This is a genomic window from Spirillospora sp. NPDC047279, assembly GCF_040643285.1.
GTDB lineage: Bacteria > Actinomycetota > Actinomycetes > Streptosporangiales > Streptosporangiaceae > Spirillospora.
Genome location: NZ_JBEYUA010000001.1, coordinates 265,469 through 491,198, shown reverse-complemented (window position 1 = coordinate 491,198; position 225,730 = coordinate 265,469). Strand labels below are relative to the sequence as shown.

Below are 225,730 nucleotides of genomic sequence, written 5' to 3'. Positions count from 1 at the left end.
CGCCCGGGACTCGCTCCCCCACGACGCCCGCGGCGCCGCCACGCTCGACCGCGACCCCATCTCCTCGCTCGCCGCGGCCGCCGGGCCAGAGCTGACGTCGCGGCTGGTCACCTCCGTTCTCGGCGCGGTGCTCGCGCATCACGACCACAAGGCGCTGATCGAGGCGCTGTCCGCCTGGCTGGAGACCGGCTCGACGAGCGAGGTGGCCACGCGGCTCTACTGCCACCGCAACACCGTCCGCAACCGCCTCGACCGGATCGAGCAGCTGACGGGCCGTTCGCTGACCGTCCCGACCGACACGGCCACGCTCTACGCCGCCGTACGCGCGTACCGCCTGCCCAAGAAGGCCTGACCGCGCCGGCGCCGCGCTGCCGCCTCGGCGCCGCCCCAACCAGCCTGGCCTGCGGGCGGTGAGCACCGCACCGGCACATTGCACAAAACAACGCCGGCAACGTTGCCGCGAATGCGGACAGACAAGAGCGCCCGGCCGCTTCATGATTTCGGGCAGATCGCCATCGCATGAGGTGCGACCCACCCCCCACCCCGAGGAGTGCCCATGCAGAGAAAACGACGTCTCGCCCTGCTGCCCGCCGCCGCCCTGCTCGGCCTCGCCGCCCTGACGGCGGTGCCGGGCACGTCCTCCGCGGCCACGTCCGCCGCCGCCGTTCCGTCCGCCGCCGTCGCCGGCCAGATCCCCTCGGTCGGCAAGAACTGGGGCTCGCCCGGCCCCTACGAGGTGCAGGTCGACATCGAGGTCGTCCACACGTTCTACTACCCGAAGGCCATGGGCCAGAACGGTGAGAAGCACCCCATCATCATCTGGGGCAACGGCACCGGCGCCGTGCCCGGCATCTACAGCTCGCTGCTGCGGCACTGGGCGAGCCACGGTTTCATCGTCGCCGCCGCCAACACCCCGACGTCCAACTTCGCGATCTCCATGCGCGAGGGCATCAACGTGCTCGAACGCCGGAACGCCGACCCGGGGAGCGTCTTCCACGGCAAGGTCGACGTCGCCAGCGTCGGGTCCGCCGGGCACTCCCAGGGCGGTGCCGCGGCCATCAACGCCGCCACCGACCCGCGCGTCGACACCGCGGTCCCCATCCAGCCCGGCCCGCTCGCCGACGCCGACAACGAGGACGAGCCGACGTTCTACCTGGCCGGCCAGAACGACCTGATCGTCTGGCCCGCGCTGGTGAAGGCGTTCTACAACGACTCCGACCACCTGCCCGCCGTCTACGGCGAACTGCGCGGCGCCGGGCACCTGACCACCGTCGGCGGCGCCGGCGGCTTCCGCGCCCCGACGACCGCCTGGTTGCGGTTCTGGCTGATGGGCGACGAGAACGCGCGCGGCGAGTTCTTCGGGCCCGGCTGCGGCTACTGCTCCAACACGACCCTGTGGTCCGGCTGGCAGCGCAACGCCAAGGCCCTCCAGATCCCCGGCGCCTGACCCACCTCCGGACTCCCGTCCAACAGCCACCACCGGACTCCCGCCCAGCGGGCCCCTCCACGGATCCCCTCCACTGCGAGCCGCCCCCGCACCACCCCTCCGGTGCCGGGGCGGCTCGCGCGTCACCGGAGAGGCGGTCACACGTCAGCCGAGCGTCACTAGGTGGAGCGATCACACGTTCAACCGAGCGTCACCGGTAGAGCGGTCTCGTCCCAGCCGAGCGTCACCGGTAGAGCCGTCTCGCCTCACCCGAGCGTCACCGGTAGAGCCGTCACACGTCAGCCGAGCGTCACCGGGAGGGCGGTCACCCGCCAGGTCCCCGGATCGGGGGCGCGCAGCTTCTCCGGATCGGCTCCGGCGGCCAACGCCAGTCCGGGGAACCGGCTGAGGAGCCCGGCGAGCGCGACCTGCGTCTGGACGCGGGCGAGCGACGCGCCGAGGCAGAAGTGCGGCCCGTGCCCGAAGCCGAGATGGGCCGGCGTCCCGCTGGAACGGGTGACGTCCAGGCGTTCCGGATCGTCGAAGACGCGCGGGTCGCGGTTGGCGGCGGCGACCGACACCGTCACCGCCTCGCCCTTGCGGATCCGCGTACCGGCGATCTCGGCGTCCTCCCTCGCGTACCGCGGAACGGTCAGCAGCGTCGACCCGGTCCAGCGCGTGAGCTCCTCGACGGCGCGCGGCATGAGCCCGGCGTCGGCGCGCAGGGCGGCGAGCTGGCCGGGCCGGGAGAGCAACGTGAGAACGACGTTGGCGATGAGATTGGTCGGCGTCTGGCCCGCCATGACCAGGTGCCACACCAGCGTGACCATCTCGGCGTCGCTGAGCCGGTCGCCGTCCTCGGCCTGGGCGTCGATGAGGTCGGCCAGCAGGTCGTCGGCCGGTTCCTCGCGGCGGCGCGTGATCGCGGCCTTGGCCCCCGCCATGATCCCCGGGATGGCCGCCGCGAACTCCGGTCCCGCGCCCGCCGCGACGGTCGCCCCGTACTCGCGCCACCTCGTGCGGTCGGCGTCGGGGATGCCGACCAGCTCGCAGATCACGTCCATGGGCAGCGGCTTGGCGAACGCGGGCAGCAGGTCGGCCACCCGGTCTTCGGCGCCCTCCTCGACCTCGTCCAGCAGCCGCCCGACGATGACCTCGATCCGAGGGCGGAACTCCTCGGCGCGGCGCGGGTTGAACGCCGGTGACACCAGCTTGCGCAGCCGCGCGTGCTCCGTCCCGTTCATCTCCGACATGGTCCGCATGTAGGGCAGGCAGTCGTCGGGCACGTCGGGCCGCATATAGCTGCTCTCGTTGATCTCGAACCGCGGGTCGCCGAGCATCGCCCGCGCGTCCTCGTACCGCGCGACCACCCACCACGGCGTGACCCCCGGCATCAGGAGCCGCGCGAGCGGCGCCCGTTCCCGCGCACGCCCGTACGCGGTGAAGGGATCGCGGACCACCTCGCCGTCGGTGAGGTCGATCTCTGGCGGGTCGATCGGGCCGGTCATGGCACCTCCGGGAGAGTTCAGATGTTCACATCATATGATCTCATCATCTGAGTTGGGGACGTTATCTTTGACCTCGGCATCCGGCAACCCGGGCGCCGGGGGCGAGGGAGGACGATGGCGCGGCTGACACGGGCCGAGACCCAGGAGCGCAACCGCGCGAAGGTGCTGGTCGCCGCCCGGGACGAGTTCGCCGAACGCGGCTTCCGCGACGCCAAGATCGACAACATTGCCGACCGCGCCGGCCTGACCCGGGGCGCCGTCTACTCCAACTTCCCCGGCAAACGAGCCCTCTACTTCGCCGTCCTCGCCGCCCTGGCCGAGACCATCCCTCCCAAGCACCCGGCCGGCGACACACCACCCGACCACAACGCCACCGACCCATGGGCCCGGCCCGAACACGACTCCGCGCCCTCCACCCGGCACGCGGTCGCCCCCGTCCCGCCCGCTGCGAACGAGCAAGGCACCACCAAGCTCGGCCAGCCGCAGAGCGCCGCATCCCACGCCCAGCAAGGCACCGCATCGCCCGGCCATCCGGAAGGCGCCGCGCCTCCCGCCCAGCACGAACGCGGCGCCGTCGGCTCCGCTCGGCACGCGGGCGGCCCCGCCAGGCTCGAGCATGACGCAAACGCCACTGTTCGGGAGGGGCGTGACGCTCGTGAGGCTTTGGCGGCGTTCGCTCGTGCTTGGGTGGCCGGGCTTCCGCTCAGCGCGGCCGACGACGGCGCCGGGCTCGGCATCGACCTGATGCCCGAGATCGCCGCCGAGGAACGGCTGCGGCTCCCGTTCGCCCAGCTCATGAAGCTGAACGCGCTCCTGCTGGGAACGGCGCTCGAACACCTCGCGCGGTCCCCGGAACGCCGGGTCAAGATCGCCGAGACCGTCCTGACCACCCTGCAGGGCGTGAGCCAGCTGGCGGCCGCGGCGCCCGGTTTCGTCGATCCGTTCGACATCGTCCACGCCTGCGCCCGGCTGGCCGATCTCGACCTGACCGGCGGCTGGCCACCACCCCACACGCCGTACATCGCCCCGGCCCGGCCCGTCGACGAGCCGTGGTCCGCCCCCTCCGCCGTGGACGCCGTACGGGGCGAGCCCGCCCGCCTCACCGGCGTCGTGGCCGTCCTCGGGTTGCACCGGCTGGAGGCCGCCGAGGAGGCCCTGCGCGCAGCGCCGCCGGAGGCCGAGGTCACCGCGGTACTGGTCACCGGCGACCCCGACGAGGAAGGTCCGCTGGCCCGCCTGGCCGTCGCCGGCGTCCTCAACTGCCTCCGCGAGGCCTTCCCTCCCGCCGCCTGGCCGCGCCTGCGGATCGTGCACGACGAGAAGGGCGCCGTCGCGGCGGCAGCCGGCGTCCCCGCGGTCAGCGACGCCACCGAGGCGGCGCTCCGCGTCGAGTCCGGCCGGGTGATCGCGCGGGCCGACGGACGCGGTGCCTGCCACGCCGCCGCCTCGTTCGCGGATATCCGCAGGTCACCCCGCCTCCACGGCTGATCCACGCGGCGGCGACAATGGGGTATGGCCCCGTGGGTGCTCCATGTCGACCTCGACCAGTTCGTCGCGGCGGTCGAGATCCTGCGGCGCCCGGAGCTGCGCGGCCTCCCGGTCGTCGTCGGCGGTGACGGCGACCCCACCGCCAGGCGCGCGGTGGTCAGCACCGCCTCGTACGAGGCCCGCGCCCATGGCGTCCACTCCGGCCTGCCGCTCCGCACCGCGGCCCGGCGCTGTCCCGAGGCGGTCTTCCTACCGGTGGACGCGCCCGCCTACGAGGCCGCCTCGGAACGGGTGATGGCGGCGCTGCGCACGTTCGACGCCGTGGTCGAGGTCTGGGGGTGGGACGAGGCGTTCCTCGCGGTCGACACCGGCGACCCGGAGGGCGTGGCGCGCGAGATCCAGCGTCGCGTGCGCGCCGCCACCGACCTCGAATGCACCGTCGGGATCGGGGAGAACAAGCTCCAGGCCAAGCTGGCCGCCGGCTACGGCAAGCCCGCCGGGGTCTTCCGGCTGACGGGCGCGACGTGGTTCGAGGTGCTCGGCGACCGTCCGGTCGACGCGCTGTGGGGCATCGGCGGCAAGACCGCCAAGCGCCTGGCAGCCCTGGACATCACCACCGTTCGCGGGCTGGCCGCCGCCGACCCGGCGGCCCTGGCCGCGGCGTTCGGGCCGGCGATCGGCCCCCGCCTCGTCCAGGTCGGCCGCGGCGAGGACGACTCCCCCGTGGTCGGCGAGCCGTACGTGCCCCGCTCGCGCGGCCGCGAGACGACGTTCCCGACCGATCTGGACGACTGGGAGGACGTCCGGCGCGAGGTCGCCCGGCTGGCCCGCGAACTCGCCGCCGAGGTGGCCGCCGAGGGCCGCGTCACCCAGCGCGTCGCGGTCAAGGTCCGCTTCGTCCCGTTCAACACCTACACCCGCCAGCGCAAGCTCCCGGCGCCCACCACCGACGCCGCGGAGATCGAACGTGCCGCGCTCGAGGCCCTCGACCGTTTCGACAAGCGCCGTCCCGTGCGGCTGCTGGGCGTCCGGACCGAGTTCGTCCTCGCCCCAGAACCAGACTGATCCACCCGGCGCGCAGGCCGAAGAGCGCGCCGGCCCATGTACGCGAGGAAGGCGATCCCGGCCACGAGATAGCAGTCGGCGACCAGCGTCGTCAGCCCCTGGAAGCCGTACCAGAACAGCCCGAGCACGATCACACACCCCCACCACCCTCACCATCGAGGTTCTCAACGACGGCCCCGTGACCACCCCCGGCAAGGGCTACGGCATCCCCGGCATGCGCGAACGCACGACCCTCCTCAACGGCGAATTCACCGCCGGACCTCTCCCCCAAGGCGGCTTCCAGGTCTCCGCGAGGCTCCCCCTGTGACCCGCGTCCTCATCGCCGACACCCCCGACGTCGTCGTCATGGACATCCGCATGCCGGACCTCAACGGCATAGAGGCGACCCGCCAGATAACAACCTTCGCCGCGATCCGCACCGTAGCCGCCGGCGGCGCCCTCATCGCCCCCAGCATCACCCGCCGCCTGATAGCCGACTTCACCCGCACTCCCCGCCGCGCTCACCCCCGCCCGCTCCCCACCATCACCACCCGCGAACGCGAGGTCCTCACCCTCGTAGGCCAGGGCCTCTCCAACGCCGAAATAGCCGTCCACCTCACCATCAGCCCCGCCACCGCCAAGGCCCACATCTCGCGCCTCTTCACCAAACTCAACGCCCGCGACCGCGTCCACCTGGTGATCATCGCCTACGAATCCGGCCTCGTGGCACCCCCCTCTTGACCCGTCATGCACACTGAGACCGTGGTCAAGACTCTGCACCCCAAGAGCTACAACGAGGTGTACTACGTCGGGCACTTCTTCCGCCAGGGCATCCCGGTCATCATGGACCTCACCGCCCTCACCGACACCGAAGCCCTCCCCCTGGTCGACTTCGCCGCCGGCCTCATAGTCGGCCGAGGCGGCGCCATGGAACGAGTAACCCCCAAAGTCTTCCTCCTCACCCCCTCCATCCAGCCCGCCCTCCCCTGAGCCGCCACCCCGGTCAGCCATCGCATCTCCCTTGCCACATTCGGCCATCAACTGTCCCGCAAGGCACATCCGTCCCTTGATGCGCCGTTGCTTCTGCCAGAACGTGTTGCTCGTTTACAACTCTTGTTGACAGTCCGGAACCTCGTGCCGAAGGCTTCACGTCTGAGGGAAGGCGGGCCTGCAACCGGGCCCATGAACTCAGACGTCAGGTCGGGCCGCCCTCGCCGTCCTGGCAGGGAAGGGACAGCTCTCCTCATGCCCCTTGAACCCCGATTCCGTCGGGTCGCCGCTTTGCATCGCCGATTCGTGGACCGGGAGCCGATCCTGGCGGCGTTCGCGCACGAACTGGAGCAGACCGGCGGCGCACCTCACGTCTTCAACGTGGTGGGTGTCGGAGGCATCGGGAAATCCAGGCTCCTCCGAGAACTCAAGGATCGTTGCCACAAGACTCATCGCACGGCGGTCATCGACCTCCAGGTACCTGCCATGCGCCAGCAGGAGGACGCCCTGGCGGTGATCCGCGTCGAACTCGGCCGCCAAGGCGTGAAGTTCGATCGGTTCGACATCGCCTACGCAGTCCTCTGGCAGCGGTTGCATCCGCACCTGCGGCTTTCCAGGTCGGACCTGCCGTTCGTATCCGAGAGCGAGGCACTCACACAGATCCTCGACAGCACCTCGGGTGTCCCTGTCTTCGGTACGGGGGTCGGGCTTGTCCGGCTCGTCGAGAAAGCGGCCACCGGCGTACGGCGGAGGCGTCAGATCAAGGTCGACGACACGTTGCGTGGCCTGGACGACCTCACCAACGCCGAGCTTGCGGACGCGGTCACCTACCTGTTCGCCGAAGACCTTCGTGCCGCCAGCGACGACCAGGCCTACGCGATCTTTGTCGACGCGTACGAGGCTCTCGTGCCCAGCCAAGCCCGCTCTGGCCGGGCGGCGGCTCCCGATGTCTGGCTCCGCGATCTGATCGCTCAGCTCGATCGCGGGCTGGTCGTCGTCGGCAGCCGCGAACCGCTCGGCTGGGAAACCCATGATCCAGGGTGGGCCGAAGCGGTCCGGGTCTGTCGAATGGACGGCCTTCCCATGCACGCTCGGCTCGAGCTTCTCGCCGAGTGCGGGATCACGAACGTTCCTGAACGTCAGGCGATCGCGATCGCCAGCCAGGGCCTGCCGTTCTACCTGCACCTCGCCGTGGACACCCAGACCACCGCCCGTCGGAGCACCACGGTCGTCTCGTCCGAGGAGATCCTCCAGCGCTTTCTGCAGCATGTGGGCTCCGACGAGATCAGGACCCTTGAGCTCCTCAGCATCGCCCGCGTCTTCGACTTCGAGATCTTCCAAACGCTCGCCGATGCATTTGACCTTCCCCGGCACCGGATGGCCTGGGAGTCATTGACCGCGTATTCGTTCGTCTATCCCGCGGGTGCGCACGGCCGCCGACTCCATCAGCTGATGCGAGCCGCACTCCACCAACGGCTCTCTCAGGCGACAATTCACGACGTTCAGATCCTCCTGCAGAAGGTCTGGGACGCCCGCGCCGAACAGAAGCAGTCCACCGAGGACGGCATCGCCACGAGTGCGCGCGCAGTACGTGAAGCAGCGTTCTGCGGGCTCTACGCAGGCACGCTCGACGGGGACGATCTCCTGGCGTACGCCGACCGGGCGCTGGCCTACGGCGGCAAACAGGCCGTGGACGGCCTACTCCAAGACCTCCAGGGTTATCTCGACGCCCATCCCGACCAAGACGACCTCGTATCAACGGCTCAATGTCTGGAAGCGGAGTCGGCGCTCGTGCTCGGTGACGCCGCCACCGCGATCAGCCTGACCCCGGAGGTCGGCCAGAACCTCACCGAAACCGTGGGAGCACGACTCGCGATCGCCGGTGCCCATGGGCGCCGCATCGGCGGCCGGACCACCGACGCACTTCACATCTTCAACGCCGTGTGGAACACCCATCACGGTCCCGTCCGGCACCGCGCCGGCTTCTGCGTCGCAGACCTGGACATGTGGCAGGGCCGATTCCGAGACGCCTTCTCCACGACCGAACGTCTACTCACCGAAGCCCCGGAGAGCGACTTCCTGCTACGCGGCGACATCGTCCGGCTTCAACATCTCGGTCACCGCTTCGCCCTCGATTTCGACGCCGCCCAGGAGACACTGGAGCTGGCGTCACTGCTCTACGAGCGCGCGGGAACGATCGTCGAGCCCGCGAATATCGCCACCAACCGCGCCGAGCTCCTGGCCTGGACGGATCCCACCCGCGCGCTCGACGCAGCCGCGCACGCCATCGAGGTGCAGACCGAACTCAGCGCGCAGCACGAGTTGGGCAAGGCCTATACCGCGCTGGCCATCGCGCAGACCCGGCTCAGCCTCCACGACCAAGCCGCCCTTTCCTTCCGTGCGGCGGCACACGCGCTGGAACGCGCCCGGTATCGATCGGGCCGTGCGCGTGCTGAACTCTTCCGTTCGTTCCTCCACGCCCGTATGGGTGATATCCCCAGCGCCAAAGCCTCGGCACGATGGGCGGTCACAGAGTTGGTCGCCGCCGAGGTGTACCCCACACTGATCGTGATGGCCCAGCAACTACTCAACGCGATCAGCGCCACCGACGATCAGATCACCGCGGCAAGCCACCGCGCCATCCAACAGATACAGCCCATGAGCTCACTTGCCGAGCTCCAGCGACGAGGCGAGACCTTGGTAAAGGCCCTGCTGGAGGCAGAATGACATGGCTGGAGCTGTACGAGCAGGCGCGCACGCACCGCGAGACCGCCGCTGGTTACTACAACGACAACATCCGCATCGGCGAGGTCATCGTCCGCATCCCGATCCACGGTGCCGACATCATGGACCTGCGGCTGTGGCGTGAAGAAGACGTGCTCACCGCCATCGCCCCCTACGTCGAGCACGCCCCTCGCCTGCACTTCACTTCCGCAGAGCCACCGTTCCAGATCCACGGCTTCATCCCCGGCGATGTCCTCAACGACATCGCCCCACGCGGCGTACCTATCCCCGCCCACGTCCCGGGCGACGTCGTGGACCTCTTCGTCCAGCTCACCCAGGTACCTCGCGCGAAGCTCCCCGCCACCCCCGAAGATTGGCCCGCCGACGGTGACAGCACCGGTTTCGGTGAACGGCTCACCACTCTCACCCAATGGGTGTACGACACCTACCGCGACGATTACGCCGACCTCTACGCCGCCTTCGGCGTCCCCACCGACCCTCTGGCGGTCCTCACCGAAGTCTGGCCACGCCTCACTGCCCGCCCTTCCGTCTGCGTGCACGCGGACGTCCACCGCAAGAACATGATCGTCCAGGACGGCACCAGCGCCTTCCTGGACTGGGAACTGGCCCTTTGGGGCGACCCCGTCTACGACCTGGCCGTGCACTTCCACAAGATGGAGTACCTCCCGCCGGAACGCGACGCCGTTCTCACCCGCTGGCTCGCCGCGATGCCCGTCGAGCACACCGCCGGGTGGGAGCACGACCTAGACGCCTACCTCGCCCACGAGCGCATCAAGTCAGCGATCGTCGACACCGTCCGCTACTCGCAGACCTTCGCCAACGGTGGCCCCTACCCCTACCCACCTGACCAAATGGTCGTCATGATGGCCGCCAAGCTCAACCGAGCCCGCAAACCCTGGGGTCTAGAGCCCAACATCCATCCCAAAACAGTGAAGACCGCCTTCGAAACCCGGTCCACCACCCCTCGTTCACAGCTCTAGCGGAGACCCGTGCCTGCGTTCCTCTGCTGGGTAGGCGGTCCTGCCCAAACGCTGAGTCGCTTCTACGGACGGGGTGTCGAGCGTTGGAGGCGAATCTCGAACCAGGTGATTCGGCCTCCGTCTTCGACGTAGGTGCCCCAGTCGTCGGAGACGGCCTCAACCAGGCGCATGCCGCGTCCGCTCTCCTCTGAGGTTGTTGCGTCATACACGTGTGGCTCTGTCTCGGAGCCGCCGTCGTCGGTGACGTACGCGCGTACGCGACGTTCATCAGCGTCGAGGATCAGGGCGATGTGGCCGCCGTGTCCGGAGTCGCTGTGGCGGAGCGAATTGGTCATCAGCTCGCACCCAGCCAGTTCGACGTCATCGGCCACTGGATGTCGCGGTCCGAGCAGGCTCCTGAACCAGCGCCGCGCCACCGGCACAGACTCGGCCTTGCCGTGAAGGCAGATCGTGGCCACCAGACTCGGCACCTGGGGCTGGCAATCGCCTGTCATGCGCACCTCATTCACGTGAGGCGACCAAGGTCGGCCGCGGGGAGCTTCACCATCGGACTGGCGATCAACGCAATCCGCTGATGACCGAGGGCGACTTCGAGCACACTGTCAGCATGTGCGTGATCGTTCACTCACGCAATGTGTTTAGAGAAATTTCTCGTCAGCAACATGGGGAGACCGTCATGACCGAACGCCGCCCTACCCCGACCGTGCGGCGTCGCCAGCTCGGCACTGAGCTGCGACAGCTCCGGGAAGGTGCTGGACTGACCGGCGACGAGGCCACCGAACGGCTTGGTTGGTACGGCGCGAAGGTTTCCCGCATCGAGAACGGCCGTATCTCGGTCCCCTGGTCGGACGTGTCCGACCTCCTGGATCTCTATGGCGTTGAGGACAGGGCGACGCGCGAGGCCTTGATCAGACTGGCCAAGGAGGCTCGGCAGAAGGACTGGTGGCAGCCGTACAGCGACCTTCTCAGCAAGGAGGCCCGCACTTACATCGGGCTCGAAGCGGCAGCTGAATCACTCCACATCTATCAACCGTGTGCCGTCCCAGGTCTCTTGCAGTCTCCTGACTACGCCCGGGCAATCATCACTCGCGCCGGCCCCCTCGTCCTTTCGGAGACCGAGGTAGAACGCCGGATCAAGCTCCGCCAAGAACGGCAGGCAACACTCTCCAGGGAGGGCGGCCTTGAGCTCTGGGCGGTCCTCGATGAAGCCGCGCTCCGCCGGGAGATCGGTGGACCCGTCACGATGGGCGACCAGATGCGCCACCTCGTGCAGGCCGGTTGCCGTCGAGAGATCACGATCCAGGTGGTCCCGTTCAAGGCCGGACCACACGCATCGATGGATGGCGGGCTCGGGATCTTCACCTTCGCCGAGCCGGGCGAGAATGTCGCTTTCGTTGGCACGGCGGCAGGCACGCTCTTCCTCGGGAGGCAGGCAGATGTGCGTGCAGCTAGCCTGGCTTTCGAACACCTGCGTGCAGTGGCACTCGGCCCGGCCGCCTCACTCGACCTCGTCGAGGCTGCTGCCCGCGAGTACGAGCAGGCGACAGAGAGGCAGCGATGAGCCCGGATTTCAGCGGGGCCCAGTGGATAAGGAGCAGCCGCAGCCAGCAGGCCACCGACCAATGTGTTGAAGTCGCGTTCATCCCTGGACTCGTGGGCATTCGCGACAGCAAGGACTCTCTCGGCCCCCGACTCGTCATCACCAACGACAAGTGGAGAGCTCTTCTTCAAGCCATCAAAGCGTGAGTGCGGCGCAGCCCCTGGTAGGGCGTACGTAGTGCACGACTAGAGATGGCAACTCCCTGTGGGCTGTGACAGCGGAGCCGTACGGTTGGAGGATGGCTGATCTTTCCCCCGGGGTCTTCGAGACGGTCGTGACGGCTGCGTTGGACCGGCAGTTGCAAGCGGTCGACGGTGACCTTGTGCATCGGGACGGGCTTGAATCGGTGGATGCCGAGGAGGTGCTCGTCCGGCATGTGGCGGAGTTGACTCGGCGGGCTCTGCGGGTCGCTGCGGAGCGTGCTGAGAAGGGCAAAGCCCTTGCCCGGCAGGTCGACACGGCCAACGAGATCGGGAATGCGATCTCAGCCGTGGTCGCTGAGGCCGCCAGTGCCGACGACTTGCTGGCTAACACGCACGACGTGTTGCTGGGGGTGGCGCCCGGAAAGCTGCCTGATGGGACGGTCCGATTCCCCGTACGGCCCGACATTCCCCTGTCGTCCAGCGCGCTCCTGGTGAACGGTCGTGAGCAGCCGCAGATCGGGCGTGAGGTGGTCAAAGAGCTCGCCTCTGCCGATCGCGTCGATCTGCTCTGCGCGTTCGTCAAGTGGCATGGCCTGCGGCTCATCGAAGACGCCTTGCGTGAGTTCATTGAACGTGGCGGCGAGCTGCGAATCATCACCACGACGTATATGGGAGCGACCGAACTCAGGGCGGTCGAGCGGCTTGCGGAGATGGGGGCCAAGGTTGCCATCTCGTACGACACTCGGCGGACGCGTCTTCACGCCAAAGCGTGGCTATTCCACCGGCACTCGGGCCTGGATACGGCCTACGTCGGGTCTTCCAACCTGTCACGGGCCGCGATGCTGGACGGGGTCGAGTGGAACGTACGGCTGGCGCGAGCAGAACAGCCACACCTCATCGACACGTTCGCCGCGACGTTTGAGGAATACTGGAACGATCCGTCGTTCGAGCAATACGTGGCTGCGCGCGATCGTGAACGACTGGGCAAGGCGCTCGCAGTCGAGCACAACGGGTTCGCGTTGCCGCTTCAGATCGCCAACATTGATGTCTCGCCCTACCCGTACCAGCAAGAGATCTTGGACGAGTTGGAGGTTGCTCGTGAGCTGCGGAAGCACTCGCGCAACCTCGTGGTGATGGCAACAGGCACCGGCAAGACGATCGTCGCGGCCCTGGACTACAAACGACTCCGAGAACAGCAGGCCGTCGACTCCCTGCTCTTTGTAGCGCATCGAAAGGAGATCCTCACTCAGAGCCTGAGCACGTTCCGTACGGTGCTCAAGGACGGCAGTTTCGGGGAACTCCTCGTCGACGGGATACGCCCACGGGATTGGAAACATGTCTTCGCTTCCGTCCAGTCGCTGAGCCAACTACCGAACCTGGAAGCGGATCGGTTCAGCATGATCGTGGTGGACGAGTTCCACCATGCGGCTGCCGCTTCGTACGCCAAGCTGCTCAATCGCGTCACGCCCACGGTGTTGCTCGGTCTGACGGCAACCCCAGAACGCACGGATGGCGAGGACATCCTGCACTGGTTCGGCGGGAAGCCGGACGTTGAGTTGCGACTCTGGGAGGCACTCGAACGCGGGCTCTTGGTTCCATTCCACTACTTCGGCCTGCACGATGACGTCAACCTGACGCAGATCAGGTGGCGCCGTGGCGCGTACGACAGTGAGCAACTGACCAGCCTCTACACCGGCCTGCACAACCGCGTGGACATGATCGTGCGCGCTCTGCTGGAGAAGCTGGGTGATGTCTCGGCTATGAAGGCCGTCGGTTTCTGCGTCAGCATCGAGCACGCCGAGTTCATGGCGGACAGGTTCAACCACAAGGGCATCCCGGCGCGGGCGGTGACCTCAGCGATGGCCATGGAGGGCCGAGAGGCCGCGCTGCGCGACCTCAGGGACGGGTCCATCAAGGTCGTCTTCACGGTGGACCTCTTCAACGAAGGCGTGGACGTCCCCGATATCGACACGGTGTTGTTCCTTCGGCCGACCGAGAGCGCCACCGTTTTCCTCCAACAACTTGGCCGCGGGCTGCGGCTGACCAAGGACAAGCCCGTCCTCACAGTGCTCGACTTCGTCGGGCATCAAAACAAGGACTTCCGCTTCGACAAGCGCTTCACGGCGTTGACCGGGATTCCCCGAGGCCGGCTTGCGGACGAGGTCAAGGCGGGCTTCCCGACTCTGCCGGCAGGATGCTCGATCGATCTCGATCGTGAAGTCAGCCATATCGTCCTGAACAACATCAAGCAATCGCTCGGCTTCCGTCGCGCCGAAGCGGTAGCCGAAGTACGTGCGCTCGGCGACGTGAGCCTGTCCACGTTCCTGGAGGAAACCGGCCGTGAGTTGGAGGACCTGTACCAGGGCGACCGCGGTGGCTGGGCCCGGCTGCGCCGCGAAGCCGGCTACGACCTCCGCCCTGTCTCCGATGAGGAGGACGACAAGAAGCTCGGCCGTGCGATCGGACGGCTGCTTCACGTCGATGACCTGGAACGGTTGGACTTTCTCCGCGAGGTGCTCGGCGCCGAACGTCCACCGACACGGGACTCTGCCGATCTGCGCCGGACGCGGTTGCTGGCGATGCTGCACTCTTCACTCGACAGCGGCAGACCGTTGAGCGTGCTCGAGGAGAATCTCGCGAGGCTCTGGCGCAACCATGCGCGCCGCGACGAACTTCTTGCGATCACGGAGGTCTTGCGTGGTCGGATCCATCGACTCAATCCCAAGGTGGCGGAGGTCGAGCACCTGCCGCTGCACCTCCACGCCCGATACAGCAAGGACGAGTTGCTGGCGGTCTTTGGCGTCGACAAGCCTCGGTCCTGGGTGCAGGGGATCCGCTGGGTGAAGCAGGAACAAGCAGACCTGTTCTTGGTGACCATGAACAAGACTGCAAAAGGCTTCAAGCCCTCAACGATGTACAACGACCGTGCGATTTCGCCGACGCTCTTTCAGTGGGAGTCACAGAGCGACACTCGCGAGGCTTCTCGCGACGGCCAGCGCTACATCCATCATGTGGAGCGCGGCTCAACGGTGCACCTCTTCATCCGCGAGACCAAGGTCGGTGCGCCCCCCTACCTGTATGCGGGACCGATGACCTATCGCGATCATGAAAGCGAACGGCCGATGCGTATCCGATGGGACCTGTCACACCCGCTACCAGCCGACGTTTTCCACTACGCAAAGGTCAACACTGGTTGATTCCTGCGGCAGCGGCGAGTATTTCTTGCGAAGTCGAGCGTCGGAAGGGTGCAGTGCCTCCGACCCTGTTGATCTCGTTCACGCCACGCTGCTCTATCGGTAACTCGCTGCCGCCGCGGTGGCTGCTCTGCAAGCATCCCCTTGGGAGGAATGGGGGATCTGATGACGATTTACATCCGTATGACCGGCGAGAGTGCGGAAGACGAGCTCCGATCGCTGCACGACTGGCTTCTGGATGAGCCAGACGTACGTCGAAATGCCGAAGTAACGCTACGTTCCAGCACGGCAAGGCCCGGCGAGATGGGCGGTGTGCTCGATGCCATCCAGGTCGTCATTGACGATGGGGTCGCCCTGTCCGGCCTGGTGATCTCGTACCTGACGTGGCGTGGAACGCGGAGCAAAAAGAACACGGTCACCATCGAGCGTGGCGACACCAAGGTCACGCTCACGGACACGACCGCCGAGACAGCTGAGAGCATCGTCAAAGCGCTGGAGTCCGAGACGCCGTGAGTCTGCCTGAGGGGCAGGGATCACGCGCCGTGCTCATTGGCACGGGCGCCTACGACGTCATGCCACAACTGCCGGCTGTGTACAACAACCTGCTGGCACTGAAAGAAGCACTGTGTCTGCCAGCGGTCTGGGGGCTTCCCCCTCAGCACTGCCAGGTCGTTCAGGATCCTCGAACGCAACGGGAGATGATCGATCCGGTCCGGCAAGCCGCCGAGGAGGCGCGCAAGGTCCTACTCGTCTACTTCGCAGGCCATGGCGTGCGAGCCCTTGGGGGTGAGCTCTTTCTCGGCTTGCCCGAAACCGTTGAGGAACCAAGCAGCAGCTTCTACACAGCCGTGCCCTACGAGTACCTCCGGAACGTGCTGCGCGGCAGCCGGGCCCAGTACAGGATCGTCATCCTGGACTGCTGCTTTAGCGGCCAGGCGATCGGCACCATGGGCGGGAGCGACGTCGCGTCTCAGACGGAGATCGAGGGCACGTTCATCATGGCCTCGGCCCCGCCCAATAGCCGTTCACTCGCTCCAGAAGGTGCGAGGTTCACCTCGTTCAGCCACGAACTCATCGAGATCCTGCAACACGGCATCGCCGACGCCGACCGTCTGCTCTCGCTCGACACCGTGGTCAACCACATCAAGGGAGAGATGCGGGCCAAGGCCCTGCCGTTGCCGTGGTCGCAGGATCGTAATGATGCGGGGAGGCTGACTCTCTTCCGGAACCGCGCCTTCGCCACCTCTTCCGCACCTCCCGGGTACGGGGAGATCCCGGGGATCGGAGAGGGCGAACTTTTCGCCAATCGCCGGGCGCTTCACGACGCACGAGTCCACCGACCGCTCCAGGCCGGAATCTGCGGCACCCACCATGCAGGGGGCGCCGAATCCATCGTGGTCTCCGGTGGTTATCCAGACGACGAAGACTACGGTGACGTCATCATCTACACAGGCCACGGTGGTCAGGACCCCAATACGCACCGCCAGGTCAAGGACCAGGAGCCGGCCGATCCTGGCAACGCGGCTCTCCTGGCGAGTATCACCACCCGCAACCCCGTCCGGGTCATCCGCGGCGAGGGCGGCGACCCCAGGCATTCCCCCGAGGCCGGCTTTAGCTACGACGGGCTTTACACAGTGGAGGAGTACTGGACCGCGGTTGGCGTTGACGGCTACAAGGTCATTCGGTTCCGGCTCGAGAAGCTGAACGAGAAGACGCCCCCTGTCGTCCCCACCGACGTACTCGACGACCGTCCCGGGATCGACATCTATCGATGGGAACGCGTCGCGAGGGGGATCTATCTCGACCGGCGGATTGCCGACAAGGTCAAACAGGCGCACGACTATGAGTGCCAGGTCTGTGGGCTAGCGCTGCAAACGCCGGCGGGTCATCGCTTCGCGGAGATCGTTCATCCCAAGAGCTTGGCGGTCCCCCACCGAGGGCCGGACGTGCCGGAGAACATCCTCTGCGTGTGCCCCACCCACCGTGTGCAGCTCGAACTCGGCACCATCACGATCGATGACCAGCTGCGCATCATCAACGAGGTCACCGGGCTGCCTGACGGGGAGCTGCGTACGTCCAGCAAGCATCGTGTGGGCAGGGAGTATCTCCGTTATCACCGCGACCTGTACCACCAGGCCATCTCCTCGGACGCCCTCGAGCGCTGATCACCAACTGTGGAACCTGGGCTCTTGTTGACTGGGTGCCAATAAGGGCGGGAGGATGGTTGGGAGGCCCCCTGGGAGGTTGGTGTGGAGCTGGCGCTTCGGGAGCGGGAGACGTTGCGGGAGCTGGCGGCGGAGCCGTTGGTGGGGTTGGGGGCCGGGCGGGCGCTTCTCATGCAGCTCGCGCATCCGAAGGTGGCCCAGGGGGTGGCGGAGCACAGTGACTTCGCGGGGCGGCCGCTGGCGAGGTTGTTCGGGACGTTGGACTTCCTGCTGATCGTCACGTTCGGGACGGAGGAGGAGGTCGAACGGTTCTCGCGGCGGATCCGGGGGCTGCATCGGGGGTTGAAGGGCGAGGGCTACACGGGCGCGGATCCTGAGCTGCAGATGTGGGTCAACGCGACGCTCATCGATTCGGCTCTGTATGTGTATGAGCGGGTCATGCGGCCGGATGAGGATGAGGTCAACATCGCGGCCGAGTACTACCGGCAGGCTCGGATCGTCGGCGAGGTGCTGGATGTTCCGGAAGGGATGCAGCCCGCGGATCTGGAGGGGTTCCGGGCGTACGTGGATCGTATGGTCGAGGAGCTCGTGGTGACGGAGCAGGCTCGGGAGGTCGCTCGGGCGGTGCTCTGGCCGAAGAGGTTGCGGTGGCTGGGGCCGGGGCTGGCGATCTTCCGGTTGCTGACGGCCGCGATGTTGCCGGCGAGTTTGCGGGAGCAGTTCGGGCTGCCGTGGAGTCACGGCAGGCAGCGGGTCGCCGATCTCTTTCTGAGGACGGGGACGGATCTTTATCACGTGACGCCGCGGTGGTTGCGGCGGCCGCCGGAGCGGTTCCTGGTGTGGCTGGCCAAGCGGCGGGTGAACGCGACGATGCGGCATCGGAGGCGTTGATGCTGGGCGTTCACGTTGATCTGCCGTGGGCGTACGCGGTGGGGGCCGGGATCGCGCTGGCTGCGGCCCATCAGCTTCGGGGTGAGGTCGTGGGCGACGCGGTCGTCGGGCGGGCGGCGAGGGGGGTTGGCGCCAAGGCCGGGCGGCATTTTGTGCTGGCGATGGCCTTTGGTGTTTTCGTTTTCGTGCCCATGAGTTTGTGGGTGGCGTATCGGTTTCCTGAGTGGGCGACGATGCAGCGAGCGGATGAGGTCGATCTGGTGCGGGTGGGGGCGGCTGAGCTCGGGTTGATCGCTGCGGGGTTCGTGGTGACGCGGTGGCTGGTGGTGGGCGGACGGATGCGGTGGGCGGCGGTGCAGCCGATCACGGCGAGCCTGGCCATGGCCGTTCTGATGATCCATGGGTGGGACGGGGACGGGTGGCGGCGGATGTTGTCGACGGGGCGAACTGATTACGAGACGTTCCCGCAGGGGGTGGAGGCGGTCGCGGCGCAGGTGGTCGGGTTCGTGGGGTCGGAGTTGGGGGTGACGCTGATGGTGAGCGGGGCCGTGACGGTGGGGGCGCTGGGCGTTGTCATGGGGGTGCTGCACCAGTTCGGGCTGACGGACGCGGGGGCCGACGGGCCGGGGCTGATCCGGGCAGGGATCATCGGCGGGATCACGGTGGGCGGCGTGATGGCGGTGGGCGGGGTCATAAGCCTGCTGACGTGGGGTGTCGGATGGGTCGGGGCGATCGGGATGGTGCCGCTGTTGTGGCTGGCCGTGGCGGCGAAGGGTTCGTACGCGAGCCTGGTCGTGAACGATCTGGGGCTGCCGGGCGAACGGGAGGAGTGACCTTCGTACCGCCACGCGCCGCCGACCTTCGGACGCTCTGAGCACGCGCTTGGTCGACTTCCGGACGCGCTCCGCGGAGACCTTTTGCGTCATATGCAGGGCGGCGGTCCGCGCGATGACGCGATCCTGCTGCTGATCGAACGGGACCGGAAGCCTGCCCGCGAGCCCGGTGGCACTGGAGACACCAGCGACGACGTGCCGGTCCCGGGTCGGCTGGGCAGGGAAAGGCCGGCCGCACCGGTGGACGCCGGAGCGGCGCGGCGTCTGGGCGAACGGTTCGGGCGGCGGCGCAGGACGCGGCATACCGCGGCGCTCTGACCAGAGCTTTCGTCCTCGACCTGGAGAGGCGGCTGGGTCTAACCTGACCAACAGCCCGAGCCGCCCCGAAGCGAAGGATTCGTGATGAACAAGAGCGAACTGATCGAGGCAGTTGCGGCTCGTGCGGGGAGCGACTCCGCCGCGGCCCGCCGGCACGTGGACGCGCTGTTCGAGACCATCATGGCGAACGTGGCGTCCGGCGACCGGATCCTGGTGACGGGATTCGGCACGTTCGACAGCTTCGAACGTCCGGCCCGCCAGGCGCGCAACCCGCGCACGGGGCTGCCGATCGCGGTCGCGGCCGCTCAGGTGCCGCGGTTCCGGATCGGCCAGACCTTCAAGAACCGGGTCGCGAACGGGGGCGCGGCGGCGATCGTGGTCGAGGAGATCGCACCGGCGGTGGCCGAGGAGCCGGTGGCGAACGGGCGGAAGGCCAAGAAGGGCGGCGGCGGCAAGGCCAAGAAGGCCGAGACCCCCAAGAAGGTCGAGGCCGCCAAGCAGGCCGACGCACCCAAGCAGGCCGACGCGCCCAAGAAGGTCGAGGCGGCCAAGAAGCCGAAGAAGGCCAAGGTCACCGAGGCCAAGAAGGCACCCGCCAAGAAGGGCAAGGGCGGCGGCGCCAAGGGCGGCAAGGGCAAGAAGGCCGCCAAGGTCTAGCTCTTCTTTCTCGGCGGCCTGCGGTGAAGTCTGCCTCGAGCAGGGCGGCCCGCCAGCAGCGACGCGGACGGGGTCGTGGGCGTGGACCTTCCACACTCGGCCCGTTCTCCACGTTCGGCGAACGCCCGCTGCTGGCGGCGGATCAAGCTCGGCAGGTCGACCGCATCCAGGCCGAACGGCTCATGCTCGACGCGGCCGTGCGTTCCGTGGTGGACGCGGCTCAGCGGACCGTCGCGCTCGATCACCGCGCCCACCGGCGGCAGCTCGCGGACGGCGCGGACCGGGGTGTCGTACGCGGCGAGCAGGTCGTCGTCCGGAGTGTTCATGCGAGGCCCCTCTCGAGGCCGGTGACCAGAGCTTCGAGGGCGTTCTCGTACGCGTGCTCGGGCGGCGTCGTGTAGCCGACGACCACGCCGAGCGGCGCGTCTTCGGGACGATGGTAGAACGTGGCGAGCCCTTCGACCGTGACGCCCATCCGGGTGGCGTGCGCCAGCAGCCGCGACTGGGTGACATCGGCGCCCGGGAACTCCAGCACGGCGTGGAGGCCGGCCGCGATGCCCGACAGGCGAACGTCCGGGAGGCGCCGGGCGACCTCCTCGCCGAGCCGGTCGCGGCGGCGCCGGTAGCGGATGCGGCAGCGGCGGAGGTGCCGGTCGAGCTCGCCGGACGCGATGAGGCGGGCGAGGACGAGCTGGTCGATGACGCTGACGTGCCCGTCGTCCCAGCGCATGGTGTCGCGGATCGCCGGAACGAGCCCGGCCGGGACGGCGAGCCACGCGATGCGCAGGCCGGGCGCGATGGTCTTGCTGACCGTCCCGGCGTACACGACCTGGTCGGGCGCCATGCCCTGGAGGGCCCCGACCGGCTGCCGGTCATAGCGGAACTCGCCGTCGTAGTCGTCCTCGATCACCAGGCCGCCCGTACGGCAGGCCCAGTCGACGAGCCGCGTCCGCCGGTCGGGACTGAGCGTGACGCCGAGCGGATACTGGTGGGCAGGGGTCACGACGACACCGGACGCGGGGCCGTCCTCGAGCGCGCCGACCACCAGCCCGCCGCCGTCCACAGGGATGTACCGGACGGCCAGGCCCGTCTCCTCGGCCAGCGGCGGGTACTCGGGCAGGAAGGGCTCCTCGAACGCGATCACCGGATCGGCGGCGTGCCGTGCCAGCGTCCGGCTCAGCAACTGGAGGGCATGGCCGTACCCCGCGCACACGATGATCTGGTCGGCGGTGGTGACCACTCCCCTGGCCCGTCCGAGGTAACCGGCGAGCTCCGCGCGCAACTCGACGCTGCCGGCGGAGTCCCCGTACCCGAACGCGGCGTTCGGGGCGGTCTGCAGGACATGCCGGGTGGCGGCCAGCCATTCACGACGCGGGAAGGTGGCCAGGTCAGGCATCCCCGGCCGCATGTCCACCCCCGCAACAGCCGGATCACCCGGCACCCCAGCCCGACCGACCCCGCCCGTCGATGAACCGCCAGGCAGGTCGGGGGCGCCTGCCCGTGCGGGGCCGGCCGCACGTTCGGGCGCGTTCACCTGCGCGGTGTCCTCGGGTGTCGCCGGGGCACCGGGTGTCGCGGAGTGCCCGGCGCTTGCGGGACCGGTGGCGGGGCGGCGGAGGGCAGTGGCCGGGGTGGGGCGGGCGGCCACCTGAATGCCGGAACGGGGGTAGGAGCGCAGGTAGCCCTCGGCCACCAGCTGGTCGTACGCCTGGGTGACCGTGCCGCGGGCGATGCCCAGTTCTCGGGCGAGGGCGCGTGAGGAGGGGAGCTTGGTGCCGGGCGACAGGCGGCCCTGACGTACGGCGTCGCGCAGTGCCTCTTCCAGTCCGGCGCGGACGCCACGTCGCCGGTCCAGTTCGGGCAGGTGCAGGTCCAGACCTGATCTGGACCACTCACGTGCCATGGTTCTGGACTATAACGGCGGGCCAGATCCTTCGTACGTTCGCCGCATGAGGCACATCGCAGCCGCAATCGGCCAGACCATCCACCACCGGCCCGCCGCCCAGACCGACCGGCGTCGCCGCCAACGCCGCCGCGCCCGCAAGATGAAGCCCCGCACACCAGCCTGATCCGGCCCCGGGTGGCTCAGCGGGGTTCAGCAGGTTGAGTGGAGGAGGGCTCCGACGGGTTCACCTGCGGCGGCCAGGCGGTTGTAGAGGTCCACGGCGGCGGTGGTCTCCTCTACGTGCACTCGGACGCCGGCGGCTTCCAGCATCGCCAAGGCTTCCGGCGTCGTCTCCAGGCGGAGTTCCATGCCGCGGCTCAGGACGACGACCACGGCGCCGTGGTCGAGGAGTTCTCGCACGTCGGCGGGCTGAATGCCCGGGGAGTGCCGGGTCCCGGTCTCGGACCAGTCCCAGGCCCGGGCGCCGCCCGGGAAGAGCTTGAGGTCCTTGCCGGTCTCGGCCCCGCCGGGGGTCTCGATCTCCAACCTCCCCCAGGACACATGGCTGACTCGCGGCGAACGTTCGACCACGGGAACACCTCCGACCTCAGCGTCAACAGTTGAAAAGTTGATGATCAAGATTGACTGTTCGCCGTTCAAGATTCACTCTGGGCTCAGCCGACCGGTTGGCTGTCCTGTCCCTCCTCGTTTCCCCCAGACCACCCCCGCATCACTGGAGACCGGATGCTGCCGCGGCGGATCGCCCGCGTGCTGGCCGCCGTGTCGACCATCGGTGTACTCGTCGGCGTGCCTCTGCACGCCGACGCGTCCCGGGCGGTCGGCTCGGCTGTGCGCACAGCGCAAGGCAAGACCATTCCAGCCCCCAAGGACTACTTCGGCTTCGCAATGGGCACGACCGGCAGGCTCGCCGGTTTCGACAAGATCAAGCAGTACTTCCGGCTGATCGGCGATCGGTCGGACCGGGTCACCTATCAGGTCGCCGACAAGACGACGCTGGGCAACGACTACCCCGTCCTGTTCGTGAGCTCACCCGGCAATCTACGCAATCTCGACCAGATCGTCCGGGACAACCAGCGGCTCGCCGACCCGCGCGGGATCTCCGACCAGGAGGCGCGGCGGCTGGCGCACCGGAGCAAGCCGGTCTACCTGATCGAGGGCACGCTGCACTCGACCGAGGTCGGCAACACGCAGGCGCTCGTCGACATCGTGCACAGGTTCGCGACCGAGGACTCCGACTACACCGACGACGTGCTCGACAACGCCGTCCTGATGGTCATCCCGTCCGGCAACCCCGACGGCCAGCACCTGGTGGTCGACCACTTCAACAAGACGGCCGGCACCGCGTACAACCGCGTCTACCCCGACCTCTACCACCGCTACATCGGACACGACAACAACCGCGACTGGTTCATGTTCACGCAGCGCGAGACGCGGACGCGCGTACGCCTGGAGCAGACGTACCGGCCGGTCGCCGGGCACTACATGCACCAGGCGGGCGCGACCTCGCCGCGGATCTGGACGCCGCCGTACGACGAGCCGCTCGGCACCGGCGTCGACCCGATCACGCTGGCGTCGGCGACGGAGCAGGGCGCGCACGCCGCGAAGGCCCTGACCGCCGACGGCAAGAAGGGCGTGCAGACCGACGACGCGTACGGGATCTTCTGGAACGCCGACGTCATGGGCTACTCGACGTTCCTCGGCACCTCGCTCTTCCTGACCGAGATCGCCGCGGCACGCGACCTCGCCTACCCGTACACCAGCGCCGACGGCAAGCCGCTCGGCTCGCAGAACCGGTCGCAGCGCCTGCTCCAGCCGTACGACCAGAACACCTGGACGCTGGAGCAGATCGTGGCGTACGCCAAGACGGCGGCGTACGCGGGCATCGAGAACGTCGCCAAGAACGGCGAGACGTGGCTGTTCAACAACCTCTACCAGGTGGCGCGCAACGGGGTGAACCTGACGGACGTGCTGCCGGGCACGCCGTACGCCTACGTCGTGCCGGCCGGCCAGCGCGACCCGTTCGCGGTGCTGGAGATGTTGCGGCTGTTCGAGTTCGGCCGGGTCGAGATCGAGCAGGCGCGGACGGCGTTCACGGCGGGCGGCAAGAGTTACCCGGCGGGCTCGTACGTGCTGCGGACGCGGCAGCCGCTGGGCCGCTGGATCGACCAGCTGCTCAAGGTCGACAAGTATCCGGAGCAGGCCGCGCGCAAGTGCGCCGACTGCCCGCTGATCATGCCGTACAGCGAGACGACCGACAACGTCGGACTGCTGCTCGGCGTGGACGTCGAGCCGGTGGAGAAGGCGTTCACCGCGCAGTTGCAGCGGGTGCCGAAGGTCGTCCCGCAGCCGGTGCGGATGCCGAACGCGCCGGGCGCGCGCGGCGCCTACCTGGTCGCGCCCGACTCGTACGGCGTCGCGCACGTGCTTTCGCGGCTGCAGAAGGCGAACGTGCCGACGCTCCGGGCGGCCGAGTCCTTCGAGGCGGCGGGACGGACGTTCGCGCCCGGCACGGTGGTCGTGCCGCCGTCGTCCGCCGCGCGCCAGACGTTGCAGGAGGTCTCGGCCTCGACCGGGCTCCAGGTGTACGGCACGGACACGGTGCCCGTGGTGGACGGGTTCCGGCTCAAGGCCGGCACGCGGGTCGGGCTGATCCGCGGCGCCAACAACATGCCCGGTGGCTGGATGACGTGGATGCTCGACCAGTACGGGATCAACTACAAGGTGGTGAGCGCCGACGACTACGGTGACCTGGCCGGGAAGTACGACACGATCGTTCTCTCGGACGGCGTCTCCAAGAACACGATCGTCACCGGCCTCGACCCGGCCAAGAATCCGCCGGAGTTCGCGTGGGCGCGCGGCGTCGGCGAGGAGGGCTGGTCGAAGCTCGGCGACTTCGTCTCCGGCGGCGGCAACCTCGTCGCGATCGGCAGCGCCTCGCAGACGGCGCGCGACCTGCTCGACCTGCCGATCGAGAACGCGGCTCCGTCGTCGGTGAACGCGCCGGGCGCCCTGCTGCGCGCCACGTACCGGCCGGACGTGCCGGCCGCGTGGGGCATGCCGAAGAGCTGGCCGGTCTGGTTCAACCGGGACGCCGCGTACCGCGTCACGGGCGGCGACGCCGAGATCGCCTCCACCTACCCGGAGGACGGCGACCTCCTCGCCAGCGGTTACGCCGCCGGCACCGCGGCGCTCGGCGGCCTCGCCAACGTCGCCTCGTTCAAGGTCGGCAAGGGCCACGCCACCGTCGCCGGGAGCGAGATCACGTTCCGTTCCTGGCCGCGGGCCACCTGGCCGATCGTCATCAACTCGATCTACCACGGCCCCTCGACGGCGGCGACCACCGGTCGCTGACCCGCTCACCACGCCGATCGTCCCGGGGGCCGCGCGGCCCCCGGGACGATCTACAACTGGACTCGGCGTCCAATTGTGATGGGCGCCACATACATGCAGGCTTGATTGCTTGTATGTGCCTTCGTAGCGTCGGGGTACCGGCACGGACCTCGATGGAGGGCCCATGAGCAAGCCCGTTTCCCGCCCCCGCCCCCGCCCCCGGCCCGCGATCCCGCCGCGCGACGTACGCACCCGCCGGATCAGGTTCGAGTACCCGCCCGAGAAGCTCCCGCGCCACTACCTCGGCGGCGACCTGGTGATGAGCCACATCGTGAGCGTGCTCTCCGCGCTCTTCCCCGAAGGGGAGGACTACTTCGTCCGCACCGTCGCCAACTACCGCGACCGCATCGACGACCCCGAGCTCAAGAAGCAGGTCGCCGGGTTCATCGGGCAGGAGGTGACGCACGGGCGCGAGCACCGGCAGTTCAACGAACGGCTCGCCTCGTACGGCTACCCGACGCGCGCCATCGACCGGCTGACCAAGTACGGGCTCGGCTTCAACCAGCGTTTCCTGCCCAGGAGCCACCAGCTCGCCGTCACCGCGGCGCTCGAGCACTACACCGCCACGCTCGCCGAGGTCCTCCTCAAGGACCCCGAGGCGCAGGCGATGTTCGACGTCGACGAGGTTCGCGCGATGTTCCAGTGGCACGCGCTGGAGGAGAACGAGCACAAGTCCGTCGCGTTCGACGTCTACCAGACCGTCAGCGGCGACCACCGCGTCCGCACCTGGGTCATGCACACCTCCACCGTCGGGCTCCTCGGCGCGGTCATCCTCGGCACGCTCCTCTCCCTCGCCCTCGACCGTTCCGCCTACAACCCGCTCCGCCTCGTCCCGAGCCTGGCCAGGCTGCGCCACTCGCCGTGGCTGCGGCGCGAGGTCGTCGCGCACATCCGCGACTACAACCGGCGCGGCTTCCACCCCGACGACCACGACACCACGGCCCTGATCGCCGAGTGGAAGACCCGCCTCTTCGGCGCCGACGGCCACCTGGCCGACCGCATGAAAGGCGACCAGCCGAAGGGCGACCGGACGCAGGACGCCGGCGGCACGGGCGCGGCGGCGACGGCCTGAACCGAACGGGGACGGGCGTTGGGAATATGTACGGGTGGTCACACTGGCATCATCGGCGACATGACCTTGGATGCCGCCGCGGCCCGGGCGATGGACCATGTGGAGGATCACGTCCGCGCCTTCTTCGAAGGCCACCCCGCGGTTCTCGCCGACTACGACCTGGGCGACGGGAGCCGCGGCACCGTACCCGCCCTCCGCGTCATCGAGGTCGCCCCCGGCCCGCGGCTCGGCATCTGGACGTACGCGACCGTGGGCGCCTCGCTGCGCGCCGACGCCCACGGCCGGCGGCGCGAGTTCGTCCTGACCGCCGCCGCCCGCGACCCGCGGTTCCCCGACCTGCTGGCGATGGCGGCCTTCTACCACTGCGGGCCCGCGCCCCGCCCGCTCGACGTGGGGCACAGCGTCCCGCTCGGCGAGCCGTGGCTGCTCGGCTCGACCTGCGACCACTTCCTGGTCAGCCTGCCCTACCTGCACGGCCCCGCCCTGGAGCAGTGCACGCTGCCGGACGGCCACCAGGCACGCTTCCTGTGGCTGCTCCCCGTCACGCCCTCGGAGATCGCCTTCCGCCGGACGCACGGCACCGAGGCCCTGGAACAGCTCTTCGACCAGGCGAGGATCGACCCCGTCGACCCCCACCGCCCCGCCGTCGTCTAAGAACCGGCGCGACCCGGGGGCATGATCAGGGACGCCGGTGCCGCAACCCGGCCAGCGAGTCGACGTACTTGAGCATCAGGCGGGCGAACTCCAGCCGCTCCCCCTCCGGCCAGTCCGCGGTGATGTACTCGAACGCCGACCGCTGATGACGGCGGAACCGTTCCATCAGCGCCTCACCCTCCGCGCTCAACCGCAGAACGCTGCGCCGCCCGTCCTCCTGCGACGCGGCCCGGACCAGGTAGCCGGCCTTGATGTTGTCGCTGACCATGCGGCTGGCCACCGACGGATCGACGCCGAGGAGCCCCGCCACCCCGCCCACGGTGATCTCCCGGTCCGAGTCGCGCGCGTGCTCCAGCACCAGGTTGAGCACCAGGGTCCGGCTCAGGTCCTTGGCCGAGAACGGCTCCTCGACCTCCAGCAACGCCGTCCGGCGGAGCTTGGAGAACGCCGGGCCCACCGCGTCCAGCAACTCGTCCTTGGTCACGTTCCCCACCCTATACATGTGTTGACGCGAACATACATGCATGTGAGCATGCATATATGAAGCCCCTCGGCTACTGGCTCAACCGCACCGACCAGGCCCTCACCGCCCACATGGACCGGACGCTCGCCGAGTTCGGCCTCACCCGCGTCGCCTGGCAGATGCTCAACGTCATCAAATCCGGCGCCGACTTCTCCGAGCTCCAGGCCAACGCCGACGCCACCACCCTCGGCACCACGTTCGACACCCTGGTCGCCGACGGCTGGACCACCCGCGAGCCGACCCTCACCCCCGAAGGCCGCGCCCGCCTCACCGACGTCGCCGAACGCATCGCCACGTTCCGCGAACGTTCCATGGCCGGCATCTCCCCCGACGACTACCGCACCACCATCGGCGTCCTCGAACGCATCACCGCCAACCTCGACCGCTGACCCACGCTCACCTGTACCAATGAGTACGGGTGTAGGCCGCGAACCCCATGGACTCGTAGAGCCGCCTGGGAACGGGATAGGCGTCGTCCCCCCGGCAGTAGACGACCGCCCGGCGCCCTCCGGCCTTGGCGAACGCGTGCAGCACGGCCGTGCACACGGTGCGCGCCAGCCCCAGCCGCCTGAACTCCGGCCGAGTCCCGACCGGCTCGAACTCCCCCACCCCGTTGACCTCGTCGAACCACCCCTGGCAGTAGGCCGCGACACCCCCGTCCGGAGCCACCACGACGAGATCGAACTCAGGCCGGTAAGGCCACGTCCCCCTCATCCGAACGTGGCGCTCCACGGTGACCCACTCCGACCCGAACGCGGCCCGATGAGCCGCCGCCCGCCCCGCGAAGTCACCCGCGCCCTCCTGCTCGCGGATCACGAACCCGTCCGGCAGCCCGGGCAGGTCCGGCAGCCGCCGCAACGACCGGCTCATCGCGAGCATGAACGCCCCGTCCGGGACACGCGCACACCCCCGCCGCTCCAACGCCGCCGCCACCCACGTCTCCGTCCCGGCAAGCTCGACGCTCAATCTTCCGGAGGCCGTCTCCCCAGCCCAGTCGAGCACCTCGTCGACAAGCTCCGGACGTCCCGGATCGACCTGGAGCATGAGCTCCCCCGGCAGTTGCACCCACCCCCAGGCCAACGTCTGACCCTCACAAGTCCAGACTGCCGTCGGGTGCTCCCCAGCGAGACACCAGTTCCACGCAAGGTCGCCGACATGCCGATACCCGGTCACCGGAAACACCCGCTCGGCCAGCTCCTGCATAGCGCGCAGCCCCGCAACCCCGGCGTCCTCAAAACGTCGCACACCGCCACCCTCCCCAACCACCCACAAACCAGCAACACCATTCCTCCAAGCCCCACCGCACCCTCTGTGCCCCGCGTCAAGAATTTGGCTCAGAAACCCGGGTCTGGATGTTGGGAGTGCCGGCTCGCGCGGGTGTAGATCTCGACCGGCCCGTGGCGCCACCGAGGCTCTGGTGGGGCCAGGCATGGTTGAAATCAGCCAGTAGGCCTCGGCCTCGCGGACCAGGGCAGGCAGGTCGTCGATCTCGATCCGATACAGGCGTTCGTACCTCAGCGACCCGAACGCACACTCCCGGACCGTTCTGGTCGGGTGAGCGGCGCCAGATGCGCACATGCACGAACTCGGCCCGGCCCGCGATGAACCAGACGAACGCGGCCCCCTTGAGCGCGAGCCCGTTACCGGCAACCAACTTGATCTTGGTCACCTCACCCGTCACCGGGTCGGTCAGCGCCTCCTGAAGGGGGCAGCCCGTCACTGGGCCAGCCATGGCCTCCTGAAGGGGCCACCCACCAGCCGTCCGGTTTCGGCGATCGCCAATTGCACTGCGGCGACGGCGACGGTGCAGGTCAGTGAGATACGCCAGCCGTGCCCGTTCTTGGTGAAGTAGTCGGCAACCCCGCTATCGGCCAGGTCTCACCCGCCGTGGTCTCGTACTCGCTGAAGCCCTGCTGTCACCGGCCGTCCCCGGGCGAGCCCGGCTTCGACGCCTCGGTCGTCGACGTCGTCATCCCCGTCGAGGACGACGACAGCCCGGCAACGGCCCGGCACTGCACAAGGTCAGCGGCATCCCGGCCGGTCCCTCCAGCGGCACCTCCCTGCGGGCCGCCCTGCGGCTGGCCGCCGAGCGCGGGGACGGCACAATCGTCTCCCGGTTCGGACCGTAGGGCGGATCGGCGAACGGGGGCTTGCGCCCTTTGGACGAGCTGGCGACGTTCGCCCTGGTAGCCGAAACGGTTGGAGCAAACCGCAACGACACATCGCCCGCTCCAGACTGGAAGCCGACACTCCGATCCCGTCCGCCCGCATGAGCCAGTGGAGCTTCCGGTGGCCCCAGGCCAGCCATACGCAGCCTCACTTGGCCACCACCGGCTCGAACTCATCGGCCATCAGCGCCGACCATGGGCCCCTTCGCCGAGTCCCAGCGCGGAGCTTGGCGAGCTTACGAGTGTAGGTACAGCGCGGGACTCCGATAGGGCGCAGAACCTCAACACCGGCATCGCCGCGTCTTTGGCAAATCACCTCAAGGCCGCGAGGGCCAGGCGCCCTCAGCCAACGTCGTCCATACCCGCAACTGCACATGCGCCTCACTGAGATGTCATCTCATTTGGGTGCGGTTCTTTTTGAAGGACCTGGATGAGCTGGGGTTGTGAGCGTTCGGTCGCTGTGGGTGGGTTCGTCTTTTACCGTTCGGGGTGGAGGCGACCACGATGGGTTCACTGTTTGATGAGCTGGCGCGGCGGGAGGCTGTGGTCCGGCAGCGGATCGAGGAGATCTCCGAACAGATCGCCGAGTTGGCCGGCCTGCTGGAGGCCGAGGAGGACTGGTTGTCACGGCTGGCCATCACCTGGGAGACCGTGCGAGAGGTGGTGGTGAGGCGGTTGGAACGGTCGAGGATCTGGTGGTTGAGTCCGGCCCTGCCGGTTCGGGTGTGGCGGCGACCTCGCCGATCGGGGTTTTGACGGTGCCGCCGTGGCGGCCGGGCGTGACGGCGTCGGAGTTGCCGACCGCATATCAGCACGCGGTGGAGATCCTGGCCGATGCTGCCGCGCCGATGCGGGCCGGGCAGATCGCGGCCGCGATGGGGCTGGAGGACTCGGCGGCCAAGCGGGAGGCGCTGCGGTCCAAGCTGAAGCGACTGGTCGAACGCGGCTGGGCGACCGAGAACGAGCCGGGGCTGTTGGCTTTGACCGGCTCGGCGGCGCGCGAGCTAGGCGCCGGGCCCAGTGGTGGGTCGGGCGGTGGGCAGGACGGCATTGCCTCGTCACGGGCTAGGTGATTGCGGCGGGCTCTTCCCCGGGTGCAGGTTCGATGGCAACCACACCTTGGAGAACCGACCGCGCCGGGAAGAAGAGCCCGCGAGGGGAAAACTACGTCGCCGGGGCCGATGTTGACGCCTTTGCGGCCGCGAGGAACACCTTCAACTGTCTGGTCGGACAGCTCACCGATTCCAAGACTCTGTCCTTGGGTCACGATCGGCTCGAGGATCTGCTGCTCGAACGGGGGCGAGAGCTGCAACGGCTGTTGCTGCAGGCGCACCTGGACCTGCGGGCGATGCGTGAACGCCAGGCCGCCGAGCACCTTCGCGGCACCGGCGCCGGGATCATCGGGCCCGACGGGGTGCAACGGCGCCGACTGGAGGCCGGGCATCATCGGCCGCTGGCCACGGTGTTCGGGACGGTGACCGTCACCCGCTGTGCCTGGCGCGCCGCCGGAACCGGGTATCTGCATCCGGCCGACGAGGCGTTGTCGCTGCCGGCCGGGCGGCACTCCCACGGGCTGGGGCGCCTGGCGGCGCTGGAGGCGGTGCGTGGTTCGTTCGACAACGCGCTGGAGGCGATCGGTGCCCGCTGCGGGAAAGGTGGTGGGCAAACGGCAACTTCTGGAGCTGGTGCGGCGGGCGGCGGTCGATATCGACACCTTCAACGCCTCGGTCATGCCGATGCCGCGCACCGCCGACGAACTACTGGTCCTCAGCACCGACGCCAGAGGGGTCGTGAAAAGGGATCGTGATGCGGCCCGAGGCGTTGCGCCCGGCTACCGCCAGGGCCGCCGCCCGCGCCGAGCGCACCTTCCGCACCCGCCTGGCCGCCGGCGAGAAACCCGCCCGAAAACGCATGGCCACCCTCGCAGTGGTCTACGACGCGGTCCCGGCACCCCGCCGCCCGCATGACGTGATCGCCGTTCCCGGCGGACGGCACGGGGCCAGACGGCCGCGGCCTGGGCCGCGGGCGAGGAGGAAGTGGTTGCGCGGTTCGGTGATCGCCGAACCGGACCAGGTGATCGCCCGCGCCTTCGACCACGCCCAATCGCGCGATCCCACCTACGCCCGGACCTGGGTCGTGCTGGTCGACGGCGCCAGGCACCAGCTTGATCTGATCCGGGCCGAGGCCGCCCGGCGGAAGGCACCGATCCACATCATTCTGGATTTCGTTCATGTGATCGAAAAGCTCTGGGCGGCGGCCTGGGACCTGCACCGCCCGGGCGACAACTGGTTGTTGGGGTGGGTCAGGCTGCGAGATGGTGATTATCCCAGGGGTTGTCACCGTCGCTTGGGTCGGGTGTTCGTCCGGTGGGCCATCTGCCGCGTCTGGATCGTGTGATCCCGTCGGGTGGTAGCGCCCGGTAGTCGTAGCGTCCGTGCTGGTCTTTGGTGATCTGTATCTGGTCGGGGTGGGTGTGTTTCCAGCGGTTATGCCAGCCGCAGCACAGCGCGAGTTTGTCGATATCGGTCGGGCTGTTTCCCAGCGCCCACCCGTCAACATGGTCGACTTCGCACAGGAAGCCCGGCACCTCACACCCACGCACCGCGCAGGTGTCGTATGGGGTTTCCAGGACGCGGCGTTGGCCTGGGCTGGCGATGCGGGTGGTGTGCCCCAGGTAGAGCGGCACGTTGCCGGGACCGAGCAGCAGCGGTGAGACTCCGGCGGTGAGCGCCAGGCGCCGTACCTGCTCGGCCGGGATGGGGGTGCCGTCCCGTAGCCAGCCGGGCGCGTCCTCGCCCATGAGGGTTTCGAGGTTGGCGATGACGGTGACGCGGGTGTCTTTGTGGCCGTGTGACAGCACGGTGGTCAACGCGGCTGCCGTCCGCTCGCCCAGGTCACGCCGGTCGTCGCTGCCTGCTGGTTTGGTCAGCGGGCCGAGGGTGCCGTCCAGGATCGCGGCGTCTTCGGGATTGAGCCACCCGTTCACATACGACCCACCATCCAACGACCGGCTCAACGTCAGCCACGACCGTTCATAGCCGCGCTGAACGTCTTCGGGGGCTTTCTCGGTGCCGTTCTGCTCGGCCACCAGATCGTGGATCTTGCGGCCGAGCCGGGCGACCTTGCCCGCCGACAAGCCGTCGTTGGCGGCGTTCAACAGAATGTCCTCGGCCGCCGCGCAGTCCTCATCGTTCAACCGCTGCACGGCGTCGGCAACCGTAGCCGCGTAACCGAGCGACAGGTCACCGGCAGCCAGGTCCTTGCCCACCCGCTCCAAACGCGGCAACTGCCGGGCCAGGGTGACGCGTTCCTTGGCACGGCCTTCCCGCATCCCCAGACGGCAGCGCAGCCACGCCTGGGTGGACGGCAGCCCCCAGTGCTTCATTTCGCCGGTGCGGTCCACTACTGCGATCATCGCGGCCAATGCGGATTCGCCTTGGTCGAACGCACGCGCCAGGCCTTCGGCCAGCTCCATGCAAGCGGCGCCGGAGTCGGGGGCGGGACGTTGAGTGAGTTGGGTGGCGATCGCGGCTACCGCTTCCACCAATTCCGCGGTGGAGGCGGTCTCTAGATCCGCGACGATCGAATGCATGTCTTGATTGTATCGATGGTCACGGATTGCAATTATCTGATTACGGACATTTCGGATGGCCGCAGGTGGCCAACAATTCACCGGGGCGGAAACAGGTCGCGGCGGGCGGCACCGTTGGGTGGTTGATCAGGTCACGGCGGGCGGCACCGTTGGGTGTTGATCGTCCAACGGTCGTGCGTGACCCGGGACGGGTGAGCCGGAGTCTCGGGCGGTTGCTGCAGGTAAATGGCCGAGTGGGGCCGAACTGACACACCACGCACGCCCCTCCGCCGCTCCGCCGCTCCGCCCCTCCGCCCCTCCGCCCCTCCGAGGGTTTCTGTCACGTTGGCTGGGGTCACAGAAACCTTAGGGTGCGATTAGGCGGAGGCGGCGCTGCCGCCTGAGGTTGCGCCGACAACCCGCGCTTCGCGCGGCTCAAAGGTTCGAACATCAGCGATCAGCAGCACCCGCACAATGGCAGGAAAGCGAGACCGGCCGCCTACTTTCTTGTCGATGCCAAGTTTGAACAGAAGGCCGTATCTGCTCGCACTCGGGAGACAGGCGCTAGCCAAAGGGGTGACCGATGCCGCCATCCCCGAAGGGGCTAATGATCTAATCGAAGATGCGTTGATCCGCAGTGAAGCTCCAAGTCCCCAACACCCCACCCACTTTCTTGTCGCTGCCGCGTTTGAGCAGCAGACCGTGTCGCCTCACACCCGGGCAAGACGCACGAGCCATAGGGGTGACCGGTGCCGCAGGCGCGAAGCGCCCTGGTCTTGCCGGGCAACCGGCAGCACCGGCAGCACCTACGCAAGGTCATGCTCTGAGGTTCTCGATCTTCGGTAATTCTTGAGGCTATTGATGTGGTCCGAACTGAGCCCTCGATGGGGCCTGAAGCATCCTCCGAGCAGTACCCCTGTGGCTGGGCTCTGCTTCTCCGGAGCGGATGGGGATCTGGGGCTGAAGCCGCAACCACGGGCCGAGACGGGCGCGGGCGCGGCGCGGCGGGTGCAGTGCCCGGCGTAGGACCTGCTGGCGCAGGCGCTTTACACCTCGTCGGCGAGTGCGGCGCAGGCACGGCGCGGCAGCTCTGGTTGACGATCCAGTGAGCCTGGATGAGGCGCTGCCCCAGTTTTGGAGCGGACTGCGAGACCGGATAGGGCTGCCCGAGCGGAACGAGGGGCGTTGCTCTTCACGGGCTTGTTGCCGCTACGAACGACGGCGGGACACTGGCCGTGGCGGCGTCCTGAGCCTGGTCTCGTCTGGGAAAGACGGACCGAGCTTTGGCGAGTTCCTTCCCTGGCGAGACCGCCAGGCCGCGACCGCCAGGCCGAACAGCAGCACGTTGGCGTAGGTGAAGTGCAGGCCGCCGACGTCCACCTCTACAGCGCTCCCTTGGTGGAGGGGATGCCGTGCACCTTGGGGTCGAACGCCACCGCGTCGCGCAGCGCGCGGGCGAGCGCCTTGAACTGGCACTCGACGATGTCGTGCGCGTTGCGCCCGTACGGGACGTGGACGTGCAGGCAGATCTGCGCGTGGGAGACGAACGACTCGAAGATGTGCCGGGTCATCGCCTGGTGGGTGAGCGACCTGGCGACGAGCGTGCTCGGGAAACGCGCCGAGCCTGCACGCATAAGCAAAGCGAGCGGGTGGGCGCAACGAGCGGGTTGGCCGGGCGAGCGGGTTGGCGAGGCGAACAGGGTGACCGAGCCGAACAGGGTGACCGAGCCCAGCAGGGTGACCGAGCCGAACAGGGTGACCGAGCCGAACAGGGTGACCGAGCCCAGCAGGGTGACCGAGCCCAGCAGGGTGACCGAGCCCAGCAGGGTGACCGAGCCCAGCAGGGTGACCGAGCCGAACAGGGTGACCGAGCCCAGCAGGGTGACCGAGCCCAGCAGGGTGACCGGGCGAACATGGCGGCCGGGCGAGCAGGATGGGCGAGGCGAACAGGTTGACCGAGCCAGCAGGTTGACCGAGCCAGCGGATTGGCCGAGCGGGCAGGGCGGCCAAGTGACCAGGGTGAGCGGGGCGAGTGGGTAGGTGAGACGAGTGGGTTGGGCAGGGCGACTGGGCGAAAGCGTTTGGGTAGGGGCGCGGGCGTTTGGGTGAGGGTGGGGCGGTCGTCGGAGGTCCCTTTTGGCTGCGGCGAGTCGGGCGGCGGCGGGTGCTGCCCGTTCGGACGGCTCATCACGGCCTGGGGTGGTGAGGAGGGGCGGGTGGGGGTGAGGATTTGGGGGTGCCTTTTGCGGATGAGGTTTCTACGGCTGATGTGGTGGATTACCGGGATGAGTGGGCGGCTGATTTCGGGCGCCTGGCGGAGGTGTTGAGGGGCGCGTTGGGGAGCGTTGCCCTGGCGGTCGACCATGTGGGGTCGACGGCCGTGCCGGGGTTGGCCGCCAAGGACTGCGTGGACGTGCAGGTACGGGTGGCGGCGATCGACGAAGGGGTGATCGTCGGGCTGATGGAGGGGGTGGGGTTCCGGTGCCGGCCGGAGGCCTGGAATCGGGTGGAGGTGTCGGCGGGGCGGGAGTACCGGAAGCTGGTGTTCGCGCCGCCGGTGGGCGGGCGGCGGTGCAACGTTCATGTGCGGGAGGACGGGAGCGGGAACGCTCGGTTCGCACTGCTGTTCCGCGACTACCTGCGAGCGGACGCGGTGGCGCGGGAGGCGTGGGGCGAGTTCAAACGGCGGCTGGCGGCGGGCCTGCCGGATCTCGCCTCGTACGGGCAGGTCAAGGCACCGGCGACGGTGGTGCTGATGGGGGCCGCTGAACGGTGGGCGGCGGAGACGGGGTGGGAGGTCCCTAGAGGTAGTCGGTGACCAGGGCGGCGAACTCCTCCGGGGTCATGATCTTGATGCCGAGGGACTCGGCCTTGGCGCGCTTGGAGCCCGCCTTCTCGCCGGCGACGAGGAGGGCGGTGCGGGCGGAGACGGAGGAGGAGGCCTTGCCGCCGGCGCGTTCGACGAGCTCGTTGACCTCGTTGCGGGTGAGGTCGGCGAGGGGGCCGGACATGCTGCCGGTGACGACGACCGACATGCCGTCGAGGGGGAGCTCCGGCGTGGTCTCGGCGTCCTGGGAGGGGGCGGCGTCGGGCTCGGTCATGGTGAGGCCTGCGGCGATGAGCTTGTCGATGAGCGGCGCCAGCTCGGCGATCTCCTCGACGAGGACGGGGGACTTTTCGGGGCCGATGCCGTCGACCTCCTGGAAGGCCTCGGCGTCGGCGGCGCGGATGGCGTCCATGGTGCCGAAATGGCGGGCGATGCGGCGGGACATGGAACGGCCGGTGCCGCGGACGCCGAGCGCGCAGAAGACCTTGTTGAGGGGCTTGGCGCGGGCCTGGTCGATGGCGAAGAGCAGGTTGTCGGTGCTGACCTCGCCCATACGGTCGAGGGCCAGGAGCTGATCACGGGTGATGCCGAAGAGGTCGCCGAAGTCGGTGATCAGACCGGCCTCGACCAGCTGGTCGATGCGGTTTTCGCCGAGGCCCTCGATGTCGAGCTGGTCGCGGCCGACGGCGTAGCGGACCGAGGCGATGGCGTGGCAGGCGCGGCCCCTGACGCAGCGCCAGCGCTTTTGCGAGTCATCGATGACGTCGCCGCAGCGGGGGCAGGCCGAGGGGATCTCGATCGGCGTCTCGTCGCCGGTGCGGAGGGGGAGGACGGGGGCCTCGACGCGGGGGATGACGTCTCCGGCCTTGTAGACGGTGACGTGGTCGCCGATCATCAGGTCGCGGCGGGCGATGTCACCGGCGTTGTGCAGGGTGGCGTAGGTGATGACCGAGCCGTCGACCTCGACCGGCTCCAGGACGGCCCGCGGGGCGATGGTGCCGGTGCGGCCGACGTTCCACTCGACCGCGAGGAGCTTGGTGATCTTTTCGACGGCGGGGAGCTTGTAGGCGACGGCCCAGCGGGGTGCCCGGGACGAGAGGCCCGCGTCCTCCTGGTCGGCGGCCAGGTCGGCCTTGATGACGATGCCGTCGATGCCGAACGACAGGTCGGCGCGCAGCGCGGCGATCGCGTCGACCCGCTCCTGCACCTCGGCGACCGTGGTGCAGGTGATGGCACCGGCCGGGGTGGCGCCGCTGGTCTGCACGCCGAGCTCGGCGGCGAGCGCCATGACCTCGCTGTGCGGGAGGGTGCGCAGCCGGGCGGCGAGGTCGTCGCCGGTCTCGGGGAGCGGCAGGACGCCGTAGGAGAAGAAGGTCATCTCGACCTGGTAGGGCCGGTCCTTCGCGCGCAGCGACCCGGCCGCGGCGCTGCGCGGGTTGGCGAACGCGGGGCCGCCGTGCGCGGTGCGGGAGGCGTTGGCGGCCTCGAACTGCTCGCGGGTCATCAGGACCTCGCCGCGGAACTCGACGGTGACCGGCTCGGCGAGGCGCGCGGGCAGCCCGAGGATCGTGCCGATGCCGTGCGAGACGTCCTCGCCGGCGGTGCCGTCGCCGCGGGTGACGAGCTGCGTGAGCCGTCCGTCGCGGTAACGGACCGAGATGGCCAGGCCGTCGAGCTTGGGCTCCACGCTCCAGACCGCGACCGGACGGCCGAGCCTGCGTTCGAGCCCGGCGGCCCAGGAGGCGAGCTCGTCGGCGCCGAAGACGTTGTCGAGGCTGAGCATCGGGATGCTGTGCGGGACGTCGCCAATGACCGCTCCCCCGGCGACCTTGCCGGTGGGCGAGTCGGGCAGCACGTGCTCCGGGTGCGCCTGCTCGTAGGCGGCGATGCCCCGCACGAGGCGGTCGAACGCGTCGTCGTCCAGGGGAGAGTCGCCCTCGCCGTAGTAGGCGGCCGCGGCGGAGACGGCGGTCTGCACGGCGGCGGCGTACGCGGCCTGGTCGTCGATCTCGGTGCGGCCCGGAGCGTTCGTCATACCCACATAATGCCTGGTGGGTATGACATTCCGGGGTTCACGATCAGGGCTTGCGGTGGACCGTGAAGCGCTGCCCGGGCGCCTTCGGATCGCACCGGAGCTGCTTGAGCGCCGCGCCCGTACGCGGCGTGCCGGGGACGCCGACGCAGAGTTCGTGGCCTTCCGGAACCAGGTGGTATCCGCCCCTGACCCTGCGCAGGTGGTACCGCTCGGCCTGGATCCGCCCGCACGTGTCGTCGGAGATGGCCGCGCCCACGGCCGTCGAGCCGTCGACGACGCCCATGCAACCCGGCCCGAACCGCGGATGCGCCGTCGTCACCCGCCAGACGCTCTCGTAACGCTCCAGCCGACGCGGCGGAAAGCTCCGCGCGCAGTCCGCCAGGAAGACCCGTCCCGAGCGATCGTCAGCCCGTTCGGTCAGGCAGAACCCACCGATCTTGAGGAGGTTCGCGTCCGGTGCGGCGCCCGTGGCGGTCTGGTTCGTGGGGGGCGGGTTCGTGGCGGGCGGGTTCGTGGCGGGCGGGTTCGTGGCGGGCGGGTTCGTGGCGGGCGCCACCGACGCCTCCTGGGGCGGCCTCGTGGCCGGGTCGGGATCCCCGGATCCGGCGGACGGCGCCACCATGGCGAGCACGGTCACGGTGCCCGCGAACACGATCACAGCGGCGAGCGCTCCCACGACCCGGGTCGAAGGGCGCCCGCGGCCGTCTGCTCTCCGCAGCCGTCCGCGCGGCGGACGAGGTCCGGTCGTCAGGAGATCAAGGTGCGGCGAGGTGTCGGTGACGGCCCTCTCCTGGTCCAGCGGCTCCGGTTCCGTTTCGGACGCCGTCGCTCCGGGCGCGGGCGCGGACGCGGGGAGCGGGTGGAGAAGGCCTTCGCGCAGGGCCAGCCACTCGTCCACGATCTCGGGGCTCCCGCCGCAGACGCGGACGAGGGCGGACACGATCTCCGCGCGCGGGACGGTACGCCGTTGCAAAGCCGTGGCCAGGGTCGACGCGGGCAGCGGTACGGGTCCCCCGGCGGCACGGCGTTCGATCTGCTTGAACGTGAGACCGCTGCGTTCCCGGAGTCTCCGGAGCATCACCACGTACTGCTCTTCGGAGTCCACGGGAACGGGCTTCAGCCCGTCCTCACGCGCTTCCTCACCACTCACGCGGAGAGTGTGACAGACCCTGTCAGTCCCGGACCATGAGAACCAGTCGCCCCATCGGGTCCGCTCGTCGCGTTCGGGTTCATCCCGAACATCGAACGCCCTGGTCGCACCTGGTCTCAGAGTTCTACAAATGCCCCACCGAACTCTGAGGAGCAGTGATGAAGAACGCACAACGACGGATGATGGGCTTGGCCGCCGCGGGACTGTTCACCACGAGCCTCTACGGCATCGTGTCGGCGCCCGCCGCCCATGCCGCCACGCAGGTGGCGGCGCAGGCGGCGGCGGGCCCCTGCCAACCGGGCGAGTATCTCGGCAAGACGGCGAAGGCCGGCAAGAAGACCAAGAAGAGCCTCAGCGGCATCTACAGCAAGCGCAACTCCAACCCGAAGGAGTCCTCCACCCTGACCTTCGGCATGGAGACGAGCACGAGCTGGACGACGACGTTCAGCGGCTCGCTCGGCAAGTCCAGTGAGAAGTCCAAGGCCGCCGCGGTGAAACTGATCGAGGGCCAGTTCGGTGTTGACGTCTCCCGGTCGACGTCCAAGGGCAAGAACGCGTCCAACACGATGGTCGTCCGGCCCAAGTACTATGGCCGCACCCGCATCCAGTCGATCAAGACCGCGTTCACGATCTACCAGAAGATCTCGCGCCGCGACTGCTCGATCAGCTACGTCAAGATCGGTGGGGTGAACGCGATCACGTCGAAGTACCACTTCGCGGAGTGCCAGGACAAGAAGAACGTCTGCAAGCCGTACTGATCTCGCGAGGCTCACGGGCCAGGTCCGGCGGCACCCCTCCCGTCGCCGGGCCTCCGTGCGTGCTCGGGTCCGTGGCCGGGCCATTGCACGCGTATGTGGCCTGAGGGACGATCTGGGCCCGCCGTTCGAGCGTGCGCGGTTCCGCCGCGTGGCGTCCACGCGGCGGGCGGGAGGAGGACCGATCATGGCCGGATATGACCGTCGACGCTTTCTGGTGCGCGCGGCAGGGGCCACGGCGGGCGCGGCCCTGGCGGGGCTCGCGGGCCCGCTCGATCCGGCGGCGGGCGCGGTGAGCCCGGCTCCGGGCGGCGCCTCCGCCGGAGGCCTCGGCCCGAGCCTCGGCGGAGGCTCCGGTGGTCCCCCCGGGCTGGTCGGTGCGCGCACGCTCTTCCGGTGGGTCGAGGAGATGGCCGACCTGGGGCCGCGCTTCGTCGGCGGCACCGCGCACCGCCGCTACCTGCGCATGGTGGAACGGCGGCTGGAGTCGTACGGCCTGGAGGTGCGGCGCCACCCGGTGCCGCTCGACCAGTGGGAGGCCCGGTCGTGGTCGCTCGAGGTGACCGACGCCCGTGGCGGTGCCCACACGATCCCCGTGGCCTACCACCGGCCGTACTCCGGCGAGACGACCCGCCACGGGGTGCGCGGCGAGCTCGTCGACGTCAAGGCGGGCCTTGCCGCCGACTACGCGGGCAAGGAGGTGAACGGCCGGATCGTCGTGGCGGACTTCGCGTTCCCGCGTATCCCGTTCGGCGCCGTCTTCCCGCTCGCCGATCACATCCACCGGCCCGGCCAGGCGGCGGAGCTGGCCGCCGAGGACTACACGCGCATCTGGCAGTCGACGCCCGCGCGGCCCTCCCTCGACCTCGCGAAACAGAACGGCGCGATCGCGATGATCGACGTCGTCGACCTCGTCCCCGAGCACGCGCGCGGCCAGTTCTCGCCGCACCAGCAACCGCGCGCGGGGCTGCCCGCCCTGCACCTGGACAAGGTGCAGGGCCGCCGCCTGCGCGAGCTGATGGCCGAAGGCCCGGTCACCGCCACGCTCACGCTGAGGGCGCGGACGAGGAGCAGCACGATCGACTATCTGACCGCCGAGCTGCCCGGCAACGGGTCGTTGCCGGGCGCCGTCATGGTCGGCACGCACACCGACGGGCAGAACGCGATCGAGGAGAACGGCGTGCCCGCCGTCCTCGCGCTCGCGAAGTACCTCACCCGCCTGCCGCGCGCCGGCCGCCCCCGCGACGTCGTGCTCGTCCTCTCCCCCAACCACATGAACTCGCACCAGGACTCCCCCGACCTGCGCACCTGGCTGGAGCGGCACCCGGGGATCCGCGACCGCCTGGTCGCGTCCCTCGTCCCCGAGCACCTCGGCGCCCTCGGCTGGGCGGAGAACGCCACGACGGGCGAGTACGGCCCGACCGGACGTTCGGAGCCCGCCGTCATCGGCACCGGCAACAGCGCGGCCCTCACCGCCCTCGTCGTCGACCAGGTCAAGCGGGACGACCTGGGCCGGACGGCCGTGCTCAAGCCGTTCAACGGCGGCCTCTACGGCGAGGCGACCTACCCCTACCAGCTGGGCATCCCGACCGCGACGCTGATCAGCGGGCCGACCTACCTGGTGCAGGTCTCGGAGGACGGCGCCCTCGACAGGATCGACCGCGACCTGATGCACCGGCAGACGGTCTTCCTGGCGCACCTGCTCACCCGCATGCTGGCGCTCCCCGCCTACTGAACCCGCGCCTGTTGAACGCGTGCTGCCGGACACCACCCCGCTGAACACCGGCCCACCGACCACGGCCTTGAACGCGCGCCCACCGAACACGCCCCCGCCGCATGAGGGCCCCCTGGACGCGGGGGCTACCGCACGCGGGCCCACCGCGCGTGGGGCTACTGGGCGCGGAAGGCGGACGACACTTCCGACTCGCCTGTCAGTTCGGGAATGCGGTCGCGGTAGCGCGCCAGCAGTCTCTGGTTGACGGCGTCGCCGCCCGGGACGTTCGCGCTCACCCAGCGGGGCAGCTCCACGCCGCGCGCGACCGCGAGATCGTCGAGGTCGGCGAGCAGCCGCCCCCAGGCGTACGAGGCGAGGATCGTCGACACCGCGGCGGTGTGGGGCGAGTCGCCGGGATGCACGACGTCGCCGGGCGGCACGGTCGTGTCGATCACCACCGCGGCGTGGTCGGCGAGTCTGGTCTCCGTCCGGGCCGCGGCACGGTCGGACGCCTCGGGCGAGGTCACCGCGATCACCGGGATGCCGCGCGCCCCGCACTCCTGGGCGATCTCGACCGGGTAGGGGTTGCGGCCGGACGTGGAGAACACCACGGCCACGTCCGGCGGAACGGGGGCGGCGCCCTGCACGACCGTGCGCCCCAGCCCCTCCTGCCGTTCGGCGCGGGTGCTGCGCATCGCGTCCGGCAGCGGCAGCACCGCCGGATCCCACATGGGCCGCACCGGCGCCAGCCCGCCCGCGCGGTAGAACGTCTCGAAGACGAGCGCGAGGGAATGCCCGGCGCCGGCCACGTGCACGATGCCGTCCGCGTGGATGGCGTCGAGGAGCATGGCCGCCGCCGCGGAGATCGCCCCCGCGGACCGCGCGTCGAGTTCGTCGAGCAACGCGCGGACCCGCTCGGGAAAGATCTCAGGCATCAGGAAGGGCCTCCTTCAGTTCGGCTTCCATGGTGTCCCGGCCGGCCGCGGCGCGAAGCCGGTCGGCCAGCCCCGCGGACAGCGCCCGGGCCACCTTGGACAGGGACGCGACGTGCGCGTCCGGATCGGGGGTACAGAACGCGAGCAGCAGGTCGACCGGGTCGTTGTCGGGGTGCCCGAACTCGACCGGATCGGCCAGCCGGGTCACCGCGACGCCCACGCCGAGCCCGCCGTCCTCGGGGCGCGCGTGCACCAGCGCGAGCCCCTTGGTGAGGACGATGTACGGGCCGTTCTGCTCGACCACCCGCACGCAGGCGTCCGGGTAGGCGTCGCTCGCCACGCCCAGCTCGACCAGCGCGGCGGCGGCCTCGCGGACGGCCGCCCGCCAGTCGGACGCCACCACGGCGTCGCGTGCGCCGACCAGGGTCATGACAACCATCCCTTCTCGCTCAGCGCGGTGCGCAGCTGCTCCTCCAGGCCCTCCTTGTCGAGGAAGTCGCTGATCGTGATCACGATCGGGGCCAGGTCGGTGATCTCGCTGGTGTGCATGCCCTGGCCGATGATGACGTCGGCGGTCATGCCGCGCGCGGTCGAGACGTCGGTGTTCTCCACGCGGGCGTCCACGCCGAGCGCGTTCAGCGCGTCCTCCGCCGTCATCTTCAGCATGAGGCTCGACCCCATGCCGACGCCACAGACGGCGAGCACGTCCAGTCTCCGGTCCAGTGCCATGTCCCTGTCTCCTTCTCCTGCGCTGCTGTAGCGGGCGCTGTAGTGGGCGCTGCTGTAGTGGGCGCTGCTGTAGCGGGCGCTGCTGTAGCGGGCGCTGCTGTAGCGGGCGCCGCCCTTGTCAGGCGTTCTGCCCGGCGGCGGGCTTGCCGCCACCACCGTCGGCCTCGGGCGCCTTCTCCTGCCCTGCCGCCTTCTCCTGCTCGGCGGCCTCCATGGCCTCCACGGCCTCCCGGGCCTCCCGGGCCTTCTCGCGGCGGCCGAGGATGAGCAGGGTGGCGGCGGTGGCGCCGAGGGCCACGACCGGGACGGCCCAGATGGCCGCGCCGCCGATGATCGGGTCCAGGCCCTTGAACAGCCAGGCGATGGCGTACCAGTCGGGGTCGGCCAGGGTGGCGAGCTCGGGCGCGGTCTTGTCGAACAGGCCCCAGGTGACGGCCTGGCCGATCGCCAGGATCAGTCCGCTGATGACGCCGCCGATCACGGCGCCGCGCCAGCCGGCGACCACGTTGCCGAAGAGTCCCGCCGCGCCCGCCACGAAGAACAGCATGATCATGGGCGGTGCGAGGGTGAACCAGCCGGCCGCCGCGAACACGCCGAGGCAGGCCAGGAACACCACGGTCGCCGACACGAACCCCAGCATCACCGCGGTCGGCGCGACCGGGAAGACGGTGGGGGCGTCGAGCGCGGGCCGGGTGCCCGGGATGATGCGGTCGCTGAAGCCCTTGAACGCCGGAACGATCTCGGCGAGGAACATCCGGACGCCGAACAGCAGGATGGCGATGCCGCCGGCGAAGCGGAGCCCGACGAGCAGTCCCCACACCCAGGGCGACAGCTTGGGGTCCATCTCGGCGGCCAGCTTGGTCACCACGTCCTTGTCGGCGAACGCCACCGCGATCAGCATGATCACCGAGATGACCAGCGCGGTCGAGACGTTGATGTCCTTGAAGAACGACAGCTGCCGCGGCAGCTTCAGCTTCTCGGTGTCGTGCTTCTCGCGGTCGCCGAACGGCCGCGCGACGTATCCGGTGACCAGCGCGGCGAGCGAGCTGGTGTGCGCGTAGCCGAACCGGTCGTCGGGCATCACCTTGCGCATCAGCGGCCGCATCCACAGCGGCTGGAGCGTCCAGTACGCGGCCACGAAGCCCGCACCGCACAACACCAGCGTGAGCTGGTCGGCGTCCGGCGCGATCGTCACCAGCGACGCCACCGTCACCGTGCTGATCCAGAACATCAGGTGCCCGGTCAGGTAGAGATACCGCGCCGCCGGGAACAGCCGCACCACCAGCACGTGCACGAGGAACGCGACCGTGATGACGAGCGCGATCGTGCCGCCCTGCGCGGTGAGGAACTGGTCCAGCGTCCGCTCCGCCTTCGGCGGCTCGGTGCCCATCGCGTTCGCGAGCACCGCCTGGAAGCTGCTCAGCCCTCCGGTGAACACCTCGATGCCGATGAAGAGGATCACCACGCCGATGGTCGCGCGCAGCGCGCCCGCCAGGGTGTCCTCGAACCGCTTGCGTTGCAGCAGCAGCCCGGCGAGGGTGATCAAGCCGATGAGGATGGGCACCTGGCCGAACACGTTGTCCGCCAGGAACGTGAGGATGTCCTTGATGATGTCCATGGTTCAGTCACCTCAGTTCTTCGGGACGTAGAGACGGATGTCGTCGATCCGCGCCGAACCCTCGTAGTAGTTCAGGTGCGGGTCGCCGATGATGAACGAGTCGGGGTAGGCCGACCCGGCGGGCCAGCTGTGCTCGGTGGTGGAGGTGCCGTTGGCCCCGGTGTGGGTCAGCTTCTGGTCGAACCGGCCGTCGTACTCGCCCGGCGTCTGGTTGTAGTGCCAGATCGGGCGGCCGTCCTCGACGAACTTGTGGTGGAAGCGCAGCGTGGTCTGCCCGACGTGGCGGAACGGGCCGCTCATCTCGATCGTGTAGCCGCTGGTGTCACGTTCCACCGCGAACGTGTACTTGGCCTTGGGCAGCAGCTCGGGCTGGAGCTCGGCACTGGTCAGGATGTCGTTGTACTGCCCGTCGGGCCCCCAGGTGCCCTCGCCGGAGTACTCGCCGCACGCGGTCTTGTAGTAGTACTCGTTGCCGAAGTTGTTGGTCCGCGTGATCATGTCGCCGCGCGGGAAGATCGCGTTGATCCCGTTGAAGTTGCCGTCGACGGTGCTGTAGATCTCGCCGGTCTTGGGGTTGCAGATGCCGTTGTCCTGCGACCAGCTCGCATTGCTGTTGTAGCCGTCCATGATGACCTTGCGCCGGTAGTGGATGCCCGGGTTGCCGTGCGGCGCCGGGTTGGCGTGGTCGAGAATCGTCATGTAGTAGAAGCCGTTCTCGTTCTTGACGTCCCCGTACTCGCACCGCGTCTTGCCGGGGAGCGCGCCCCGGTGCGTCCAGGGGAAGCCGGTCTTGCAGGGCTCCTGCGTGTAGCCGTTGTACTTGCCGTCGTACTCGAAGCCACCGTCGCGCTTGCCGCCGAAGTCGATGCCGCGCAGGGTCACCTCCACCCGGTAGCGCGCGGGCAGGGGGCGGGTCGGCCTGATGAGCACGCCCGCGTCCCAGCTGGGCTCGGAGATCAGCCCGACCTTCTCGCCGTCGGGCAGCTTCACGCTGGACAGTCCCGGCTGCGAGTCGGGCCGGCCGTCCTTGTCCTTGTCGACGGCGGCGACCTCGGCGGTCAGCCAGCCGTCCCTCCCGAACGGAACGCGCTTGCGGTAGATGTCCAGGGTCGCGAGCTGCCGCGTGAGGTCGGGGTCGCTGATCGCCCTGAAGGCGTCACCGTCGTCGTCGAACTGGTCCACGTGCCACGGGCTGTCCTTGCCCAGCGGGTCGCGCCGCCAGGCGGCGCCGTCCACCGGGAGCCGCCGGTCGAAGCCCTCCTGGGCCACCAGCACCCAGTCGCCCTTCGGGTACGCGGGCACCGGGGTCCGGGCCCCGGCCCGTTTCGTGTCGGCCGAGGCCACGGCCACCGGGGCGGCGGCGGTGGCGGCCGCCAAGGCGGTCGCCATGGTGACCTTCCAGCGTCGGTTCAAGGGTTCCTCCATCTGCGGGGGGTGATCCGCGGGCAGCGCGAAGACGCCCTGCCACGGATCGGGGTTGTGCGCTGGGCCCCCGTCAGCGCTGTTCTCCGGCCTTGCTGTTCTTCGGCCTTGCTGTTCTTCGGCCTTGCTGTTGTCCGGGCTTGCTGTTCCCGGGGTTTGCTGTAATCCGGCCCTGCCGCCCCGGGCGAGGCCGGACGTCCTGTCAGTGCGGCGCGGGCCGGAGGTCGATCTCCAGCCGGTATCTGTCGCCGCGGTAGAGGGATCGCACGTACTCCACGGGCCTGCCCTCCTCGGTGTGGGCGACCCGTTCGAAGAGGAACGCCGGAACGTGCACGGGCACGCCCAGCACCTCGGCCTCCTCGGTGGTGGTCACGGTCGGCTCGATCGTCTCCCGGCCGGAGGCGACGACGACGCCGTTCTCGCGGAGCAGCTCGTAGAAGGACCGCCCCTCGAGGTCGTCGCGGCGCAGCCCGGGCAACAACTCCTTCGGCATGTAGAGGGTCTCGATGGCCATGGAGGCGCCGTCCGCCAACCGCAGCCGCCGAATGGTAAATACCTCTTCGACGGGCGAGAGCGACAACCGCCGTCCGATCTTCGCCCCGGCCGGCTCGGTCCGGAACGAGAGCACCCGGCCGTCGGGCTTCATGCCCCGCCGGATCATGTCGTCGGTGAAGGAGGACATGGTCAGCGGCACGGCGATGCGCGGTTCGGCCACGTAGGTGCCGCTGCCGTGCCGCCGTTCGAGCAGCCCGTCGGCGGCCAGCCGGTCGATCGCCGCACGCAGCGTGGGGCGCGAGACGCCGAGCTCCTCGGCCAGCCGGCGCTCCGGCGGCAGGGCCTCGCCGGCCACGAGCCCGTCCATCATGGCGAGCAGTTCCCGGCGTACGACCCGTCGTTTCGTCTCCGGCGAGCCCGGTTCGCTGGCGGTTCGCACGTCGTTCACCTCCTATGCCGCGTGTACCGACGGTTGCGAGGTTACGTGCCGTGGCCCAAACTGGTCAATACCACTTTAAGTAAAGGATCAAATCACTACAAATCAGGACGACCTTGGTCCTGCCGATCACCCCGGCATCGGGTAAACCGGTAGGCGTGTGGTCATGGAGCGCGCTGAGCCCCCGGCGGCGCCTGCTGGTGGGCGGTGTCGCGCTCGCGGTGCTCGTCGCGGCGGTCGCGGCCGGGTCGCGGGTCCTGCTGTCCGGCGACGGCGAAGGCGGCGAGGTGGCCCAGGACCGGCCCGGCACCGTCGTCCTGGTGCCCGGCTACGGGGGCGGGACGAGCGGCGTCCGCGCGCTCGCCGAACGGCTGCGGCTCACGGGACGCCAGGCGGTCGTGGTCGAGCTGCCCGGAGACGGCACCGGCGACCTGCGGGAGCAGGCGCGGACGGTCGACCGGTACGTGACCGACGCGCTGGACCGGGGCGCCCCTTCGGTGGACGTGGTGGGGCACTCGGCGGGCGGGGTCGTGGCCCGGTTGTGGGCGCGCGAGCACGGCGGCGCCGGGAAGGCCCGGCGCGTCGTCACGCTGGGGTCGCCGCACCACGGCACCGAGCTGGCCTCCGCGGGGTCGGCCCTGGTCCCCGGCGTGTGCCCGACGGCCTGCCGCCAGCTCGTCCCGGGCAGCTCGCTGCTGCGCGGGCTCGGGGACGACGCGCCGCGGCGGCCCGCCGTGTTGACGTTGTGGACGACCGTCGACGAGACCGTCACGCCGCCCGACTCGGCCCGGCTGAACGGCGACGCGATCAACGTCGTCCTCCAGGACGTGTGCGCGGGGGCCCGCACCGGGCACGCGCAGCTGCCGTCCGATCCGCGGGTCGGCGGGATCGTCCTGCGCGCCCTGAGCGCCGCCCCGCTGTCGCCGCCGACCGCGAGCGACTGCACCACCCTCAGCTCGTGACCCGCACCCGAGCCGAGCCCGCGAGCGGCGTCCCCGCCTCGTGGCCGCGCCCACCCCCAGACAGCGGTGTCCTCAGCCCGTGACCGTGACCGTGACCGAGCCGAGGAGCGGCATCCTCAGCTTGTGACGTCGCGGGTTTGGAAGTTGGCCCAGGCCGCCGCCAGCAGCACTCCCACGTACACCGCCTGCAAGGCCAGCCCGCGCCCGATGTCGTGCCACAGGATCGGGTCGCGGAAGAAGTCGACCCAGGCGAGCCAGTAGCGGGTCAGCAGGTAGGGCTGTACCGAGGCGGCGGCGTCGAGGGTCACGAGCACCTGGCTGGTCACCAGGGCCGCCAGCGCGCCGAGCGCGGCGGCCAGGGGCGAGTCGGTGAACGTGGAGATGAACAGCGCCAGCGCCCCGACGCCGAGCATCGAGAAGCCGATGTAGAGCACCGTGTAGGTGATCCGCAACATCACCTGCACGTCCGACAACCCGGTGCCCGACACGGACGTGATCAGTTCGGACCCGGCCAGCGCGGAGGCCGGTTCGCTGCCGAACATCGCCATGCCGATGAGGTACGAGGTGACGGCGACGGCCACCACGGCGAGCATGACGTACGCGGTGAGCGAGACGAGCTTGGCGACCAGGAGCCGGGTGCGCCCGACGGGCCGCAGCAGCAGGTAGCGCAACATGCCCGAGCCCGCCTCGCCGGCGATCGAGTCGCCGCCGACGACCGCGACCGACACCGGCAGGAACAGCGGCAGCACCATCGCCAGCGCCGCCGCCGGGTAGAGCGAGCCGTTCGACAACACCGCGGACAGGAACGTCGGCCCCTCGCCCGGCGCGGGCGCGACCTCGGTGATGCCGAGGAAGACCGCCACGATGGCGGGCAGCCCACACAGCAGGATCAGCGACACCCACGTCCGCGGCCTCCGGACCAGCTTGGCCAGTTCGGTACGGATCATTCGAGGAACTCCCGGGACGCTCCCTGCCAGCCGTCGGCGTCGGCGCCGGCCTCGACCACGCGCGCGCCGTCCACCTGGACGCCGGTGTGCTCGAGCTCGACACGCTCCCGTTCGAGACGTTCCTTGTCGAGCCGGTCGGAACCGGGTCCGGTGGCCTCCAGCACGACGTCCTCCAGCGACCGGCGCTGCACCTGGATCTCGCTGATCCGCAGGCCCTGCCGGTTGAGGCGCGCGTTGAGCTCGGCCGCGTCCGCGCCACGGACGAGCAGGCGGTCGCCGTCACGGTGCTCCACGCCGCCGTCGAGCAGCGCCACGACCTCGTCCGCGTCGGGCGTCTCGACGACGATCCGGCCGGTCGGCGTCCGCAGCTCGTCCATCTCCTCCTCGAGCACCAGCCGCCCGCCGTCCATCACGCCGACGCGCGTGCACAGCTGCTCGACCTCGCCGAGGAGGTGGCTGCACAGGAAGATCGTGGTCCCGTTGGCGTTCAGCTCCTCCAGCAGGTCGCGCACCTCGCGGATGCCCTGCGGGTCGAGCCCGTTGGTCGGCTCGTCGAGCACCAGCAGCCGCGGCTCGTGCAGCAGCGCGGCGGCGAGCCCGAGCCGCTGGCGCATGCCGAGCGAGTACGTCTTGACGGCCCGGTCGTCCACGCCGGACAGGCCGACCCGTTCGAGCGCCTCCTCGACCCGCCGCCGCCGGGCCGCGCGCGGGCCGCCGCCGCCCGGTCCGGCGGCGTCGAGGAGGACGAGGTTGGCCCGGCCGGACAGGTGCCCGTAGGCGCCCGGCCCCTCGACCAGCGCGCCGACCTCGCGGAGCACCTCACCGGTGTGCTTCGGGATCGGCCTGCCGAGCACCTCGATCTCCCCGGCCGTCGCGTACACCAGGCCGAGGATCATGCGGACCAGGGTCGTCTTGCCCGAGCCGTTCGGCCCGAGCAGCCCGTACCGGTCGCCCTCCCGCACGTCGAGGTCGACCTCGTTCACCGCGGTGATCCGGCCGTACCGCTTCGTCAGCGAACGCGTGACGATCATGACATCAGCTCGTCGGCCGCGGTGCGGAGCAGGTCCGGCCGGACCGCGCCCACCAGCAGGAACGTTCGGCCGATCATGCCGTCGCGGACGAGCACGGCGGTCAGCACGGACGTCTGCATCGCCAGTGCCTCGCCGCGGGCGACGGTGAGGGCGCTCGCGCCGGCCGTCCGCGCCGCCTCGAAGACCCGGCGGCCGTACCGGCCGGGCAGCGGCGCGACGACGAACGACGAGAAGCCGCCCGAGTACGCGCGCAGGCTGGCGATGGACGGCGTCGTCTCCAGGGCGGGCATTCCGGCGAGCCGGTCCGGCATGCGCTCCATCGTGCGCGAGGCGAGCCGGGACAGCAGGTCGAAGGTGTCGACCTCGGTCCCCCGCACACCGCGCGCGAGCTGCGGCGCGACCGCCGAGGCGGACGGCCTCGCGTCGCTGATGTCGAGGAACCTGCTGGCCAGGACGGCCCGGCTGCCGCCGCGTGGAACGATCCGTACCTCAAGCGGGACCCCCGTGTGGGGATCGGCCCAGATGTCGACCGATCCGATGGTCGTGGTGGTGTCGGCGGGCGAGACGCGCAGCCCGGCGGCGGTCCTCCCTGCGACGCGCCGCGCGGGCAGGTCGGAGAGCAGCTCGCTCCCGTTGCCCAGGCGCAACAGCCGGCGGGCGAGGTCGGGCGGCATGAGGTCGGCGGCGTTCGGCAGCCGCACCGCGGGAGCACCCATGATCCGGGTCAGCTGCGCCTCCTCGAAGTCCCAGATCGCGGTGCCCTGCGCGGAACGGATGTAGTCGCGCTCGCCCGTGGCGGTGAGGTGGGAGACCCGCCACCGTTCCGGCGACTCGTACCAGGCCCGCATCCGCGAGGTGCCGCTGAGCAGCGCCGTCGCGTCGTCCAGCCCCGGCAGGTCGGGCAGGCCGAGCGAGCCCTGGGTCTCCACGAGCCCCTGGTAGGTCCGGCCCGACGAGCCGAGGATCATCTCTCGCAGCCGCGGCGGGTCGACGCGGGCATCGGCGACGGGAAAGGCGGCGACGGCGAACGGCACCGAACACAGCGCGGCCACGAGCGCCGCGACCAGAAGCCATCGGCGCCGCGCCTCACCGCGGACCACGCTCACGTCTGCCACCGTACGTCGAAGTACCCGAAATGCACCGATCTCGGTTGCCACCGATCCCGACTGCACCTAATGAGGTGACGGCTAAAGACAAGCTAAAGACGCCGGTCAGCCGCCGTTCAAGCCCTGGTCAGCTGGTGAGGCGGCGGCGGACTTCGCGGTGTTTGAGGTAGCCGGCGACGTCGGCGTACCGCTCGGCCTGGTTGGCGAACTCGACGTACGCCTTGGCGCGGTGGAGCCAGTCGAGCGTCGTCGGCCGGACGCGCTCCAGTGCCTTCAGCAGGTGGTCCATGCGCAGCGGCGGCTCGGTGCCGGAGACGAGCGCCTCCTCGATGACGTCGTCGACCGCGCGTTCCACCACCGCGCGCAGGTCGGCGCCCGAGCAGAGGGGCGAACGCCGCGCGAGGTCGGCGAGGTCGAGCCCGTCGGCGGGGGTCCGGGCCAGCTGGGCCCGCAGGATCGCCGCCCGCGCCTCCTCGTCGGGCGGCGACACGAAGATCACCCGGTCGAAGCGGCCCGGCCTGAGCATCGCCTCGTCCACGTCCCACGGCGCGTTGGTCGCGGCCATGATGAGGACGCCGTCGTTGTCGGAGCCGATCGCGTCCAGCTCCTGGAGCAGGACGTCGACCAGCCGGCGCGCCTCGGCGCCGTGGTTCTTGTGGCGGGCGTACGCGAGGCCGTCGAGCTCGTCGAGGAAGAGCACGCAGGGCGACTGGGCCCGCGCCGTCTCGAAGGCGGCGTGCAGGTTGCGCTCGGAGACCCCCATGTAGGGGTCCATCACGTCCTCGATCCGGACGTTGACGAACGGGAGGCCGCACTCCCCCGCGGTCGCGCGGGCGAGCATCGTCTTGCCGCATCCGGGCGGCCCGTAGAGCAGCACGCCGCCGCCGGCCCGCCGGCCGTACTTCGCGTACAGCTCCGGCCGCGAGCGCGGCAGGATGATCATCCGGTGGAGGACCTTCTTCACGTCCTCCATGCCGCCGACCTGGGCGAACGTGGCGGTCTCGGCCGGCCGCGGCAGGTCGCCGTGCTCGCCGGGCAAGCCGCCGTCCGTCCGCACCCGGATCGCGCCGCGCGCGGCGAGCCGCTCGTCGACCGTGCCCTGCAACTCGGCGACGCCGTCGACCACCCCGGCCTGCCGGGCCGCCTCGAGCAGCCCGCGGGCCAGGTCGAGCCGGTCGCGGTCGAGGGCGAGCGCGCCGACGCGGACCAGCGACTCGGCCGGCACGGCGCCGCGCTGGAGCAACGTCTCGTACTCCCCGAGCGCGTCGTCGTCGTGCCCGGCGGACTGGAGGGCCTCGGCGAGGATCAGGCGGAGCATGTCGTCGTCCGGGCTCGCCTCCACGGCGCGGCGCAACGACCCGATGCGGTCCTCGCTCACCACTTCCTCCTCTCCCGGCGCCGGACGAGCGGCGGCACCACCCAGGAGTAGACGCACAACGCCACCCAGAACAGCGAGAACGCCAGGGCCAGCGGCGCGAGCCCGGCGGCGCGCAGCCCCCACATGATCGCGATCGCGGCGAGCCAGGTCCTCATGGCGCCGAACCGGTACATCGGCCACAGCGGCCGCAGCAGCGGATGCCGTTCGGCGCGGAACGCCCGCGCGGCCGTCACCAGGTCACCGTCGCCGGGACGGCTCGCCGCGGCGTGCCGGTACGCGTCGTACGCGCCGTCCACGTCACCGCGCTCGGCGGCGGTGGCGCCGCGCAGCGCCCACGCGTGCGGGTCGTCGGGGTCGGTGCCGAGGAGCTCCTTGCTCAGCCGTTCGGCCTCGGCGTGGTCACCGCGCACGTTGGCGATCGCGACGCGGGTGCCCAGCACGTCCCGGTCGTGCGGATCGCGGGCGGCGGCCCGGTCGATCAGCTGCTCCGCCTTGCCGGTCTGGCCCGCCGTCAGGCAGACCCGCGCGTACGTGCACAGCAGCGTGACGTCCTCGGGGGCGAGCGCGAGGCCGTCGAGGCAGGCCCGTTCCGCCTCCGCCAGCCGCCCGAGCCCTCGCAGGGCGTTGGCGAGCAGGGTGAGCAGCCACGGGCTGGGGCCGTACTGCCCGAGCGCGGCCTGGATGACCGGCACGGCCTCCTCGTCGCGGTCGAGCAGGCTGAGGGCGGTGCCGCGGATGGTCAGCGCCTCGACGGAGACGGCGGCGTCGCCGGTCAGCCGGTCGAGCTCCTCCAGCGCGCGGTCCGGCCGCTCGATCGTCAGCCAGTGCCAGGCCAGGGCCAGCGGGTCCTGGGTCTTCTCCGGGTTCACCCGGCCACCAGCCGGGCGAGCACCAGCGCCTCCACGGTGCCGCAGCCGACGACCGCGATGGCGCCCGGGCCCCACAACGACGCGTGCTCCACGTTCCGCAGCTGGAACGCGCGGTCCCACGGGCCCTGAAGGTAGGCCTGGAGGAGGTACGCGAGGACGGCGCAGACGCGGGCCGCCATGCGGACGGCGGTCGACGTGCCGTCCGGGCCGATCAGGTCCAGGATGATCCACACCGTGGCCGCCCAGGCCACCGCTCCGGCGCCCAGGATCGCCCACCGGCGCGACGCGGGCACGTCGAGCCGCCGCGCGTTGAGGAACCCGATCACGGTGCCGGCGGTCACGCCGCCGAGGAAGGCCACATAACCCTGCGAGCTCAGCCGCCACGGCGCCCGGCCCGCCCGCGGGTCGCGCACCGTCGGCTGCAGCAGGGGGTCAGCGGAGGACATCGAACCATTACTCCCGGTCTCGGACGGCCCAGGAACTATAGCGGCAGTTTTCCCGCTTCGACCCGGCAATCGATTGGGTCTGGCCTGGCCCGCGGCCCGCTGGGACGCTGGGCGGCATGATCTGTTGCAGGCCGAGCCGGCGGGACCTCCTGCGCTGGAGCGCGGTGGTGGCGGGAGCCTCGCTGGTGCCGGTGACCGACCCCGAACGGGCGTACGCGGCGGCGGTCAGGGCCGGGACGGTCCGGCCGGTCGACCTCGAACTGGTGACGCTCACCGAGACCGGCGCGATCTTCACCTGGTACACCGGCGTGCCCGGCACCGACGACGGGCTCGGGCGGATGCTGCCCGCGCCGGCCGACGGCGAGATCCTGTACGGGACGCATCCGGGGCGGCTCACCCGGCGCGCCGCCGGGCCGGACGGCACCCCGTACCACTATGTCGAGGTCACCGGCCTGGAGCCGGGCCGGACGTACTACTACCGGGCACGGTCGCGGGGGCGGGACGCCACCGCGACACCGCTGGCGGCCGGGCAGGCCGCGGGCACGCCGCTCGCCGACGGCGTCCACGCCTTCACCACGCCCCAGCCGCCGCCAGGCGCGTTCCTGTTCTCGCTGGCGCTCTGCAACGACCTGCACCTCGGCGAGACGGTCGCCGGGCTGGTCGGCCAGCTGCCCTGGATCAAGGGTGTCGAGCAGGTTCCTGGACACCCTCCCTACCCTGAGGTGATGACGAAGGCCCTGGTCGAGGACGCACGGCGGCGGGGCGCGACCTACCTGCTGGCGGCGGGCGACGTCACCAGCGAGGCCGCGCCGGTCGACGTCGGGCGGGCCAGGGCGCTGCTCGACACGTTCGGCACGTACGGCCGGGACTACTTCGTGGCGCGCGGCAACCACGACCGCGCCCACACCGGGCCGGCGTACGCGTCATGCAGTCCCGGCAGGTGGCAGGGCAACGACTGTTTCCGGGACGGGTTCGGCACGTCCGCGACGGAGCCGTCCTACTTCGCCCGCGAGCTGAACGGCCTGCGGATCATCGGGCTCGACACCTACGACAAGCCCGGCGACGGCGGCGACGCGGGCGGGCTCGGCGCGGAGCAGCAGGCCTGGCTCCAGGCCCGGCTGAAGGACGACCCCGACCGGCCCACCCTCGTCTTCGGGCACCACCCGATCTTCGTGGAGAACGCGCCGCTCGCGATCACCGGCGGCCAGTCGCTCGAGGCGGGCCAGGCGATCGCGCTTCTGCGGGCGTACGACCGCACGCCCGGCGTCTTCCTGCACCACGCCGGGCACACCCACCGCAACCAGCGCTCGGTCTTCCCCCTCGCACCCCGGGTCGCGCAGCAGGAGGTCGGCGCGGTCAAGGAATACCCGGGAGGATTCACCTTGCTACGCGTGCACACCGGCGGCTACGCACTGAACTTCTACAAGACGCGCGGCGACCTGGCCCGCGCGTGGAGCGAGCGCAGCCGCCAGGAGCTGGCGGGCCTGTGGCCCCAGCTCTCCCTGGGCAACCGCGTGAGCGACCGCAACAGCGTGGTGCACCGCGACTTCTCGGGGGTGGGCCGGTGAGCCCCCGCGAGACCCCGGAGCACGCGCTGTCCCGGCTCGGGCTGAGCGACGTCCGGCCGCCGGAGCCCATCGGGCGGTTCGTCCACGGCGTGCGCGCCCACGACTTCTTCTACGTCTCCGGGACGTACGGGACGGCCAAGGACGCCGACGGCAACGACCACCTGCCGATCAGCGGCAAGCTCGGCCGCGACCTGGACGTCGGGCAGGGGTACGAGTCCGCCCGGCTGGTGGCGATCAACCTGCTCGCCATGGCCCGCGCCGAGCTGGGCAGCCTGGACGTGGTCGAACGGGTCGTCCGGCTGGCGGGCTACGTCAACGCCGGGCCGGAGTTCACGCAGGCGCCCGCCGTGCTCGACGGCGCCTCCGACCTGCTGATCGACGTCTTCGGGCCGGAACGCGGCACGCACGCGCGGATCGCGCTCTACCAGCAGGGCCTTCCCCGCGACGCGCCGCTCGCCGCCGAGCTCACCCTCCTGCTGCGGAACGGCTCCTGACCGGACCGATCCACGATCATTCGAACATGTGTTTGACAGATCGGGGTAGATTGACCGCATGAACGGACCGACGCAGGGCCTGCTGCTCGACTTCACCGAGGAGACGGCCGTGGGCGCGCTCGGCGCCACCGTTCGGCGCGAACGGCTCGCGCACGGCGCGTGGATCGACGTCCGGCCCGGCTGGATCACGGGCTCGGACGCCCTCTTCGAGCGCCTGCGGGACGGCGTGCCCTGGCGGGCCGAACGGCGGCGCATGTACGAACGGGTGGTCGACGTCCCCCGGCTGCTGAGCTTCTACGACGACGGCGCCCCGCTCCCCGACCCGTTCCTGGACGAGATGAGGGCCGCGCTCACCGGGCACTACGCCGACGAGCTGGGCGAGCCGTTCGTCACCGCCGGGCTCTGCCTCTACCGCGACGAGAACGACAGCGTCGCCTGGCACGGCGACCGCACCGGCCGCGGGTCGACCGAGGACACCATGGTCGCGATCATCTCGTTCGGCGCGCCCCGGTCGCTGATGCTCAGGCCGTCGGGCGGCGGCGCGGCACGGCGTTACGGCCTGGGGCCGGGCGACCTGCTGGTGATGGGCGGCAGTTGCCAGCGCACGTGGGAGCACGCGATCCCCAAGAGCACCCGCGCCAGCGGGCCGCGCATCAGCGTGCAGTTCCGCCCGCACGGCGTCCGCTGAGCCCTGCCGAGCCCTGTGAGTCCTGCCGAGCCCTGTGAGTCCTGCTGGGCCTGCGAGTCCTACTGGGCCTGCGAGTCCTACTGGGCCTGCTCGCCCTGCTGCTGGACGGCGTCCATGTCCATGTACATGACCTCCCAGTGGTGCCCGTCGGGGTCCTGGAAGGCGCGGCCGTACATCGGGCCCTGGTCCATGGGCTCGCCGATGGCCGATCCGCCGGACGCCAGCGCCGCGTCGACCAGGCGGTCGACCTCCTCGCGGCTGTCGGCGGACAGGCCGATCATCGTCTCGGTGGTCGCGGTGGCGTCCGCCGCGGTCTTGTCCTTGGACAGGAACCCGTTGAAGAACGGCTCGGTGAGCAACATCGCGTAGTTGTGCCCCTCCGAGATCACCAGGCAGGCCGCGTTCTCGTCGGTGAAGATCGGGTCGAACGAGTACCCCAGCCCGGTCCAGAAGTCCTTGGTGCGGTCGAGGTCCTTCACCGCGAGGTTCACGAAGATCATGCTGCCGGCCATGGTCGTCTCCTTCGTTCCGGGTCGGTTGGTTCCGGGTCGTTGCTGGTGGTGACCAGGAACATGCCCGGAATTCATCGCCCCGTCGCGGAAAAACTTGGCAAGGCCCGTTCGACGGCCGCTTTGACCAGGGCGTCCACCTGGTCCTCGGGGAACACCTCCGGCAGGGTGAGCCGCTCCAGGATCAGCCGGTTCAGCGCCAGGTGCAGGAGCACGACGGTGGTCTCATCGCCAGGGAGACCCGAGTCGCGTCGGCAACGGCGCCGCCGTCACCACCTACGAGCGCGCCTGAACAGACATCTGAGATGCACCCGCTCGCGTACGAACGCCGGGACTCCGGCACCCGCCGGAAGCGGGCCGGGGTGCGGGAGGTTGACCGGTACGGGCGGGCGACACCGACGAGGAGGACGGGGCATGGCGGACGACGGGTACGGATGGAACGGCGGGGAGCTCGACCTGGAGGCCTACCTGGAACGAATCGGGTACGCCGGTGACCGCGCCCCGACGGTGGACACCCTGCGGGCCCTGCAACGGGCGCACACCACGTCCATCCCGTTCGAGAACCTGGAGATCATGCTCGGCCGCCCGATCCCGCTCGACCTGGCGGCGTTGCAGGACAAGATGGTGCGGAGCGAGCGCGGCGGTTACTGCTACGAGCACACCAAGCTGTTCGCGGCGGCGCTCGAACGGCTCGGGTTCACGTTCACCGCGGTGTCGGCGCGGGTGACGCTGGGCGCCACCGGAGCCCGGCCCGCCACGCACGCGGCCCTGCTCGTGACGGCGGCCGGCGACGACCGGACGTGGTTGTGCGACGTCGGCTTCGGCGGCGGACCGCTGGAGCCGATCGTGTTCGCCGCCGGCAGCGAGGCCGACCAGGACGGCTGGCGCTTCCGGCTGGAGCACCGGCCCGACAACCTGTGGGCCCTGCACCAGCACGGCGCGGAGGGGTGGGTCGAGCGGCACACGTTCCCGCTCACTCCCCAGTACACGATCGACTACGTGGTCGGGAACCACTTCGTCTCCACCAGCCCGCGGTCGCCGTTCACCACCCGTCCGTTCGCCCAGCGCTTCGGCCCCAAGGAGCACCACGTGCTGGACGGCACCACCTGGACGACCACCCGGCCGGACGGGTCCGCCGAGTCCAGGGAGGTCGAACGGGCCGGGGTGCCCGCCCTCCTCGCCGAGGTCTTCGGCATCTCCCTGGACGAGGCCGACGCCGCCAGGCTCGCCGAGGGACGGTTCGCCACCCCCGGCTCCGGCCCGGCGGCCTGACGGATGTTCAACGGATGAGGTAGCGGACCCAGACGACCTTGCCGTCGGGTTCCTGCTGCGCCCCCCATTCGTCGGCCAGCAGGTCGACGATCCCGAGGCCGCGCCCGCCCAGTTCGTCGGGCTCGGCGTCGCGGAGCCGCGGCGGGTCCCGGACGGGGTCCTCGAGCTCGATCCGCACCTCCTGACCGTTCACCGACACCCGCATGTCGATCAGGCGGTCCGGGGCCGCGTTGACCGCGTTGGTCGCCAGCTCGCTGACGATGAGCACCAGGTCGGGGGCCAGTGCGGCGAGCCCCCACATCGACAGATGGAACTCGGTGAGGTCGCGCAACAACCCCACCGCCGCGGGCACCGCCTGTACTCGCTGCTCGAACTTGTGTCCGTCGAGCGCCCGCCGTCCGGTCATGATCGCCATCTCTCCGCCCTCGCGGTCGAGATCGAGAGGCCTCGTCGCTTCCGGGACGCCTCCCCAACGAGGTGTTTGTGACGCGATCGGCCCCGATTGTCCCTTTCAGCCCGCTGTACGCGCACGACCCCGGAGAGGGTTCAATGCCGACCTGACGAGCAAGGATCTGTGACGGCAGAGCACCCCGAGAGGCCAGAGCACCCCGAGAACGCAGAGCACCCCGAGGACAGAGCGCACTGAAAGGGCAGCCCCCACCGAGAGGGCAGAGCCCACCGAAGGGCGGCGCCCGCTAAGAGGGCAGAGCCCGCCGAGAAGGCAGAGCCCGCTGAAAGGGCAGAGCCCGCTGAGAAGGGCTGCGCTCAGCAGGCAGCGCTCAGCAGGCCGCGCTCAGCAGGCCGCCCTGAGGAGGCCGCGCTTAGACCACAGCGCTCAGCCGGCAGCACTTGAACCGCAGCGTGGGCATGTTCAGGCAAGCTCAGCCCGGGACGGCAGGCGGACGTTGAGGATGAGGCCGCCGGCGGGTCGGGACGACGCTCTCACCGTCCCGCCGTGCGCGGAGGCGGTGGCGCGGACGATCGACAGGCCGAGGCCGGTGCCCCGGTCGGAGCGCACCCGGTCGTTGCCCAGGCGGCGGAACGGCTCGAAGATCGTCTCGATTTCGTACGGCGGGACGACGGGGCCGGTGTTGGACACCGTCAGCTCGACCCGCCCGTTGTCGCGCGCGGTGGTCACCCACACCTCGCCGCCCTCGGCGTTGTGCCGGACGGCGTTCTCCACCAGGTTCTGGACGAGCCGCTCGACCAGCACCGGATCGCCCTCCGTCGGTGCCGCGCCGAGCCGCCGGTGGGCGGTCACGCCGCGTTCGGCGGCCTCGTCGGCGGCCTGGTCGAGGACGTGCCCGGCCACCACGGCCAGGTCCAGGGGCGAGGTGTCGACCACCGTGTTCTCGCTGCCGGCGAGGGTGAGCAGCCCGTCGATGAGCCGCTCGTGCCGGCCGTTGACGACCAGCAGCGACTCGCCCAGCCGCTTCACGTCGTCGGTGGCGTCCGCGCGGCGCACCGCCACGTCCACCAGCGTCCGGTTGATCGCCAGCGGCGTCCGCAGCTCGTGCGAGGCGTTGGCGACGAACCTGCGCTGCCCGTCGAACGCCCGCGCCAGCCGTTCCAGCATCGTGTCGAAGGTGTCGGCCAGCTCCTTGACGTCGTCGCGCGGCCCCGCGTAGGCGATGCGCTCCCCCAGGTCCTGGCTGCGCGCCACCCGCCGGGCCGTCTCGGTGATGTTGTGCAGGGGGCGCAGGGCCCGGTCGGCGAAGAACCAGCCCAGGGCCAGCGCGACGACCCCCACGACGCCGAGCGCGAAGCCGCCCTGGGTCAGCAGGGCGTTCAGCGTCTCCCGCTGGGAGTCGCCCTTGGCCTGGATCAGGAGCCCGCCGACCTCCCCCGCCGGGATCTTGTAGTCCGGCGGGACCGCCTCGAAGTCCTTGACGACCATCCTGCCCGGGCCGGGCTCCGGCTGGGACACCCCGGCGACCGAGCCGGACACGGTCGACTTGGGCCCGTCCGGCAGGCCGTTCTGCACCAGGAAGTAGGTCAGTGCCAGCAGCACGATCCCGCCGAGCAGGAACAGGCCGCCGTACACGAGCGTCAGCCGGACCCGGATCGTCGGCCGGAGCCTCGCGGTGAACGTCGTCATGGAATCCGGTACCCCACTCCTGGAACGGTCTCGATGACGGGCGGGTCACCGAGCTTGCGGCGAAGCTTCATCAGCGTCACGCGGACGGTGTTGGTGAACGGGTCGGTGTGCGCGTCCCAGACCTTCTCCAGCAGCTGCTCGGCCGAGACGACCTTGCCGTCCGCGCGCAGCAGCTCGGCGAGCACCCCGAACTCCTTGCGCGCCAGCTGCACGTAACGGCCCTCCCGGAACACCTGGCGGCGCGCCGGGTCGAGCCTGATGCCGGCGCGCTCCAGGGTGGGCGGGTCGGCCGGGCGGGCGCGGCGGCCGAGGGCGTGCACGCGGGCCACCAGCTCCTCGAACGCGAAGGGCTTGGTGAGGTAGTCGTCGGCGCCGAGCCGCAGCCCCGCCACCCGGGCGGGGACGGTGACCGCCGCGGTCAGCATGATCACCCGGACCGGCGCGCCGGAGTCGACGACCGCGCGGCACACGTCGTCGCCGTGCACGATCGGCAGGTCGCGGTCCAGGACGAGCACGTCGTAGTCGTTCACGCCCAGATGCTCGAGCGCGGCGTCGCCGTCGTACACCACGTCGACGGCCAGCGCCTCGGCCCGCAGGCCCTCGGCGATCGAGTCGGCGAGCATGCGCTCGTCCTCGGCGACCAGTACCCGCACGGTCCACGTCCTCCAGCACTCAGGTACCCGCTGTCCGCCCACAGCCTCGGGGAACGGGCGTAACGCCGGCATAACGCGAACTGGTTACGGGGGGTTTAGCGCGTGCCCGCTGGACTTTGGGGCGTCCGTGAAAGTCGACAAGGAGACGAAGCGATGCGGCGACGAACGTTCGCGACGATGTCCCTGATACCGGCGCTCGCCCTGACCCTCACCCTCTCCGCCTGCGGAGGCGGCGGGAGCGGGTCCGGTGCGAGTCCGACCGCGAAGAAGACCGACGAACTGACGGCGATGCGCGCCTTCGCCAAGTGCATGCGCGCGAACGGCGTCAACATGTCCGACCCCGAGCCGCAGGGCGACGGCGGCATGCTCACGAAGGTCGAAGGAGGAGCGAAGAAGGGCGAGAGCCCGAAGAAGATGGAGGCGGCGCAGGCCAAGTGCCGCCACCTCATGCCGAACGGCGGCAAGCCGCCGAAGCTCTCGCCCGAGCAGGTCGCCAAGATGCGCGCCTTCGCCAAGTGCATGCGTGAGAACGGCATCGACATGCCCGACCCGAGCGACGACGGCCTGATCCAGCACAAGGTCGAGAACAAGCCCGGCGCCCCGGGCGCGAAGAAGGAGTCGATCGGCCAGGACCCCGACAGTCCCAAGTTCAAGGCCGCCCACAAGGCGTGCGGCCACCTCGAGCCGGCGCGTCCCGGCCAGGAGAAGGGGAACTGACCTTGAACGGGAAGCGGACGGTGTTCCTGAGCGCCGTCGGGGTGGTCGTGGTCGCGGGGGCCGGTCTCGCCACGGTCGGGCTGGGCGGCGGCGGGCAGGCGCCGGTGGCGCACAGCTCGCTGCCGCCCGCCACGGCGGACATCGAGCGCACCACGCTCACCGAGACCGAGTCGGTCGGGGGCACGCTCTCGTACGGCTCCACCAGCACCGCGTCGAGCACGGGCGGGGGCACGCTCACCTGGCTGCCGTCCCCCGGGACCGCGATCACCCGGGGCGGGACCGCCTACCGGGTCGACAACGAGCGCGTCCCGCTGCTGTACGGGAGGCTCCCGGTCTACCGGACGCTCGGCACCGGTTCCGAAGGGCCCGACGTGAAGCAGCTCGAACGGAACCTGGCGGCCCTCGGCTACGACGGCTTCACGGTCGACGACGACTTCGGCTCCGCCACCGCCACGGCGGTGAAGGAGTGGCAGGAGGATCTCGGCCTGGCGGAGACCGGCAGGATCACCCCCGGTTCGGTGATGGTCGCGCCGGGCGCGGTCCGGGTGGCCGAACGTAAGGCCGCGGTCGGCGACCGGGCCGGCGGACCGGCGTTCACCTACACCGGGACGACCCGGGTGGTGACGGTGGACCTCGACGTCAAGTACCAGCGGCTCGTCAAGAAGGGCGCGGAGGTCACGATCGAGCTGACCGAGGACGAGACCACCAAGGGCCGGGTCAGCAAGATCGGCCAGGTCGCCAAGCCCGGCGGCGGCGAGGACCCCACGACCATCGAGATCACCATCGCGGTGACCCGGCAGCGCGCGCTCGGCTCGTACGACAAGGCGCCGGTGGACGTCGCGTTCACCGCGGCCGAGCACGCGGACCAGCTCGTCGTACCGGTCGGCGCCCTCGTCGCGCAGCCCGGCGGCGGCTACGGCGTCCAGGTCGTCCAGGGCTCGACCGTCCGCACGGTGAAGGTCGAGACGGGGGCCTTCGCCGACGGCCGGGTCGCGATCACCGGTCCGGGCCTCGCCGAGGGCATGAAGGTGGGGATCCCGAAATGACCCCGGTCGTGGAGCTCCGCGACGTCACCAAGACCTACCCGGGGGACGTCACCGCGCTCGACCGGGTGTCGGTGACGGTCGAGATCGGCGAGCTGGTCGCCGTCGTCGGCCCGTCCGGCTCCGGCAAGTCGACGATGCTGCATCTGCTGGGGACGCTCGACCGGCCGAGTTCGGGGACCGTCCTGGTCCAGGGCCGGGACGTCTCCCGGCTCACCGACCGCCGGGTGTCGGCGCTGCGCTCGCGGCGCATCGGCTTCGTCTTCCAGCAGTTCCACCTGGCCGCCGGGGTGAGCGCCCTCGACAACGTCGCGGACGGCCTGCTCTACGGGGGCGTACCCCCGGCGGAGCGGCGCCGGCGGGCCCGCCTCGCGCTGGACCGGGTCGGGCTCGGCCACCGCCTCGGCCACCGGCCGCACCAGCTCTCCGGCGGAGAGAAGCAGCGGGTGGCGATCGCCCGGGCCGTGGTCGGCGAACCGGCGATGTTGCTGGCCGACGAGCCGACGGGCGCGCTCGACTCGGCGACCGGCGCCGGGGTGATCGACCTGCTGCGGGAACTGGCGGCGGCCGGCACCACGGTCATCCTGATCACGCACGACCGCGACATCGCCGACCTGCTGCCCCGCCAGGTGCGGATGCGGGACGGGCGGATCGAGCACGACGACGCGCAGAAGGCCGCCTGGGCGGAGGCCGCCCGATGATCCGCGGCAGGACCGGCGGGCGGCGGTCCCGGACCTCCGGCGGCGACGACATGCCGGCCCGTCTCGGCCCCCGGGACGTGCTCAAGGTGGGCGGCGCGGGCCTGCGCGCCCGGCCCCTCCGCGTCTTCCTGTCCGCGCTGGGCATCGCGATCGGCATCGCCGCCATGATCGGCGTCGTCGGCATCTCGACGTCCAGCCGCGCCCAGCTCCAGGCCGTTCTCGACCAGCTCGGCACCAACCTGCTGACGGTGGGGCCCGGCCAGGACTTCTTCGGCTCCGACGCCCAGCTGCCCAAGGAGTCGGTCGGCATGATCGCCCGAATCCCGGACGTGCTGTCCGCGTCCGCCACCGGCAAGGTCTCCGACGCCAAGGTCTACCGCAACGACCACGTCCCCGGCGGTGAGAGCGGCGGCATCAGCGTGCAGGCGACCCGCCTCGACCTGCCCGGCACGATCGGCCTGCGGATGGCGGCGGGGAACTGGCTCAACGCCGGCACCAGCCGCTACCCGGCCGTGGTGCTGGGCTCGGACGCCGCCGAACGCCTCGGCGTCGGGCAGCCCAACCAGCAGGTCTGGCTCGGGAAGCAGTGGTTCACGGTGGTGGGGATCCTCAGCCCGAACGGGCTCGCGCCGGAGCTCGACGCGGCCGCGCTGGTGGGCTGGGAGGTGGCGCAGGACCGGCTCGGCTTCGACGGTCATCCGACCACCGTCTACACCCGCGTGGAGAAGGAGGCCATCGACTCCGTGCAGGCCACGCTGGCCGAGGCGGCCAACCCCGAGGCGCCGAGCGAGATCAAGGTAAGCCGGCCGTCGGACGCGCTGGCCGCCGAGCAGGCCACCGACCAGGCGTTCACCGGGCTGCTGCTCGGCCTGGGCGGGGTGGCGCTGCTGGTCGGCGGCGTCGGCGTCGCCAACACGATGGTCATCTCGGTGCTGGAGCGCCGGGCGGAGATCGGCCTGCGGCGGTCGCTCGGCGCGACCCGCGGGCAGATCAGGCTCCAGTTCCTCACCGAGTCGCAGATGCTGGCCGCCCTGGGCGGCATCGGCGGGGTGAGCCTCGGCATCGTGGTCACGGCCGTCTACGCGCTCAGCCAGGGCTGGCCGACCGTGGTGCCGCCATGGGCGATGGCCGGCGGCATCGGCGCGACGCTGGTGATCGGCGGGATCGCCGGGCTCTATCCCGCGATCCGCGCCGCCCGTCTCTCCCCCACCGAGGCCCTCGCCACCCCGTGACCCGCCCGGATGCTCCCGGCCTCGCCGCACTCCCACAGCGCTCGCGGCGAGGCCGGGAGCGGCGCGGGGTCGGATGCGGCGAGGCAGAGGCGCCTTACGACGGCACGGCCGGGCCCCCTCGGAACGGGCCGGGCCCGCTCAGGGCGACCGGGCCCGCTCAGGACGGCACGGCCGGGCAGTGAGCGCCGCGGGCCGGGAGCGTGAGCTCGGTCAGGTAGGCGTCGACCGCGTTCTCCATGCAGGGCCCGCTGGTGGCGCTGCCGTGTCCCGCGCCGTCGTAGGTGAGCAGCACGCCCTTGGGGCCGAACTGCCGCGCGACCGAGACCGCGAACGTGTACGGCGTGGCCGGGTCGTGCAGCCCGTTCGACAGCAGGACGGGCGGGCCCCGGCGCACGGTGGGCTTCAGCCGGTGCTGCGGGTTGGCGGCCGGGGTGCCGAGGCAGGCGGCCACCATCCGGAGGGGCAGCAGGTACGGCATGTCGGGCGCGGCGCCGTTCATCCGCCGCACGAGCGCGTCGTACTCGCGGAAGTCGCGCACCGGCAGCCGCCAGTCGGAGCAGAAGATCGGGACCGTGGGCGGCAGCGGCGACAACCGGGGCGGCTCGGTGCCGGCCGGCGCGTGGGTCTCCATGTAGACGATCATGTCGGCGAGCCGGGCGAAGTCCGCGTTGTAGAACGCCCGGAACGCGACCATGTTGACCAGGTCGCTCGTCGTCAGGCGGGGGCCGAGCCTGCCCTGCGGGTCGGCCGCCGGGGGCGTGGCCACCTCACCTCGCCCGGCCTTGTCCAGCAGGCCCTGCCAGACCGCCCGGACGTCGCGTCCGTGCAGCGCGCAGCCGGCGTCGCGCCCGCACCACTTCACGAACTCGTCGAACAGGTCCTGCCCGGCGCGCGCCTGGGTCTCCAGGAACTCGCGCGTACGGGGAACGCTGTGGTCGAAGACGCTCTCCAGCACCATCGCCCGCACGCGGCCCGGATAGGTCTCGGCGTACTGCGCGCCGAGAATCGTGCCGTACGAGCTGCCGTGGAAGGTCAGCCTCCCCTCGCCGAGCGCGACGCGGATCGCCTCCAGGTCACGGACCGTCTGGGCGGTGTCGAGATGGTCGTGGACCCCGCCGGTCAGGTCGCGGCAGTCGGCGGCGAGTTCCTTGTTGTAGGCGACGGTCGCGGCGAAGTCGTTCTGGCTCTTCATCACCGGTGAGGGGCGTGCCGCGAGCTTCTCGGGCGAGCACTGGACGGGGCTGCTCCTGCCGACCCCGCGCGGGTCGAAGCTGACGATGTCGAAGCGGCGCCGCACTTCCGGGCTGAACCGCGAGATTCCGGTGCCGACCCGTTCCCGGCCGGAGTCGCCGGGGCCGCCCGGGCCGAACACCAGCGTCCCGACGCGCGCCGGGTCGGTGGTCGTGCGGCGGGCGATCTCCATCTCGAACGTGGGCCCGTCCGGCCGGGCCCAGTCGACGGGCAGCCGGAGCCTGGCGCATTCGGCTCCGTCCCATGCGGGCTTGCCGGGCTCGCACGCGGCCCACCGGAGGCCGCCGGCACCGGGCGCACCGGCGGGGGCCGCCTGGACGGACGTGGGAGCGGCGGCGAGAACGGAGGCCACGACGCCCGCCGCGACGAGCGCGGCGACCCCCGAGCCCCAGGCCGCCGTGCGGCGCCGGGCGGGTGTGCTCTCGGGCATGACGGTTCCTCCTGAGATCTGATCTTGGGGACGTCCGTCACGCTAGGCGCGCGGCCGTCCGCCGAGAACCCTTCTCAGGGGCGGTTCAGGGTCGCCTCAGGGGAGGTTCAGGGATGGCCGCCGCCGAGCGCGCGCCGCAGGACTTCGGCCAGATGAATCCCTCGGCGGCCCGTTCCCTGCGCGATCTGGGTCCGGCAGGAGAAGCCGTCGGCGAGGATCAGGTCGCCGTCCGCAGCCGCGCGCACCTTGGGGTACAGCTCGCGTTCGGCGCACGCCTGGGAGACGTCCCAGTGCCCCGGCTCGAAGCCGAAGTTGCCCGCCAGGCCGCAACACCCCGCGCCCACGACGTCGGTGTCGACGCCGAGCCGTTCGAGCACCGCACGATCCGCGTCGTACGAACCCTTGGCCTCCTGGTGGCAGTGCACCTGCGCCACCGCCGCGGCGTCCAGGCGCGCGAACGGCCAGTCGCCCTCGTGCCGGGCGACCAGCTCGGCCAGCGTCACCATGCTCGCGGCGAGCCGCCCGGCGCGCGGGTCGCCGGGCAGCAGTTCGGGCGCCTCGTCGCGCAACATCACCGTGCAGGACGGCTCCAGCCCGACGACCGGGAAGCCCGCCGCGAGCGCGGGCTCCAGCACGTCCAGGGTGTGGCGCAGCACGCGCGCGGTCACCCCGAGCTGGCCGGTCGAGTGCCAGGTCAGCCCGCAGCAGACGCGGCCCGGCGGGAGCAGCACCCGGTAGCCCATCGCCTCCAGGACCTCGACCGCCGCGCGACCGGTCTCGGGCGCGTGGAAGTCGGTGAAGGTGTCGGGCCACAACACGACCTTCTTTTCCAGGGGCACCGTCTTCTCGATGGGCACCGTCTTCTCGATGGGCACCGTCTTCTCGATGGGCACCGTCTTTTCCACGGGCCGTCCGCGGAACCACGTCCTGAGCGTCTCGGGCGCGAACGAGATCATCTCCCGCCGCGGCTCCACGCCCGCGATCCTCTTCGCGGCCGCCGCGACCCGCGGCCTCCGCAGCGCCGCGTTGGCCAGCCGGGCCGCGCCGGGAACACCCGCCACCGCCCGCGACACCAGGGGCAGCCAGCCCATCGAGTAGTGCGCCGCGGGCCGCCGCCGCCCGGCGTAGTGCCGGTGCAGGAACTCGGCCTTGTAGGTCGCCATGTCGACGTTCACCGGGCAGTCGCTCGCGCACGCCTTGCACGACAGGCACAGGTCGAGCGCCTCCCGTACCTCCTCCGACCGCCAGCCGCCGGTGATCGTCTCGCCGCGCAACATCTCGGCCAGGACGCGGGCCCGGCCGCGCGTGGAGTGCACCTCGTCCCGGGTCGCCTTGAACGACGGGCACATCGCGCCGGTGCCGAGGTTGCGGCAGGCGCCGACGCCGACGCAGCGGTGCACGGCCGCGGCGAACGACCCGTGGTCGCGGGTGAGCGCGTGCACCGGCGTGATCGCCAGCGCGTCGCGTCCCGGGCCCGGCCGCAGGTCGGCGTCCAGCGGCTCCGGATCGACGATCACGCCGGGGTTGAGCCGTCCCCGCGGGTCGAACACGGCCTTGAACGCCGCGAACGCGCGCCGCAGCTCCGGTGAGTACATCTTGGCCAGCAGCTCCGACCGTGCCCGCCCGTCGCCGTGCTCGCCGGAGACCGTGCCGCCGTACGAGAGCACGAGGTCGGCCGCGGCCTCCATGAACTCCCGGTAGGCCGCCACCCCGCCGGGGGTGCCCAGGCCGAAGTCGAGCCGCAGGTGCAGGCAGCCTTCGCCGAAGTGACCGTAGGGCACGCCGCGCAGCCCGCGCCGCTCCATCAGGCCGTACAGGTCGCGCAGGTAGGCGCCGAGCCGGTCGGGCGGGACGGCGGAGTCCTCCCAGCCGGGCCACGCCTCGCCGCCGTCGGGCAGCCGGGTGACGATCCCGGAGCCCGCCTCGCGGATCCACCACAACGCCCGCATCTCCCGCGGCTCGTCCACGACGACCGCGTTCGCACCGGGCACGACCCCGCGCACCGCCGCGACGAGGGTCTGCGCCGCCTCGCGTGCCTCGGCGGCCGAGGCGCCGCCGACCTCGCAGTAGAGCCAGCCGCCGCCGTCCGGCAGCCCGGCACCGGCTCCGCCTCGGCCGGGCTGGGCGCGCAGCGCGGTCAGCAGGTCGGCGGCCATGCCCTCCACGGTCAGCGCGCCGGACCGCGCGGCGAACGGGGCGACCTCGGCGGCGGTGTAGACGTCGGCGAAGCCGAGCACCGCGAGCGCCCGCGCGGCCGGCACCGGAACGAGCCGGACCGTCGCCTCGGTCACGATGCCGCACGTGCCCTCGCTGCCCACCAGTGCCTTGGCCACGTCGAAGCCCCTCTCGGGGAGCAGGTGGTGCAGCCCGTAGCCGGACACCTGACGGCTGAACCGCCCGAGCTCGGTCCGGAGCGGGCCCAGATAGGCGTCGCGCAACCGGGTCAGCTCGGCGTCGATCGACGCGTCGCCGCTGGTGCCCTTCCGCGCCGCGATCTCGCGCCCGTCCGGCAGCAGCAGCCGCAGGGCCTCGACGTTGTCGGCGGTGATCCCCCACGCCACCGAATGCGACCCGCACGCGTTGTTGCCGATCATCCCCCCGAGCGTGCAGCGCGAGTGGCTCGACGGGTCGGGCCCGAACGTCAGCCCGTACTCTCCCGCCGCCGCGCGCAGGTCGTCGAGCACGACGCCGGGCTGCACCACCGCGGTGCGGGCCGACGGGTCGATCGACCGGATCGCGGTCAGGTGACGGGACGTGTCGACGACGATGCCGCGCCCGATCGAGTTGCCCGCGATCGAGGTGCCGCCGCCACGCAGGGTGACCGGCAGGCCCCTGCCGTCCGCCTCCTCCAGCACCCGGACGAGGTCACCCGCCGAGCGCGGCTCGGCGACCATCGCCGGCACCTGCCGGTAGAGCGAGGCGTCCGACGAGTAGGCGGTACGGGTCGTCAGGTCGGTGCGGAACAGGCGGTCTCCGGACATCGACCCAGGCTAGGGCTTGTCTCGAAGTCGGCGCCCGTGGCGAGGTGCGTGCCTGGGCGTCGCGGAGCAGGGCGGTCGACTTCGAGACACGCCCTGGTGGTGACGTCGGCCGGTCAGCGCGATGCGCAGGGGCTGCCGTTGATGGTGCAGTCCGCCGTCCGGGTCGAGCCGCCGCCCTCCGCCAGGAACGTGATGCTGGAGCTGGCACCGGGGCTGAGCGGGCCGCCCTCGACCACCACGGTGTCGCCGTCCTGGCGGTACGGCAGCGGCCAGAGCGTCCGCAGCCGGGCGCGCGACAGCTCGAACGTGAGACGCCACGACCGGAGCGTGTCGCCACCCCGGTTGGTGACCGTGTACGTGCCGCGGTATTCGCGCCAGCCGTTGTCCGAGCCCTGGAAGCTGACCGCGACCGGCGCCCGTCCGGGCCGGGTCACGCCCTCGCGCGGCTCGGAGCGGTCGCGGGACGGCCGCTCGGTCGCCGCCGCGCGCGCGTCCACCGTGCTGGGAGTCGTCGTGGGCGTGGCCGAGGCGCCGGGGCCGGCGCTCTTGACCGGCTTGGGGGACTTGCTCTGCGTCGGCTGCGCCGAGGGCGAGCCGGTCGGGAGCTGGGAGGGCGCGAGGCACTCGGGCGTCTCGCACTCCTGGAGGGCCTGCGTCCGCGGCGGCTCCGACTCCGATCCCCCGAACATGACGTTCATGGCCAGGAGCGTGCCGGCGAACGTCACCGCGCCCGCGCCGGCGACCGCCGCGAGGCGACCGCGGCCCCCGCCGCGCGCACCCTTCGCCCGCGTGCCGCCACCGTGGCGCGGCCCTCCCGAGGGCGCGCCGGGCAGCGGACCGGGGTGCGGTCCCGGCGGCGGTACCGCGCCGGAGCGCGCCACCACGAGGCGGTCCGGCCAGATCACACCCTCGGGGTCACGCCCGTACGGCCGATTGCCTTGCTCTGACATCCATCCACCCGTTGTTTCGATCGTCATGGATCTCAGCGTCGGATCAGCGCCCTACGTTACACACCCGGGCGAACGTGTCGTGGCCTGGTAATTCGCCGATGGCCGCGTATGGACGCCATGACCGAAAAGACAGGACCGCGGTGGAGACACCGACGTGCCATCCTTGACGTCCGCCGGCAATGCGCGTCAAGGAGACCGTCGAGCAGATCACCCTCACGCGTATAACGGTCGGGTCCCGGTAACCGGCCTGCGCGTTTCCGCCTCAACGGCCGGTGGCAGGGTCGACTCGGGCGACGGATCGGAGGCGAGTGTGGACGAGCAATTGAGGCTCCAGCTGTTGCTGGGCCGGATCCAGCAACTCTCGAACGAGAACTGGCACGTCTTGACGCGCCCGCGCCACGCGATGGACGACCACGCCTGGGTCGGCCCCTCCGCGCGGTCCTTCGACCGCCGCCTCGAACACGGCGACGCCGAACTCCACGCCCAGCTCCGCAAGGCCCTGGACCTCGTCCAACGGCAAATCGGCCGTCCTCTGGCCGGATGAGACGATGGCGGACAACTGGCTCGGCCCGGACACCTGCGGAGTGAAGCTCGTCCAGTTCGAGCAGATGGCCCAGGACATGACCAGGGCGGTGTCCCAGCTGGAGGACCTGGCCGACCAGCTCTGGCAGGCCCTGAACGGCGCCAAGGTCGACACCGCCCCCGCCATGGAGATCAAGCGCCTCGCCACCTGGGCCCACGAGGCGGCCACCGACCTCCGCCGCCGCAACACCCTCGCCCACGACCTCGACCGCCAGAAACTCGCGATCGAGGTGTGCCGCCTCGACGGCACCTACCTCACCCTCCCCGATCGCTACACCGACCAGGTCGCCTACGGCGAGGGAAGCCGCCTCGCGGGCCTCGTCCGGCGTGCCGCCGCCGGAGACCGCAAGGCCCTGGCGGACCTCCGCAGATACGACCCGAAGGACGTCACCCCCGCCCTCGCCAAGGCCCTCGTACGAACACTCGGCGCGGACGGGCTGCTGAGACTCCCGGTCGACCTGGGCCGGCGGCTCACCGTCGACGTCCACCAGGAGGGCGGCGACGCCGTCGCCCGCGACACCCGCAACGTCCTGGCCATCCTCGGCCGCAGCCTCGCCCTGACCACCGACCCCGGCCGCAGCGGCTACGTCGGCGACGCCTTCTTCACCCAGATCATGGCCGCGGGCCGCACCACGTTCCCGCCCGGAACGGAACCCCCGCGCGGAGCAGCGGGCTACCAATCCCTCTCCACCCTGATGACCGCCGCCGGAAACGCCCGCTTCTCCGCCCGCTTCATGGGCACCGTCGGCGCGGACATGGTCGACTACGACAGGCACCTGCCGAAGAACCTGGGCCCCCTGCCCGAGCTGAGCGGCCACTACGACCTCGGCAACGCCCTCGACCCGAGCACGACCAAGGTGACCGTGGGAGACCGCGGAACGGACTTCCTCCTCCCGCTCCTGCACGCGGCGGCCGCCTCCGGCCGCGAGGGGGCACAAGCCCTCCTCAGCCACGCCCCCATGGGCCCCCACCCCGCCAAGACCCCGGCGAGCGGGCGGAACTCCAACCTCGCCTACCTTCTGAGCAGCCGCCGCGAGCTCTGGGCCAAAACCGACCACGGCGCAGCCCTCGGTGCGACGCTCAAAACGGCCGCCTCCGGCACGGACAAGGATTCCGAACGCCTCGCCTTCGAAGCCGCCAGAATCCTCGCCACCGACGCCCGCAAGTACTGGGTCATCAAGGAAGGCAAACTCTCCGCGGTCGACGAGAGCGGAGGCGGCAACCTCCTCAAAGGCACTTTCAGCCTGAGCAACCCCAAGGAGGCCATGGCCGCCTACTCGCGAGTCTCCAACCCGATCCAGGACATCGACGCGATCTCCGCCCTGCGCCCCTATATGGCCGAGGTCCTCGCGACCCACATGGCCAAGGTCAACGACGTCTTCGAACAAGCTCGATCGGCAGGGCCGGAAGCGTACCGATGACCGACGTGGACATGGATTACCTGCTGCTGGACCTCACCCGCGACACGAAGTCCTTCGAGATCCTTCTGCGCGGCCAGATCGCTTACACCGCGGTCGTTCTCGACCAGGCCGTCGCCAACGGATCTCGCCACCTGCCCAGTGTCGTCGTCACTCCAGGGCGGGTGTTCGGACATATCCTGGAGGCCCGCAGCCAGGCCACCGAGGGTGAGAAAGCCCGGCTGGCGGAGGAACTCGCGCGAGTACAGAGCTATGTGGGCCTGTTCACCAGTCTCGCCGTCCAAAAGGCACAAGCCGCCGTCGCCAGCCGGGCCCCCGTGGCGGGCGAGGCCGCCAACCTCCTGGTGCCACAGACCCAGCAGGCTCTGGAAAAAATGATCGCCAAACGTCTCACCGAAAAGCCCAACAAGGCCATCTTGACCACCGGGACGAACACTGAGGCCGTGGAGAAGCTCTTCAGCCAGATGATCGCTTCGGCGCTGATCACCCACGGCCGCTACGACCGCCAGGACCTGAAGGGGAAGAACTTCGCCACCACGGGAGACAGCCCGGAGATTCTCCCATTGGAAAAACTGGATTCCCATCAGCTCGAAGCATTGCTCTCGTGGGCTTCTGAGAATTCCGATATCGAGGATCTCGGTGGTCGCGCCGTGACGGAAATGGATACCGGCAAGAAGGCCACGGCGGGACACTACACGGACTCCCAGGGAAACCAGGCAAATCCGCTTCTTGAGAAATGATGATCACTCGCATGAAGGCCGTACCGCTGTCAGCAGCCATGGCGATCTTGGCTGCATCGTGCAGTGGGAACTCTTCGGCAAAGCCGACACCGCCGACACCTGACCTCCGCCCCATTGTGGACAGCGCACCCTATTTCTGTGACCTTGTCCCCGAAGGAGCCTTCCGCCGCGCCACCGGATTGACGATGAAATTGAGTCCGCGATGGTCAGGTCCACAGACCGACAACGGACTATGTCTGGCATTCGCTGCCGACCGTGAGGCACCCCTTGGCCTGAATTGGTCATTCAACAACGGGAAAAATGTCATCGACCGCCAGCAGCGCAACGGGGAGGACGACTCTCCTCATCCGTTGCCTCCCGAACTGGGGACGGGGCTGGCCGTGATCCAGCCCACAGCGGGTGCGGACCCACGTCCGAACTATGTCATCGCCCTGTTCAAGTGCGGAAAGCGGACACCGTGGATCCGCATTGACTTTGCGCCGGTTGTGCGGGGGCGGGATGCGGTGGAGGACATGGTCGCGTTCATGCGGATCGCCGAGAAGAGGTTCGGGCAGATCCACAAGTGCACGCCCAAGCCCGCCTGATCCTCGGCGGGAAAGTCAGACGTAGTTGGTTTCTGGTCTTGGGTGGTTGGTGTCGAGGCGGCGAGCGTTGAGGGGGGATACGTCGATGGCGGGGGTGCGGGTCAGGTAGAGGTCGCGGATCACTTCGCCTACGGCGGGGCCCTGGAGGAAGCCGTGGCCTGAGAAGCCGGTGGCGTAGAAGAAGCGGCTCACGTCGGGGGCCTCGCCGATGAGGGCGTTGTGGTCCGGGGTCACCTCGTACAGGCCGGCCCAGCCTGAGGTGAGCCCGACGTCCAGCAGGCTCGGGGCGCGGCGGGCCATGGCCTCGCCGAGGCGGGGCAGCCAGGCGTCGTCACGTTCCAGCTTGAAGCCGGGCTGCTCGTCCGGGTCGGACATGCCGATCATCAGGCCCCGGCCCTCCGCGTGGAAGTAGAAGGTGGAGGCGAAGTCGATGGTCATCGGCACCGGGCGCGGCAGGTCCGGCATCGGCTCGGTGAACACGATCTGCCGGCGCAGGGGGACGACGGGCAGGTCGACCCCGGCCATGTCGCCGACGGCGGCCGACCAGGCTCCGGCCGCGCACACGACGGCCGGGGTCTCGATCCGGCCGTGCGCGGTCCCGACGGCCTTGACGTCGCCGCCGTCCACCTCGATGGCGAGGACCTCGCAGTGCGGCAACACGCGGGCGCCGTGCCGGCGGGCGCCGGTCGCGTAGCCGAGGACGACCGACTCGGGCGTGCAGTGCCCGTCGTCGGGCGAGAACGCGGCGGCCAGCAGCCCGTCCGTCGCGATCAGGGGCGAGAGCTCGCGCGCCTCCCGTACCGAGATCATCCGGCTGGGGACGCCGAGGTCGTTCTGCAGGGCGACGCCGCGTTCGAACGCCGCGACGTCCTCGGGGTCCGACAGCAGGAAGAGGTAGCCGACCCGGTGCAGGTCGATCTCCTGCCCCGGCCGTTCGCCGAACCGCCCGAACGCCTCCAGGCTGCGGGCGCCGAGCTTGATGTTGACCTCGTCGGAGAACTGCGCCCGCACCCCGCCCGCGGCCTTGCAGGTCGAGCCCGACCCGAGCTCGCCGCGTTCGAGGAGGACGACGTCCACGCCGGCCTCCGCCAGGTGGAACGCGATGCTGGTGCCCATCACGCCGCCGCCGACGATCACCACGTCGGCCGATGCCGGGAACTCCACCGGGCGCCCCCCTAGAGCCGGAAGCCGGGGTCGGCGTCGATCTCCAGCACGTCCATCTGGGCCTTCTGCAGCCGTCCGGAGTAGTCCCAGTTCATCGACTGCCAGCGGGTGAACTGGTCGAGCACCCACACGCCCGACTGGCGGCTCCCGTTGCCGGACTTGCCGTTGCCGCCAAACGGCAGGTGCGCCTCGGCGCCGGAGGTGGAGTTGTTGACGCTGACCATCCCGGCCTTGACGCCGCGCCGGAACGTGAACGCCTTCCGCGGGTCCGTCGTGTAGATGGCCGACGAGAGCCCGTAGCCGGGCGCGTTGGCGAGCGTGACGGCCTCGTCCAGGTCCCGGTACGTCGTGACGCCGATGATCGGGCCGAACGTCTCGTTCAGGAACAGCTCGTCGGCCGCGGTCACCCCGTCCACGATCACCGGGTGGTAGTAGAGCCCGGCCAGGTCGCCGGCGAAGCCGTCGCGCGGCGCCGCCTCGGTGATCCGCCCGACCGCGCTCGACCCGTACGTGCGGTGCCGGCCGGGGTCGATCCAGCCGAGGGACTTCTCGAAGCCGTCCGCGAACCGCTCGTTGATGAGCGGGCCGAAGAGGATGCCCTCCTCCATGGGGTCCCCGACCTTCGCCGCGCGCGTCGCCGCGTCCAGCCGCCGGACGAACTCCTCGTGCGCCGACTCGTGCACGATCACGGTGCCGAGGGACGTGCAGCGTTGCCCGGCCGTCCCGAAGCCCGAGAACAGCGCGCCCTCCACGGCGAGGTCGAGTTCGGCGTCCTCGGTCACGACCATCGGGTTCTTGCCGCCGAGCTCCAGGCAGGGCGTCTGCAGGTGGCGTCCGCACAGTTCGCCGACGCGCACGCCGACGGCGGTCGACCCGGTGAAGCCGACCTTGTCCACCAGGCCCTGCCCGAGCGCGGTCTCCAGGCCGCGGAACGTTTCCGCGCCCTCGGCGTACACCACGTTGAGCACACCGTCCGGCACGCCCGCGTGCGCGAACAGCTCGTAGAACGCCTCCGCGCAGGCGGCCGCGTACTCCGCGGGTTTCCACACGACCGTGTTGCCGCAGAGCAGCGCCGGGACGATGTACCAGGACGGCACGGCCACCGGGAAGTTGCCCGCCGTGATGACGGCGGCGACCCCGACCGGCTCGCGGAACGTGAAGAGCTGCTTGTCGGGCATCTCCGACGGGACGGTCTGCCCGTACAGCCGTCGTCCCTCGCCGAGGAAGAACGCGCAGGTGTCGGCGATCTCCTGCACCTCGCCGAGCGACTCCCCGTAGGGCTTGCCGACCTCGCGCGACACGATCCGTGCGAGCCGTTCCTTGTTGTTCTCGACCAGCCGCCCGGCGTTCGCGATCACCTGGCCGCGGATCGGCGCCGGAACGTCGCGCCAGGTCTCCTGGGCCGTCCGCGCGGCCCGGCACGCGTCCACGAAGACCCTGGCGTTCCCGAGCGCGATCTCGGCGACCACCTCCCCCGCCCGCGCCGGAGAGGTCGAGACGTAGCTGGCGGCGGCCGGCCCCTGGCGGGCCCCGCCGATGATGGAGGAGAGCGTCATGGCTCCAGCCTGCGCCCCCGGCCGCCTCCCGCCAAGATCAAAGAGTGCCAGGGTCCGCCGTCCCGGCCTTGCGCAGCTCAGGGACTTCTATTTCCAACTAATCATGTGGATATAGTTTGCTTTGCTCGAAAACGGCCGAGGAGGCGACATGGCTCTGCCGGACTTCCTGGTGATCGGCGCCCCCAAGGCGGGGACGACCGCGCTGCACGCGGCGCTGGACCGCCATCCGGGCCTGTTCACGGCCCCGGTGAAGGAGCCGAAGTTCTTCCTCACCGACGGGCCGCCGCCGACGCGCGGCGGTCCGGGCGACGCGAAGACCTACCGCGAGCACGTGTGGCGCCGCGAGGACTACGAGGCGCTGTTCGACGAGGCGCCGGCGGGTGCGCTGTGCGGAGAGTCCACGCCGTTCTATCTGTACGACCCGGCGGCGCAGGAGCGGATCCGGCGCCTCATCCCCGAGGTACGGATGATCGCCATCCTGCGCGATCCGGTGGAACGCGCGCACTCGAACTGGACGCACCTGTGGTCGGCCGGCCTGGAGCCGGTCGGCGACGTGGTCCGCGCGTGCGCGGAGGAGGACCGCCGGAAGGAGGCCGGGTGGGCCGACTTCTGGCATTACGTGGGGCTCGGGCGGTACGGCGGCCAGCTGGAGCGGCTCTACGAGTCGTTCTCCCGGGAACAGGTGCTGGTGCTCAGATACCGGGAGCTCCTGGAGCAGCCCGTGGAGACGCTGGACCGGATCTGCGCGTTCCTCGGCGTGGAGACCGGCGTCCTCACCGAGGTGCCGAGGGAGAACGTCACGGCCCATCCGGACCACACCGTCCGGCACCGGCTGCTCGCGCGGGCGGTGCGGGTGGGCACGCTGCTGCCGGGCGAGCTGTCCACCAGGATCGTGAGCCCGCTGGAACGCACCCTCCAGCAGGACGGGCGGGCGCGGCGGCCGTTGACCTGGGAGCAGCGGCAGGCGCTGCTGCCCTACTTCGACGCCGACATCCGGCTGCTGGAGCAGGTCACCGGCCAGACGTTCGGTGACTGGCTCGCGCCCCGCGACAACTCCGGCGGGCTCGTCGGCGCCAGGCCCGCGGGCCAGCGGCAGGCGCGGAACGGCCGGCGCCGCGACCACGGCGAGCCCTGAACCGCCCTGACGCCTCAGCCTCCCGCGACGACCCCAGCCTCCCGGAAGACCCCAGCCGCCCGGAAGACCCCAGCCGCCCGGAAGACCTCAGCCTCCCGGAAGACCTCAGCCTCCCGGAAGACCTCGGCCGCCCGTGCCGCCACCTGGACGATCTAGGCGGCCCGCACCTCGGTACGGAGTTCGTGGGCGCCGTCCGGGCGCGTGACCTCGTAGAAGAGCCGGTAGCCGCCATCGGAGGTCGGGAGGACGTCCAGGTAGCGCAGGCCCCCGCCCTGGTGCGGCGACTCGGCCCAGGGGTCCGAGCCGACGTGGGCGAGCACGCCGGGCTCGCTGCCCGCGGCGACGCCGGTGCGTTCCTCGAAGTTCTCCGCCGCGGTGGCGCGGCCGTCGTAGGCGGCGATGACGTCGGCACCGGAGAGCAGGACCGCGCTGACGCGGACGCCGCGCGCGTCCCAGGTGCCGTCGCGGCGGCCCAGGGCGGTGCCGTGCCAGGTCCAGTCGAGGCCGTCGACGCTGGTGGCGTACTCGGTCACCATCTGGTCGGCGTCGTCGGCGACCTCCAGCGGGTGGCACGACGCCCACAGGTGCCAGAGCCCGTCATGGTGGACGATCACCGGGTCCTTGACACCGGTCAGCTCGTCCCCGGGGAGGACGACCCGGCGGTCGCGCGGGTCGAAGTCGGCGGGGTCCTTGGCCTCGAGCACCTCGATCCGCCAGTGCTTGGTGCCGGTCGTGGCACAGCTCAGGTAGAGCCGCCACAGGCCCTCGGCCGTCCGGACGAGGGCGGGGCGTTCGAGGGACTCGGCGTCCATCGTGTCCTTGCCGATCGTCACGAGCGGCTCCACGGGCGCGCCGTCCCGGTAGCGCGCGACGACGACCGCGTAGCCGCGGCCCTGGCCGATCGGGCGGCGGAGGCGGTAGGCGAGGTAGATCCAGCCGTTGTCGCCCTCGGCCGCGCTCGGCGCCCCGGCCCAGTAGCCCGCGCCCGCGCCGGGCGGCTCGGCCAGGACCGTCGAGCGCGCCAGATCAGGGACCAGAGGCGTGTATTCCCCGCTATTCACATCTGGATGATAGGTCATAGCCGCCCGGAACGGGGCTCCCGTTGCTGCCGGGAGGTCAAGGAGTTCATGGACTTGTGACTCCCGGCCCGGTCGAACGATGCTCGGAGCATGCCTGACGATGCCTCCTTCGTCGCGGCGGTGCGCGCGCTGACGCCGTCCGCGCCGCGCGCCGGCCTGCCGTTCCCGGGCGAACGCGCCCTGGAGTTGTTCGACGCGCAGCTGGGAAGCCGCCATCTGGACCTCGCGGCCCGGTGGTTGCAGGGGCGCAAGCGGGGCTTCTACACGATCGGATCGTCGGGCCACGAGGGGAACGCGGCCGTGGCGGCGGCGCTGCGCCCGGACGATCCGGCGCTGCTGCACTACCGGTCGGGCGCGTTCTTCCTCGAACGGGCGCGGCAGGTGCCGGGCGTGCGGGGTCTGCGGGACGTCCTGCTCGGCATCGTCGCGGCGGCCGACGAGCCGATCGCGGGCGGGCGGCACAAGGTCTTCGGCAGCCATGCGGCGAACGTCATCCCGCAGACGTCCACGATCGCCTCGCATCTGCCACGGGCGGTGGGTGTGGCGTTCGGGATCGACCGCGCCGCGCGGCTCGGGGTGGAGACTCTCTGGGGGCGGGACGCCGTCGCCGTCTGCAGTTTCGGCGACGCCTCGGCGAACCACTCGACCGCGGCCGGGGCCGTCAACGCGGCGGTGCAGTGCGGTTACCAGGGCCTGCCGATGCCGCTCCTGCTCGTCTGCGAGGACAACGGGATCGGGATCAGCGTCCGGACGCCGGACGGCTGGATCCGGGCGGCCTACGGGTCGCGGCCCGGGTTGGAGTACTTCGCGGCCGACGGCTGCGCCCTGGACGAGGCCTACACGAGGGCGCGGGAGGCCGCCGCGTGGGTGCGGGAGCGGCGGCGCCCGGCGTTCCTGCACCTGCGGACCGTACGGCTCATGGGACACGCGGGCTCGGACGTGGAGTCGGCGTACCGGAGCCCCGCCGAGATCGCGGCGGCGGAGGCGGACGACCCGCTGCTCGGCACGGCCCGGCTGCTCGTCGATCACGGGATCGCGACGGCGGACGAGGTCGTCGGGCTGTACGAGGCCAAGCACGCCGAGGTCATGGCGCTCGCCGAGGAGGCCGCGGAGGCGGCACGGCTGGGCTCGGCGCGGGAGGTCATGGCGCCGCTGGCGCCGTCCCGCCCGACCGCGGTCACCGCTGAGGCGGCCCGCCTGGGCGGAGCCGACGGCCTGGGCCGGGCGGACGGGCTGGGCGGCGCGGGCGCTCTGGCCGGAGCGACCGGGGCGAACGGTCCCGGGGCGGCGGCCGCCCGGGCCCGGACGCTCACGCTGGCGCAGGCGATCAACCGGAGCCTGGACGACCTGCTGGAGCACCTCCCCGAGATGCTGGTCTTCGGCGAGGACGTGGCCCGCAAGGGCGGGGTGTACGGGGTGACGCGCGGCCTGCTCAAGCGGCACGGCGCCGCCCGGGTGTTCGACACGCTGCTGGACGAGCAGACCGTCCTCGGTCTCGCGCTGGGGACCGCGGTGTCGGGCTTCGTGCCCGTCCCGGAGATCCAGTATCTGGCCTACCTGCACAACGCCGGCGACCAGCTGCGCGGCGAGGCGTCCACGCTGTCCTTCTTCTCCAACGGGCGGTACCGCAACCCGATGGTCGTGCGGATCGCCGGCTACGCCTACCAGAGGGGGTTCGGCGGCCACTTCCACAACGACAACGCGATCGGCGCGCTCAGGGACATCCCCGGGCTGGTCATCGCCTCGCCCGCCCGGCCCGACGACGCGGCCGGGATGTTGCGCACCTGCGTCGCGGCGGCCAGGGCCGACGGCCGGGTGTGCGTGTTTTTGGAGCCGATCGCGCTCTACCACACGCGTGACCTGCACGACGAGGGCGACGACGGCTGGGCCGCCGCGTACCCGGCCGAGGCCGTCCCGATGGGGCGCGGCCGAACGTACGGGACGGGCACCGACCTGACCATCGTCACGTTCGGGAACGGGGTGCCGATGAGCCTGCGCGCGGCCCGCGCCCTCGCCGCGTCCGGCGTCGAGGCCAGGGTGCTGGATCTGCGCTGGTTGTCGCCGCTGCCGCTGGACGACCTGCTGCGGGAGGCACGGGCCACCGGGCGCGTCCTCGTCGCGGACGAGACGCGGCGCACCGGCGGCGTCTCCGAGGGGGTGCTGGCGGCCCTGAACGACGCCGGTTTCACCGGCCGTACAGCCCGCGTGACCAGCGAGGACAGCATCATCCCGCTGGGCGAGGCGGCCTATCACGTCCTGCTGTCGGAGACCGACATCGAGCAGGCCGCCCGCAAGCTCGTCTCGGCCTGACCGGCCCGGAGGACCCGGGGGCCGGCGGTCGGCTCCCCCTTGGCAACGGCGCGTTCGGTGGTGAGGATGGCGCCCTATGACCGAGGTACTCCTGCTGTCCGCGGCCGACGTTCACGCGGTGTTCGAGGTCGGCATCGCGATCGACTCCCAGCGCGCCGCGTTCACCGCGCTCGGCCGGGGTGAGGCGCTGCTCGCCCCGCGGGCGCTGCTACCCGCCGGTGACGACGTGGCGTTCTGCTACGTCTCGCGGCTGCCCGGCACGGGACCGGTCGCCAAGTTCGGCAGCGTCAACCCCGGCAACGCGGGCCGCGGCCTGCCGAGCGTGTCGGCGATGGTGACCGTGCTGGACGAGGCCAGCGGCGTCCCGGTGGCGATCATCGAGGGCACGTCGGTCACGACCCTGCGCACGTCCGCGGCCAGCGCGGTCGCGGTGGACCTGCTGGCGCCGCCCGGCGCGTCCCGGCTGGCGCTCATCGGCTGCGGGGTGCAGGGACGGGCGCACGTCCGGGCGATCGCGGCGGTGCGCGGGCTCAGCGAGGTGCGCCTGCACTCGCGGACGCCGGGGTCGGCGCACGCGCTGGCGGCCGATCTCGAACGCGAGCTGGGCGTCCCGATGACGGTGACCGCCGACGCGCGCGAGGCCGTCGAGGGCGCGGACATCGTCGCGACCTGCACGACCAGCGAGAAGCCGGTGGTCCGCGGCGCGTGGCTCGCGCCCGGCGCGACCGTGATCAGCGTCGGCTCGTTCTCCCCCGAGCACTCCGAGGTGGACGCCGAGGCCCTGGAACGTGCCGCCGCGATCGTGGTGGACGACGTGGCGACCGCCGCCGAGCAGGCCGGGCCGATCGTCTCCGCGCTGCGCGGCGGGACGCTGGCCGAGGATCGCCTGATCCCGCTCGGCGAGGTGGCCGCCGGCCTGGCGACCGCCCGGCGTACCCCCGAGGACGTCGTCTTCTACAACAGCGTCGGCCTGGGCGTCCAGGACACGGCGGCCGCCGCGCGGATCGTGGCCCTCGCCCGCGAGAGGGGCGCCGGAACGCCGGTCGACCTGTGACGGCACGGGCCGACCGGCGCGAGACCGGGCGCGCGAGCGGGCGGGCCGGTCAGAACGGCAGGCCGTAGCCGGTGCAGGCGGGCTTGAAGTCCGGCACGTTCGGGCCGAGCTCGTTCAGCACGTTCTGCATCACCGGGCCGTCGTTGAACATCCCGACGTGGCCCACGTAGTCCTGCGGGCACTGGTCCTGGATCAGGATGTTGCGCACGTTCGGTCCCTTGAGGAACGCGTTGGTGTGCGGCGTGACGACCAGGTCGTTCTTCGTCTGGAGGACCACGTAGCGCGGGCCCGGCACGGTGTCGCCGTCGGCGAAGAGCGCGTTCTGGAAGTCCGAGCCCTCCTCCTGCTGGACCAGGCCGGGCGCGCCGAGCGAGTTGAGGGTGTCGTTGGCGAGACCGAGCAGGTTCAGCTGCTTGCCCAGCGTGACCAGGCCGAGGAGGGTGGTGCCGTGGTTGCTGGGCGACAGGCCGACGAACGTGCGCACCTTGTCCGCGCCGCCGAGCCGCTTGATGTAGTAGCCCGGCATCATGCCGCCCTGCGAGTGCCCGACCACGTCGACCTTGGAGGCGCCGGTCGAGGCCAGCACCTTGTCGACGAAGTCGCTCATCGTCGCCGCGGACGCCGCGATGTCACCGAAGCCGCCGACGCGGTCGAACGAGATCTGGGTCATGCCGTAGTTGAACGCGTAGACGCAGTAGCCCTCGTTGGCGAGCATCGGCGACAACACGGCCCAGTTGGCGCCGGTGTTGACGAACGTCGCGTGCGTCAGGACGACGGGGTACGGGTGCTCGGCGCCGGGCCGGCACGACCAGTCGTTGGCGCCGTCGACCTTGTCGGGGTTGTTGAAGAAGTTCTGGAGCGCGACGCCGATGTTGCCGGCCGGGTACTTCTCGGCGGCCGTGTCGGCGCGCGCCGACGCCGGAGCCGTGACGGCCGCGAACAGGGCCAGGCCCGCCCCCGCCGTCGTGATCATCTGAGCCGTTCTGGACCGCCATCCCATACCCGACCTCCTGCACTCACCAGGCGAAACGAACCCCGTGCAAGTGGTCACTTGCATCCCGGACCACGCAAATTTAGACCGAGGGTCCAATAGGAGGCAAGCATCAGATCGGGAGTTTCTCCCCGGGTTCGCCGGACCGTGCAGCAGAACGGCTCCGACGGCCGTCCCTGGGTGTAGGAGGTGTGCCTTGACGCAACCGGACCTGGGTCCGTTCGAGGAGTTCGTCGAGCATCGGCTGCCCGCGCTGTACCGGTACGCATACGTGCTGACGGGCGACCGGCACGACGCCGAGGATCTCGTCCAGGAGGCGCTGACCAGGACCGGCGTGAGCTGGCGCCGGGTCCGACGCAAGGACGACCCCGAGGGCTACGTGCGCACGACGATGGTGCGGCTCATGACCGACCGGTGGCGGCGCCGCGACCGCGAGGAGCTGACCGCCGAACCTCCCGACCACCCGGTCTCCGACCCCGGCCTCGACCGCGTCACCGGCGACGCCGGGTTCGCGGCGGCGCTGGACGGCCTGGGACCGCGCATGCGCGCCGTCCTCGTCCTGCGGTACGTCGACCAGCTCAGCGACGCGGAGATCGCGCAGGTGCTCTCCTGCTCGCCCGGGACGGTCCGCAGCCAGGCCGCCCGCGCCCTGGCCCGCCTGCGCACCACAGCCGCCGGAGCCGCCGGAGCCGCCGGGGCCGTCGCCGCCAAGGAGGAGGAATCCCGTGGATGAGCTCGAGCACAAGGTCGCCGAACACCTCCTGGCCGCCGCCACGGACCCCGGGACGCATCCGTCCGCGGGCCTCGGCGAGGCCGTCCTGGCCGGTACCGCGGCCCGCCGGCGCCGGCGCCGCACCCTGGTCACCGCCGTCGCGGCCGGCGTCGCCGCGACGATGGCCGTCCCCGTCGCGGTCTTCGCCGCGTCCGGCCGCGACGGCGCCCGGCCGCCCGACCCTGCCAAGCCGGTCACCAGCGTCACCCCGTCCGCGGTGCAGACCCGAGGCGCCCTCATCCCCCGTTCGCTCCCGGGCGGGCGGACGTTCCGCGCGATGGCCCTGGGCCCGGACGGCTCGGTGCTCGGAATGCCGGTGGCCGTCAACGGCGAAGGCGTCCAGCTGCCGCAGCGGGGGGTGTGGCTGGCCGGTCCCGAGGCCGGGCCGCCGCGCCGCGTGGCCGACACCCCGGCTTCCGCCCTCCCCTACCTGTGGACCATGGCGGTCGGCGCCACCTCCCGAGTGTGGCCGGAAGGGGAGACGCTCCGGTGCCAGTCCCCCGGCCGCACCGACGTCCGAACGTTGCGAGCCTCCTGGAGCGGCCGGGAGCCCTTCTACGTGGACGGCGGCCTGATCGTCTGGGGCGACGCCGAGAGGCGCACGATCGTCACCGCCGCCGGATGCGACGCCCTCCCGCATTCGAGGAGCCTGCCCGGCCCGCTCGTCGCGGTCTCCGACCAGAACGCGTACGCGCGGACCAGGCCCGACCGGGTGGAGCAGGTGAACCTGCGCCACGGCGGCCGGCGCCCGCTGGTCGCGGAGACCTCGGACGAGGCCGTCTTCGGCGCCGGTCCGGGCACGCTCGCCTGGGCCGACCGCGGCAGGCTGACCGTCCAGCGGCTGACCGGGTCCGGGCAGCAGTCCGTGGTGGCGAGGAGGCTGCCCTTCGCCGGCCGGCCCGGATACACCGGCACGGTGACGGTCGGGCTGAACGTCGTCGTGTACTCGGCCGTCCATCAGGACACGGGCGACGGCGGTGCGCTGGTCGTCGACCTGCGTACCGGAGCGCAGGTCACCTTCCCGGGCGCGGCATGGGCGGCCGGTGACCTGCTACTGCGCGACCTCGGCGACGGATATCTCCTCGAACGCCGCTGAGCGTTCGCGGAGCTTCGCAGCCGCACGGAAACGCACGGAGCCCCGCGGAGCAGCGCGGAACCGCCGAGGCTCAGGGAAGGGTGGCGACGAACGCGGCGGACTCGGCGAGCAGGGCGCGCCACCGGGTGCGGTCCTCGGGGGCGCCCGTCGCGAGGACGACCACCCACTCGCGCATGCGGCGTCCGCCGATCTCGCAGTGCAGGCCCTCGCCGGTGCCGACCATCTCGTCGACGCGGACGGCCGGGACCTTCAGGAAGAGCCGTTCCTTGGAGACGAAGGCGAACGACTTGCCGTCGAACCGCAGCGACTCGGCCTGGAGCATCAGGCCCTTCGTGACCTCGGGCCGGATGAGCTGCTCGGCCGCGAGCTCGTCGAAGAGTTCCTGTGCCGTCGAACCCTCGGACATGGCCCCGAGCCCACCACCCCGGTCCCGGAAGGTCAAGGGCGTCAGGAGTCGCCGGGCCGCCGCTCGTCGTCGGCGCGCGGGATGCGCAGGACGAAGCGCGCCCCGCGACCGCCACGCACACCGGTACTCGCCGTGGCCCCGGTGGAGGTGGCCCCGGTGGGGGTCGTTCCGGTGGCGACGGTCCCGGTGGCGTCGCCGTCCTCGATGACCAGCGTGCCGCCGTGGGCGCGGGCGACCTGCCGGGCGATCGGCAGGCCGAGCCCGGTGCCGCCCGCGTCCCGGCTGCGGGCCGCGTCGAGGCGCGTGAAGCGCTGGAAGACGATCTCGCGGTCGCCCGGGGCGATGCCCGCGCCGTCGTCGATCACCTCCAGGACGGCCATGTCGGCGTCCGGCCGGACGATCACGCGTACCCGGTGGACGGCGTGCCGTTCGGCGTTGTCGAGCAGGTTGGTGAACAGGCGCGCCAGCCGCAGCCGATCACCGCGTACGGCCGCGCCCGGCACCAGGTCGGTGACGATCTCCTTGGCGCGCGGCGACCGGTCGAGCTCGGCACGGACCACGTCGGCCAGGTCGATCAGGTCCGTGCCCTGCCGGGCGGACTCGGCGTCGAGCCGGGCGAGTTCGAGCAGGTCCGACACGATCGCCTGCAGCCGGTCCAGGCTGCCGAGCACGGCCCGGCCCACGTCCGGCCAGTCGGTGTCGTCCGGATACAGCAGCGCGTCCTCCACCTGCGTCCGCGCGGCCGTGATCGGGCTGCGCAGGTCGTGCGAGGCGTCCGAGGTGAAGCGCCGCTGCTGTTCGAGCGCGGCGTCGAGCCGGTCGAGCGTGGCGTTCGCGGCCTCGGCCAGCGCGCGCAGCTCGTCGTGGTTCGGCGGGACGGGGACCCGGCGCCCCGACTCGGTCGCGGTGATCTCCGACAACTTCGCGCTGATCGCGTCCACCGGGGCCAGGGTCTGGTCGATCGTCCGCCAGCAGCCGAGCACCGTGACCAGGACCAGCAGGAACGACACGCAGATCAGGAAGAGCACGAGGGTGGAGCTGACGTACCACGGGATGGTGTCGTCGGCGGCGTAGACCGTCCAGTCGCCGTCCGGCTGGTAGACGCGGAACGCGACGACGTTCATGCAGCCCTTCAGGCCGGCGGGCGGGCACAACGTCTGGATCGTGTAGACGCTCTGCTCCGTCGGCTGGAACGAGGCGATCGGCGGGTCGCCCCTCAGGTTGGGCGACGACGACACGACCCTGCCCGAGGCGTTCAGCACCTGGAGCGCGACCGTGTCCCCCGCGGGCAGCGTGGACGGCAGCCGGTCGCGCTTGATGAGGTGCACCACCTCCAGCGCCGCCGACGTGGTCTTCTCGCGTTCGAAGTCCTCCACCTGTCCGCGCACGCCGAGGACGACGAGCACGCTGACCCCCGCACACACCAGGGCCGCGATGGTCCCGGCGGTGAGAGTCATGCGAACCCGTATCGACCACCGGCGTTCTCCGACCACTCGACCTCCTGAGGGTGAGACAACCACCCCACAGGCACACCTACACCCCGGGCGCGATCACGCGATGATCAGGAGACGGCAAAGAACCCGTTCGTCACGGAGGCGTGGCCTGCACGAACAGGTCGTAACGAGCCGGAAGGCACGTCCCGCCTCCCCGCGCACAAGCCCCAGACGAGACGGACAAAGCCCGAACAAGGCCGAACGAGGCCCAAATGAGACCCGAACGCCCCCGGGGCGAGCCGCAGACGAGGCCGAGCGAAGACGCGGACGAGACCCCGGACGAGATGTGGGGCGAGATGCGGACGAGACGCGGACGAGACGCAGGGGCGACGCAGACGAGACGCGGGGGGCGGCTCAGATGAGACGCGGGGGCTCAGATGGATGCCGTGCCGATGAGGCCCTCGCGGGTGACGCGCCGGGTGAGAGCCTCCTCGCACAGGTCCGCGGCGTTCTCCGGACGGCGCGGCAGCACCATGTAGCGGGCCTCGGAGCTGGAGTCCCAGACGGCGATCTCGACCTCGTCCGGCAGCGCGAGCCCGAACTCGGCGAGGACCGCCCGCGGCTCGCGGACGACGCGCGCCCGGTAGGCGTGGCTCTTGTACCAGGACGGCGACGGCCCGAGCAGCGACAGCGGGTAGCAGGAGCAGAGCGTGCAGACGATCACGTTGTGCACGGTCGCGGTGTTCTCGACGACCATCAGCCGGTAGGACTGCCCGGCCGGGTCCGCCGGGCCGAGGCCCAGCTCGGCGACCGCGGCGTTGCCGTCGGCGAGCAGGCGTTCAAGGAACGCCGGGTCGGTCCAGGCGCGTGCCGCGAGCCGGGCGCCGTTCACGGGCGTGGCCCGTTCGAGGAACCTGGTGAGGAACGCGTCGAGCTCGGCGTCGCTGGTCAGGCCGGCCGCGATGGCCCGTTCCTCCAGCCGCCGCACCCGCGCCGCGATCGGCAGGTCCACATGCCCGGCGCCGCCGCCGTCGCCGTGCGCGTGGTCGTGACCGTGTTCGGACGCGCGGTCGTGATCGTGGTCGCGGTCGTCAGCTCGGCTCAAGGTAGGACTCCCACAGGTCGACGGCGACGGTGTGCCCGCCGATCCCCCACAGGTCGCCGGCCGCGAACCGGACGACGTAGACGGTCTCCACCCGCGGCGGGTCGATGCCCCGCGCACGGTCGTCGGGCAGCGGCCAGAGGCCGTGCGAGTGAACGATCTCGCCCGTCTGCCCGCGTACGTAGCGCGGCGCGCGGGTGTGGTGCTCCGGGTCCCTGGCCCGGACGCGCACCCGGTCGCCCACCGCGAAGAGCGCCGTTCCGGGGTCAGCCAAGGCCCTTCGCCTCCAGGAGGTGCTCCATGGCGATGAGCCAGCGCTCGTAGTACGAGGCGCGCAGGTAGGCCTCCGGCGGGATGCGTTCGATGGCGTCCCGGAACTCGTCGAGGTTGTAGGCACCGGCGCGCAGCAGTGCCCTGCTCAACGCGAAGACCCGCGCCTCCCAGTCGGCGCTGAACGGGGGCTCGTCGCCCGCGGCCGCCCCGGGAACGGGACCGAAGCCGAGTTGCCCGCCCATGTCGTGCACCCTGCTCATCCCCCGACGCTAACCGCGGAGATCGCCGGCCGGAAGGGGCCGCCTCCCGGGAAGTGCGGGACGTACGCACGACGCGGGAGGCGGAGGGCATGAGCGCGTGCGGGAGGCGCGGGTGGATGTCAGTGCAGCACGCCGTGCAGCACGTCGGGCTTGTTGGTGATGATGCCGTCCACGCCGAGCTTGAGCGCGGTACGCATCTTGGCGGGGTTGTCGATCGTGTAGACGAACGACTCCATCCTGTACTTGTGCACGGTCTTGACGTAGGAGGCCGTGAGGCTCGCGTACGGCGGGTTGATCTGGTCGGCCCACTTCGACAGCGCGGGAATCTGTGAGGTCGGCTGCTTGCCGATCAACCCCACCGGAACGTTCGGCAGGAGCCGGTGGAAGCGGCGCATGGAGGCGACGTCGAACGACTGCACGATCAGCCGCCGCTCGTTCGGATCGGGACGGAGCCATGCGGGGTTGCGGCGCAGTTCGGCGACGATGCGGCGTTCGATGCCGGGGTAGTACGAGGGCTTCTTGACCTCCAGCAGCAGGCCGAGGCCGCTGCTCTGCATGGTGCGCAGCGCGTCGCCGAGCGCCGGGACCCGTTCGCCCCGGTACCTGGAGGCGAACCACGAGCCCGCGTCGAGCCTGCGGATCTCGGCGAGCGTGAAGTCGCGGACCCGCCACGGAGAGCGGCGCGGGAACACCGACTCGACGTTGGTCGTGCGGGCGAGCGTGGTGTCGTGCATGAGCACCAGCCTGTGGTCCTTGGTCTCCTGCACGTCGAGCTCGAAGAGGGTGGCGCGCTTGGTACGTGCCAACCTGAACGCGGCGAGCGTGTTCTCGGGGGCGGCGGCCGACGCGCCACGATGCGCGACGTTCGCCTTGGCCCGCGCCGCCTTCGCGGTCGCCGCGGCCGTGGTGGCCTTGGTCGCCGTGGCCAGAGCCGTCGTGGTCGTGTTCGTGGCGGTGGTGGTCGTGGCGGTGGTGGTCGTGGTGGTCGTGGCGGTGGTGGTCGTGGCCCTCAGGGCGGCGGCCGCCCTGGCGGCCTTGGCGGTGTCGCGTGCGGTCTTGGCGCTGGGGCGGGCCGCCGTCTCGTTCGCGGGCGCGGCGTCTGCGATCGGGAGCGTCAGGGCCGTGGCGGCGAGCGCCAGCACGGCGGGAAGACCGAGCCGTCGGAACATTGGCACCTCAAGAGGGGGGAGGAGCTGTCCATGCCAACCCTTGAGGGGCTCGGTGAAACCGAAGTAACACCCCGATAGCAGGCCGTGTAATCGCAGTGACTTTACGCGTCAGTGGACGCACCGGGCCGCGGAACGCCGGGAGAATCGGCCGTCCGGGCAGGCGGTTGCGGCGTTTTCGGAGACTTCGGTGTTCTCGGCGGCTTGGGCGTTTTGGGTGGTTTCGGCGTGCCGCTCACCGCGGGCGCCCGGACGGGCGGCATCGGAAACGGCGGCCGAGCAACGGAGCCCGCGTCCGGCGAAGCCCCCGGGATCGGCGACGCAGCCGGGATCGGCGCGGCCATCGGTTCCGGCGGCGCGGGAGCCTTCGGGAGGCGCGGCGGTACGGGCGGCGCCGACGGCACGGACGCGCCCGGATCGCCCGGATCGCCCGGATCGCCTGGCAGGCCCGGTCCCTCGCCCCCGGACACCCCGACCTCAGGCCCCTCGCCCCCAGGCCCCCCGGCCCCTGACGCCAGGGGCGGCGGGACCACGACGTCGGCGGCCGTCCGGCCCACCCGGCGCAGCAGCCCCGGAACGCGAGGACGCGGGAACAGGCGACGGCGCCGTTCGACCTCGTCCACCACGGACTCGACGACCGTGGGCACCACCGGCGTGCGCGGCGCCGCCAGCCGGGTCGGGCGGCTCCGGCCGCGCAGCGTCACCGACTTGCCGAGGTCCCATTCGGCGGCCTCGGCCAGATGCGCCAGCTCCAGCACGGTGCCGGAGGCGAGCACGCGGCCGGGTGCGACCTTGGCCAGGTCGCTGAGGCGCGCGGCCTCGTTCACCGGGTCCCCGATGACGGTGTACTCGAAGCGCTGCTCGGCACCGATGTACCCGGCCACCACCGGACCGGCCGAGACGCCGATGCCCGCGTCCACGCCGGGCACCTCCGTGCGGAGCCGGAACGCCAGCTCGCGCGCGGCCCCCAGGGCGGCTCCGGCCGCGTCGTCCAGGTCGGTCGGGGCGCCGAAGATGGCGAGCGCCGCGTCCCCCTCGAACTTGTTGATCCACCCGCCGTGCCCGTTCACCGTCTCGACGACGACGCCGAAGAACTGGTTGAGCAGCGCCACGACCTCGTCCGGCGCGTGCGTCTCCGCCAGCCGCGTCGACCCGGTGAGGTCGACGAACAGCACCGCCACCTCGCGGGTCTCGCCGCCCAGCTCGATGTGCCCGTTCTCGATGGCGAGGCCGGCGACCTCCTCGCCGACGTGCCGTCCGAACAGGTCGCGCAGCCGTTCGTGGTCGCGCAGCCCCGCGACCATGTGGTTGAAGCCGGACTGGAGCTGCCCGACCTCGCTGGCGTCGTACACCTCGATCTCGGTCTCCAGGTCGCCGCGTTCGACCATCGCCATGCCCTGGCGCACCGTCTTGATCGGGTCGGCGATCGCCTGGGTGGCCATGTAGGTGACCGCCATGCCGACCAGCAGCGAGGTGCCTCCCAGCCCGAGGATCGTGATCGCCAGCTGGGTGGTCTCGATACCGCCCGCGGCGAGCGCCCCGATGGCCACGCAGATCAGGCCGAAGACCGGGATCGCGGTGCCGAGCGCCCACGCCAGCATCACGCGGGTGGTGACGCCGGGCAGCTTGAACCAGCGCGGATGTTCGGTGGCCAGGACGAGCGCGGCGGCCGGGCGCAGCAGCCGTTCGGACAGCAGGTAGACGATGGTGCAGCAGGTCAGCGCGCCGAGGAGGGCGGTCAGCCCGGTCTTGACGCCGAGCCGCACGTTGAACAGCGCGATGTCCAGGGTCGCCCAGCCGATCGCGCCGAGCGTCCACAACGCCCCCATCACCAGGGTGGCGCGGAGCGGCCCGAGCAGGACGGCCCGCCGTTGTTCCCGGTCGGGCGTGCCGCCCTCGCGCGCCAGCCGGACGACCGGACGCCACAGGTGGTAGCCGAGCGCCAGCGCGATCGGGCCGGCGATCACCGGGTAGCTGAAGAACGCGATCGTGTTGACCAGGCGGGCCTGCGCGGCCTCGCCGGGCGGCATCGGCGGGTCGGGGACGACGAACGTCGCGAAGAGCAGCACGACCAGCCCGCCGCCGACGTTGGCGACGGCGATCACGAAGAGCAGGACCCATCGCACCCGCACTTCGAGCATCGTGCGCGGAACGCCGGGTATCGCGTCCAACCGGGCACCCAGACTGCGTGCCACCGCCTTGCCCGTCACTGTCACCGCCTTGCCGGTCACAACACAGGACGGATCTCACGATAGAACGCGAAACGCATCAGGCCCACGTACACCCCCGAGCTATGACGACCGTCACAAGGTCCACAGAAGATCACCAGGTATACTGGGCGCATGGGTTGTTCTGGCATCGGTCCCGTGGGGATCTGGTTTCTCTAGCCTCCCGCGCTGACGCGGCGTTCTGAATCGCACGCGTCGGGCGTGGTCGAGCGTGTCCACGTCCCCTTCGCCCGCTGCCGGGATCCACTTCTTTCCTCCTCCTTCGCATCCCCGCAGGTGCGCGCTCCAGAGGCGCGCGCCCGCCGACGCATGCCGCAAGGCCCGTCCACACGACGCGCGTTGTGACCCACGCGTCCACGCGACGCGCTCCGGGCGCGTCCACCCGATGCGAGGCAGGACGTCACGCGACCCCGGCGAGCGGATCGTTCCCCGTTCCGCACGAACTTCCGGAGGTCGACACCATGACCCGCCACCGCCCAGAAACCCGCACGCACTCCTCTTCCTTTCCGGCGAGCCCGCCGGCCGGCGGCTCCGCCGCCTCGACCTCGCAGCTCAACCTCAAGGACGTCACCAAGGCGTACGAGGGCAGAGCCGTGCTCGACCAGGTCTCGTTCTCCGTCCGTACCGGCGAGAAGGTCGGTGTCATCGGCGAGAACGGCTCGGGCAAGAGCACCCTGCTGCGGTTGCTCGCCGGCGAGGAGGAGCCCGACGACGGCGAGATCACCGTGATGGCCGGAGGCGGCATCGGCCACCTCGGCCAGACGCTCGACCTGCCGCCGGACCTCACGGTCGCGGGCGCGATCGACCACGCCCTCGCCGACCTGCGTGACCTCGAACGCCGGATGCGGGAGGCCGAGGCCACGCTGGCCGAGGCGTCCCCGGAGGAGATGGCCGCCTACGGCGATCTCATCAACGCCTACGAGGCCCGCGGCGGTTACGAGGCCGACGCGCGCGTCGACGCCGCGATGAACGGGCTCGGCCTGGCGCACATCACCCGTGACCGGGTGCTGGGCAGCCTGTCCGGCGGCGAGCAGTCCCGGCTCGGCCTGGCCTGCGTCCTCGCCGCCGCGCCCGAGCTGCTCCTCCTCGACGAGCCGACCAACCACCTCGACGAGCAGGCGGTCGGGTGGCTGGAGGGCCAGCTCGCCTCGCACCGGGGCACCGTCGTGACCGTCACCCACGACCGGGCGTTCCTGGAGGGCTTCGCGACCGCGATCCTCGAGGTGGACCGCGACCGGCGCGCCGTCACCCGCTACGGCGACGGCTGGAACGGGTACCTGGCCGGCAAGGCCGCCGCCCGCCGCCGCTGGGAGCAGGAGTACGAGGAGTGGCTCGCCGAGATCGACCGGCAGACCCGGCTCGCCGAGTCGGGCGCCGAACGGCTCGGCTCGCTCGGCCCGGCCACACGGGAGGAGCGGATGTCGGGCCGGCACCGCCGTTCCCACGAAGGAGGCGTCTCGGCGCTGATCCGCAACGCCCGCGAACGCCTCGACCGGCTGCACGCGAACCCGGTGGCACGTCCGCCGGACCCGCTGCGCTTCGCCGCCCGCATCGAGGGTGGCAAGGGCGACGGGCTCACCGCCGAGCTCTCCCGGGTGAAGGTCTCGGGACGGCTCGACGTCGAGGCGTTCACGCTCGCGCCCGGCGAACGCATGTTGCTGACCGGGCCGAACGGCGCCGGAAAGACGACGCTCCTCCGCGTGCTCGCGGGCGATCTGGCCCAGGACCACGGCAAGGTCAAGCGCCCTCGGCGGATCGGCTACCTGCGGCAGGAACTCCCGGTCGAGAGGTCGCGCCGGACCGTCCTGGCGCTCTTCGCCGAGGGCCTGCCCGGGGCTGCCGCCGACCACGCCGACAGCCTGCTCGGCCTCGGGCTCTTCCGCGAGGAGGATCTCGGGCGTCCCGCGTCGGTCCTGTCGGTCGGCCAGCGCCGCCGCCTGGAACTGGCCCGGCTGGTCACCCGTCCGGCGGATCTGCTGATCCTGGACGAGCCGACCAACCACCTGTCCCTGGCGCTGATCGAGGAACTGGAGGCGGCCCTCGACTCGTACAAGGGCTCGCTCCTGGTGGTCTCGCACGACCGCCGGTTCCGCAACGGCTTCACCGGCACGCGCACGGAGCTCCGCGACGGCCGCCTGGCGGCCTGACCAGGAAGGGCGCTCCGGGGGCGATCCCCGGAGCGCCCTTCCGCCCCACCCTCTAAAGGCGTCCGGCCGCCTCGGCGGAGACCGGCACCGCGCCGCCCGCCGGGCCGCGTCGCCGCCCGCGCAGCGCCAGCCACCCGAGCCCGATCAGGACCATCCAGCCCGCCATCACGTACAGCGCGACCCGCGTGTCGTGCTCCCAGGCGATCGTCACCGTCACGAACGCGAAGAACGCCAGCACCAGCCAGCCGGTGAACGGCGCCCCGGGCATCCGGTAACCGGACGCCTCGACCAGCCCCGCCCGCACCCTCCGCCGGTAGACCAGGTGCGAGACCACGATGATCCCCCAGATCAGGATCGCCCCGCCGGTCGAGACCGAGGTGATGTACTCGAACGCCCTGTCCGGCACGACCGCGTTCACGATCACGCCGATCCCCATGACCAGCGCCGAGATGACCACCGTCAGCACCGGAACGCCGCGCCCGTTCAACCCGGCCAGCGCCCTCGGCCCGTCGCCGTTCACCCCGGCCGTCCGCAACATCCGCGACGTCGAGTACAGGCCCCCGGCGTTGCACGACGACAACGCCGCCGTGAGCACCACGAAGTTGACGATGTCACCGCCGCCCGGGATGCCGATCCGGTCGAACGCCAGCACGAACGGGCTCGCGCCGCCCCTGAACTCCGTCCAGGGCACCACCGAGAGGATCACCAGCAGCGACCCCAGGTAGAACAGGGCGAACCGCACCGGCAACGCATTGATGGCCCGCGGGATGTTCTTCTCCGGATCCTTGGCCTCGCTCGCCGTCACACCCACCAGCTCCACGCCCAGATAGGCGAAGAGCACCATCTGCAGGGTCATCAGCATCGGCGAGACGCCCTCGGGGAACACGCCCCCGTGCGACCACAGGTTGCTGACCGCCGCCGTCTCCCCCGCGTCCCCGAACCCGAACGCCAGCACCGCGATCCCGACCAGGATCATCATCACGATCGCGGCCACCTTGATCATGGCGAACCAGAACTCCAGCTCGCCGAAGAGCTTCACCGAGATCAGGTTGACCACGAAGAGCACCACCAGCGCGGCGAGCGCCGTCTGCCACTGCTCGACCCCCGGCCACCACTTCTGGATGTACAGCCCCGCCGCGGTCAGCTCGGCCATCCCGGTCGTCACCCAGATGATCCAGTACGTCCACGTCGTGGCGTAACCCCAGAACGGCCCGAGGAACTCCCGCGCGTACCCCGCGAACCCGCCCTCGACCCGGCGGTAGGTCAGCAGCTCCCCCAGCGCCCGCATGACGAAGAAGAGCATCAGCCCCGCCACCGCGTACATCAGGATCAGGCTCGGCCCCGCCTTGGCGATGTTCTTCCCGGCCCCCAGAAAGAGCCCGGTGCCGATCGTCCCGCCGATGGCCAGCATCTGGATCTGCCGGGTGCCGAGCCCCCGCTGATATCCCTCCTGGTCAGTCGAAGCCATCCAACACCTTTCCCCGAACGACGGTCACTCTCCGTGACTGCAATCTTGCCGCAGTCCCTGCGATCATGTACGCCACGAAGGGAGCCGCCCGTGTCCGGAACCCCCATCGGCACCGCCCTGACCCACCTTGCCGCCGAGGACCCCGACCGCCCCGCCCTGACCTGCGGCGGCGAGACCCTCACCCGGCGAGCCCTCGAAGAGAACGCGAACCGCTTCGCCTGGCACCTCCTCGACCAGGACGTCACCGGCCACCGCGTCGCCGTCGTGCTCCCCAACAGCACCGACCTGGTCGTCGCCCTGCTCGGCATCTGGAAGGCCGGCGCCACGCCCGTCCCCCTGGCCCCCAAGATGCCCGATGCCGAACGTCAGGCCGTCCTCGACCTCGCCGCCCCCAAGCTCACGGTCGACGCCCTCACCCTCACCTCCCGCACGGACCCGCCGCCCCCGCTCACGTCCACGCCCTGGAAGATCCTCGCCTCCGGCGGCAGCACCGGCCGCCCCAAGCTGATCGCCACCACCGACGCCGGGCTGGCCGAGACCGCGACCCTCCTCGGCCTGGTGGCCCAGATGCGCCAGAACGGCACGTCCCTCATCACCGCGCCCCTGAGCCACAACGGCCCGTTCATGCTCCTGACGTCAGCGCTCCTCCTGGGCAACCACACGATCCTCATGGAACGTTTCGACGCCGCCCACACCCTCGACCTGATCCAGGAACACGCCATCGACTGGCTCTACGCGGTCCCGACGATGATGCACCGCATCCACCGCCTCGCCCCTCCCCCACCCGCCACCCTCCAGGCCGTCTTCCACCTCGGCGCCCCCATAGCCCCCTGGCTCAAGCAGGCCTGGATCGACTGGTTGGGCCCCGAAAAGATCTGGGAGCTCTACGCCGGCACCGAGGCGCAGGCCTCCACCCTCATCAGCGGCACCGAATGGCTGGCCCGCCGAGGCTCCGTCGGCCGCCCCATCAAGGGCGAGATCGAGATCCGCGACACCACCGGCGCGCCGGTCCCGCCCAACACCCCGGGCCAGGTCTGGATGCGTTCCACCACCGGCCCCAGCTACTCCTACATAGGCGCCGACTCCGACCCCGCCGGCTGGGAGTCCCTCGGCGACCTCGGCTACATGGACCCCGACGGCTACCTCTACCTCACCGACCGCGAGGCCGACATGATCCTCGTGGGCGGCGCCAACGTCTATCCCGCGGAGATCGAGGCCGCCCTCGACGAGCACCCCGCCGTCACCTCCTCAGCCGTCATCGGCCTCCCCCACGAGGACCTCGGCGACGTCCCCCACGCCCTCGTCCAACTCTCCGCGGACACCCCCGACGCCGCCCTCCTCACCCACCTCGAATCCCGCCTCTCCCCCCACAAGATCCCCCGCACCTTCGAACGCGTCACCACCCCCCTCCGCGACGACGCGGGCAAGATCAGACGCTCTTCCCTCCGCGCCGCCCGCCTGCCCTGAATCAAGTTGGCGCCCACCTCGGCCATCGCGTATGCTCTCGGACGTCGCCAAGGACCGGCCCGCCGGTCCGGAGACACCCCCAGAGCAGCTAAGCTCTAACCAGCAAGGTCCTGTGGAGCAGTTAGGAGTGCTCGCCACCCTGTCAAGGTGGAGGCCGCGGGTTCAAATCCCGTCAGGACCGCCAGGCGCGCACGCGCGTCATGGGCAGGTAGCTCAGTCGGTACGAGCGTCCGCCTGAAAAGCGGAAGGTCGGCGGTTCGACCCCGCCCCTGCCCACCTCTCTGAACAGCCGAAACGCCCCGGAGCCACCAGGCCCGGGGCGTTTTTGACGGCAACCGGACAGCAGACGGTCACTCTGCCCAGAACTCGGGCGTCCCCGGCCACCCCCGCGCGGGTTGCTACCTCGGCCCATGTCAGGCTCGGTACGCTCCTAGAGAGCAAGGAGGCCACATATGACCGCGCAGCCGCACGACTACGGTTCTGGTAGCACGCCCATGCCAGAGAAGAACCTGCGTGCTATCCGCGCCGCACTCGTGGTCGCCCAAGACCGCGAAGCGTTCGACACCGGTCTCAAAGCCGTCCTCGACGAGGTCCGCGTCAGCCTGGATCTCGCAGCGCTGAACGACTTCGTCCACCGCTGGTGGATCACTGCCTGCGACTCCACAAGAGACGTTGAGGGACGTCGCCGCATGCATGCACAGGCCGCGCGAGCACTCGCCGGCGAGCCACTCCCGCGAGGAAGGCCATGGCGCGACGTCCTAGCCGAGCGCGAAGGCGGGCGGTAGGTGTACCAGCTCATCCTCGACCCGATCGCTGAAGAACAGATCAACACAGTCCCCGAGGAAGCGTTGGGCCCCCTCGCTGAACTGTTCACGCTGCTGGAAACCGCACCATGGAGCGGACACCCGTTCAACCCGTCCAACCCCCGGGCCAACATGCTCACTCACACTTTCGGCGAACGCGGACTGGCAACCTACGTCGTCTTGGAAGAGCAACGAGAGGTCTACCTCATCCGCGTCGAATGGGCATGAACCCGCGGCCAAGCATGACGGCAACATTGACGGCAACGACGGCAACAAACCAGCACCGTGAACACACGTCGGGCACCGTCTGACCTCGGTCGACTGGGTGACCGCAGAGTGGCTGCTACTCCTGAAAAGCGGAAGGTCGGCGGTTCGACCCCGCCCCTGCCCACCGCATCTAAGCAGCGCAAACGCCCCGGAGCCAACGGCCCGGGGCGTTTTTGACGACAACGCTGACGACAACGGCGTCAGCCGAGAGCATCCCCCAGCTTCCCGAGCGCCTTCCGCTTCTCATCCAGCGCCGCATGCGCGTAGATCGTCATCGTGACTTCGATGTCACTGTGTCCGACGATCTCTCGAACCACATGCGGCGGGACACCAAGGTCCAGGAGAAGCGAGACACAGGTGTGCCGGATGTCATGGAACCGCACCGCACCCACAAGGCACAGCGCCAGTGGCTTGTCTAGGTCCACATCCACCGGGAGGCTCTCGTGTCCCACCGTAACGCCCGCACCACCTTTGAAGGCCGTCGGCTGATCGTTGAGCGGCACCGCGCCGGCTGGCCGCAGGTGGAGCCGGAGGACGCGCGGGAGGCCTCCGGAGCAGGCAGGGAGCTGGATCTGGACGGACCTGGATCTTGTTCGTTGGACTTTGTAAACAGAAGGTCAGCGGTACGATCCCACTGTGGATGAGGCGGAGGTCAGCGCGCACGTGTGGCGAGACAGTGTGCGCCAGCGTGGAACGGTCGAGCAGGATCGAGAAGCTCTGGGGTGCCTCATCGAACTCGACGCCGACCCGTTCGAGGTCGAGTTGTACGAGCAGGCATCCGATCCGCGGGTTCTACTCGTTGACCGCGCTCAGCGACGCAAGGCCGGCCAGCACGAGCGGCGCGTACGACGGTTGAAAGCCCGAAGTCAGCACACCCAAGGCTGACGACAACCCTGACGACAACAGCCCCTTTCAGACGCACACAGCAGCACACGCCAGCAGCCTTGTGGCCACGGAGAACGCGGTCGGGGCCAGGTGAAGCGCCCCGGGTCGGATGGAGGCTCGATTCCCTGAGAGGATCGAGTCATGGCACGTCAGTCCCCCTATCCGCCTGAGCTGCGCAGGCGGGCGGTCCGCATGGTCGCCGAGGTCCGTCCGGACTATCCCAGTGAGTGGTCGGCATCAGCCAGCATCCGCCGCACCGGGATCAGGCTCCCGACCCCGCCAAGTGGGTTAATTCTTCTCAAAGTGGGAGGATCCTGGGCCGCCGCGCTCGTTGACGTGCGTGATTGGGCATAGGTTGGTTGCTGAGCCTCATGATCTGACCCGGCCTCTGTGGCCGGGCGGGTAGCCCGGTCGCCCCAGACCCCGGCGGCATCCGCATTCGATGTCCGATGCACGTCGTCTGGAAGCGCGACCAAGGAGCATGGCCAATGGAGCGGTCCGCACGCCCAGCTTCGACCACACCGCCACCGCAGGAACCGCCCGATCCGCTGCCCTTGCTGGGGCTGCTGGAGACGGTGGCCCTGGCCGGCAGCCCGGCCGACATCGGCGACGACGACGCTCGTCGCGTCTCCGACCACGGCCCTACCCCGGTCTCACCCCGGCAGCCACCCGATGCCGGGCCGGTCTGCTGAACAGCCGGCCGCGCGGCCGGACGGCCCCGGAGTACCGCCTGGCCGGTGAACTCTCCTTGCTCCGACAGAAGAGAGTGGTCTGCAATGCCGAACTCGCCGTCGGCTCATCCACGGCACGGTCCCAACACCTTCACCAGCCCCACCGCCGCCGATATTGCCGGTAGCCCCTCGGCAACTGCGGACATGCTGGCCGACGCACTGGTTCGCCACATGTTCGCGCTCAGCATGGAATTGCACCGGGTCCTGGGCTGCATCAGCCCACCAAACGGCAGTACCGGCCGATCATGGCCCGACTCCTACCCGGCCGCCCACCCGAACTCCTCCACGGCCGGTAACGGAAGTCTTCACCTGCATCCCGAGAGCGAAGGGCTGCGCCAGATCCTGTGGCAGACCATCGCTGACCTGGATGAGATGGTCCGCCAGACCCGGACGCTGGTCTTCGCGCACCGTGGCGGCACGTCCCCTGCCGCAGCCGGGCGCCGCTGATTGACCACCGGCCACCCCGCACCGCGCAGGCCACCTCTAGACCACCGGGCCGGGCACCCGGCGGGTGAGGGTGATGGGGGCGGCGAGCGGGTCACCGTGCCCCCATTGCCCCAGGGGCGGCCGCAGGGGTCTGCATGCCCGCAGCCTCACTGGAGGACCCGCTCGATTGCCGCCTGCAGAACCGCCTGTCGGTAGTGGCCGGACTGCCACAAGGCACGAACTCCATTCCAGGTCCAAGGGCGGCGGCGCTTGCGCGTTAGCGCGGCCCGCCGCCAGCGCTGCCGGAGCTACTGCGTGAGCGCCGGCCACCGGCGCCGCACCCCAAAACCGGCCAGGGGCAGTCGACGTCACAGCACGCCCTTCGTCTCCTCCGGCAAGTAAGCAGGGAGCAAGTCCTGCAAAGCTGTGAGCGTCGCCGCTACCGCTTGGGAAGGGGGCTCGCCTGCGCCCAAGCAGGCGGCTGTCACGTTCCTCAGGGCGGCGATCAGGGTCTCTCCCGCCTGGCGCTCATTGTCGGATAGGACCAACGCCAGGATTGTCCTGTCCAGCCGGAAAACCACCAGGGCCATGGCATAGTCATCGCCCCACTCGCCCCGTTCGGCGAGCACCAACAGGTCCTCAGCGTGAACGAGCAACGCCTCAAGGTCAGGACGTGGGCGACCGTAGCCACTCTCGGGCCAGTCCGACATATGGATCTCCCCAGGCCGGATCAAGAGGGCTAGTAACAAGCTAGATGCGAGGCGCCGAAGCACGAAGAGTGACCGTGCCGAGAAGTCCAGATCAGGCCAAATCGGTCTATATCTGGCTAGCCGAGACCTCCAATGAACTCTGGACAGCCGGCTGGCCGGCTCGGGCGAGCGGGTGCAATGGTCCCGCTGGTACGACGAGGCCATTCCACTGGCCGAAGCCCGCTACCCCGAGTACCGGGCCGCGAAGGACAAGGAGGCCGGTCGATGAGCACCGGACGCCGTTGGCAGGACATCAAGGCAGAAGCACACCGCCGCAACCCTGAACTGGCTGCCCCCGCGCGCCAAGCCCAGGCTCGTGCCGACCTGGACGCCTCTGTCGCCGGACACCACCTCAAGGAACTCCGCAAGGCCATCGGCAAGGCACAGGCCGAGGTCGCTCAGACCCTCGGTGTCGCCCAGTCTCGCGTCTCACAAATCGAGAACGGCGACCTCGAAGCCATGGAGTTGGAGACGGTCCGCGCCTATGCCACCGCCCTCGGCGGGCATGTGGACATTACCGTCAGCGTCGGACCTCATTCCGTCAAGGTCGCCTAACGACATCGACCGGATGACGGCAACCGTGACGGCAACGTGGACGCGCGATTGCCGTCACGAGCACACATCAGGCACTGCCTAACCTCGACAGACGCTACGACGCATGACCGAAGGTCTCCTCACTCACTCGGAGGTGACCGGCACGACCGGCATACCGACCTCTACAAGACCGAGGTCCGCCCCCACGAATACCGCTGCCTGATGAACGCGGCCTACGGCAACATCGACGCCGGAGTCTCGATCATCCTCGCCGCCCCGTTCATCACCGAGCTGAACGCCCCTGGCTGGCTGTCCCGCCTCACCCACCGCTGCCAATCCCGGGGTGTTGAACCCACCGGCATCTGGGTCCACAGCGACCTGAACACCATGCACAAGTACATCGAAGTCCGCGACGCACCCCGCGACGGCCGGAAACTCACCCACTGGGACGAGTACGCCGGAACCTCAACACCGACACCCCACCACCCGGGGTTCACGTCACGATCGACAACCTCTGGGCGGTTCCAGTGTTCGGAAAGAATCTGGCCGATGTATGAGCCAGGCCAAGCTCACTACGTGCTGCATGAAGGTAACTCTCGAAGCACTACGAGCGGGCACACGTTCCAGGTCCCAGTCTTCATCGCTGAACTGCCGTTCTTGAGCTCGATAGAACAGATCGGCAACAGCACGATCGAGGAATGTGGCAGCGGAGACCACGCTCGGGGCTCCGTTCAGCCACACGACGAGACCCACCACAGCCGCGATCGCGGCCAACATCGCAGCATTCATGCCAGTTCCTCGTGTCACGCCAACCGTCGCGCCCGCAGGGCACAAGCCGTAGAAACGTGGCTACCGCAGACATGGAGACCGAGCTACCTCAACCGTCACACTCACCGACCCCAAAGACAGGTATGGAGGCCGTGCGGGTCGGACTGCGTACCCAGATCCCGCTGCGCGGTGTCCGCGGTGCCGCCCTGATGCTTAACGTCTCGCTTCTGATCGGTCTGGACGCGGCGCAGCTCACCCGGCGGTCGAACGGAGATGAGTTTTGGGCAGTCCGGCGGTCCAATCTGTCATGGAGACTTTCGTCAAGACCAACGGGGTAGAGCTGTGCACCGAAACGTTCGGCGACGCGGCTGACACGCCGATTCTGCTAGTGGGCAACACGATGCTCACCTGGCACGACGACCTGTGCGCGCGCCTCGCGGCCCTGCGGCGGTTCGTCGTCCGGTACGACCTGCGAGACACCGGACGGTCCACGTCCGGCGACCCCGAGGCTCCCGATTACACGCTGCGCGATCTCGTCGCGGACGCCGCCGGCGTTCTGAACGCCTACGGCCTGCCGTCCGCGCACGTCGCGGGCTTCGGCGTCGGCGGCTGGATCGCCCAGCTCCTCGCGCTCGACCATCCTGCCCAGGTCGCCTCCCTCACGCTCATCGGCACCCGGCCCACCGCGCCTGGCCCCAGCGACTCCGACCTGCCTGAGCACGCGCCCGAGCTGATGGCCCAGTTCATGAACCGGCCCGCCGTCGACTGGACGGACCGCGCGTCCGTGGTCACCTTCATGCTCGAGAACGCGCGCCACCTGTCCGGTCCGGGCTTCGACGAGGCCGAGGCGCGCGAGAACATCGAACGGATCTACGACCGCACCCCCGTCGCTTCCGACCCGGGCAAGGCGCATCGCGCGAACCAGATGGCGACGGTGTTCGCCGCCCTCGACAGCGGCGAACGCTGGCGCGAGCGCCTCGGCGGCATCACCGCGCCGACCCTCGTGATCCACGGCGAGGACGACCCGTTCTTCCCGCTCGGCAACGCCCGCGCCTTGGCCGCCGAGATCCCCGCCGCAGAGCTGATCATCCTGCCGGGCACGGGCAACGAACTCCCGCGTCGAACCTGGGACACGATCGTCCCCGCCCTTCTCCGCCACACCTCATGACCGCGCTTTCGCGGGAGAGTTGTTCGTAGGCAGTTGATGGGTGGAGAGCATGTCCCCGACCCCGCGTGAGGTCTTCCTGAAGCTTGTGCACGGCGTGTGTGAGGAGCGCTGGGAGGAGGTGGTCGAGCTCTATGCCGAGAAGACCCACGTGGAGCATCCTTTGCATCCGCCGGCGTTGCGGTCTCGGGAGGAGGTGCGCGCCCACTTCGGGATCGGCGCCCCGCCTGGCGTCCATGGTGGTCACACCCTGCGTCGTCAGCCGACCGACATCGCTGTTCATGAGACTGCGGATCCCGAGGTCATCGTGGCCGAGTTTCGGTACGAGGGGACCGTGGTGGAGACCCGCGAGCCGTTCTCCTATCCGGCCATCTTCGTCATGCGCGTCTTGACCGGCGGGGGTCAGGGCTCGCCAACCCTCAGTAGGGCGAGGTCCTGTTGGTGCCAGTCGGAGAGGTCCCAGGGGGGAGGTAGTTCGACTCCTGCGAGTCCGGCTGGGGCGGAGAACTGATGTCGCAGTTGCCTTAGGAGTCGTTCGGCCTGTCTGAGGGTCTCCGATTGGTCATCGGGAGCCTCGATGCTGAGACCGAGGACGGTGGCACCATCACGGGTAATCGCGATCATCGCCTGGTGGTGGTCACGGGCCCTGACGTAGAGCGTGAAGGCGCCGTCCCAACCTTCGGGGCGCAACTCGTCGAGGGCCCTGTCATCTGCCTCGTTCGCAGTGCCTAGGACATAGGCCCGCCGGAAAGCGTGGACGCGCTGGTCACCAGGGTTGTCCATGTTGACGTAGGTGTTGATGAACCGTTCGAAGGTCTCGGCGCTCTGCTCTGGAACCCACACGTAAACATCGAGGCACAGCGACACGGAGAGAAGCGTAACTGTGCGCGCTCCGGGGCTGGGTTCAGGGAGGGCGGATTCCGGGCCGACGAGACTGAGGTGGCTTGTTGGGATGGGTTTGGGTCGTTGCCGCCGTGGTGCTTGGCGGGCGGGGTGAGCTGTTATGGGTGGCGGTCGGGGTTGGTGGTCTTGTTGGGGGCCAGGTAGACGATCAGGCGGTGTTCGTCGGGCTCGGGTAGGTCGAGGCTTTCGTATGGGACGGGGAGATGGACCTGGGTGGACGGGCCGCGGTCGCGCCCCCGCTCCAGCACCTTTGCTGGTGGTGAGCGCCCGTTCCTCGGCCCGGGGGCGAGTGGGAGGCCATGAGGTCGGCTCAAGGAGGAAGCCTGTGATTCGGACCGCGATCGTTCTGGGCAGTACCCCGGCCGGGACGGCGCCGGTCCGTGGCACAGACCCTCAGCACCGAGGCATCGTGGTTCCGAATCAGCGGTGCGCAGCCAGGTGCACGACAGTTCACCGGAGGTGTGAGCTTGGCTGCCGGTCGTGGACGGGTGAACGGTCGTCGGTGTCCGTGGATCACGGTCATTCGTCGATGGTGAGTCGTTCGATGGCTTTGCGGCGGTCGTCGTCGGTGGGCAGGCTGTAGCGTCCGGCGGTTTCGACGGACTGGCCGAGGATCTCGGCGACGAGTGCGATGTCGGCGCCCTGGCGGGCCATGGTGGCGCCGGCGGTGTGCCGCAGAACTCGCGGCGTGAAGACGCCGTCGCGCCCCAGGGGCAGGTCGGCGGCCGCGGCGATGTCGCGCAGGACGGTGTAGGCCGAGCGGGCCGACAGGCGGCCGCCGCGCCGGTTGAGGAACAGCGCGGAGTTGGTGCCGGCACCCTTCCAGCCGCGCCGTTCCGGGAGCCATTCCTCCAGCGCCGTGCGGAGCTCGGGGTGCAGGGGGATTTCCCTGGATCTCCCGTGCTTGCCGTGACGGACGATCAGGAGACCTTCGTCGGCCGGAAGACGGACGTCGCCGATGTCCAGGCCGGCGGTCTCGCTGATGCGGATGCCGGCGTAGAACACGGTGTAGGTGATCGCCTTGTCGCGCGGGGCCGCGCGGTCGGCTTCTCGGAGCAGCCGGATCTGGTCGTCCCTGTCCAGGGCGCGAGGCTCGGTCGGGGGCAGGTCGGCGCGTTCCGCCGCGGCCGGGCCCAGCCCGCGGCGGCGGTAGAAGTCGTCGACAGCGGTCAGGTGTGAGTTGATGGTGGCGGGTTTGCGCCTGGCCACCGTCTCCAGGTGGGTGCGGTAGTCGCGGGCGGCCCGGTCCCGGGCGGCGGGCTCGGTGAGGGGGTCTCCCTCGATCGTCCCGGCGGCGAAAGCGGCGGCGAGCCAGGCCAGGTATTGGCGGACCCGGGAGGCGTAGACGCGTACGGTGCCGGCGTCCAGCGCCCCGCTCGGCTGGGTGAGACCGCGCTCGTAGACGGCGAAGACGGCCTGCAGCTCTTGCGGGAGCGGGGTCGGCCGGGCACCAGGCCGCCGCTCACGGTGTCGTTGGGAGGACGACGTATCGGAAGCCACCCTCGAATCTTACTTCAGATATTCCTGAATATCGGAAGTCTCATGTAGGATGAGGATATCCGGCACGACGGCATCCCCATCCTGAGGCTGACCCGCCATTCCGGCTCATCCCGACAAAGGGGATGCACATGCCGACCTTCGACCGCGCTCGCCGCCCCGGCGATTCCGGGACACCGGACCTGCCGGCCTCCCGGACCGGCCAGGCCTGGCCCGTTGTGATCGCGCTGGCCACCGCGGTCGTGTTCGTCGTCTTCCTGGTCCACGCCGGCCTGTCGCTGGCGGTGGTCATGGCGCTGGCGACCGTGGTGGCCGCGACGATCCTGGTCACGCTCGTGACAGGAACCGCCTGGCTCACCCGGCTACGCGACCTCGCCCCGCATCCGCGGGGACACCACTGACCCCTCAGGCCCACCCACTCGATCACAGACCCCCCGAGCCGCATCCGACCTCCTGGCGGCGCTGTTTCTGCCAGGTCGACGTGTCTCCCACCGATCGGAGATCACCATGACCGTCACAGCGACCGCGGCCCCCACCGCGGCCCAGGAATCACTGGCCCCTGCCGATGTGAGAACGCCCGCCCCGCGGCGCCCCGGCCGTACCGTCGTCGCCCTGAACGGCGCGCTCGACGTCGCCGCCGCTCCGGCCCTGCGCGAGCACCTGCGCGGCGAACTCGCCCACAGCGCGCGGCTGCTGATCCTGGACCTGGGCGAAGTGGTGTCATGCGACGCGACCGGGCTGGCCGTCCTGATCGGCACGCAGCGACGTGCCACCGGGGCGGGCGTCACCCTGATCCTGGCCGCCCCCACACCGCAGATCACCAAGCTGCTGCGCATCACCCGGCTCGACCGAGTCCTGACCGTCCACCCCACAGTGGACGACGCCATCGCCCAATCCGCGGTGCACGCCGTCTAGGAACGACGCCCAGGACGGCTCCTTCCAGGGAGCAGAGCCCGTCCGGCGGGACCGTCGAGGCCGCACCCGGTGTGGCCGATCTCGGCGCCCGAGCATGGACTCTGATGACCGGGGAAGGATGACCGCCTCTGACGAGCCAGGCTTCGGTGGCGGCGCAGCGATGACCGACGCGAGGGACCGGCGGGCGGAAACCTCGCCGACGGTGTCAGGGCCGCCCGCCGGGCGCCCCGTGGACGTTCGCCATGGCCGTTCCGATCCACCTGACCGCGGGCTGTCCGCTCGGATGTCAGGGCGTTTGCGATCGGTGTGGCATCTGCTTCGCGCGACGGTCCGCCAGGCATGGGCCGATCGTGTCCTCGGGCTGGCGGCCGAGGCCGGATTCTGGGCGTTGTTGTCGCTGACACCGTTGCTGCTGGTGCTGGTGGCGGCCATCGGATACCTGACTCCCGTCTTCGGGGCGGACGTCGTGACCGAGGTGGAGACGCGGATCCTGACCGCCGCCGAGCAGGTGCTGGCGCCGACGGCCGTCGACCAGGTCCTCAAGCCCGTGCTGGCGGACGTGCTGCGGCACGGTCGTGGGGGGATCGCCTCGGTCGGCTTCCTGCTGGCCCTGTGGACCGGGTCGACGGCGATGAGCACCTACGTCAACGCGATCGTCATCGCTTACGGGATGCGCGAGGTGCGTTCGGCCCTCCGCGCTCGGGCGCTGGCGTTCGGGCTCTACCTGGGGGCGCTGGCGGTGGGAACGATCACGCTGCCCCTCCTGGTCGCCGCCCCCGACTGGATCATCGCCGCCGCGTCCGGCGAGGCTCGCGACGTGGTCAGACCGGTGGTGCGGTACGGCTACTGGCCGTTCCTGATCGTCGTCTGCACCGCCGTGCTCGTCACGCTCTACCACCTGGCCACGCCGGTCCGCGGACGCTGGCTCCGCGACCTGCCCGGCGCCGTCGTCGCCATGTCGTTGTGGCTGATCGGCAGCATGACGCTCCGGTTCTTCCTGTCGGTGGCCATCACCCACGACGCCACGTACGGCGTGCTGGCGGCACCCGCCGCCGCCCTGCTGTTCCTGTACGTCACCGCGTTGGCGGTGCTGCTCGGCGCCGAACTCAACGCCCAGTTGAGCAACGCCCGGACAACCCGCTGACGCCCTACCGCGACCCGCTGACTCCCTACCGCGACCCTCCACAACAATCCGTGGAGACGCGGGCGAATCTCGCCCTCGTGCGCGGAGCGCTCAGCCCGCTCATGGCCCTGGTGGAACGCCGGCTCACCGGCGGCGACGAGGGCACCACGGGGGGCGGCCTGCTGCTGCGCTGATCAGGCGTCGGCCGGGCGGGGTTCGATGGCTTGGGTGAGGGCGGTGAGGACGGCGGTCACGGCGGGCGGGTCGGGTGGGTCGCCGTAGGTGGCGGCGTGGATCTGGCGGCGGAAGCCGGCGATCTCGGTGGCGTGGATGTCGGGCCGGCGGTGGGCTTGCAGCGCGAGGCCGGGCAGGGTGGTGACGCCTATGCCGGCGGCGACGAGGGCCTGGACGACGACCATGTCGTCGCTGTGCGAGCCGATGCGCGGGGTGAAGCCCTCGTTCTGGCACATGACGCCCAACTCCGCCTGGCACCGGTCGCAACCGCCGATCCAGGCGGAGTGGCGGTGGTTGGCGAGGTTGTCGTCGGGTCGCCTGCTGATGAGGTAGATCGGGTCGTCGCCGACGTGGACGAGGCGGAATCCGTCCTCGACCGGGGCGTCGGCGAAGCGGAAGACGAGGGCGACGTCGATCTCGCCGTGCCGCAACATCTGGAGCGCTTCGACGGGGTGGCGGTCGAACAGGCTCAGCTCGAGGCCCGGATGATCCTGGGCCAGCGAGGCGGCCGCCTTCGGCACGAGCGTGCTCAGCGTGGAGGCGTTGGCGGCCAGCCGGACCCGCCCCGACCGCAGGCCGACCTGGGCCGCCAGTTCGTTGGTCGCCGCGTCGACCCGTCCCAGGATCTCGGCGGCACGGTTGGCCAGCAGGCGTCCTTCCGGTGTGAGCCGGATCCCGCGGCCGATCCGCTGGACGAGCTTGACGCCGGTGGCCGTCTCCAGGCGGGACAGGTGGTGGCTCACGGAGGGCTGGGAGTAGTTCAGCTGCTTCGCCGCTTCGGTGACCGAGCCGTGTCGGGCCACCGCGGCCAGCACCTTGAGGTGGACCAGGTTGAGCATTGATTAAGAATATCAATGAACGACCTGAAGGTTTGGCATTAGACGTCATGTTGGGTTCGAGACATGCTTGTGCTCGACGGGAAGGCCATGGCGAAGGCCACCACGAGGAGGACATGGCGATGAGCACGGGTATGGGCAAGGTGACCTGCGAGCTTTCGATCTCGCTCGACGGGTACTCGGCCGGGCTCGACCAGACCGAGGAGCGTCCGTTCGGCGATGACGGCGGCGACGGCTGGGGCGACAGGCTCCACGCCTGGTACGTCGAGGACCCCGAGGTGCACCGGGCCGAGCACGACCGGATGATGACGGCCAAGGCGTTCATCATGGGCCGCAACATGTTCGGCCCGGTGCGCGGCGAGTGGGACCGGCAGTGGAAGGGCTGGTGGGGCGACAACCCGCCGTACCACGGCCCGGTCTTCGTGCTCACCCACCACCCGCGCGAGCCGCAGCCGATGGACGGCGGCACCACGTTCCACTTCGTCACCGACGGGATCGAGGCCGCGATGAAGCGTGCGCGCGAAGCGGCCGGGGGCGGCGACATCTCCGTCCACGGCGGCGCGAGCACCGTCAACCAGTACCTCGCCGCGGGGATGATCGACGAGCTGCGGCTGCACATCGTGCCGATGACGCTCGGCGGCGGCACGCGCCTGTTCGACGGCGTCCCGCGGCTGAACCTCGAGCAGGTGGGATCGCGGGCGGCCGGCACGGTCACGCACCTGACCTACAACGTTCTGCGCTGACCCCCTCAAGGAGATCACCATGAAGATCGACGGCACCCTGCAGACGTTCATCGACGACGTGGAGGCCATCGTCGGCGACACCGACGACGAGCACCAGATCACCGAGCGGGTCGCGGCGTCGTTGTCCGCGCTGCTGGCCGGCGGCTACCGGCTCCCGCCCGAGCTCACCCGGCCATCGGACGAGCACCACGTCAACTACCCGCTCTACATCGCTCCGGGCGGAGGCTGGTCGCTGGTCTCCGTCGTCTGGAACGTGGGTCAGCGCACGCCCGTGCACGGACACGAGACATGGGGCGTCGCCGGCATCTACTCGGGAGCCGAACGCGAGTACCGCTACGAGAAGCCCACGGCGGCCGGGACGTGCGGGCCCCTCACGCCGGCGGGCGAGCACGTGTGGGAGCGCGGTGAGGTCACCGTGTGCTGCACGACCGACGACGACGTTCACAGCGTCGCGGCCGTCGGTGACGTTCCCACCGTCGGGATCCACGTCTACGGGGCCGACATCGGCGCCATCGAGCGCCGGTCGTACGACCCGGCGACGGGAGAGGCCCACTGGTTCGTCTCCGGCTGGAACGCCCCTCCGGAGGTCGAGCTGCCTGAGCCGGCGAATGCCCGGTGACCGCTCGCTCCGGGCCGGACTCGGCCGCGCCATGCCTCCGGGCGTGGCGCGGCCGCTCGTTCTCGCCGGCGAACGGCGATGGCTTCGGGCGGTCGCCCGAAGCCATCGGTGCCGATCGTGTCAGCGGAGGCGCTGGTACTCCTCCCAGGTGCGGATGGGCACCTTCGGGCCGTCGTCCTTGCCGCGGCCGGCGAGCCCGTTCAGGCCGAGGTAGTAGTCACCGACCTGGTGCTGGGCCTGGGCGGAGAGGTCGGTGTCGTTGATGGCGTTGGCGTGGATGTGCCACGGCCAGTCGCCCTGCCTGGGGCTGCGCACCCAGGCCGCGAAGCCGACGCGGCGCAGTTCGCGGACGACCTTGACGCGGGTGGCGGAGCTCATCCCCTTGACCGAGATGTCGACGACGCCGCCGCCGTCGTGGGTGCCCGCGGACGTGGGGTCGCCGCCGGGGTTGTAGGACCCCTGGTCCAGGACGAGCTTGCGGCCGCCGAGGCGCTTGCTCGCCTCGGCCAGCATCTTCTTCGTACGGGTGTTGATGACGTACTTGCCGCTGGGCACCCGGGCACCCGGGGTGATGACGTGGGTGACCTTGAAGCGGCCGGCTCCGAGCTTGGTGAGGGACGTCTTGCCCGGCAGGCCGTTGGCGTCGACCCCCTTGTAGCCGAGCGACTTCTGGTACTTCGCGAAGGCGGCGACCGTCGTGGTGCCGTAGTAGCCGTCCACCCACTTGGCGGCGAGCAGCTTCCGGTCGCGCAGTGCCTGCTCGACGAGGAGGACGCCGGCCTTGGCGCCCGGCGTCAGGGTGTCGTCGGGCCGCCGCGGGTCGATCTGGGCGGCCTTGACGGTGGCCTCCATGTTCACGCTCGGAAGGGCCTTGGCACCGGCCGTCTGAACGGCCGATGTCTCGCCCCCGCCGGCCAGTCCGGCCAGGGAGGCGAGCGCGCCGGCCGCCACGAGGGCGGCGGCGTATATGGGGAGCTTCATCATTTCTCCGGATCGCAGGAACGTCGGGGCGATGCCCACGGCGAGTCCACCGGATGTGATCACCGACGCACAAGAAGATCGACATTGTCCAGCCAGGTCAGGACGAATCGGAGCGGTGTCCGGACAATTCCAGGTCAGGAGGAGGAGGCGGCGGGGGTGAGGGCGGCCTGCATCGCGGCGCCGTCGATGTAGGAATGCTTCTCCTTGACCGCGCCGTTCTCGACCAGGACGAAGTCGGCGAGATCGATCTCGAACGGGGGGCCGGACGCGGAGGTGCCGGTCAGTTTCCACTGCACGACCCAGAAGTCGTCTCCGGTGCGCAGGGAGACGAGCGTGAACGCCAGGTCGGGGACGAGCGCGAACGTTCCCGCCGCCGCTTCGCGGATGGCCGCGGGGCCGTGCGCGGGGGCCTGGCCCGAGTGCACGTGGAAGACCGAGTCGGGTGTGTGGAGCTCGGCGATCCGGTCGGGGTCACGGGCCTCCCAGCAGGCGTGGTAACGCTCGAAGAGCTCACGGGTGGTCATGGGGCGCGCTCCCGATCCATAGACAAACAGACAGGCTGTTTGTAACCTGGCGCTCGGACGTTCGTCAAGCGAGGGCGGGCTGGACGCATGGAGTCAGGCGCGGTCGGTACGGGGTCGCGCACGATGGCCGACCTGGTGCCGTTGGCCGCCGCGGCGTACGGGACGGGCCCGGCCCTGCTCTTCAAGGACGAGGGCCGCTGGAAACCGGTGAGCTACGGGCGGTTGTGGGAGGCCGTGGCGGAGGTCGGCGGCGGGCTGACCGAGCTGGGCCTGCGCCCCGGCGCCAAGGCGGCGATCCTGGCCAACTCGCGGCCCGAATGGACGTACGCCCATTTCGGCGTCCTGACGGCGGGAGCGGTGTCGGTCTCGGTCCACCAGGCGGCCTCCGCCGAGGAGTGCCGCCACATCCTGGAGCACTCCGAGACGGAGCTGATCTTCGTCGAGGACGGCGTCCAGCTCGGCAAGATCCTGAGCGTCCGCGACCGGCTGCCGCGGCTGAGGCACATCGTCGTCTTCGACCCGCCCGCGGGCGCCGGCGGCGTCCTCTCCCTGGACGAGGTGCGCCGCGTGGGCAGGGCGGCGGGCCCGGCGGAGCTCACGGCGCGGATCGCCGCGGTCGGCCCCGGACGGCCGTGCGTCATCATCTACACCCCCGGCACGACCGGGACGCCGAAGGGGTGCGTGCTCTCGCACGGCAACTACCGGGCGGCGGTCACGATGATCGCCGCCAGCGGCACGGTCGTCCCCGGCGACCGCGTCTACCTGTTCCTGCCCCTGGCGCAGGCCTTCGCGGCCGTGGTCCAGTTCGCCTCGATCGACCTGGGCTGCTCGATCGCGCTCTGGGAGAAGGACCCGCAGAAGATCATCTCCAACCTCGGAGAGGTCCGGCCCACCTACCTCCCCGCGGTCCCGAGGATCCTCGAGAAGATCTACGTACGGGCGACGGCCCAGGCGGGCGACCCGGCCCGGGTGCGGGAGGACGTGGAGATCGGGCTGCGGGCGCGGGCCCTGCTGGACGCGGGCACCGAGATCCCCGAAGACCTCCGGCGGTCCTTCGACCGGGCCGAGGAGACCTTGTACCGCAAGGTCCGCGCGCTGTTCGGGGGCCGGATCCGCCAGTGCACCTCGGGGGCGTCGCCCGTCGCGCCGGAGATGCTCGACTTCTTCCACGCCTGCGGCGTCCCCGTTCTCGAGGCGTACGGGCTGACCGAGACCGCCACGGTCGCGACGGCGAACGCGGCCGGCGGGTTCCGGCTCGGCTCGGTCGGGAGGCCGCTGCCCGGCGTCGAGGCGACGACGAGCGAGAGCGGCGAGCTGCTGCTCCGCGGCCCGAACGTCTTCGGCGGCTACTACAAGGACGAGCCGTCGAGCCGCCGGGCCCTTCAGGACGGCTGGTTCCACACCGGCGATCTCGCCTCGATCGACGACGGCGGTTACGTCCACCTCACCGGGCGCCGCAAGGACGTCATCATCACCTCGGGCGGCAGGAACATCGCCCCGGCCAGGGCGGAGAAGGCCCTCAGGGAGAGCCGGTGGATCTCGCAGGCCGTTCTCGTCGGCGACCGCCGGCCCTACCTCGTCGCGCTCATCACCCTCGACCCGGACGAGGCGGCGGGTTACGCCGCCGCGAACGGCCTCTCACCGGAGACGGTGACCACGTCGTCCGGGATCCGCGAGGTCGTACGAAGGGAGGTCGACCGGGTGAACGCGGGTGCCGGCCGCGCGGAGCAGATCAAGAGGTTCGCGATCCTGCCGGGAGGCCTCTCGGTCGAGACCGGGGAGCTCACCCCGAACCTGGAGGTCGCGCGCCCGGTGGTCCACACGATGCGCCGGGACGTCATCGACTCCCTGTACGGCATCGCCCCGCCCGGCCGCTGAGCTGCCGCTCTGTATACTGACTCGCCCCTTCCACCGTGAGCCAGCCAGGACGAATGAGCGCCGACCGCCGTACCCAAGCCGAGCGCTCCGCGGCGACGCGGCAGGTGCTGGTCGCCGCCGGTCGCACGCTGTTCGGCCAGGACGGTTACGGCGAGGTCAGCACCGTCGCGATAGCGGACGCCGCCGGGGTGAGCCGCGGCGCGATGTACCACCAGTTCACCGACAAGCGGGACCTGTTCGAGGCGGTCTTCGAGGACGTCGAACGCAGCCTGGTCGAAACCATCGGCTCCGCCGTGGCCGCGTCGGGGTCGACCGACCCGCTCGACCACCTGATCGTCGGCTGCCTCGCCTGGCTGGACGCCTCGTCGGAGCCCGAGGTGCAGCGCATCGCGCTCCTCGACGCCCCGGCGGTGCTCGGCTGGGCCCGCTGGCGCGAGATCGAGCTCCGGCACACCATCGGCCTCGTGGAGGCGACCCTCGCCGCCGCCGTCGAGGCGGGCCGCATCCGTGACCAGGCCATCCGGCCGCTCGCCCTCGTCATCGTGGGCGCCGTCGACGAGGCGGCGCAGTACCTCGCCAACTTCGGCGACTCGCCGCAGGAGGAGCGCGACATCAGGTCGGTCATCGAGCAGCTCATCGCCGGTCTGGCGATCGAGAACTTCTGACCGCCGCCGCGTTCGCCGCCGTCGGGCGAATGACGTGGTTTCGGCCCTGCTCGATCGTCGAAGCGGGATAGCGTGGGGGGCCCGAGCCGGTAGCCCACCCCAAGGGGATGAACGGCATGTGCGCTGAACAGCAGGGCGACCGGGCGTCCGCGACAGACGCCGTTCCGGAATCCGTGCGGGATGCGGTGGAGTCGGTCCGGGTGGCGCTCTGGCGTGACCACGCGGTCAGATCCGCCGAACGCGAAGTGGCCGAGCAGTGGCTCAAACGCCTGAGGAGCCGGTTGCGATTCGCGTTCGAGGAGTGGCAGGCCGTCCGCCATGAGCGGGAAGCGTTCCAGCGTGAGCTGGAAAAGGCGCGGGCCGGCGACGACCGGGGCCGGGTGGCCGCGCTCACACCGCTGGCCGAGCAGGCCAGGGCCAACGACCTCGACGCGCATCAACGCTACCGGCTCGTCGCGAACGCGGTGGTCACGGAGATGTGCCGCATCCGTGAAGCCATCATCGGGATGAACCGCGACTACCTGGCCCAGATCAGGGATCTGCAGCTGGCCATCGACACCGTCGACGCGGCTCTCGGCCTCCCCCTCCCACCGGTGACCCGGCATCCCGACCAGCCGCCCCGGGACGAGACCGGCTGACGTCACCTGCTCACACTGCCTGCTCACTGCTGCACACACCGCCTGCTGACACCGCCTGCTCACGCTGCTGCACACACCGCCTGCTGACACCGCCTGCTCACGCTGCTGCACACACCACCTGCTGACACCGCCTGCTGAGACCGCCCGGCTGGACGCCGTGGGGCGTCAGATCGTCGGCGTGCCGGGGCTTCGGGGCGCGGCGGCGGTGAGGTCGTTCCAGTGGATGACGTCGTCGCAGGTCGCGTCGAGGAGGGCGGGGTCGTGGCTGACGAGGAGGGCGCCGCGGCGGCCCTCGTCGGTCTGGGTGCGGATCAGGTGGACGAGGGTCGCGGCGCTGGAGGCGTCGAGCATGGCGGTCATCTCGTCGCAGAGCAGGTAGCGGGGGTCGGAGCCGAGAGTACGGGCCAGGCAGGCACGTTGGAGCTGGCCGTCGCTGACCTCGTGGGGACGCCGGTCGAGCAGGTCGGGGGTGAGGCCGACGAGGTCGGAGAGCCGGTCGGCTTCGCCGGCGGGGGCGTCGGCGGGCAAATGCGCGGCGACGATGCGGCGCAGGGTGTGCCTGGGGTCGGCGGCGGCGCGGGGGTGCTGGAAGATGACGCCGACCCGGCGGCGCTGGGCGGCGGGGGCGGCGTGCCGGAAGCGGTGGACGGGGTCGCCGTCCAGTTCGAGGCGTCCGGCGCGGGGCGGGTGCAGGAGGGCCAGCACGCGGATGAGCGTCGACTTGCCGCACCCGCTGGGGCCCTGGACGCCGATGACGCGTCCGGGAGCGAGGCTGATGGAGATCCCGGGCAGGACGTCGGGGCCGCGGCGGTACCCGGCGACCAGGCCGGTGGCGGTCAGCATGCGTCCTCCGCGGGTTCTTCCGCGCGGGCGGCCGGGACGCGGGGGCGGGCGCAGGCCAGGCTGCGCCGCGGTGTGACCGGGGCCAGCGCGGGATCGTCGGTGCAGGTCTCGCGTTCGGGGCAGCGGGCGCGGAAGGCGCAGCCGGACGGCAGCGCGGACAGGTTGGGCGGGTGGCCGGGCAGCGGCCTGAACCCGCGGCCGGGGGTGGCATCGAGCAGGGCCCGGGTGTACGGGTGCAACGGATCGGCGAACATGTCACCGGCCGGGCCCTGCTCGACGATCCGGGACGCGTACATGACCGCGAGATCGGTGGCGGCGCGTTCGGCGGCGGCGATGTCGTGGGTGATGAGCAGGATCGCGCGGCCGTCGTCGGCGAGGGCGCGCAGCGCGTCCATGGTGTGGTCGACCAGGGGGCGGTCCAGGCCGGACGTGGGTTCGTCGGCGAGGATCACGTCGGGGTCTCCGGCGAGGGCGAGCGTGAGCACGGCTCGCTGCGCCATGCCGCCGGACAGTTCGTGCGGGTAACGGTCCAGGGCGGCGGGGGCGAGCCCGACGGTCTCGGCGAGGCGGTCGGCCTCCCGGTCGCGGTCGTCCACGTCGGGCCGGAGGGCGCGCAGGGTCTCGGTGAGCTGGGCGCGCACGGTGCGGACGGGGGTGAGCGCGGTGGCGGCGGACTGCGGCACCAGCGCGACCTTGCGTCCGCGGACCCGGCGGGCGAGCGTCCGTTCGGGCGCGGTGGTCAGCTCCAGCGGACCGTCAGGCGTGTCGAGCCGGACGGCGCCGCGGATCTCGGCGTTGCCGGGCAGCAGCCCGAGGAGTGCCGCGGCCAGGACGCTCTTCCCGCAGCCGCTCTCGCCGACCAGGGTGAGGAGGCGGCCGGGACGGAGCTCGAACGAGGCGTCGGTGACCGCCTGCACGATGGAGTCGCGCAGCCGGAACCGTACCGACAACCGCTCGGCACGCAGCAGAGGCGGGGGCGGCGTCGCGCCGGCCGGGTTCGCCGGGTTCACAGGGTTCGCCGGGTTCACAGGGCCAGCTCCGATCGGCGTCGGGGAACGAGGCGGTCGCGCCACCATCCGGACAGGCCCGCGACCGCGAGCGTGACGGCGATCAGCACGCCGGCCGGTGCGGCGATCGTCCACCAGGCGCCGAGCAGCACGTCGTCGCGGCTGTCGGCGACCATGGTGCCGAGGCTGGGCAGGTGCGGCGGCAGGCCGAGGCCGAGGAAGCTGAGCGCGGTCTCGTGCCAGACCGCGTGCGGCAGCAGCAGGACGACGGCGAGGGCCGACTGCGGGGCGACGGCGGGCAGCAGGTGGCGGGTGAGGACGGTCAGCCGGGACGCGCCGCCCGAGATCGCGGCGTCGATGTACGGGCGGGAGCGCAGCGACAACACCTCGGCCCGGACGATCCGGGCCACGGTCGTCCAGTGCGTGAGCGCGACCGAGGCGATGACCGCGATCAGCGATCCCCGGTACAGCGCCACGATGAGGATGCCCAGCAGCAGGTGCGGGACCGCGTTGAAGCCGTCGACCAGCCGCATCACGACCGAGTCGACGACCCCGCCGGCCGCGCCGGACGCCGCGCCGACCAGGGTGCCGAGGACGGTGGCGATCAGCGCGCAGGCCAGGGCGACCATCAGCGACACCCGCGCTCCGGCGGCGGCGCGCACCAGCACGTCGCGTCCGGAGTCGTCGGTGCCGAACGGGTGGCCCGGGCTCGGCGCCTGCCGTACCGCGTCGTAGTCGACCGTGGTCGTGGCGGCGTCGGTGAAGAACGGCAGCACGACGATGACGGCGATCAGCGGCACGAGCAGGGCCAGTGCCGTCAGCACGCGCACGCGCGCGGACACCGCCGCGCCCGGCCGGGCCGTTCCGCCGGGGCGGCGCCGGCCTCCCGGCCGCCACCGGTCGTGGGCGTCCGTCGTCTTCTGCGTTGTCTTCTGCGTCTTCTGCGCGGCCTCAGCCATCGGCGGTCACCCTCGGGTCGATCAGCAGGACGGCGACGTCGGCGCACAGGTTGCCGATCAGCACGGCGGCGGTCGCGAGGAGCGTCAGCGCGACCAGCAGCGGGAAGTCGACGTTCAGCCCGGCCTTGACCATCGCGCCGGCGACGCCCGGCCAGGAGAACACCTCCTCGACCAGCACCACGCCGGTGACCAGTTCGGGCAGGCGGGTGCCGACGGTCGTGACGAACGGGAGCAGCGCGGTCGGCAGCCCGTGCCGCAGCACGATCGTGCGCTCGGGCAGGCCGCGCGCCCGTGCCGCCGCGACATGGTCGTCGCCGAGCCCGACCAGCAACTGCTGCCGGACGGTCAGGATCAGCCACGGCAGCTGGGAGATCGCCAGGACGAGCGCCGGCAGCGCGAGGTGCTGGACGGTGGACAGCGGACCGCCCTCACCGCTCGCGTCGCTGACGCCGCCGGCGGGCAGCAGCGGCAGGGCGACCGCGAACACCGCGATCGCGCCGAGCCCGAGCAGGAAGGTCGGCAGCCCTTCCAGCGAGTGCGCGAGCGTGACGACGAACCGGTCGATCCAGCCGCCCTGCCGCCACGCCGACCACACGCCGAGGCTCAGGGCGATCACGACCGCGAGGGTGAGGCCGGTGCCGGCCAGCAACATCGTCCAGGGCAGCCGTTCGGCGATCACCTCCCCCACCGGCTGGCCGAAGCTGCGGCTGGTCCCCCAGTCGCCGCCGAACACGCCGCCCAGCCAGTGCCCGTACTGCTGCCAGACCGGGTCGTCGAGGCCGAGCTCGGCGCGCGTGCGGGCCACGTCCGCCTCGGCGGCGGTGAAGATCCGCGTCCCGTAGTACTGGTGCACCGGGTCGAACGGCGAGGCCGCGCCCAGCACGAACACCAGGCCGGAGACCACGCCCAGCAGCGGGATCGCGATCGCCAGCCGCCGCGCCGCCATCAGCACGGCGAGCCGCAGGCGGCTCGGGGAGGCGTCCTTGCGCACGGGCGGGGCGGTGGTGCCGTCCGCCGCGGTGGCCACGGTGGTCGTGCCGCCGGTCGTGCCGCCGGTCGTGCCGCCGGTCGTGCCGCCGGTCGTGCCGCCGGTCGTGTCGTCGGTCGTGCTCATGCGGGGCGCGACCACTTCTCCAGGTTCCACCACGGCCCCCACGACAGGACGCCGTGCACGTGCGGATCCACCACCTGCTGGTAGCCGGTCCACTGGCCGCGCGTCACGTAGCTGTGGTCGAGGAACACCAGGAAGACCCACGGCGGGTTCTCCATGAGGCGCCGCTGCACCGCCTTGTACGCGTCCGCCCGCGCGGAGGCGTCGAGCGTGCGGCGCCCGCGGTCGAGGGCGGCGTCCACCTGGGGGTCCTTGTAGGAGCCCGGGTTGTTGAAGCCGTCCTCGGCCTGCGAGGAGTGCAGCAGCCCGTACGCCACCAGGTCCGGGTCCAGGGACGTTCCGCCGCCCATCAGCAGCGCGTCGTCCTTCATGCGCGGCTCGATCGCGTCCCAGCCCAGCCCGACCAGGTCGACCTTGATCCCGACCTTGCCGACGTCCGAGGCGAACCCGTTCGCCAGCGCCTTGCGCACCGAGTCGCCCGCCGGGTACATCAGCGTGAAGCGTGCGGCCTTGCCGTCCTTGGAACGTACGCCGCCCGCCCCGGCCCGCCAGCCCGCGGCGTCCAGCACGCGCGCCGCCTCCGCCGGGTCGTGCCGGAACGTCGCCGACGGTTCGGCGAACTCGCCCAGCACCTGCGGGACGGGCCCGTACGCGGGCTTGCCGCGGCCCGACAGCAGCGCCCGGATCATCCCGTCCCGGTCGACCGCCATGTTCAGCGCCCTGCGGATCGCCAGGTCGGCGGTGACCGGGTTCTTCTGCGGCAACATCACGCCGCGGTAGTCGGCGCTGGCGTGGTGGTACGTCGTGGTCCCGGACCTGCCGGCGAACGTTCCCGCCAGCGCGGGCGGCAGCACCGTGCCGTCGAAGTCGCCGCGCGTCATCCGCTGCGCCCGGGTGTTGTCGTCGGGCACGAACAGCACCGTCAGCCGCTGGATCTTCGGCGCCCCGCCCCAGTAGGCCGGGTTGGCCGTCAGCACGAGCCGCTCGCCGCGCCGCCACTCGGCGAACCGGTACGGGCCGGTGCCGACCGGGCGGCTGTTGATCGGTGCGGCCTCGGCCTTGCCGCCGGTCACCGCCTCGGACGGCACGATGCCCAGGATGAGCTTGTGCGGGAACGGCGCGTACGGGTGCTCGAGGCGGAACTCGACCGAGTCCGTCCCCTTCTGCCGCACGTCGGCGAGCATCCGGTAGGAGGACGCCACCGGCGACGCCGCCTTCGGGTCCAGCAGCGCCTTGTAGGTCGCGACCACGTCCTCCGGGCCGAACGTGGACCCGTCGTGGAACCTCACGCCGCTCCGCAGCCGGACCGTCCACGTCTTCCCGTCCGCCGACGGCTTCGGGGCCTCGGCCGCCAGCGCCGGCCGCGGCCGCCGCTGCGCGTCGTGCGTCGTCAGCCCGTCGAAGATCTTGCTCATGCCCTCTTCGGCGAACCCCATCAGCGGGCTGAGCGACTCGTCCTCGTACGGGTCGGCCAGAACCAGCCCGTCGGCGTTCGACGTGCTCGTGGGCTCGGCGCACGACGCCAATCCCACGACGAGGCCCATCGCGCCGAGCGCGGCGCCGAACCTGGACGTTCCACCCCAAATCCCACCCATGCGGGGAAGCTAACCGTTGCCGCGCCCTTATTGCAAGGTAGTCGCAACTGCGTACACCATGCAATACGCCACATCCCGGCGGGTGGCGGGCGGGCCAGGGCATCCTGGACAATGCTGATCTTGCTTGGCGGAAGGGGGCTGGATGCGCATGGACCTCGGGCGGATCACGGCGAAGATCGACTACCTGCTCTCCCGCGACGACGTCGTCCATCCCCCCAACGTGATCGCGGACTGGGACGCGGAAGGGCTTCGCGAGCCGCTCTCGGACGAGCGCCTCACGCCGGACGAACGCCTCCTCGGCTCCATCGCGGGCCGTCACATGGGGCAGCTGGACTTCTACGCCGCCAAGGACCGGTACGAGCGGCTCGTCGATGATTCGGAGACGGAGTGGGAGGGCGAGCACGACTGGATCTGCGTCGGCGAGTCCGAGCTGGCCACCACGACGGCCGTCCTGCTGCACGCCCGCACCGGGGAGACGGTGCTGTACGACTCCGACGCCTGGGACTGGGGGCCCTGGGACAACTTCATCCTGGTGAAGGAGTCGTTCGCCGCCTTCGTCGACGACGTCGTCCTCGGTCTCGACTACCGGCGGCTGTACTACCAGAACTGGGTGGAGCTGACCGCCGTCCTGGACTCGGAAGACCTCGAGTTCCCCGGCATATACGGAGACCCCTGGTACCTCCTGCTGCGGGAGATGCACGCGGACCTCTTCGGCGGGCAGCCCGTCTCCAGGAGCAGGCGGAAAGAGCTTGTCCGCCGCATCGAGAAGTACTTCGAGGACCCCGACGAGAGCTGAGGCCATATGCCGACCCGCGAGGAATACCTCCGGCTTTGGGGCGAGGACAACACCGTCTCCTTCCCGCTGGACGAATGGAAGTCGAGGCAGTCCGCGCCGGCCGGGTCATGGCCCGAGGTGGATCTGCTTCCCATCGACCTGCCGGTGGCCTTCACCGCCTATCTCGACGGCGAGTACGCCCCGTTCGCGGAGGTGGTGCACGAGGTGGAGAACGGTCCCCGGACGTTCGTCGTCCTCGGCAGGGCGCCCAGGCCGGAGACCTCGTTCTTCGTGCTGGACCCGGATACCGGGGTGGTCCACCTCTTCGGCTCCTCGGACAAGGCCCTGGAGGAAGTGAACTCGTCGTTCGCGGCGTTCGTGCGGTTCCTCTTCCGTTTCGCGCAGTTCGTGGAAGCCGATGACGGCCAGGCGACCCGTCCCGCACGGGCCGACGTTCTCGAACGCGAGTTGCGGGCGATCGACGCCGGCGCGCTCGAACGCGCTGAGAACTGGTGGAACAAGGCCGTCATCGACTTCCTCAGGTACGAGCCCGCGTAGCGACTCCGGGAGACTAAAGGTGGTCCCGGGGGATGCTGAGGTTCCAGTTCTGTGAATGGACGCGGTCGTCGTTCTCGTAGCCGTCGAGCTGGGCGTGCACGTGGAAGTCGTCCTCGGTGCAGGTCAGCACGGTCCGGGTGACCGTGCGCGTGGCCCACTCACCGCGGCTGAACGTCATCGTGGAGACGACCTCGCCGCGGGCGGAGGTGAAGTCCTCGGCCACCCAGCTGTAGCGCTGCTCGACGCGGCGCCCGACGTCCAGGTCGATGGCGTCGAAGCGCTGGACGCCGCCGTCCTTGACGACCTCCAGCGCCGACTCGTAGCCCACCAGGTCCCGGGAGACCCGCCACTGCTGGTCGCCGGGGAGCACCTGGACGGTGGGCATCGGGGGCGCGCCCTCGGGCTCGTCGAACGGCCGGGGCGAGACGTCGTCCGACTCGGCCACCGGCCGTACGGGCAGGATCAGCCGGCTCGCGCCGGTGTGCACGGTGAGCCGCGCCGGGCGCGGGGGCGGCCAGGCCAGCGGCCAGTACGAGGTCGACAGCGAGAGCCGGATGCGATGACCCGGCGGGAACGCCTGGGCGACGCCGTTGAGCCGGACGCGCACGCGGTAACGGCGGCCCGGCTCCAGCGGCGCGGGCTCCTCGTCGCCGTCCCGGTGGGTGAGGTTGAGCAGGCCGTACGTGACGCGGGTGGCCCTGCCGTCGGGGTCCACGTCGGAGAGCCTGGCGGCGATCATCGCCACCGGCTCGGTGGCCGTGACCTCGAGTTCGGCGACGGGACCGCCGAGGATCTCGCAGGTCTCGGTGAGCACGTCGCTGTCGAAGACGAGGGAGCCGCCGTCCTCCTCGCGCTGGTCGTACGGCAGGTCGGGCGGCGCGCTGTAGGAGCACCACTTCCCGGCGAACTGCCCGACCGAGAGGGGCGACTGGACGGTCAGCTCCTTCTCGGGCACCTCCTCGTCCAGGCGGGCGATCCGGTGCGGGGCGAGCGGCAGGTGGTCGCGCCGGATGTGCGGGGAGGGCCAGGACGGCTCGCCGACCCAGCGGCCGGGACGTTCCTCGTACGAGGTGGACGGCGGCACGCTGTCCTGCATCCAGGTGCGCAGCATGGGGCCGTCCATCACGTCGTTGTCCTCGTCCTTCAGCCACCGGTCCCACCACCGCACGACCTCCTGGAGGAAGCCGATGGCCGGGCCCGGCTCCCCCAGGTGCGGGTACTTGTGCGACCACGGGCCGATGAGCCCCTTGCGGGGGACGTCGAGGTGCTGCATCAGCCGGAAGACGGCGTTGGAGTAGCCGTCGGCCCAGCCGCAGACGGCGTAGACCGGGCACTGGACGGCCTGGTAGTCCTCGCCGACCGAGGCCCGGCGGTAGTAGTCGTCGCGGCGCTGATGGCCCAGCCAGTTCTCCAGCCACAGGCCGCTGCCCTCCAGCCGTTCCCTCCACATGTCCCGCCAGCGGTCGCCGACCAGCGCCGGGTCGGGCGGGCAGGTGGTGTAGGCGAACATCGTGGACGCCTCGGCCAGGTTGTCCGACAGCAGGCAGCCGCCCATGTAGTGCATGTCGTCGACGTACCGGTCGTCGGTGAAGGACGCGATCACGATGGCGCGCAGGCTCGGCGGGCGGCGCGCGGCCACCTGGAGCGAGTTGAAGCCGCCCCACGAGATGCCCATCATGCCGGTGCGGCCGTCGCACCAGGGCTGGTCGGCGAGCCACGCCAGCACCTCTTCGGCGTCGCGGTGCTCCAGCTCCAGGTACTCGTCGGTGAGCACCCCCTCGGACTCGCCCGTGCCGCGGATGTCGACGCGCACGCAGGCGTAGCCGTGGCCCGCCATGTACGGGTGGTGGATCGAGTCGCGCACCGCGGTCAGGTCGCGCTTGCGGTACGGGATGTACTCCAGGACCGCGGGCACCGGCTCGTCGTCGGACGACACCGGGCGCCAGATCCTGGCCGCGAGCCGGGTCCCGTCCGACATCGGGATCCACAGATGTTCGTCTTCCTTGACCGCGTAGGGCAGTGCGGTGACTTCACGCATGGTCGTCCCCCCAGACGTGTTGCGGGTCTCCTGTTCTCAGTCGTCCGTTCTCGGTCGTCCGTTCTCATCAGTCGTCGAAGGTGAAGGCCAGCGCCTCGACGCAGCGCTCGTACTTCTCGCACAGCTCCGCCTCGTCGTCGGCGGCGACCGAGATGTGCGCGAGCTCGTGGCTGTAGGGGTCCTCGGCGCGCGGGGACTCCGAGAGCCGCTGCCCCACCTCCACCAGGGGGTTGATGCTCACGCCGGGGATCTCGCTCTCCGCCCGGGTGATCTCCTCCTCGGTCGCCCGGCCGCGCACGACGCCGTCGTCGAAGCGGCGCAGGTACCACTTGGCGGCGAGGGCGTACGGGCCCTGGCGGTAGGGCAGGCTCGGGTCGCGGCCGAGCGCGAGGCTGAGCATGCAGTGGTGGTTGGCGGCGCCGTCGACCTGCTCGAAGAGCCGGGCGTGCGCCTGGGAGTGGCGCGGGTTGATCTCCAGCAGGCAGACGTCGTCCGTCTCCGGGTCGCAGAAGTACTCGATGCTGAACGTCGCGTCGTTCAGGCCGATCTGCGCGATCACCCGCTTCGAGACGTCCTCCAGCCGGTGCCGCGTCCCGGGCGGCAGCTGGGACGGGTACTGGTGGCGCAGGAAGTTGGACCGGCCGGGGTAGGTGAGGGAGTCGAGGATGCCGTAGACCGTGATCTCGCCGTCACGGACGTAGCCCTCGACGGCGGCGCGGGGACCCGACATGGCCTCCTCCGCCAGGCAGGCCGCACCGCCGGCCGCGGCGATCTCGGGCGGCAGGTCGTCGAGCGAGCGGAGCACGTGGTCGAACGGCTCGCCCATGCGGCCGACGCCCTCGCGGATCTGCGCGACGGCGTCCCGGAACTCCTCGTCGTCCTTCACGTGGAAGGCGAGCTCGGAGTCGACCGACTTCACCGGCTTCAGCCACATCGGGTAGCGCATGCCCTCGGGACGCCGCTCGGCGCCGTCGAGGTCGAGCAGCGCGAACCGGGGGTGGGCGTCGGTCACCTTCTGCTGTTCCAGCCGGCTCCAGTACTTGTGCTCGCACTTGAGGACCGCCTCCAGGCTCGGGCCGCGCAGCCCGAAACGGCGGACCAGGATCGGCACCATGGTGCTGACCGGGAAGTCCCAGTAGCCGACGACGGCGTCGATGCTCCCGTCGAAGTCCTCCAGCTGCCGCTGCGCCTTGTCCAGCAGCGCGGCGAGGTCGATCTCGCCGTACAGCAGCTCCTTGTGGCCGAGCAGCGGATGGAACCGGCACTCCGCGGCGTACGGGACGTCCAGAAGGACGTCGAGATTCTCCTCTTCCAGCCCGAGGACAAAGACATTGGGGGGTTCCATCCATGAACTCCTTATTTCGGGTGGAGGCGGACTATCCGCAGGAACGGATTCCAAACGTCCACGTCGTCGGCGCCCTCCCCCGGCACCGGACGGCGCAACACTTAGCCCTTGCGCTAACCATCGAGCTCGGCAATACTTAGCCTCATGGCACAGTATTCGGCGCAACTGGACGGCGTGTTCGTCGCCCTCGCCGACCCGACCCGGCGCGCCGTCGTCCGGCGCCTCGGCCACGGGCCCACGAGCGTCGGCGACCTCGCCCGCGAGTTCCCGATGACCCTCCCCTCGTTCATGAAGCACGTGCGGACGCTCGAGACGAACGGGCTCATCCGCACGGTCAAGACCGGCCGGGTGCGCACCTGCGTGCTCAACCGCGAACGGCTCACCCTCGTCGACGGCTGGCTCGCCGAGCAGCGCCGCATCTGGGACGAGCGCACCGACCGCCTCGAACAGTTCGTCACCGACCCGGAGGAGAACAGGCAATGAACCCCGACCTCGACCTCGGCCTGGAGCGGATCATCCGCGCGCCGCGCCCGACCGTGTGGAACGCCTGGGCCGACCCGTCCAAATTCGAGCGGTGGTGGGTCCCCGCCCCGTCCCGCTGCCGGGTGGAGCGGCTGGAGCTGCGGCCCGGCGGGGCGTTCGTGACGCGGATGAGCGACGACGGGGCCGAGTTCGTCCCGCACATGGACGCGTGCTTCCTCGCCGTCGACGAGCTGGAGCGGATCGTGTTCACCAACGCGATCGACAGCACCTGGCGTCCCGCCGCCCCGGCCCCGGTGCAGATGACCGCCACGATCACGCTGGGCGACCACCCGGACGGCACCGACTACCGGATCGTCGTCCGGCACGGTGACCCCGAGGCCCGCGCCCACCACGAGAAGCTCGGCTTCGCCGAGGGGTGGGGTTCGGTCGCCGGCCAGCTGGCCGCCTTCGCCGAGAGCCAGGCCGCGCGATGAAGATCACCCTCACCGAGTTCGTCACGCTCGACGGGGTCTGCCAGGGGCCCGGCTCGCCGGACGAGGACACCACCGACGGCTTCACCCGCGGCGGCTGGCTCGTGCCGCACATCGAGGGCGCGTTCGTCCAGCGCGTCTCCGGCTGGCTCGACCTCGCCGACGGGCTGCTGCTCGGGCGGCGCACCTACGAGGCGTTCGCGCGCGACTGGCCGAAGATCACCGACCCGGCCGACCCGTTCGCCGAACGTATGAACGCGCTGCCGAAGTACGTCGTGTCCGGCACCCTCACCGAGGGGACCTGGCACCCCACGACCGTGCTCGGCGGCGACCCGGTCCGGGCGGCCGCCGAGCTCAGGGAACGCCCCGGCCGCGAGCTCCAGATCCACGGCAGCGCCCGCCTCGGCGACACGCTGCTGGAGGCGGGCCTGGTCGACGTCCTCCGCCTCGTGGTCGCGCCCACCGTGGTGCGCACCGGCCGGCGACTGCTGAACGGCCCGGGCAGCACGTCCGGCCTGCGCCTCGTCCACCACGAGGCGACGCCGAACGGCCTGCTGCTCCTCGAGTACGAGACGACGGGCGCGGCGTCCCAGGGCGAGTACGAGGGCGTCGCCGCCTTCGTCTGACATCCGCCGGCGGGCCCAGAACGAGGCCCACCGGCAGGACGTCAGGAGCTCGTGAGGATGACGAGCCGCCGGGTCGCCCTGGTCATCGCGACGTACCGGTCGACCGCCCCTTCGATGCCGTCGCCGAACGCCTCCGGATCGACGAGGACGACCAGGTCGAACTCCAGGCCCTTGGCCAGCTCCGGGGTCAGCGACCGGACCCGGGCCCTCTCCTCGAACGTGGGATCGCCGATGACGCAGGCGACCCCGTCGGCGTTCCCGGCGAGCCAGGCGTCGAGGATCGGGCCCAGCTCCGCGACGGATCCGCGGGTCACGGGGATGCCGCTGCTCCGGATGGACGTCGGCACGTTGGCGTCCGGGAGCGCGGCCCTGATGACCGGCTCGGCCTCCGTCATGACCTCCTCGGGCGTCCGGTAGTTGATGCTCAGGGAGGCCAGGTCGATGCGGTCGAACCCGACACGTTCGAGCCGTTCCCGCCACGACTCGGTGAACCCGTGCCTGGCCTGGGCACGGTCGCCCACGATGGTGAAGCTCCGGGACGGGCAGCGGACCAGCAACATCTGCCATTCGGCGTCGGTGAGCTCCTGCGCCTCGTCCACGACGATGTGCGCGAACGGGCCGGCGAGCAGGTCCGGCGGCGCGGTGGGCAGCTCGCTCTCGTCGACCAGGGTGTTCTTGGCGTCCTGGACCCGCAACATCGACACCAGGCCGTCGCCGTCGTCACCGTCGGCGCCGGAGTCGGCCGCCGCCTGGACGAGGTTGTCGACGACCTGCGCCATGCGTTCGCGCTGGGCGGCGAGGGAGGCCTCCTGCCGGCGCTTGCGGCGTGAGGCCTCCGGGTCGCCGAGCCGCTGCCGGGCCGCGTCCAGCAGCGGCAGGTCCGAGACCGTCCAGGCCCGGGCGTCCGCACGCTGGAGTCTCCGGACGTCGTCAGGGCTCAGCCAGGGCGCGCACATCCGCAGGTAGGCGGGGACCGACCACAGATCTCCGACGAGGTCGGCCGGCTCGATCATCGGCCAGGCCCGGTTGAGGGCCATGAGGAGCTCCCGGTCGCGCAGCAGGGACTTGCGGAGCAGGTCGGGCGGGACCTCACCGTCGTGCTTGTCGGTGAGGATCGTGAGCAGCTCCTCCAGGACGTGGTCGCGCGCCTCGTTGTGCGGGGTGCCGGGATCCGGCGCCCGGAACGCCTCGGCCCATTCGTCGGCGCTCAGCCAGATGTCGGCCCAGGGCGTCGTGACCGTCATCCCCTTGGCGGGCGGGTTCTCGTAGAACCTGACGGCCTTCTCGATCGCCTTCACCATGCCGGCCGAGGACTTCAGCAGGGCCACGTCCGGGTCGGGCTCGGGCGCCGCCGCGGCCCCTTCGGGCAGGAGGTCCCGCAGGGTGCAGGTCTGCACCCCCTCCTCGCCGAGGCTGGGGAGGACGTCGGACACGTAGGCCAGGTAGGGCTGATGCGGGCCGACGAACAACACCCCGCCCCGGCGATGACCGAGGCGCGGGTCCGAGTAGAGCAGGTAGGCGGAACGGTGCAGGGCGACGACCGTCTTGCCGGTTCCCGGGCCTCCGTCGACGACGAGGGCGCCGCGCGATCCGGCCCGGATGATGGCGTCCTGGTCGGCCTGGATGGTGCCGAGCACGTCGCGCATCCGGCTCGACCTGTGGCCGCCGAGGCTGGCGATGAAGGCGGACTGGTCGTCGAGCGCGGCGTGCCCTTCGAGCCCGTCCGGGGTGAACACCTCGTCCCAGTAGTCGCTGATCCGGCCGCCCGTCCAGCGGTACCGGCGGCGGCTCACCAGCCCCATCGGCCTGGCGTGGGTCGCGCCGAAGAACGGCTCCGCCGCGGGAGAACGCCAGTCGAGCAGCAGCCGTCGGCCGGTGTTGTCGGTGAGGCCGAGGCGCCCGACGTACACGGGCTCGGAGTCGTCCGCGGCGACGATGCGCCCGAGGCAGAGGTCCATGCCGAACCTGCGCAGGGTGCGCAGGCGGGCGGCCAGCCGGTAGATCTCCAGGTCCCGCTCCAGCGCCGCCTGGCCGCTGCCACCGGGCGCCCTGCGCTCGGCGTCGAGACGCCCGGACACGTCCGCGATCGCCTGCTCGAGGCTCTCCGCGATCGCCGCGAAGTGTTTCTCGTCGCCGGCGACCAGCGCCGGGTCGGCCTTGGCGGCGAGGTTTTCGGGCAGGTCGAACGCACCGGTGGTCAAGCGCACTCCCGCATCCCCGTTCCCCCCGCGCGATCCGTACGCCGTTCGCATTCCACATACCCCGTTTCCGCAGGTTCTGGCTCCGGCCGATGATTCTGCGGCACGACCGGGGCCTTGTGGCAAGGCCCCCGGTGCGCTATACGTTGAGAGTGGAGAGGGGTGGGTGCTCCCCCTATTCGTCCGGGAAAGAGAAGTACAAGGACGTGGCGTAGAACGAGCCGAAGTGCTCGGGCCAGTCCCGGCGCAGCGAGCTCAGCCAGTCCGGCTCCTCGCCCCTGATCGCCGCCTCGGCCCGGGCCACCGACGACGGGATGTCGTACCGCACCAGATCCTCGACCGCCGCCTGCGGCTCGTCCCCGCCCAGCGAGACGATCTCGCCCGTCTCCAGCAGGAAGTGGCTGCTCTTCTGCTCCTCCAGGTGCGCGACGGTCTTCGTCACCATCGCGTCGAACTCGCCCCGGTCGGGCACCTCCCCTTCGCCGACCACCCGCAGCAGGCCGGTGAGCAGCTCGGCTCCGCCGGCGAAGTCGGCGGCCACGCCCAGCGGCCCGTTCCAGATCATGGACGGGACGACGGCCGGTGCGCGCCCTGCCAGCAGGTGGTGCGCCAGCGGGACGCTCCAGTTGTGCTCGGAGACGCATCGCACGGGCCGGGGGCTCGCCTCGTCCGTGGGCAGGGAGTCGGCCGCGTAGAGGTAGGAACGGTTCGCCATGGCGGCAACCGTAGAGGCCTCCACCGACATACGGCACCCGCAGCGGCGGCGGCACTGGCGGCGGCCTTGGCGGCGGTCAGGGCTCCTCGGGGCCGGCCGGGACGTGGAGGAGGGCGAGCAGCTTGCGGCGGAGGTCGCTGAAGCCCGGGGAGTCGACGGAGCGCGGATGGCCGAGATCGACCTCGATCTCCTCGGCGATGCGGCCGCCGTCCAGGACGAGGAGCCGGTCGGAGAGCAGCAGCGCCTCCTCGACGTCGTGGGTGACCAGCAGGGCGGCGAAGCCGTGCTTGGCGCGCAGCCTGCCGAACAGGGCCTGCATCTTCAGCCTGGTCAGCGCGTCGAGCGCGCCGAACGGCTCGTCCAGCAGCAGCAGGTCCGGCTCGCGGACCAGGGCACGGGCGAACGCGACCCGCTGGGACTGCCCGCCGGACAGCTCCGAGGGCCACGCGCGGCCGCGGTCGGCCAGGCCCACCTCTTCGAGCGCGGTCGCCGCGCGTTCCCGGGTGTCCTGCCCGCGGACGCCCAGCGCCACGTTGTCGGCCACCCGTTTCCACGGCAGCAGCCGGTGCTCCTGGAACACCACGGCCTTCGACCCGGCGGTCGTGAACTCGCCCGACGCCTCCTCGTCGATCCCCGCCAGGATCCGCAGGAGCGTGCTCTTGCCCGACCCGCTGGCGCCGAGCAGGGCGACGACCTCGCCCTGCCCGATCCGCAGGTCGACACCGTCCAGGACCGTCGCCTCGCCGAAGGCCCGGCGGATCCCGGTGGCGGCTACGACGCCTGGAGGCCGCGACGCCATGACAACACTCTCCTTTCGGCGGTGCGCAACGCCAGGTCGGACAGCAGGCCGAGGGAGGCGTACACGAGCAGGCCGAGGACGACGACCTCCGTCTGGCTGAAGTCGCGGGCCTCCATCATCATGAAGCCCAGCCCGCTCTGCCCGTTGACCTGCTCGCCGACGACGAGGCTGAGCCAGCCCGCGGCGAACGCCAGCCGCAGGCCGAGGAACAGGGACGGCATCGCGCCCGGGAGCACGACGTGCCGGATACGTTCGAGCTGGGTGAGGCCGCAGGTCCGGGCGGCCTCGACCAGCCTCTCGTCGATGTCGCGGATGCCGGCGTAGGTGTTGAGGTAGATCGGGAAGAACGCGCCCAGCGCCACGAGCGAGATCTTCAGCGACTCGCCGATGCCCACCCAGATGATCAGCAGCGGGACGAGCCCGAGGTGCGGCAACATCCGGGCGGCCTGCACGGGCGGGTCGACGAGGTCGTCCCCGATCCGCAGCAACCCGGCGACCGAGCCGAGGACGAGGGCGAGCGAGCCGCCGATGAGGAGCCCGATGACGGCCCGTTCCACCGACTCCAGCAGGTGCCGGCCGAGCGATCCGTCCAGGGACAGCTGCCAGGCCGCCTCCGCGACCAGGCTCGGCGCGGGGAGCTTGTCGGGCGGGATGACGCCCGCCCGGGCCGCGCCCTCCCAGGCGGCGACGAGCACGATCGGAGTGATCAGCCTCCGTGGCCTGAACCTCACTTCAGCAGGTCCGAGTAGCTCGGGTCGATCAGGCTCTTGACGTCGACCTTCCGGGGGATGAGCTCGAGGTCGGTGAACCCGTCCGCGATCTGCTGGATCTCGCCGCCGATCGTGGCGTCCACCGGCGCGAGCGGCTGCGCGCTGCGGGCGAGGGCGCGGCGGGCGACGTCCTCGGGGATCTTCAGCTCGGGGGCGAGCAGCGTGACCCGGTCGTCGGGGTTGGCGATGCCCCAGTCGGTGACCTCGCGGTAGACCTTCAGGTACTCGCGGATCAGGTCGGGCTTCTCCTTCAGGGCGTCGGGCGACACCAGCAGGTACTCGCGGTTGTGGGCGAGGCCGCTGGCGTCGGCGAGGACCTTCACGCCCGGCTTCTCGGCGAGCGCGAAGTACGGGTCCCAGATGATCCAGGCGTCGACCTGGTCGTTGTCGAACGCGGGCCGGGCCTCGGCCGGCTTGAGGTACCGGACCTCGATGTCGCTGATCTTCATGCCGTTGGCCTCGAGCAGCTTGACCAGCAGCCAGTTGACGTTCGAGCCCTTGTTGAGCGCGACCTTCTTGCCCTTGAGGTCCTTGAACGAGGTGAACCCGCTCTTCTCCTTGACCAGGACGGCCTCGCCCTTGGGCACCGGCGCCGAGGTGGCGATGATCTTGAACTTGGTGCCGCCGGCCGCGGCGAAGATCGGTGGGGCCTCGCCCACCTGGCCGATGTCGATGGCGCCGGCCTTGAGCGCCTCGGTCAGCGCCGGGCCGCTCTCGAACAGCGACCAGGTGGCCTTCGGGGCCGCCCCCTTGGCCTTGACCAGGCTGAGCCCGCCGAAGCGCTGGTAGCCGACGCGCAGCCGGTCCTTGTCGGCCTTCTTCTCACCTCCCCCGCAGGCCGCGAGGCTGCCGGCAAGGGCGAGCACGCCGAAGAACGCGATGATGCGGCGCATGGGGGGTCTCCTCTAGTGAAACGCAACAAACGGCCGCAAGTATCACCTAAAACCTACTTTTTGTATAGGCATAGTAGGGATTTACTGCCACGGTCGACGCCGGACGGTCGCGGACCCGGGGCGGAGCGTGACATTCCGACGCCCTATCGTGGTGGTCATGCGTGCTGTCACCTACGACTCGTATGCCAAGGACAACTCGCGCCTGACGGCCGGTGAGGCGCCCGATCCCAAGGTCGGGCCCGGGCAGGTGCTGATCGAGGTGCGCGCGGCCGGCGTCAATCCGGTCGACTGGAAGGTCATGGCGGGCGGCCTCGACGGGATGATGGACGCGGTGTTCCCGGTCATCCCCGGCTGGGACGTCGCGGGCGTCGTCCGGGCGCTCGGCCCCGACACCCCGGAGTTCGCGCCCGGCGACGAGGTCATGGCCTACGCGCGCAAGGACGTCGTGCACGGCGGGACGTTCGCCCAGTACGTCGCGGTGGCGGCGACCTCGGTCGCGCACCGGCCCGCGGCCCTCGGCTGGGAGCAGGCCGCCGCCCTTCCGCTGGCGGGCATGACCGCGCAGCGCAGCCTGGACCGGCTCGACGTGGGCGCGGGCGACGTGCTGCTCGTGCACGGGGCCTCCGGGGGCGTCGGCGGTTTCGCCGTGCAGATCGGCCGCGAACGGGGCGCCCGCGTCATCGGCACCGCCTCCGAGCGCAACCACGACTACCTGCGGCGGCTGGGCGCCGAACCCGTCGCCTACGGGGACGGTGAGATCGACCGGATCCGCGACGCCGCCCCGGACGGGGTCACGGCCGTGGCCGACTTCGCGGGAGGCGCCCTCGACACCACCCTGGCGGTGCTCGCCGAGGGCGGCCGGCACGTGTCGGTCGCCGACGACACGGTGGAGCGCCACGGCGGCCACTGGATCTGGGTGCGTCCCGACGGCGCCAGGCTCGCCGAGCTGGGCGCGCTCGCCGACCGCGGCGCCCTCACGGTGGAGGTGGCCGAGACCTACCCGCTCGAACGGGTCGGCGAGGCCTTCGACGCCAGCCGCACCGGCCACACCCGCGGCAAGCTGGTCATCGTCCCCTAGTCACAAGGCTCCCGCGACCTCCGGACGTTATGCGGTCCTGCGAGGTCGGCGGGTGCCGAACCAGCCGAGGAACGCGGTGGCCGCGTCCTCGATGAAGGCCCCGGGCAGGTCGGAGCCGAACCGGCGGGCCGCGACGCCTCGCAGCCGGAATCCCGCCGTCGCCGACCCGGCCGCGGCCGTCGCCGCCAGCAGCGCGGACGTCCCGCCCCTGACGCCGTCGCGGCGGGCGACGGCTTTGCCGGCCGCCGCCGCGAACGCCAGCCGGGGCACCAGCCCCTGCGGGCTGACACGAGCAGGCGTGGCGGGGTGTTTGTCCACGCCGAGCTCGGTCGCCGACATCAGCCCGGTCAGCGTTTTGCCCGCGGGATGAGCGAGGCGTCCCGCCACACCCGGATCGGTGCGGTCGGAACGCAGCGCGAGTGCGGTGAATCCCGCCGAGGAACGACATCCCGTCGCCGCTCCGAGGGCGGCGGCGCGCACCAGCTCCGAACGCGCGGGGCGTTCGACGGTCGGGCCTCCTGAGTCCAGGTCCTCGTCCGCGCGGAAGAGCGCGGTGAGCGTCGCGTGCGTGGCCAGCCCGTAGACCAGGTGAGGGATCGCGTCGGACGCCCAGTCCGCGGCGCCCCACGTCCGCGGATCGGAGACCTTGAGCCGGCTGATCGCCAGGTCGGTCGCCGCCATCGCCGCGGCACCGAGCAGCGGCCCGCCGATGACGGTCGGCAGCCGGATCCCGGCGGCGCGCAGGCCCCCCGCCAGCGCTCCCACGGCGACCCCGGTGAAACCGCCGCTCAGCGCCCCCAGCCCTTCCAGCCGGTTGTCGCGCTGGACGCCCGCCCCCGGCACGTTCAGCCCGGCCCGTCCGGCCAGCCGGTCCGCCACGATGGCCGGGACGCTGCTCGCCGGACGGCCCCGTACCGCCATGTCCGCCTCGGTCGTCGCGTTCAACGCCGTCGTCCCGGCGGCACCGGCCACGGCGCCGCGCACCAGGCCCTTCCACAGTGAGGTCACACCCGAACGGCTACCCAAGTGATCAGCACTTACGCCTTCGGGTCCGCCTGTGGCCCGGGAATCCGACGATCAGTTGTCCGCGCTGTCGATCTCGTCATGACCGGGGCCCGGCGGCGTGAAATGCGGCGATTCACGGCCGACGGCAGGGTTCAGCCGTCCTGGCCGCCGGAGGCGGCGCGGCCGGGGCGGCCGGTGGCGCGGTCGGGGCGGGCCGTGTAGGCGGCTCGGCTGGCCTCGATCTCGGCGATGTGCTCGATCGCCCAGCCGGCGAGGGCGAGCGCCGGCTGGATGAGGCTCTTTCCGGTGGTGGTCAGCGCGTACTCGACCCGCGGCGGGACCTCCGCGTACGCGGTCCGGGACACCAGGCCGTCACGCTCCAGGTTCCGGAGGGTCAGGGTCAGCATGCGCTGCGAGATGCCGGGGATCTGCCGTTGCAGGTCGGTGAAGCGCAGGCGGCCCTGGTCGAGGGTCGTGACGATCAGCAGGGTCCACTTGTCGCAGATCCGGTCCAGCACGGCGCGGATCGTGCGCCCGCCGTCTCCCCTGATCATGCAGGTGTGCTCGTACTCCGACATACCGCTCCCACTGCCTCGGGCACACGCGTGTGCCTTTTGTACGTCCCCCGACCGTGACCCATGATGGGGCAACTTACTCCTGGTAACCATCCTGCAAGGAGCCTCAATGGACGTCGCCTACTGGATCGTCGCCGTGCTGCTGGCGGTGTTCTACCTCTACGCCGGCGGCAAGAAGGTCCTGCAGAGCCAGGAGCAGCTCCAGCCGATGATGGGATGGGTCGACCGTGTCCCCATGCCCGCCGTCAGGCTCATCGGGACGCTGGAGGTCCTCGGCGCGATCGGGCTGGTCCTGCCGCCGCTGACCGGCATCGCGGCCTGGCTGGCCATCGCCGCGGCGATCGGGCTCGTCCTGATCCAGGTCGGGGGCATCGTGGTGCACGTGTCCCGCGGGGAGACCAAGGTGATCGGGCTGAACATCGCCCTGCTGGTGGCCGCCGCGGCGGCGGCGTGGCTCGGCACCACCTGGCTCTGAGGCCGTGGTCAGGTCCGCGTGATGGGTCTGTTGCGGTGCCGGTATTCGGTGGGGGTCAGGCCCACCAGGTGCTTGAAGCGGCGGGCGAAGTAGGTCGGGTCGGGCCAGCCGACGGCGGCGCCGACCCGGGCGACCGGCAGGGTGGAGTTCACCAGCAGCGCCGCCGCCCGCTCGGCTCTCACGCGGGCCAGGAAGCCGAGCGGGGTGAGGCCGGTGTACTGCCCGAACAGCCGTCCGAGATAGGCGGGGTCGAGGTTGACGGCCCGGGCGAGGTCGTCCAGCCGCCACTGGTCGGAGGGTGCCGCTTCGAGGCGTTCGATGGTCTCGGCGACCGCGGGGTGCACGGTGGATTCGAGGGCGTCGGCCTCGGGCTCCTCGCTGTCGGCCATGATGCCCAGCACGGTGATCAGGTGGCCGAGCATCCGGCCGGGCCGCCGCCGGCCGGCGCGCAGGTCCCGCTGGAGCCGCGCGATCTGCTCGATGGCCTCGTCCGCGTCCGGCGGATCGAGGGACCGGACCGCCACGCCGCGGGCGCCGTTGGACACGGGGTCGGTCCACAACAGGCGGCGCAGCAGGGGCAGCCGGTAGAGCTCGGCCCGGAGAGCGTGCGCGGACAGGCAGCAGTTGGCCACGGTGAGCCCCGCGCAGCCGGTGAACGCGTGCCACGCGCCGGGGCGCACCACGATCGCGTCGCCGTGCCGCAACGGGCGTTCGCCGACGCTGGTCACGTGCGTTCCGCCGCCCGGCCCGATGATCGCGATCTCGAGGAAGTCGTGGGTGTGCGGCTCGATGCCGGTGGACAGATGGTGGAGGCCGCCCCAGACCGGGCCGTCGGTGAACAGCTCGTGCTCGTGCAGGGTGACGACCATGTCGGGATCGTACGAGTCTTCGCCGGGATCGGCCTAGCCCGCCGCGGCCCCTCCCCTTGAGGCTGGGCTCATCCCCACGGATGGAGATCCCATGATGAACGCCCCAGCGGACACCGACCTCGACGCCGATGGCCGGGTCTCGCAGCAGCTCGTCGACGCGTACCGCCAGGACGGCTTCGTCCGAGTCCGCGGTGTCCTGGACCAGGGCGAGATCGAGCGGTTCAGGGCCGCGGCCGAGGACTACCTGGAGACCCATCGCGCGGAGAGCCTGGAGACCGGCGCGACCTTCAGCCAGCTGGTGAACGTCTGGCGGCGGGACCCGACGCTGCGCGACCTCACGCTGGACCGGCGGCTGGGACGGATCGCCGAACGGCTCGCCGGGTTCCCGCTGCGGCTCTGGCACGACCAGATGCTGGTCAAGGAACCGCACAGCGACACCGCCACGGAGTTCCACCAGGACCGCCCGTACTGGCCGCACGCCGGCGACCGGCTGCCCCTCTCCGCCTGGATCGCGCTGGTCGACGTGCCGCCGGAACGGGGGTGCATGACCTTCCTCCCCGGCACCCAGCACCGGACCGGCCTGCGTTCGCAGGACCTGCACGACGCGGAGGACCTGTTCGCGGCCGACCCGTCGCTGCGCTGGGCGCCTCGCGTCACCCTCCCGCTGCGGGCCGGCGACTGCACGTTCCACAGCGGGTACACCGGGCACATGGCGCTGCCGAACCGGACCGGAACGGCCCGGCTGGCGCACGTCACCATCTACATCGACGCGGACACCGCCTACAGCGGCGCCGCCCATCCCGTGACCGACGGTCTCGGCCTCACGCCGGGAAGCCGGCTCGACGGCGAGGACTTCCCGCGCCCGTGGGCCTGAGACGTCACTGAAGCATGAGGATCGGGAGGATGATCGACGACGCGGCGTGGTCGAGCTGGAGCGTGATCCCGGTCAGCGACGTGGTGACGAAGCCGTTGCCGACCAGGAGCAGGGGGCCGCTGACCGCGTTCTTGGCGGGCGGGCCGCCGAGCAGCGCGCTGACCCGCTCGACGACGCCGGAACCGGCGAAACGGGGGGCGGGCCCGGAAGGTTGCGCGAGCGCGACCTTGGCGATCGTGCGGGCGACCGCCCGAGCGCCCCGCTGATCGCCGGCATGAGCGCGAGCGGCAGGAACGTGAACCAGTTCACGCGCGCTCCCCCGGCGGACGCAGGATCTCGCGGAGGCTGCGCACCTCGTCCGCGCTCAGCGTCTCGACGAACCGGCTGAGGACGCTGCCGGGGTCGTTGGCCCGGCGCAGGTGGTCGTGCATGCGGTCGGCCACCAGCTCCGACTCGTCGACGATGAGCTCGTAGCGGAAGTGCCGGCCCTCGCGGGTCCGGGTGACCAGGCCCTTGTCGAGCAGCCGGAACAGGATGGTGTTGACCGTGGTGTACGCGGGATCGCCCGACAGCCGTCCCAGCAGGTCCGAGGTGCCCGCGCTGCCGCCGCACGCGGCGAGCGCGGCGAGCACCTCGGCCTCCAGCTGCCCCAGCGACCTGCGGCTCACGCCCTCACCTCCGTGCCCCCGGGCGGCGGACGTCCGGTTCCCGATCGATCGGCGACGGCGACGGTGCCGCGCACCACCGTTGTTACCACACGTGTCGCAGTTCGACGGGCGCGGATCAGTCCGTGGAGTCGAGCTCCGGAAGGTTCTCCGCCAGCGGCACGAACTCGGTCACCGACAACAACCCGTCGCCGTCGGTGTCGTACTCGGCGAACAGCGCCTTGACGAGCCCGGACAGGTCGTCCACCTCGGCTTCCGGGAACATCCCGGCGATCGCCGCGGTCACCTCGTCCACGGTGAGCCGGCCGTCCCCATCGGTGTCGTAGCGGGCGAACACCACTTCGTACTGATCCGACATGATTCCCTTCCCCAGAGGTGAGAGTGGTCCACGATCGTAACGTCAGCCGACCAGCGCGGTCTGGATGAGGCGCGCCCCGCGCCGCCGTTCCCACAGCGTGCCGCGGCCGGCCGGTAGCGGGCGGCCCTTGAGGTCTCCCAGCAGAACGCCCTCGTCCTTGTTGCCGGACATCAGCAGGCCGGGCGAGCCCATCTCCTTGATGCGCTGCAGGACCGGGTCGTACATGCCGCGGCCGGCACCGCCGGAGGACCGGGACACGATCACGTGCAGGCCGATGTCGCGCGCCTGCGGCAGCAGCTCGGCGAGCTGGGTCACGGGGTTGCTGGACGTGGCCACCAGGTCGTAGTCGTCGATCACCAGGTAGAGGTCGGCGCCGCTCCACCACGACCTGTCGCGCAGCTGGCCGGGGGTGAGATCGGCCGGCGGGAGCCGGTCCTTGAGCGCTCCCGCCACGTCCTTGACCAGGGACGCGGCGGCGGAGGCGGAGGCGGCGTAGCCGATGCGGTGATCGGTGTCGGCGTGGTCCAGCAACGAGCGCCGGTAGTCGAGGAAGACCATCCGGGCCTCCTGCGGGGTGTGGCGGTCGATGACGCCCTGGGTGATCAGCTTGAGCAGGTTGGACTTGCCGCACTCGTTGTCGCCGACGACCAGGAAGTGCGGGTCCGTGGAGAAGTCGAGGTGGACGGGCTGAAGGGCGTCCTCGTCGATCCCGATCGAGATCCGCGTCCCGGTCCCGTCCGGGCCGGGAAGCTCGGAGCCGGGGAGAACGGCCGGCAACATGCGCACCCGCAGGGCCTCCGGCCGCCCCTTCCAGGCGTCCCTGACCGCATTGATCATGCCGGTGGGGCCCGTCCCGAGCGGGTGGTCGCCGCCGTCGATCCGGGGCAGGGCCGCGAGGAAGTGCGCCCTGTCCCGGGTCAGGCCGCGGCCCGGCCTGTTCGCGGGGACCGCGGCGGCCACCCTGCGGTCGATCTCCGACTCGAACGGGTCGCCCAGCTTGAGCTCGACCCTCGTCCCGAACAGGTCGCGGATGCCGAGGCGGAACTCCGACCACTTGAGCGCCGAGGCGATCACGTGGACGCCGTAGCCGAGGCCGCGCGCGGCCAGGTCGGTGATGACCGGTTCGAGGCCCTCGTAGTCCTGGCGGAGCGTCCCCCACCCGTCCACCACCAGGAACACGTCACCACGGCCGTCACCGTCGGGCAGGTCCCGGTAGGCGCGGATCGACTCGATGCCGCGCTCGGCGAACTCCCGCTCGCGGCGCTCCAGCAGCGCGACGACCTCGGCGACCGTCCGGCGCACCCGGTCGGCCTCCAGGCGGTTGGCGACGCCGCCGACATGGGGCAGGTCCCGGAACGACCGGAGCGTGCCGCCGCCGAAGTCCAGGCAGTAGAACTGGACCTCGGCCGGCGTGTGCGTGAGCGCCAGCGAGGAGATCAGGGTGCGGACGAGGGTCGACTTGCCGCTCTGCGGCCCGCCCACGAGACCGGCGTTCCCCGCCGCGCCGGACAGGTCCAGCAGGTACGGGACGCGCTTCTGTTCGAACGGGAGGTCCACGACGCCGGCGAGAGCGGTCAGCCTGCCGCGCAGGTCCGGATGTGCCGCGATGAGCCCGTGCTCCGGGGTCACCGCCAGGTCGGGGAGCAGCCGGTCGAGGGTCGGCGGCTCGTCCAGCGGGGGCAGCCAGATCTGGCGGGCCGGCGGGCCGTGCCCCTCCAGCCGCCGGATGATGACGTCGAACAGCGTCTCCACGCCGGAGGCCGCGCGTGTCTCCCCGGAAGAAGCCGCCGCCGGGTGCGCTGTGGAGTTCGCGGCAGGGCTCACCGGGCTCGAGACGAAGGCCGCGCGGAACCACGCCATCGGCTCGGTGCCGACCTTCATGTAGCCGTGGCCCGGCGCCGACGGCAGCTCGTAGGCGTCCGGCGCTCCCAGGACGACGCGGGACTCCATCGCGGAGAAGGTCCGCAGCCCGATGCGGTAGGAGAGATGGGTCTCCAGGCCGCGCAGCTTGCCCTCCTCCAGGCGCTGCGAGGCCAGCAGGAGATGCACGCCCAGGGACCGGCCGATCCTGCCGATCATCACGAACAGGTCGGCGAACTCGGGCTTGGACGTGAGCAGCTCGGTGAACTCGTCCAGCACGATGAACAGGGTCGGCATCGGCGGCAGGTCGTGCTTGTGCCTGCGCGCCTTGTCGTAGTCGCGCAGGGAGGCGAAGTTGCCGCTGGAGCGCAGGTGCTCCTGGCGCCGGACCAGCTCGCCCTCCAGCGCCGCGTACATGCGGTCGACCAGGGGGAGGTCGTCCTGGAGGTTGGTGATGACGGCGGCGACATGCGAGAGGCGCTCCATGCCCGCGAACGTCGCGCCGCCCTTGAAGTCGACGAGCACGAGGTTGAGCTGCTCGGACGAGTGCGTCAGCGCCAGGCCGAGCACCAGCGTGCGCAGCAGCTCGGACTTGCCGGAGCCGGTGGCGCCGATGCAGAGGCCGTGCGGCCCCATGCCGTCCTGCGCCGACTCCTTGATGTCGAGGGCGACCACCTCGCCCTCGGCGTCCACGCCGACCGGCACCCGGAGGAGGTCGGCGCCCGACCGCGGGCGCCAGAGCGCGGCGGGATCGATGGCGTGCGGGTCGTCGATGCCGAGCAGGCGGGTGAGGGTCACGGGTTCGCCCGCCAGGATCTGCTTGCGCATGGCGGCGTCGAAGTCGGCCCTCAGCGCCGCGTTCTCGGCGCGCAGCCGGTCACGTTCGGCCGACCAGGCCGGCTGGACGGGCGGCCCCGGCGGCTGGGCGCCCGCGCCGGCGCCGGGCGGGAAGCTGAGCACGGGCGGCGAGCCGGCGATGCCCTGGCCCGGCACGATCGCCGGCGGGACGGAGGCCGGCGGGGCGTGGACGGCCGCGGCCGACATCATCCGCCGGGCGTTGTGCTCGGCCTCGGTGATGATGGAGCTCGCCATCCGGCGGGCCTCGTCGATGATCGTGGCCGTCTGTTCCCTGGCCGCGGCGACCGCCGCCGCGCGCGCCGCGGTGACGGCCTGCTCGCGGGCCTCGGCGATGATGGCGGCCGCCTCCTCGCGGGCCTGCTCGCGGGCCTGGTCGAGGATCTCCGCGGCGTGCTCCCGCATCTCGCCGAGCACCCGTTCGCGCAGCCTGTCGAGGTCGATGCCCTCGCCCTGCGGCCGCCGCTTCTCCGCGCCGGCGATGTTCTGCCAGGCCAGCGTCCAGGGACCGAGCTGCGCCTCCGGAACACCGCACTCCCGGAGGAACGCGGTGAAGACGACCTTCCGCGGGAACCTGCGGCCCAGGAGCATGTCCGAGATCGTGGACCTGGTCAGGGGCGTCCGCGCCTCGCACGTGCGCGCCTCCAGGCCGCGGATCGAGACGTCCGCGCGGGCGAACAGGTGGTTGAGGACCTCGGCGAGGTCCTCCCGGCACGACACCGAGCCCAGGGACGGCACGAGGTCGTCGGTACGCGGAGCATCCCCCTCGTCGATCACACGGCCCCCGGCTGACGATGTCCGACAATGTCCGCCAGCGTACGGGGAGTGGCCGCCGACCGGCGGCTGATCGGCCCGATCCGGAGGGCGTGTGTCCCGTTCCAGCCGGGCCTCGGCCCGGTCCGGAGCGACCTTGTCCGGCGGCCTTCCGGCCACCCGCGCGGCCCCTGTTCCGTTGTCCCTGCCGCGACCGGGACGACCCCCTGCCGCGGCGGGAAGGACAGGTAAGCGCTCATGAACACGCGTCCCATCGCCAGGCGCCAGGAGACCGGGACCGGCCCCGCGAACGGCCGGAGCCCGGCGAACGGCCAGAGTCCCATGGCCGACCAGAGCCCCATGGACGACCAGAGCCCGGCGGCCGACCGGTACTGGCGGATCCGCACGATCCTGGAGTTCGCCCGCTTCGTGATCTGGGTCGGGATCCAGGTCGTCTGGGAGACCGTGCTCCGCGGTTAGCCACCGCGGGTGAACGGCGGCCGCCCCGGCACGCCGGCTCGCGAACGGCGGCCGCCTCCCTCACGGGGAGGCGGCCGCCCGCCCGCGTTCTACGGGCCGATGCCGGTGAGGGCGACCATCAACGGCAGGCCGAGGATGATCAGGATGGCGCCGAGGATGTCGAAGACGAACCCGGACCGGACCATGGTGGTGATCGGCACCACGCCGGACCCGTACGCGATGGCGTTCTGCGGGGTCGAGACCGGCAGCATGAAGCCGAACGAGGCCGCGAACGTGGCCGCCAGCGCGGGGACGAAGGGATCGACGCCCGCCGCCGTCGCGATCGGGATGATGATCGGGACGACGACGGCCGCCGACGCGGTGTTGCTGGTGGTCTCCGAGATGACGATCGCGAGCACCGCGGCGAAGGCCGTGATGGCGAACAGGCTCGACAGGCCGAGGGCGTCGGAGGCCTCGTTGCCGATGGTCTTGGCCAGGCCGGTGTCCTCCAGCAGCGCGCCGAAGATGATGCCGGTGCCGAACAGCAGGATGGTGCCCCAGTCGATGCGGGCGGCGTCGCTCCAGTTGAGGGTGGCCTCGCGGCGTCCCCAGTTGGTCGGGAGCAGGAAGAGCAGCGACGCGCCGAGCACGGCGACGATGCCCTCGTTGAGCCGGCCGCTGATCGTGTCGTAGACCGACGAGTCGGTGCCGGCGACGAGCGCGACGACGCCCGGGAAGATCCAGAGGGCGACGGTCACGCCGAACGCGATCAGAGTGTTGATCTCGGCGCGGGACAGCGGGCCGAGCGCGGCGCGTTCCTCCCGTACGTACTCCTCCACGCCCTCGATGTGCCGGATCTCGGGCTTGTTGAGCAGCAGCAGGACCACCACGAGGACGACGAACATCGCGGCGCAGAGCGGCAGGGCGGTCACCATCCACTGGGCGAACGAGATCTTCTCGCCGGTGGCCTCCTCGATCAGCCCGCGGCCGATGAGGTTGGGCGGGCTGCCGACCGGGGTGAGGAGCCCGCCGACGCTGGCCCCGTACGCGAGCATCAGCACGAGGGCCGCGCCGACCCGCAGCCGGGCCGGGTCGAAGTCCGGGGCGACTAGCTCGCGGTCCTGGAGCAGCTTGGCGATGACCGTGAGGATGCCGAGCGCGGTCGGCAGCAACATCGCGACCGTCGCGGTGTTGGACACGAACGCCGACAGCAGGCAGGTGACCAGGCCGAACGCGACGATCGTCCGGAACGTGGAACGGCCGACGCCGGGCAGCGACAGGATGAAGAACGCGAACCGCCGCGCGACGCCGTGTTTGAGCATCGCCTGGGCGAGGATGAACGCGCCGATGAACGTGAAGATCGTCGTCGAGCCGAACGGTTCGAGCGCGTCCGCCGCCGGCACCACGCCGAAGAGCACGATCGCGCTGACGCCGATGAGGCCGCCGACCGGGATCGGCACCGGCTCGGTCACCCACAGGACGATCACGCCGAGCAGGATCCCGGCGAGCGTCTGCTGGGTCGGGGGCATGTCCAGGGGCAGGATCAGGAAGACGGCCGACACCAGCGGCGCCAGCCACAGCCCGGTCGTCCGGCGTCCCCGTTCGAAACGTTCCTCGGCCGGCGAGAGCCGTTGTTCACCGAGGCTGCGGTAGGTCGCGTGGGTCAGCAGGGCCTTGGAAACGTCCGTCTTGTTGGCGGGTACGGTCTCGTCGGAGGTCACCGGACCACTCCTCGGCACGTCGACTCATTGGGTCGTTCCTGTAATGTCCGTCACACCAGCGCCCCCGTCATCCCCTGAATCAAGACGGGTTCACTACTTGGGTAAGAGGCTCTGCCTATAGGTCCGTCCGTGGGCCGGCCCGGAGGCCCGCCCGCAGGCAGGACGGAAGGAGCCGCCCCGTGGACGTCCGGCAGCTGGAGTACTTCCTCGCCGTCGTCGACCACGGGGGCTTCAACCGGGCGGCCGCCGCCCTGTTCATCGCGCAGCCGTCGTTGTCGCAGGCCATCCGCCAGCTGGAGAAGGACCTCGGCAACCCGCTCTTCCACCGCATCGGCCGCCGGGTCGTCCTGACGGAGGCGGGGAACGCGCTGATCGGGCCCGCCCGGCAGGCCGTCCGCAGCCTGGAGGTCGCCCGCGAGAGCGTGAGCGCCGCGCGGGGCATGCGGACCGGCCGCGTCACGATCGCGTCGATGCCCTCACCGGCGGTCGAGCCGCTCAGCAGCATGATCCACGCCTTCGCCGGGCGGCACCCCGGGGTGGAGGTCGTCCTGAAGGACGCGCCGGTGCCCGAGGCCGTCGTCGACGCCGTCCGCCAGGGCGTGACCGAGCTCGGGCTGCTGTCGGCGACGGATCCGCCCGCCACCTCGGAGGTCGACGTCCACCTGGTCGAGGAGCAGCGGCTCGTGCTGATCTCCCCGCCGGACGGGCCGTTCAGCGCCGGTCCGCCGCTGCCGCGCGAACGCCTCGCCGGGCAACGCCTGATCGTCGGCGAGCGGGGCACCGCCATCCGCCGGCTGGTCGAGGAGATCCGGGCGTCGGGCGTCGACCTGTCGATCGCGGTGCAGACCGAGCACCGCGAGGCGATCCTGCCGCTCGTCCTCAAGGGCGTCGGGGTCGGCGTCCTCGCCGAGGCGTGGCGCCCGCTGGCCCTGCGCGCGGGCGCGGTGGTCCTCGACCTGGACCCGCCCGCGTCGATACGCCTGTGCATGGTGAGCCGGAAGGGCTGGCTGAGCCCGGCCGCGGGGGAGTTCCTGGCGACGGCGCTGGCCGTCGACCCGGCCGCCAGGAGCTACCGCTGAGCGTTCGGGCGGACGTTCACCGATAGGCGCCGCCTATGAGACCGATCGACGATCGGTCTTGGACGGGCACCGAGCGCGGTTGTTCCAATCGGCCCATGACCGAGCAGCACCATCGCATCGCCCTGATCCCCGGTGACGGCATCGGCGCCGAGGTCGTCCCGGCCGCGCGCCGCGTCCTGGACGCCGTGAGCGAACGGCACGGCATCGGCCTCACCTACACCGAGCTGGACTGGTCCTGCGAGCGCTACCTGAACGAGGGCGCGATGATGCCGGACGACGGCCTGGAGCGACTCGGCGAGCACGACGCCATCCTGCTCGGCGCCGTCGGCTATCCCGGCGTGCCCGACCACGTCTCCCTCTGGGGCCTGCTGATCCCCATCCGCCGGCACTTCCGCCAGTACGTCAACCTGCGCCCGATCCGCGTCTTCGAGGGCGTGCCGAGCCCGCTGCGCGACGCCGCGCCCGGCGAGGTCGACTTCGTGATCGTCCGGGAGAACGTCGAGGGCGAGTACAGCCAGATCGGCGGCCGCCTCCACCAGGGGTTCCCCGAGGAGATCGCCGTCCAGGAGGCGGTCTTCACCCGGGCCGGCGTGACGCGCATCCTCGACTACGCCTTCGGCCTCGCGGCCCGGCGCGGCGGGTACCTCACGTCGGCCACCAAGTCCAACGGCATCGTGCACACCATGCCGTTCTGGGACGAGCTCGTCGCCGAACGCGCCGCCGTCCACCCCGGCGTCTCCTGGGACCAGGAGCACATCGACGCGCTGGCCGCGAAGTTCGTCCTTCAACCGGCCCGCTTCGACGTGGTCGTCGGGTCCAACCTCTTCGGCGACATCCTCAGCGACCTGGCCGCGGCGGTCGCGGGCAGCATCGGCATCGCGCCCTCGGCCAACCTCAATCCCGAACGCGACTTCCCGTCGATGTTCGAGCCCGTCCACGGCTCGGCCCCCGACATCGCGGGCCGCGGTGTCGCCAACCCGCTCGGCACCATCTGGTCCGCCGCCCTGATGCTCGACCACCTCGGCCACGCCCGCGCCGCGGCCGACATCACCGACGCGATCACCGCGGTGCTCGCCAAGAGCACCGTCCGCACACCCGACCTGGGCGGCTCCGCCACCACTGACGAATTCACCGCCGCCCTCGTCGAGACCCTCTGACGGCTCGTTCAACGCCAGACGATCGCCCCGAGCTCGTAGTGCTCGTTGAAGCCCGGGGCCGGGCCGTGGGGGTGCCGCACGCTGGCCGGGTCACGATGCGGCCACATAGACATAGATGTCTGACAGTTGCGGAGATCGCTTCCGTCCGTTCGCCCGCCGACGATAGATTCCGATCATGAGCTGGGACGGCGACGGGGTGCTGGCGGGCCGGTACCGGAACCTGGGCCGGATCGGCCAGGGCGGCATGGGCTCGGTGTGGCGCGCCCACGACACCGACCTCGACCGCGAGGTCGCCGTCAAGGAGCTGCGGGTGCCCGAACAGGTCACCGAGCAGGAACGGCGCGTCTGGTACGCGCGGATGGAACGGGAGGCCCGCGCCGCCGCCCGCCTCAGGCACACCGGCATCGTCACCGTCTACGACCGGGTGATGGGCGGCGACGGCCGTCCGTGGATCGTCATGGAGCTGGTCCGCGGCCGCTCCCTCGAGAACCTGCTGGACGAGCAGGGATCGCTCCCCCAGGCGCAGGTCGCCGCGATCGGCCTCGCGATGCTGGACGCCCTCTCCGCCGCCCACGCGCAGGGCGTCGTGCACCGCGACGTCAAACCCGCCAACGTGCTCCTCGAAGACGACCGGGTCGTCCTCACCGACTTCGGCATCGCCGCGGTCGAGGGCGACATCACCATCACCCGCTCCGGCACCGTGCTGGGCACGCCCGCCTACATGTCCCCCGAACAGGTCGAAGGCAAGGCCATCACCCCGGCCTCCGACCTGTGGTCCCTGGCCGCGACCCTGTACGCGGCGGTCGAGGGCCACCGCCCGTTCGACGGCCCCAGCCACGGCGCGGTGTTCGTCGCCATCGCCACCCGGCAGCCGCCCCCGCCCCAGTGCGGCGGGCCGCTCGCACAGGTTCTGAACGGCCTCCTCCGCAAGGACCCCGGCGAACGGCTCTCCCCCGCCCAGGTCCGCGACCTGCTCAACACCGCGCTCAACCCGACCCCCGCCCCAGGCCCCGCGGCCCCGACCACGGCCGAGCCCAGGCCCCCCGCCACACCCCCGCCGCCCCGCACCGCGTTCCTCCGCCCGCCTGACCGCACCCCGCCCCGCCGTGGCCAGACGATCCTCGTCAGGGCCTCCCTCCTCTGCACCGCACTCGCCGTCCTGACCTTCCTGGCCGGTCCATGGCGGGGTACCAGCGGAATGCCCCCCATCGAGATGTTGACGGCGGGACAGGCCGCGCTCCTGCTGCTACTGCCCTTGGTCGGAGCGTTCATCGTCCTGTGCGGGCTGTGGTTCCTGCCACACCGGCCGACGCTCGTCCTCGCTCTCGTGTTCGCGACCCTCGTCGGCGTCCACACGGAAATTCTCGGTGTGTTCGCGTACAGGCACGGCGGTCTTCCGCGCGTCGAGCCCAACGTCGGCTTCGAGATCTCCTGGGTGCTGAGCACGCTCGCGCTCATGTTCATCTTCGCCGCGGTGAACCCGTCCCTCGCCGAACGGGTGACCGACCCGCCCGCCCGCCTCGCCCTGCTCGCCATGGCCGTGCTCGCCGAGTGCCTGGTGGCCCTCCTCTGGGTCGTGCCCATCTACGCGTTCGCAGGCGCAGAACTGCAACTGGACACGTCCCACAGCACCCCCCTCATCGCTCCCCTCCTGCTTTTCGGCCTCCTGTGGCTGGGCGCCCAACCCTTCATCTGGTCGAGCAAGGTCAGAGCCGAGTTCTCCCGCCACTAGAGGAACGGCCATAAGCGACGCCCAGCGCCTCTTCCGGAACGCCCGTCGGGCACCCGAAAACCCTTTGACCGGCGCACGCCCCTGGTCGTTACGCTCCCGGTGCCCCGCGCGGCCACCGATCCCCGAGAGGCCCTTCGATGTCGCTGGAATGCGTCAACCCCGCGGACCTGCCGGTCCCGTCCACGTACACCCAGGTCGTCGTCGCGACCGGCACCCGCCTGGTGTTCGTCTCGGGCCAGGAACCCGAGGACGTGCACGGCACCCTGGTCGGCCGCGGCGACCTGAGCGCCCAGGCCCACCAGGTGTTCGCCAACCTCGGCCGCGCCCTCACCGCCGCCGGCGCCCGTCCCGACCAGGTCACCAAGCTCACCATCTACGTCGTCGCCCACCGCCGCGAGTACCTCCCCCTGATCGAGGAAGCCCGCGTGTCCCTCTTCGGCGACCACAAACCGGCCGACGCCCTCATCGGCATAGAACGGCTCTCCAACCCCGACTACCTCATAGAAGTAGAAGCCATCGCCGTCAATTAAAGCCCTAAGCGTCGACCGGCCAGATGACCTGTCCCCGGCGTTCGACGGGCTCGACGAGCACCACCGCCTTGGACGCCAGGAACCTCGCCGTCACCGACCCCGCCGCCGTCAGGTACTCGCGCACGGCGGCGACGGGATCGGCCGAAGGCCCGACCGGGAGCGACCGCCCGAGCAGATCGACCCGCCGCCCAATGAACGACTCCGGATCCTCCGGATACCTCCCGAACTTGGACGGCCCGTAGTCCTCCGTCCCCCGCCACCGATAGGGGAACGGCAGTCCGTCCTCACGCACGGTGTAGAAGGACCAGACATCGAAATCCTTCACACCGGAAGTCCCGTCCACGAAGTGGAGCGCCGCCCCCTGACACAGGGCCCGGCAGAGAAGCCGCCCCTCGTACCGCCCCGCCCCTGCGGGGTTCCGTTCGAACAACCCCCGCTCGGCAAGCGACGCAAGCTCAGCCAGCCGAGCAAGATCCCCCTCCTCGATCCGCTCCAACGAACGCCCTTGACCCCGTTCCGTCACAGCAGCCTGCTCCTTCCCGCTCACCTGGCCCCGCCCGCCAGATCCGGCACGGTGATGGGGTCGTCCGGTTCGTGCGCCAGTCCGAGTTCGTGAGCGTGCGGCAGGCGCGGACGCGTACTGAGCCGCAGCGGCCACAGGCCCGTGTCGAAGGCCTCCCTGTGGCCGGGCCCCACCAGCCATGTGATCTTCGGAGCGACCGTCCACAGGCGCCAGGCCAGCTGGCGCGCCTCGTCGCCGCGCTTCTTGCTCTCCGCACCGGGAGGACGGTCGCCGTACCGTTCGAGCACCCGCTCCCGGAGAACGCCGAGGGCCGTCACCGAACGTTTCGCCTCCCCCGCGACGATCACCTGGGACCGGTCGTCGACGATCGCGAGGTCCAGCTGAAGCGCCTTCGCGGGAAGTTCGAAGAACACCCGCCCGCGCGGATGGCCGTACACGAGCACCGCCTTCACGTACGCCGCGATCTGGGGCAGGTATTCGGCGTTGTACCAGCCGCCCTCCCTGCTGCGCGACAGCAGGCCCCAATGGCCGGCGGCGGTGGGCCGGTCGCACGTGTTGAAGCGCGCGCCCCGGTGCAGGGTGATGAGCCCGGCCTTGGCACCCTCGAAGAAGAGCTCGACATCTTGCGGAGCGATCACGTTCGGGGACGGGATGAGGTCGCCCGAGTCCATCCGTTCGGGGTGGTCGGCGAACAGTTCGGCAGATCCCTGCCGCAGGAGTTCCATGAAGTCCGCTGCGTCGGTCATGGAGGATCACGGTCCTGATGGTTGGGGAACGACATTCCGGCTCCCCCGGTACGGCCGACGCGGTCAGGTGTCGCAGGCTATGCCGTCTCCGTCGCGGTCCAGGTCGTAGATGTCGGAGCCGACGATGCGGACCGGGCCCTGCACGTAGGCGGGGCCGTTGCCGCTGCCGCCGTCACAGTCGACGTCGCCGGCGATCGGCACGCAGGCGCCGGTGTAGTTCGGGTCGCACTGCCGGGCCTGCTTGGTGCCGATGGAGATGACGCGGGTGACCGGCGCTTTGGTGACGGTTCTGCGGAGCAGTCTCCTGCCCGTCTCCGCGCCGTTGGCGAGGGCCACCTCGTAGGTGAAGGTCATGACGCCTCGGGCCCCGCGGCGGCTCACCTTGGTGGTGCCGGCGGGGAGGGCCGGATCGTTCACCTTCGTGGTCCGGTACGGGATCGGCCGCGTCTCGGTCACGACGCGTTTCGCCGGGGCCGTGGTGGTCGATGAGGTGGTCGCCGGTGTGGTCGGCTCGATCGCGGCCGCCTCGGGTTTCGCCGTCTGCTCGCACGCGCTCAGTGCGAGCAGACAGCCGATCGCCATTCCCGTGATCGAAATTCGCCTCATCGCATGACTCCCCCGTCGTGGTGAGGCAGCTCAAGCTATTTGGACGAACAGATCCACAGAAGGGGCTTTGGTCCCCACGAACATCAGCGGGTTGTCCCGGTCGCAGCGGGACCACGGTCAGGGGGTTTGGAGGGTTTTGAGGAGGGTGGCTATTTCGGGGGTGGTGGCGCGGGTGAGGTCGCCGCCCATGCCCACGGCCACGGCGCCCGCGGCCAGCCAGGCAGGGGCGGTGGACGGGGAGACTCCTCCGGTGGGGACGAGGGGGGCTTGCGGGAGGGCCTGGCGGATGGCGCGGAGGCCGTCGGGGCCGTAGGTGGTGGCCGGGAAGAGCTTGACCAGGTCGGCACCTGCTTCGAGGGCTTGGACGATCTCGGTGGGGGTGGCGGCCCCGGCGACGACGGGGGCGCCGTGTCGGTGGGCGGCGCGGATGACCTGGGGCGAGAGGGTGGGGCAGACGAGGAAGGCGGCGCCGGCTTCGAGGGCCGAGGCGGCCTGGTGCTCGTCGAGGACGGTGCCGACTCCGATGAGGGTGCCCGCGAGTTCCCGGACGGCGTCGAGGGCGCCCGGGGTGGTCAGGGAGATCTCGATGGTGGAGAGGCCCGCGGTGGTGAGGCGGCGGGTCTGGGCGATCGCGGTCTCCGCGTCGGGGGCTCGGATGATGCCGATGACGCGGTCGGCGGTGATCTGGGCGGTCAGGTCGTGGCGATAGGTCATCGGCGTATGAATTTCACGGCGTCGGCGCGGGCACAGCTGGACCCGCTGGCGGTCAGGGTGACGGTGGTGGAGGTGCCGGCGGGGAGGGTGTGGGTGCCCAGGGGGACCCAGCCGGGGGTGCCGGTGCTCTGGTCGATGGTGGTCGTGGTTCCGTTGAGCGTGGCGCGGGCGCGGGGGTCGCCGCCGCTGCCGGACGGGTTGTAGACGTAGGCGTCGTAGCTGCCCGCGGAGCGGATGTTCGGGCGGTAGGTGGCGGTGGCGCCGGCGGTGCAGGCGTAGCGGACCGGGGAGCCGTGGGTCCAGCCGGTGAGGGCGCTGGTCTGCCAGGTGCCCGACTCGCCGTAGCCGTACGCGGCGGGGCCGTCGTTGTCGACGTAGTAGTCGCGCTGCCAGTAGCGGATGTAGTCGAACTCGACCGTGGCGGGGAGCTTGGCGGGGTCGGGCGTCACGCCGTACGCGATGGAGGTCAGCCAGATGTTGAGGTAGTCGTGCGTCCATTCGGACGGCTTGTAGGGCGCGGTGAACCTCAGGACGCCGTCGATGTAGTAGCGGACGGAGGTCTCCCGCCAGTCGACGCCGAAGGTGTGCCACTGGCGGAGGTCGGCGCCGGTGTCGTAGACGCCCGTGCCGTAGTGGACGGGGGTCTTGGTGGTGGCGTCCTTCCAGGTGTGCACGTTGTGCTGGGTGGTGGTCGGGCCCGCGGAGTCGGTCTCCAGGACGTCGATCTCGGTGCGGTGCTCGGGGTTGAACGTGGTGGAGCCGTTGCCCGCCATCAGCCAGAACGCGGTGTGCCAGCCGGGGCCGTCGTTGAGCCGGGCGCGGGTCTCGTAGTAGCCGTACCGGAGGGCCTGCTTGCTGACGACGCCGCCGCCGGTGAACTGCTTGCCGGAGACGTCCTCCTTCTTGAGGTGGATCCGGAGGCGGCCGTCGCCGGAGAGGGTCACGTTGCGCGCGAGCTGGGCGCTGAGGGCCTTGACGTCGGTGCGGAAGTTCCACCTGGCGGCGGACGGGGGGCTGCCCGCGGCGCCGTCGAAGTCGTCGGAGAAGGCGAGCGTCCAGCCGGTGCCGGTGGGGTCGGCGTGCGCGGGGGTCGTCAGGGCGGTGACGGCGAGGGCGGCGGTGGCGAGGGTGAGGAGGCGGGAACGGAGCATGGCGAACCCTTCTCAGCTGCGGCCGTAGTAGAGCTTCTGGCCGGTGGGGTCGGCGAGGTAGAGGACGTCGTCGCCGTCGGTGTCGCGTTTCACGGCGATGCGCTGGATGGGGAGGCCGGGCGCGACGGAGGTGCGGGTCCAGGCGCCGCCGGACTCGGTCGCCGAGAAGACCCGGTCGGTGCCCGATTCGAGGACGTAGTAGACGCGCTTGCCGAGGGCCGGGTCCCAGGTGATGTCGAGGGCGGCGCGGGTCTGGCCGGCGGAGTAGACGGTCTGCCGGGCCCAGGAGGCGCCGCTCGGGTAGGCGTAGCGGACGTTGAAGTACGTCCCGCTGGAGGGTGTGCGGTAGCGGTAGGCGATGCGGGGCGAGGTGCCGTTGAGGGTGACCTTGGCGCTCTGCACCGTCGGGCCGGTGTCGGTGCTGTCGCGGTAGGCCTCGCCGGTTTCGAGGGGCTGGACGACGTCGGCGGTGGCGGTCGTGACCGGGACGCCGACCGGGGTGCCGTCGTGGCGGCTGAACGTCCCGGTCGCCGGGGCGTACTTCAGGTAGGTCAGCTCGTGCCGGACGGTCTGGGCCGGGAAGAGGGCCCACTCGAAGAGGATGTGGACGTTGCCCGAGGCGTCGACCTGGATGTCGTCGGGATAGACCGAGCGGTTGGGGGTGTCGGCGAACGTGGCCACCGCGCTCCAGCGGGCCGCCGAGTCGTCCCAGTGGTAGAGCCGGCCGGCGCGCGAGGACGGGCCGTCCATGCGGGCGATGGCGTACAGGTCGCCGTTGGGGGCGGTCGCGACGACGGGGTAGGTGAACAGCTTGCCCTGGTCGGGCAGGTCGGCCGAGTGGCCGGTCGGCGCGCCGCCGACGGTGTCGGAACGGAAGTAGCGCCAGGCGTTGTTGTGCATCGACGCGAAGACGTGGAACCGGCCGCTGCCGTCGCGGGCGAGGGACGGCTGGTTGTGGCCCAGGTCGTCGGTGTATTCGGCCGGGGTGCCGTTGGTGGTGAGCTGGAGCCTGGACCAGGCGCCGGAGCCGTCCCGGCGCGCGATGGCGACGCGGTGGGTGCCCGCGGTCGAGCCCGGCTCGTTGTAGGCGAGGTAGGCGTACTGCCCGGCGCCCTCGTAGGTGTCGAGCGGGCTCCACCAGCCCGCCTGGTTGGACGAGTCCATCGTGTACGGGACCAGTGCGGGCGCGGCGGGGGCGGCGACCGCGGCGGGGGCGAGGGCCAGGGCGGCGGCGGTGATCGCCGCCGCCCCGCCCGCCAGGACCCGCATGCCCCGGAACGAGCGTGGCATGGCGGGTCCTCCTACTTGACCAGCGGCTTGATGGTCTCGGCGGCCTTGCCGAGCGCGTCCTTGGTCTTGGCCTGGCCGACGAGCGCGGCCTGGACCTGCTGGGCCAGCGCCGTGTCCATCTGCGGCGCCGCGGCGTACTGCCAGAACGGGTTGGGCGTCGCGGTCTTGGTGACCCGCTCGCCGAACCGCACGTTCCACTGGTCGCCCGTCACCGCCTTGTCGGCCAGCGCCTGGGTGGTGCTGGGCGGGTAGGCGGTCTTGGTGAAGTAGCCGACCGTGGTGGCGGTGTCGGAGGTGGTGCGCGCCGCGAACTCGGCGGCCTTGGTGGCGCCCTCGCCGTCGACGACCGCGATCAGTCCGCCCCAGAGCATCGCGCGGGGCGAGTCGCCCTTCTTCAGCACCGGCCGGGCCAGCGGCTCGATCTTGGTGCCGAGCGACTTGTCGGCCGCCTGCTTGGCGACGACGCCCTTGCCGAGCGGCGCGTCGTCGTAGAACGCCGCCTTGCCCTGGGAGAACAGCGCCCGCGCGTCGAACCGGTCCACGTCGGGCGCGATCAGCTTCTCGTCGTACAACTTCTTGTACCAGTCGACCGCGGCGACCGACGCGTCGTCGCCGATCGTCACCTGGCCGCCGTCGAGGAGCTTCCCGCCGAACGTCTGGATCCACGGGATGATGTCCTTGAGCTGGGCGGGCTTGGTCGATCCCGCGTAGGGCACCACGCCGTTGCCGAGCTTCTTCACCGCGCGCAGCGCCGCCTCGAACTCCTCGATGGTGGTGGGCATCTCGTCGACGCCGGCCTTCTCGAGCAGTTCGGTGTTGGCGATGAGGCCGATGGAGCCGGTCGCCCACGGCAGGCCGTACTGCTTGCCCTCGTACTTGCCGCCGGACAGCGCGACGTCGGTGTAGCCGCCGGCCGCCGCCTGCGTGCTCAGGTCCATGAGCTTGCCCATGGACGCGATCGCGCCCAGCCAGGCCACGTCCAGCTGGATCGCGCCGGTGACCTCGCCGCCGCGCAGCTTCAGGATGAGCTGGTTGAGGAAGTCGTTGTACGGATAGGACGCCGTGTCGATCTTGACCTTGCTCGCGGCCGCGTGGGCGCTGACGATCGCCCCGACCGCGTCCTTCGTCGAGGCCTCGTTCATCGCCCAGCCGGTGAAGGTGAAGTGGTCGGCGTTCTTGTCGCCGCCGGCCGAGCCGCCGCCCGAGGGGGCGCACCCCGCCAGGGCGGAGGCACCGGCGATCCCGAGGGCGCCGACGCCGAACAGGCGGAGTGCGGAACGCCGGGTGAGGGTGGGGTCCGGCGTGGGGTGGTTGTGCATGGGTTCTCCTTGAGGGGGTGACCCCGGGTTCGGGTCGGTCAGCCCTTGACCGCGCCCGCCGCCAGCCCGCCGACGAGGTAGCGCTGCAACACCATGAAGGCGGCCACCACGGGGATGGAGACGACGAAGGACGCGGCCATGAGTTCGGGCCAGGCGGTTTGGAACTCCCCGATGTAGGTGTGCACCAGGCCCGGCGGCAGCGTCTGCTTGTCGGACCCGGTGAGGGTGAGGGCGAAGATGAAGTCGTTCCAGCCGCGGACGAACGCGAACAGCCCGGCGGCGATGAGCCCCGGCGTGGCCAGCGGCAGCACCACCTGGTGCAGGGTGCGCCAGCGGGACGCGCCGTCGATCGCGGCGGCCTCGATGAGCGCGTCCGGGATCGTGTCGAAGATGCCCTTGAGCATCCAGACGCACAGCGGCAGCGTGAACGTGGTGAACGACAGGACCAGGGCGAGGTAGGTGTTGAGCAGCCCCATCGAGCTGAACACCGCGTACAGCGTGACCAGCAGCAGCGCCTGCGGGAACATCTGCGAGGCCAGCACGAGGTTCATCAGCGACCGGCGGCCCCGGTAGCGGAACTTGCTGAACGAGTAGGCCATGTAGGCCGAGACCAGCACGCTCAGCACCGCGGTGATCACCGACACGATGACGCTGTTGACCAGGTAGCGGAACAGGTGCTCGTTCTCGGCCAGCTTGGTGAAGTGCTCGAACGTGATCGTGCTCGGGAACAGCGAGGGCTCGATCTTGAACGCCTGCTCGGTCGGCGTGAGCGCGGTGATGACCAGCCAGTAGATCGGCAGGACGCCGAACGCGCCGATGACCAGGATCGCCAGCCAGGCGACCAGCCGTGACCGCCGCTGCTCGGGGCGCGCACGCCGGAGCGCGGGGCGGCGCTTCGGACGCGCCCCGGCCTCGGCCCGCTCGGCGGAACGGGCGGACGTACCGGAGTCGCGCTCGGTCGCGAGGTCGATGCTCATTCGCTGCCCTTCCGTTCGGCGCGCAGGTAGATCGCCACGACCGCGAGGAGGAGCACCATCCACAACGCGCCGAGTGCGGTCGCGCGGCCGAGGTCGAAGCCCTTGAAGGCGGTCTCGTAGACGGCGACGGCGAAGGTCTTGGTGCTGCCGGCGGGGCCGCCGCCGGTCAGCACGTAGATCGTGTCGAAGTGCTGGAAGTTCCAGATGAACTCGAGCAGGAAGACGATCCCGGCGATGCCGCGCAGGTGCGGCCAGGTCACCGCGCGGAAGCGGCGGATCGCCCCGGCCCCGTCGACCGACGCGGCCTCGTACAGCTCCTTCGGGATGGTCTGCAGCCCGGCCAGGAGCATGACCATCATCCAGGGGAAGCTGGCCCAGGTCTTGGTGATGACGACGGCGATCATCGCGGTGGTGGTCTGGCCGAGCCAGCTCACCCCGGCGTCGATGAGCCCCACCTTGAGCAGGACCCCGTTCAGGACGCCGTAGTTGGCGTTGAAGATCCAGAGCCAGAGGAACGAGACGACGACGCCCGGGATCACCCACGGGAAGAGGAAGAGGCCGCGCAGCACGCCGCTGCCGCGCACGCCCGAGTTGAGGGCGAGCGCGAGCGCCAGGCCCAGGAGGAACGGCAGCACGGTCGCGCCGATCGTGAACTGGAGGGTGCGCCACAGGATCGGGACGAACTCGTCGGAGAGGACGGCGGTGAAGTTCGCCAGCCCGACGAAGCGGCGTCCGGGCCGGACCAGGCTCTGCTCGAAGAACCCGGTGGCCAGCGCCGACACCAGCGGATAGACGATGATCGCGGCGAACATCGCCAGGCCGGGCGCCAGCAGCAGCCAGGCGAACGTGCGGTTGGACAGCCGGGTGCCCGCCTCCGGACGGCCGCCGCCCGCGCCAGGCCCCCGTCCGGCGGATCCGCGCCCGCCGCGGCGGGTCCCGAGCGTGCTCATCCCCGGCCCTGCCCGACCGGCGCGGCCGGGCCCTGCGCCTGCGGCGGCACGGACGAGCCGAGCGAACCGTGCGGACCGACCGGGCCGACGTACCCGAGCCCGACGCTGATCGAGTCGGCGGACTCGATGACCACGCGGGCCAGCTCGTCCTGGCGGGCGGGCAGGTCGATCACCGACAGCGGGCCGGAGATGGAGATCGCCGCGACGATCGTGCCGGAGGCGTCGCGGATCGGGGCGGCGACGCAGGCGCGGCTGAGCGCCAGCTCCTCGATCTCGGTGGCGTAGCCGCGGTGCGCGGCGACCGCGAGCTCCTCGTCGAGGCGTTCGTGCTCGGTGATGGTGTACGGCGTGAACCCGGTCGGCCGCGGGATCATCGCGCGGCGTTCGGCCGGGTCGAGCGCCAGCAGCAGGCACTTGCCGATGCCGGTGGCGTGCAGCGGCTTGCGCTGGCCGGTGAGGACGAACGAGCGCGGCGCGTTCCGGCCCTCGAAGTTGAGCAGGTAGAACATCGTGTCGCCGCGCCGCACCGCGACGTTGGCGCCGAGGCCGAGCACCGCGGCGAGGTCCTGGGCGATCTGGCGGGCCTCGCGGTGCACGGGGTGCTGGTTGAGGGCGACTCCGCCGAGCGTGATGGGCGCGGTGCCGAGCCGGTAGAGCCCGCTGATCGGGTCGCGCTCGACGAAGTCGAGGGACTCCAGGGTCGCCAGCAGCCGGGAGGCGGTCGAGGTGCCGAGGCCGGTGGCCTTGGCGACGTCCGACACCCGCAGCTCCGGCCGTCCGGCCAGGAACGCGTTCAGGACCGAAGCGGCCCGTTCCACGCTCTGGTTGTTGCTCTGATCGGAAGCCACCCTGTCTCCATTGAATTCGATTTGCAGGATGTGGGAAGGTTGCCCACATGTTGCACGGAAGTCAACCCCTTGTGAACCGGGTAGACGTCTATCCCCTCAAGCTCCGGCACGACGACGCCTACCTGGGCACGCCGCCGGAGAAGGGCGACGGCTACTTCCTCCGGCCGCCGTGGCGCAGCCTCTACTCGGGCCGCTTCGAGACCCTGGTCGTTCGCGTGACCTGCGAGGACGGAACGTCGGGGTGGGGTGAGGCGCTCGCGCCGGTGGCACCCGAGGTGCCCGCCGCGATCGTCGAGCGGCTGCTGGCCCCGGTACTCCTCGGCGCGGATCCGACCGCCGTGCGCCCGCTGTGGCACAAGCTCCGCGACCTCATGCGCGAACGCGGCCACCTGACCGGACACCAGGCGGACGCGCTGGCCGCCGTCGACATCGCGCTCTGGGACCTCGCAGGCCGTCTGACCGGGCGTTCTGTCGCGGAGCTGCTCGGTGGAGCGTTCCGATCCCACGTGCCGGTGTACGTCAGCGGGCTGCCCCGGCCGACCGACGCCGAACGTGCGAAGCTCGCGGAGGAGTGGGTGAGCCGAGGCGCTGACCGGGTCAAACTCCACCTGGGATACGGCGTGGAGCAGGACCTCGCGACCTTCGACACGGTTTCTGCAACTGGGTTGCACACAGCGGTCGACGCTCACTGGCGCTATTCGGTGACCGACGCGGTCCGCCTGGGACGCGGGCTCGCCGAACGCGGCGCGCTGTTCCTGGAGGCCCCGCTCGCGCCCGAGGACGTGGAGGGCCACCGCGAGCTCGCCCGCCGCGTCGACCTCCCCATCGCCGTCGGCGAGACGATGCGCAACCGCTACGAGCTCGGCCACTGGCTGGACCGCAGAGCGGTCGGCCTGGCCCAGCCCGACGTCGGCCGCACCGGCATCACCGAGCTGATGGCCATGGCCGAGCTCGCCGCCGCCAGGCACGTCCCCGTCGCGCCGCACCACTCCACCGGCCTCGGCATCGTCCTCGCCGCCGGGATCCAGGTCAGCGCCGCCGTCTCCGACCTGGCGTTCTTCGAATACCAGCCCACCACCTGCGAGGTGGCCGGAAAGATCCTGGCAAGCCCCCTCGCGGGCGGCCCGGAGGGCTTCCCCCTCCCCACCGGCCCCGGCCTCGGCGTCGAGGTCGACGCCGACGCGGTCGCCGCGTACGCCACCGCCCCGTCCACCATCTCCCTGTCGACCATCTCCCCGCCGACCAACTCTTCGGAGGCCTGAGTGACCCTCTCCGGGCTCGTCCCCGTCCTCGCCACCCCCTTCACCCCCGACGGCGGGCTCGACCTGCCGGGCCTGCGCCGGCTCGTCGAGTTCCAGCTCGCCGCCGGCGCGGACGGGGTCGCGCTGTTCGGCATGGCCAGCGAGGGCTTCGCGCTCACCGCGGGCGACCGCGCCGAGGTGCTGGCCGCCGTACGGGAGACCGTGGCGGGCGCGGTGCCGATCGTCGCCGGCGTCGCCGCGACCAGCACGGTCACCGCCGTCGAGCAGGCGCGCACCGCCACCGACGGCGGCGCGGGCGCGCTCATGGTGCTCCCGCCGTTCATGGTGAAGCCGTCGGCCGCGCAGCTCGCCGACTTCTACGGCGCCGTCGGCGCGGTGGGCGCCGAGGTGATGGTGCAGGACGCCCCCGGCGCCACCGGCGTCGCCATGCCCGAGGGCCTGATCGTGGAGCTGAGCAAGCTCGACGGCGTCACCTCGGTCAAGGTCGAGGCGCCACCGACCGCGCCCAAGGTCGGCGGCGTCGTGCGCGGCGTCGACCCCGCGTTCGCCGTCTTCGGCGGGCAGAACGCCCTCTTCGTCCTGGAGGAGTACGCGGCGGGCGCGGTCGGCACGATGCCCGCCTGCGAGTTCACCGACCTCCTCGCCCCCGTCCTCCGCGACTGGTCGGCGGGCCGCCACCGGGAGGCGCACGAGGCGTTCAACCGGCTCCTCCCGCTGATCCGCTTCGGCATGCAGCCGGGCCTCGCCTGGGCCGTCCACAAGGAGGTCCTCGTGCGCCGCGGCCTGATCGCGTCCGCCGCCGTCCGCTCTCCCGCCCGCCCACTGGACGCCGGGACGCTCGCCGGCCTCGACGCCGTCCTCGCGACCCTGGACCTGCCGGAAGCACCATGACCACCGAGAACGCCGCGAACGCCGCGAACGCCGCGACCAGCGGAAGCGCCATGACGACCGGAAGCGCCGTGACCAGCGGAACCGCCGGGCCCAGCGGAAGCGCCAGGGCCAGCGGAAGCGCCGAGGCCACCGCACCTCCGGAGCCCCGGGGCGTCCTGCTGGCGGGCGGCAACTCCCCGATCGGCCGGGCCATCGCCGCCGCCTTCACCGCGCGCGGCGACCGCGTCGTCGGCATCGGCCTCGACCCCTGCGACGACCCCGTCTTCACCGATTTCCTGGTGGCCGACTGCACGGACTCGGCCGTCGCCGCCGACGCCGTTCTTTCCGCCGTCGCGTCGCTGGGACGGCTGGACGTCGTGGTCCCCGCCGCCGCGGTGATGCCCGTCGCCTCGGTGCTCGACACCACCGACGAGCAGTGGCGCACGGGCCTCTCGTCCGTGCTCGACACCGCGTTCTACCTGGTCCGAGCCGCACTCCCGCACCTGCCGGCGGGTGCGGCCATCGTCGCCGTCAGCTCCGTCAACTCCTTCCTCGCCGCCCCCTGGCTGCCCGCGTACGCGGCGGCGAAGGGCGGGCTGGACGCTCTGGTCCGGCAGCTCGCCCTGGAGTGCGGGCCCAGGGGCGTCCGGGTGAACGCGGTGGCGCCCGGCCTGATCGGCGGCGAACACCTGGAACGCGCGACCGAGGGCTACCCGCTGGGACGCACCGGCCGCCCCGACGAGGTCGCCGAGGCCGTCGCGTTCCTCGCGTCCCCGCAGGCGAGCTTCGTCACCGGCGCGGTCCTGCCGGTCGACGGCGGGCTGAGCATCGCCTCCCCCGCCGCCTTCCTGCGCCCGGATCTGCGGGAGCGCTTCCTGTGACCCGCCTCGACGTGGTCGGCGTGGGCGAGGCGATGGTGCTCCTCCAGCCGCCCCCGGCCACCTCGCTCGCCGCCGCCCCGCACCTGGACGTCCACGTCGCGGGGGCGGAGCTCAACACCTGCGCGTCCGTCGCCCGCCTGGGCCTGCGCGCCGCGTTCGCCTCCCGCGTCGGCGCCGACCCGCTCGGCGACCGCGTCCTCGCCGCCGCGGACGCCCTGGAGGTGGACACGACCCTCGTCGCCGCCGACCCCGACCGGCCCACCGGCGTCTTCTTCAAGGACGTCCGGCCGGACGGGCGACGCCGCGTCCACTACTACCGGCGCGGATCGGCCGCCTCCGCCATGGGCCCGTCCGACGCGCTCCGCATCCTCGCCTCGCGCCCCCGGGCGATCGTCCTCACCGGCATCACCGTCGCCCTCGGCGAAGACCCCGCCGCCTTGAGCGAGGGCCCGGCCGCCCTCGTCCGCGACCTCGTCGCCAAGGCCCACGCGAGCGGCGTCAAAGTCGTCCTCGATCCCAACCTGCGCCCGTCCCTGGGCTCGTACGACCTCGTGCTGGAGACCCTCCGCTCGTTCCTCCCCTCCGTCGACCTCCTGGCCCTGGGGCAGGACGAGTCCCACGAACTCCTCGGCGTGACCGACCCCTCCGAGGTCTTCGCGACCGCGTCGAAGCTGGGCGTGAGGGAGGTCCTCCTCAAGGCGGGCCCGGACGGCGTGTGGCACGCCGACGGCCACCTGGAGAGCGCGGCCGACACGGTCGTCGACCCGGTCGGAGCCGGGGACGCGATGCTGGGCGGCTACCTGGCCGGCCGCCTTCGCGGCCTTCCCCCTTCGGCCGCCGCCTGGCTCGGCACCCAGCTCGCCGCCGCCGTCATAGCCGCCCCCGGAGACACCCAAGGCCTCCCCGACCGCGCCGCCGCCCACGCCCTGCTCACCGCCGCCGCCACCCGATGACCCTGTACGAAAGCCCCTGCTGGGACCCCGCCACCGACCAACTCCACTGGGTTGACCTCAAACGCGCCCTCCTGCACACCGTCCCCTGGACCGACCGGCTCCCACCCCAAGGCCTCCCCTCCGACACCTCCGTCCGGACCCGCGACCTCCCCTCCCAATCCCTCGCCCGAACGCGCGACCTCTCCTCCCACTCCCTCGTCCGGACGCGCGACCTCTCCTCCCACGCACCCACCCTCAGCCTGGTGGTCCCCTCCGAGGACGGCCTGATCGCCGCCCTCGGCACAGGCCTGGCGACGATCACCGGGACCACCCCACCACCCCTCCTCCCGAAGGAAGCGGTCTCGCCACTCCTTCACTTGGCAGGGCGCGGACGCTCGGAAGAGAGCGGGCGCTCGGAAGAGAGCGGGCTGTCGGAAGGGGACGGACGCTTGGAGGAGGCCGGGCGCCTGGGGCGCTCGGAAGAGAGCAGGCGTCTGGGGCACTTGGAAGCGGGCGGGCGCCTGGGACTCTCGGAAGCGGGCGGGTACTTGGAAGGGGGCGGGCACTTGGAAGGGGGCGGGCACTTGGAAGGGGGCGGCCTTCGATTGAACGATGGTGGCTGCGACCCGCTCGGCCGGCTCTGGGTGGGGAGCATGGCCTTGGACGTCACGCCGGGGGCCGGCTCGTTGTTTCGGGTCACACCCGAAGGAGCCACCCGCATGATCACTGGCCTGTCGGTGCCGAACGGGCTCGGCTGGAGTCCTGACGGCCGCACCATGTACGTCACGGACACCGGCCCCCGCGTCATCACCGCGTACGACTACGACCTCGCCACCGGCACCCCCACCGTTCCCCGCCATCTCATCACGTTCACCCACGGCAAGCCCGACGGCCTGACCGTCGACTCCGAGGGCTGCCTGTGGGTGGCCACCTGGGACGCCGCCCAGATCCGCCGTTTCACCCCCGAAGGCCGCCTGGTGGAGAGCCTCGACGTCCCCGCGACGCACACCACCTCATGCACCTTCGCCGGCCCCGACCTGACCACCCTCGCCGTGACCACGAAGACCGGCCTCCACCTCATCCCGACCCGCTCCCAAGGCCTCCCGCCCACCCCTTACAAAGGCCCCCTCCCTACCCCTGGCTGTACTCCCCATCCGTTTCCAAAGTGACCGAGTAAGAGGCGCCTGGGTCTAGTCGTAGTTCGTAATTACCGGACATCTGCGCCACCAAGTCTCGTCCAGTGGTCGACAGCCAGGCCACGTCGCCGACCGTTCGAGCCATATAGAGCAGGGAGCTGAACACCGGGACAGTGCACCGGCCGTCGGACTCGTACGCCACGGTCCCTGGTTCGTCGGCGGCCAGGCAGTAGACCGTCGATTCGAGGAACTCCGTCCACAGCTCGGGCAACGTCGTCTGGCCTTTTCGCACGTGTTCGGCCGCGCGAACCAGCCGTCGGCCACTGAGCTGTTCAAGTACCTCTGCGCCGAGAACGTCGCCGTCCGGGTGGAGGCAGACGAGCACATCCCCGGAGAGGATCGCGGCCAACTGGTTGAGCGATATCCGCTGCCACACCACGCATCCCGGAGGCAATTCGCCAGGAAGGCTCCGCTTCGACGTCATTGCAAGAACGGCGGCGTGCTCCCCCAACCCGAGCACGAGCGGCAGACCGTTCTCCTGAACCGGGATCCAGACCTCGGTCACCCTGAGCGCGCCCGAGCTCAGGGGACCTGCCGCCGGGTCGTGATGATTCACGATCTGACCGGCTTGGCGCTTTGAAGGAGTGATCTGGAGAACGTGACGATGTGCGTCTGTTCACCTTGGCCATCCGGAGCGGGATGGTTGAACGAGTAGGCCGCGTACGGCGACCACAACTCGACCTCCTCAAGAGCTCCGAACCGTTCCTCCACCTCGTCCTTTGTCATCAGCCACGCCCGCAGCTGAGAGGGTGCGTCGATTCGCGGTGACGGGGTGCCGTCTGCACGCACGAAACGCTCATCCCAGATCAGCCCTCCCGGGGTCCCATGAATCTCCAGGAAGAAGTCGCTCCAGATCTGCAGTGGGAAGGTTCGCACCAACAACGGCTGCCCATCGGCCTCACGATGCTCTTCACGCAGCGAGGGCGCGAACAGTGCACTCAGCTCGTCGAAGGCAGGGCGCATGATGTAGTTCTGTTCTTCGATTCGCCGACGAGACGCCTCCATGTCCTCTCTGCCGGCTTCCACACGGCGAAGTGTTTCCTCCACAAGATCATCAGGTGCATCGACCATCGTGTGGAGGATGAAAAGCTCATAGTCGCGTGAGCTCAGCGGTTCGGCATCAGACATAGCATCGCCCATCAGTCGAGAAATTCGATCTTGAACTCGTTGTCTTCCCTATCAAACCAGCGCCTTGACTTCCGTACGGAGATCTTGCCGTCCTTTCCCACGACGAAGGTGTCGGGGACCTGCGGATGTCCCGGGACGACGGCGGTATCACCGTTGGGAAGCTTCATCTGGCCGGCCTGCCCCCAGGCACGCTGAGCGGCGGCCATCGCCGCGTCCGCCGACTCGGCTTGCGACAATCCCAATTCTTCGACCCGTCGGACGATGTGAGCTTTCTGCCCCGAGCCGAGACCCTTGGCCTCATGTCCGATCACTGTTCCGGCGAGGCTCGCGCCATGCTTCTCGTAGACACCCCGGAGCCCGCCTGCGGCCTTGGTCAGCGCTTCCAGCCGCTCGGCCGAGTATTGCGGGTTGACGAACTTCGGCGCCTCGGGCTTGGGAGCAGTTGAACGTCCCGGTGCAGGCCTACCACCGACCCGAACGTCGCCAGGCGAACCACCGGCCGACGAGCCACCCTCAGGTGATCGCGGCTGCTGAGGTGGCGATGACCCGTCGCCGGGAACAGTTCCCGGTCGTGCCTTGGGCTCGTCCGGAAGCTTCCCTGGCCCAGGCTTCTCAATTCCCTCGGTCCGGCCACGCGGTGGGATCCGTTCGACCTTGCCAAACTTGCCGGCCACCGTTCCCAGTTTGGAACCGGCACTGCCTGCGGTCCCGGCGCCTCCTGTCGTTACAGCGAGGATGGCCCCAGGGACCATCTCTCCGTAAGCCCGAATCGGGTCCTTCTTCCACTGATCCCAGTTGACGATCGCTTTGCCGAACTCCACCGGATGCTGGACCCCATTCCACAGGCCCGTGGTCATGCCGACCGGACCATGCTGCACCCATCCTTCATGGTCGATCATGTTGTAGAACGGCGACGTCGCGGCGTTGCTCGCCAGAGCGGTCAGGCCGATCTCTTTCGTCCCGTCCCACACCCCGCCCAGGTAGCGCTTCACATACATGTCCCACCCGGCGTTCCAGGCTGTCTTGAGCAGGCCCGGTCGCTCATTGTCGGCGGACCCGATCGCCTGCGCCGTACCACGGACCGCGTTCAACGCGGCCTGAATCGCCGCCTGCTGGTCGGCCTTCAGCAACTCATCCCGACGCCGACGGACCTCGCCCTGGTGTGCGGCGACGCCGCTCCCCGCGCGGGCGATCGCCCGCGCAGGACCAGTGCCCAATCCCAATCCCGCCAGGACGCGCGTGAGATCATCCCCGGCATGACCCCATGACCGCCCTGCTCGTCCGAGTTCGATGGCCAGGAGATTCAGCAGGTCCGGCGAGCCACTGCGCACGTCACCCGAAGCGCGCAGACCACCACGCGGCGGACCCGGCACGTACGGTTCCCCAACCCGTGGCGGACCCCCCTCCGCCTCAGCAGCCAAACGCTGGATCTGGTCGAACGCCTCATAGAAACCAGACCGGGCGGAGTCATGGGAGCCCGTCAGCCGCGCGAACAACTGGTCCGCCGCCGGACCGACGAGCGCACCGTCATAAAGCAGCTGATAAGCCTTACGCAGCACATCCCCGTGAACCTCGGCCAGTCCCTTGACCCGCACGAGTTCGGATGCTGCCCGCTCCGCCCGGCTCACTCGAACCCCCGCGGCTCGTTCACTACGGTCCTCATCCCACCGGGCCGCAGGCACCCGCTCGACCCCTGGCGCGAACGGGAAGAGAACGATCTCTTGCGCCAGAGGTAACGCAAAGTCGAGCCGATCGTCAACGTCTCACCGGGCTCTCTTGATCGAAGTGCTACGGACACCCACAGGTTGATACGGACGAACAGACATCAGCCGCCCAAAAGCGCAAACTGGTTGCCACAGTCGGCCAAGGCCCTCGACAGCGCGGCAGAGGTGGATTTCGGAGGGGCCGCACTCGGCTTCCGTGCTCGTTCGGTGAATGTTTCGGAACGGCTAGGCGGAGGTGGGCTGCTGGAGGATGCTGGGGGTATGGGGAGTGTTTTTGAGGCGGCGGGCGGGGCTGCGGGGATTTTGCGGCTTGCCGAGGCTTGGCATGCTCTGGTGGCGAAGGACGAGGTGGCGGGGCATCCGTTCCAGCATGGCGTTCATCCTCAGCACACCGAACGGCTGGCCGCTTACTGGGGTGAGGCGCTGGGCGGGCCCGCGACGTACTCGGAGCGGTACGGGGACGAGACGTCGGTCGTGCGGAGGCACAGTGGGAACGGGGTGCATGAGGACATAGACGAGCGGGCGATCGTGTGCTTCGACCAGGCGCTCGACGATGTGGGGTTGGAAGGGCCCGTTCGGCGGGCGTTGCACGACTACTTCGCGTGGGCGGTCACGACGACGATGGCGCGGTACCAGGATTCGGCCGATGAGGTGCCGGACGGGTTGAGCATTCCTCGGTGGTCGTGGGAGGGGCTGGTCAGCGGGGGTTGAGGGCCGCGCGGAGGCGGGTGCCGGCGAGTTTCTCGGCGTCGCGGGCGGCGGGGATGTAGGGGCCCAGGCCGAAGAAGCCGTGGAAGAGGCCGCGGACGCGGTGGCACGTGGCGGCGACGCCGTCGGCGGCCAGGCGGGCGGCGTAGGCCTCGCCCTCGTCGCGGAGCGGGCAGTATTCGGCGGTCATGACCAGGCCGGGCGGGAGACCGGCCAGGTTGTCGGCGCGGCCGGGGGCGGCGTAGGGCTCCCTGGCCTGGGACAGGTCGTCGAGGTACTGCTCGGCGTACCACTCCATGTGCTTCATGGTCATGAAGTAGCCCTCGGCGTTCTCCTTGCGGGAGGGCAGGTCGTCGGCGTGCCAGTCGATGGCGGGGTAGAGCAGCAACTGCCAGGCCAGGTCGGGGCCCTGCTCGTCGCGGGCGCGCAGGCAGGTGACCGCGGCGAGGGTGCCGCCGGAGCTGTCGCCGGCGACGGCGACGCGGGCGGGGTCGCCGCCCAGCGACGCGGCCTCGGCGGCGGCCCAGACGGTGGCGGCGTAGGCGTCGTCGACGGCCGCCGGGTACTTGTGCTCGGGTGCGAGGCGGAAGTCGACCGAGACGACGATCACCGCGGCCTCGTTCGCGAGGGAACGGCAGACGCCGTCGTGGGAGTCGAGGTCGCAGAGCACGAAGCCGCCGCCGTGGAAGTAGACGACGATCGGATAGGGCGGGGAGACGTCGCAGCGCGGCCAGTAGATCCGGACGGGGATCGGCGGGTCTCCGGGGATCTGGCGGTACTCGATGGCGGCGACCTCCGGGCCGCGCGGGAAGCCGAAGCCGGCCAGGACGGCCCGCGCCTCCTGGGCGTCGGTCACCGCGCCGCCGAGGTCGGGAAAGGTCGCGGAAAGGAATTGCAGGAGCTGCGCCGCGTTCCGATCGAGTGGCACCGCAGTCCCCGTATCTGGTAGTCGTCGCCGGCCGCTGTCCCGGCCGCCACCGTACAACTTGGCCCACAGCGCGTGCACCGCATCCGGCCGCGGTAGGGACCTTTGTCCTTCCGTCGCACAGGGCGGCCGGCGACTGTCACCCCGGAGCGGGACAGCTCGGTACTTTTGCGGTGACTTGCCTCACTTATGTGAGTGTTACCGGCCGCAACCTTATGACGATCACCGCTATGTGCGGCTCCGCGCGTGACACAGACTCACGTACACGCTCGACGTGGGAGGAGAGTCGGTGCCGTCAGCGCAGGGATTCCATGAGGCTCGGCCAGACGCGGTGGAGCTCGCGCCGCCAGTACGGCCAGCTGTGGGTGCCGTCACGGTAGAGGTGGGTGGTCACCGGGATGCCGAGCGCGCGCAGGCGGCGCAGGAACGGCCGGATCGTCGAGCGGACGAGGGGCTCGGCGAGGTTGGCGGCGCTCCACGGGGCCGCCGGGTCGAGCGGGCCGGGGCGGCCGGTCATGCCGCAGGAGACGTAGAGGCCGGTGCCGCGCAGGCCGGCGGCCAGGTGCAGCGGGTCGGCGGCGCGCCAGTGGCGGTCGTGGACGAACGGCACGCCCCACATCGCGAACGGGTTCACGCGGCCCGCGATGCCGGTCGCCGCCAGCAACGTGATGGAGGAGATGGCGGAACGGATGGTGCAGGGGCCGCTGAGGGCGGCGGCGTAGCGGAAGGTGCCCGGGTTGGCGGCGGCGCCCTGGAGCGCGCCGTAGCCGCCGCCGGAGACGCCGGCGACGGCACGCCGGTCGCCGGCGTTGTAGCGATCTCGCATGACGGCGTGCACCTGGTGGACGTGGAACGTCTGCCACTGGGGGCCGCTGCGCCAGTCGGCGTAACCGCCGAACCGGCCGCCGTCCGGCATGACGATCAGCACGTCGTCGTTCCGGCTGAGCCGTTCGACGTCGGTGTGGCGGATCCACGAGGACGAGTCGTCGAGGCCGCCGTGGTGCAGCGTGAGCAACGGCCACGTCGTGCGCGGCGACCAGTCGCGAGGCAGGAGGACGTGGATCGCCATCTCGTCCGCGGACACGCCGCCCGCCCGGACGGTCAGCTTCCTGAGCCGGTCGCCGGCCTTCTCCTCATCGAGGACCTCAATTCCCATGCCGCCAAATTATGGTCGCCGCTGATCTAAGACACCGCTGAACGATTCAGGGAAAAACTCACCACGTTTGTCAATTGAGCGCACCTTCGCGGGTGCGTTGTCAGGGCTGCCCAAAAGGTGGTGAGGGCTGCCCGGAAGGAGGGCTGACATGGGTACCGCACTGGTCGCGATCGTCGTCGCGTTCATGGGCGTGAACGCGTGGCGGCTGCGGCGCAGGCTTCGCGCGCTGCGCGTTCTGCCGGTCGGTCCGGAGCCTTCTCCGGGCATGGGGCGCTCGCCGGAGGGCGGGGACCACGTTCTGCTCACCGCCCGGAATGTCGACGTTCCCGCGGACGTGGCGCAGGCGGCGGAACGGTACGCGCGTGACAACGGGATCGGGCTCCTGGACCTGCTGCCGCGCGATCTGCCCGTGGACGGGGCCCTCGACCTCACCCGCCACACCCGGTTCGGGGCTTATCGCGAGGACGTGTTCGGCATGGGCCGGGGCGCCTGCCACGCGGTGCTGGCGCCGCGGCGGGCCGTGGTCGCCGCCGGTGTGGGCGAGGTCGGCGACCTCGATCCGGACGAGCTCGCCGAGGCCACGGCGCGGCTGAAGCTCTACACCGGTTCCGCGGACGTGGTGGTGGCGCCGATCGGCGGGCATGACCAGACCGCGTTCCGGCGCGCGCGGATGCGGGCGATGGCGCTGGTGATCCCGCAGACGCTCGCCCTGCCGCAGACGTTGCTGGCCATGGCCGCGGGATACCTGCTGGTGGTGGCGGGCGTGCTGCTGGCTCCGGTGCCGGGGCTGCTGCTGGCGCTCTGGTACTGCGCGGTGCCGGCGCTGGTCTTCGCCGGCACGCCGGTACGACCGCGCGACCTCGCCAGGGTGTGCCTGCTGCGGCCCCTCTACGTGCCGGTCTCGATCGTCCGTACGCTCACCGCGCCCCGGACGCGCTGGGAGCGGGCGCTCCTGGCGCGGCGCGAGGAGGCCAGGTCCTGGTACCGGGAGCAGATCGACCGCGGGGTCGGCAGGTTCGTCGGCCCGCGCGCCCAGGAGTGCCCGTGGTGCGGCTCGGCGTCGTTGAGCAGGCATGTCGTCGCGCGGGACATCCTGCAAGGCAAGCCCGGGCGCTTCACCATGGAACGCTGCGGCGGCTGCGGGCATGTCTTCCAGAACCCGCGCGTCAGCCCGGAGGGCCTGGCCTTCTATTACAAGGACGTCTACGACGGCCTCGGCGACGTGCTCGCCGAGCGGATCTTCAGCTCGAACACGTCCTGGTACCTGGCGCGCGTCGCGATGGTGCGGCGGGCGACGGAGCCCGGGTCGTGGCTGGACGTCGGGACGGGCAAGGGCCACTTCTGCCGCGCCGCGCGCACCGTCCTGCCGGAGACGCGGTTCGACGGGCTGGACTTCGGCGCCGCGGTCGATGAGGGGGCGCAGCGCGGCTGGGTCGACCGGGCCTACCGGGACGAGTTCCTGACCCTCGCCCCCGACCTGGCGGGCCGGTACGACGTGATCAGCATGCACCACTACCTGGAGCACACCTCCGACCCGCTGGCCGAGCTCGACGCCGCCGCCAAGGTGCTGCCGCCGGGCGGGCACCTGCTGATCGAGCTGCCCGACCCGGAGTCGTGGTTCGGGAAGGTGCTGCGCGGCTTCTGGGTGCCGTGGCTCGCCCCGCAGCACCTGCACATGATCCCGATCGCGAACCTGCGGGCGGCCCTGGAGCACCGGGGCCTGGACGTCGTCGCCGAGGAACGCCGGGAGGCCGACCAGGGGCCCGACTTCGTCGCGTCGGCCGCGGCCGTCGTCAACCGGCTCGGGCTCGACGTCGACCGGCCCTGGTGGCCGCGCGTGCCGGGCCGCCGCGAGTACGTGGGCGTGCTCGGCACCCTCGCGCTGGCCGCCCCGCTGATGGGGGCCGCCGTCCTGCTGGACCTGCTCACCGTTCCGATCGCCCGGAGGAACAGCAACGCCTACCGGGTCCTGGCCAGAAAGAACCTCGGATGAGACTCCCCTCCACCCCGTTCCTCCTTCTCGTGCCGGCGCTGCTCGCGGGCCTGCTCGCGGCGCCGCCCGCGAGCGCCGTGACCGCCACGACCGTCGCGACCGCTCGGCCCACGACGACGGCGGCGACGGCGACGGCGACGGCGACGGCGACGACACCTCAGGTCACCGAGACGTGGGTGGGCCCGCGCCTGCTCGACCTGACCTGGTACTCGGCGAACGTCGGGACCACGGTGCAGGTGCGCCTGCTGCTCCCCAAGAGCTGGAAACGCTCCACGACCAGGACCTGGCCGGCCGTCTTCGCCCTCCAGGGCGGCCGCGACGACTACACGTCCTGGACGCGGGAGACCGACATCGAGGGGCTCGCGGCCCGGTGGGACGTCATGGTGGTGATGCCGACCGGCGGCGTGAACGGCAGCTACACCGACTGGTGGAACGACGGCGAGGGCGGCACCCCGCGCTGGGAGACGTTCCACACGGTCGAGCTGATGAACCTGCTGAAGCAGCGCTACCACGCGGGCACGAAGCGGGCCGTGATCGGCGCGTCGTCCGGCGGCCAGGGCGCGATGTCGTACGCCGGACGCCATCCCGGGATGTTCCGCTACGCGGCCTCGTTCAGCGGCTCGACGCATCTCACCAAGGACGGGATGCAGGCGTTCCTCGTCACCGTCAACCTGCTCGGCTTCGGCACGGACGCGTTCCGCATCTTCGGCCTGCCCGGGCGGGACGACGCGAACTGGCGCGCGCACGACCCGTACCACCTCGCGCCGAGGTTGCGCGGCGTCGGCCTGTACGTGTCCAGCGGCACCACCGGCCTGAACGGCCCGTACACGCCGCCGGGCGGGCAGTGGCGGCTCACCCAGCTCAGCGAGATCCTCATCGGCCAGATGAACCACTCGTTCGTCGCCCGGCTGAAGGCGCTCGGGATCCCCGTCACCACCCACATCTACGGCAACGGATGGCACGCCTGGCCGGAGTGGATCCCCGAGCTCGGCAAGGCGTGGCCGCTGATGATGAAGGCGATCGACGCGAAGGGAACACCGGCATGACGGACGTCAGAGACCGCCTCCTGATCGACCGGCTCGGCGAATGGGCCCGCCTGTACCCGGACGGCACCGCGTACACGTTCGTCGACTACGCCACCGACCCGGACGGCGTCGCGACCGATCTCACCTGGGCCGAGCTGGACGCCCGGTCGCGGGCGATGGCCGCGGCGCTGCGCCGCACCACCGAGCCCGGCGAGCGGGCGGCGATCCTGGCGCCGCAGTCACTCGAATACCTGGTGGCGTTCTTCGGCTGCCTGTACGCCCGCGTCGTGGGCGTACCGCTCTTCTCCCCCGATCTGCCCGGCCACTCGGGACGCCTGATGGCGGTGCACCAGGACGCCCGCCCGCAGACCGTCATCACCACCTCCGCCGCGGCGGCGTCCGTCGAGACGTTCTTCGCGACCAGCGACCTGGCCCAGCCGAAGGAGATCCTGCTGGCCGACGGGCTCGACCTCTCCTCCACCTGGACGAACGAGCTCCTCGATCCCGACGACGTCGCCTACCTCCAGTACACGTCGGGCTCCACCAGGACGCCGACCGGCGTGATGATCACTCATGGCAACCTGACGGCGAACGCCGAGCAGCTGCACGAGGCAGGGGAGGGCACGCCGCAGGTTTCGAGCGGCGTCAGCTGGCTGCCCCTCTTCCACGACATGGGCCTGGTCTTCACCGCGGCGCTGCCGCTCGCGCACGCCAATCCCTGCGTGCTGATGGACCCGGTGGCGTTCATCATGCGCCCGCTGCGCTGGCTCGAACTGCTGTCGCGGAGCCCGGACGTCTATTCGGCGGGCCCCAACTTCGCGTTCGAGTACCTGACCGCGAACGTCACGCGGGAGGAGAAGGAGCGCCTGGACCTGAGCGGCGTGCGGATGCTCCTCAACGGCGCCGAGCCGATCCGCCCGTCCACGCTCGACGGTTTCCGCGACGCGTTCGCGGGCCGCGGCCTGCGCCCCGAGGCCCTGTCGCCGGGGTACGGGCTGGCCGAGGCGACCGTCTACGTCCTCGCCTCGTCCCCTCGCCGGGCGCCGACCACGACCTCGTTCGACCGGGACGCCCTCGCCCGGGGGCGGGCCCGCGCCGCCGCCGGCGGGACCGGGGGGACGGCGGCCACGGCCCTGGTGTCCTGCGGCACGCCGCACGGCCAGCGGGTCGCCGTGGTCGACGAGCGGACCGCCAGGCCCCTCGCCGACGGCTCCATAGGAGAGTTGTGGGTGCACGGGCCGAACGTCGCCCCGGGCTACTGGGGACGCCCGGACGACTCCGCCGAGACGTTCCGCGCCACGTTGTCCGAGCCCGGCGACCTGCCCGCGGGTCCCTGGTTGCGGACGGGCGACCTCGGTTTCCGCCACGACGGCGAGGTCTACGTGACGGGACGTATCAAGGACCTCGTGATCGTCGACGGCCGCAACCACTACCCGCAGGACCTGGAGTACACGGCCGCGGCCGCGCACCCGGCGGTCCGTGACGGCTACGTGGCCGCGTTCTCGGTGCCGGACGGCGATGCCGAGGCCCTCGTGGTGGTGGCCGAACGCAACCGCCGGCTGCCGATCGCGCGGCTGAGCGTCGGCGAGGTCGTCCAGGCGGTCCGCGCCGCGCTGCACCGGCACCACAACGTGGCCCTGCACGAGTTCGTCCTCATCGAGCACGGCACGCTGCCGCGGACGACGAGCGGCAAGCTCAGCCGGGCCGCCACCCGCGACGCCCATGCCGCCGCGGCCCTGGTCCCGGCCCGCGCACGGGAGCGGGCGCCGGAGGGTTAGGGCTTCACCTCGCGGAGGCGGCCGGTCTCGACCTCGTAGACGAAGCCGCGCACCTGGTCGGTGTGCGGGATGAAGGGGTCGGCCTTGATGCGGGCGATCGACTGCCTGACGTCCTCGTCGAGGTCGGCGAACGCCTCGGCGGACCAGTCGGGCTTCAGGCCGGTCTCCCGCTGGATCCGGCCCTTGAAGTCGTCGTCGGTGAACGTGAGCATGCCGCAGTCGGTGTGGTGGATCAGGATGACCTCGCGGGTGCCGAGCAGCCGCTGGCTGATGGCCAGACTGCGGCGCTCGTCGGCGGTGACCACCCCGCCCGCGTTGCGGATCACGTGCGCGTCGCCCTCGGACAGGCCGAGGATGCCGTAGGGGTTGAGCCGCGCGTCCATGCAGGCGAGCACGGCCACGCCCTTGGCGGGCGGCAGGGGCAGGTCGCCCTTGTCGAACGACGCGGCGTAGCGTTCGGCGTTGGCCAGCAACTCGTCGGTGACACTCATCCGGGAACCTCTCGTGACGTGGGACACCCAGCATTCCCTACTAAACTGGTCGAGTCAACAGAGAATCACTTTGTGTGACTACGCCCCGTTATGTCGGCACGGGTGTAGCGTGAGGGGCCGATGTTGTCGGCATCACTGCCCGTAATGGCCGCCGTGGCCTAACATTTGCCACATGACAAGCAATGGGTGGCCGCACGGATGACGGTGACGATGCCGTGACCACGGCCAACAGTCGTGGATCCGGGGTCCTGGAGCGGTTGCGGCTGCTCCTGATCGAGGACGACCCCGGTGACGCCTTCCTGGTGGAGGAACTACTCCGCGAGGTCGAGCCGGACGTGGACATCACGCTGGCCCGCACTCTGCGTGAGGCCCTCTCGCTCCTCGACGCGAGCGTGCAGTGCGTGCTCGTCGACCTGGCGCTGCCGGACGCGCAGGGGCTCGACACCCTGCAGCAGGTGCTGGTCAAGGCGCCCGGCACCGCCGTCCTGGTGCTCACCGGCCTCGCCGACGCGCACGTGGGCGTCGCGGCGGTCGGCGCCGGCGCGCAGGACTACCTGGTCAAGCAGGACGTGGACGGCGCGCTGCTGATGCGGGCCATCCGCTACGCGATCGAGCGCAAACGCGCGGACGAGACCGAACGGCAGCTCGTCGAGGCGCGGGCGGTCAGCCGCGAGAACGCACGGCTCGAACGCGGGCTGCTGCCGGTGCCCATCCTCAACGACCCTTCGCTGCGGCATGACGCCCGCTACCGGCCCGGACGCGCGCGAGCGCTGCTGGGCGGCGACTTCTACGACACCGTGCAGACCGAAGACGGCGCGGTGCACATCATGATCGGGGACGTCTGCGGGCACGGCGCCGACGAGGCGTCGCTCGGCGTCCGGCTGCGCATGGCCTGGCGGGCGCTGGTCCTGGCCGGCCTGCGCGGCGGGCCGCTGCTCACGACACTGGACGCCGTCCTTCAGCACGAGAGGTGGTCAGACGAGATCTTCACGACCCTGTGCATGCTCACGATCGACGCCGGCCGGGAGACCGTCGACGTCCACCGGGCGGGCCATCCGCGCCCGCTGTTCTTCGACGAGACGGGCGTGAAGGCGTTCCCGGACGAGCCCAACGGGCCCGCGCTGGGGCTGCTGCCGTGCACCGACTGGCCGTCCGAGCGGCTCGAGCTCGGCCGGACCTGGGGCCTGATGCTCTACACCGACGGGCTCATCGAGGGGTACGTCGGCGACGGCGACGAGCGGCTCGACCTGGAGGGGCTCCTGCGGCTCGCCGAGGACGCCCACGGGCGCGGCGAGCGCGGCAGCAGGCTGATCGACGGGCTGATCGCCGAGGCCGAGCGGCTCAACGGCGGCGTGCTCGCCGACGACCTCGCGGTACTGCTGCTGAGCCGGGGGGACTGGGGATGACGGCCACGACCGAACGCCCGCGGGCACTGGTCAGGGAAGAGGAGCTCCAGCACGCGACCGGGCGGTTCCGGATCCGCCTCTCCCACGTCTACCGGGCCGCCGCGGCCTTCCTGGTCCTGCTGGTGGTGGGCGCCTCGGTGCAGGCCGCGCTGGGCCTGCGGGGCAACGCCCAGGCACGGCACACGCTGGTGGACAGGGTCGATCCGGCGATCCTCCAGCACTTCGAGGTCGGCACCGCGCTGCGTTCCCAGGACACCGCCCTGCGCACCCGGCCGATGGACGTGCCGGCCTACCGCGCCGCGGTCCAGAAGGAGACGCTCGCGGTCGCCGAGCTGCGCAGCATGCTCGCGGACCTGCCCGCGGCCCGGTCGACGCTGGCCGAGGTCGATCGTTTCACCGCGGCGACCCAGGCGTGGCGCACGGCCTACGCCGACCCGCTCGCGGCGGGCGGCGAGCCCGACGCCGAGACGGGCAACAGGCTGGTCGCCGAGGCGTTCGCGCAGGCGGCGCGGCAGCGCGCGGGCCTGATCACCCTGCACGCGGCGGCCGCCGACGACCTCGACGAGCGGGCCACGGTCGCGTACTGGTCGGTGGGCCTGGCGCTCGGCGCGGTCGCGCTCGCCGCGCTCGTCGCGGCGCTGATCCTGCGCCGGACCCTGCTCACCCCGCTGTCGGTGCTGCACGACCGGGTCCGGGCCGTCTCGCAGGGTGATTTCGACCACTCGCTGGACGTCAAGGGGGCGGCCGAGATCGTCGAACTGGCGACGATCATCGACGCGATGCGGCAGCGCATCCTGGACGAGTGGCACACCACCGCCGAGACCACCCGGCGGCTCGACGAGCAGGCCGCCGAGCTGCGCCGTTCGAACGCCGAACTGGAGCAGTTCGCCTACGTCGCCAGCCACGACCTCCAGGAGCCGCTGCGCAAGGTCGCGAGCTTCTGCCAGATGATCGAACGCAGGTACGGCGACCAGCTCGACGACCGCGGCAAGCAGTACATCGACTTCGCGGTCGACGGCGCCAAGCGCATGCAGGCTCTGATCAACGACCTGCTCAGCTTCTCCCGGGTCGGGCGCCTGTCGCGGCCCGAGGAGGCGGTCGACCTGGGCGGTGTGATGAGCCAGGCGCTGGACAACCTGTCCACGCTCCGCGAGGAGACGGCGGCGGAGGTGACCTCCGACGAGCTGCCGACGGTGGCGGGCGACCGCACGCAGCTCACCCAGCTCTTCCAGAACCTCGTCGGCAACGCGATCAAGTTCCGCGGCGACGAGGCGCCGCGCGTGCACATCGGCGTACGGCGGGTCGGCGACGAGTGGGAGTTCTCCTGCTCCGACAACGGGATCGGCATCGAGGCCCACCACGCCGACCGGGTCTTCCTGATCTTCCAGCGGCTGCACCCGCGCGACGAGTACGACGGCACCGGGATCGGCCTGGCGTTGTGCAAGAAGATCGTCGAGCACCACGGCGGGCGCATCTGGCTCGACACGGGCAGGCCCCGTCCCGGCGAGGAGCCCCCTCCGGACGCCCCGGACGCCGACGGCACGCCGGGCACCGAGACCGCCCCGGACGATGAGGATGTTCCGGATGCCGAGGACGTTCCGGACGACGACAGCTCCCCGGACACCGAAGCCGCGCCGGTGATCACGGGCACGACCATACGATGGACCTTTCCCGCTGGAGATGATGACGACGATGACTGACCAGGCGCGCCCCATCGAGGTGCTGCTCGTCGAGGACGACCCGGGCGACGTGCTGCTCACCACCGAGGCCTTCGAGCACAACAAGGTCAAGAACAACCTGCACGTCGTCAACGACGGCGAGCAGGCGATGGCCTTCCTGCGGCGCGAGGAGCCGTACGTCGGCAAGCCGCGCCCCGACCTGGTGCTGCTCGACCTCAACCTGCCGCGCAAGGACGGCCGGCAGGTCCTGGAGGAGATCAAGCACGACGAGGAGCTGCGGCGGGTGCCGGTCGTCGTGCTCACCACGTCCGAGGCCGACGAGGACATCCTGCGCAGCTACCAGCTGCACGCGAACGCCTACGTCACCAAGCCCGTCGACTTCGACCAGTTCATCCGGGTCGTCCGTCAGATCGACGACTTCTTCGTCACCGTGGTGAAGCTGCCCCGTTAGAGGTCTTGCCGGTCCAGTCGAGGCAGACCACGACCGCGTCGTCCAGCGGCTCGCCGCCCTCGTGGTAGTCGAGGTAGGACCGGATGAAGGTGCGGACCGCCTCGGACGGGTCCTGGAGGCGGGTGTCGCGCATGGTCTGCTTCAGGGCCAGGGTGCCGTAGAGGTCGCCCGCCGGGGACTTGGCGCCGTGCACGCCGTCGCTGACGATCACGAACCGGTCCCCGGGCTCGACCTGGAAGTCCTGGGCGACGTAGTCGGCGTCGCCGAACATCCCCAGCGGCAGCTGGGCCTCCAGCTCCACCAGCTCGGTGGCGGTGCCGCGCATCCGGTAGAGCTGCGGAGACCCGGCGTCGACGATCCGCGCCCGGCCGGTCGCGAGCTCGAAGTCGAGCAGCAGCGTGGCGACGTGCTTGGCGCCGCGGTGCTGCGCGTACACCGTCTGGTCGGCGAGCGAGGCCTGCTCGGTGATGTCGGCGCCCGAGCGCCGCGCGTTGCGCAGCGCGCTCACCGCCAGGTGGGTGAGGGCGGCGGCCTCGGTGCCCGACCCCATCCCGTTGGTGACGGTCAGCGTCAGCCGGTCGGGCGCGACCGACCAGTCGAAGTTGTCGCCCCACACCGAGTAGGCGGGTTCGAGCTGGCCGGCCAGGTGGAACTCGTCGGTCGTGCACGAGCGGCCGGGCAGCAGCTCCCACTGCATCTCGGCGGCGAGGGTCAGCCGCGAGCGGCGCCGGGCCCTGCGGAAGACGTCGACGTGCTGGTCGGCGACCTTGATCGCCGAAGCCAGCACGCCGGCGACCCGTTCGAGGTCGGCGCGGATCTCGGGCGAGGGCGGATCGGCGGGTATCTGGACGGTCAGCACGCCCAGGCGGTCGCCGTGCACGGTGAGCGGCAGATGGACGAGATAGGCCTGGTCGGCCGCGGATCCGTTGCCCGGCCGTTCGTCCACGACCTGCTGCGCGGCGAACGAGTGACCGGCCGGGGTGTTGTCGATCCGGACGGGCTCGACGTCGGGGCGCACCGGGACCAGCGCGGTCATCCGGTAGTCGGCGAGCAGCACCTCGGCGTCGGTCACGCCCAGGGCCGCCTTGACCCGGTCGGTCGTGGTGGAGATCAGTTCGTGCGGCTGAGCTCTCCAAATGGCATGCTCGAGCTCCAGCAGGGGGTCAGCGTGCACGGGACCTCTTCAGTTGTGTACGGCGCCCGGAAGGACGCGGGCGAACCAGGGGGCTTGGATGCCGGAGCGAACGCGGTATGTAACAGTGGGACGCATGGGCGTCACACCGGAGGAGGAGACCGCCGAATCCGCCGCTGCCCTCGACCAGATGGCCGAGAGCCTCGTGGCGCTGTGGTCGCTGGCGCACAACGCGGCCGACGTCCCCGTGCCCGCCACCCAGTTGCGGGTCCTGTTCATCCTCGAGCGTGGCCCGGTGAACGTCAGCAACCTCGCCGCGGAGCTCGACGCGCTGGTCTCGTCGGCCAGCCGGCTGTGCGACAGGCTCGAGGCCGCGGGGCTCCTGCTGCGCGACCACGGCCAGGACCGCCGCCAGGTGAGCGTGCGGCTGAGCGGCGACGGCCAGGCCCTGCTCGACCGGCTGAGGGTCCGGCGGCGGGACGATCTGGGCCGCGTGCTGGAGGGCATGTCGTCGCCCGCGCGGGAGGCCCTCATCTGGGGTCTCAGCCAGTTTCGCGACGCGGCGCAGGCCGAGTCCGACGCGAAGACCGAGACCGGCCCCGACTCCGCCGGCGATCCGTTCTCGCTGCCGGCCTGAGGTACGGCTCATCTTCCCACCCCCGGCACGTCTGATCATCGTGTAGTTGTCGCGCGGCAAATATATCGGCAGTTTCGGCCCCGGTACGCCGGAACCCTGAGTGACGCCCAGCGGAGGCGCCGCTCCCGGCATCCGCACTGGTCCACACCGGACGGCGCGCAGCGGGAAGTGTCGAGAGCGAGACGCGATGTCACACGCATGTGCACATCCAAGGCCATCACGGTCGGTCAAAAGTTGCCGTGCGGCAAAGAATTCTTTTCTTCCGTCAATGCCGGACGTACCCGATCCGGAGGGGCGCTAACATCCTGCATCATGGCGTACGCCACACCTTTTCCACCGTCACGCAAAGGCGGTGGTCATGCACTCCTCCGAGGTCGGCCATGGCCCTTCAAACTGGGCATGTGCGGGTGCGACGGAAGTCACCCCGGGAGCCCTCCATGATTTTTCCGGGATTCAACGAGCGCGCGGAAGATGGTTTTCCAAGCCCTTTCGCGTGATTTCCGCCGCTCGAATTCGAGGGAGTACATAAGTGCGCGCCGCGAACCTCGCCGGCGGCCCGTCCGCCAGGGGGCGCCCGGCCGGGATCCGGTGCGGCGCGCGCACCGGCCCGGACCTCGGCGTGGACCACGCCGCGCACCGGCCGGGCCCCGCTCGATGATTACCCGCTGATTCGGCGGGGACTGGATTAGGGCAACCATGGAATCGGAGGACGTAGTCGTGGAACTCCAGCTGGTGTTGTGTCTGCCCCGTGACGCCGAGACCGCCCACCTCACCCGCGAGGTGCTCGACGCGTCGCTCAAGGTGCTGGGCGTCGACCCCCAGATCCGCGACGACGTCAACCTGGCCCTCGGGGAGGCGTGCGCGAACGTGATCCAGCACGCCGACTCCAGCGACCAGTACGAGGTCCGGGTGCGCACGACCGACGCGCGCTGCCAGGTCGAGGTCATCGACACCGGCCGCGGCTTCGACGCGGTGTCGCTGCGGCGGGCGCTGGCCGACTCGACCGCGACGGCCGAGCACGGGCGGGGGCTGCTCATCATCAACGCGATCGCGGAGAACCTGCAGATCGCCAACCGCGATCACCAGGGCGCGATCATTCGCTTCGAGATCCCGCTCAAGTGGCAGCCGGGCTCCCCCGGCGATCTGCTCTCCCACCGCGAGGCCACGGCCCGCGGCCGTTAGGCGGCCGGGTCATCACACGATCGGGAGGCCTGGCCGGCGGCCGGTGGTTGGGCCGGGTGGTCGGCGGTCAGAGGGTTTCGGCGTCCGTGCCGGGCAGGCGGACGGTGAAGACGGCGCCGACGCCGGGCCGCCCGCCCGCGGTGATCGTGCCGCCGTGCGCCCGGACGACCTCACGGACCAGCGCCAGGCCGAGCCCGGTGCCGCGGGGACCGGCGACGAACCTGACGAAGAGCCGTTCGGCGTCCCGCGGGTCGAGGCCCGTCCCGTCGTCCACCACGGTCAGCGCCACCACCGGGCCGCCGGTGAGCGTCAGCCAGACGTGACCGCCCACCCCCGTGTGGCCGAGCGCGTTGTCGAGCAGGGCTGACAACACCCGGCGCAGCGCCGACTCGGCGCCCCGGACGACGGGCGCCCCCGGGCCCCGGCGGTCCACCTCGATCGTCACCCCGAGCGCGTCGGCGCGCGCCCCCTCGGCCACCGCCAGCTCCTCGGCGAGCACGCCGAGGTCGACCGGGCCCCATCCCCGGCACCGCGCCTCGAACTGCGCCGACACCAGCAGGTCGTCGACGACCTCGGCGAACTGGCCCGTCCCCGCGACCAGCCGGTCCACCTCGTCGGTCACGTCGGAGCCCTGCCGGAGCCGCCGCGCGACGAGTTGCGCGCGGGTGTGCAGGCGGGCCAGCGGCGACCGCAACTCGTGGCTGGCGTCGGCGACGAACCGGCGCCGCAGGACGAGCGCCTCGCCCAGCGGCGCGATCGCCCGCCGTGCCAGGACCTGACCGATCAGCAGCGCGCCGAGCAGCCCCGCGACCTCGGCCCCGGCCAGCGCGCGCACCAGCCGCCGCCGGTCCGCGGCCTGGTGCCGCAGGTCCATCGCCGCCTGCACCACCGTGTCCCCGCGCCGCTCGGTGTGGACGAGGTAGGCGGTGCCGCCGACCTCGGCACGGCCGACCAGCGCCCCGCCGCCGCCCGTGGTGAACACGGCCCGGCTGTCGACCGCGCCGACGCCGTCCTCGGCGACCCTGACCATCGCCCCGTGGACGGGCAGGCCCGCCGGGGCGCCGGGGGAACGCGCGATGACGCCGTTCCTCAGCTCGAACAACCAGGTGGAGGGCGGCGGGTGCGCCACCGGCGTGCTCCGCGTCACCACGGCCAGCTCGCGGCGCGCTGCCGCGTCCTGGCCGCTGACCGTGACGCCGTACGCCAGCCCGCCGGCGAGCGTCACGACCAGGGAGATCACGACCGCGAGCTGTAACGTGATCGTGCGCCGGATCCGGATCAGCAACCGCCGGTCCGGATCAGGGTGACGCGTTCGCGTCCGCACGGCCGCCCCCACGACCCTCAAAGTTCACCCACGCGGTACCCGACGCCGCGCACGGTGTGCACCACGCCGGGTCCCAGCTTGTTGCGCAGGTAATAAACGTAGGTGTCGACGATGGACTCGGCGCGGGAACCCTCGAAGACCCCGTTCCGCAACGCGGCCCGCGTGTGGACCTGGCGCGGGCGGCTCGCCAGGGCGCGGAGCAGCCTGCACTCCTGGCCCGACAAGGTCACGTGCTCCCCGTTCGGCAGCCGGACGACCTGCGAATCGGGCTCGAACCAGCCCGCGCCCAGCCGCAGCAGGACGGCCTGGTCGAGGTTGCGGCGGAGCAGCGCGCGCACCCTGGCCAGCAGCTCGTCGATGGAGAACGGCTTCACCAGGTAGTCCTCGGCGCCCGCGTCCAGGCCCGTGACCCGGTCGGTCACGTCGCCGAACGCGGTGAGGACGAGCATCGGCGTGGTGACCGCCCGGGCGCGCAGCCGGCGGATCAGGTCGATGCCGTCGACCACCGGCAGGCCACGGTCGATCACCATCGCGTCGTAGCCCCGGGTCAGGCCGAGGTGCAGGCCACGCTGACCGTCGAGCGCGAGATCGACCGTGTACCCGTGCTCGGCGAAGAGGCCGACCAGCATCTGCCCGAGCTCGCGATCGTCCTCGACGATCAACAGCCGGCGGGCGGGCCGCCCGGCTGATCCCGATGTCTCGGCCACACCGCCACGGTCGCACCCGGCCCCCGGCGATACCAGAGGTAGGGCAATTGTGGACAATTCGCCAACTCATTGAACCGACCTGGTCAACGACACGTCCTCAACGTCCGGAGGCGGCTCGGGGTCGTCGGACGACCGCCGGGCCGCCTCGAGCCGGTCCGGGAGGGCCAGCTTGTAGAGCGGCATCGCGCCCGCGGTCGTGATCACGGCGACGAGCACGAGCATCGCGAACAGTTCCCGTGTGATCATCCCCTGGGCCAGGCCGATGTTGATGAAGATCAGGATCATCAGGCCCCGCGCGTTCATGAGCGCGCCCACCGCGTACGCCTCGCGCCACGAGAAGCCGAACGCCCGCATCGACAGCGAGCACCCGAAGTACTTCCCGCTGAAGCCGGCCGCCATGATCAACAGGAACGCCAGCACCATGGTGCCGCCGGTGATGCCGCCGAGCTCGGTGTTGAGGCCGGAGAAGGTGAAGAAGACCGGCAGCAGCAACGTGGAGACGACGCCCATCATCCTGGTGTGCAGGGCCTCCCGGAACATGGCGTCGCGCGGCATGGCGAGCCCGGCGAGGAAGCCGCCGAACACCGAGTACACGCCGATCCAGTCGGTCAGCCAGCCCGCGGTGAGCGGGATGAGGATGACCGCGTACATGACCGTCGGGCCGAAGTCCCCGGTCCGGGCGAGCTCGCGCCCCAGCGGCCGCAACATCCGGCGGACCACGACCAGCATGAACACCGCGAACAGCGCGGTCAGGACGATCGTGCGCAACGCGTCGGCCAGCCCCGCCCCGAGGTGCACCGCCGTCAGCAGCGCGAGCAGGCACCAGGCCAGCGCGTCGTCGACCGCGGCCGCCATGATCGAGAGCCGCCCGATCGGGCTGTTCTCCAGCCCGCGCTCGTACAGGATCCGCGCCAGCATCGGGAACGCGGTCAGCGACAACGCGCCGCCGACGAAGAACGCGAACTCCCAGCGGCTGACGTCCGGCCGCGACAGGGTGCTCCACAGGATCAGCCCGGTGACGCAGCCGAGGAACATCGAGGGCGCGATGCCCGCGGCCGCCAGCACGCCCGCGCGGCGTTCCTCGCCCGGGACGCGCGAGCCGTGGTCGATCCCGGCCCCGACGAGGAACATGTAGAGGGTCAGGCCGATCGTGCTCAGCACGTACAGGACGGGCCGGACCTCGGGCGGGAAGATCGTCGCCTGCGCGTCGGGGAACAGCGCGCCGAACAACGTCGGGCCGAGCAGGACGCCGGCGACCATCTCGCCGAGCACGCGCGGCTGCATGACCATCTGCGCGATCCGGCCACAGATCCCCGCGACCAAAAGGATGAGCACGAGCGCGGGGAAGACCTTCAGCATCAGTTGCAGGTTGGCATCACTGCCGGTGGCCGCGACCTGGGCGAGTGAGGGCACGACTGGCCTCCGTTCCGGAGAAGTGGCGTTCGCAGAGACGCGCCCGACGCGCGTCCCAGACCATGTAGGTGCCGAGCACGAGCTGCACGAGGCTGCGCCAGACGTCCTCCCAGCGGTCCTGGAGGCGCATGGCGGCCAGCCGGGCGCGCCCGGGACGCCCGGCGAGGGCGCGTGGCGTGAGCAGGCACGGTCCCCGGTTGGGCAGGGACCGCGTGTGCGAGGCGGACGAGGTGAGCGCGTGGCGGCGCAGCACCTCGCGCGCCGCGCCCCGCATGATGATGGGCGCCAGCCGCCAGGCCGGGCAGGGCCTGTTGGCGGCGACGCCGAACGGGATGTGGCAGGCGTTCCTGGCCGCCGCCCGGTCCGCCCAGCGGTCCGGGTCGAAACGGCCGGGCTCGGCGTATCCGGCGCGGTGGAACTCCGGGTAGTTGAAGCAGACGACCGAGCCCGCCGGGAGCAGCGTGGCGTCGTCACCGTCGCCGACCTCGATGTCGCCGGTGGTGATGCGGTGCGCGATGCCGAAGAGCGGGTAGAGCCGGAACGTCTCGGCCATCACGTGATCGAGGTAGTGGCCGTCCTCCCCGTCCCCGCCCGTGTCCTGGGCGGACAGGACCTTCGCCTGCACGTCCTGGTCCCGGGCGAAGACCATCAGCAGGTGGGCCATCGCCTCCGACGTCTGGACGACGGCGGTGTTGAAGAACGTGCCCTGGAGATAGAACGCCCGCTCGTCCCTCGACAACCCGTCGGGCAGCGGGCAGCGCACCTCGTCCAGCCGTTCGGCCAGGTACCGGGTCAGCCGGAGGCGCCGGTCCATGTGCCGCAGGCCGCAGCACTTCAGCGAGGTGACGACGTCGTCGGCGTTGCCGACGATGAGATCCCGCGCCTCCGGCGGGCACGGCCGTCCGAAGACCAGCTCGTAGTAGAACGCCGCCCAGACCGGCATCATCAGGTCGCGCAGCCGGACCCGCGTCGTCCCTGCCGCGACCACCGGCAGCTCACGGGCGACGCACCTGCGGATCATCTCCTCGGCGTCCGCGCGGGGCACGGCGAGGAAACCGCGCGTGGCGCGGGCGACCGCGTCGTACCTGCGGCCCGCCTCCAGATGCTCCTGGTGCACCTCGGGGCCGGGCGCGAGCCAGTACCAGAAGAGGTCCGACAGCGCCGCGCCCCTGCTCCGGCCGCCCGCCGCCGGGTGCGAGTACAGCTCCATGAAGTGGTCCACCCCGACCAGGTCGCCCGGCACGGAGATCGCCGTACCGCCGTTGACCCGGGCGAAGACGCGGACGCGCAGCGCGACGATCCGGCCGGGCAGCCACCACGGCAGGACCGCCACGAACGCCGCCGTCGCGGTGGTCACCAGCAGCGCGGTCACCATGCCGGCCCCACCACGTCCGCGGCGCCGGTGCGCCGCACCATGTCCGGCCCGAGGTCGTCGGGGGACGCGCAACCGCAGAGGACCAGGGCGTGCTCGGTCTCCGCGCGCAACGTCTCCAGCACGCGCCCGGCGCCCCGTTCGCCGTCGGCCGCGAGTCCCCAGATCACCGGGCGGCCGATGGCCACGGCGCCGGCCCCCAGCGCCAGCGCCTTGAGGACGTCCGTGCCGCGCCGGACCCCGCCGTCGAGCAGCACCGGGACGGCGCCCCCGACGGCGGCCACGATCTCCGGCAGCAGGTCGGCGGTGGCGGGCACGGCGTCCAGCTGGCGCCCGCCGTGGTTGGACACGATCAGCGCCGCGACGCCGCGTTCGACGGCCAGCCGGGCGTCCTCGGGGTGCAGGACGCCCTTGAGCACGATCGGCAGCGCGGTGAACTCCCGGATCAGGTCGAGGTGCTCCCACGAGACGCCTGGCGACATCACGATCGGGCGGACGCCGCCGTCCTCATCGCGCAGGTTCTCGCAGCACAACCCCTCGGGCAGGTCGTCGAAGCCGTGCCGGACCTCGCGTTCGCGACGGCCGCGCGCGGGCGAGTCCACGGTGACCACGAGTGCCCGGCACCCGGCGTCCTCCGCGCGCCGGACGACGCGTTCGGTGAACGCCAGGTCCGGCTGGACGTAGAGCTGGAACCACAGGACGGCCTCGGGCGCCGCCGCGGCGACCTCCTCGACGGCGACGGTGGACGCCATGCTGACAATCATGATCGTCTCGGCGGCGGCCGCCGCCCGCGCCGTCGCGCGCTCGCCCTCGGGGTCGGCCAGCCGGTGGAACGCGGTCGGCGCGACCAGCACCGGCATGGAGGCGCGGCAGCCCAGCAGCGTCACGTCCAGGCGGACCTTCGCGGCGCCGCGCAGCACGCGCGGCACCAGCGCCAGCCGTCCGAACGCCGACTCGTTGGCCCGCAGCGTGACCTCGTCGCCGGCGCCGCCCGCGAAGTAGTCGTAGTGGACCCGGCCGAGCCGTTCGCGGGCGCGCTCCTCGAACTCACGGAGACTGGACATGGCCCGGGACCCGGTCCGGCACGTGGCCGGCGAAGAACGCGCGCAGCGGTTCGACGTGGACCTCGCGCGACGTCCACTCGTTCTCGAGGTTCTCGGTCACGTGGTGGGCGACCGGCGGCCCGCCGTCCGCCGGGTGGAAGCGGACCACCGGGTGCAGGTAGTGGCCCTCGGCCGCGCGCGCGGCGTCGCTCTGCCTGATGCGGCCCACCGCGACGTCGAACGGGTCGACCTTGTCGTGCTCCGGGCCGTACTCCAGCGTGACGCGGAAGATCCCGGCCGCCGCGTCGTGCTCGATCGCGGGTTCCAGGTCGACCGGCACCTCCTCCAGGTAGCGGGCACCGCCCCGGCCGTCCAGCACGAGGGCGTCGCCCAGCAGGCCGAACTGCTGCCACAACGCCGACGAACGGTTGACCCGTTCGATCACCGCCGCCGCCATCGCGTCCGGGTCGGCCGGGATCTCCCGGCTCGGCCACGCGGTGTCGTGGTACCGGTGTTCCAGGACGCGGTGCAGCGCCCGCACCCCGTACCGGAACCCGTGGATGAAGCCGCTCGTCCCGCGCTTGAAGTCGCGCGACTGGGTGATCGTCCCGGCGAAGTAGAGGTCCGGCACGTCGACCGACTCGTACGCGGGCGTCAGCGCCGGGAACCGGCCGGCGATCGTCAGTTCCGGCCGGCAGCCGGCCTCGAAGATCTCCGCGTCGAACCGGAACCCCGTGCAGACGATGACGCTGTCGTACGGGATGTCCTTGGTGACCTCGTCGGCCCGCGCGAAGCTCACCGTCACCAGGTACGACCCGTCCGCCTGCCGGTCGACGCGCTTGACGTCGCCGTCCAGCAGCGCGTTCTGGGACTTGAGCTGGTAGGTGTCGAGCAGGCCGTTGTTGATCGCCCGCAGGTGCCCGACGTAGTGGGTGCGCCAGGCCATCCGGACCGAGTTGGGCCCGGCCACGTGGATCACCGCCGCCGTCTCGACGAGGTTGTCGGCGGTCTCGAAGGCCGAGTTGCCCTTGCCGATGATGAGCACCCGCTGGTCGACGTAGGCACGCGGGTCGGTCGGGTGGGTGCCGTACAGGTCGGCCGTCTCGATGCCGGGGATCGGCGGGATGTTCGGGCGGGTCACCCCGGTCGCGACGACGAGCCGCCGGGCCGTGTACGTCCGGCCGCGCTCGTCGGTCACCTGGAACGGGCCGTCGCCGTCGCCGTCGCGCGCGACCCGGGTGACCCGGGTCTCGTAGAGGATCGGCAGGTCGCAGGCGTCCGCGAAGTCGGCGAGGTAGCGCACCATGTCGTCCGCGACCGGGAAGTAGCGGTCGCTGTAGCGGGTGAAGAGCAGGCCGGGGGCGTCTGACAGCAGCGAGTTCCAGTCCATCCGGAGATTGAGCTCCGGGTCGTCCCACCCGGTGTGCTTCTTGTTGATGGAGATGAGCATGCGATGCCGCGGGAAGGTCCGGAAGAACGTTCCGGGCCCCGGACCCGCCTCCAGGATCAGATGGCTGCGGCCCGTCCGGGAGAGGAAGTACCCCAGCTGGAGCCCGGCGGGTCCGGCGCCGATGACCAGGTAGTCCAGGGTGTCGTTCGAGGCTCGGGGTGCGTTCGGCGCTCGGGTTTCGTTCGACACAGCCGCCTCCGTGGGAGCGATGTGGTTGAACGGACAACCTCAATGCTCGCGACGAATCCTCAGAGAACGATCAGAAAGCAGGGCGGCCTTGTCGGGCTTGCCGGTGGCGGCCATCGGGACCCCGGACACGGCGGTGACCGTCCGGGGCACGCTGTCACCGCCGAGCTCGGCGCGCACCAGGTCGCGCAGCTCGCCGGCGTCCGGGAGCCCGCCGTCCGCCGGCACCACGAACGCGTGGACGGCCTCGCCCGTCTCCTCGTCCGGCGCGCCCGCCACGTACGCCTCGACGACGCCGGGATGGGACGCCAGCACCCGCTCGATCGGCCCGGCGTACACCACCATCGCGTTGACCATGACCACGTCGCGGGCCCGTCCCGACAGGTAGAGCAGGCCGTCCTCGTCGACCCGGCCGAGGTCGCGGGTCAGCAGCCAGCCGTCCCGCAACGTCGCGCGGGTCTCCTCGTCGTCGCCCCAGTAGCCGGACATCTGGTACGGGCTGCGCACGCGGATCTCGCCGTCCCGGATGCCGATCTCGACGCGCGGATGCGGGCGGCCGACCGATTCCAGCACGTGCGCGGGCCCCCGCGCGATCTCGCCCGGGGTGAGGATCGAGATCGACCCCGCCTCGGTCTGCCCGTACCCGTGGTAGACGACCGGTCCGAGCCGTTCCACCGCCGCCGCCAGCCGGTCCGGGCTGAGCGGGGAGCCGGAGACCATCAGCGCGCGCAGGCGTCCGACGTCGACGGGCTCGTCCCGCAGCACGTCCAGCATCCGCGTCAGCCTGGGCACGGTGATGATCGAACCGGTGATGCGATGCCGCTCGATCCCGTACGGGAACAGCGGCCGGTCGCCGTCCTCCTCGGGGATCACCGCGGTGCCGCCGCCGAGCAGGCACAACGCCAGGAACTCCAGGACGACCATGCTGGCCAGCGTCCCGAACAGCAGGTAACGCCCGAACCCCGCCGCCATCTCGCGCGCCGGCGGGGACCAGAGCGCCGGCTGCCACGACCAGTGCTCGCTCAGCGCCCGGTAGGTGATCGCGCACCCCTTGGGACGGCCGGTGCTCCCGCTGGTGAACGTCAGCATCGCCACGTCGCCGGGCCGCGAGGCCACGTCGAGCACCGGCGGCGCGCCGGAGTCGAGCAGCCGTTCCAGCCGCAGCACCCGGCGTCCCATCAGGTCCGCCGACCCGTCGGCGAGGATCGCGTCGACCCCCATGCCGAGCACGTGGACGAGCTGCGCGGCCGGATAGCCCGGCCGGACGCCCACGACCCGGCAGCCCAGCACGTGCGCCGCGATGTGCGCGGCGAACGCCTCGGGCGACACCGCCGTCCGGATGGCGAGCCCGCTCCCGGGCCCCAGCCCGGCGGCGCGCAGCGCACCCGCCAGCCGACCGATCATCTCCAGCAGCTCGCCCCGCGAGACACGCCGCTCACCCTGCTCGAACGCGACGCCCTCCGGCGAGCTCCGCAGCAGGTCGAGCACGGCGCACGGGAACAACGGCACGGCGGAACCACTCATCGTCCACTCCAGAGGGCGTTGCCAGATCGGCGATACCGTCATACAACCGGCTTGTCGCCCCCGCGAAGATAGACAGCGCACATCAGAAACGGATCAGACCGTGAAGGTGATCGGTGCGGGCTTCGGCCGGACGGGCACCCGCTCGTTGAAGGCGGCCCTGGAACTCCTGGGGTTCGGCCCCTGCTACCACATGTCCGAGGTCATCGCGGAGCCGTACCGGGTGCGCCAGTGGCTCGAGGTCGGCGAGGGACGCGGGCCCGGCTGGGACGAGGTCTTCGCCGGCTACGGGTCCGCGCTCGACTGGCCGGCCGCGTCCTACTGGCGCGAGCTGGCCGAGCACTATCCGGACGCGAAGGTCATCCTGACCGTGCGCGACCCGGAGAAGTGGTACGCGAGCGTCAGCGAGACCATCTTCGCCAGTGCCCTGGCCGAACGGCGCGAGCAGCCGTGGCGCCGCCGCGCGGTCCGGTGGCTCGTCGCCCGGCGTTCTCCCGACTTCGCGCTCTACCCGCGCATGGCGCGGGCGACCATCATGGACCGGATCTTCGACGGCCGGATCGACGACCGCGAGCACGTCATCAAGGTCTTCGAACGCCACACCGCCGAGGTCGAGGCCGCCCTCCCGCCCGGACGGCTCCTGGTCTTCGAGGCCGGGGACGGCTGGGAGCCGCTGTGCGCCTTCCTCGGCGTGCCCGTTCCGGACGAGCCGTTCCCGCAGGCCAACGACCGTGCGGCCTGGCAGGCCAAACGGCCGCGACGGCGGTTGCGGCTGATCCTGCGCGGCCGCTGAGGACGCGGGTTCGGCGCCCCCGCCGATCTACGGAAGGATGGCGGCCATGGGACAGGTCACCGCCACCGCAGAGAAGACGTTCGCCGCGAGCCCGGACCAGGTGTTCACCGCGCTCGGCGACTACGACGGCGCCCGCCGCAAGATCCTCACCGAGCACTTCAGCGAGTACGAGGTGCGCGAGGGCGGGCAGGACGAGGGCACCGTCGTGCACTGGAAACTGGCCGCCACCAGCAAGCGGGTGCGCGACTGCCTCGTCTCGGTCAGCGTGCCGGGCGAGCGCACCCTCGTCGAGCGCGACGCCAACTCCTCCCTGGTGACCACCTGGACGGTGGCCCCCGAGGGCAGCGGCGCGCGCGTCAAGGTCGAGTCCACCTGGGACGGCGCGGGCGGCGTCGGCGGGTTCTTCGAACGCCGCTTCGCCCCGTCCGGGCTGCGCCGCATCTACGAGGGCCAGCTCGCCAAGCTGGAGACCGAACTCGCCTGATGGAGGAGTACCGGCGCCGTTCGGCCCGCGTGCTCCTGGTGGACGAGACCGGCCGGCTCCTGATGTTCCGGTGGACCGACTGCTGGATCACGCCGGGCGGCGGCGTCGACGACGGCGAGACGTTGCCCGAGGCCGCGAGCCGGGAGCTGCGCGAGGAGACGGGCCTGGTCGTCGCGCCCGGCGACCTCGGCCCGGTGGTCGCGGTCACCTCGGGCCACGCCGCGTTCGACTGGGCCCAGGGCATTTTCCGCGACGACTTCTTCCTGCTCCGCACGGCGGCGTTCGACGTCGACACCGCCGGGCTGGAGCCGTACGAGAACGACCACATCGCCGAGCACCGCTGGTGGCGGCTCGACGACCTGGCCGCGACGAGCGAGACGGTCTACCCGTTCGATCTCGTCCCGCTGATGGAGCGGCTGCTGACCGGGCGCCTGCCCGCCGAGCCCGTCCGTCTCCCCTGGCACCACTAGGGCGTGTCTCCGGCAGGGGCAGTGGCACGGCCCGGTGGTGGTTGGCCGGGGTGCCGGTCGCTTCCGGGCGCCGGGGCGACGCGTCAGGTGAGTTTGGTGAGGAGCTGGTGGCGGGCCCGGGTGAGGTGGAAGGCGAGGGCCTCGTCGGCGCGGTCGGGGGCGCCGTCGGCGATGGCGTCGAGGATGGCCTGGTGCTCGTCGGCGATCTCGGCGATGCGCAGCAGCTCGTACGCCTGCACCTGGGCCATGCAGAGCCGCATCTCGGCCATGATCGACGTGTGCACCCGGCTGAGCCGGGGACTGCCGAGGGCGTCCACGAGGGCGCGGTGGAAGCGCACGTCGGGCTCCACGATCGCGGTGCTCGACCCGCCGTGCGCGCCGAGCGCGCGGATCTCGGCCTGGGCCTGCAACGCGGCGGGCGGGAGCAGGCGCTGCTGCGCCAGCTCGCGCATGACCTGGCGTTCGAGGACCGTCCGGCTGAAGTAGAGGTCGGCCACGTCGGCGGCGTCGAAGACCGGGACGCGGGCGCTCTTGTGCGCGCCGCGGCGGAGCAGCCCCTCGCTGACGAGCCGCTCGATGGCGGCCTTGGCGGTCGGCCTGGCGACCTCGTACTCGCCCGCGACCGAGCTCTCGGTGAGCACCGTGCCGCCGGTCAGGCGGCCGTCGAGGATGCGCTCGCGCAGCTCCGCGACCAGCGCGTCCACCAGTGATCTCGCCTGCAACCGCCCCGCCATGCCTGCCCCCTTCGGCGGGATTATCCCATACGAGTACTTGACTGTCGGGAGTACTTGTCTTACAAGTATACGAACCTCGTTCTGGAACGCTCCCAAAGCACGGCTCCCACCCCCAGGAGGTCTCGTGTACCGCCAGGTTCTCGATCCGCTCGGCGGATCGCTCGGTCTCTCCGCCCTGTGCGCGGCCATCCCCCTGCTCACCCTGTTCGTGCTGCTCGGCGTGTTCCGCGTCAAGGCGCACATCGCGGCGATCACCGCGCTGGTGTTGTCGATCGCACTGGCCGTCGCCGTGTGGGAGATGCCGCTGTCGCAGGGCCTGTCCGGCGCGGCCGAGGGTGGCTTCTACGGCCTCTTCCCCATCCTGTGGATCCTGGTGAACGCACTGTGGATCTACCGGCTCACCGAGATCACCGGCTGGTTCGGCGTGCTGCGCCGGTCGATCCGCACGGTCTCGCCGGACCAGCGCATCCAGGCGATCCTGATCGCGTTCTGCTTCGGCGCGCTGATCGAGGCGCTGGCGGGCTTCGGCACCCCGGTCGCGATCACCGCGGTGATGCTGATCGCGGTCGGCATCGCGCCGATCAAGGCGGCGACGGTGGCACTGGTCGCCAACACCGCGCCGGTCGCGTTCGGCAGCATGGGCGTGCCGCTGACCACGCTGGCCGGCGTCACCGGCCTGCCCCTGGAGGACCTCGGCGCGATGGCGGGCCGGCAGACCCCGGTCATCGCCGCGTTCATCCCGCTGGTGCTGGTCTTCCTGGTGGACGGCAGGCGCGGCGTCCGGCAGACGTGGCCGGTCGCGGTCGTGGCCGGGCTCGCCTTCGCCGTCGGCCAGTTCTTCGCGGCCAACTACGTGAGCGTCGAGGTCACCGACATCATCGCCGGCGTCTTCGCGGTCGTCGTGGTGCTCGGCTTCCTGCGCCTGTGGTCCCCGGCGGAGACCCGGCAGGGCGTCGAGGCGCCCGCCGTGGCGGGCGGCTCGGTCGACAGCGAGGCCGGGAGCAAGGACTTCGACGCCGAGATGCGGCGCCGCGAGTCCGGCGAGGGCAGCGCGCTCATGGCGTTCGCCCCGTACCTCATCATCGTGGTGCTGTTCGCGTTCACCCAGCTCGGCCCGGTCAAGGACTGGCTGGCGACCAACGGCGTCCACGTGTTCACCTGGCCCGGCCTGGACGTGGTCGGGCCGGACGGCAAGCCGGCCGCCGCGATGACGTTCAAGTTCGAGCACCTCAAGGCCGCCGGGACGATCCTGCTCGTCGCGGGCCTGCTCACGATGGCGCTCTACAAGGTCGCGCCGGGCCGCGCGCTGCGCGCGTACGGCGCCACGCTGCACCAGCTGCGCTGGACGGTGATCACCGTGATGTCGGTGCTCGCGCTCGCCTGGGTCATGAACCTCTCCGGCCAGACCGCCACCCTCGGCACGGCCCTGGCCCAGTCCGGCGAGGCGTTCGCCCTGCTGTCGCCGATCGTCGGCTGGCTGGGCGTCGCGGTGACCGGCTCGGACACCTCGGCCAACTCGCTGTTCGGGGTGCTCCAGGTGACCGCGGCCAAGGAGACCGGGCTCGATCCGGTGCTGCTCGCCGCGGCGAACTCGACGGGCGGCGTCCTGGGCAAGATGATCTCACCGCAGAACCTCGCGGTCGCGGCGGCGGCGATCGGCATGGCCGGCAGCGAGAGCACGATCTTCCGCCGGGTCATCGGCTGGAGCATCGGGCTCACCGCCGCGTTCGCGCTGTTCATCTACCTGCAGTCCACGCCGGTCCTGGGCTGGATGACCGTCTGACCCGGACGCCCGACCCGGAAGGAACGATGACCGTGCGCGTCATCTGCGCCCCCGACAAGCTGCGCGGCTCCCTCGACGCGGCGGAGACCGCCGCCGCCCTGGCCGCGGGAGTGCGCGCGGCCGGCGGCGAGCCCGTGGAGCACCCCCTCGCCGACGGCGGCGAGGGTTCGCGCGGCACCGTCCAGGAGGCGCGCGGCGGCCGGGTCCTGGAGGTCCCGGGCGCGGACGCGTTCGGACGGCCCTGGCAGGCGAAGGTCGGCCGCCTCGACGACGGCACCGCGATCGTCGAGGCGGCCGAGGCGGTCGGCTGGTCCGCGCTGGCCGAGGGCGAACGTGACCCGCTGCGCGCCTCCAGCGCCGGGCTGGCCGCGCCGATCCTGGCCGCCGCCCAGGACGGTGCGCGGCGCATCGTCGTCTTCCTCGGCGGCACCGCGACCATGGACGGCGGCACCGGCCTGCTCGCCGCGCTCGGCGCCGAGATCCTGGACGCCGGGGGGCGCCGTCTCGACGGCGGCGGCGCCGACCTGGCGCACGTGCGCTCGGTCGACCTGTCCCCCGCCCGCGAACGGCTGGACGGGGTCGAGCTGGTCGTGGCCGCCGACGTGGTGAGCCCGCTGTACGGGCCGGCCGGCGCGGCGCGGGTCTTCGGCCCGCAGAAGGGCGCCGACCCCGGCATGGTCGAGCTTCTCGACGACGGGCTGCGCCGCCTCGCCCCGCTGCTGGGCGTCGGGTCCGGCCAGGGGGACGGGACCGACGCGGCGGCGGGCGGCGGCGCGGCGGGCGGACTGGGCGCGGCGCTGCTCGCGCTCGGCGCCGAGATGGTGCCGGGCGCCGGGCTGATCCGCGAGCTCACCCGCTTCGACGACGTGCTCGCCGGTGCCGCGCTCTGCCTGACCGCCGAGGGCAAGGTCGACGCCAGCACCGACGCGGGCAAGACCATCCGCGCGGTGGTCGACGCGTGCGCGGCGGCGGGCGTGCCGTGCGTGGTGCTCGGCGGCACCCTGACACCGGACGCGCGGCGCCTGTACGACCGCGGCGCCACCGCCGTCCTGTCGATCAGCCAGGGTCCCCGCGACCTCGACGCCGCGCTGCGCGACGCCGCCGCCGATCTCACCGCGACCGCCTACGCCGTCTGCCGCATGACGCTCCGCTGACCCGGGCGCTCGCCCGGGGGCGAGACCGCGGAGGACGCGATTCCCAGGATTGTCACTCCGCTGACAATCCTGGCGAAAACTATGAAGACACCGTCGATTGCGCGACGCCGCGGCGCGGCCGATCGTAGGGTGCCTTACTCCCCGGGGACCCTGCGTGGAGGTGTCGTGTGACAGAAGAGCCCGAGACGCGCCCGTACGACTTCGACGTGATCGTGGTCGGATCCGGCTTCGGCGGCAGTGTGGCCGCGCTGCGCCTGGCCGAGAAGGGCTACCGCGTCGCGGTCCTGGAGGCCGGGCGGCGGTTCGACGAACGCACCCTGCCCAAGACCTCGTGGCGGCTGTCCCGGTACGTCTGGGCGCCGCGTCTCGGGCTCCGCGGGATCCAGCGCATGCATCTCGTCGGGGGCAAGGCGGGCGTGCTGGTGCTCGCCGGCGCCGGCGTCGGCGGCGGTTCGCTGGTGTACGCCAACACCCTGTACGAGCCGCCCCGGCCGTTCTTCACCGACCGCCAGTGGGGCCACATCACCGACTGGCAGGCCGAGCTGTCGCCGTTCTACGACCAGGCCAAGCGCATGCTGGGCGTGACGCTCAACCCCCTCGTCACCCCGGCGGACGTGGCGATGCAGACGGTCGCCAAGCGCATGGGCGTGGGCGACACCTGGCATCCGACCCCGGTGGGCGTCTACTTCGGCGACGACACGACCGAGCCCGGTGAGGAGACCGACGACCCCTACTTCGGCGGCGCGGGCCCCCGGCGCAGCGTGTGCACCGCGTGCGGCGGGTGCATGGTCGGCTGCAAGGTCGGCGCCAAGAACACCCTCGTGAAGAACTACCTGTACCTGGCCGAGCAGGCCGGGGTGAAGGTGCTCCCCGACACCACGGTCACCGCGCTCTCCCCCGGCGCGGACGGCGGTTACCGGGTCGAGGTCGGCCGGACGCGGGCCCTCCCGGCCCGGCGGCGCACGCTGACCGCCGAGCAGGTCGTCCTGGCGGCCGGGACGTACGGCACGCAGCGGCTCCTGCACCGCATGCGCGCGGGCGGAAAGCTGCCCGGCATCTCGGACCGGCTCGGCGAGCTCACCCGCACCAACTCCGAGGCGCTGCTCGGCGTGGAGCGCATGACCGGCTGGCACCGCAAGGGCGACGTCGACCACAGCACCGGCCTGGCGATCACCTCGTCCTTCCACCCGGACGCCAACACCCACATCGAGCCCACCCGCTACGGGCCGGGCGACAACCTGATGGGGCTGATCAGGACGCTGCTCATCGACGGTGGCGGGCGGGCGCCGCGATGGGCGAAGTTCCTGGTCGAGTCGGTGCGCAAGCCCGGCATCATCCTGCGCGGGCTCTCGGTCAAGGACTGGTCCAAGCGGACGATCATCGCGCTGGTCATGCAGACGGCCGACAACTCGGTGACCGTCACCGAGAAGCGGCGCGGCCTGCTGCGCCGCCGCCGGCTCACCGCGCGGCACGGCCTCGGCGAGCCCAACCCGACCTGGATCCCGGTCGCGCACGACGCCGTCCGGATGCTGGGCGAGGAGCTGGACGCGACCCCGGGCGGCACGTGGTTCGACCTGTTCAACATCCCGACGACCGCGCACTTCATCGGCGGTTGCGTGATCGGCGACTCCCCGGAGACCGGGGTCATCGACCCGTACCACCGCGTCTACGGGCACCCCGGGCTGCACATCGTGGACGGCTCGGCGATCACCGCCAACCTCGGCGTCAACCCCTCGCTCACGATCACGGCCCAGGCCGAGCGCGCCCTGGCGTTCTGGCCCAACCGCGGCGACGAGGACGCCCGTCCGGCGCCCGGCGAGGCGTACCGGCGGCTCGACCCCGTCCGGCCTCGGAAGCCCGCCGTTCCCGCGCACGCACCGGCCGCCCTGCGCCCGCCCACGGTGGCGGCGGGGGACGAGGAGACGCCCGCCGAGCAGGAACGGGCGCAGGCCGAACAGGAGCCCCAAACGCCAGGTCCACAACTGTGACCCAACGGTGATGAACCTTCCCCCTCAGGCGGGCATCAGATGATCCAGACTCGATGCGGAGCTATGAGGGGGATATCGGGTGCGCGGTAAGGCCTTGGTGATGGCACTCGTCGTCGGAATGGCGACGGCGGCCTGCTCCGGCGGAGGCGGCGGGGGCGGGTCCACCAGCACGGGCGGTGAGGACGGCTCGCCCAAGCTGACCATCACGCCGGCCAACGGCAGCGGTTCGGCGCGGCCCGACGCGGGCGTCGCGATCAGCGCCGCGGGCGGCACGCTCAGCCAGGTCGCGGTGAAGCTCGGGGGCGCCGACGTGCCCGGGACGTTGTCGCAGGACAAGACCAGCTGGAAGTCCGCGTGGACGCTGGTGCCCGGCGGGCGTTACCAGGTGTCGGCCACGGCGACCTCGTCCAAGGGCAAGACCACCACGGCCACCAGCGCGTTCCGCACGGTCACCGACACCGCCGCCACGAAGATCAACAACGTGGTGCCGAGCCAGGGCGAGACCGTCGGCACCGGCATGCCGGTGTTCATCCAGTTCACCAAGGCGGTGCCGGAGAAGGCCCGCCCGCTGGTGGAGAAGGCCGTCGAGATCAAGTCGAGCACGCCCACCGAGGGCGCCTGGCGCTGGCTCGCCGCGGGCGAGTCGTTCAACGGGCTGCCGTCGCTGGTCTTCCGGCCGCGCGAGCCGTGGAAGCCGCGCCAGAAGGTGTCGGTCACCGTGCACTACGCGGGCCTCAAGATCGGCGACAGCGTGTTCGGCGACAAGGACGTCACCCGCACCTTCTCGGTCGGCGACTCGCACACCATCACCATCAACGCCAAGACCCACCGGCTGGTGGCCAGGAAGAACGGCCGCACGGTCCGCAGCTGGGGCGTCAGCCTCGGCTCCGGCGGCGAGGTCAAGGACGGCGTCGACCGGCTGCTCACCACCAGCGGCGTGCACCTGACCATGGACCGCAGCCGGATGGAGCGCATGATCTCGCCGGGCAAGAAGAAGGGCGACCCGGGCTACTACGACGAGCAGATCCCGTGGGCGACCCGCATCTCCAACAGCGGCGAGTACATCCACCAGAACATGTCCGACCCGAGCTGCCTGGGCCGCGCCAACTGCAGCCACGGCTGCGTGCGCTCGCCGGGCGACGACGCCAAATGGCTCTACAACTGGGCCCACCGCGGCGACATCGTCACCATCACCGGCACCAAGCGCGACCTGGAGTGGTGGAACGGCTGGGGCTACTGGCAGATGTCCTTCGACAAGTGGGCGCAGGGCGGCGTCCTGAAGCAGCCGGTCACCACGGCCCCGCTCGCTTAGCAGACCTCGTCCCGCATCCCCGGCTTCGACACCATCAGCGCCCGCCGCGAGGCCGCCTCGGCGGGCTGACCACCGGCCGCCTCCGCGCCCCGGACCACTCTCACTCCGGGGCCACGGCGACGGGCCCGCGCACACGCGCACGGGCCCGTCGTCAGCACGAGCGGCCTCAGGCGAAGTCGCCCGCGTGCTCGGACGCCCACTGGGCGTACGTGCGCGGCTCGTGACCGGTGATGTCCTCGACCACGGAGTTGACCGGCGCGGGCCTCCCCACGGTCGCGGCCATCAGGTCGAACAGCGCGTTGACGAAGTCCGGGTCCATGAATTCGCCCATCTGCTCGCGCAGCGGGCGGTCGGGGACCTCCTCGAAGCGGAGCGGGCGGCCGAGCGCCTCACCGAGGACGCGCACCTGCTCGGCTTGAGTGAGGGACGCCGCGCCGGCGAGCTCGTACACCCGGCCCTCGTGACCGTCGCCGGTCAGCACCCGGGCCGCGACGTCGGCGACGTCCCGCTCGTGGATCATCGAGAACGCGGCGTCCGCGTAGGCGCCGCGGATCACGTCGCCGCCCTGGAGCTGCATGCCGAACGCCAGCGAGTTGATCGCCGGGAACATGATCCGCAGCATGGTGGCGGGAACGCCGGTCGCCGTGATCGCCCGCTCGACCCCCGCGTGGTAGGCCGCGATCACGTCCGCCTGCTCGTCCACCCCGTCGGCCACGGCACCCGACGACAGGAAGACGATCCGGCCCACGCCCGACTTGGCCGCGGCCTCCAGGAACGCCGTCGCGTCCAGCCCGTACGGCAGCACGAGGAGGACGGCCGTCACGCCGTCGAGCGCGGCGGCGAACGTCTCGGGCACGGCCAGGTCGCCCTGGACCACCTCGACGCCCTCGGGGAGCCCGGCCTTCTCGGGGCTGCGAGTGAGCGCCCGCACCGGGCGGCCCTCCTCGTGCAGGGCCTCGACGGTCTGCCGGCCGAAGTGCGCGGTAGCTCCGATGACCAGGAACATCGTGGATCTCCTTCTCTTCCGTGATGCCTTGACAGTATCAGAACGGAATACTTTGTTCCACTGATCGACTCGGCCTGATCGGGCCATCGCCGTCCGTTCTGGTTAGCCTGAGCCGGTGACCATCGAGCTGACGCTGCTGACGCGGGTGGTCTGCCGGGGGCGCGAGGTCTCCGGGGCCCGGTCGCGCGGTCTGCTGGCCCTGCTGGCCGGAGAGCTCCGCGCCGGGTGCGGCACGGCGCGGCTCGTGGCGGAGCTCTGGCCGGAGGAGCGGCCGGAGCACCCGGCCAAGGCCCTCCAGGTGATCGTGTCCCGTACCAGGTCGCGGCTCGGCGCCGATCTCATCGACAGCACCCCCACCGGCTACCGGCTGACGCTGGACGAGGAGCAGGTCGACGCCTCGGTGGTCCTGCTCCGCGCGGCGGAGGCGGTGCGGCTGCGGGCCGCGGGCGACCACGCCGGCGCGCTCGCGCGGGCGGAGGAGGGCCTGGCGCTCTTCGACGGCCCCGGCCCCGGCCCCGGTGGCGACGCGCCGCCCGGCGACCCGGTGGCGGCGCTGCGGGCCGAACGTATGGCCGCCCACCGTTCGCTGGCCCGCGTCAGGGCGCTGTCCCTCCGGGGCACGGGTCGCGCGGCCGAGGCCGTGGAGCCGCTGACCGGCCTCCTCCGCGACGCCCCGCGCGACGAGGAGATCCTGGCCGAGCTGCTGCGGTGCGAGGCCGCGGCGGCCGGGCCCTCCGCGGCGCTGGAACGGTACGAGGCGTACCGGCGCGGGCTGCGCGACGAGCTGGGCACCGACCCGGGCGCCGAGCTCCGGGCGGTCCAGCGCGGGCTTCTGGAGGACGAGGCGCCGCCCGTCCGCCACGGCGTCCGGCACGAGCCCAACGCCTTCCTCGGCCGGGGCGCCGACATCGCCGCCGTGACCGGCCTGCTGCGCACCTCGCGGGTCACCTCTGTCGTCGGGCCCGGCGGGCTGGGCAAGACCCGGCTGGCGCACGCGGTGAGCCGCCGCGCCGAGCAGCGCGTGGTGCATTTCGTACCGCTGGCGGGCGTCCGGAACGACGCCGACGTGGCGGGCGAGGTCGCCTCCGCGCTGGACGTCGCCGAGGCGTGGGGCGGCCCCGGCCCCGCCCGCAGGCCGACGTCGGCGGAGGTCCTGCCGGGCATCCTGCACGCCCTCGGCTCCGGTCCGGTGCTGCTGGTGCTCGACAACTGCGAGCAGGTGATCGACGGCGCCGCCGAGCTCGTCCGGGCGCTGGTCTCCATGAGCAAGGGCGTGCGGGTGCTCACCACCAGCCGGGCCCCGCTGGGCCTGACGTCGGAGTCGGTGTACCCGCTCCCCGAGCTGAGCCTGGAGACGGCCGTCGAGCTGTTCGAGCAGCGTGCCCGCGCGGTGCGGCCCGGCGTCCCGCTGCCCGCCGCCGACGTCCGCGCGTTGTGCGGTCACCTGGACGGCCTGCCGCTCGCGGTCGAGCTGGCGGCGGCGCGGGTCAAGGTCATGTCGGTCGCCGAGATCTCCCGCCGCCTCCGCGACCGCTTCGCCGTGCTGCGCGGCGGCCCGCGCGACGCCCCCGAACGGCACCGGACCCTGCACGCCGTCGTGGACTGGAGCTGGAACCTGCTCGCCCCGGGCGAACGGGCCGCGATGCGGATGTTGTCGGTCCTCCCCGACGGCTTCACCGCGGACACCGCGGCGCGGCTGCTCGGCGGCGCCGGCGGCGCGGGCGCCACGAGCGCCGCGGATCCGTTCGAGGCGCTCGAGCACCTGGTCGACCAGTCGCTGCTCAAGGTCTCCGAGACGGCGGGCGGCGGCACCCGGTTCCGGATGCTGGAGACCGTACGGGAGTTCAGCGCGGCCGAGCGGGACGCGGCGGGCGAGGCCGAACAGGCCATGGCGGCGTTCCTCGGCTGGGCGCGTGACTTCGCCGTCGCGCACCACGGGGCGGCCTTCGGCGCCTCGGGCTCGGCCGCCGCCATCGAGCGTGTCAGGGAAGAGCAGGACAACCTGCTGCAGGCGTTGCGGCACGGGTTCGACCGGTCCGACCGGGCCACGGTCGCCGGCGCGTTCACCCTTCTCAGCAGCCTGTGGTTCGTCTCGGGCAGCTTCGCGCGGCTGGCGGAACTGGCCGGGGAGACGGCCGCGGCGTTGTCGCGTTTCCGTCCCGAGCCGGAGCTCGTCGAGGTCACCCGGGGCGCCCTGGCCATCTGCGCCCTGAGCTCGTTCATGCAGGGCCCGTACGAGCGGCACTCGATCGACGCGCTGCGCGAGCTGCCCCCGGCGCCGCCGGCGACACTGGCCCAGGCCCTGGCGACCGTTCTGGTCGCCGCGCCCGACGCGCCCCGCTCCGGCCTGGAGGAGCTGCTGCCGCTGGCCGAATCCGGCGAGCCGTTGCTGGCCGGCACCGCCAACCTGTGGATCAGCTACGTCTACGAGCACCTGCCCGACATGGAACGGGCGATGGAGGCGACGGAACGGGCGCTGCGCGAGTTCGAGCGGGCCCGGCAACCCTGGATGCGCTACAACGTCCACTCCCGGCTCGCCGAGATGTCCGTCCAGCTCGAACGTGGCGAGGACGCCGTCCGGCAGGTCGAGGCGGCGATGCGGCTCGCGGAGGAGATCACGCCGAGGCACCTGCGGGAGAGCATCAGCTTCGGCATGGTCCTGGGCAACCTGGCGCGCGGGAACGCCGACGAGGCGGAACGCTGGCTGGACCTGGCGACCCGGACCCACTCCGCGGACGAGAACTTCGGTTACCTCCCGGCGGTCCTCGGCTCGCGGGCGGAGATCCTCCTCAGCCGCGGGCGGGACGAGGAGGGCCTGGCGGTGTGGCGCACGGCCGCCGCGTCGTGGGACGACGGCACCGACGAGATCTACCGGAGCGGGCCGCCGGGCCCGGAGCCGTGGAGCATGGAGACCCTGGCCGCCGCCGTGGTCGCGCACGCCCAGCGCGGCCGGCTCGACCTCGCCGGAGACCTCGTCGACGACCTGCTGGCCAGGCTTCCCCCGCTGCTGCTGCACCCGATGCCCCATCCGCCGGCCTACCTGGTCGAGATGCCGATCTGCGGGACCGGGCTGCTCGCGGTGGGGATGGTCGACATCGACCGGGCCGCGCGCACCGGCGACCGGGCCGCCGCGCGTTCGGGGGCCCGGCTCGTCGCGCTGGCGGAGCGCTTCGCCTACCTGCGGCGCACCCAGCCGACCATGAAGACCGAGCGGGCCCGCGCGGCGGCGGAGAAGGCCGACGGACCGGCGTACGCCGAGGCGGTCTCGGAGTACGCCGGTCTCGATCCGGGCGATCTGCGGGTCGTGGCGCTGGCGGCGTTGCGGGAGCGGCCCGCCCGTTAACGCGCCGGCCTCGGCTCGCGGTCGAACAGGCTCAGCGACCAGAGGAAGCAGACGACCGTGATCCCGGTGCACCAGGCGACGGCGATCCAGGCGCTGTGGCCGATCGGCGTCCCCAGCAGGAGGCCGCGGACGGTCTCGTTGACCGGCGTGAACGGCTGGTACTCGGCGAACGTGCCGAGCCAGGCCGGCATCGAGTCGGTCGGCACGAACCCGCTGCCCAGGAACGGCAGGAGCATCAGCGGCATCGGCATGTTGCTCGCCGACTCCGGGGTGCTCGCGACCAGGCCCATCCCGACGGCCAGCCAGGTGATCGCGAGGACGAGGAGGGCGAGGACGCCCGTCGCGGCCAGCCACTCGACCGGCGTCGCGTTCGACCGGAACCCGATGAGGAACGCCACCCCGAGCACGATCGCCATGCCGAGCAGAGTCTGGATCATGCTGCCGATGACGTGCGCGGTCAGGATCGACGGCCGGAAGATCCGCATCGTGCGGAACCGCGCCACGATCCCCTCGGTCATGTCCGTCGAGACCATGACGGCCGTCGCGGTCGCGGTGCCGACCACGGCCAGGAGCAGCACGCCCGGGGTCACGTAGTTGATGTACGCCTGGCGTCCCCCGCCCTCCGTGGTGCCCCCCGCGGCGCCGCCGAGCCCGTCGCCGAGCGTGCCGCCGAAGACGTACACGAACAGCAGCAGGAAGATGATCGGCAGGCCGATGAGCACCAGCGTCATGGACGGGTAGCGCATCATGCGCCTGATGCTGCGCCGCAACATCGTCGTGGTGTCGGACACGGCGTAGGCCAGGGTGGCGCTCATCGCACGGTCTCCTCGGTGCGGCCGGTGAGGGACAGGAAGACGTCGTCGAGGTCGGGCGTGTGGATCGACAGGTCCACGACCTCGATCCGCTCGGCGTCGAGCGCGCCGAGCAGCACCCGCAGCGACGCGACGCCGCCGTCGCCGGGCACCTGGAGGGTGAGGTCGTCCTCGGCGCGCGGCACCCCGCCCAGGACGCGCACCGCCGCCCGGAGCCCGCGTTCGTCCGCGAACTTCAGCCGGACGTGGCCGCCGGGCACCATGCGCTTGAGCTCCGCCGCGGTGCCCTCGGCGACCAGCCTGCCGCCGTCGAGCAGCGCGATCCGGTCGGCGAGCTGGTCGGCCTCCTCCAGGTACTGCGTGGTCAGGAAGATCGTCACACCGTCCGCGACGAGCCGCCGGATGACGTCCCACATGGTCCGGCGGCTGCGCGGGTCGAGCCCCGTCGTCGGCTCGTCCAGGAAGATGATCTGCGGCTCGCCGATGAGCGTCATCGCCAGGTCGAGCCGCCGCCGCATGCCGCCCGAGTAGGTGATGGGCGACTTTCCGGCCGCCTCGACGAGGTCGAAGCGTTCCAGCAGCTCGGCGGCGCGCCGCCGGCTCCGCCGCCTGCCGAGGTGGTGGAGGTCGCCCATCAGGCGGAGGTTCTCCTCGCCGGTCAGCAGGAAGTCGGTCGCCGAGTACTGCCCGGTGACGCCGATCATGCCGCGGACGCCGTCCGGGTCGGTGGCCAGGTCGCGGCCGCCGATCGACACGTCGCCGCCGTCGGCGCCGATCAGCGTGGACAGGATCTGGACCATGGTGGTCTTGCCGGCGCCGTTGGGGCCGAGCAGCGAGAGGACCGAGCCGCGCGGCACGTCGAGGTCGATGCCGTCGAGGACGACCTTGTCGCCGAACGACTTGCGCAGGCCGGCCACGTGGATCGCCGACCGCGCGGGAGTTGACGTGTTCATGCCGCAGAGCCTGCGGCCCCCCGGCTTCACCTCGGTTTCAGGCGGTTTCGGTCCGCCTTCGGCACCACGCGCGGCACGAGACCGCGCGAGGTCCGCCGGTCAGGAGACCGGGATCTCGTAGGCCAGCTCCAGCCGGTCGACCGGGACCACGATGTCGGCGGTCTCGACCGGCCGCCCTCCGCTGCGGTAGGTGCGCTGGATCACCATGACCACGGCGCCGATCCGCGAGCTCAGCGACTCGGCCTCGCCGGCCAGGATCGCCCGCGCCGTCACGACCTCCGTGGCCTGGGTCGGCTGGAGCCCGATCGCCCGCATCCGGGCGACGACGCCCGTGCCGGCGTGCGGCCCCTCCTCCGGGAACATGACCGGCGTGCCGCGCGTGACCGCCAGGGGCTCCCAGGACGTGGACACCATCAGCGGCTCGTCGTCGGCCAGGTAGACGTACCGGGTCCGCATGACCGGGTCGCCCTCGGCGATCTCCAGCCGTCCGGCGATCGCCGGGGTGGCCGTCGTGGTCTCCGACGACGAGCGCCAGCTGCCGGCCCGGCCCTGCGCCTCCATGTCGGCGGCGAACGGCGAACCGGCGCGGTCCTCCCGGTACCAGCTGCGCGTGAGCCTCCTGACCGTGGGTCTGGTGCGCACGAACGTGCCCGCGCCCGGCCGTGACTCCAGGTAGCCCTCGGCCGAGAGCAGGCGGACGGCCTCCACCGCGACGCGGTCGGACACCTCGTACTCGCGCGCCAGCTCGTGGCGCGAGGGCACCCGGTCGCCCGGCGCAAGCCGACCGTCGACGATCTGCCGGCGGAGATCATCGGCGATGCGCAGATAGACGGGCTGAGACAAGGGTGACTCCGAGGTCGCGGACGGTTCCGTCCCAGCTTGACAATCTGAGTACCCAGGTTCAAGCTGTGTACTCAGCTTACCGAACGTTATAGCGCGATCACTCGAAGGTGGCCGTCCTGTGGAGTGGACCCAGACCTACCCTGGCCTTCCCGCCATGGTGCCCGCCGCACGCGCGTTCGTCAGGGCCATGCTCGACGAGACCCCCCGGCTCGACGACGCGGCGCTGGTCGCGTCCGAGCTCGTGGCCAACTCGCTCCGCCACACCCCGAGCGGCCTCAGCGGCGGCACGTTCACCATCGCCGTCGCCGTCCGCCGCGACTGGACCCGCATCGCCGTCACCGACGCGGGCTCCGGCGACTGGCACCATCCGGCGGGCCGGCCCGGCGACGACGAGGAGTACGGCCGCGGCCTGCTCATCGTCGAGGTCTGCGCCGACAAGGTCGGCCACGACGTGCGCGCGGACGGGCAGACCATGTGGGCCGAGCTCACCTGGCGCTGAGCACCCGGCCGATCAGCGGCTCGGCCGGTCAGGCGGCCCGCCAGGCCTCGGCGAGCAGTTCGAACGAGCGCACCCGGTCGGCGTGGTCGTGCGTGATGGTGGTGACGAGGAGCTCGTCCGCCCCGGTCACGCGCGCCGTCCAGCGCGACCGCCAGGTGGAACCGGGTCATGAGGCCTGCCTTTCCGATTCTGCCGTGCCCGCCGTGCCCGCCGTGCCCGCCGTGCGCGCCGGGCCGAGGCCGAGGTGGTCGCGGAGGGTGGTGCCGGTGTACTCCTCGCGGTAGACGCCCTTCTCCTGGAGCAGCGGCACGACCTGGTCGACGAGGTCGTCGAGCCCGCCGGGAGTGAGGTGCGGCACGAAGATGAAGCCGTCCGCGGCGTCCGACTGGACGAACTCGTTGATCTGGTCGGCGACGGTCGCCGCGGTGCCGACGAACGTCTGCCGCCCGGTCACCTCGACGACCAGCTCGCGGATGCTGAGCCCGCGCGCCGCGGCCAGCTCGCGCCACTGCCGCGCGGTCGCGCCGCGGTCGCCCCGCAACTGCGCCCGCCCCTTGGAGATGAGGTCGTCCGGCGACGGGTCGACGTCGGGCAGCGGCCCGTCCGGGTCGTACGAGGAGAGGTCGCGTCCCCAGATCGCCTCCACGAACGTGATCGCTGTCTGCGGGCTCACCTGGGCGCGGCGGATCTCGGCGGCACGTTCGGCCGCCTCCGCCGCGGTGTCGCCCAGCACGTACGTCACCGCGGGGAAGATCTTCAGGTCGTCCCGGCTCCGCCCGTACTTGGCCAGGCGGTCCTTGACGTCCTTAAAGAACGCCCGGCCGTCCTCCAGCTTGCTGTGCCTGCTGAAGATGACGTCGGCGTCCTTCGCGGCGAACTCGCGTCCCTCGTCCGAGTCGCCGGCCTGGAGGATGACCGGATGCCCCTGCGGTCCGGGCGGGGTGTTGAAGCGGCCCCGGATGTCGAAGTGCCGCCCCTGGTGTTCGAACGTTCCACCCCAGGAGTCCCACAGCTCGCGGGCGACCTCGAGGAACTCGGCGGCGCGCGTGTAGCGGTCGGCCTCGGCGAGGAAGCCGCCGCGCCGGAAGTTCTCCCCCGTGAACGCGTCGTAGCTGGTGACGACGTTCCACGCGGCCCGGCCGCCGCTCAGGTGGTCGAGCGTCGCCAGCCGCCGGGCCACCTCGTACGGTTCGTTGAACGTGGAGCTGACCGTCGCGGCCAGCCCGAGGTGCGTGGTGACCGCCGCGAGCGCGCTCAGCACGGTGAGCGACTCCGGCCTGCCCACCACGTCCAGGTCGTGGATCGCGCCCTTGTGCTCCCGCCAGATGTACCTGCTTTACCGGTGCCAAGGATCGGCTCCCATCACTTCGACGCCCACCAAACCTACTTTTAAAGTATGGAATACATGAAACAAGGTCAAGAGAACGATCGCACCCGGCCGCTGGGAGGGAGGAGGCGCGGCCGGGTGCGATCTTGTGGGGAGGAAGGTCTCGGTGGGTCAGTAGTCCTTGAGCTCGAGGTCGTTGACGGCGTCGCCGGCCTCCTGGAAGTCGGGCACCGCCTCGTCCAGCCGCACGTCCTGCCCGATCTCCGCGGCGGCCTGCGCCTCGACCCGGGCCTTGTTGGTGTAGGCGAGCTCCTGGTTGAGCCGCACGTAGTCGCGCAGCTCCCGCTCGTACGCGGCGAACGCCTCCGCGTGGTCGCCGTCCGCGGCCTTGAGCTCACCGGCGAGCACGTACGCGCCGGCCATCGCCATCGTGGTGCCCTGCCCCGACAGCGGCGACCCGCAGTGGGCCGCGTCGCCGAGCAGCACGACCCGGCCGTTCGACCAGGAGTCCATGTGGATCTGCGCCATGGCGTCGAAGTGGAAGTCCTCGGCGTCGCGCATGTACTCCAGCATCTTCGGGATCTCCCAGCCGGCGTCGCCCAGCCGCTCCGCGAGGATGCGCTTCTGCGCCTCGACGTCGCGGTGGTCGTAGGCCAGCGGCTCGGCGGACTCGAAGCCCAGGTAGACGCGGGCCTCGGCGTTGCCGCGCACGCTCATCACGCCGCCGCCCCACGAGCCGCCCGGGACCTGGTGGAAGACCTGCCACCGGTCGAGGCCCAGGTAGTTGGGAAGGGTCCACACCCCCAGGTAGGTGCCCATGTGCTCGATGTAGTCCGACTCCGGCCCGAACGCCAGGCGGCGGGTGGTGGAGTGCAGCCCGTCCGCGCCCACCACCAGGTCGAACCGCCGCGGCTCGCTGTTGCGGAAGGTGACGTCGACGCCGTCCGCGTCCTGCTCGATCGTGGCGATGGAGTCGCTGAACAGGTACTCCACGGTGCCGGACGTCGCCGCGCCCTCGATCGCCTCGGCGGCCTCGGCGAGGATGAACGACAGGTCGTCCCGCAGGATCTCGATGTCGGGGCTGCCGACGTCGCCGCCGGTGATCGTTCGCTCGGTGGTGCTGAACAGCTCGGTGCCGTCGGCGTCCACCATCGACATGCCGCGCATGTGCACGCCCTCGTCGCGCAGCCTGCCGAGCACGCCCATCCGCTCGGCGACCTCCAGCGCGGGCCCGCGCACGTCGATCGCCTGGCCGCCCACCCGCAGCGAAGGGGTCAGCTCGACCAGGGTGACGTTGAAGCCGTGACGGACCAGCCAGTACGCCAGGGCCGGCCCGGCGACGCTCGCACCCGAGATCAGGATGTCGGTGTTCTTCATGGCGGTGCTCCTTCATCGGGTCCCTCGTTCGATGACGAGAGATTCGCCGACCCCGCTGACCAGCGGCGTACCACCGGCTGACGGCGACCGTCAGTGGCCGTCAGCGCCCGGTGCGCCGCGTGATCCGGGAAGGAGGCTAGGCGCGGCGCCGCCGGCGACGCATGCGTCAACCGACTTAGGACGTGTCTCGGGCGTGCCCCAGACCCCGGGAAGCCGCTGGACTCAGAGCGCCGCGTCGAGGTCGAGCCGGGCGAGCTCGGCCCGGGTCGTGACGCCGAGCTTGGGGAACGCGTTGTAGAGGTGCTGCCCGACCGTGCGCGGGCTGATCAGCAGCTGCGCGGCGATCTCGCGGTTGGTGGCACCGGTCGCGGCGAGCCGGGCGACCTGCGATTCCTGCGGGGTGAGCCCCGACGCCGCGTCGGTCTCGGGCCGCCGCGCCGCCGTGCGGTCACCCGCGGCACGCAGCTCGGTGCGGGCACGTTCGACCCACAGCCGGGCGCCCAGCCGTTCGAAGATCTCCAGCGCGTTGCGCAGCGGCGTGCGGGCCTCGCGCTTGCGGCGCCGCCGCCGCAGCCACTCGCCGTACGCCAGCCAGGTGCGCGCGTGCTCGTACGGCTGGTCGCTCTTCTGGTGCAGTTCGAGCGCGTCGGCGAACAGCCCCTCGGCGACCTCGGGCGGGCCGAGCATCGCGCGGCACCGCAGCAGGATCGCGACGGCCCACTCCTCCTCCGAGCCCGCCGTCCACTCCTCGACGTCGGCCAGCGCACCCTCGGCGGCCTCGGGCCGGTCGATGTGCACCGCCGCGTCGACCAGGTCGGCGATGCTCCGGTTGGCGACGAACGACCAGCCCCGCCAGTGTTCGGCCATCCGGTCGAACGCGGCCCGGTGACGGCCCAGCCCGAGGTCGAGCAGCGCCAGCGCCCACTGCCCGCTGAACACGCTGTGCGGGCTGTGGTGGTCCTCGCCGTACCGGATGCCCTCGGTGGCGAACGCGCGGCAGCGCTCCTCGTCGCCCTCGAGCGCGGCGAGCCAGCCGAGCCAGCTGCTGAAGTGCGCCGCGATCGGGCGCTGCCCGGTGTCGCCGGCGAGTTCGAGCCCCTCGGTGGCGGTGGCCATGGCGACCTTGTGCCGGCCGAGCAGGATCTGCGCGTACGCCAGGTGGTGGAGCCCGCCGGTCAGGTGCCCGATCTGCCCGCTGCCGCGCCAGTCGGCGACCATCGCGGCGGCGAGCTCGTGCACCAGCGCGGGATCGTGGGCGCCGATGAGCAGCAGCTGGGCGGTGAACTGCCGCAGCCAGTTGGTCGCCGCCGCGACGTCGCGCGCCTGGCAGGCGAACGCGCGCAGCAGCGCGAAGGCGCCCGGGACGTCGCCGCTGATGAGCCGGCTGAGCGCCTCGCAGGCGTCGACGAACGGCACGATCGGGTCGGCCGGGTCGAAGCGCAGCTCGCGCAGCCGGGCGACGCCGTCGACGACCAGCTCGGCGGCGGCGCCGTGCCAGGCGTTGTGCACCCCGATCACCAGGATCTTGCCCGACTCGTTCGGGAGGACCTCGGCCACCGAGCTCGCGCCGCTGATGAGCGCGCGTCCCGACTCGCGGGGCGAGCCGAGCTCGAACTCCACCATGCCGCGCACGATGGCCAGCAGGGAGAGGTCGGACGGGTCCTCGGCGACCTTGCCGGCCCGCTCGCACAACGCGGCGGCGCGGTCGAGCTGGCCCGCCCCGGCCGCCGCGAAGGCCGCGGCGGCGGCCCGGCGGACCACGCCGCGCGGGCACGTGGTCAGCTGGGAGGCCCGCTCGTAGGCGGCGACCACGGCGGCGAGCCCGTTACGTTCCGCGGCCCGCTGCGCGGTGCGTTCGAGCAGGTCGGCGACCTCGTCGTCCGCCCCGGTCGCGGCGGCGGCGAGCTGCCACGCCCGCCGGTCGGCGTCCTGGTCCTCGTCCCAGGCGCGGGCGAGGGCCTTGTGCGCGGCGCTGCGCTCGCCGAGCACCGCGCGCTGGTAGGCCGCCGAACGCACCAGCGGATGGCGGAAGCGCAGGACGCCGCCGACCACGGTCAGCAGCCCGGCCCGTTCGGCGGGCTCGATCGCGCCGACCGGGATCGCGAGCGTCCTGGCGGCCCGCAGCACCACCGCGACCTCGCCGGAGTCGTCGGCCGCGGCGACGGTGAGCAGGCTCCGCGTGCGCGCCGGGAGCCGTTCGATCTGGTCGACGAACGCGCGCTGCACCAGATGGCCGATCGGCAGCGGGCTGACCGGCGACCAGTCCTCGTCGCCGACCGACCGGGGCAGCTCGATCAGGGCCAGCGGGTTGCCGTTCGCCTCCTCGAGCACCCGCGCCCGGACCTGTGCCGTGAGCTCGGGCGACAGCTCGGCGAGCAGCGCGGCCGCGTCGTCGGCCGTGAGGCCGCCGAGCCGGATCTCCGGGATGCCGCGGATCGGCAGTACCTCGGGGTCGTCGCGGACCGCGAAGACGAGCACGACGCCCTCGCAGCGCAGCCGCCGCGCGGCGAACACCAGGGACTCCACCGAGGCCCGGTCGACCCACTGCGCGTCGTCCACCAGGCACACCAGCGGCCGGTCCTCGGCCAGGTCGGAGAGCAGGGTCAGGGTGGCGAGCCCGATCAGGAACCGGTCCTCGCCGGGGGCGGCGACCCCGCTGAGCGTGCCGCCGAGAGCGCCGCGCAGCGCGGCGGCCTGCGGCGCCGCGAGCTCGTCGAGGCGGTCGTCGAGGCCCCCGCCGTAGGCGTTCAGCAGAAGGTGCAGGCCGGCGAACGGAAGCTCGGCCTCGGTCTCGGTGCCCAGCGCGCGCAGCACCCGCATCCCGGCGGCGCCGGCGGCGTCCGCGACATGGTCGAGGAGGGCTGTCTTGCCGATGCCCGCCTCTCCGTGCACGCAGAGAGCGCCGCTGCGCCCTTCCCGGGCGGCGGCCAGCAGTCGCTCCATCGTCGCGACCTCGGTCTGTCTGCCGTACAGCACCACACCATCCATCCGGACGATTCCTAAGCGAGGCTACGCCTTGACCGTCTCGGCCCCAGGTGGAACTCCTTTAGCAGGGGTCACTACTTACATGTGTTCTCCCGCACGTCGCGTTCCCTCAACTGGAATAGAGCATTCCGTTCTGCTATACTGAAGACATCACGCACCACCGCTGAGAGGCTGGACGACATGAACCAGAAGACCGAGTGGACCGTCCTGAACGAGGCGCACGAGATGTTGCGCAGCACCGTCCGCGGCGTCCCCGCCGACGCCTGGACCAACCCGACCCCGTGCTCGGAGTGGAACGTCACCCAGGTACTCCAGCACGCCGCCGGTGACCAGCTCGGCTACGCCGCCTTCATCACCGGCGGCCCCGGCCCCGAGGAGGACTCGTTCAGCCCCTCCGGCACGCTCGGCGACACCCCGGAGGCCACCGTCGACCACGCGACCCGGGCCGCCGCCGAAGCCTGGGCCACCGTCCCGGCCGACGCGCAGGAAGTGGGCGTCCCCATCCCGCCGCACAAGATGAGCGCCGAGATCGGCGCGGGCGCCTGCGCCCTCGACGCCGCCGTCCACGCCTGGGACATCGCCGTCGCCACCGGCCAGCCCAGCCCGCTCACCGCCGACATGGCCCGAGCCCTGATGCCCGCCGCGAAAGCGACCATCACCGACATGCTCCGCCAGTACGGCGTCTACGCGGCCCCCCTGGAGACCACCGGCGACGACCCCGTGGAGGCCCTCCTCCGCTACACCGGCCGCAACCCCGCCTGGACCCCCTGACCTCGGGGCCGGGGGATGTCGCCCAGGTCGCCGCGAGGTTGATCACCTCGCGGCTCCCCCGGCCACGCCGGCCCGGCTCGCCGCTCAGAGGCGTTCACGGCGGTGAAGAGACCAGGTCTGTGCCGCGCGTACGAGGGCTTTGGCCCACGGGTGGGTGGAGGTCCAGAAGGCGTGGAGCCAGGCGGTCGCGACGGTGCGGGCGTACAGGTCGAGGTGTTCGGGCCGGGCATCGCGGGGCTCACACCGCCCGCCCGTCCACCACGGCCTGCCACATCAGGAAGACGGCCGGCTCGGGTCCCGGTGGAGTCTCGAACACGTTCGTCTCGTGGACGCCGAGGCGGACCGCGCGACGCACGAAGCAGACGCCGCGTCGCGTGCCGAGCTCGTAGGTGACGTGCCAGTCGGGCACACACCGCGCGTCGAGCACGTCGTACGGCTCCGGCCGCTCCACCCGAGTCCAGTGCAACCGCTGCGCGGTAGGCGAGATCGCGAGGCCCTTCACAGCCCAGCCTCCTCACGGACGACCGCACTGAGCTGCTCGCGCAAGCTCTCGGAGTCGCCTGCCTCGACGCAGGACCTTCCGGGTTGCGCGAACTGGCCGGGCTGCGGACCGCGGAACGCGTACCACCGCCCCTTGTCGCCTCGGACGATGTTCCACTCTGGAAAGTCGCGCTGTAGCGCGCCCTTGGTCTCCACTACGGTCGTCATCAGCCGGACTCGCTTCCGGTCAGGCCCTCGGAGTACGGCGTTCGCCCACCACCGGGGGCCGACTTGTGTGTCACCTGCCACGCTTCCGGCCACCGCCGTTACCGTGGAACCGTTGCCGTGCTGCCCGACAGCGCGGGCAGCGCAGGCAGCAGGGGCAACCCGGGCGAAACGGGTGAGGCGATGACCACCTTCGGTGCGAAACTGAAGCAGCTCATGGCCAAGCGAGGGTTCAGCCAGCGACAGTTGGCCAACGCGGTGCCGTGCGACAACGGTTATCTCTCGAAGGTCGCCCGGGGACTCCGGGCGCCGTCCGCCGATCTCGCTGAGCGCCTCGATCAGCTGCTCGACGCCGACGGCGAACTCGTCGCCCTCCGCCCGTCGCCGCCTACACCGGTGCCGGGAGGCTCGGCCGACGATGCCGTCGCGCTCGCGGACTGGCTCGAACAGTCCGAGATCGGCGACGGCGCGATCAACTATCTGGAGACCGCCTCCCGGCGTCTGGCCTTTGACTACCCACGGCGTCCTCCGCTGGAAGTCCTCGACGAGGCCCGGCGGCTCCAACTCCGTCTGACGCACACTCTGCGGAATAGGCGCCAGCGTCTCGGGCAGACGCAGGCTCTGCTCACTACCTCGGCCGAGATATTCGCGCTGATCAGCCTCCTTGCAGGAGACGTCGGCCGATACTCGCTCGCAGACGCTTACGGGTACGCAGCGTGGACGTGCGCCAACGAAGCCGACTCGGACTCGGCTCGTGCACTCGTCCTATGCGCACAATCCAAGACCGCACGCTGGAAGGGCCAGTACACCGCTGCCGCCGAGTTGGCCCGGCGGGGCTTTGATCTGGTTCCAGCGGGCGCCAGGGGGCGTGTCCTGCTCGCGGTGTCGGAAGCCACCGCCCTGCAATCCAGTGGCGCCGTCGAGGCAGCCTACGGGGCCCTCGGCCGAGCCAGAGAAGCCCGTAACGGCGTCCAAGCCGTGGACGAAGCCACCGACGCGTGGAGCTGTCCGCGTGCCCGCCTGGCGACCTACGCGCTCCAGGTTGGGCTCGGAGCTCGCGACACCGCCGCGATGCTCCGCTCCGTTCAGGCCGCCGATGACGCGTGGGCGGACGGAGACGCCCGTGTGTACGGCACGTGGGCTCAGGTACGCATCGGCGCAGCACTGGCGCACGTCATGATGGGCGAGACCGAGGGTGCGGCCGAGCAGCTTGCTCCCGTCTTCAACCTCGGCCTGGAGTACCGCGTCGTCACCATCACCGGCCGCACGGGCGAAGTCGCACAGCGCTTGGGCCACAGCCGCTACGAAGGTGATCCGCGTGCCGGAGCCCTCGTGAAGCGGATACGGGCGTTCCAGTCCGGATCGTTGCAGCACCAGGCCATCACCTGCTCGGAGCCCTCGTGAGCCCGTACCCGGTCCGCATGTCCAATCATTGGTGGTGGCGTCCAGGCGTGCGGCCCGGCCGGCGCCTGCTCGTCTGGCACATCCTGCTGCGCGACCAGCCGCACGCTCGTGAGCTCGTCCGCCACTGTCAGGACAGGCTCGCCGACGTGCCCGGGCTGGACCTCGTCCCGGCCGACTGGCTGCACATGACCACGCAGATCGTCGGGTTCGCCGATGAGATCGGGAAGACCGAGGTCGACGCCATGCTCGACGCCGCCACAGGGCGGCTGACCGACCTCGTTCCGATCGAGGTGGAGCTGGGCAAGCCGTGGTTCCACAGCGAGGCCGTCATGCTCGGTATCCGCCCGCCCCGCGCACTCGACCCGATCCGCGTGGCGATCCGGGAGGCGGTGGCGGAGTCCGTCCGCGTTCACCAGCTCGACGACGAGCCGGAGTGGACGCCGCATGTGTCCGTGGCCTACAGCCACGCCGAGGGCCCGGCAGCGCCGGTTCTCGATGCGTTCGCGCCTCCACCGGCACCTCGCGAGCTGCGAGTCGAAGAGGTACATCTGGTCGAGCAAGTGCGTGTGGGGCGGCTCTACCGGTGGGAAGACCACGTGGCGGTGCCGCTGGGTGCTTAACCCTCGCGGGGTCAGGGGCGGGGGATGTTGCGGAGGTTGCTGCGGGCCAGGTTGATCATCTTGCCGACGCCGCCGGTCATGACGGTGCGGCTGGCGGCCAGGGCGAAGCCTCTGACCTGCTGGGCCGTGATGTGGGGCGGGATGGACAGGGCGTTGGGGTCGGTGACCAGGTCGACCAGGTAGGGGCCCGGCGAGGAGAGCGCGGTGGTGAACGCGTCGCGGATCTTCGCCGGGTCGGTCACGCGGACCGAGTCGATGCCCGCCGCGGCGGCGATGGCCGCGAAGTCGACCTGCTCGTGGTCGGTCTGGAAGTCGGGGAGGCCGTCGACGAGCATCTCCAGCTTGACCATGCCAAGGGAGGAGTTGTTGAAGACGACGATCTTCACCGGCAGGTCGTGCAGCTTGACCGTGAGCAGTTCGCCCATGAGCATGCCGAGGCCGCCGTCGCCGGACATCGAGATGATCTGCCGGTCCGGGTGGGCGAACTGCGCGCCGATGGCGTGCGGCAGCGCGTTGGCCATCGAGCCGTGCAGGAACGACCCGATCACGCGGCGGCGGCCGTTGGGCGAGATGTAGCGGGCGGCCCACACGTTGCACATGCCGGTGTCGACGGTGAAGACGGCGTCGTCGGCGGCCAGGTCGTCGAGGACGTCGGCCGCGTACTCCGGGTGGATCGGCACATGCTTCTCGATCTTCCGGGTGTACGCGTCGACCACGTTCTCCAGCAGCTTGGCGTGCCGGCGGAGCATCGTGTCGAGGTACGTGCGGTCGGTCTTCTGCCTCACCTTGGCGAGCACCGCGCGCAGCGTCACGTCCACCTCGCCGTGGACGGCCAGTTCGAGGGGTGTGCGGCGGCCCAGGCGGGCGGCGTCGTGGTCGACCTGGATCGTGCGCTTGCCCGGCAGGAACTGCTCGTACGGGAAGTCGGTGCCGAGCAGGAGCACCAGGTCGGCCTCCTGCATGGCCTCGTAACAGGCGCCGTAGCCGAGCAGCCCGCTCATGCCCACGTCGAACGGGTTGTCGTACTGGATCCACTCCTTGCCGCGCAGCGCGTGGCCGATCGGCGACAGGACCCGGCCGGCCAGCTCGATCACCTCGCCGTGCGCGTCCCGGACCCCGGCGCCGCAGAAGAGCATGACCCTCTCGGCGGCGTTCAGCGCGCGGGCGAGCTGGTCCACCTGGTCGGCGGGCGGGTGGACGCCGCCCTGCTGGACGAGGAAGTCGTGGTCGCCTGCGGGGTTCTCGACGTCCAGGTGCGCGACGTCGCCGGGCATCACCACGACGGAGACGCCGCGGCGGCCGAGCGCCGACTGGACGGCGGTGCGCAACACCCGGGGCATCTGCGCGGTGGAGGTGATCAGCTCACAGAAGTCGCTGCAGTCGACGAAGAGCCTTTCGGGGTGGGTCTCCTGGAAGAAGCCCGTCCCGATCTGCTGGCTGGGGATCTGGGAGGCGAGCGCGAGGACGGGGGCACCGGAACGGTGCGCGTCGTACAGGCCCTGGATCAGGTGCGTGTTGCCCGGCCCGCAACTGCCCGCGCAGACCGCCAGGCGCCCGGTGAGCTGGGCCTCCGCCGCGGCGGCGAACGCCCCGGCCTCCTCGTTGCGCACGTGCACCCACTCGATGCCCTCGGCGCGGCGGATCGCGTCCACGATCGGGTTGAGGCTGTCCCCCACCACCCCGTAGATCCGCTGCACGCCGGCCTGGCGCAACACCTGGACGAACTGCTCGGCGACCGTGGCCATGGCTTTCCTCCCCATCACAAGATCGCCCGGACGTTCCGGCCGCAACCGGCAAGGCCTGCCAAAACCCCGTAAAGAACGCCGCTCACGGTGGGCCGGTGAGATCGTCGGGTACCCGCGAGAGCACGTTCTCGAAGTAGTCGAGGGCGGCCGCCATGGTGCCGACGTCCCGGCCGGACCGCTGGGACATGAACCAGCGGTGCTCCAGGACCTCGAGGAAGACCTCCACCTCGTCCAGCCGGCCGCGCAGGTCGCCCGGGACGCCCTGGACGACCGGCTCGTAGATCTCGGCCAGCCAGCGGTTCGACGCGACCACCTCGGGGATCGGGTGGCCCGCCTCCCGTTCGAGGTGCGCGCGGAAGCCGGCGATGTCGTTGAGCAGGCGGCGGGCCTGGTTCTCCTGGGCGTCGACGCCGGTGCGGGAGTAGAGGACGCGACGGTGGTGCCCCGGCTCGGCGACCCTGGTGCGGATCCGCATGAGGACGCCCTTGCCGTCGGCCGCGTCGACCAGCTCCACCTCGTCGACGTCGAAGCCGAGCCCGTTGACGCGGCGCAGCCGCTCGGCGATGAGGTAGTGCCGGTCGTCCGGGCCCAGGATCTCCTCGCGGGTGAGCTCGTTCCACAGGCCCTCGTACCGGCGGACCACGTCGTCGGCGATCTCGACCGGATCGGCCTCGGGCGGCAGCAGTCCCGCCGCGGCGAGGTCGAGCAGCTCGCCGCCGATCCGTTCGCGGGCGAGCTCCACGTCGTACCGCCGCTGGCCCTCGCTCAGCCCCGCCGGGTGCAGCTCGGCGGTCTCCGCGTCGACCAGGTACGCGGCGAACGCGCCGGCGTCGAAGCGGAAGAGCGTGTTGGACAGCGAGCAGTCGCCCCACATGAAGCCCGCCAGGTGCAGCCGGACGAGCAGCTCGACCAGGGCGTCCAGCAGCCGGTCGGCGGGATGGTGCCCGCCGCGCGGGTTGGCGAACAACGACCGGTACGAGCAGGCGTGGTCCAGGTAGCCGGTGACCAGGATCGCGTCGAGGCCGTCGCCGCGGTCGACCACGACCCCGGTGACCTCGACCGCCGGCAGGCCCAGCTCGCGCAGCCTCCGCAGCAGGGCGTACTCGCGGCGGGCGAGGCGTTCGTGCAGCTCCTTCAGGGCGTAGAGGGTCCCGGCCTCGGCGGCGAACCGCACCACGTGCCGCGACAACCCGCGCTGCCGGATCTCCACCAGCCGCTCGTCGGTCCAGTGCTCCAGCGGCAGGCGCCACGGGAGGGTGAGCAGTCCCGCGGCGGCCTCGCCCGGCGGCCTGAAGACGAAGCGCATCCGCTAGCCGGGCTTCGACTCGCGCTGCCGCAGGCGCGCCTCCTCGGCCTTGCGCCCGAGGACCGCGACGCGGTCCTCGTCGCGGGTGAGGTTCTCGCCGGTCGCCGGATCGAAGATGTGCATCCGGCGGGTGTCGACCCACAACTCCGCCGACTCCCCCTCGGTGATCAGGCTCCCCGGATCGAGGGCGACGACCGCCTGGGTGCGCAGCTGGTCGCTGTCGAGCTCCCGGGACAGCTCGCGCAGCTGCGCGGCCAGGTCCGCGGGCGCCTCGTACGGGACGTAGGCGTACAGCTCGTTGCCCAGCCACTCGGTGACGTCGACCTGCACGTCGATCACCGCGCCGCGGGCCCGCTTGTCGTCGCTGACCAGCGACGCGTCCTCGAAGTACTCGGGACGCAGGCCGACCAGCACCACGCCGCGCTCGCCGACCGCGGCGGCCTTGCCCTCGTCGGGCAGCTCGAACCGGCCGAGCGGGGTCGACAGGGACGTGCCCCCGGCCGACGCGTCGAGCGTGGCGGGCAGGAAGTTCATCGACGGCGACCCGATGAACCCGGCCACGAACAGGTTCACCGGCTCCTCGTACAGCTCGCGGGGGCTGCCGACCTGCTGGAGCACGCCCTTGCGCAGCACCGCCACCCGGTCGCCGAGCGTCATGGCCTCGGTCTGGTCGTGCGTCACGTACACCGTGGTCACGCCGAGCCGCCGCTGCAACCGGGAGATCTCGGCGCGCATCTGGCCGCGCAGCTTGGCGTCCAGGTTGGACAGCGGCTCGTCGAACAGGAACGCGTCCGCCTGCCGGACGATCGCGCGCCCCATCGCCACCCGCTGCCGCTGCCCGCCGGACAGGTTGGCCGGCTTACGTTCCAGGTGCTCGGTCAGCTCCAGCAGCTCCGCCGTGTCGTTCACCCGGCGGCGCACCTCCTCGTCCGGCTTCTTGGCCAGGCGCAGCGGGAACGCGATGTTCTCGAAGACGGTGAGGTGCGGGTAGAGCGCGTAGTTCTGGAAGACCATCGACAGGTTGCGCTGCCGGGGCGCGATCCTGTTGACCACCCGGTCGGCGATCTTCATCTCGCCGGACGTGATGTCCTCGAGCCCCACGATCATCCGCAGCAGCGTGGACTTCCCGCAGCCGGACGGGCCCACGAGGATCATGAACTCGCCGTCCCGCACGTCCAGCGAGATGTCGTTCACGGCCGGGAAGCCGTCGCCGTACAACTTGACGATGTTCTTCATGGTGATGGCGGCCATGGCTACCCCTTCACTGCGCCGGACGTCAGCCCGGCCACGATGCGGCGCTGGAACAGCAGGACGACGACCACGACCGGGACGGTCACCACGACGGCCGCGGCGCAGATCGCCGTCGTGGGCCGCTCGAACTGCGAGGCCCCGGTGAAGAACGCCAGCGCCGCCGGGACGGGCCGGGCGCTCTCGGTCGAGGTCAGCGAGATCCCGAACACGAAGTCGTTCCAGCAGAAGAAGAACGTGAGGATCGCCGCGGTGAAGACGCCCGGCGCGGCCAGCGGCACGATCACCTTGCGGAACGCCTGCCAGGTGGTGGCGCCGTCCACCTGCGCCGCCTGCTCCATCTCCCAGGGGATCTCGCGGAAGAACGCCGACAGGGTCCAGATCGCCAGCGGCAGCGCGAACGAGATGTACGGGATGATCAGCCCCGGCCAGGTGTCGTACAGGCCGAGGTCGCGCCACAGGTTGAACAGCGGCCCGACCAGCGAGACCACCGGGAACATCGCGATGGCCAGCGCGAACGACAGGATCAGCCGCTTGCCGGGGAACTCCAGCCGGGCGATCGCGTACGCCACCAGCGTCGCGAACACCACGCCGACGAACGTGGCGATCAGCGAGATGCCGATCGAGTTGATCAGCGCCGAGGTGAACAGGTCGGTGTTGAAGACCGTCTCGTAGTTCTCCCAGGTCCAGTCCTGGGGGAAGAACGACTGGACGTTGCCGACCTCGCCCGGCTGCTTGAACGACAACATCACGATCCACAGGATCGGGAAGATCGTCCACACCAGGATCAGCACCGAGGCGACGATCCACATCACCCTGGAGCGGGTCGTTTCCATCAGCGATCACCTCGCACCTGGGAGAGGTCCACCCGGAAGCCGCGGATGAACACCACCGCGATCAGCACCACGGAGAGGAACAGCAGCACCCCGACCGCGTCACCGAGCCCGATCGCGGTCCGCGTGATGGTCTGCCGGTAGGTCAGGAACGACAACGTCTCGGTCTTGTTCTGGCCGGCGGTCATGACGAAGACGTTGTCGAAGATCCGCCAGGCGTCGAGCGTGCGGAACAGCACCGCGACGAGGATGGCGGCCTTCATGTTGGGGATCGTCACCCGCCAGAGCCGCTGCCAGGCGGTGGCGCCGTCCACCGTCGCCGCCTCGCCCAGGTCGCGCGGCACCTGCGCCAGCCCGGCGAGCAGCAGCAACGACACGAACGGCGTGGTCTTCCAGATCTCGGACATGATGATCACCGCCAGCGACGACCAGCGGTGCGAGAACCAGGCGAAGTCACCGAGCCCGAACCAGGAGTTCACGAAGCCCGACTGGAGGTCGAAGGCGTACCGCCAGGCGAAGGCCGAGATCACCGTGACGATGCCGTACGGCAGCAGGATCGAGGTGCGCACCGTGCGCCGCCCGAAGATCGCCTGGTGCATGACCATGGCGAGCCCGAAGCCGAGCACGAGCTCCACCCCGACGGTGATGGCGGTGATGATGAACGTGGTGAACACGTCCTGCCAGAACAGCGGGTCGCTCAACGCGGTCACGTAGTTGCCGAGGCCGACGAAGCGCCGGTCGTCCGGCGCGGTGAGCCGGTAGCTGAACAGCGACAACCACACCGCGTTGGCCAGCGGGTACGCGGTCACGATCAGCATGACGAGGACCGCCGGGGCCGACAGCAGCAGCCCGAGGCGGCGTTCGGCCCGGCTGCGGTCGGAGAGTTCCGCCCGCCCGTTCCGGCGGCGGCCGGTGGCCGGCGCCGATTCCGTGATGGTCATCCGAGCACCTCCCTTGTCACAGCGGCGGCGGTCACAGCAGCGCCTCGTCGCGGAGCACCTGGCCGATGAAGTCGTCGGACCTGCGCGGGGTGACGATCGGGTTCACCGAGGCCGGCGGGTGCCATCTGCTCTGCAGCGCGCCGGACACGTCGCCGTAGTACGGGGTGATCGGCCGGGGCGCCGCGGCGTTGATCGAGTCACGGATCAGCGGGGCCATCGGGAACTCGCGGACGACGTCGGGATCGTCGAAGATCTCCGCCCGCGCCGCCGGGTTTCCGGAGTCGAGCATGTACCGCTTCATGTTCGCGGTGGAGGTGATGCACCTGACCGCCTCGACGGCGTGGGTGTCCTTGTACTCGCCGTACGCGCCGATGCCCAGCACGATGCCGCCGAACGGCGGTTTGCTGTCCTGCCCCGCGGCGACCCGCGGGTAGCGGGCCCAGGCCAGGTCGGCGGGGATGTTCTTGTCGATGACGCCGTCCTTGGCGTCGGCGTTCTCGGCCCGCCAGATGTAGCCCCAGTTGACCATGAACCCGCCGCGCGGGCCGTTGAACAGCGACCGGGCCTGCTCCTCGATGTCGGTGGACAGGGTCGGGCTGGCCGCGCTCGACCGGGCCAGCTTGGCGATGATCGCGGCGGCCCGCCGGCCGGCCGGGGAGTCGATGTCGATCGAGGCGTCGGAGCCGGCCTGGGTGTTGCCGACGATCTGCCCGCCGGCCGAGGCGACCAGGGCGTTGATCCACACCGTGTAGCCCTCGTACCGGTTGCCCTGCGCGCCGACCGTGATCCCGTTCCGCACGGCGGTGTCGATCATCTTGTCCCAGGTGAAGTCGGGCGCGTTCGGGTCGACGCCGGTCTTCTGGACGGCGGACTTGCGGTACCAGAGCAGCTGCGTGTTGGCCCAGAACGGGGCGGCGTACAACCGGCCGTCCCAGGTCGAGTTCTGCACCGCGGGCGGGAACACGCCCTGCGTGAACTGCGTCGCCTCCGCGGCGCTGAACGGCCGCAGGAACCCGGCGTTGGCCGCCTCGGCCAGGAACGGCGGGTCGAGGCTCATGATGTCGAGCCCGGAGTCCTTGGCCGCCAGCCGCCTGATCAGCTGCTCGCGCTGCTGGGTCGCGTCGTCGGGCAGCAGCGAGGTCTCGATGCGGTAGCGGCCGCCGGAGGCCTGGGTGCAGGCGGCGGCCAGCGTGTTCTGCCCGCCGTTGTCGGGGTTGATGTACCACCTGAGCGTCGGGGCGCCGCCGTCTCCTCCGCACGCGGTGAGGCCGCCCGCGAGCAGCCCCAGCGCCACCACCCCCCGTAGCGGTGCGCCCCGGCGGGACCGTCTGACCCGTGCCCGCCTGATCCGTGCTCGCTCGACCTCGCCCATCAGGCCTCCCGAAGCCCCCCACGTGCGGGCTCTTCTTCGGGGCCGCATGCGCGGGCGGAGTGAATCTCACTCAAACATCGGAGACCGGGCCTGTCGAGCGTCGATTCGGTATCGCCGTGATCAGTAACCGCCGTAGCCGTCGTCGCCGCCGTTCGCGCCGGCGGTGATCTTCTTGCCCTGGGGCGAGACGGCCCACCAGACGTTCTGCACGGCCTGGCCCTTGACGTCGCCGGCCTCCTGGTCCTGCGCGAAGTAGTACATGGGCCAGCCGTTGATGAGGAGCTGGCACTCGCCGGGCTTGCCGTCCTTGCGCTCGATGAAGCTGATGAGCTTGCGGCTCACGCCCTCGACCTTGAGCTTCTTGAAGCCGTTGAAGCGCACGATCGGCCACTTGGCGCGGCAGTCGCCGGAGCAGTTGCTGACCCGCGGCCGGTCCTTGTCGAAGCGGTACATCGTGCGGCCCTTGCCGTCGGTCACGATCGTGCCGAGCGTGGGGTCCTGCCGGACCTTGATGGTCGTCCAGCCGGCCCAGCGGCCGCCGCCGGCCGACGGGTTCTGCCGCGGCGGCTGCGCGGCCTTCGCCCCGGCCTTCTTGCCGTCGGGCGCGCTGGCGTACCAGGTGCCGCCCACGCCCTGGCCCTTGGCGTCGCCGGCGCTCTGGTCCTTGGCGTACCGGTAGAGCGGCCAGCCGCCGAGCGTGACCTGCCACTTGCCGTCGGGCCGCCTGACCTTGCCCACCAAGGTCTCGTCGACACCGTTGACCTGCACGTTCTCCTGGCCGGCCATGACCGGCGGCCACGTCGTCGCGCACGCGTCCAGGCAGGTGGACGCGGGCGGGCGGGCGGTGTCCTTGTCGAAGCGGTAGAGCGTGCGCCCCTCGGCGTCGGTGACCACCTTGCCGATCTTGGTCACGCTGGCGACCTCCAGCGCCGTGGCCTGGGGCGCGGCCGCGGGCTCCTTGGCAGGTTGCTGCTGTTGCGCGGATCCCGCCGAGGTGTTCTTCTGATTCCCCACGCTCTCCTTGCCACAGGCGGTGAGGAGTACTCCGGACGCTGTCAGGGCGGCCGCCACGGGGATCGCCCAGCGTGGGAATTCCATGTCGTGTCCTCCAGTCGATCGCGTTCCCTGCGCGATGCGGAGCCCACCGCACCGCTTCTCCCCGGATCGAACGGCAGTACGGGAGTGAACGGCCTGCGGGTTCAATGCGTCAGAGGGACGACCGGGGACGACGAGACCTGCGGAAGCGAGGTTGGGCCGAGGTGACGACGCCGAACAGGCCGGACGAGACGAGCGTCGATCTGACCAAGCCCGTCGCGGAGGCGCCCCCTCCCCTCGTCCCCCTGCCGCACGCCGCCCCGCAGCCCCCTGCTCAGCGGCCCGCCTCCCGGCGGCCTTCCTCCCAGCGGGCCGGCTCTCAGGGGCCCGGCTCTCAAGGGCACGGCTCTCAAGGTCCCCTGTTCGAGAAGGTCGCCGCGCCGGCCGAACGTCCCGCGGCCCCCGCCGGACCGGCCTGGATCGTCGTTCCGGCCCGGATCATCGCGCTCGTCTTCGTGCTGCCGTTCCGGCTGCTGTACGACCTGCTCAGGTGGACCGGCCGCGGCCTCACGGCGGGCATGGCCCTGCTGGGCGCGGTGCTGCTCTGGCCGTTCGCGCGGCTGTACCGCCACGTCCTGCGCCCGATCGGCCACGGGATCGCCTGGCTGGCCGACGTCCTCGTCGTCCGGCCGATCAGATGGCTGGCCGTCGTCGTGGTCTGGGGCTTCCTGCGGATGTTCGGCCGCGGCAGCGGCAAGCTCGGCCGCTGGTTCCACCGCCGTGTGCTGGCCCCGATCGGCGCCGGGCTGCTCGCGGTGTGGAACGGTCTCATCTGGCTGCTGAACGTGCTCGTCGTGGTGCCCGCGACCGTCGTGGGCCGTGGTCTGTGGTGGCTGCTGTCCGGATCCGGCCGGATCGTCGCGGCCATCGCCGGGGCCATCGGCACCGGCATCGCCTGGCTGGTCGCCACGCTGGTCGTCCTGCCGCTCGTCCTGCTCTGGCGGTACCTGCTGCGCCCGCCGCTGGCCGGTCTCCTGTGGGTGGGCCGGTGGATCGGCTTCGGGTTGATGTACGTGGGGCGCGGCATCGGCACCGGGCTGCTGGCCGGCTGGCGTGCCTTCGCGGGCGCGGTGTCCTGGTCCTGGCGGTGGTCGGGCCGCATCCTGCGCCGGCTGGGCCGCGTGCTCTTCGTGATCCCCGCGGTGGCGCTCTGGCGGTACGTCCTGGCGCCGATCTGCCACGGCATCGCCGAGGGCGCCCGCATGGCGGGCCGCGTGCTGCGCTGGCTCTGGCGCACCCTCGTGGTCGCGCCGGCCCGTCTCGTGCGCGACGTCCTGCTCATCCCGACGGGCCGGGCCATCCGCGGGGTGTGGCGGGTCACGGTCCGCGACCCGCTGCGCTGGGTCAACGCGAGCGTCATCGCCCCCGTCCGCGCGACCGGGCGCGACGTCCGGCTCCAACTCCGGCAGGCGTTCCGCCGCGGCTGAGCGCGCGTCGCGAACGACCGGGCGGCGAACGACCGGGCGGTGAGGAGACCGGGCAACGAAAGACCGGGGCCGTACGGGTACGGCCCCGGTCGGGTGGATCACTCGTTCGCCGCCGAGTCGCCTAGCTCTCCGAGCTCTCGGAACCGTCCGAGCCGTTCGGGTTGTCCGAGCCGTTCGGGCTGTCCGGGCTGTCGGCGTTCTGCGCGTCGCTCTGCTGCGTGCGCTCCTGGAACCTGCGCAGCAGGTCCTTCTTCTGGGCGACCGGGTCGGTCCCTTCGGGGAGGCTCGACCCCGGCTTGCCGCGCAAGGTCTCGCGCGAGACCTTCTTGCGCTGCCCGCCTACGCCCAGCAGGCCATTGCGGTTCTTGGACATGGGTGCTCCTGTCTCACAGGTGTACGGGAACCCTTGTCCGAGCCGCGCGGGAGCGATCGTCTACCGGATCGCGGCACGGCCGGACACGGCCGCGCCCCGCTCACGAACCACGCGCAACGGGGTGGGCCACCATGCGGTGGCGTAGGCATTGATCAGCATGTTCACCATGCTCACAAACCCCGGCGGACGGGCTCAACTCATTTATTGAGAGAATCGGCGGCGATGTACAAGCTGCTGTTCACCCAGGTCATCGCCCGCTTCATGGACGCCGAGACGGCGCACCACTCGACCATGCGCGGTCTCCGCACGATCCAGGCCGTTCCCGGCGCGGCCCGGCTGCTGCGCCGGCTCCTGGCCCCGCGTGATCCCGCGCTCACGGTGCACGCCCTCGGCCTGGAGTTCCCCGGGCCGCTGGGGCTGGCCGCGGGCTTCGACAAGGACGCGGTGGCGTACGAGGCGCTGGGCGCGTTCGGCTTCGGCCACGTCGAGATCGGCACGGTGACCGGGCAGGCACAGCCGGGCAACCCCAAGCCCCGTTCCTGGCGGCTGATGCCGGACCGCGCCGTGATCAACCGGATGGGCTTCAACAACGAGGGCTCGGCCGCCGCCGCGGCCCGGCTCCGGCGGCGCCGCCCCGGCATGGTCGTGGGCGTCAACATCGGCAAGACCAAGGTGGTGCCCGAGGCCGAGGCCGCCGCCGACTACGTGACCAGCACCGAACGCCTCGCCCCGTTCGCCGACTACCTCGTCGTGAACGTGAGCTCCCCCAACACCCCGGGCCTGCGCGACCTCCAGGCCGTCGAGCACCTGCGGCCCCTCCTGACCGCGGTGCGCGAGGCCGCCGACCGGGTCACCGCCCGGCGGGTCCCGCTCCTGGTCAAGATCGCCCCCGACCTGGCCGACGCCGACGTCGACGCGGTCGCCGACCTGGCCCTGGAGCTGGGCCTGGACGGCATCATCGCGACCAACACCACCATCGGCCGCGAGGGCCTGGCCAGCGACCCGGACCTCACCAAGGAGACCGGCGGCCTCTCGGGAGCGCCGCTGAAGGAACGGTCACTGGAGGTTCTGCGCCGCC

Annotated in this window: 216 protein-coding genes, 2 tRNA genes and 2 pseudogenes (2 of these 220 cut by a window edge); 109 read left to right on the top strand and 111 right to left on the bottom strand. The window is 71.2% G+C overall.

The annotated features are described in order from the left end of the window. Positions 1–352 carry the end of a helix-turn-helix domain-containing protein gene (locus tag ABZ810_RS02425; RefSeq protein ID WP_358398170.1) on the top strand. 833 nt of this gene lie to the left of the window's left edge, so the window shows 352 of its 1,185 coding nt (coding positions 834–1,185); the start codon falls outside the window, past its left edge; the stop codon is at positions 350–352. A gap of 204 nt (positions 353–556) precedes the next feature. Continuing rightward, a complete protein-coding gene (locus ABZ810_RS02420) occupies positions 557–1,447 on the top strand; it encodes an acetylxylan esterase (RefSeq protein ID WP_358398168.1) in 891 nt (296 codons plus the stop codon). Positions 1,448–1,725: 278 nt separating this feature from the next. On the opposite strand, the gene ABZ810_RS02415 is transcribed toward ABZ810_RS02420, so the two are convergent. Continuing rightward, positions 1,726–2,934 carry a cytochrome P450 gene (locus ABZ810_RS02415; protein ID WP_358398165.1) on the bottom strand — a complete coding sequence of 403 codons (1,209 nt, stop codon included), beginning with the start codon at positions 2,932–2,934 and terminating at the stop codon, positions 1,726–1,728. 114 nt (positions 2,935–3,048) lie between these two features. Here ABZ810_RS02415 and ABZ810_RS02410 point away from each other — a divergent pair, with 114 nt between their 5' ends. The 7 genes from ABZ810_RS02410 to ABZ810_RS02380 all read left to right on the top strand — a co-directional run bounded on the left by ABZ810_RS02410 (position 3,049) and on the right by ABZ810_RS02380 (position 10,181). Then, positions 3,049–4,422: a helix-turn-helix domain-containing protein gene (locus ABZ810_RS02410; protein WP_358398163.1), complete on the top strand. Its 1,374-nt coding sequence runs from the start codon at positions 3,049–3,051 to the stop codon at positions 4,420–4,422. Between the two features lie 36 nt (positions 4,423–4,458). After that, positions 4,459–5,487 (top strand): DNA polymerase IV, encoded by a 1,029-nt coding sequence (locus tag ABZ810_RS02405; protein ID WP_358398160.1) that lies wholly within the window; start codon positions 4,459–4,461, stop codon positions 5,485–5,487. Positions 5,488–5,665: 178 nt separating this feature from the next. Beyond that, positions 5,666–5,794, top strand: coding sequence for a hypothetical protein (locus ABZ810_RS02400; RefSeq protein ID WP_358398159.1), 129 nt, complete (start codon positions 5,666–5,668; stop codon positions 5,792–5,794). Beyond that, complete coding sequence (locus ABZ810_RS02395) at positions 5,791–6,207, top strand: response regulator transcription factor (RefSeq protein WP_358398157.1); 417 nt, start codon at positions 5,791–5,793, stop codon at positions 6,205–6,207. The genes ABZ810_RS02400 and ABZ810_RS02395 overlap by 4 nt, the downstream gene beginning before the upstream one ends. Positions 6,208–6,228: 21 nt before the next feature. Beyond that, entirely contained in the window at positions 6,229–6,456 is a 228-nt protein-coding gene (locus ABZ810_RS02390; protein WP_358398155.1) for a cell division protein SepF, read from the top strand. A 306-nt stretch (positions 6,457–6,762) separates the two neighbouring features. Then, positions 6,763–9,183, top strand: coding sequence for a hypothetical protein (locus ABZ810_RS02385; protein WP_358398153.1), 2,421 nt, complete (start codon positions 6,763–6,765; stop codon positions 9,181–9,183). Continuing rightward, positions 9,180–10,181 carry an aminoglycoside phosphotransferase family protein gene (locus ABZ810_RS02380; protein ID WP_358398150.1) on the top strand — a complete coding sequence of 334 codons (1,002 nt, stop codon included), beginning with the start codon at positions 9,180–9,182 and terminating at the stop codon, positions 10,179–10,181. Before ABZ810_RS02385 ends, ABZ810_RS02380 begins: the two co-directional genes overlap by 4 nt. Before the next feature lie 62 nt (positions 10,182–10,243). Here ABZ810_RS02380 and ABZ810_RS02375 read toward each other — a convergent pair whose 3' ends face one another. After that, entirely contained in the window at positions 10,244–10,690 is a 447-nt protein-coding gene (locus ABZ810_RS02375; protein ID WP_358398149.1) for an ATP-binding protein, read from the bottom strand. A gap of 65 nt (positions 10,691–10,755) precedes the next feature. On the opposite strand from ABZ810_RS02375, the gene ABZ810_RS02370 reads away from it, so the two are divergent. The 8 genes from ABZ810_RS02370 to ABZ810_RS02335 all read left to right on the top strand — a co-directional run bounded on the left by ABZ810_RS02370 (position 10,756) and on the right by ABZ810_RS02335 (position 19,982). Next, a complete protein-coding gene (locus ABZ810_RS02370) occupies positions 10,756–11,742 on the top strand; it encodes a helix-turn-helix transcriptional regulator (RefSeq protein ID WP_358398147.1) in 987 nt (328 codons plus the stop codon). Then, positions 11,739–11,927 carry a DUF397 domain-containing protein gene (locus ABZ810_RS02365; protein WP_358398144.1) on the top strand — a complete coding sequence of 63 codons (189 nt, stop codon included), beginning with the start codon at positions 11,739–11,741 and terminating at the stop codon, positions 11,925–11,927. The genes ABZ810_RS02370 and ABZ810_RS02365 overlap by 4 nt, the downstream gene beginning before the upstream one ends. Positions 11,928–12,019: 92 nt before the next feature. After that, positions 12,020–15,121 carry a DUF3427 domain-containing protein gene (locus ABZ810_RS02360; protein ID WP_358398142.1) on the top strand — a complete coding sequence of 1,034 codons (3,102 nt, stop codon included), beginning with the start codon at positions 12,020–12,022 and terminating at the stop codon, positions 15,119–15,121. Positions 15,122–15,283: 162 nt separating this feature from the next. After that, positions 15,284–15,631 (top strand): hypothetical protein, encoded by a 348-nt coding sequence (locus tag ABZ810_RS02355; protein ID WP_358398140.1) that lies wholly within the window; start codon positions 15,284–15,286, stop codon positions 15,629–15,631. Positions 15,632–15,660: 29 nt separating this feature from the next. Beyond that, positions 15,661–17,283: a YDG/SRA domain-containing protein gene (locus ABZ810_RS02350; RefSeq protein ID WP_358398137.1), complete on the top strand. Its 1,623-nt coding sequence runs from the start codon at positions 15,661–15,663 to the stop codon at positions 17,281–17,283. 84 nt (positions 17,284–17,367) lie between these two features. Next, positions 17,368–18,174: an oxygenase MpaB family protein gene (locus tag ABZ810_RS02345; protein WP_358398135.1), complete on the top strand. Its 807-nt coding sequence runs from the start codon at positions 17,368–17,370 to the stop codon at positions 18,172–18,174. Beyond that, a complete protein-coding gene (locus ABZ810_RS02340; protein WP_358398133.1) occupies positions 18,174–19,007 on the top strand; it encodes a hypothetical protein in 834 nt (277 codons plus the stop codon). The genes ABZ810_RS02345 and ABZ810_RS02340 overlap by 1 nt, the downstream gene beginning before the upstream one ends. A 402-nt stretch (positions 19,008–19,409) precedes the next feature. Continuing rightward, the gene (locus ABZ810_RS02335) at positions 19,410–19,982 is read left to right on the top strand and encodes an HU family DNA-binding protein (RefSeq protein WP_358398131.1); all 573 of its coding nucleotides are present in this window, start codon (positions 19,410–19,412) and stop codon (positions 19,980–19,982) included. Here ABZ810_RS02335 and ABZ810_RS02330 read toward each other — a convergent pair. The 3 genes from ABZ810_RS02330 to ABZ810_RS02320 all read right to left on the bottom strand — a co-directional run bounded on the left by ABZ810_RS02330 (position 19,979) and on the right by ABZ810_RS02320 (position 22,458). After that, complete coding sequence (locus ABZ810_RS02330) at positions 19,979–20,308, bottom strand: hypothetical protein (RefSeq protein WP_358398129.1); 330 nt, start codon at positions 20,306–20,308, stop codon at positions 19,979–19,981. The two genes, ABZ810_RS02335 and ABZ810_RS02330, sit on opposite strands and share 4 nt — an antisense overlap. Next, positions 20,305–21,885 (bottom strand): PLP-dependent aminotransferase family protein, encoded by a 1,581-nt coding sequence (locus ABZ810_RS02325; RefSeq protein ID WP_358398126.1) that lies wholly within the window; start codon positions 21,883–21,885, stop codon positions 20,305–20,307. Before ABZ810_RS02325 ends, ABZ810_RS02330 begins: the two co-directional genes overlap by 4 nt. Positions 21,886–22,077: 192 nt before the next feature. After that, positions 22,078–22,458 carry an Mth938-like domain-containing protein gene (locus ABZ810_RS02320; protein ID WP_358398124.1) on the bottom strand — a complete coding sequence of 127 codons (381 nt, stop codon included), beginning with the start codon at positions 22,456–22,458 and terminating at the stop codon, positions 22,078–22,080. A 153-nt stretch (positions 22,459–22,611) separates the two neighbouring features. On the opposite strand from ABZ810_RS02320, the gene ABZ810_RS02315 reads away from it, so the two are divergent. The 3 genes from ABZ810_RS02315 (at position 22,612) to ABZ810_RS02305 (ending at position 27,004) form a co-directional block, all read left to right on the top strand. Continuing rightward, complete coding sequence (locus ABZ810_RS02315) at positions 22,612–25,239, top strand: M14 family zinc carboxypeptidase (protein ID WP_358398121.1); 2,628 nt, start codon at positions 22,612–22,614, stop codon at positions 25,237–25,239. A 163-nt stretch (positions 25,240–25,402) separates the two neighbouring features. Continuing rightward, positions 25,403–26,350 (top strand): metal-dependent hydrolase, encoded by a 948-nt coding sequence (locus tag ABZ810_RS02310; RefSeq protein ID WP_358398118.1) that lies wholly within the window; start codon positions 25,403–25,405, stop codon positions 26,348–26,350. Positions 26,351–26,410: 60 nt separating this feature from the next. Beyond that, on the top strand, positions 26,411–27,004 hold the full coding sequence (locus tag ABZ810_RS02305) for a suppressor of fused domain protein (RefSeq protein WP_358398116.1): 594 nt from the start codon (positions 26,411–26,413) through the stop codon (positions 27,002–27,004). 25 nt (positions 27,005–27,029) lie between these two features. Here the strand turns inward: ABZ810_RS02305 and ABZ810_RS02300 are convergent, their stop codons facing one another. Then, a complete protein-coding gene (locus tag ABZ810_RS02300) occupies positions 27,030–27,488 on the bottom strand; it encodes a MarR family winged helix-turn-helix transcriptional regulator (RefSeq protein WP_358398114.1) in 459 nt (152 codons plus the stop codon). A 56-nt stretch (positions 27,489–27,544) separates the two neighbouring features. Between ABZ810_RS02300 and ABZ810_RS02295 the strand changes: the two genes are divergently transcribed. Continuing rightward, the gene (locus ABZ810_RS02295) at positions 27,545–27,916 is read left to right on the top strand and encodes a hypothetical protein (protein ID WP_358398112.1); all 372 of its coding nucleotides are present in this window, start codon (positions 27,545–27,547) and stop codon (positions 27,914–27,916) included. Positions 27,917–27,923: 7 nt separating this feature from the next. Here ABZ810_RS02295 and ABZ810_RS02290 read toward each other — a convergent pair whose 3' ends face one another. Further along, positions 27,924–28,592 (bottom strand): GNAT family N-acetyltransferase, encoded by a 669-nt coding sequence (locus ABZ810_RS02290; RefSeq protein WP_358398110.1) that lies wholly within the window; start codon positions 28,590–28,592, stop codon positions 27,924–27,926. Between the two features lie 1,592 nt (positions 28,593–30,184). Between ABZ810_RS02290 and ABZ810_RS02285 the strand changes: the two genes are divergently transcribed. The 4 genes from ABZ810_RS02285 to ABZ810_RS02270 are packed head-to-tail and all read left to right on the top strand — an operon-like array spanning position 30,185 to position 32,092. After that, entirely contained in the window at positions 30,185–30,451 is a 267-nt protein-coding gene (locus ABZ810_RS02285) for a hypothetical protein (RefSeq protein ID WP_358398108.1), read from the top strand. Continuing rightward, positions 30,421–30,768: a hypothetical protein gene (locus ABZ810_RS02280; protein WP_358398106.1), complete on the top strand. Its 348-nt coding sequence runs from the start codon at positions 30,421–30,423 to the stop codon at positions 30,766–30,768. The genes ABZ810_RS02285 and ABZ810_RS02280 overlap by 31 nt, the downstream gene beginning before the upstream one ends. 32 nt (positions 30,769–30,800) lie before the next feature. Further along, positions 30,801–31,502: a hypothetical protein gene (locus ABZ810_RS02275; RefSeq protein ID WP_358398103.1), complete on the top strand. Its 702-nt coding sequence runs from the start codon at positions 30,801–30,803 to the stop codon at positions 31,500–31,502. Continuing rightward, positions 31,502–32,092 (top strand): hypothetical protein, encoded by a 591-nt coding sequence (locus ABZ810_RS02270; protein WP_358398100.1) that lies wholly within the window; start codon positions 31,502–31,504, stop codon positions 32,090–32,092. The genes ABZ810_RS02275 and ABZ810_RS02270 overlap by 1 nt, the downstream gene beginning before the upstream one ends. Here ABZ810_RS02270 and ABZ810_RS02265 read toward each other — a convergent pair. Further along, positions 31,998–33,287, bottom strand: coding sequence for a DUF222 domain-containing protein (locus ABZ810_RS02265; RefSeq protein ID WP_358398098.1), 1,290 nt, complete (start codon positions 33,285–33,287; stop codon positions 31,998–32,000). The two genes, ABZ810_RS02270 and ABZ810_RS02265, sit on opposite strands and share 95 nt — an antisense overlap. A gap of 1,361 nt (positions 33,288–34,648) precedes the next feature. Further along, a pseudogene (locus ABZ810_RS02260) lies at positions 34,649–34,837 on the bottom strand (imidazoleglycerol-phosphate dehydratase); the annotation flags it as partial. Positions 34,838–35,502: 665 nt separating this feature from the next. Here ABZ810_RS02260 and ABZ810_RS02255 point away from each other — a divergent pair. Beyond that, positions 35,503–36,084 carry a GrpB family protein gene (locus ABZ810_RS02255; protein ID WP_358398096.1) on the top strand — a complete coding sequence of 194 codons (582 nt, stop codon included), beginning with the start codon at positions 35,503–35,505 and terminating at the stop codon, positions 36,082–36,084. Here ABZ810_RS02255 and ligA read toward each other — a convergent pair. Together ligA and ABZ810_RS02245 are read right to left on the bottom strand one after the other, a co-directional pair. Continuing rightward, on the bottom strand, positions 36,068–38,128 hold the full coding sequence (gene ligA / locus ABZ810_RS02250) for an NAD-dependent DNA ligase LigA (protein WP_358398094.1): 2,061 nt from the start codon (positions 38,126–38,128) through the stop codon (positions 36,068–36,070). The genes ABZ810_RS02255 and ligA overlap by 17 nt on opposite strands. A gap of 43 nt (positions 38,129–38,171) precedes the next feature. Beyond that, on the bottom strand, positions 38,172–39,278 hold the full coding sequence (locus ABZ810_RS02245; RefSeq protein WP_358398091.1) for an XRE family transcriptional regulator: 1,107 nt from the start codon (positions 39,276–39,278) through the stop codon (positions 38,172–38,174). Between the two features lie 158 nt (positions 39,279–39,436). On the opposite strand from ABZ810_RS02245, the gene ABZ810_RS02240 reads away from it, so the two are divergent. Together ABZ810_RS02240 and ABZ810_RS02235 are read left to right on the top strand one after the other, a co-directional pair. Next, positions 39,437–40,036 carry a hypothetical protein gene (locus ABZ810_RS02240; RefSeq protein ID WP_358398089.1) on the top strand — a complete coding sequence of 200 codons (600 nt, stop codon included), beginning with the start codon at positions 39,437–39,439 and terminating at the stop codon, positions 40,034–40,036. A 184-nt stretch (positions 40,037–40,220) separates the two neighbouring features. Next, positions 40,221–41,768: a hypothetical protein gene (locus ABZ810_RS02235; protein ID WP_358398087.1), complete on the top strand. Its 1,548-nt coding sequence runs from the start codon at positions 40,221–40,223 to the stop codon at positions 41,766–41,768. Positions 41,769–41,923: 155 nt separating this feature from the next. Here ABZ810_RS02235 and ABZ810_RS02230 read toward each other — a convergent pair whose 3' ends face one another. The 6 genes from ABZ810_RS02230 to ABZ810_RS02205 all read right to left on the bottom strand — a co-directional run bounded on the left by ABZ810_RS02230 (position 41,924) and on the right by ABZ810_RS02205 (position 47,385). Continuing rightward, positions 41,924–42,682 carry a sugar isomerase domain-containing protein gene (locus ABZ810_RS02230; RefSeq protein ID WP_358398086.1) on the bottom strand — a complete coding sequence of 253 codons (759 nt, stop codon included), beginning with the start codon at positions 42,680–42,682 and terminating at the stop codon, positions 41,924–41,926. After that, a complete protein-coding gene (locus ABZ810_RS02225; RefSeq protein ID WP_358398084.1) occupies positions 42,675–43,112 on the bottom strand; it encodes a PTS sugar transporter subunit IIA in 438 nt (145 codons plus the stop codon). The genes ABZ810_RS02230 and ABZ810_RS02225 overlap by 8 nt, the downstream gene beginning before the upstream one ends. Beyond that, on the bottom strand, positions 43,109–43,567 hold the full coding sequence (locus ABZ810_RS02220; RefSeq protein WP_358398082.1) for a PTS sugar transporter subunit IIB: 459 nt from the start codon (positions 43,565–43,567) through the stop codon (positions 43,109–43,111). The genes ABZ810_RS02225 and ABZ810_RS02220 overlap by 4 nt, the downstream gene beginning before the upstream one ends. Next, positions 43,530–45,029, bottom strand: coding sequence for a PTS ascorbate transporter subunit IIC (locus ABZ810_RS02215; protein ID WP_358398080.1), 1,500 nt, complete (start codon positions 45,027–45,029; stop codon positions 43,530–43,532). Before ABZ810_RS02215 ends, ABZ810_RS02220 begins: the two co-directional genes overlap by 38 nt. Positions 45,030–45,041: 12 nt before the next feature. Beyond that, positions 45,042–46,442 carry a hypothetical protein gene (locus ABZ810_RS02210; RefSeq protein WP_358398078.1) on the bottom strand — a complete coding sequence of 467 codons (1,401 nt, stop codon included), beginning with the start codon at positions 46,440–46,442 and terminating at the stop codon, positions 45,042–45,044. Positions 46,443–46,653: 211 nt separating this feature from the next. Next, positions 46,654–47,385 carry a GntR family transcriptional regulator gene (locus tag ABZ810_RS02205; RefSeq protein WP_358398075.1) on the bottom strand — a complete coding sequence of 244 codons (732 nt, stop codon included), beginning with the start codon at positions 47,383–47,385 and terminating at the stop codon, positions 46,654–46,656. Positions 47,386–47,540: 155 nt separating this feature from the next. Between ABZ810_RS02205 and ABZ810_RS02200 the strand changes: the two genes are divergently transcribed. Then, positions 47,541–48,344, top strand: a complete 804-nt coding sequence (locus tag ABZ810_RS02200; protein WP_358398072.1) for an alpha/beta fold hydrolase — start codon at positions 47,541–47,543, stop codon at positions 48,342–48,344. Positions 48,345–48,460: 116 nt separating this feature from the next. Here the strand turns inward: ABZ810_RS02200 and ABZ810_RS02195 are convergent, their stop codons facing one another. From ABZ810_RS02195 to ABZ810_RS02170, 6 genes are all read right to left on the bottom strand, one after another. After that, positions 48,461–49,291, bottom strand: a complete 831-nt coding sequence (locus ABZ810_RS02195) for an ABC transporter permease (protein WP_358398070.1) — start codon at positions 49,289–49,291, stop codon at positions 48,461–48,463. Next, the gene (locus ABZ810_RS02190) at positions 49,288–50,322 is read right to left on the bottom strand and encodes an ABC transporter ATP-binding protein (RefSeq protein WP_358398067.1); all 1,035 of its coding nucleotides are present in this window, start codon (positions 50,320–50,322) and stop codon (positions 49,288–49,290) included. The genes ABZ810_RS02195 and ABZ810_RS02190 overlap by 4 nt, the downstream gene beginning before the upstream one ends. Further along, a complete protein-coding gene (locus tag ABZ810_RS02185; protein ID WP_358398065.1) occupies positions 50,319–51,428 on the bottom strand; it encodes a hypothetical protein in 1,110 nt (369 codons plus the stop codon). The genes ABZ810_RS02190 and ABZ810_RS02185 overlap by 4 nt, the downstream gene beginning before the upstream one ends. A gap of 127 nt (positions 51,429–51,555) precedes the next feature. Further along, positions 51,556–52,806 carry an AAA family ATPase gene (locus tag ABZ810_RS02180; RefSeq protein WP_358398063.1) on the bottom strand — a complete coding sequence of 417 codons (1,251 nt, stop codon included), beginning with the start codon at positions 52,804–52,806 and terminating at the stop codon, positions 51,556–51,558. Continuing rightward, positions 52,803–53,675, bottom strand: coding sequence for a tetratricopeptide repeat protein (locus ABZ810_RS02175; protein ID WP_358398060.1), 873 nt, complete (start codon positions 53,673–53,675; stop codon positions 52,803–52,805). Before ABZ810_RS02175 ends, ABZ810_RS02180 begins: the two co-directional genes overlap by 4 nt. Then, positions 53,672–54,121 (bottom strand): hypothetical protein, encoded by a 450-nt coding sequence (locus ABZ810_RS02170; protein ID WP_358398058.1) that lies wholly within the window; start codon positions 54,119–54,121, stop codon positions 53,672–53,674. Before ABZ810_RS02170 ends, ABZ810_RS02175 begins: the two co-directional genes overlap by 4 nt. 116 nt (positions 54,122–54,237) lie before the next feature. On the opposite strand from ABZ810_RS02170, the gene ABZ810_RS02165 reads away from it, so the two are divergent. The 3 genes from ABZ810_RS02165 to ABZ810_RS02155 are packed head-to-tail and all read left to right on the top strand — an operon-like array spanning position 54,238 to position 56,871. Further along, positions 54,238–55,689, top strand: a complete 1,452-nt coding sequence (locus tag ABZ810_RS02165) for a metallophosphoesterase family protein (RefSeq protein WP_358398055.1) — start codon at positions 54,238–54,240, stop codon at positions 55,687–55,689. Next, positions 55,686–56,183, top strand: coding sequence for a RidA family protein (locus tag ABZ810_RS02160; RefSeq protein ID WP_358398054.1), 498 nt, complete (start codon positions 55,686–55,688; stop codon positions 56,181–56,183). The genes ABZ810_RS02165 and ABZ810_RS02160 overlap by 4 nt, the downstream gene beginning before the upstream one ends. Positions 56,184–56,241: 58 nt before the next feature. Beyond that, a complete protein-coding gene (locus tag ABZ810_RS02155) occupies positions 56,242–56,871 on the top strand; it encodes an alpha-ketoglutarate-dependent dioxygenase AlkB (RefSeq protein ID WP_358398051.1) in 630 nt (209 codons plus the stop codon). A gap of 77 nt (positions 56,872–56,948) precedes the next feature. Here ABZ810_RS02155 and ABZ810_RS02150 read toward each other — a convergent pair whose 3' ends face one another. Then, the gene (locus tag ABZ810_RS02150; protein WP_358398049.1) at positions 56,949–57,383 is read right to left on the bottom strand and encodes a VOC family protein; all 435 of its coding nucleotides are present in this window, start codon (positions 57,381–57,383) and stop codon (positions 56,949–56,951) included. Between the two features lie 71 nt (positions 57,384–57,454). Beyond that, positions 57,455–57,619 (bottom strand): annotated as a pseudogene (locus ABZ810_RS02145) (hypothetical protein); the annotation flags it as partial. Positions 57,620–57,794: 175 nt separating this feature from the next. On the opposite strand from ABZ810_RS02145, the gene ABZ810_RS02140 reads away from it, so the two are divergent. After that, entirely contained in the window at positions 57,795–58,652 is an 858-nt protein-coding gene (locus ABZ810_RS02140; protein WP_358398047.1) for an arylamine N-acetyltransferase, read from the top strand. Positions 58,653–58,659: 7 nt separating this feature from the next. Here ABZ810_RS02140 and ABZ810_RS02135 read toward each other — a convergent pair whose 3' ends face one another. The 3 genes from ABZ810_RS02135 to ABZ810_RS02125 form a co-directional block, all read right to left on the bottom strand. Continuing rightward, the gene (locus ABZ810_RS02135; RefSeq protein ID WP_358398045.1) at positions 58,660–59,058 is read right to left on the bottom strand and encodes an ATP-binding protein; all 399 of its coding nucleotides are present in this window, start codon (positions 59,056–59,058) and stop codon (positions 58,660–58,662) included. Positions 59,059–59,523: 465 nt separating this feature from the next. Continuing rightward, a complete protein-coding gene (locus ABZ810_RS02130) occupies positions 59,524–60,750 on the bottom strand; it encodes a HAMP domain-containing sensor histidine kinase (protein ID WP_358398042.1) in 1,227 nt (408 codons plus the stop codon). Beyond that, the gene (locus ABZ810_RS02125) at positions 60,747–61,403 is read right to left on the bottom strand and encodes a response regulator transcription factor (RefSeq protein WP_358398040.1); all 657 of its coding nucleotides are present in this window, start codon (positions 61,401–61,403) and stop codon (positions 60,747–60,749) included. Before ABZ810_RS02125 ends, ABZ810_RS02130 begins: the two co-directional genes overlap by 4 nt. Before the next feature lie 153 nt (positions 61,404–61,556). Between ABZ810_RS02125 and ABZ810_RS02120 the strand changes: the two genes are divergently transcribed. The 4 genes from ABZ810_RS02120 to ABZ810_RS02105 are packed head-to-tail and all read left to right on the top strand — an operon-like array spanning position 61,557 to position 65,096. After that, entirely contained in the window at positions 61,557–62,120 is a 564-nt protein-coding gene (locus ABZ810_RS02120) for a hypothetical protein (RefSeq protein WP_358398038.1), read from the top strand. A gap of 2 nt (positions 62,121–62,122) precedes the next feature. Then, positions 62,123–63,166: a peptidoglycan-binding protein gene (locus ABZ810_RS02115; RefSeq protein ID WP_358398037.1), complete on the top strand. Its 1,044-nt coding sequence runs from the start codon at positions 62,123–62,125 to the stop codon at positions 63,164–63,166. Next, positions 63,163–63,864, top strand: a complete 702-nt coding sequence (locus ABZ810_RS02110) for an ABC transporter ATP-binding protein (RefSeq protein ID WP_358398035.1) — start codon at positions 63,163–63,165, stop codon at positions 63,862–63,864. Before ABZ810_RS02115 ends, ABZ810_RS02110 begins: the two co-directional genes overlap by 4 nt. Next, the gene (locus ABZ810_RS02105; RefSeq protein ID WP_358398032.1) at positions 63,861–65,096 is read left to right on the top strand and encodes an ABC transporter permease; all 1,236 of its coding nucleotides are present in this window, start codon (positions 63,861–63,863) and stop codon (positions 65,094–65,096) included. Before ABZ810_RS02110 ends, ABZ810_RS02105 begins: the two co-directional genes overlap by 4 nt. A gap of 157 nt (positions 65,097–65,253) precedes the next feature. Here ABZ810_RS02105 and ABZ810_RS02100 read toward each other — a convergent pair whose 3' ends face one another. The 3 genes from ABZ810_RS02100 to ABZ810_RS02090 form a co-directional block, all read right to left on the bottom strand. Further along, a complete protein-coding gene (locus tag ABZ810_RS02100) occupies positions 65,254–66,777 on the bottom strand; it encodes an alpha/beta hydrolase (protein WP_358398030.1) in 1,524 nt (507 codons plus the stop codon). Between the two features lie 107 nt (positions 66,778–66,884). Further along, on the bottom strand, positions 66,885–69,758 hold the full coding sequence (locus ABZ810_RS02095; RefSeq protein WP_358398028.1) for an FAD-binding and (Fe-S)-binding domain-containing protein: 2,874 nt from the start codon (positions 69,756–69,758) through the stop codon (positions 66,885–66,887). A 113-nt stretch (positions 69,759–69,871) separates the two neighbouring features. Further along, entirely contained in the window at positions 69,872–70,708 is an 837-nt protein-coding gene (locus tag ABZ810_RS02090) for a cellulose binding domain-containing protein (protein ID WP_358398027.1), read from the bottom strand. A gap of 310 nt (positions 70,709–71,018) precedes the next feature. On the opposite strand from ABZ810_RS02090, the gene ABZ810_RS02085 reads away from it, so the two are divergent. From ABZ810_RS02085 to ABZ810_RS02070, 4 genes are read left to right on the top strand one after another with little or no spacing between them, the layout of a single operon-like run. Continuing rightward, positions 71,019–71,252 carry a hypothetical protein gene (locus ABZ810_RS02085; protein ID WP_358398025.1) on the top strand — a complete coding sequence of 78 codons (234 nt, stop codon included), beginning with the start codon at positions 71,019–71,021 and terminating at the stop codon, positions 71,250–71,252. A 4-nt stretch (positions 71,253–71,256) separates the two neighbouring features. Then, on the top strand, positions 71,257–72,711 hold the full coding sequence (locus ABZ810_RS02080) for a hypothetical protein (protein WP_358398023.1): 1,455 nt from the start codon (positions 71,257–71,259) through the stop codon (positions 72,709–72,711). After that, a complete protein-coding gene (locus ABZ810_RS02075; RefSeq protein ID WP_358398021.1) occupies positions 72,708–73,448 on the top strand; it encodes a hypothetical protein in 741 nt (246 codons plus the stop codon). The genes ABZ810_RS02080 and ABZ810_RS02075 overlap by 4 nt, the downstream gene beginning before the upstream one ends. Positions 73,449–73,459: 11 nt before the next feature. Then, the gene (locus ABZ810_RS02070; RefSeq protein ID WP_358398019.1) at positions 73,460–74,032 is read left to right on the top strand and encodes a hypothetical protein; all 573 of its coding nucleotides are present in this window, start codon (positions 73,460–73,462) and stop codon (positions 74,030–74,032) included. 15 nt (positions 74,033–74,047) lie between these two features. On the opposite strand, the gene ABZ810_RS02065 is transcribed toward ABZ810_RS02070, so the two are convergent. After that, positions 74,048–75,196, bottom strand: a complete 1,149-nt coding sequence (locus tag ABZ810_RS02065; RefSeq protein WP_358398017.1) for an FAD-binding oxidoreductase — start codon at positions 75,194–75,196, stop codon at positions 74,048–74,050. Positions 75,197–75,207: 11 nt separating this feature from the next. After that, positions 75,208–76,752 (bottom strand): aldehyde dehydrogenase family protein, encoded by a 1,545-nt coding sequence (locus tag ABZ810_RS02060; protein ID WP_358398014.1) that lies wholly within the window; start codon positions 76,750–76,752, stop codon positions 75,208–75,210. Positions 76,753–76,900: 148 nt separating this feature from the next. Between ABZ810_RS02060 and ABZ810_RS02055 the strand changes: the two genes are divergently transcribed. Further along, complete coding sequence (locus ABZ810_RS02055) at positions 76,901–77,887, top strand: sulfotransferase (RefSeq protein WP_358398012.1); 987 nt, start codon at positions 76,901–76,903, stop codon at positions 77,885–77,887. 152 nt (positions 77,888–78,039) lie between these two features. Here the strand turns inward: ABZ810_RS02055 and ABZ810_RS02050 are convergent, their stop codons facing one another. Beyond that, positions 78,040–78,948 carry a hypothetical protein gene (locus ABZ810_RS02050; RefSeq protein ID WP_358398010.1) on the bottom strand — a complete coding sequence of 303 codons (909 nt, stop codon included), beginning with the start codon at positions 78,946–78,948 and terminating at the stop codon, positions 78,040–78,042. Between the two features lie 108 nt (positions 78,949–79,056). On the opposite strand from ABZ810_RS02050, the gene ABZ810_RS02045 reads away from it, so the two are divergent. Both ABZ810_RS02045 and ABZ810_RS02040 read left to right on the top strand, forming a co-directional pair. Next, on the top strand, positions 79,057–81,276 hold the full coding sequence (locus tag ABZ810_RS02045; RefSeq protein WP_358398008.1) for a thiamine pyrophosphate-dependent enzyme: 2,220 nt from the start codon (positions 79,057–79,059) through the stop codon (positions 81,274–81,276). Between the two features lie 76 nt (positions 81,277–81,352). Further along, entirely contained in the window at positions 81,353–82,330 is a 978-nt protein-coding gene (locus tag ABZ810_RS02040) for an ornithine cyclodeaminase family protein (protein WP_358398005.1), read from the top strand. Between the two features lie 49 nt (positions 82,331–82,379). On the opposite strand, the gene ABZ810_RS02035 is transcribed toward ABZ810_RS02040, so the two are convergent. Continuing rightward, on the bottom strand, positions 82,380–83,303 hold the full coding sequence (locus ABZ810_RS02035) for an alpha/beta fold hydrolase (protein WP_358398002.1): 924 nt from the start codon (positions 83,301–83,303) through the stop codon (positions 82,380–82,382). 214 nt (positions 83,304–83,517) lie between these two features. On the opposite strand from ABZ810_RS02035, the gene ABZ810_RS02030 reads away from it, so the two are divergent. Beyond that, complete coding sequence (locus tag ABZ810_RS02030; RefSeq protein ID WP_358397999.1) at positions 83,518–84,054, top strand: SigE family RNA polymerase sigma factor; 537 nt, start codon at positions 83,518–83,520, stop codon at positions 84,052–84,054. Continuing rightward, positions 84,047–85,189, top strand: coding sequence for a hypothetical protein (locus tag ABZ810_RS02025; protein WP_358397997.1), 1,143 nt, complete (start codon positions 84,047–84,049; stop codon positions 85,187–85,189). The genes ABZ810_RS02030 and ABZ810_RS02025 overlap by 8 nt, the downstream gene beginning before the upstream one ends. 70 nt (positions 85,190–85,259) lie before the next feature. Here the strand turns inward: ABZ810_RS02025 and ABZ810_RS02020 are convergent, their stop codons facing one another. The 7 genes from ABZ810_RS02020 to ABZ810_RS01990 all read right to left on the bottom strand — a co-directional run bounded on the left by ABZ810_RS02020 (position 85,260) and on the right by ABZ810_RS01990 (position 92,000). After that, entirely contained in the window at positions 85,260–85,595 is a 336-nt protein-coding gene (locus ABZ810_RS02020) for a hypothetical protein (protein ID WP_358397995.1), read from the bottom strand. Between the two features lie 41 nt (positions 85,596–85,636). Further along, positions 85,637–87,052: a HAMP domain-containing sensor histidine kinase gene (locus ABZ810_RS02015; RefSeq protein ID WP_358397994.1), complete on the bottom strand. Its 1,416-nt coding sequence runs from the start codon at positions 87,050–87,052 to the stop codon at positions 85,637–85,639. Positions 87,053–87,461: 409 nt separating this feature from the next. After that, positions 87,462–88,133, bottom strand: a complete 672-nt coding sequence (locus ABZ810_RS02010) for a nitrile hydratase subunit alpha (protein ID WP_358397992.1) — start codon at positions 88,131–88,133, stop codon at positions 87,462–87,464. After that, positions 88,120–88,404 carry an SH3-like domain-containing protein gene (locus ABZ810_RS02005; protein ID WP_358397991.1) on the bottom strand — a complete coding sequence of 95 codons (285 nt, stop codon included), beginning with the start codon at positions 88,402–88,404 and terminating at the stop codon, positions 88,120–88,122. Before ABZ810_RS02005 ends, ABZ810_RS02010 begins: the two co-directional genes overlap by 14 nt. Then, the gene (locus ABZ810_RS02000; RefSeq protein ID WP_358397988.1) at positions 88,397–88,663 is read right to left on the bottom strand and encodes a hypothetical protein; all 267 of its coding nucleotides are present in this window, start codon (positions 88,661–88,663) and stop codon (positions 88,397–88,399) included. Before ABZ810_RS02000 ends, ABZ810_RS02005 begins: the two co-directional genes overlap by 8 nt. A 119-nt stretch (positions 88,664–88,782) precedes the next feature. After that, positions 88,783–89,832 (bottom strand): glycerophosphodiester phosphodiesterase family protein, encoded by a 1,050-nt coding sequence (locus ABZ810_RS01995; protein ID WP_358397985.1) that lies wholly within the window; start codon positions 89,830–89,832, stop codon positions 88,783–88,785. A 101-nt stretch (positions 89,833–89,933) separates the two neighbouring features. Next, positions 89,934–92,000 (bottom strand): adenylate/guanylate cyclase domain-containing protein, encoded by a 2,067-nt coding sequence (locus tag ABZ810_RS01990; RefSeq protein WP_358397983.1) that lies wholly within the window; start codon positions 91,998–92,000, stop codon positions 89,934–89,936. 518 nt (positions 92,001–92,518) lie between these two features. On the opposite strand from ABZ810_RS01990, the gene abc-f reads away from it, so the two are divergent. Beyond that, a complete protein-coding gene (gene abc-f, locus ABZ810_RS01985) occupies positions 92,519–94,204 on the top strand; it encodes a ribosomal protection-like ABC-F family protein (RefSeq protein WP_358397980.1) in 1,686 nt (561 codons plus the stop codon). Between the two features lie 52 nt (positions 94,205–94,256). Here the strand turns inward: abc-f and ABZ810_RS01980 are convergent, their stop codons facing one another. Then, entirely contained in the window at positions 94,257–95,672 is a 1,416-nt protein-coding gene (locus ABZ810_RS01980; RefSeq protein WP_358397979.1) for an amino acid permease, read from the bottom strand. Positions 95,673–95,762: 90 nt separating this feature from the next. On the opposite strand from ABZ810_RS01980, the gene ABZ810_RS01975 reads away from it, so the two are divergent. From ABZ810_RS01975 to ABZ810_RS01955, 5 genes are all read left to right on the top strand, one after another. After that, entirely contained in the window at positions 95,763–97,139 is a 1,377-nt protein-coding gene (locus ABZ810_RS01975) for an AMP-binding protein (RefSeq protein ID WP_358397977.1), read from the top strand. A gap of 106 nt (positions 97,140–97,245) precedes the next feature. Continuing rightward, a tRNA-Asp gene (locus ABZ810_RS01970) sits at positions 97,246–97,323 on the top strand. Between the two features lie 18 nt (positions 97,324–97,341). Next, positions 97,342–97,415, top strand: a tRNA-Phe gene (locus ABZ810_RS01965). A 176-nt stretch (positions 97,416–97,591) separates the two neighbouring features. Beyond that, positions 97,592–97,924 (top strand): DUF6247 family protein, encoded by a 333-nt coding sequence (locus ABZ810_RS01960; protein WP_358397975.1) that lies wholly within the window; start codon positions 97,592–97,594, stop codon positions 97,922–97,924. After that, on the top strand, positions 97,925–98,170 hold the full coding sequence (locus tag ABZ810_RS01955) for a hypothetical protein (RefSeq protein ID WP_358397972.1): 246 nt from the start codon (positions 97,925–97,927) through the stop codon (positions 98,168–98,170). A 239-nt stretch (positions 98,171–98,409) separates the two neighbouring features. Here the strand turns inward: ABZ810_RS01955 and ABZ810_RS01950 are convergent, their stop codons facing one another. Continuing rightward, a complete protein-coding gene (locus ABZ810_RS01950) occupies positions 98,410–98,592 on the bottom strand; it encodes a tyrosine-type recombinase/integrase (protein ID WP_358398935.1) in 183 nt (60 codons plus the stop codon). 253 nt (positions 98,593–98,845) lie between these two features. On the opposite strand from ABZ810_RS01950, the gene ABZ810_RS01945 reads away from it, so the two are divergent. From ABZ810_RS01945 to ABZ810_RS01935, 3 genes are all read left to right on the top strand, one after another. Beyond that, entirely contained in the window at positions 98,846–99,094 is a 249-nt protein-coding gene (locus ABZ810_RS01945) for a hypothetical protein (RefSeq protein ID WP_358397970.1), read from the top strand. Between the two features lie 488 nt (positions 99,095–99,582). Further along, positions 99,583–99,786 carry a hypothetical protein gene (locus tag ABZ810_RS01940; RefSeq protein WP_358397967.1) on the top strand — a complete coding sequence of 68 codons (204 nt, stop codon included), beginning with the start codon at positions 99,583–99,585 and terminating at the stop codon, positions 99,784–99,786. Between the two features lie 84 nt (positions 99,787–99,870). Continuing rightward, on the top strand, positions 99,871–100,272 hold the full coding sequence (locus tag ABZ810_RS01935) for a hypothetical protein (protein ID WP_358397964.1): 402 nt from the start codon (positions 99,871–99,873) through the stop codon (positions 100,270–100,272). Between the two features lie 347 nt (positions 100,273–100,619). On the opposite strand, the gene ABZ810_RS01930 is transcribed toward ABZ810_RS01935, so the two are convergent. After that, positions 100,620–100,961, bottom strand: coding sequence for a hypothetical protein (locus ABZ810_RS01930; RefSeq protein ID WP_358397962.1), 342 nt, complete (start codon positions 100,959–100,961; stop codon positions 100,620–100,622). 264 nt (positions 100,962–101,225) lie between these two features. Between ABZ810_RS01930 and ABZ810_RS01925 the strand changes: the two genes are divergently transcribed. From ABZ810_RS01925 to ABZ810_RS01915, 3 genes are all read left to right on the top strand, one after another. Next, positions 101,226–101,555: an XRE family transcriptional regulator gene (locus tag ABZ810_RS01925; protein ID WP_358397961.1), complete on the top strand. Its 330-nt coding sequence runs from the start codon at positions 101,226–101,228 to the stop codon at positions 101,553–101,555. Between the two features lie 1,054 nt (positions 101,556–102,609). Next, a complete protein-coding gene (locus ABZ810_RS01920) occupies positions 102,610–103,470 on the top strand; it encodes an alpha/beta hydrolase (protein WP_358397959.1) in 861 nt (286 codons plus the stop codon). A gap of 49 nt (positions 103,471–103,519) precedes the next feature. Then, positions 103,520–103,978 (top strand): nuclear transport factor 2 family protein, encoded by a 459-nt coding sequence (locus ABZ810_RS01915; protein WP_358397958.1) that lies wholly within the window; start codon positions 103,520–103,522, stop codon positions 103,976–103,978. On the opposite strand, the gene ABZ810_RS01910 is transcribed toward ABZ810_RS01915, so the two are convergent. Beyond that, positions 103,870–104,334 carry a hypothetical protein gene (locus ABZ810_RS01910; protein WP_358398973.1) on the bottom strand — a complete coding sequence of 155 codons (465 nt, stop codon included), beginning with the start codon at positions 104,332–104,334 and terminating at the stop codon, positions 103,870–103,872. The genes ABZ810_RS01915 and ABZ810_RS01910 overlap by 109 nt on opposite strands. Positions 104,335–104,889: 555 nt before the next feature. After that, positions 104,890–105,870, bottom strand: coding sequence for a tyrosine-type recombinase/integrase (locus tag ABZ810_RS01905; RefSeq protein WP_358397955.1), 981 nt, complete (start codon positions 105,868–105,870; stop codon positions 104,890–104,892). Between the two features lie 128 nt (positions 105,871–105,998). Between ABZ810_RS01905 and ABZ810_RS01900 the strand changes: the two genes are divergently transcribed. The 3 genes from ABZ810_RS01900 (at position 105,999) to ABZ810_RS01890 (ending at position 107,926) form a co-directional block, all read left to right on the top strand. After that, positions 105,999–106,268 (top strand): hypothetical protein, encoded by a 270-nt coding sequence (locus ABZ810_RS01900; RefSeq protein WP_358397953.1) that lies wholly within the window; start codon positions 105,999–106,001, stop codon positions 106,266–106,268. A gap of 106 nt (positions 106,269–106,374) precedes the next feature. Further along, the gene (locus ABZ810_RS01895) at positions 106,375–106,782 is read left to right on the top strand and encodes an STAS domain-containing protein (RefSeq protein WP_358397950.1); all 408 of its coding nucleotides are present in this window, start codon (positions 106,375–106,377) and stop codon (positions 106,780–106,782) included. Positions 106,783–107,086: 304 nt separating this feature from the next. Further along, positions 107,087–107,926 (top strand): YihY/virulence factor BrkB family protein, encoded by an 840-nt coding sequence (locus ABZ810_RS01890; RefSeq protein ID WP_358397947.1) that lies wholly within the window; start codon positions 107,087–107,089, stop codon positions 107,924–107,926. A 173-nt stretch (positions 107,927–108,099) separates the two neighbouring features. Here ABZ810_RS01890 and ABZ810_RS01885 read toward each other — a convergent pair whose 3' ends face one another. Beyond that, the gene (locus tag ABZ810_RS01885; RefSeq protein ID WP_358397945.1) at positions 108,100–108,978 is read right to left on the bottom strand and encodes a LysR family transcriptional regulator; all 879 of its coding nucleotides are present in this window, start codon (positions 108,976–108,978) and stop codon (positions 108,100–108,102) included. Positions 108,979–109,097: 119 nt separating this feature from the next. Here ABZ810_RS01885 and ABZ810_RS01880 point away from each other — a divergent pair, with 119 nt between their 5' ends. Beyond that, on the top strand, positions 109,098–109,718 hold the full coding sequence (locus ABZ810_RS01880; RefSeq protein ID WP_358397942.1) for a dihydrofolate reductase family protein: 621 nt from the start codon (positions 109,098–109,100) through the stop codon (positions 109,716–109,718). A 19-nt stretch (positions 109,719–109,737) separates the two neighbouring features. After that, positions 109,738–110,337: a hypothetical protein gene (locus ABZ810_RS01875; protein ID WP_358397940.1), complete on the top strand. Its 600-nt coding sequence runs from the start codon at positions 109,738–109,740 to the stop codon at positions 110,335–110,337. A 120-nt stretch (positions 110,338–110,457) separates the two neighbouring features. On the opposite strand, the gene ABZ810_RS01870 is transcribed toward ABZ810_RS01875, so the two are convergent. Together ABZ810_RS01870 and ABZ810_RS01865 are read right to left on the bottom strand one after the other, a co-directional pair. Continuing rightward, positions 110,458–111,318, bottom strand: coding sequence for a peptidoglycan-binding protein (locus ABZ810_RS01870; RefSeq protein ID WP_358397938.1), 861 nt, complete (start codon positions 111,316–111,318; stop codon positions 110,458–110,460). 134 nt (positions 111,319–111,452) lie between these two features. Next, on the bottom strand, positions 111,453–111,842 hold the full coding sequence (locus tag ABZ810_RS01865; RefSeq protein ID WP_358397936.1) for a nuclear transport factor 2 family protein: 390 nt from the start codon (positions 111,840–111,842) through the stop codon (positions 111,453–111,455). Positions 111,843–111,929: 87 nt separating this feature from the next. On the opposite strand from ABZ810_RS01865, the gene ABZ810_RS01860 reads away from it, so the two are divergent. From ABZ810_RS01860 to ABZ810_RS01850, 3 genes are all read left to right on the top strand, one after another. Next, a complete protein-coding gene (locus ABZ810_RS01860; RefSeq protein WP_358397934.1) occupies positions 111,930–113,720 on the top strand; it encodes an AMP-dependent synthetase/ligase in 1,791 nt (596 codons plus the stop codon). Positions 113,721–113,773: 53 nt separating this feature from the next. Beyond that, positions 113,774–114,385: a TetR/AcrR family transcriptional regulator gene (locus ABZ810_RS01855; protein ID WP_358397931.1), complete on the top strand. Its 612-nt coding sequence runs from the start codon at positions 113,774–113,776 to the stop codon at positions 114,383–114,385. Positions 114,386–114,492: 107 nt separating this feature from the next. Beyond that, positions 114,493–115,023, top strand: coding sequence for a hypothetical protein (locus tag ABZ810_RS01850; protein WP_358397929.1), 531 nt, complete (start codon positions 114,493–114,495; stop codon positions 115,021–115,023). A 165-nt stretch (positions 115,024–115,188) separates the two neighbouring features. Here ABZ810_RS01850 and ABZ810_RS01845 read toward each other — a convergent pair whose 3' ends face one another. Genes ABZ810_RS01845 through ABZ810_RS01825 form a run of 5 tightly spaced genes read right to left on the bottom strand, consistent with a single transcriptional unit; the run spans position 115,189 to position 120,538 of the window. Then, on the bottom strand, positions 115,189–115,866 hold the full coding sequence (locus ABZ810_RS01845) for an ATP-binding cassette domain-containing protein (RefSeq protein ID WP_358397927.1): 678 nt from the start codon (positions 115,864–115,866) through the stop codon (positions 115,189–115,191). Beyond that, the gene (locus ABZ810_RS01840) at positions 115,860–116,876 is read right to left on the bottom strand and encodes an ABC transporter ATP-binding protein (RefSeq protein ID WP_358397925.1); all 1,017 of its coding nucleotides are present in this window, start codon (positions 116,874–116,876) and stop codon (positions 115,860–115,862) included. The genes ABZ810_RS01845 and ABZ810_RS01840 overlap by 7 nt, the downstream gene beginning before the upstream one ends. A 14-nt stretch (positions 116,877–116,890) precedes the next feature. Then, positions 116,891–117,832 carry an ABC transporter permease gene (locus ABZ810_RS01835; RefSeq protein ID WP_358397923.1) on the bottom strand — a complete coding sequence of 314 codons (942 nt, stop codon included), beginning with the start codon at positions 117,830–117,832 and terminating at the stop codon, positions 116,891–116,893. After that, positions 117,825–118,946 carry an ABC transporter permease gene (locus ABZ810_RS01830; protein WP_358397922.1) on the bottom strand — a complete coding sequence of 374 codons (1,122 nt, stop codon included), beginning with the start codon at positions 118,944–118,946 and terminating at the stop codon, positions 117,825–117,827. Before ABZ810_RS01830 ends, ABZ810_RS01835 begins: the two co-directional genes overlap by 8 nt. After that, the gene (locus tag ABZ810_RS01825; RefSeq protein WP_358397920.1) at positions 118,943–120,538 is read right to left on the bottom strand and encodes an ABC transporter substrate-binding protein; all 1,596 of its coding nucleotides are present in this window, start codon (positions 120,536–120,538) and stop codon (positions 118,943–118,945) included. The genes ABZ810_RS01830 and ABZ810_RS01825 overlap by 4 nt, the downstream gene beginning before the upstream one ends. A 142-nt stretch (positions 120,539–120,680) precedes the next feature. On the opposite strand from ABZ810_RS01825, the gene ABZ810_RS01820 reads away from it, so the two are divergent. Beyond that, entirely contained in the window at positions 120,681–121,334 is a 654-nt protein-coding gene (locus ABZ810_RS01820; protein WP_358397918.1) for a hypothetical protein, read from the top strand. Positions 121,335–121,340: 6 nt separating this feature from the next. Continuing rightward, complete coding sequence (locus tag ABZ810_RS01815) at positions 121,341–121,871, top strand: SUKH-4 family immunity protein (protein ID WP_358397916.1); 531 nt, start codon at positions 121,341–121,343, stop codon at positions 121,869–121,871. A gap of 13 nt (positions 121,872–121,884) precedes the next feature. Here ABZ810_RS01815 and ABZ810_RS01810 read toward each other — a convergent pair whose 3' ends face one another. Beyond that, positions 121,885–123,909 carry a CocE/NonD family hydrolase gene (locus tag ABZ810_RS01810; RefSeq protein ID WP_358397914.1) on the bottom strand — a complete coding sequence of 675 codons (2,025 nt, stop codon included), beginning with the start codon at positions 123,907–123,909 and terminating at the stop codon, positions 121,885–121,887. A gap of 67 nt (positions 123,910–123,976) precedes the next feature. Further along, a complete protein-coding gene (locus ABZ810_RS01805; protein WP_358397912.1) occupies positions 123,977–125,254 on the bottom strand; it encodes an ATP-grasp domain-containing protein in 1,278 nt (425 codons plus the stop codon). Positions 125,255–125,398: 144 nt separating this feature from the next. Between ABZ810_RS01805 and ABZ810_RS01800 the strand changes: the two genes are divergently transcribed. The 3 genes from ABZ810_RS01800 to ABZ810_RS01790 are packed head-to-tail and all read left to right on the top strand — an operon-like array spanning position 125,399 to position 126,833. Continuing rightward, positions 125,399–125,737: a metalloregulator ArsR/SmtB family transcription factor gene (locus ABZ810_RS01800; protein WP_358397910.1), complete on the top strand. Its 339-nt coding sequence runs from the start codon at positions 125,399–125,401 to the stop codon at positions 125,735–125,737. Then, positions 125,734–126,210: an SRPBCC domain-containing protein gene (locus ABZ810_RS01795; RefSeq protein ID WP_358397908.1), complete on the top strand. Its 477-nt coding sequence runs from the start codon at positions 125,734–125,736 to the stop codon at positions 126,208–126,210. The genes ABZ810_RS01800 and ABZ810_RS01795 overlap by 4 nt, the downstream gene beginning before the upstream one ends. Beyond that, the gene (locus ABZ810_RS01790) at positions 126,207–126,833 is read left to right on the top strand and encodes a dihydrofolate reductase family protein (protein WP_358397905.1); all 627 of its coding nucleotides are present in this window, start codon (positions 126,207–126,209) and stop codon (positions 126,831–126,833) included. The genes ABZ810_RS01795 and ABZ810_RS01790 overlap by 4 nt, the downstream gene beginning before the upstream one ends. Positions 126,834–126,874: 41 nt before the next feature. Here the strand turns inward: ABZ810_RS01790 and helR are convergent, their stop codons facing one another. The 5 genes from helR to ABZ810_RS01765 all read right to left on the bottom strand — a co-directional run bounded on the left by helR (position 126,875) and on the right by ABZ810_RS01765 (position 132,208). Continuing rightward, the gene (gene helR / locus ABZ810_RS01785; RefSeq protein ID WP_358397903.1) at positions 126,875–129,085 is read right to left on the bottom strand and encodes an RNA polymerase recycling motor ATPase HelR; all 2,211 of its coding nucleotides are present in this window, start codon (positions 129,083–129,085) and stop codon (positions 126,875–126,877) included. A 121-nt stretch (positions 129,086–129,206) separates the two neighbouring features. Beyond that, entirely contained in the window at positions 129,207–129,746 is a 540-nt protein-coding gene (locus ABZ810_RS01780) for a hypothetical protein (protein WP_358397901.1), read from the bottom strand. Positions 129,747–129,822: 76 nt separating this feature from the next. Beyond that, positions 129,823–130,545: an ABC transporter ATP-binding protein gene (locus ABZ810_RS01775; protein WP_358397899.1), complete on the bottom strand. Its 723-nt coding sequence runs from the start codon at positions 130,543–130,545 to the stop codon at positions 129,823–129,825. Then, complete coding sequence (locus ABZ810_RS01770; protein WP_358397898.1) at positions 130,518–131,276, bottom strand: ABC transporter permease; 759 nt, start codon at positions 131,274–131,276, stop codon at positions 130,518–130,520. The genes ABZ810_RS01775 and ABZ810_RS01770 overlap by 28 nt, the downstream gene beginning before the upstream one ends. Beyond that, entirely contained in the window at positions 131,273–132,208 is a 936-nt protein-coding gene (locus ABZ810_RS01765) for an aliphatic sulfonate ABC transporter substrate-binding protein (protein WP_358397896.1), read from the bottom strand. The genes ABZ810_RS01770 and ABZ810_RS01765 overlap by 4 nt, the downstream gene beginning before the upstream one ends. 157 nt (positions 132,209–132,365) lie before the next feature. On the opposite strand from ABZ810_RS01765, the gene ABZ810_RS01760 reads away from it, so the two are divergent. Then, positions 132,366–133,286, top strand: coding sequence for an NADP-dependent oxidoreductase (locus tag ABZ810_RS01760; protein WP_358397893.1), 921 nt, complete (start codon positions 132,366–132,368; stop codon positions 133,284–133,286). 27 nt (positions 133,287–133,313) lie between these two features. On the opposite strand, the gene ABZ810_RS01755 is transcribed toward ABZ810_RS01760, so the two are convergent. Together ABZ810_RS01755 and ABZ810_RS01750 are read right to left on the bottom strand one after the other, a co-directional pair. Continuing rightward, a complete protein-coding gene (locus ABZ810_RS01755) occupies positions 133,314–134,294 on the bottom strand; it encodes a hypothetical protein (RefSeq protein WP_358397891.1) in 981 nt (326 codons plus the stop codon). Between the two features lie 149 nt (positions 134,295–134,443). Further along, a complete protein-coding gene (locus tag ABZ810_RS01750; RefSeq protein WP_358397889.1) occupies positions 134,444–134,869 on the bottom strand; it encodes a helix-turn-helix domain-containing protein in 426 nt (141 codons plus the stop codon). Positions 134,870–134,975: 106 nt separating this feature from the next. Between ABZ810_RS01750 and ABZ810_RS01745 the strand changes: the two genes are divergently transcribed. Further along, positions 134,976–135,341 carry a DoxX family protein gene (locus ABZ810_RS01745; protein WP_358397887.1) on the top strand — a complete coding sequence of 122 codons (366 nt, stop codon included), beginning with the start codon at positions 134,976–134,978 and terminating at the stop codon, positions 135,339–135,341. A gap of 8 nt (positions 135,342–135,349) precedes the next feature. Here ABZ810_RS01745 and ABZ810_RS01740 read toward each other — a convergent pair whose 3' ends face one another. Continuing rightward, the gene (locus ABZ810_RS01740) at positions 135,350–136,210 is read right to left on the bottom strand and encodes an AraC family transcriptional regulator (RefSeq protein WP_358397884.1); all 861 of its coding nucleotides are present in this window, start codon (positions 136,208–136,210) and stop codon (positions 135,350–135,352) included. A gap of 94 nt (positions 136,211–136,304) precedes the next feature. Between ABZ810_RS01740 and ABZ810_RS01735 the strand changes: the two genes are divergently transcribed. Beyond that, on the top strand, positions 136,305–137,084 hold the full coding sequence (locus tag ABZ810_RS01735; protein WP_358397882.1) for a phytanoyl-CoA dioxygenase family protein: 780 nt from the start codon (positions 136,305–136,307) through the stop codon (positions 137,082–137,084). Between the two features lie 29 nt (positions 137,085–137,113). Continuing rightward, a complete protein-coding gene (locus tag ABZ810_RS01730) occupies positions 137,114–137,350 on the top strand; it encodes a hypothetical protein (protein ID WP_358397879.1) in 237 nt (78 codons plus the stop codon). A 39-nt stretch (positions 137,351–137,389) separates the two neighbouring features. Here ABZ810_RS01730 and ABZ810_RS01725 read toward each other — a convergent pair whose 3' ends face one another. The 3 genes from ABZ810_RS01725 to eccCb form a co-directional block, all read right to left on the bottom strand. Next, a complete protein-coding gene (locus ABZ810_RS01725; protein ID WP_358397877.1) occupies positions 137,390–137,752 on the bottom strand; it encodes a BlaI/MecI/CopY family transcriptional regulator in 363 nt (120 codons plus the stop codon). Between the two features lie 115 nt (positions 137,753–137,867). Further along, complete coding sequence (locus ABZ810_RS01720) at positions 137,868–138,107, bottom strand: EF-hand domain-containing protein (protein WP_358397876.1); 240 nt, start codon at positions 138,105–138,107, stop codon at positions 137,868–137,870. A gap of 42 nt (positions 138,108–138,149) precedes the next feature. Beyond that, positions 138,150–141,599, bottom strand: coding sequence for a type VII secretion protein EccCb (eccCb, locus tag ABZ810_RS01715; RefSeq protein WP_358397875.1), 3,450 nt, complete (start codon positions 141,597–141,599; stop codon positions 138,150–138,152). A 234-nt stretch (positions 141,600–141,833) separates the two neighbouring features. On the opposite strand from eccCb, the gene ABZ810_RS01710 reads away from it, so the two are divergent. Then, complete coding sequence (locus tag ABZ810_RS01710; RefSeq protein WP_358397872.1) at positions 141,834–142,055, top strand: hypothetical protein; 222 nt, start codon at positions 141,834–141,836, stop codon at positions 142,053–142,055. Positions 142,056–142,144: 89 nt separating this feature from the next. Here the strand turns inward: ABZ810_RS01710 and ABZ810_RS01705 are convergent, their stop codons facing one another. Further along, a complete protein-coding gene (locus ABZ810_RS01705) occupies positions 142,145–143,755 on the bottom strand; it encodes a DASS family sodium-coupled anion symporter (RefSeq protein ID WP_358397870.1) in 1,611 nt (536 codons plus the stop codon). 179 nt (positions 143,756–143,934) lie between these two features. Between ABZ810_RS01705 and ABZ810_RS01700 the strand changes: the two genes are divergently transcribed. The 4 genes from ABZ810_RS01700 to ABZ810_RS01685 all read left to right on the top strand — a co-directional run bounded on the left by ABZ810_RS01700 (position 143,935) and on the right by ABZ810_RS01685 (position 148,253). Continuing rightward, a complete protein-coding gene (locus ABZ810_RS01700; protein ID WP_358397868.1) occupies positions 143,935–144,834 on the top strand; it encodes a LysR family transcriptional regulator in 900 nt (299 codons plus the stop codon). Between the two features lie 95 nt (positions 144,835–144,929). Beyond that, positions 144,930–145,991 carry a tartrate dehydrogenase gene (locus ABZ810_RS01695; RefSeq protein WP_358397866.1) on the top strand — a complete coding sequence of 354 codons (1,062 nt, stop codon included), beginning with the start codon at positions 144,930–144,932 and terminating at the stop codon, positions 145,989–145,991. A 175-nt stretch (positions 145,992–146,166) separates the two neighbouring features. Continuing rightward, positions 146,167–147,723, top strand: a complete 1,557-nt coding sequence (locus tag ABZ810_RS01690) for a serine/threonine-protein kinase (RefSeq protein ID WP_358397863.1) — start codon at positions 146,167–146,169, stop codon at positions 147,721–147,723. Between the two features lie 137 nt (positions 147,724–147,860). Then, positions 147,861–148,253 (top strand): RidA family protein, encoded by a 393-nt coding sequence (locus tag ABZ810_RS01685; RefSeq protein WP_358397860.1) that lies wholly within the window; start codon positions 147,861–147,863, stop codon positions 148,251–148,253. Positions 148,254–148,257: 4 nt separating this feature from the next. Here ABZ810_RS01685 and ABZ810_RS01680 read toward each other — a convergent pair whose 3' ends face one another. From ABZ810_RS01680 to ABZ810_RS01635, 10 genes are all read right to left on the bottom strand, one after another. Then, positions 148,258–148,749, bottom strand: a complete 492-nt coding sequence (locus tag ABZ810_RS01680; RefSeq protein ID WP_358397857.1) for a hypothetical protein — start codon at positions 148,747–148,749, stop codon at positions 148,258–148,260. Positions 148,750–148,796: 47 nt separating this feature from the next. Continuing rightward, positions 148,797–149,522 (bottom strand): hypothetical protein, encoded by a 726-nt coding sequence (locus ABZ810_RS01675; RefSeq protein ID WP_358397854.1) that lies wholly within the window; start codon positions 149,520–149,522, stop codon positions 148,797–148,799. A 63-nt stretch (positions 149,523–149,585) separates the two neighbouring features. Next, the gene (locus tag ABZ810_RS01670) at positions 149,586–150,104 is read right to left on the bottom strand and encodes a G5 domain-containing protein (protein ID WP_358397852.1); all 519 of its coding nucleotides are present in this window, start codon (positions 150,102–150,104) and stop codon (positions 149,586–149,588) included. A 141-nt stretch (positions 150,105–150,245) separates the two neighbouring features. Then, the gene (locus tag ABZ810_RS01665; protein ID WP_358397850.1) at positions 150,246–150,842 is read right to left on the bottom strand and encodes a bifunctional 4-hydroxy-2-oxoglutarate aldolase/2-dehydro-3-deoxy-phosphogluconate aldolase; all 597 of its coding nucleotides are present in this window, start codon (positions 150,840–150,842) and stop codon (positions 150,246–150,248) included. After that, on the bottom strand, positions 150,839–151,993 hold the full coding sequence (locus tag ABZ810_RS01660; RefSeq protein WP_358397848.1) for a glycoside hydrolase family 16 protein: 1,155 nt from the start codon (positions 151,991–151,993) through the stop codon (positions 150,839–150,841). The genes ABZ810_RS01665 and ABZ810_RS01660 overlap by 4 nt, the downstream gene beginning before the upstream one ends. 12 nt (positions 151,994–152,005) lie before the next feature. After that, positions 152,006–153,283: a BNR-4 repeat-containing protein gene (locus tag ABZ810_RS01655; protein ID WP_358397845.1), complete on the bottom strand. Its 1,278-nt coding sequence runs from the start codon at positions 153,281–153,283 to the stop codon at positions 152,006–152,008. A gap of 11 nt (positions 153,284–153,294) precedes the next feature. Further along, entirely contained in the window at positions 153,295–154,602 is a 1,308-nt protein-coding gene (locus tag ABZ810_RS01650) for a hypothetical protein (protein ID WP_358397843.1), read from the bottom strand. Positions 154,603–154,640: 38 nt separating this feature from the next. Further along, complete coding sequence (locus tag ABZ810_RS01645; RefSeq protein ID WP_358397841.1) at positions 154,641–155,579, bottom strand: carbohydrate ABC transporter permease; 939 nt, start codon at positions 155,577–155,579, stop codon at positions 154,641–154,643. Then, positions 155,576–156,529, bottom strand: coding sequence for a sugar ABC transporter permease (locus ABZ810_RS01640; protein WP_358397838.1), 954 nt, complete (start codon positions 156,527–156,529; stop codon positions 155,576–155,578). The genes ABZ810_RS01645 and ABZ810_RS01640 overlap by 4 nt, the downstream gene beginning before the upstream one ends. Beyond that, entirely contained in the window at positions 156,526–157,377 is an 852-nt protein-coding gene (locus ABZ810_RS01635; RefSeq protein WP_358397836.1) for an IclR family transcriptional regulator, read from the bottom strand. The genes ABZ810_RS01640 and ABZ810_RS01635 overlap by 4 nt, the downstream gene beginning before the upstream one ends. Before the next feature lie 71 nt (positions 157,378–157,448). On the opposite strand from ABZ810_RS01635, the gene ABZ810_RS01630 reads away from it, so the two are divergent. From ABZ810_RS01630 to ABZ810_RS01610, 5 genes are read left to right on the top strand one after another with little or no spacing between them, the layout of a single operon-like run. Beyond that, positions 157,449–158,639 (top strand): mandelate racemase/muconate lactonizing enzyme family protein, encoded by a 1,191-nt coding sequence (locus ABZ810_RS01630; protein ID WP_358397833.1) that lies wholly within the window; start codon positions 157,449–157,451, stop codon positions 158,637–158,639. Next, complete coding sequence (locus tag ABZ810_RS01625; RefSeq protein WP_358397831.1) at positions 158,640–159,530, top strand: dihydrodipicolinate synthase family protein; 891 nt, start codon at positions 158,640–158,642, stop codon at positions 159,528–159,530. Further along, the gene (locus ABZ810_RS01620; protein ID WP_358397829.1) at positions 159,527–160,390 is read left to right on the top strand and encodes an SDR family oxidoreductase; all 864 of its coding nucleotides are present in this window, start codon (positions 159,527–159,529) and stop codon (positions 160,388–160,390) included. The genes ABZ810_RS01625 and ABZ810_RS01620 overlap by 4 nt, the downstream gene beginning before the upstream one ends. Beyond that, positions 160,387–161,343, top strand: a complete 957-nt coding sequence (locus ABZ810_RS01615) for a sugar kinase (RefSeq protein ID WP_358397826.1) — start codon at positions 160,387–160,389, stop codon at positions 161,341–161,343. Before ABZ810_RS01620 ends, ABZ810_RS01615 begins: the two co-directional genes overlap by 4 nt. Beyond that, positions 161,340–162,491 carry an SMP-30/gluconolactonase/LRE family protein gene (locus tag ABZ810_RS01610; RefSeq protein WP_358397824.1) on the top strand — a complete coding sequence of 384 codons (1,152 nt, stop codon included), beginning with the start codon at positions 161,340–161,342 and terminating at the stop codon, positions 162,489–162,491. Before ABZ810_RS01615 ends, ABZ810_RS01610 begins: the two co-directional genes overlap by 4 nt. Here ABZ810_RS01610 and ABZ810_RS01605 read toward each other — a convergent pair. From ABZ810_RS01605 to ABZ810_RS01595, 3 genes are read right to left on the bottom strand one after another with little or no spacing between them, the layout of a single operon-like run. Continuing rightward, positions 162,454–163,023 carry an SseB family protein gene (locus ABZ810_RS01605; protein WP_358397822.1) on the bottom strand — a complete coding sequence of 190 codons (570 nt, stop codon included), beginning with the start codon at positions 163,021–163,023 and terminating at the stop codon, positions 162,454–162,456. The two genes, ABZ810_RS01610 and ABZ810_RS01605, sit on opposite strands and share 38 nt — an antisense overlap. 47 nt (positions 163,024–163,070) lie before the next feature. After that, positions 163,071–163,646, bottom strand: coding sequence for a hypothetical protein (locus tag ABZ810_RS01600; protein WP_358397820.1), 576 nt, complete (start codon positions 163,644–163,646; stop codon positions 163,071–163,073). Between the two features lie 11 nt (positions 163,647–163,657). Further along, a complete protein-coding gene (locus ABZ810_RS01595; RefSeq protein WP_358397818.1) occupies positions 163,658–165,241 on the bottom strand; it encodes a hypothetical protein in 1,584 nt (527 codons plus the stop codon). 390 nt (positions 165,242–165,631) lie between these two features. On the opposite strand from ABZ810_RS01595, the gene ABZ810_RS01590 reads away from it, so the two are divergent. Next, complete coding sequence (locus tag ABZ810_RS01590; RefSeq protein WP_358397816.1) at positions 165,632–166,081, top strand: oxidoreductase; 450 nt, start codon at positions 165,632–165,634, stop codon at positions 166,079–166,081. On the opposite strand, the gene ABZ810_RS01585 is transcribed toward ABZ810_RS01590, so the two are convergent. Further along, positions 166,068–167,006: an alpha/beta hydrolase gene (locus tag ABZ810_RS01585; RefSeq protein WP_358397814.1), complete on the bottom strand. Its 939-nt coding sequence runs from the start codon at positions 167,004–167,006 to the stop codon at positions 166,068–166,070. The two genes, ABZ810_RS01590 and ABZ810_RS01585, sit on opposite strands and share 14 nt — an antisense overlap. A gap of 292 nt (positions 167,007–167,298) precedes the next feature. Beyond that, positions 167,299–168,159 carry an alpha/beta hydrolase family protein gene (locus ABZ810_RS01580; RefSeq protein WP_358397812.1) on the bottom strand — a complete coding sequence of 287 codons (861 nt, stop codon included), beginning with the start codon at positions 168,157–168,159 and terminating at the stop codon, positions 167,299–167,301. 148 nt (positions 168,160–168,307) lie between these two features. Between ABZ810_RS01580 and ABZ810_RS01575 the strand changes: the two genes are divergently transcribed. From ABZ810_RS01575 to ABZ810_RS01565, 3 genes are read left to right on the top strand one after another with little or no spacing between them, the layout of a single operon-like run. After that, positions 168,308–170,152: a class I SAM-dependent methyltransferase gene (locus ABZ810_RS01575; RefSeq protein WP_358397811.1), complete on the top strand. Its 1,845-nt coding sequence runs from the start codon at positions 168,308–168,310 to the stop codon at positions 170,150–170,152. Next, positions 170,149–171,198, top strand: coding sequence for an alpha/beta hydrolase family protein (locus tag ABZ810_RS01570; protein WP_358397809.1), 1,050 nt, complete (start codon positions 170,149–170,151; stop codon positions 171,196–171,198). Before ABZ810_RS01575 ends, ABZ810_RS01570 begins: the two co-directional genes overlap by 4 nt. After that, positions 171,195–172,955, top strand: coding sequence for a fatty acyl-AMP ligase (locus ABZ810_RS01565; RefSeq protein ID WP_358397807.1), 1,761 nt, complete (start codon positions 171,195–171,197; stop codon positions 172,953–172,955). Before ABZ810_RS01570 ends, ABZ810_RS01565 begins: the two co-directional genes overlap by 4 nt. On the opposite strand, the gene ABZ810_RS01560 is transcribed toward ABZ810_RS01565, so the two are convergent. Beyond that, on the bottom strand, positions 172,952–173,446 hold the full coding sequence (locus ABZ810_RS01560) for a carbonic anhydrase (RefSeq protein ID WP_358397804.1): 495 nt from the start codon (positions 173,444–173,446) through the stop codon (positions 172,952–172,954). The two genes, ABZ810_RS01565 and ABZ810_RS01560, sit on opposite strands and share 4 nt — an antisense overlap. Before the next feature lie 215 nt (positions 173,447–173,661). On the opposite strand from ABZ810_RS01560, the gene ABZ810_RS01555 reads away from it, so the two are divergent. Genes ABZ810_RS01555 through ABZ810_RS01545 form a run of 3 tightly spaced genes read left to right on the top strand, consistent with a single transcriptional unit; the run spans position 173,662 to position 176,982 of the window. Further along, positions 173,662–174,852 (top strand): SpoIIE family protein phosphatase, encoded by a 1,191-nt coding sequence (locus ABZ810_RS01555; RefSeq protein ID WP_358397801.1) that lies wholly within the window; start codon positions 173,662–173,664, stop codon positions 174,850–174,852. Further along, complete coding sequence (locus ABZ810_RS01550; protein ID WP_358397798.1) at positions 174,849–176,552, top strand: ATP-binding protein; 1,704 nt, start codon at positions 174,849–174,851, stop codon at positions 176,550–176,552. Before ABZ810_RS01555 ends, ABZ810_RS01550 begins: the two co-directional genes overlap by 4 nt. Further along, on the top strand, positions 176,545–176,982 hold the full coding sequence (locus ABZ810_RS01545) for a response regulator (RefSeq protein ID WP_358397796.1): 438 nt from the start codon (positions 176,545–176,547) through the stop codon (positions 176,980–176,982). Before ABZ810_RS01550 ends, ABZ810_RS01545 begins: the two co-directional genes overlap by 8 nt. Here ABZ810_RS01545 and ABZ810_RS01540 read toward each other — a convergent pair. Continuing rightward, on the bottom strand, positions 176,957–178,156 hold the full coding sequence (locus tag ABZ810_RS01540) for a GAF domain-containing SpoIIE family protein phosphatase (RefSeq protein WP_358397794.1): 1,200 nt from the start codon (positions 178,154–178,156) through the stop codon (positions 176,957–176,959). The genes ABZ810_RS01545 and ABZ810_RS01540 overlap by 26 nt on opposite strands. Before the next feature lie 94 nt (positions 178,157–178,250). Between ABZ810_RS01540 and ABZ810_RS01535 the strand changes: the two genes are divergently transcribed. From ABZ810_RS01535 to ABZ810_RS01525, 3 genes are all read left to right on the top strand, one after another. Continuing rightward, positions 178,251–178,751, top strand: coding sequence for a MarR family transcriptional regulator (locus tag ABZ810_RS01535; RefSeq protein WP_358397792.1), 501 nt, complete (start codon positions 178,251–178,253; stop codon positions 178,749–178,751). 529 nt (positions 178,752–179,280) lie between these two features. Then, the gene (locus ABZ810_RS01530) at positions 179,281–179,409 is read left to right on the top strand and encodes a hypothetical protein (protein ID WP_358397789.1); all 129 of its coding nucleotides are present in this window, start codon (positions 179,281–179,283) and stop codon (positions 179,407–179,409) included. A 59-nt stretch (positions 179,410–179,468) separates the two neighbouring features. Beyond that, complete coding sequence (locus ABZ810_RS01525; RefSeq protein WP_358397788.1) at positions 179,469–179,933, top strand: ATP-binding protein; 465 nt, start codon at positions 179,469–179,471, stop codon at positions 179,931–179,933. Between the two features lie 67 nt (positions 179,934–180,000). Here the strand turns inward: ABZ810_RS01525 and ABZ810_RS01520 are convergent, their stop codons facing one another. The 7 genes from ABZ810_RS01520 to ABZ810_RS01490 all read right to left on the bottom strand — a co-directional run bounded on the left by ABZ810_RS01520 (position 180,001) and on the right by ABZ810_RS01490 (position 188,952). After that, positions 180,001–181,173 carry a HAMP domain-containing sensor histidine kinase gene (locus ABZ810_RS01520; RefSeq protein ID WP_358397786.1) on the bottom strand — a complete coding sequence of 391 codons (1,173 nt, stop codon included), beginning with the start codon at positions 181,171–181,173 and terminating at the stop codon, positions 180,001–180,003. 101 nt (positions 181,174–181,274) lie between these two features. Continuing rightward, positions 181,275–181,964, bottom strand: a complete 690-nt coding sequence (locus ABZ810_RS01515; RefSeq protein ID WP_358397784.1) for a response regulator transcription factor — start codon at positions 181,962–181,964, stop codon at positions 181,275–181,277. 66 nt (positions 181,965–182,030) lie between these two features. Continuing rightward, positions 182,031–183,377, bottom strand: a complete 1,347-nt coding sequence (locus ABZ810_RS01510) for a cation:proton antiporter (RefSeq protein WP_358397782.1) — start codon at positions 183,375–183,377, stop codon at positions 182,031–182,033. Then, the gene (locus ABZ810_RS01505) at positions 183,340–184,752 is read right to left on the bottom strand and encodes a cytochrome P450 (RefSeq protein WP_358397780.1); all 1,413 of its coding nucleotides are present in this window, start codon (positions 184,750–184,752) and stop codon (positions 183,340–183,342) included. The genes ABZ810_RS01510 and ABZ810_RS01505 overlap by 38 nt, the downstream gene beginning before the upstream one ends. Beyond that, positions 184,746–185,813: an alpha-hydroxy acid oxidase gene (locus tag ABZ810_RS01500; RefSeq protein ID WP_358397778.1), complete on the bottom strand. Its 1,068-nt coding sequence runs from the start codon at positions 185,811–185,813 to the stop codon at positions 184,746–184,748. The genes ABZ810_RS01505 and ABZ810_RS01500 overlap by 7 nt, the downstream gene beginning before the upstream one ends. Further along, on the bottom strand, positions 185,797–187,431 hold the full coding sequence (locus ABZ810_RS01495; protein ID WP_358397776.1) for an NAD(P)-binding domain-containing protein: 1,635 nt from the start codon (positions 187,429–187,431) through the stop codon (positions 185,797–185,799). Before ABZ810_RS01495 ends, ABZ810_RS01500 begins: the two co-directional genes overlap by 17 nt. 39 nt (positions 187,432–187,470) lie before the next feature. Then, complete coding sequence (locus ABZ810_RS01490; RefSeq protein WP_358397774.1) at positions 187,471–188,952, bottom strand: AMP-binding protein; 1,482 nt, start codon at positions 188,950–188,952, stop codon at positions 187,471–187,473. Positions 188,953–189,052: 100 nt separating this feature from the next. On the opposite strand from ABZ810_RS01490, the gene ABZ810_RS01485 reads away from it, so the two are divergent. Genes ABZ810_RS01485 through ABZ810_RS01475 form a run of 3 tightly spaced genes read left to right on the top strand, consistent with a single transcriptional unit; the run spans position 189,053 to position 190,696 of the window. Then, a complete protein-coding gene (locus tag ABZ810_RS01485; RefSeq protein WP_358397772.1) occupies positions 189,053–189,742 on the top strand; it encodes a sulfotransferase family protein in 690 nt (229 codons plus the stop codon). 46 nt (positions 189,743–189,788) lie between these two features. Further along, on the top strand, positions 189,789–190,226 hold the full coding sequence (locus ABZ810_RS01480) for an SRPBCC family protein (RefSeq protein ID WP_358397770.1): 438 nt from the start codon (positions 189,789–189,791) through the stop codon (positions 190,224–190,226). Next, positions 190,226–190,696, top strand: a complete 471-nt coding sequence (locus tag ABZ810_RS01475) for an NUDIX domain-containing protein (protein WP_358397767.1) — start codon at positions 190,226–190,228, stop codon at positions 190,694–190,696. Before ABZ810_RS01480 ends, ABZ810_RS01475 begins: the two co-directional genes overlap by 1 nt. An 83-nt stretch (positions 190,697–190,779) precedes the next feature. Here ABZ810_RS01475 and ABZ810_RS01470 read toward each other — a convergent pair whose 3' ends face one another. After that, positions 190,780–191,430 (bottom strand): GntR family transcriptional regulator, encoded by a 651-nt coding sequence (locus ABZ810_RS01470; RefSeq protein ID WP_358397764.1) that lies wholly within the window; start codon positions 191,428–191,430, stop codon positions 190,780–190,782. A gap of 124 nt (positions 191,431–191,554) precedes the next feature. Here ABZ810_RS01470 and ABZ810_RS01465 point away from each other — a divergent pair, with 124 nt between their 5' ends. The 4 genes from ABZ810_RS01465 to ABZ810_RS01450 all read left to right on the top strand — a co-directional run bounded on the left by ABZ810_RS01465 (position 191,555) and on the right by ABZ810_RS01450 (position 197,667). Then, positions 191,555–193,213, top strand: coding sequence for an L-lactate permease (locus ABZ810_RS01465; RefSeq protein WP_358397761.1), 1,659 nt, complete (start codon positions 191,555–191,557; stop codon positions 193,211–193,213). Between the two features lie 26 nt (positions 193,214–193,239). Further along, complete coding sequence (locus ABZ810_RS01460) at positions 193,240–194,367, top strand: glycerate kinase (RefSeq protein WP_358397759.1); 1,128 nt, start codon at positions 193,240–193,242, stop codon at positions 194,365–194,367. Positions 194,368–194,534: 167 nt separating this feature from the next. Continuing rightward, the gene (locus ABZ810_RS01455; RefSeq protein WP_358397756.1) at positions 194,535–196,355 is read left to right on the top strand and encodes a GMC family oxidoreductase; all 1,821 of its coding nucleotides are present in this window, start codon (positions 194,535–194,537) and stop codon (positions 196,353–196,355) included. Positions 196,356–196,455: 100 nt separating this feature from the next. Then, entirely contained in the window at positions 196,456–197,667 is a 1,212-nt protein-coding gene (locus ABZ810_RS01450) for an Ig-like domain-containing protein (protein WP_358397753.1), read from the top strand. 166 nt (positions 197,668–197,833) lie between these two features. Here the strand turns inward: ABZ810_RS01450 and ABZ810_RS01445 are convergent, their stop codons facing one another. Further along, entirely contained in the window at positions 197,834–198,673 is an 840-nt protein-coding gene (locus tag ABZ810_RS01445) for an NAD(P)H-binding protein (protein ID WP_358397751.1), read from the bottom strand. 115 nt (positions 198,674–198,788) lie between these two features. Between ABZ810_RS01445 and ABZ810_RS01440 the strand changes: the two genes are divergently transcribed. Beyond that, complete coding sequence (locus ABZ810_RS01440) at positions 198,789–202,016, top strand: BTAD domain-containing putative transcriptional regulator (RefSeq protein WP_358397749.1); 3,228 nt, start codon at positions 198,789–198,791, stop codon at positions 202,014–202,016. On the opposite strand, the gene ABZ810_RS01435 is transcribed toward ABZ810_RS01440, so the two are convergent. The 3 genes from ABZ810_RS01435 to ABZ810_RS01425 all read right to left on the bottom strand — a co-directional run bounded on the left by ABZ810_RS01435 (position 202,013) and on the right by ABZ810_RS01425 (position 204,624). Then, a complete protein-coding gene (locus tag ABZ810_RS01435) occupies positions 202,013–202,831 on the bottom strand; it encodes an ABC transporter permease (RefSeq protein WP_358397746.1) in 819 nt (272 codons plus the stop codon). The genes ABZ810_RS01440 and ABZ810_RS01435 overlap by 4 nt on opposite strands. After that, positions 202,828–203,781 carry an ATP-binding cassette domain-containing protein gene (locus ABZ810_RS01430; protein ID WP_358397744.1) on the bottom strand — a complete coding sequence of 318 codons (954 nt, stop codon included), beginning with the start codon at positions 203,779–203,781 and terminating at the stop codon, positions 202,828–202,830. The genes ABZ810_RS01435 and ABZ810_RS01430 overlap by 4 nt, the downstream gene beginning before the upstream one ends. Positions 203,782–203,880: 99 nt before the next feature. Beyond that, positions 203,881–204,624 carry a GntR family transcriptional regulator gene (locus ABZ810_RS01425; RefSeq protein ID WP_358397741.1) on the bottom strand — a complete coding sequence of 248 codons (744 nt, stop codon included), beginning with the start codon at positions 204,622–204,624 and terminating at the stop codon, positions 203,881–203,883. 118 nt (positions 204,625–204,742) lie between these two features. Here ABZ810_RS01425 and ABZ810_RS01420 point away from each other — a divergent pair, with 118 nt between their 5' ends. Then, positions 204,743–205,123, top strand: coding sequence for an ATP-binding protein (locus tag ABZ810_RS01420; protein WP_358397740.1), 381 nt, complete (start codon positions 204,743–204,745; stop codon positions 205,121–205,123). 166 nt (positions 205,124–205,289) lie between these two features. Here the strand turns inward: ABZ810_RS01420 and ABZ810_RS01415 are convergent, their stop codons facing one another. The 3 genes from ABZ810_RS01415 to ABZ810_RS01405 all read right to left on the bottom strand — a co-directional run bounded on the left by ABZ810_RS01415 (position 205,290) and on the right by ABZ810_RS01405 (position 210,815). After that, on the bottom strand, positions 205,290–206,411 hold the full coding sequence (locus tag ABZ810_RS01415; RefSeq protein WP_358397739.1) for an LLM class flavin-dependent oxidoreductase: 1,122 nt from the start codon (positions 206,409–206,411) through the stop codon (positions 205,290–205,292). A gap of 210 nt (positions 206,412–206,621) precedes the next feature. Next, positions 206,622–207,827, bottom strand: a complete 1,206-nt coding sequence (locus tag ABZ810_RS01410; protein WP_358397736.1) for an FAD-dependent monooxygenase — start codon at positions 207,825–207,827, stop codon at positions 206,622–206,624. Between the two features lie 222 nt (positions 207,828–208,049). Beyond that, a complete protein-coding gene (locus ABZ810_RS01405) occupies positions 208,050–210,815 on the bottom strand; it encodes an AAA family ATPase (protein ID WP_358397734.1) in 2,766 nt (921 codons plus the stop codon). Between the two features lie 177 nt (positions 210,816–210,992). On the opposite strand from ABZ810_RS01405, the gene ABZ810_RS01400 reads away from it, so the two are divergent. Next, positions 210,993–211,583, top strand: a complete 591-nt coding sequence (locus ABZ810_RS01400; RefSeq protein WP_358397732.1) for a TIGR03086 family metal-binding protein — start codon at positions 210,993–210,995, stop codon at positions 211,581–211,583. A gap of 238 nt (positions 211,584–211,821) precedes the next feature. Here ABZ810_RS01400 and ABZ810_RS01395 read toward each other — a convergent pair whose 3' ends face one another. Both ABZ810_RS01395 and ABZ810_RS01390 read right to left on the bottom strand, forming a co-directional pair. Continuing rightward, positions 211,822–212,085 (bottom strand): hypothetical protein, encoded by a 264-nt coding sequence (locus ABZ810_RS01395; protein ID WP_358397730.1) that lies wholly within the window; start codon positions 212,083–212,085, stop codon positions 211,822–211,824. Further along, complete coding sequence (locus ABZ810_RS01390; RefSeq protein WP_358397728.1) at positions 212,082–212,291, bottom strand: hypothetical protein; 210 nt, start codon at positions 212,289–212,291, stop codon at positions 212,082–212,084. Before ABZ810_RS01390 ends, ABZ810_RS01395 begins: the two co-directional genes overlap by 4 nt. A gap of 117 nt (positions 212,292–212,408) precedes the next feature. On the opposite strand from ABZ810_RS01390, the gene ABZ810_RS01385 reads away from it, so the two are divergent. Both ABZ810_RS01385 and ABZ810_RS01380 read left to right on the top strand, forming a co-directional pair. Next, entirely contained in the window at positions 212,409–213,692 is a 1,284-nt protein-coding gene (locus ABZ810_RS01385; protein WP_358397727.1) for a helix-turn-helix domain-containing protein, read from the top strand. Further along, complete coding sequence (locus ABZ810_RS01380) at positions 213,689–214,312, top strand: 2'-5' RNA ligase family protein (protein ID WP_358397724.1); 624 nt, start codon at positions 213,689–213,691, stop codon at positions 214,310–214,312. Before ABZ810_RS01385 ends, ABZ810_RS01380 begins: the two co-directional genes overlap by 4 nt. A gap of 11 nt (positions 214,313–214,323) precedes the next feature. Here the strand turns inward: ABZ810_RS01380 and ABZ810_RS01375 are convergent, their stop codons facing one another. From ABZ810_RS01375 to ABZ810_RS01345, 7 genes are all read right to left on the bottom strand, one after another. Beyond that, the gene (locus ABZ810_RS01375; RefSeq protein WP_358397722.1) at positions 214,324–216,057 is read right to left on the bottom strand and encodes a pyruvate dehydrogenase; all 1,734 of its coding nucleotides are present in this window, start codon (positions 216,055–216,057) and stop codon (positions 214,324–214,326) included. 82 nt (positions 216,058–216,139) lie between these two features. Then, positions 216,140–217,363, bottom strand: coding sequence for a DUF4032 domain-containing protein (locus tag ABZ810_RS01370; RefSeq protein WP_358397719.1), 1,224 nt, complete (start codon positions 217,361–217,363; stop codon positions 216,140–216,142). A gap of 3 nt (positions 217,364–217,366) precedes the next feature. Further along, positions 217,367–218,614, bottom strand: coding sequence for a sn-glycerol-3-phosphate ABC transporter ATP-binding protein UgpC (ugpC, locus tag ABZ810_RS01365; RefSeq protein WP_358397716.1), 1,248 nt, complete (start codon positions 218,612–218,614; stop codon positions 217,367–217,369). Positions 218,615–218,616: 2 nt separating this feature from the next. Continuing rightward, the gene (locus tag ABZ810_RS01360; RefSeq protein WP_358397714.1) at positions 218,617–219,447 is read right to left on the bottom strand and encodes a carbohydrate ABC transporter permease; all 831 of its coding nucleotides are present in this window, start codon (positions 219,445–219,447) and stop codon (positions 218,617–218,619) included. Further along, positions 219,447–220,385, bottom strand: coding sequence for a sugar ABC transporter permease (locus tag ABZ810_RS01355; protein WP_358397711.1), 939 nt, complete (start codon positions 220,383–220,385; stop codon positions 219,447–219,449). Before ABZ810_RS01355 ends, ABZ810_RS01360 begins: the two co-directional genes overlap by 1 nt. Positions 220,386–220,416: 31 nt before the next feature. Further along, positions 220,417–221,682 (bottom strand): extracellular solute-binding protein, encoded by a 1,266-nt coding sequence (locus ABZ810_RS01350; protein ID WP_358397709.1) that lies wholly within the window; start codon positions 221,680–221,682, stop codon positions 220,417–220,419. Positions 221,683–221,877: 195 nt separating this feature from the next. Further along, positions 221,878–222,855: an SCO0930 family lipoprotein gene (locus ABZ810_RS01345; protein ID WP_358397707.1), complete on the bottom strand. Its 978-nt coding sequence runs from the start codon at positions 222,853–222,855 to the stop codon at positions 221,878–221,880. Positions 222,856–223,016: 161 nt separating this feature from the next. On the opposite strand from ABZ810_RS01345, the gene ABZ810_RS01340 reads away from it, so the two are divergent. Further along, on the top strand, positions 223,017–224,279 hold the full coding sequence (locus ABZ810_RS01340; RefSeq protein ID WP_358397705.1) for a hypothetical protein: 1,263 nt from the start codon (positions 223,017–223,019) through the stop codon (positions 224,277–224,279). Between the two features lie 121 nt (positions 224,280–224,400). Here the strand turns inward: ABZ810_RS01340 and ABZ810_RS01335 are convergent, their stop codons facing one another. Then, a complete protein-coding gene (locus tag ABZ810_RS01335; RefSeq protein ID WP_358397703.1) occupies positions 224,401–224,652 on the bottom strand; it encodes a DUF6243 family protein in 252 nt (83 codons plus the stop codon). A 222-nt stretch (positions 224,653–224,874) separates the two neighbouring features. Here ABZ810_RS01335 and ABZ810_RS01330 point away from each other — a divergent pair, with 222 nt between their 5' ends. Further along, positions 224,875–225,730, top strand: partial view of a quinone-dependent dihydroorotate dehydrogenase gene (locus ABZ810_RS01330; protein ID WP_358397700.1) — the 5' portion only. 236 nt of this gene lie beyond the right edge of the window; 856 of the gene's 1,092 nt are visible here — the first part of the coding sequence; its start codon is at positions 224,875–224,877; its stop codon lies beyond the right edge, outside the window.

Coding starts and splice junctions, on each gene's coding strand:
- ABZ810_RS01600 (WP_358397820.1), bottom strand. CDS start 163,646: ATGTCTGATGCCGAACCGCTGAGCTCACGCGACTATGAGCTTTTCATC.
- ABZ810_RS02235 (WP_358398087.1), top strand. CDS start 40,221: ATGGCCGGATATGACCGTCGACGCTTTCTGGTGCGCGCGGCAGGGGCC.
- ABZ810_RS01900 (WP_358397953.1), top strand. CDS start 105,999: ATGCCGACCTTCGACCGCGCTCGCCGCCCCGGCGATTCCGGGACACCG.
- ugpC (WP_358397716.1), bottom strand. CDS start 218,614: ATGGCCGCCATCACCATGAAGAACATCGTCAAGTTGTACGGCGACGGC.
- ABZ810_RS01775 (WP_358397899.1), bottom strand. CDS start 130,545: ATGGCGTCGCGGCCTCCAGGCGTCGTAGCCGCCACCGGGATCCGCCGG.
- ABZ810_RS01845 (WP_358397927.1), bottom strand. CDS start 115,866: ATGCTGACCGCCACCGGCCTGGTCGCCGGGTACCGCCGCGGCCCCGAC.
- ABZ810_RS01655 (WP_358397845.1), bottom strand. CDS start 153,283: ATGCCACGCTCGTTCCGGGGCATGCGGGTCCTGGCGGGCGGGGCGGCG.
- ABZ810_RS01810 (WP_358397914.1), bottom strand. CDS start 123,909: ATGCGTGAAGTCACCGCACTGCCCTACGCGGTCAAGGAAGACGAACAT.
- ABZ810_RS01640 (WP_358397838.1), bottom strand. CDS start 156,529: ATGAGCACGCTCGGGACCCGCCGCGGCGGGCGCGGATCCGCCGGACGG.
- ABZ810_RS01740 (WP_358397884.1), bottom strand. CDS start 136,210: ATGGTCGTCACCCTGCACGAGCACGAGCTGTTCACCGACGGCCCGGTC.
- ABZ810_RS01580 (WP_358397812.1), bottom strand. CDS start 168,159: ATGGGAATTGAGGTCCTCGATGAGGAGAAGGCCGGCGACCGGCTCAGG.
- ABZ810_RS01855 (WP_358397931.1), top strand. CDS start 113,774: ATGAGCGCCGACCGCCGTACCCAAGCCGAGCGCTCCGCGGCGACGCGG.
- ABZ810_RS01745 (WP_358397887.1), top strand. CDS start 134,976: ATGGACGTCGCCTACTGGATCGTCGCCGTGCTGCTGGCGGTGTTCTAC.
- ABZ810_RS02035 (WP_358398002.1), bottom strand. CDS start 83,303: ATGATCACGACGGCGGGGGCGGGCCTGGCCCTGTTCGCGGCCGTCACG.
- ABZ810_RS01470 (WP_358397764.1), bottom strand. CDS start 191,430: ATGGCGGGGCGGTTGCAGGCGAGATCACTGGTGGACGCGCTGGTCGCG.
- ABZ810_RS02380 (WP_358398150.1), top strand. CDS start 9,180: ATGACATGGCTGGAGCTGTACGAGCAGGCGCGCACGCACCGCGAGACC.
- ABZ810_RS02275 (WP_358398103.1), top strand. CDS start 30,801: ATGGCAACCACACCTTGGAGAACCGACCGCGCCGGGAAGAAGAGCCCG.
- ABZ810_RS01565 (WP_358397807.1), top strand. CDS start 171,195: ATGACGGACGTCAGAGACCGCCTCCTGATCGACCGGCTCGGCGAATGG.
- ABZ810_RS01825 (WP_358397920.1), bottom strand. CDS start 120,538: ATGGGTGGGATTTGGGGTGGAACGTCCAGGTTCGGCGCCGCGCTCGGC.
- ABZ810_RS01405 (WP_358397734.1), bottom strand. CDS start 210,815: ATGGATGGTGTGGTGCTGTACGGCAGACAGACCGAGGTCGCGACGATG.
- ABZ810_RS02410 (WP_358398163.1), top strand. CDS start 3,049: ATGGCGCGGCTGACACGGGCCGAGACCCAGGAGCGCAACCGCGCGAAG.
- ABZ810_RS01860 (WP_358397934.1), top strand. CDS start 111,930: ATGGAGTCAGGCGCGGTCGGTACGGGGTCGCGCACGATGGCCGACCTG.
- ABZ810_RS01895 (WP_358397950.1), top strand. CDS start 106,375: ATGACCGTCACAGCGACCGCGGCCCCCACCGCGGCCCAGGAATCACTG.
- ABZ810_RS01445 (WP_358397751.1), bottom strand. CDS start 198,673: ATGTTCCTGGTCATCGGAGCTACCGCGCACTTCGGCCGGCAGACCGTC.
- ABZ810_RS01885 (WP_358397945.1), bottom strand. CDS start 108,978: ATGCTCAACCTGGTCCACCTCAAGGTGCTGGCCGCGGTGGCCCGACAC.
- ABZ810_RS02040 (WP_358398005.1), top strand. CDS start 81,353: ATGACCGAGGTACTCCTGCTGTCCGCGGCCGACGTTCACGCGGTGTTC.
- ABZ810_RS01780 (WP_358397901.1), bottom strand. CDS start 129,746: ATGGCGAACCGTTCCTACCTCTACGCGGCCGACTCCCTGCCCACGGAC.
- ABZ810_RS01875 (WP_358397940.1), top strand. CDS start 109,738: ATGAAGATCGACGGCACCCTGCAGACGTTCATCGACGACGTGGAGGCC.
- ABZ810_RS02295 (WP_358398112.1), top strand. CDS start 27,545: ATGAAGCCCCTCGGCTACTGGCTCAACCGCACCGACCAGGCCCTCACC.
- ABZ810_RS01500 (WP_358397778.1), bottom strand. CDS start 185,813: ATGTCCAGTCTCCGTGAGTTCGAGGAGCGCGCCCGCGAACGGCTCGGC.
- abc-f (WP_358397980.1), top strand. CDS start 92,519: ATGACCCGCCACCGCCCAGAAACCCGCACGCACTCCTCTTCCTTTCCG.
- ABZ810_RS01920 (WP_358397959.1), top strand. CDS start 102,610: ATGGAGACTTTCGTCAAGACCAACGGGGTAGAGCTGTGCACCGAAACG.
- ABZ810_RS01865 (WP_358397936.1), bottom strand. CDS start 111,842: ATGACCACCCGTGAGCTCTTCGAGCGTTACCACGCCTGCTGGGAGGCC.
- ABZ810_RS02055 (WP_358398012.1), top strand. CDS start 76,901: ATGGCTCTGCCGGACTTCCTGGTGATCGGCGCCCCCAAGGCGGGGACG.
- ABZ810_RS02075 (WP_358398021.1), top strand. CDS start 72,708: ATGACCGACGTGGACATGGATTACCTGCTGCTGGACCTCACCCGCGAC.
- ABZ810_RS01980 (WP_358397979.1), bottom strand. CDS start 95,672: ATGGCTTCGACTGACCAGGAGGGATATCAGCGGGGGCTCGGCACCCGG.
- ABZ810_RS01620 (WP_358397829.1), top strand. CDS start 159,527: ATGACCACCGAGAACGCCGCGAACGCCGCGAACGCCGCGACCAGCGGA.
- ABZ810_RS01795 (WP_358397908.1), top strand. CDS start 125,734: ATGAACCCCGACCTCGACCTCGGCCTGGAGCGGATCATCCGCGCGCCG.
- ABZ810_RS01345 (WP_358397707.1), bottom strand. CDS start 222,855: ATGGAATTCCCACGCTGGGCGATCCCCGTGGCGGCCGCCCTGACAGCG.
- ABZ810_RS01355 (WP_358397711.1), bottom strand. CDS start 220,385: ATGACCATCACGGAATCGGCGCCGGCCACCGGCCGCCGCCGGAACGGG.
- ABZ810_RS01915 (WP_358397958.1), top strand. CDS start 103,520: ATGTCCCCGACCCCGCGTGAGGTCTTCCTGAAGCTTGTGCACGGCGTG.
- ABZ810_RS02335 (WP_358398131.1), top strand. CDS start 19,410: ATGAACAAGAGCGAACTGATCGAGGCAGTTGCGGCTCGTGCGGGGAGC.
- ABZ810_RS01735 (WP_358397882.1), top strand. CDS start 136,305: ATGAACGCCCCAGCGGACACCGACCTCGACGCCGATGGCCGGGTCTCG.
- ABZ810_RS02365 (WP_358398144.1), top strand. CDS start 11,739: ATGAGCCCGGATTTCAGCGGGGCCCAGTGGATAAGGAGCAGCCGCAGC.
- ABZ810_RS01650 (WP_358397843.1), bottom strand. CDS start 154,602: ATGCACAACCACCCCACGCCGGACCCCACCCTCACCCGGCGTTCCGCA.
- ABZ810_RS02340 (WP_358398133.1), top strand. CDS start 18,174: ATGCTGGGCGTTCACGTTGATCTGCCGTGGGCGTACGCGGTGGGGGCC.
- ABZ810_RS01410 (WP_358397736.1), bottom strand. CDS start 207,827: ATGAAGAACACCGACATCCTGATCTCGGGTGCGAGCGTCGCCGGGCCG.
- ABZ810_RS01490 (WP_358397774.1), bottom strand. CDS start 188,952: ATGAGTGGTTCCGCCGTGCCGTTGTTCCCGTGCGCCGTGCTCGACCTG.
- ABZ810_RS01660 (WP_358397848.1), bottom strand. CDS start 151,993: ATGCTCCGTTCCCGCCTCCTCACCCTCGCCACCGCCGCCCTCGCCGTC.
- ABZ810_RS01390 (WP_358397728.1), bottom strand. CDS start 212,291: ATGACGACCGTAGTGGAGACCAAGGGCGCGCTACAGCGCGACTTTCCA.
- ABZ810_RS02000 (WP_358397988.1), bottom strand. CDS start 88,663: ATGAGCAGGGTGCACGACATGGGCGGGCAACTCGGCTTCGGTCCCGTT.
- ABZ810_RS02045 (WP_358398008.1), top strand. CDS start 79,057: ATGCCTGACGATGCCTCCTTCGTCGCGGCGGTGCGCGCGCTGACGCCG.
- ABZ810_RS02015 (WP_358397994.1), bottom strand. CDS start 87,052: ATGACTCTCACCGCCGGGACCATCGCGGCCCTGGTGTGTGCGGGGGTC.
- ABZ810_RS01545 (WP_358397796.1), top strand. CDS start 176,545: ATGACTGACCAGGCGCGCCCCATCGAGGTGCTGCTCGTCGAGGACGAC.
- ABZ810_RS01830 (WP_358397922.1), bottom strand. CDS start 118,946: ATGAGCACGACCGACGACACGACCGGCGGCACGACCGGCGGCACGACC.
- ABZ810_RS02195 (WP_358398070.1), bottom strand. CDS start 49,291: ATGATCCGTACCGAACTGGCCAAGCTGGTCCGGAGGCCGCGGACGTGG.
- ABZ810_RS02090 (WP_358398027.1), bottom strand. CDS start 70,708: ATGTCAGAGCAAGGCAATCGGCCGTACGGGCGTGACCCCGAGGGTGTG.
- ABZ810_RS02095 (WP_358398028.1), bottom strand. CDS start 69,758: ATGTCCGGAGACCGCCTGTTCCGCACCGACCTGACGACCCGTACCGCC.
- ABZ810_RS01670 (WP_358397852.1), bottom strand. CDS start 150,104: ATGGCGATCGGCTGTCTGCTCGCACTGAGCGCGTGCGAGCAGACGGCG.
- ABZ810_RS02230 (WP_358398086.1), bottom strand. CDS start 42,682: ATGCCTGAGATCTTTCCCGAGCGGGTCCGCGCGTTGCTCGACGAACTC.
- ABZ810_RS02080 (WP_358398023.1), top strand. CDS start 71,257: ATGGCGGACAACTGGCTCGGCCCGGACACCTGCGGAGTGAAGCTCGTC.
- ABZ810_RS01720 (WP_358397876.1), bottom strand. CDS start 138,107: ATGTCGGATCAGTACGAAGTGGTGTTCGCCCGCTACGACACCGATGGG.
- ABZ810_RS02355 (WP_358398140.1), top strand. CDS start 15,284: ATGACGATTTACATCCGTATGACCGGCGAGAGTGCGGAAGACGAGCTC.
- ABZ810_RS01880 (WP_358397942.1), top strand. CDS start 109,098: ATGAGCACGGGTATGGGCAAGGTGACCTGCGAGCTTTCGATCTCGCTC.
- ABZ810_RS02415 (WP_358398165.1), bottom strand. CDS start 2,934: ATGACCGGCCCGATCGACCCGCCAGAGATCGACCTCACCGACGGCGAG.
- ABZ810_RS01575 (WP_358397811.1), top strand. CDS start 168,308: ATGGGTACCGCACTGGTCGCGATCGTCGTCGCGTTCATGGGCGTGAAC.
- ABZ810_RS01645 (WP_358397841.1), bottom strand. CDS start 155,579: ATGAGCATCGACCTCGCGACCGAGCGCGACTCCGGTACGTCCGCCCGT.
- ABZ810_RS02240 (WP_358398089.1), top strand. CDS start 39,437: ATGAAGAACGCACAACGACGGATGATGGGCTTGGCCGCCGCGGGACTG.
- ABZ810_RS01730 (WP_358397879.1), top strand. CDS start 137,114: ATGATCGACGACGCGGCGTGGTCGAGCTGGAGCGTGATCCCGGTCAGC.
- ABZ810_RS01335 (WP_358397703.1), bottom strand. CDS start 224,652: ATGTCCAAGAACCGCAATGGCCTGCTGGGCGTAGGCGGGCAGCGCAAG.
- ABZ810_RS02315 (WP_358398121.1), top strand. CDS start 22,612: ATGCTGCCGCGGCGGATCGCCCGCGTGCTGGCCGCCGTGTCGACCATC.
- ABZ810_RS02215 (WP_358398080.1), bottom strand. CDS start 45,029: ATGGACATCATCAAGGACATCCTCACGTTCCTGGCGGACAACGTGTTC.
- ABZ810_RS01960 (WP_358397975.1), top strand. CDS start 97,592: ATGACCGCGCAGCCGCACGACTACGGTTCTGGTAGCACGCCCATGCCA.
- ABZ810_RS01360 (WP_358397714.1), bottom strand. CDS start 219,447: ATGGAAACGACCCGCTCCAGGGTGATGTGGATCGTCGCCTCGGTGCTG.
- ABZ810_RS02060 (WP_358398014.1), bottom strand. CDS start 76,752: ATGACGCTCTCCTCCATCATCGGCGGGGCCCGCCAGGGGCCGGCCGCC.
- ABZ810_RS02100 (WP_358398030.1), bottom strand. CDS start 66,777: ATGCCCGAGAGCACACCCGCCCGGCGCCGCACGGCGGCCTGGGGCTCG.
- ABZ810_RS01560 (WP_358397804.1), bottom strand. CDS start 173,446: ATGAGTGTCACCGACGAGTTGCTGGCCAACGCCGAACGCTACGCCGCG.
- ABZ810_RS01590 (WP_358397816.1), top strand. CDS start 165,632: ATGGGGAGTGTTTTTGAGGCGGCGGGCGGGGCTGCGGGGATTTTGCGG.
- ABZ810_RS02170 (WP_358398058.1), bottom strand. CDS start 54,121: ATGTCCTCCGCTGACCCCCTGCTGCAGCCGACGGTGCGCGACCCGCGG.
- ABZ810_RS01800 (WP_358397910.1), top strand. CDS start 125,399: ATGGCACAGTATTCGGCGCAACTGGACGGCGTGTTCGTCGCCCTCGCC.
- ABZ810_RS01690 (WP_358397863.1), top strand. CDS start 146,167: ATGAGCTGGGACGGCGACGGGGTGCTGGCGGGCCGGTACCGGAACCTG.
- ABZ810_RS01870 (WP_358397938.1), bottom strand. CDS start 111,318: ATGAAGCTCCCCATATACGCCGCCGCCCTCGTGGCGGCCGGCGCGCTC.
- ABZ810_RS01460 (WP_358397759.1), top strand. CDS start 193,240: ATGACCGTGCGCGTCATCTGCGCCCCCGACAAGCTGCGCGGCTCCCTC.
- ABZ810_RS01570 (WP_358397809.1), top strand. CDS start 170,149: ATGAGACTCCCCTCCACCCCGTTCCTCCTTCTCGTGCCGGCGCTGCTC.
- ABZ810_RS02110 (WP_358398035.1), top strand. CDS start 63,163: ATGACCCCGGTCGTGGAGCTCCGCGACGTCACCAAGACCTACCCGGGG.
- ABZ810_RS02310 (WP_358398118.1), top strand. CDS start 25,403: ATGAGCAAGCCCGTTTCCCGCCCCCGCCCCCGCCCCCGGCCCGCGATC.
- ABZ810_RS01930 (WP_358397962.1), bottom strand. CDS start 100,961: ATGTCGGACTGGCCCGAGAGTGGCTACGGTCGCCCACGTCCTGACCTT.
- ABZ810_RS01835 (WP_358397923.1), bottom strand. CDS start 117,832: ATGGCTGAGGCCGCGCAGAAGACGCAGAAGACAACGCAGAAGACGACG.
- ABZ810_RS01375 (WP_358397722.1), bottom strand. CDS start 216,057: ATGGCCACGGTCGCCGAGCAGTTCGTCCAGGTGTTGCGCCAGGCCGGC.
- ABZ810_RS01400 (WP_358397732.1), top strand. CDS start 210,993: ATGAACCAGAAGACCGAGTGGACCGTCCTGAACGAGGCGCACGAGATG.
- ABZ810_RS01750 (WP_358397889.1), bottom strand. CDS start 134,869: ATGTCGGAGTACGAGCACACCTGCATGATCAGGGGAGACGGCGGGCGC.
- ABZ810_RS02270 (WP_358398100.1), top strand. CDS start 31,502: ATGCGGCCCGAGGCGTTGCGCCCGGCTACCGCCAGGGCCGCCGCCCGC.
- ABZ810_RS01435 (WP_358397746.1), bottom strand. CDS start 202,831: ATGAGCGCCACCCTGGCCTACGCCGTGTCCGACACCACGACGATGTTG.
- ABZ810_RS01935 (WP_358397964.1), top strand. CDS start 99,871: ATGCCGAACTCGCCGTCGGCTCATCCACGGCACGGTCCCAACACCTTC.
- ABZ810_RS01665 (WP_358397850.1), bottom strand. CDS start 150,842: ATGACCTATCGCCACGACCTGACCGCCCAGATCACCGCCGACCGCGTC.
- helR (WP_358397903.1), bottom strand. CDS start 129,085: ATGCGAACGGCGTACGGATCGCGCGGGGGGAACGGGGATGCGGGAGTG.
- ABZ810_RS02135 (WP_358398045.1), bottom strand. CDS start 59,058: ATGACCGGACGGCGGGCGCTCGACGGACACAAGTTCGAGCAGCGAGTA.
- ABZ810_RS01685 (WP_358397860.1), top strand. CDS start 147,861: ATGTCGCTGGAATGCGTCAACCCCGCGGACCTGCCGGTCCCGTCCACG.
- ABZ810_RS01675 (WP_358397854.1), bottom strand. CDS start 149,522: ATGACCGACGCAGCGGACTTCATGGAACTCCTGCGGCAGGGATCTGCC.
- ABZ810_RS02190 (WP_358398067.1), bottom strand. CDS start 50,322: ATGATCGTCACGCGTTCGCTGACGAAGCGGTACGGCCGGATCACCGCG.
- ABZ810_RS01805 (WP_358397912.1), bottom strand. CDS start 125,254: ATGGAACCCCCCAATGTCTTTGTCCTCGGGCTGGAAGAGGAGAATCTC.
- ABZ810_RS01820 (WP_358397918.1), top strand. CDS start 120,681: ATGCGCATGGACCTCGGGCGGATCACGGCGAAGATCGACTACCTGCTC.
- ABZ810_RS01505 (WP_358397780.1), bottom strand. CDS start 184,752: ATGGTGACCGCGCTGCTGGTGACCACCGCGACGGCGGCGTTCGTGGCG.
- ABZ810_RS02165 (WP_358398055.1), top strand. CDS start 54,238: ATGATCTGTTGCAGGCCGAGCCGGCGGGACCTCCTGCGCTGGAGCGCG.
- ABZ810_RS02325 (WP_358398126.1), bottom strand. CDS start 21,885: ATGGCACGTGAGTGGTCCAGATCAGGTCTGGACCTGCACCTGCCCGAA.
- ABZ810_RS01450 (WP_358397753.1), top strand. CDS start 196,456: ATGGCACTCGTCGTCGGAATGGCGACGGCGGCCTGCTCCGGCGGAGGC.
- ABZ810_RS02305 (WP_358398116.1), top strand. CDS start 26,411: ATGACCTTGGATGCCGCCGCGGCCCGGGCGATGGACCATGTGGAGGAT.
- ABZ810_RS02020 (WP_358397995.1), bottom strand. CDS start 85,595: ATGTCCGAGGGTTCGACGGCACAGGAACTCTTCGACGAGCTCGCGGCC.
- ABZ810_RS01475 (WP_358397767.1), top strand. CDS start 190,226: ATGGAGGAGTACCGGCGCCGTTCGGCCCGCGTGCTCCTGGTGGACGAG.
- ABZ810_RS01535 (WP_358397792.1), top strand. CDS start 178,251: ATGGGCGTCACACCGGAGGAGGAGACCGCCGAATCCGCCGCTGCCCTC.
- ABZ810_RS02105 (WP_358398032.1), top strand. CDS start 63,861: ATGATCCGCGGCAGGACCGGCGGGCGGCGGTCCCGGACCTCCGGCGGC.
- ABZ810_RS02150 (WP_358398049.1), bottom strand. CDS start 57,383: ATGGCCGGCAGCATGATCTTCGTGAACCTCGCGGTGAAGGACCTCGAC.
- ABZ810_RS01710 (WP_358397872.1), top strand. CDS start 141,834: ATGAACACGCGTCCCATCGCCAGGCGCCAGGAGACCGGGACCGGCCCC.
- ABZ810_RS01925 (WP_358397961.1), top strand. CDS start 101,226: ATGAGCACCGGACGCCGTTGGCAGGACATCAAGGCAGAAGCACACCGC.
- ABZ810_RS01815 (WP_358397916.1), top strand. CDS start 121,341: ATGCCGACCCGCGAGGAATACCTCCGGCTTTGGGGCGAGGACAACACC.
- ABZ810_RS02070 (WP_358398019.1), top strand. CDS start 73,460: ATGAAGGCCGTACCGCTGTCAGCAGCCATGGCGATCTTGGCTGCATCG.
- ABZ810_RS02120 (WP_358398038.1), top strand. CDS start 61,557: ATGCGGCGACGAACGTTCGCGACGATGTCCCTGATACCGGCGCTCGCC.
- ABZ810_RS02130 (WP_358398042.1), bottom strand. CDS start 60,750: ATGACGACGTTCACCGCGAGGCTCCGGCCGACGATCCGGGTCCGGCTG.
- ABZ810_RS01790 (WP_358397905.1), top strand. CDS start 126,207: ATGAAGATCACCCTCACCGAGTTCGTCACGCTCGACGGGGTCTGCCAG.
- ABZ810_RS01480 (WP_358397770.1), top strand. CDS start 189,789: ATGGGACAGGTCACCGCCACCGCAGAGAAGACGTTCGCCGCGAGCCCG.
- ABZ810_RS01760 (WP_358397893.1), top strand. CDS start 132,366: ATGCGTGCTGTCACCTACGACTCGTATGCCAAGGACAACTCGCGCCTG.
- ABZ810_RS01850 (WP_358397929.1), top strand. CDS start 114,493: ATGAACGGCATGTGCGCTGAACAGCAGGGCGACCGGGCGTCCGCGACA.
- ABZ810_RS02330 (WP_358398129.1), bottom strand. CDS start 20,308: ATGAACACTCCGGACGACGACCTGCTCGCCGCGTACGACACCCCGGTC.
- ABZ810_RS02420 (WP_358398168.1), top strand. CDS start 557: ATGCAGAGAAAACGACGTCTCGCCCTGCTGCCCGCCGCCGCCCTGCTC.
- ABZ810_RS02370 (WP_358398147.1), top strand. CDS start 10,756: ATGACCGAGGGCGACTTCGAGCACACTGTCAGCATGTGCGTGATCGTT.
- ABZ810_RS02265 (WP_358398098.1), bottom strand. CDS start 33,287: ATGCATTCGATCGTCGCGGATCTAGAGACCGCCTCCACCGCGGAATTG.
- ABZ810_RS02140 (WP_358398047.1), top strand. CDS start 57,795: ATGGCGGACGACGGGTACGGATGGAACGGCGGGGAGCTCGACCTGGAG.
- ABZ810_RS01370 (WP_358397719.1), bottom strand. CDS start 217,363: ATGCGCTTCGTCTTCAGGCCGCCGGGCGAGGCCGCCGCGGGACTGCTC.
- ABZ810_RS01995 (WP_358397985.1), bottom strand. CDS start 89,832: ATGTTCCGACGGCTCGGTCTTCCCGCCGTGCTGGCGCTCGCCGCCACG.
- ABZ810_RS01765 (WP_358397896.1), bottom strand. CDS start 132,208: ATGCGCCGCATCATCGCGTTCTTCGGCGTGCTCGCCCTTGCCGGCAGC.
- ABZ810_RS01695 (WP_358397866.1), top strand. CDS start 144,930: ATGACCGAGCAGCACCATCGCATCGCCCTGATCCCCGGTGACGGCATC.
- ABZ810_RS01550 (WP_358397798.1), top strand. CDS start 174,849: ATGACGGCCACGACCGAACGCCCGCGGGCACTGGTCAGGGAAGAGGAG.
- ABZ810_RS02225 (WP_358398084.1), bottom strand. CDS start 43,112: ATGACCCTGGTCGGCGCACGCGACGCCGTGGTGGCGTCCGACTGGCGG.
- ABZ810_RS02155 (WP_358398051.1), top strand. CDS start 56,242: ATGAACGGACCGACGCAGGGCCTGCTGCTCGACTTCACCGAGGAGACG.
- ligA (WP_358398094.1), bottom strand. CDS start 38,128: ATGACGAACGCTCCGGGCCGCACCGAGATCGACGACCAGGCCGCGTAC.
- ABZ810_RS01610 (WP_358397824.1), top strand. CDS start 161,340: ATGACCCTGTACGAAAGCCCCTGCTGGGACCCCGCCACCGACCAACTC.
- ABZ810_RS01940 (WP_358397967.1), top strand. CDS start 99,583: ATGGAGCGGTCCGCACGCCCAGCTTCGACCACACCGCCACCGCAGGAA.
- ABZ810_RS02360 (WP_358398142.1), top strand. CDS start 12,020: ATGGCTGATCTTTCCCCCGGGGTCTTCGAGACGGTCGTGACGGCTGCG.
- ABZ810_RS01430 (WP_358397744.1), bottom strand. CDS start 203,781: ATGAACACGTCAACTCCCGCGCGGTCGGCGATCCACGTGGCCGGCCTG.